The organism is Sphingopyxis sp. BE235, assembly GCF_031457175.1.
GTDB lineage: Bacteria > Pseudomonadota > Alphaproteobacteria > Sphingomonadales > Sphingomonadaceae > Sphingopyxis.
The window spans coordinates 787,207-1,017,219 of record NZ_JAVDWC010000002.1 but is presented as its reverse complement, the minus strand read 5'-3'; the positions used below and the strand labels follow the sequence as shown (position 1 = coordinate 1,017,219).

Below are 230,013 nucleotides of genomic sequence, written 5' to 3'. Positions count from 1 at the left end.
GACGCTTAGCCCGACCGCCTATTCGCTGATCAGCGACTATTTCGAGCGACGACGACGGGCGCTGGCGATCAGCTTTTATGCGATCGGTTATCCGATCGGCGGCGGCCTGGCGCTGTTGATCGGGGGCTGGCTGCTCGCGCGCTTTACCAAGACCGGTGGCGTGACATTGCCATGGCTCGGCAGTTTCGAACCGTGGCAGATGGTGTTCCTGTGCGTTGCGGCGCCCGGATTGATCGTCGCGGCACTGATGATGACGATCCGCGAGCCGGCGCGGCAGGAACTCGCGGCGAACCTGTCGGTGCAAAGCAGCCTGCGCGAAGGCTTCGACTATATTTCCGAGCGCTGGGCGCTGTTCGGTTCGCTGATCGGTTCGCTCGCCCTGATTGCGCTTCTGGCGATCGGCACCGCGCTGTGGTTCCCGACCTTCCTGATCCGCAGCTATGGGATGAGCCCCGCCGAGGTGGGGATGTCCTACGGGATGATCATGCTGACCTGCGGCACCATCGGCACGCTGTCGGGTGGCTGGCTCGCGGGACGGTTGATGCAAGGCGGCCGGGCGGACGCCAATATGCGCGTCGTGCTGATCGCCACCGTGCTGAAGGGCGTTCCGTTGATCGTCGCACCGCTAATGCCGACGGCCTTCCTGTCGCTGACGATGATGGCGATCGGCACGCTGATCGGGCAGGCGTCGCAAGGCGTGATGCTGACGGCGATCCAGGATGTGACGCCCAATCAGCTACGCGGACAGGTCACCGCCATCTCACTCTTATGCGTCAATCTGGTGGGGATGGGGCTGGGTGCCAGTGTCATCGCCGCGATCACCGATTTCGGTTTCGGCGACCAGGCGGCGCTGGGCTATTCGATCGCGATCGCCGGCGCGGTCGTGCTGCCGCTGATCATCGGCCTGCTCCTTGTCGCCCTGCCGCACTACCGCCGCGCGATCGAAGGCTGACGTGCGCCGCCGGGGCGGTCAGCCGAGAACGGCGACGCTGCGCAGGATCAGGCGGACGAGATCGGCCTGCCGGCTTACCCCGGTCTTGCTGAGGATGGTCTTGCAATAGCTGCGCACGGTATTTTCGGTGAGTTCCAGCCTGGCCGCCGCTTCGGCGAGGCTGAGCCCGGTCGCGAGCAGCGCCGCCAGATGCGCCTCGGATGGGGTGAGGTCGAAGATCTGGCTGACCAGTCTTTCGAGCGGCTGGTTGTTGTCGAGCCCCGAGACATAGACCACCGCGGCCGGCCCCGCCTCGTTGCTGTAGCGCGAGGGCGTCTCGATCGTGCGCACGAGCACGCCCAGATGGCGATCGATGTCGGCCTCGACGCGCAGGCCTTCGGCGAAGCTGCCGCCATCGCGGCGCGCCGCGACCGCTTTGCCGACGAGTTGCTGGAGCTGCGCGTTGCCCGTCTTGCTCGCGAGCACGAGCCGGTCGTCGGCGGCGCGCAGCGCGGTGCTCGACTTGATCAGCGCGCGACCCGCGCTGTTGGTGCGCAGGATGCGCCCCGCGCCATCAAGGATGAAGGTGCAGAGCGTCAGCCGGTCGAGCGTATCGATCATCACCTGCAGCTCGGTCTCGTCGCGGCGAATGCGCGAGAAGAGCGCGAGCGATTGTTCGAGATGCGGGCGGAGCGCGAGCAGCACCGCCTTGTCGTCGTCGGTGAAATCCTCTTCATCGGGGCCGTTGGTCAGGCCGACATTGCCCTCCCACCCGCCGGGCTCGGAAATATACATGCCGAGCTGATATTCGATGCCATAGGGCTGCAATATCTCGCGATAGAAGCGATTGCCGCGAAGATCGCCCCGTGAGATCACTTCGCTCAGCCGGAAGATGTCGCCGGCTTTCGTCAGCGCGTTGCGCAGCGGGTCGAGATCGCCGAGTTCGGCATGGACCGCATGAATCCGCCGCGCCTCGCGCTCGTCGATCACGGGCGGCGGCCCCCATATGATGAGCGGCGGCGTGCCCTGCCGGCTGAGCCGCAACGTGATCGCCGCGCTCGCGCAGCGCATCCGACGGCTCAGCGCTTCGAGGAAGCCCAGCCACGGCGTCGCCTCGAGCGGCCCGCGATACAGCAGGGTCACCAGTTCATCGACTTCGGCCAGAGGTTTTCCGATCCGCATTCCGGCTTCGCTTCCTGTTCGCGTCCCGCCACCCGGTAAGCTGGGGAGTCGGTCTCGATCCCGCAATGACCTGTCCGGACCCGAGCGGCAAGAGGCGGTGCGCAAATCGCGCGCCCCCCGAATAGGGGTTGTCGCGGCCGCACCCGCGCGTAACGCAGCGGGGAGCAAATCGATCGGGCAATGGACGGCCTGTCCATGGATGTCCGGCGCAGGAGACGATCTGCCGTGGCCGAAGCCAAGTTCACGATACCCCATAAAATCTTCGCCGCGGCGCGCGCGCATGGCGATGCCGTCGCGATCCGGGGCGAGGACGGGACCGAGATTCGTTATCGCGATCTCGAACCGCTGGTGCGCGCCGCCGCCAAGGGCTTTATCGCGGCGGGTGTCGTGGCGGGGGATCGGATCGCGATCTGGGCGCCCAATGCGATTGGCTGGATTATCGCCGCGGTCGGCGCGCAGGCAGCGGGCGCTGCGATCGTGCCGCTCAACACGCGGCTGAAGGGGCGCGAGGCGGGCTATATCCTGCGCACCAGCGGCGCCAGGCTGCTGTTCACCGTCTCCGATTTTCTCGGCACCGCCTATCCGGACTTGATCACGGGCGAGGACCTACCCGATCTGCGCGGGATCGTCCTGATGGAAGGCGACAAGGGTGGCATGGCCTGGCAGACCTTCCTCGATCGCGGCGCGGCGCTTTCCGATGCCGCGGTCGCCGCGCGGATGGACGCGCTGGGCGAGGATCAGGTCTGCGACATCCTCTTCACCTCGGGCACCACGGGCAATCCGAAGGGTGCCGTGACGACGCACGGGCAAAATGTCCGGCTGTACCTCGCTTATGGCGAGACGCTGACCTATGGGCCGGGCGACAATTTCCTGATCATCAACCCCTTCTTCCACAGCTTTGGCTACAAGGCCGGCTGGCTGGTCGCGCTGATGCGCGGCGTGACCGTGCTGCCCCATGCTGTGTTCCAGACCGACAAGGTTCTCGAGCGGATCGAGCGCGAGAGGGTGACGCTGCTCCCCGGTCCGCCGACGATCTTCCAGAGCCTGCTCACGGGTCCTTATCGCGACCACGATATTTCGTCGCTGCGCGTGTCGATCACCGGCGCCGCGTCGGTGCCGGTCACCCTGATCGAGGAAATGCGCGGCAAGCTCGGTATCGATGTCGTGCTCACCGCCTATGGCCTCACCGAAACCTGCGGCGTCGTGACGATGTGTAGCGTCGGCGACGACGCTGTGACGATTGCCAACACCGCAGGCCGTCCGCTCGCCGGGATCGAGGTCAAGCTTGTCGACGAGGCGGAGAAGAGCGTGGCACCGGGCGAAGCGGGCGAACTGCTCGTGCGGGGGCCCAATGTAATGCAGGGCTATTTCAACGACCCGGCGGCGACCGCGGCGGCGTTCGATAGCGAAGGCTGGCTGCGCACCGGCGACATTGCGGTGCAGGACGCAAGCGGCAATGTGAAGATCACCGACCGCGCCAAGGACATCTTCATCGTCGGCGGCTTCAACGCCTATCCAGCCGAAATCGAAGGGCTGCTCGCCGCCAATCCGGCGGTCATGCAGTCGGCGGTGATCGGCGTACCCGACGCACGGCTGGGTGAAGTGCCTAAGGCTTATGTCGTCCTGCGCCCCGGTGCGAACGCCACCCCCGAAGAGATCGTCGGCTGGTGCCGCGAGAATATGGCGAACTACAAGGTGCCGCGCCAGGTGGTGATCCTCGACGCGCTGCCGGTGAACGCTGCGGGTAAGGTGCAGAAATTCCTTCTGCGCGATTCGGGGGCGTAGCCATCGTCCGATGCGACAGGACGACGTCTAGCGATCCATTGCGGCCCTTCTCTCGCCAGCTACCCATCCGCTCGTTCAGCCGACTACCGAACCCGCTGAGCCTGAGGTTGCGACTGATAGGTTGAAGGCCGCTTCTGCGCCACCGCCGGGAAGGTGCGGCCGCCGTGGTAGGTAACGGTTCCGCACATCCGGTCGCCCTTGGCCGAGAGCGTGCCGTCGAACAGCACGTCGCCTTCGCGGGAGGCTACCGCCATGTGGAAGCTGTTGCCGGTCAAGGTGATTTTGCGCAGTATAACGGGTGCCGTCATCCACAGCGACAGCGACCCGCCATAAGCGTCCTCGACGAAGCCGATCGACAGAAGTCCGAAATTGGGCGTTGTCCCGACATGCATCAGGAAATCCCAGTTTCCGTGGAGGTTCGGAGCCTCGCTGCCCGCCGTAGCGGCTTCCGCGCCGCACTCAAAATGCATGTTTACGGCCTCGCTTGCTGCCGCTGGAACAGCTGCAGATGCCAATGCCAAGCCAGCGATAATCCGCTTCATTGCTTTCTCCATGTCAACATTTCGTGCTGGCTGGTTGGCCGGTCGCGATGTCTGTCGACAATGGGGGAAATCGTGAATAGCTTCCGCAATTTCGTGACTGGTAGGCCGATGCAGTTGGCGATGCGTGAATGGCGAATGATGGGGAAATGGCGGGGGCCGCTCAGCGCGGTGGCTTTTGGCGCAGTGCTTGGAGTGACGGGGCCATTCGGATCGCAAACCGCTCTCGGCCCAGAGGTGCGATATCCTTTCTGGATGATCATCGCACTCGTCGGCTTTGGAGCCGCTGCTGCCGCGGAGCGAGTCCTTCCGCCCAGTTCGCCGGGCAGGAGAACGGCAACACGGATCATCGCAGTAGCAGCAGCATCCGCGGTGCCCATGACCTTCTTTGTGGCGTGGGCCATGGGGGTGGTCCGACCGGGCAGAATGTTCAGTCCCGTTCAACTGCTCGCGTTATTTCCCTACGTGGCGCTCGTCCAGCTGTTGATCGCCCGCGTCATATCGCCGGACGATCCGATGACTGTGGCCGCACCCGTGGAACAGCCAGCCGCCGCCCCCGAATACCCGCGCGAGTTCGTGTCGAAGCTTCCGGCGGCTTTGCGCCGGGACATTCTCGCACTGGAAGCCGAGGATCATTATGTGCGCGTGCACACGCTCCACGGCTCGGCACTGATCCTGATGCGGCTGGCGGACGCGGCGGCGATCATCGATCCCCGGCTGGGCCTTCGCGTGCACCGTAGCTGGTGGGTGGCCAAAGACGGCGTTCACGCGTTGGAAAGAACGCCGGGACGAGCAATCGCCCGGCTGGTTGATGACACGGCCGTTCCGATCAGCAGGACATATTTGCCGGCCGCACGGACAGCCTTGACCAACTAGCCCTATTTTTACCGGGCGGTCATTCGTTCGACAGGCATCCGCTTTCCACTCCATCGCAGACAGCGCCCGCCGCGCAGAATCTCAATTTTCCGGATAAAACCGGCTGATCGTATCGACGACGCACGCTGGCTTCTCCGCACCCTCGATCTCCACCGTCACCCGCACCACCGCCTGGACGCCGCCTTTTGCTTCCTCGGCCCGGACGAGTTCGCCACGCCCACGGATCCGGCTGCCCGCGCGGACGGGGCTCAGGAAGCGCAAATTGTCGGTGCCGATATTGACCCCCATCGACACGCCGCGCACCTCGACCAGTTCGGGAAGGAGGCGGTTGACGAGGCTCATCGTAAGGTAACCATGCGCGATCGTGCCGCCGAACGGACCGTCCTTCGCGCGCTCGGGATCGACGTGGATCCACTGATGATCGTCGGTGGCCTTGGCGAACAGGTCGATGCGATCCTGCTCGATCGCGACCCATCCGGTTGGGCCGAAACTCTCGCCCACGGCGGCGAGCAGCGCGGCCGGGGTTTCGAAGACGCGCGCGCTCATGCCTGCTGGCTCGACACCGCGAGCACTTCGCCCGTCATGTAGGAGGAAAGCCCGCTGGCGAGGAACAGCATCACGTTCGCGACCTCCCATGGCTCGGCATAACGGCCGAAGGCCTCCTTCTCGGTCAACTCCTCAAGCAGCCCCGGCGGGGTCACCTTGGAAAGCGAGGCGTGCATCGCAAGGCTGGGCGAGACCGCGTTGATGCGGACGCCGTGCTCGGCCGCTTCGAGCGCCGAACAACGCGTGAAGGCCATCACGCCGGCCTTCGCCGCGGCATAATGCGCCTGCAGCTTCTGCGCGCGCCAGCCGAGGACCGAGGCGTTGTTGACGATCGCGCCTTTCTGGCGCTCGTACATGTGCGGCAGGATCGCGCGCGTCATGCGGAAGACGCTGGTGAGCGTCACGTCGAGCACCTTGTGCCACTGGTCATCTGTCATCTCGACGACGGACGCCGCGCCGCCGAGCCCGGCGTTGTTGATGAGGACATCGATATGGCCCATGCCCGCGATCGCCGCGGCGATGAGCGCCTGCACCTGTTCTTCATTGGTGACGTCGCAGACGAGTGTGCCGGGGCGTGCGAAGCCCAATTCCTCGATGCGGTCGGCGGTTTCGCCCAGCCGGCGCTCGTGCATGTCGGAGAGGAAGAGCGTCGCGCCTTCCTCCGCCGCGCGCTGCGCGACCGCGCCGCCGATGCCGCTGCCCGCGGCGGCGGTGATCAGCACGGTCTTGCCCTTCAAGAGGCCGGTAGGGGTGGGGTAGTCGGGGGCGGGTCGTGCCACGCTTCGTTCCTTTATTTGAGGTCGCCGCGCGGCTCGCGCGGGAGGCCGAGCGCGCGCTCGGCAATGATGTTGCGCTGAATCTCGTTCGTGCCGCCATAGATCGTGTCGGCGCGGCTATAGAGGAACAGGTTGGGAAGCGCGGGGAAGGCGTATTCGTGCCCCGCGACGGTCTCGCCCGCCTGTCCCAGAACATCCATCGCGAGCTCGCCGAGATCGCGGCGCCATGTCGCCCACTGGATCTTGTAGGTGAGCGCCGACGGGTTGAGCCTGCCGCCCTCGGCATCGGTGAGCATGCGCAGCGCGCCATAACGCATCAGTTTGAGGCCGATCTCGGCCCTGGCGATACGCTGGCGGATCAGCGGGTTTTTCGCCTCACCATTGGCGCGCGCCGCGGCGATCACCGCGTCGAGTTCGTTGCGAAAGCCCATTTGCTGCGCGAGCGTCGAGACGCCGCGCTCGAAGCCGAGCAGCCCCATCGCGACCGTCCAGCCATCGCCGGGCGCGCCGAGGATGTTGGCGGCGTCGGTGCGCGCGCCGTCGAAAAACGTCTCGTTGAACTCGGCCTCGCCGGTGATCTGGTGGATCGGGCGGACAGTGACGCCGCTCTGGTCGACCGGGACGAGCAGGAAGGAAAGGCCCTTGGGGCCCTTCGAGCCCTCCTCGGTGCGCGCGATCACGAAGATCCAGTCGGAAAATTGCGCGAGACTGGTCCAGACCTTCTGCCCCTCGATCACCCAGTCGTCGCCGCCTGCCCCGGACCCCGATCCGGGGTCGCGCCATGCCTTGGTACGGACATTGGCGAGGTCGGACCCCGCACCTGGCTCCGAATAGCCTTGGCACCAGATTTCCTCGCCGCGTGCGATCGCGGGCAGGAAGCGCGCCTTCTGCTCGTCGGTGCCGAAGGCGAGGATCGTCGGGCCGGCGAGTTCGATGCCGATATGGTTGAGCCGGGGCGGGGCGCCCGCGCGCGCATATTCCTCGGCGAAGATGACCTGCTCGGCGAGCGTGGCATCGCGGCCGCCATAGGCCTTGGGCCAGCCGACGCAGCTCCAGCCCGCTTCGCCCAGCCGGCGCTCCCAGTCGCGGCGGCGTTCGGGCATTTCGGTCAGGCTGGTGAGCCCGCGTACGTCGGCGAAGGGGCCTTCCAATTCGGCCTTGAGCCACGCGGCTGCCTCAGCGCGGAAAGCCTCTTCCTCGGGAGAAAATCCAAGCTTCATGCGGCTTCGTCCAATCCGGCGAGTCCCGCCACCTGTTCGCGGTGCCAGTCGGGGGTGCCGAGCAGGCTCGCGTTGCTGCGCGCGCGCTTGAAATAGAGATGCGCGTCATGCTCCCAGGTGAAGCCGATGCCGCCGTGGAGCTGGATCATCTCGCCCGCGCAGTGCGTGTAGGTGTCGCAGGCGAAAGCTTTGGCGGCGTGGACCGCGAATTGTGCCTCGTCCGATTCCTCGTCGATCGCGCAAGCGGCCCAATAGACCGCCGAGCGCGCCTGCTCGATCGCGACCATCATGTCGGCGAGGCGGTGCTTGACCGCCTGGAAACTGCCGATCGAACGGCCGAACTGGACGCGTTCCTGCGCATAGGCGACCGTCCGGTCGAGACACGCCTGCGCGCCGCCCAGCGCATCGGCGGCGATGGCGAGCCACCCGGTGGTGAGCGCGGCGCGCACGGCGGCGCGCGGATCGGCGAGCGTTTCGACGGCGACCCCGCCAAAATCGAGCCGGGCATAGGGGCGCGTCTGGTCCATGCTGGTGAGCGGGGTGATGCCGAACCCGAGGGCGCCGCGCTCGACGATCGCGACGCCATTGTCGGCTGCAACCACGAACAGGTCGGCGCTGGCGCCGTGGGGCACAAGGAGCGCGGCACCGGTCAGCGTTTCGTCGCTGAGCGCCGCGCGCGGCGTTCCGCCCATATTCACGGCAGCGAAGCTTGCCACCAGCTCGCCCGACGCGAGGCGGGGGAGGAGGCGTGCCTTCTGCTCGTCGGTGCCGCCGGCGAGAATCGCCGGAGCGGCAAGCCCTAGGCTTGCGAGGAGGGGCAGCGCCGCGGTGTGCCCCCCGGCTTCCTCGGCAAAGATCGCGAGTTCGACCATGCCAAGCCCGACGCCGCCTAGTGCCTCGGGAATCGCGACGCCGGCGAGTCCGAGATCGCCGGTGAAAGCCTGCCACAACGCCTTGTCGACGCCCGTGTCCGCCATGGCTGCGCGCGTGCGCTCGCTCGTGGCATTCTCCGCAAAGAACGTCTTCGCCGTCTCGGCAATCATCGCCTGTTCGTCGGTGAAGGCGAAATGCATCTTAGCTGCCCCAGACCTGGCGCGGTTCGCTGCGGACCGCGATCAGCTTGTCGACCGCATCGCCGATGTCGGCAGGCGCCCATTTCGCCCGCTTGTCGACCGTCGGGCCGAGCTTCCAGCCATCCTCGATCGTGATGCGTCCGCCTTCGAGCTCGAAGACGCAGCCCGTCACATGCTTCGACTGTCCGGAGCCGAGCCACACGACGGTGGGTGCGATATTGTCGGGATCCTGCGCGTCGAAACCGCTTTCGACCGCCGCCATCTTGTCCGCAAAAGCGCCCTCGGTCATCCGCGTGCGCGCCGCGGGGGCGAGGGCGTTGGCGGTGATGCCATAGCGGCCAAGTTCGGCCGCCTGCACCAAGGTCAGCGCGGCGATGCCGCCCTTGGCGGTCGAATAGGCCGCCTGCGCGATCGAGCCTTGCAGCCCCGCGCCGCTGGTCGTGTTGATGATGCGCGCGTCGACGGGATGGCCCGCCTTCTGCTGCGCGCGCCAATAATCGACCGCATGGCGGCTGACGCAGAAATGGCCGCGTAGATGGACGTGCATCGTCGCGTCCCATTCTTCGAGTGTCGCGGAGACGAACATGCGGTCGCGGACGATCCCGGCGTTGTTGACGACGACATGCAGGTCGCCGAACGCCGCTACCGCCGCGTCGACGATGCGCTTGGCGGCATCCCAGTCGGCGATGTCCTCATAATTGGCGATCGCGTTGCCGCCCGCCGCCTTGATTTCGGCGACGACCTCATCCGCTGCCGACGTATCGCGGCCTTCGCCCGCGAGGCTGCTGCCGATGTCGTTGACGACGACATTGGCGCCCTCGGCCGCGAAGGCGAGCGCATAGGAGCGCCCGAGCCCGCGCGCCGCGCCGGTGATGATGACGGTCCGCCCTTCGCAGATGCCCATGTTGCTTACAGCCTTTCGATGATGGTGACGTTGGCCTGACCGCCGCCTTCGCACATGGTCTGGAGGCCGTAGCGGCCGCCGGTGCGTTCGAGCGCGCCGAGCAATGTGGTCATGAGGCGCGCGCCGGTCGCGCCGATCGGATGGCCGAGCGCGATCGCGCCGCCCTGCACATTGACCTTCTCGTGCGGCACGCCAAGTTCCTGCATCCATGCCATGGGGATCGAGGCAAAGGCTTCGTTGCATTCGAACAGGTCGATGTCGTCCACCGTCATGCCCGCCTTTTCGAGCGCATATTTCGTTGCCGGAATCGGGCCGGTGAGCATCCAGATGGGATTGTCGGCGCGGACCGACAGGTGATGGATACGCGCGCGGGGTTTCAGGCCATGCGCCTTCACCGCCGCCTCGCTCGCGATCAGCAGCGCCGCGGCGCCGTCGCAATTCTGGCTGGCGATGCCCGCGGTGATCACGCCGCCTTCGTTGACGGTCTTCAGCGACGCGAGCCCTTCGGGGGTGGTCTGCGGGCGGACGGTTTCGTCCTGTTCCAGCCCTTCGAAGGGTGCGATCTCGGCCTTGAACCAGCCATTGTCGATCGCGGCCTGTGCGCGGCGGTGCGATTCTGTCGCGAATTCTTCCATCGCTTCGCGGCTGATCTGCCATTTGTTGGCGATCATCTCGGCCGACTTGATCTGGTTGATTTCCTCGGTGCCGTAGCGCGCGTCCCAGCCCTTCGCCCCGATGAAGGGGCTGTCGAAGCCATAGGCTTGTCCTGCATACATCGCCGCCGAAATCGGGATCGCGTTCATCGCCTGGCTGCCGCCGGCGACGACCAGATCCTGCGTCCCGCTCATCACCCCCTGCGCGGCGAAATGCACCGCCTGCTGCGACGATCCACACTGGCGGTCGATCGTCGTGCCGGGGACATGTTCGGGAAGCCCCGCGACGAGCCATGCCGTGCGGCCGATGTCGCCCGCCTGCGGGCCGATCGTGTCGCAGCAGCCCCAGACGACATCGTCGACCAGACCCGCGTCGATGCCGGTGCGTTCGACCAGCGCCTTGATCGGGTGCGCGGCGAGGTCGGCGGGGTGGACGGCGGCGAGGCTGCCCTTCTTGCGCCCGATGGGGGTGCGGACGGCGTCGATGATATAGGCTTCAGCCATATTCTTGTTCCTTATGCGAAGCTGTGGCCGGGGCCGATCGGCAGCGCGCCGCCGATAACGGCGGCGTCGATGCGCGCGAGATGGAAGGCGCGGTCGCCCCATGCGCCGGCCAGCGCCCAGGCGCGCTTCATCCAGAAATGCAGGTCGACTTCGTAGGTGTAGCCCATCGCGCCATGCGTCTGGATCGCGGTCTCGCTCATCGCCCATGCGGCGTCGGCGGCGGCGAGCTTGGCGTGGCTGACGTGGACGGAGGCGCTGGCGGTCCCTTCGGCGAGCGCGACGGCGGCGCGCTGGATCACCGGCTTGGCGAACTCGATCTTGACCACCGCCGTCGCAAGGTGATGCTTGACCGCCTGAAAGCTGCCGATCGGCTGGCCGAACTGGCTGCGGTTCTTCGCATAGTCGGTCGCCTGTTCGAGCATCGCGTCGGCGACGCCGACAAGCTGCGCGGCGGCGATCAGCGCGGCATGGTCGAGCAGCGCGTCGGCCGATCCCACGTCAACCCCCGAAGCGGCAACGAGCGCATAGAGGCGGCGGAGCGGGTCGACGCTATCGAGCAGTTCTGAGTCGCCGCTCCTTTCGGTGAGTAACAGCGCTCCATTCTTCACCGACAGGATATGGCTGGCGTCCTCAAGGTCGGCGACCCACGGATTGACCGGGTGCTGGAGCGCGACCTTGGCTTCACCCGCGGCGATCGCCCCGAGCAGCGCGTCCTGCCCGCCCGCCTTCGCGAGCAACGGGGCGGCGACGAGCGCGGTGTCGGCCAGCGGCTCGGCGACCCCGGCGCGGCCGAGTTCGGCGGCGATCAGCACCGCATCGAACAGCGACAGGCCGAGCCCGCCCCGCGCTTCGGGGACAAGCAGGCCGGGCAGGCCCATCTCGACGAGGCCCTGCCAGACGTCGGCCGAGCGGCGGCTGTCGCTGGTGTCGAGAGCGCGCAGCAGTTCGGGGCCGTGGACGCCCGCGAGATAATCGCGCACGCCTGTCGTCAGCGTCGCCCGATCTTCGGTGATGATGAAATCCATGGCGACTTACCTCGGCAGGCCGAGCAGGCGCTCGGCGATGATGTTGCGCTGGATCTCGTTCGAACCCGCGTAGATCGGGCCCGAGAGCGAGAAGATATAGCCTTCGAGCCAGCCATTGAGCGCGCCGCCGTCGAGGTGGCGAAGCTCGGCTGAGGCGCCGAGGAGTTGCATCGCGGTGCGGTGCGCGGTGCGGTCGAGTTCGGACCAGAAGATCTTGTTGAGGCTCGCCTCGGCGCCGATATGCCCGCCCGCCATGATCTTCGAGGCGACGGCATAGGTGTTGTAGGCATAGGCCTGCGCATCCATCCAGGCCTGCATCACCTGCTCGCGCGCGGCGGGAGCGGCCTTGGCCTCATGCGCGCGGAACAGTTTGACGAGGCGCTCGGCGGCGGCCTGGAAACGCGCGGGCGAGCGCAGCATCAGCCCGCGCTCGAAACCCGCGGTCGCCATTGCGACATTCCAGCCTTCGCCTTCGCCCGCGATGCGGTTTTCGACGGGAACGCGCACTTCATCGAAGAAGAGTTCGGCAAAGCCTGGATCGCCGTGGAGCTGGCGGATCGGGCGGCGCGTCACGCCGGGGGCATTCAGATCGAACAGGATGAAGCTCAGCCCCTTGTGCCGCTTCGATTCGGGGTCGGTGCGGAACAGCCCGAAACCCCAGTCGGCAAAGCTCGCGCGGCTCGACCAGGTCTTCTGGCCCGAGATCACATAATGATCGCCGTCGCGGATCGCCTTGGACGTAATCGCCGCCATGTCCGACCCGGCATTGGGTTCGGACCATGCCTGCGCCCAGATCACTTCGCCCTTCGCCATCGGGGTCAGGAAGCGCGCCTTCTGCTCGTCGGTGCCGAACTCCATGACCGTCGGGCCGAGCAGGAAGATGCCGTTCTGGTTGACGCGCAGCGGTGCTCCGGCGCGATAATATTCCTCTTCGAAGATCAGCCACTGGATCAGGTCGAGCCCGCGCCCGCCATAAGCCTCGGGCCAGGTGACCATGCCCCAGTTGCCGCTCGCGAGCCTCCGCTCCCACTCGACATGCTGGTGATAGCCGTCCTCGCGTTCGAGGGTGACGAGCGGTTCCTTGGGGACATTATCTTCCATCCACGCACGCACTTCGGCGCGGAAATCCTGTTGTTCGGGGGTGTAGGCGAGGTGCATCAGAATTCGGCCGCCTTGCCCGTCTCGACGAAGGCGTCGCGCGATTTCTGGCTGTCTTCGTGCATGTACATTTCGAGCGTGAAGCCCTGTTCCCAGCGATAGCCGCGATCGACGTCGCGCGCTTCGAGCCCGTTCAGCGCCTCCTTCGCGATCACCAGCGCCTTGCGCGACTTGCCCGCGATGATGCTTGCAAAGGCGCGTGCCTCCTCGACCAGCGCCTCGCGCGGCACGACCTTTTCGACCGCGCCGAGCCGGTACGCTTCCGCGACCGGGATATTGCCACCGGTGAAGAAGGCCGCGCGCACCTTGTGCAGCGGTAGCATGCGCGAGAGGTGCGAGGCGCCGCCCATCGCGCCGCGATCGACTTCGGGCAGCGAGAAAAAGGCGTCGTCGGCGGCGATGATCGTGTCCGACGCGCCGCAAATGCCGATGCCGCCCCCGATCACGAATTTGTGGACCGCGACGACGACGGGCACTTCACAGTCGCGCACCGCCTTGAAGGTCAGGTAATTGCCGCGGTTGAGCAAAGTGATCCGCTCCGGATGCGCCTGCATCTCCTTGATATCGACGCCGCCACAGAAACCGCGCGCGCTTTCGGCGGCGCGGATCAGCACGACGTTGACCTCGGGATTGCTGCCGGCTTCGCGGATGATCGCGGGCAGGCTGTTCCACGTTTCGCTGTCGAACGCGTTGACCGGCGGGACGTCGAAGACGATCTCGGCGATGCGGTCCTTGATCTCGGTATGGATCGGCATGGGTCAGGCCCCCGTTTGCGGTGAAGATGAAAGGGCGGCGAGGCGCGCGCGCGCTTCGGCTTCGATGGATGCGATGAGGTCGGCGCAGCTCGGCAGATCGTCGAGGCGTCCGGCGACGAGCCCCGTTGCCATCAGCCCGTGATCGGGATCGCCCTCGACCACCGCCTTCTGGATGAGCATCGGGGCGGACGCGGCCATCATCGCCTGCGGCAGCGTGAGCCCGCCGTGGCTGGTCATGCCCTTCGCGGCCTTGAACAGCTCGCCGAACGAGGCGCCGGTCTGGCGCTTCATCGCAAGACCGCTTTCGATCGCGCGGCGCCAGATACCGAGGCCCGACGAACGTTCGATGCGGTTCAGCAACGCATTTTTGATCATCCGCTGCGGCAGGCCGTCGACCTTGGTCGACACGAGAATGTCGTCGGTGCCCGCCTTGACATAGCGCGCCTTGGTGAGGTCGGGGATCGGGCTTTCGCGCGTCATCAGGAAGCGCGTGCCCATCGCGATGCCGACCGCGCCATAGGCCAGCGCGGCCGCGAGCCCGCGCCCGTCGCCAAAGCCGCCCGCCGCGATCACCGGTACCTTCACCGCGTCGAGCACCTGCGGGAGCAGGATCGTCGATGCGACCGATCCGGTATGCCCGCCGCCTTCGCCGCCCTGCACGGTGACCATATCGACGCCGAGCTGCTCCATCTTCTGCGCATGCTTGACCGCACCGACGGTCGGCACGCAGAGGATCCCCGCGTCCTTGAAGCGCCCGATCATCTTCGCATCGGGGCCGCGTCCGAAGCTCACCGCGCGCACCTGATCGCGGTGTTTCAGGATGATCTCGACGATCTCCGCCGCGCCCGGCTGGAACATATGGAAATTGACGCCGAAGGGCTGCTTCGTCCCCGCCTTGACCGCAACGATCGCGGCCTCAAGCTCGGCGGGCTGCATCACCGCGCCTGCGAGGAAGCCGAAGGCGCCCGCCTCGCTCGACGCGATCACCAGCCCCGGCGTCGCGATCCAGCCCATCGCGGTCTGGATCACCGGCAACCGGCAGCCGAGGCGCCGGGTCAGCAGGTTGGCGAGCGGATCGGCCATCAGCCTGCGTCCCGATCCTTTTGGCCGGCGTCCTTCTTGTTGGCTTCGGCCATCTTCTTGCCGTCGAACCCGGCGATATAGTCGCCCTTGACGAGGCTGTTGTTGGCGTGCGCGAAATGATGATAGCCGAACGCCGCGTCGATCCCGGCATTCTTGCCCGCCAGCGTCTCCATATGGTTGCACGCCTGTTTCGCGAGTTGCAGCGCGAGACGCGGCTGCGTCGCGATCCGTTCGGCGACGCGCTTCACCTCGTCCGCCAGCTCGGCGCGCGGCACGACGCGGTTCACCATCCCGGCTTCGCGCGCGCGCTCGGCGCTCATCCGTTCGCCGAGGAACAGGAATTCCTTCGCCAGCCGGACGTTGAGTTCGTGGCAATGCGCGAAATATTCGAGGCCCGGAAAGCCCATCTGCAGCACCGGGTCCTGGAAGAAGGCATCGTCCGACGCGATGATCAGGTCGCACACCCACGCGAGCATCAGCCCGCCCGCAATGCAGCCGCCATGGACCTGCGCGATGGTCGGCTTGGGAATGTCCCGCCACCTTTTGCACATGCCCAGATATTGCTCATGCTCGCGAGCATAGGCTTTTTCGGCGCCCGCCTTGGTCGAATGATCGTACCACATCAGCCGGCGCTCGACGGGCGAATGAAAGTCGCGCCCCGGCGTGCCGATGTCGTGGCCGGCGCTGAAATGCTTGGCGTCCGATTTCAGGACGATGACCTTGACCGCGTCGTCGTCGACCGCGCGAAAGAAGGCATCGTCTAGCGCATAGGTCATCTGGCTGTTCTGGACATTGTGATATTGCGGGCGGTTCAGCGTTACCCACGCAATGCCGTCCGCCGCCTCATAGAGGACCGGCGTGTCGGTCTCGTAAACCGGGGTTTCATCGACCGGCGGGACCAGCCCGTCATTCTGATCGGTCATGGGTCAGCTCCTCTTGCCTGCGGGATTGTTCTTGAGCACCCCGGCGCGCAGACCATGCGGATCGAGCCGCGCGATGATCGCGAGCTGCTCGGCGGTCGGGACGGGGGTCGTCCTGATCTCGGCCGCAGCTTCGAGCGCGAAGCCCGTCGCCTCCTGCACCTGATCGAAGGTCACGCCGGGGTGGAGCATCACGACACGGATCGCATTGTCCTTGCCGCCGAAGTCCATGACGCAGAGGTCGGTGACGATCAGCCGCAGGTCGACGCGGCTGAAATCGACGCCGGGGGTGCGGCGCGCCGGGTTGTAACCGACGCTCGACACCATATCGACCTCGCCCTCGACGAAGATGCGCTTCGAATGCGTGGGCACAAACATCGAATTGATGTGGCAGATGCTGTTGCCCGGAAAGCCGCGCGCGCCGAGCATCTGCACCTTCGGCTGATCATAGGTGCCGCCGAGATAGGAGATGTTCGTCTGCCCGAAGCGGTCGATCTGGCTGGGCGTCACCATCGCATGGCGCTTACCCGACCAGACCGCGGCATCGAAGAAGCGCGAAAAGGGCAGATAGCCTGCCGCCCTGCGGTCGTCATAACCGCGCGGACCGAGCGGCACCGGGTCCTCGACGAGGTACGCCTCGCCGTCGGTCATCATCAGTTCGGGTGTGTGTGTCAGCTTGGCGAGGCCTGCGGCGAGGCGCGGGGCGGGGCCGATGCCGGTCGCGACGAGCTCGCCATTGCCGCGCCACGCCTCGGACGCGGCGACGATGAGCTGTTCGCAAAGGGTGAATTCGGGTGCGGTGGTCATGTCGTCCGCCTCAGAAAATGGGAAGGGGAAGGGCGGCGACGGCGTCCTTGCCGCCGACGCGGTCGAGATAGTCGGCCTCGTCGGCGCCGATCGTGTCGGCAAAATAGGCGTCCCAGCCGCCGTCCTCGCGCGCGCTCGCGGCATAGGTTTTGAGATGCTTCATGTCCCAGCCGTAGGAAGGCGGCATCGAGGTCGGATGCGCGCCGAGCGGCGCCTCGACCACGCCGTGGACAAAGCAACGCTCGACGATGTTGGCTCGGGCATCTTCGGGGTAGCTATGGTCCATCCGCTCGACGACTTCCTCGGCCGACACGAAGGTGCGGTCGGCGGCGCGCGCGAACCATTCGTCATAATAGGTGTCGGGGCCGAGCGCCTGAATATTGCCGAGGCGGTCGGCGCGGCTGACGTGGAGCAGCGCTGCATCGAGCTTCAGCGGCGGCATCGCCAGCACGACCTCGCCATCGTCATAGGGCGACTGGACGGTCCGGAACCCGCCGTGGGTCATGATATCGGTGCCGAGCCCGACATGGGTGGGCAGGAAGGGCAGGCGGAACGCCGCGGCCTTCAGACCCCATTGCAGCATACCTTCGTCGAGTTCGAGAATGTCGAGCGTCCCCGCCTCGCGCGCTTTGCGGAAATAGGGTTCGAGCGGGATCGCATCCATCGAGACGAAGCCGAAGATCAGCTTCTTCACCTTGCCCGCGGCGCAGAGCATCCCGACCTCGGGACCGCCATAGGCGACGATCGTCAGGTCGGTCAGGTCCGAACGCAGGATCGCGCGCACCAGCGCCATCGGCTTGCGGCGCGGGCCCCAGCCGGCAATCCCGATCGTCATCCCGCTCTTCAGCGAGGCGACGAACTGCTCAATGGTTAGTTGCTTGTTCAATCCACTCTCCAGCCCACAGGCGCCGGGCACGAGGGCGCCCGCGATGTTGCAAGAGGGATAGGCGCGCTGGTCGTTCGCCCGATACCACCATATGGAGAGAGACTTTCCCGCCGCCCGATCAGAGAGAGGCGGGTGAGAAATGGAGATGGATATGGCGGACGAGAAACAGCGCGTGGCGCTCGTGACCGGCGGCAGCCGCGGAATCGGCCGCGCGATCGCCGAGCGGCTGCTGGAAGATGGCCTGCGCGTCGTGATCTGCGGCCGCAATGCCCCCGGCGACCTGCCGCGCCACCTTGACGCGGCGGCGGAGTTCGAGGCGTGCGATGTGCGTTCGGCGGACGAGGTTCAAGCGATGGTCGACCGCATTTTCGAACGCCACGGCCGGCTCGACCTCACCGTGAACAATGCCGGGGGCTCCCCCGAAGCCGATGCGGCCTCCGCGTCGCCGCGTTTTTCGGAACGCGTCCTCGCGCTCAATCTGCTCGCGCCGCTGCATGTCGCGCAGGCCGCCAACCGTATCATGCAGGCGCAGGAGGATGGCGGGAGCATCGTCAATATCGCCAGCGTCTCGGGTACGCGGCCGTCGCCGGGAACGGCGGTTTATGGCGCGGCCAAGGCGGGGCTGCTGAGCCTCACCGAATCGCTTGCGATGGAGTGGGGGCCGAAGGTGCGCGTCAATGCGATCGTCGTGGGGCTGGTCGCCACCGAGGCCGCGGCCGATCATTATGGCGGCGAGGCGGGGATGAAACGGATCGATGCGATGCTGCCGCTTGGCCGGATGGCGCGCGGGCCCGATATTGCAGGCGTCGTCAGTTTTCTGGCGTCGCCGGACGCGGCCTATGTCAGCGGCGCAAGGATCGCCGCGCATGGCGGCGGCGAGCGGCCGATCTTTCTGAGCCTTGCCCAGATGGGCTGACGTCGCGACGGAGACGCCGCATATGGTGGGCGGGATTCGAAAACATTCTGTGCGCGGCGCAGGACAATGGCGACTTGGCGAAGGCGTCGGACGGTTGCGATAATGATGCGGTCTTCCACTGCCATACCGGAGTGTCGTCATGCCCGCAGAGACCGTCAATCGCCAATGGCTGCTCGCGCGGCGCCCCAGGGGGCAGGTCAGCGTGGATGATTTCGCGCGGCATGACGCGCCCGTGCCGCGGGCCGATCTGGCCGCGGGCGAAATCCTCATCCGCAACCTCATGCTCGGCTTCGATCCCGCGCAGCGCGGGTGGATGGACGATGTCCCAAGCTATCTGCCCCCCATCATGATCGATGAGCCCGTGCGCGGCAGCGCGGTCGCGCGCGTGATCGCGTCGGGCAATCCGGCCTATCCGGAGGGCTCGATGGTGCGGGGGTTGTTCGGATGGCAGGATTATGCCGTTGCGGCGCGGGCGGGCGACCCCGACCCCGTGCCCATTTCCGAAGATACGGCACCCGAAGAGGCATTGGGCATATTCGGCGCGGCGAGCCTCACCGCCTATGTCGGCATGTATGATGTCGGCCGGCTCCGCGCGGGGGATTGCGTGCTCGTTTCGGGTGCGGCGGGTGCGGTCGGATCGGTTGCCATCCAGATCGCGCGGCTCGCTGGCGCGCGCGTGATCGGGATCGCTGGAGGCGCCGAAAAATGCCGCTGGTTGATAGAGGATTATGGTGCCGACGCTGCGATCGATTATCGCGCGGAGGATGTGCGAGCGCGGCTGGGAAAGCTCGCACCCGAGGGAATCGATCTGTTCTTCGACAATGTGGGCGGCGCCACGCTCGAAGCGGGAATCGCGCATATCGCACGCTTTGGCCGGATCGTGCTGTGCGGTGCCATTTCGGGCTATAACGACACGCACGCCGCTGTCGGGCCGCGCAACCTGATGCGGCTGATTCCGCAGCGCGCCGAGATGCGCGGCTTTATCCTGCTCGACCATCTGGATCGTGTGCCCTCTGCTATGGTGGAACTCAGGCAATGGGTCCGCAGCGACCGGATCCGCTATCGTACCGACATCCAGCATGGTTTCGACATCATCCCACAAACATTCTTGCGGCTGTTCAACGGCTCAAATCAGGGCAAGCAATTGCTGCGGATCGACGGGGTGGAATAGGCTTGGATTGCCGGCGCGGGCCGCCGCATCGGCGTGGAAATCGCGGACGCTATTGATGATTGGGCGCGTGTCTCGCATTCTTGGGGCATGAACAAGAAATCTAGCCAGAGCGCCAAAGGGCTGCGCCAATTTCTGGATCTCGAACAGCAGGACGAGTGGCTGGAGGGCAGGGCGGAACTGGCCGACGCGGAGGAGCGGCAGGATTCGATCGAGCAGCGGATAAAATATGCGCATCGCTTCCAGAAGCTGCTTCGTCGACCGCAGGCGTCCGAGCTATTTGAGATTCTCGAGCTATACGGCCAGACCTGCATTCCGTTGCCTCGCGCGACGGAGCGCACTTACTGGTCGGTTTCCTGCCTGCCATCGACGTCGGACAAACCGTTGGTCCGCGTCAACGCGAGTTGGATGGAACTGTTCACGCTCTACGCCGACGGCGACGATCTCCGCGCACGGCTCATTGTTCACCTGTCGGATTTCACGACCGATGGGTCGTTCGCACAGGAGAGGATCGACCAGATGTTTCTCGAGGGGAGCGTGCGGGCACCCGAGGATTTGAGCTATTCGGTTCCGAGCGGTCCGGATATTTTCATCGTCAAGATACGAGGCTCCGCTTCCATCCGCGACTTCCTCACGGTCCCTCGCGCGCTGCGCGCCGTTCGGCATTTCAATCTGACCCACATGAACCGCGGCAGGAATGCCTATCAGGCCAGCCATTCCTATAGCGTGGCGGATTACATGCTGGGGGAGGGCTCTCCCTGACGCTCACGACCGCCGACAGCCACGGGTTGAATCCCGTCGGGTGACGCTCATGGTTCAGGTTCGTCGCAGCAATCGCGAAGATGGTCGAACTCTATCCTTTCAGATCAAGCCAACTGCTATTTTTCGGGCAGCGGACGAATTGGAAGGATCGTAGAAAATGTTCGGTAAATTGCTGGTCTTCATGCTCGTCAACGCCGGGTCTTACGCGCCGGGAGGGGATCATCGGCAAGCGTTTGGAGCAGCTGCTCAATCGGACGCCGCGAGAACAACCGCGCGCCCTATCTGTGGCCGGAATGCGTACAGAAAGAGCAGCCTTGACGCGAGACGTCTGTCGCCTCGGTTGTGGTCCGGCATAAGGCCGGACCGTCAACTTTCGGCCATACTCAATCGTGGCCCGATTCCGGCACCCGCCGCCGCTGCGCAGCGCACTCGTCCGCGAGAAAATCCAGAAGCGCCCGCACCGAAGGAAGGAGCCCGCGCCGGGATGGAAATACCGCATGGACGATTTCGTTCGAAGGTCTCCAGTCGGGCAGCACCGTCACCAATCGTCCTGCCTGCAAATCGTCCCAAACGACAAGGGTTGGCAGGCGCGCAGCCCCGGCCCCGGCAAGCGCGGCGTCGCGCAGCAACGCCATATCGTCGGTGACCAGCCGCGGCGCATGGCGCACCTCGGCGACGCTGCCGTCGGCATGGGTCAGGCGCCAGCGATGCTCGCCGCCCGCCGGCCCGAAATCGACGCTCGGCAGGCCGGCGAGATCGGCGGGCAGGGTGATGGCCCGTTGCTTGAGCAAATCCGGGCTGGCGACGATCCGGATCGTGCGCTCGTCGAAACGGCGCATGACAAGTTCGCTCTCGGTCAGCGGCGGCGGCCGGACGCGGATCGCGAGGTCGAACCCTTCGCCGATGACATCGACGCGGCGGTTGGTGCTTTCGAGGTGGAGCTCGACCGCGGGATAGAGCGCCATGAAGCGCCCCAACAGTTCGCCGAACTGGAAGGCGAGAAGGCCGGTCGGGCAGCTGAGCCGCACGACGCCGCAGGGTTCGGCGCGCGACTGGTCGATGACGGTTTGGGCGCCTTCGGCCTCGACGAGCATGGCGACGCAGCGGCGGTAATATTCCTGGCCGATCTCGGTCACCGAAAAGCGCCGCGTCGAACGCTGGATCAGGCGCACGCCCAGTCGATCTTCGAGCAAGCCGATGCGGCGGCTCACCTTCGACTTCTGCAAGCCCAGCGCGCGCGCGGCCGCGGCGAAACCCCCATGATCGACGGCCTGCACAAAGAGATAGAGGTCGTTGAGGTCCTGCATTGTCCTATCAGTAGGACTCTGAGTCCATTTTCGCAATCTTTCGGCGTCTTTGGTGAAGGATTATTCTTCATTTCAACAGATGCCTCCCTCTGGAGGCGCAGGAGATGCACGATGAAGACGATCCTTGGCACCTACAGCAATCCAAACCAGCATTGGGTCGGCGACGGCTTTCCCGTCCGCTCGCTCTTTTCGTACAACAGCCTCGGCGACCGGGTCAGCCCCTTCCTGCTGCTCGACTATGCCGGCCCCTATAATTTCGCGCCGACCACCGATCGACGCGGCGTGGGTCAGCATCCGCACCGCGGGTTCGAAACGGTGACGATCGTCTATGACGGCGAGGTCGAGCACAAGGATTCGGCTGGAAACGGCGGCATCATCGGCCCGGGCGATGTCCAGTGGATGACGGCGGCGGGCGGGATCCTGCATGAGGAATATCATTCGCCGGCGTTCGGCAAGACGGGCGGCCCGTTCCGGATGGTTCAGCTGTGGGTCAATCTGCCCGCGAAGGACAAGATGGCGCCGGGCGGCTATCAGGGTATCATCTCGGCGGACATTCCGACCGTCGAGCTGCCCGACGGTGCGGGCCTCGGCCGGGTGATCGCGGGCGAGATGCTCGGCGTGAAGGGCCCGGCGGGGACCTTTACCCCGATCAACGTCTGGGATGTCCGGCTGAACCGCGACGCCGATGTGACGCTCGACCTGCCCGAAGGCCATACCGCGATGCTGGTGGTGCTGACCGGCCATGTCACTGTGGGCCGCAGCGAGGAAGCGGGCGAGGCCGAGATGGTATTGCTGAGCCGGGAAGGGGGATCGATTCAGGTCCACGCCGACGGCGACGCGACGATCCTTGTCCTGACTGGCGAACCGATCGACGAACCGATCGTTGGCTACGGACCCTTCGTGATGAACAGCGACGCCGAAATCCGCCAGGCCATCGACGATTTCAACAACGGCAGGCTCGCGCCAGTCGCGGCCTGACGCGGACCCGGCTTCCTCCCCCACCTCCCGGGAGCCGGGTCCTCTCTCCCCTCGATCAATTGACGGTGGACCCGCGTGCCCCGCCGCGACGGCAGTCGCCTGCCGGCCCTTCGGCGCGCCCATATGCAGGAGAAGACCCATGACAAGCGAAGCGATCCGCGATCCGAAGGCCGACCATCTGCTGACCCCGCAGAATTCCGCCTTCATCATCATCGACTATCAACCGGTGCAGGTGAATTCGATCGCCTCGATGGACCGGCAGCTACTGCTCAACAACATCGCCGGCTGCGCCCGGGCGGCGGTCGCTTACGACCTGCCGATCGTCCATTCGACGGTGAATGTCGAAACCGGCCTCAACAAGCCGCCGGTGCCGCAGGTCCGTAAAGTCCTCGGCAATTACCCGACCTATGACCGCACGACGATCAATAGCTGGGAAGATGTCGAATTCCGCAAAGCGGTCGAAGCCACCGGGCGCAAGAAGCTGATCATGACCGCGCTTTGGACCGAGGCTTGCCTGACCTTTCCCGCGCTCGACGCGCTCGCCGAAGGTTATGAGGTCTATGTCCCGGTCGATGCGGTGGGCGGCACCTCGCGCGCCGCGCACGACGCCGCGCTGCGACGGATTGAGCAGGCGGGGGGCAAGATGATTTCGGTCCCGCAACTCTTCTGCGAACTGCAGCGCGACTGGAAGCGCAGCGAGACCGTTCCCGCCTTCATGAACCTGTTCATCGAGACGGGCGGCACCGCTGGAATCCAGTTTTCCTACGACAAGGCCGACTGACCCGGAATGTCTCCGCCGGCGCGGCGCACGCCGCCCGGCGGAACCCCTTAAGGAGAATGATCTCGCCGGACCGGCCTTCGGCGGATTCTACGAGAAATTGCTGCGCGCGGCTTTGAGACCGCGCGTCCATCCGGCGGATGGGGCGCGGGCGATTTGGCGGCGCGTTTGTGATCGGCTATGCGCCCGCGATGCCCGGCATCCCGATCCTCTATAGCTTTCGCCGCTGTCCGTACGCGATGCGCGCGCGGATGGCGTTGCTGGTGAGCGGGACGATCTACGCACATCGCGAAGTGGAACTGCGCGACAAGCCTGCCGCCATGCTTGCCGCATCGCCCAAAGGAACCGTGCCAGTGCTCGTGCTGGCGGATGGGGCGGTGATCGATGAAAGCATCGATATCATGCACTGGGCCTTATCGCAGCATGACCCCGAGGACTGGCTGCCGCGCGCCGATGCGGCGTTGGTCGCGAAGTTCGACGGCGCGTTCAAACACCATCTCGACCGTTACAAATATGCCGGGCGTTACGATGTCGATCCGCTGACGCATCGCGCGGCGGGTTTGGCGATGCTGACGGAGCTCGACGAGCGGCTGAAGGAACAGGATTATCTTGGCGGCGCGACGCGCGGGTTCAGCGATATCGCGCTGTTTCCATTTATTCGTCAGTTTGCCGGGGTCGATGCGGAGTGGTTCGCAGCCTGCGCGCCGCAAAGGATGCGCCACTGGCTGGCAATTATGGTGACGTCGGACTTGTTCGGGCAGGCGATGATCAGAATCGCGCCATGGGCCGAAGGGCAGGGCTGAAAACAAACAGCCGGTTATGGAAATGGGTCTCCATCGCTTCGAAGCTCAAGCTTGCCCTTTGTACGGCTGGTCAAATGGAATAATCGGCACTGCTCTGTCAGCAGGGCGCCCTCATGCCGGTCGTTTCTGGGTTTCGTCGGGTGGGGACTGTTCGTGAGCCGACGGATTTCCGGCGCCGAAAGGCGGGCGCCGGGATCCGTCGGCGCCCGCCCTCGAGGTCAGTCTGGCCGTCCACGAAGGAAACTTCCTAAGGGGTTGGAGCGCGCCCAAGGCGCGTAGCGACCAACCGCCCGACGTGGCCTTATAGCGCTTTGTCGAGCTTGGTGATCGTGCCGGCCTTGCCGTCCCAATCGAGCTCGAACGCGACCTTGTCGCCGACCTTGATGTCCTTCAACAGCTCCGGTTTCGCCACAAAGCCCATCGTCATCGGCGGCCATTCGAGCTCGGCGATCGCACCATGATCGAGCGTGACCTGCCCCTTCGCGATATCGATCGCGGTCACGGTGCCGGTGCTTTTGCCATGTATGGTTTCGGCCGGCATCGCCATGGTCCCGGCGTCGTCGGTCATGGCGGCGGTCTCTTCGGCTTTCGGCACTTCGCCTTGCTGGCCGCAGCCGGCAAGCGCCGTACCGAGCGCAAGGCTGAGCGCGATGGTGGCATATGTCTTCATGTCGTTTCTCCTTCGGGTTGAACGGTTTTGGCGGAACGGCTCCGCATGATGAGATAGGCGGCAGGCAGGACGAACATCGAAAGCAGCGGCGCGGTGAGCATGCCGCCCACCATCGGCGCCGCGATGCGGCTCATGACCTCGGAGCCGGTGCCCGTTCCGACGAGGATCGGGAACAGGCCGGCGAGGATGACGGCGACCGTCATCGCTTTTGGGCGGACGCGCAGCAGCGCGCCGTCACGAACCGCCGCCCTGACATCTTGGTCGCTTCGGGCATCGAGCGCCTGGCGGAGATAGATCAGCATCACGACGCCGAACTCGGCGGCGACCCCGGCCAGCGCGATGAACCCCACCGCGCTCGCGACCGACTGGTTGTAGCCCAGGAGATAGAGCAGCCACATCCCGCCGGTGAGTGCGAACGGCAAGGTCGCGAGGATCAGCAGCGCCTCGTCCCAGCGGCGGAAGGTCAGGTAAAGCAGGCCTGCGATGATCGCGAGCGTGACGGGCACGACGATCTTCATGCGTTCGGTGGCGCGGATCAGAAATTCGAACTGGCCGGCATAGGAGACGCTGATCCCCGGCGGCAGATCGACGTCGCGCGCGACAGTTTGCTGGATGTCCTGGACGAGCGTCTGGAGGTCGCGATCGCGGCCTTCGACATAGATGTAGGTGACGGGCCGCCCATTCTCGCTCCGCAGCATCGGCGGCCCGTCGCTGACCCTGACGCTCGCCACCGTGCCGAGCGTGATCTGCTGACGCGACGGCGTCAGCAGCGGGAGGTCGGCCAATTTGCCGATGCTGTCCCTCAGTTCGCGCGGATAACGGACGCTGATCGGATAACGCGCCAGTCCCTCGACGGTCTGGCCAATCGTCTCGCCGCCGATCGCGCCCGATACGATCGTCTGCACGTCGGCGACGTTGAGACCGTATCGCGCCGCCGCGGCGCGATCGATGTCGACGTCGATATAACGCCCGCCCGTCAAGCGTTCGGCGAGCGCCGAAGAGACGCCCGGCACCGTCTTGACCACGGTTTCGATCCGTTTCGCGGTCCGGTCGACCGCCGCGAGGTCCGATCCCGCGATCTTGATTCCGATCGGGCTCTTGATCCCCGTCGCCAGCATGTCGATGCGGTTGCGGATCGGCGGAATCCAGAAGTTCGCGAGCCCCGGCACCCGGACGCGCGCGTCGAGTTCGGCGATCAGCTTTTCCTCGTTCATCCCGGGACGCCACTGGTCCTTTGGCTTGAACCGGATCGTCGTCTCGAACATTTCGAGCGGCGCCGGGTCGGTCGCGCTGTCGGCGCGGCCCGCCTTGCCGAACACGCTCTCGACCTCGGGAACCGTCTTGATCAGCCGGTCGGTCTGCTGGAGCAGGCCCGCCACCTTCGCGCTCGATATGCCCGGCAGCGCCGAGGGCATGTAGAGAAGGTCGCCTTCGCTCAGCTGCGGCATGAACTCGCCGCCGAGCTGCGTCATCGGCCAGAGGCTCGTTGCGAAGATAAGGCCGGCGATCGCGAGCGTCTTTTTCGGCCGGTCGAGTACCCAATCAAGCGCCGGCCGGTAGGCACGCGTCAGCCAGCGATTGACGGGATTGGATTGCTCGCCCGGAATGCGCCCGCGGATCAGCCACCCCATCAGCACCGGGATCAGCGTGATCGACAGCAGCGCCGCGGCCGCCATCGCATAGGTCTTGGTGAAAGCGAGGGGCGAGAAGAGCCGGCCTTCCTGTCCTTCGAGCGTGAAGATCGGCAGGAAGGAGAAGGTGATGATGAGCAGGCTGAGGAAAAGCGCGGGGCCGACTTCGGCGGCGGCATCGGTGATGACGCGCCAGCGCGCGGCGCCTTTCAGCTCCCCGCCCGGGTGATCGGCTTCCCAATGCTCGAGATGTTTGTGGGCATTTTCGATCATCACCACCGCGGCATCGACCATCGCACCGACCGCGATCGCGATCCCGCCGAGCGAGAGGATATTGGCGTTGAGCCCCTGCACCCGCATGACGATGAAGGCGATCAATATTCCGAGCGGCAGCGTCAGGATCGCGACCAGCGCCGAACGCGCGTGCCAGAGGAACAGCGCGCAGATGATGGCGACGATAACGAATTCTTCGACCAGCTTGGTGGTGAGGTTGTCGATGGCGCGGTCGATGAGCCCCGAGCGGTCGTAGGTCGTCACGATCTCGACCCCCGGCGGCAGGCCTGCCTTGAGCTCGGCGAGCTTGGCGCGAACGCCGTCGATCACCTCGCGGGCGTTCTGGCCCTGCCGCATGACGATGACCCCGCCCGCGACCTCGCCCTCGCCGTTGAGCTCGGCGATGCCGCGGCGGCTGTCCGGACCGATCTGGACCGTTGCAACATCGCCCAGCGTCACCGGAACCCCGCCCGCCGCGGTGCGCAGCGGCACGCTGCGAAAATCGTCGAGAGTCGAGAGATAGCCGCTCGCGCGCACGATATATTCGGCTTCGGCCATCTCGACCGTGCCGCCGCCGCGTTCCTGATTGGCGCGTTTCAGCGCATCGGTCACCTCGGCCGCGGTCACGCCAAAGGCGGCGAGCTTCTGCGGATCAAGGAGGATCTGGTATTGCCGGACCATCCCGCCGAGGCTCGCGACCTCGGCGACGCCGGGGACCGCCTTCAACTCGAAGCGCAGGAACCAGTCCTGCAGGCTGCGGAGGTCAGCGAGGTCGTGGCGCCCGCTCTTGTCGACGAGCGCATATTCATAGACCCAGCCAACCCCCGTCGCATCGGGGCCGAGCGTGGCCTTCGCCCCTTCGGGCAGGCTGCCCTGCACCTGGCTCAGATATTCGAGCACGCGGCTGCGCGCCCAATAAAGGTCGGTGTCGTCGTCGAACAGCACATAGACGAAGCTGTCGCCGACGAAGCTATAGCCGCGTACGACGCGCGCACCGGGCACCGACAACATCGTCGTCGTGATCGGATAGGTGACCTGGTCCTCGACGATCCGCGGCGCCTGGCCCGCATAGCTGGTGCGGATGATGACCTGGACGTCGGAGAGGTCGGGGAGCGCATCGACCGGCGTCGTGCGGACTGCGACGATGCCGAGCAAGGTGAGGATCAGCGCCGCCGCCGCGACAAGCCCGCGCGCCGCGACCGAGGCGCGAATGATCTTCGCGATCATTGCGCCGACTCCAGCGAGCGGACTGTGAGGCCGGTCAGGCTCGCTTCGGAGTCGAGCAGGAACTGGCCCGATGCGACGACCTTCTCGCCGGGGGCCAGCCCCTGCAATATCTCGGTCTTGCCGCCGCCTTCACGTCCGGCGACCACCTCGGCGGGATGGTAACGCCCGTCGCCCTTCTCGAGCATCACGATGTTGCGCGTGCCGGTACGAATCACCGCTTCGCTCGGGACCAGCAGCGCCGGTTTCGCGTCGCTGCCGAGCGCGACGGTCGCGAACATGCCGGGGCGCAGGCGCCCGCCGCGATTGGCGAGCTCGACGCGCGCCGTCAGCGTCCGACTGTCGGCCGATGCGGTCGGCAGGATGGCGATAACCCTGCCGGCGAAGCTCTCGCCGGGATAGGCAGTAAGGGTCGCGGTCGCCCGCTGGCCGGTCTTCACCAGTGCGGCCTGCGCCTCGGGGAGCGCTGCGTTGAGCCATACGGTACCCAGCCCCGAGATTTCGGCGAGCGTCTGGCCCGTGGCAAGGGTTACGCCCACGCGGGCGTTGAGCGTCTGGACGACCCCGCCGATCGGCGCGCGCACGGTCAGCCTGCCGCCGGTGCGTCCGGTCCGGTCGACCTCGGCGATCACGCCTTCGGGTATGCCCATCAGCCGCAGCCGCTGCCGGGCGGCCGCCGTGAGTTCGGGTTTCCGGAGCTTCTTGACGCTCAGATATTCGGTCTGGGCGCTGCCCCATTCGGGCAATTGCAGGTCGGCGATCGGCGCGCCGGCGCCGATGACATCGCCGGGCGCGAGGCGATAGACGCGCTCGACGAAACCGCCCGAGCGGGCCTGGACGATCGCGACGTCGCGCTGGTTGAAATCGATGCTGCCATTGACATCGAAGGTTGCCGCGATGCTGCCCATTTCGGCCGCTACCACTCTTATACCGAGGCTCTGCCGCGCCGCCGGATCGACCGACACGCCGGGTGCCGCGCCGCTGCCCTCGTCGGCATATTTGGGCTCAAGCTGCATGTCCATGAAGGGCGACTTGCCGGGCTTGTCGAACTTCTGGTTCGGGAACATCGGATCATAATAATAAAGGATCTTGCGCCCGCCGCTTCCGGTCGCCTCGGTTGGCGCATCGCTCTGGCCGCTCAGTCCCAGCCAGTATCCACCGCCGCCCGCGATCAGCACCGCGGCCAATATGCCGGCGCGCCACCGCGCCGCTGATGTTGCATCGGTCATCGACCTGCCTCCCCATAAATATAGTTGATCCGGATCGCGTCGCGCGCGACTTCGGCTTCGCGCGCCAGCGCATCGACTTCGGCTTCGGCGAGCGCGAGCGTCGACAGGAGCGCGGTCCCGAGGTCGAGCTTTCCGGCGGCGTAACTTGCAAGATCGAGCTCGGCGCGCTTCTTCGCGAGCGGCACGAGCCGCGTGCGCGCATTGGCGAGCTGCTCATGATGCATCCGATGATCGGCGAGATCGGCGTCGAGCGCCGCCGCGATGCCGCGTTTGGCGGCCTCGCGGTCAAGCCGGGCGCGCGTGGCCTCGCTGGCGCGCGCTGCGATCTTCGGATCCTGCCGCTTTTTCGAGAAGAAGGGCAGGTCGATGGTGACCCCGACCGTGACGAGATCGCCATAATTGGGCTCGCGGCGCCCATAGGCGGCGTTGACGCTCCAGTCGGGGCGCTTGTCGGCGCGCGCGAGACCGGTCTCGGCATCGGCGGCGATGGCCCGGGCGTCGAGCGCGCGCAGCCTTGGCAGGGCGTCGATACCGGCGCGCAATCCTTGTTCGTCGATCATCTGCGGCGGCAAATCGCCGAGTGTGTCGGCCGCGGCGTCGTCAGTGAAGCGGGCGAGCTGCGCGCGGGCGCGGGCGATCTCGGCGGCGAGCGCACTGTGGCGGTCGTTGATCGCGGCGCGAAGCTGATCGGGTTCGAGCGCCTGCGCCGGTCGAGCCGCGCCGCTCGCGAGCCGCGCGGTCACCGTCGCTTGAAGGTCTTCAAGGCCGTCGTCGAGCAGGTCGAGTTCCTTGAGGCGCTTCTTGGCGTAGAAGAGATCGACCCAGGCAAGCGCTGTCGCGAGCCTGACGTCCTGCGCGGTGACCGCTTCGTCGGCGCGGGCGATTCCGATGTCGGCCTGCGCGCGCGTCGCGCGCGCGCGCCGCTTGGCCGGATTCGGAAAATCCTGGCTGATGCCGATGACCTGCATCGTGAAGTTGTCGCGATTGAACCGGCCCGCATCGGGCCCGGTCACCGGAAAATCCTTAATTGCCAGATCGAGCTTTGGGTCGGGCAGCCGGTCGGCGGCGATCGCCGCCGATTGGGCGGCATCGATGCCGGCTTCGCGGCCCTGCAATTCGGGCGCTCGCGTCGTCGCGAGTTCGAGCGCTTCATCGAGCGACATGGGTTCGGCGCGAAGGGCCGTGGGCAGCGCAAGCAAGGCTGCGGCTAGAAAAAGGCGCATGGGTCCCTCTTGTACGGAGCAGGCAGGACCGCCCCCGGCGTGGCTGCGCCAGGGGCGGTCGGGCATTATTTGCCGGGGTGGCTCATGTGATCGCCGGACATTTTCTTCATGCCCTCGGCGGGTCCGGACTTCATCGTGCAGCAATCGCACGCCTTCATGTCCTTCATGTCCTTCATATCGGACATGTTCGGCCCGGGTGCTTCGCTCGATTGCGTCGCATGATGGCCGCCCGGCGCTTCCTGCGCGATTGTGGGGGCGGCAAGGGTGGCGGCCGCGAATGCGGCAGCGCTCATAATCATTTTCATGTTGAATTCCTCGGTTGAAATGCGTGGAGCGCGCGCCGGCAGGTGCCGGTACGCATCAGGCAATCAGCCGAGAATGAGCGGTGGATCGGGTTCGGGTCCGACCGTGAGCCCGTCCAGTCGGTGGGTCAGAAGTGGATCAAGCAGATCGCGCAGCGGTTCGGGGGCGGCGAACGGTATCGCCGGAGACACGACAACGGGCGGCAGCGCGCAACCCATCTTGGCGATGCAGTCGAGCGTGAGGCCCGTGCAGGGTGCACTGTCATCGGACTTGTCGATGCCCATCATTTCGGCGCACTCGTCGCTCATCGCCGGTGCGGCAATGGCCGTCTCCGACGCCATGGGAATCGCCGGTGCCGAGGCGAATGCCGCCTCCTGGGCCAAAAGGCCAAGCATCGCTCCCAAAAGGAGCAAAAGGGAAAGCCAGCGCTTCACAGGCGATACATGATCCTTGTCGGTTTTCCGTCAATCCGAAACCGGAAGAGCGGGGTGCATTGCACTATAGCATCCGTACCATAGTACGGAGTCAAGCCGTTTCGTCGAGGCGCCCATTGGAACGAGGACGCGCCCGAATCCGGACGTTGGGTCTCGGTCGCTGATGGTCCATTACCAGCCGCTCAAGGTAGCGGACGACCATGGCAAGACCTTCACTTCGAGTCTGACACCGGGGTGCGAGCGACTCCCATTTTTGCTGATGTCCCTGTGCGACTTCGCCCGATACTGTCCTCCTTAAAATGACATGAGGAGGATGCGATGGATCTCGGTCTCAAAGGCAAGAAGGTCATTATGAACGGCGGCGCGCACGGGCTGGGACTTGCGTCGCTCAAGATTTTCGCTGCCGAGGGAGCCGATGTCGCCTTCTTCTCGCGCGATGCCGACAAGGTGAAGGCCGCCGTCGCGGCGATCGATGCCGCCGGGCCGGGCAAGGTCCATGGCGAGCAGTTCGACATGACGGGCAACCCAGAAGGCTATCGCGAATGGCTAGGAAAGGCGCGCGACGCGCTCGGTGGCTGCGACGTCTTCATCCACACGGCGAGTTCGTCGGGGCAGGGTGCGACCGGCGACTGGCAGCGCGGGCTCGACATGGACGTGATGGGCGCGGTGCATGGCGTCGAGGTGCTGACCGAGGCGCTCGCGGCGTCGGGGTCGGGATCGATCATCTTTATGTCGTCGACCGCGGCGGTCGAGACCTTCATCGTGCCGCAGGCGTTCAACGCGCTGAAGGCGGCGCTCATCACCTATGGATCGCAGTTGAGCCAGGCGCTTGCGGCGCAGAATATCCGCGTCAACATCGTCTCGCCCGGCGCAATCTATTATCCCGGCGGCAATTGGGAGGTGATCAAGTCAGCGGTTCCGGCGCTTTACGAAGGGACGCTTGCGCAGATGCCGATGGGACGTTTCGGCGAGCCCGAGGAGGTTGCGAAGGGTATCGTGTTCATGGCGTCGCCCGCCTGTCCCTATATGACCGGCGCGCATCTCGTCATCGACGGCGGCTTTACCAAACGCGTCCAGTTCTAGGCGGCGGGCGATGAAACTCTATCAGTCGCTTGGCCCCAATCCGCGCGTCGTGCTGATGTACCTCGCCGAAACGGGGCTGACGCTCGACCGGGAGTTCGTCGACATCATGGCGGCGGAGAACCGCCGGCCCGATTTCTATGCGAAAAGCCCGCTCGGCCATACACCTTTGCTGGAGCTCGACGATGGCAGCCATATCGTCGAAAGCATCGCGATTTGTGAATATCTGGCCGAAACGCACGCGGCGAACGAACTTCTCGGCGCGACGCCGGAACAGCGCGCGCGCACCCGGATGTTCGTGCGCATCGTCGACCAGCTCGTCGTCGTACCGATGACCGCGGGCTTTCGCGGCGCCGAAGGCTTGTCGATGTTCAGGGACCGGGTGCTTTGCCTGCCCGATGCCGCCGCCGACCTGAAGCGGCTTGCGGCGAGCGGACTCGAAGCCGTGAACAATATTATCGGCGCGGGACCATGGGTCGCGGGCGAGCGCTTCAGCCTCGCCGACATCCTGCTCTATTCCTTCGTCGAGTTCGGCGCGCTTGTCGGGCAGCCGCCCGATCCCGCGCTGACCAGTCTCGCCGCCTGGCGTGACCGCGTTGCCGCCCGTTCCAGCGCCGCCGCCAGCGCCAACCCCCAACAGGGCATCGGAGAGCCTGCATGACCGACATGACGATCGATCGCGACAAGTTGCGCGACATCTACACCCGCACGATGCGCGTCGCGCGCGCCGACGAGAAATTCCGCTCGCTGCTGATGACCGGCAAGCTTGCAGTCATCTATTACACCGTGCGCGGGCAGGAATTGGTGTCGGCGGCGGCGATGGCGGCGCTTGAACAGGATGATTATCTCGTCACCACATATCGCGGCCAGCACGACCAGATCGCCAAGGGCGTGCCGCTGAACCCCTTGTTCGCCGAGATTGCGGGCAAGGTCGGCGGGACCTGCCGCGGCAAGGGCGGGTCGATGCACATCACCCATCCCGAAACCGGGGTGATGGTGACGACCGGCGTCGTCGGATCGGGGCTGCCGATCGCCAACGGACTTGCGCTCGCGTCGCAGAACCGTCGCGACGGGAAGGTGACGATGGTCTGCTTCGGCGATGGCGCGACCAATATCGGGGCGTTTCATGAAGCGATGAACATGGCGCAGCTCTGGAAGCTGCCGGTGATCTTCCTCTGCCAGAACAATCGGTACGGCGAGCACACCGCCTTTGCCGACCATACGAAGGTCGATTCGATCGTCACCCGCGCCAGGGCGTATGGAATGGAGGGCGTGAAGGTCGACGGCAACGACGCGATTGCGATGTACAACACCACCAAGGCGGCGGTCGATCGCGCGCGGGCGGGCGAGGGGCCGACGCTGATCGAGGCGATGTGCTACCGGATGATGGGGCATTTCTTCGGCTCGGACTTCTCCTACATGCCGAAGGAGCATCTCGCCGAGATGGCCGCGGAAGACCCGCTCCCGCGGCTCCGTCAGCTGATGCTCGACCACCAGTTCACCGAGGCCGAGCTCGACGCGATCGTCGCCGACCTCGACGCCCAGATGGACGCCGCCGCCGACTTCGCCGCGAACAGCCCGCTGCCGGGGCCAGAGGAAATCCGCAAGGATGTCTTCGAAGAGGAGATTGCGGCATGAGCGCGCAGATCACGATGACGCAGGCGATCAACCGCGCGATCGACGAGGCGATGGCCGAAGATGAAGGCGTGATCCTGCTCGGCGAGGATGTCGCGGCAAAGCAGGGCGGCGGGGTTTTCAAAATCTCGTCGGGGCTGACCGAGAAATATGGCGAGAAGCGCATCCGCGCGACGCCGATTTCGGAGCAGGCGATCGTCGGCGCGTGCGTTGGCGCGGCGCTCGCGGGCTTCCGCCCGATCGCCGAGATCATGCTGATGAACTTTGTGACGGTGGCGATGGACCAGATCGTCAACCATGCCGCGAAGCTGCGCTTCATGTCGGGCGGGCAGACCCATGTGCCGCTGGTGATCCGCACCACGACGGGCGTCGGGGTCGGCTTCGGCGGGCAGCATAGTGACATGCTCGAAGCCTGGTTCGCGCATGTCGCGGGGCTGAAGGTCGTCACCCCGTCGAACGCCGCCGATGCGCAGGGGCTGATGCGCGCGGCGATCGCGTGCAACGACCCCGTCATCTTCATCGAGAATATCCTCTGCTACGGCCTCAAATCCGACGATCCGGGGCCGGGGCATGTCGTGCCGCTGGGCAAGGCGGCGGTCGCACGCGAGGGCAGCGACTGCACGATCGTCACCTATGGCCGCACGGTGCTCGACGCGCTCGAAATCGCGGGCAAGCTCGCCGAGGAGGGCATTTCGGTCGAGGTCATCGATTTGCGTACGATCGCGCCATACGATGAGGCGACCGTCACCGCGTCGGTCGAAAAGACCGGCCGTGCGGTCGTGCTCCACGAGGCGGTCAAGCAATATGGTACCGGCGCCGAGATCGCCTCGCGCCTCAACGAAAAACTGTTCGGCAAACTGAAAGCGCCGGTCACGCGTATCGGCGGCGCCTTCTCGGCGGTGCCGATGGCGAACGCGCTCGAACAGGCATGGATCCCGAACAAGGATGCGATCGCCGATGCGGTGCGCGCCGCGGTGAACTGGAAAGGCTGAGGCGATGGCGGAGGAACTGCGCATCCCGAAGATCGGCATGTCGGCAACCGAAATGACGCTGAACGAATGGATGGTCGGCGACGGCGAGCGCGTCGAGGTCGGCGACATCATCTATACGGTGGAGACCGACAAGACGACGGTCGAGATCGAGGCGCAGGTCGCCGGCACGATCCGCCCGACCGGGGTCGAGGGCGAGGTCTACCCGGTTGGCGCGCTCGTCGGCACGATCGAATGACCCCGCTCGAAGCCAGCAAGGCGATGTATGCCGCGGTCGCGAGGGGCGAGTGGGATATGGTGGCCGACTTCATGGCCGACGACCTCGTCATCTACGAACCGACCTCGCTGCCCTATGGCGGCGAATGGCGCGGGCGCGATGCGCTGCAGAAGCTCTACGCGCATGTGATGGGCTATTGGGAAGAGCCCGTAGTCCGATGGATGGAGCTGGTCGGCGGCGAGAAATATGCCGTCGCCTTGCTCCACTTCACCGTCACCGCGAAATCGAGCGGCAAGCGCTTCGAGACGCATATCGCCGAGGTCACCGAATTCGACGATGCAGGCAAGATGGCGTCGATGCGCATCCATTATTTCGACACCGCGCATATGGTCGAGCAATTGAAGGCATAAGAGATGAGCGAAGCGCCGCACGTCATCGTCCTCGGCACCGGCGGCGCGGGGCTGACCGCCGCGATTTCGGCGCACGAAGCCGGCGCGCGGGTCTCGCTGTTCGAAAAAGGCGATCAGGTTGGCGGGACCACGGCGTGGTCGGGCGGGATGATCTGGATCCCGAACAATCATCATGAGGGGGCGCTCGGCGTCGAGGACAGCCGTGACAAGGCGCTGACCTATCTGATGTCGATGTCGCACGGGCTGATGCAGCAGCATCTCGTCGAAGCCTTCCTCGACCACGGGCCCGAGATGGTCGCGTTCCTCGAAGCGAACACCCCGGTGCAGTTCCGGCCAATTCCGGAATTTCCGGACTATCACGCGGAGTTCCCGGGCGGGATGCCGAACGGTGGGCGCTCGCTCGATTGTCCGCTCTTTTCCTTTCACGAACTGGGCGAGTGGGCGGACAAAGTCACGCTATCGCCCTATTATCCGATGCCCTATTTCTCGATCTACGACACGCCGCTGGGGCAGGCGAAGCCGCAGCCACTGGCGCCCGAGGAGTTGAAGCGCCGCATCGACGCCGATCTGCGCGGCAGCGGACAAGCGCTGGTCGGGCGGTTGCTGCGCGCTTGCCTTGATCGCAGGATCGAGCCGCAGACGGGGCATCGTGCGGCGCGGTTGATCATGGACGGCGACCGCGTGGCGGGCGTGGTATTTGAGACGGCCGATGGCGAGGTCGAGATCGCGGCCGACGCGGTGGTGCTCGCGACCGGGGGGTTCGAATGGGACAAGGATTTGCTCCGCGCCTTCATCCGCGGGCCGATGACGCATCCGCTGAGCCCGAAGACCAACACCGGCGACGGGCTCAAGATGGCGATGCGCGTCGGCGCGATGCTCGGCAATATGCGCGAAGCCTGGTGGATGCCCGTCGCCGAGGTTCCGGAGAGCGAATGTTCGACCGGCAAGACGCTCGTCGCGGGGCAGCGCAGCCTGCCGCATTCGATCATGGTCAACCGCGCGGGCAAGCGCTTCACGAACGAGGCGGCGAACTACAATGCGATCGGCGCGGCGTTCCACGATCAGGACGTCAGCGCGTTCGACTATAAGAACCTGCCGTGCTGGCTGATCTTCGACGAGCAATATATCGACCGCTTCGGTTTCGGCATGATCAGCGGCGAGCGCGGCGTCGCGCCGCCGCAATGGGCGATGCGCGCCGAAAGCCTGGCCGAACTCGCGGCTCGGCTCGGTATCGATGCCGATGCGCTCGAAGCGACGGTCGAGCGCTTCAATGGCCATTGCGCAACCGGGCGCGATCCCGATTTCGGGCGCGGCGATGCGGCGCACGATCAATGGTGGGGCGACCCCGACGGGCGCGGCTCTACTGCCGCGACGCTGGGACCGATCGGCAAAGGGCCGTTCTTTGCGGTCGAGATCAAGAGCGGCGCGCTCGGCACCAAGGGCGGGCCGCAGACTGATGCCAACGCGCAGGTGCTGAGCGTCGACGGCGGGGCGATCCCCGGCCTTTACGCCGCGGGCAATGTCATGGCGTCGGCGATGGGCATGACCTACGGCGGCCCGGGCGGGACGATCGCCCCGGGAATGGTGTTCGGCTTCCTCGCAGGGCGTCACGCCGCGAGGGTGTCGGCGAAGCGGCTGGAGGGCGCGGTATGAAGAAGATCATCGTCCTCGGCGCGCCCGCCGATCAGGGGATTCCCTTGCTCACGGCGCTGAAGGCGAGAGGGCTTGAACCCACCGCCGGCGTGCGGCGACCCGGCGCAATGACGGCGACGCCGCATCCCGATGTGCCCGAGGTCGCGGCCGATCTCTACGACGTCGCGAGTCTGACCGCGGCGTTCAGCGGGCAGGATGCGGTGGCGATGCACCTGCCGTTCGAATTCGACCGCGCGCGCGCCGCGACGATGGGGCGTAACATCGCCGAGGCGGCGCGGCTGGCGGGGCTTCAGAAGATCGTCTTCAACACGAGCTGCTTCGTCGCCGACCATGACCTCGGCCTCTCGGCGCACGACGGGCGGCGCGATATCGAGCGCGCGATCCACGACAGCGGCGTGCCCTATGTGATCGTCGAACCGATGGTGTTCATGGATAATATCACGCGCATCTGGTCGCGCCCGGCGATCGTGAACAGCGGGGTGTTCGCCTATCCGGCGGCGGCGACGCTGAAGATCAGCTGGGTCTGCCTCGAGGATGTCGCGGCCTATATGGTCTCGGCACTGCTCCACGAGGATCTGGTCGCCGACCGGATCGCGGTCGGCGGTCCCGAGGCGCTGGTCGGCGCCGAAGTCGCCGAGCGGCTGAGCGTCGCGGCGGGTCGCCCGGTGCGGTTCCAGAGCCTGTCGCCCGACGAATTTGCGGCGCGGATGAGCGAGCTCGTCACCGGCTCGCGCGATGTCCAGCCGGCGAGCATCTATGACGGGATGGCGAAATTCTATCGCTGGTACAACGACCAGCCGGTGTCGCCCGTCGCGCTCGACGCGGTGCCCGCGGCGCGGTTGCTGGGGGTGACGCCGACGCCGTTTGCCGGATGGGCCGCGCGGCAGGACTGGACCTAGGCCGCGAACCAGCGCTGCGTCGCCGCGAGCAGGCTTCGTGCGCGATCGGCCGCGTCGGGATGATCGTCTCGCAGGGCAGCGCTCCGCAGTTCGACGCTGAGCGGAGTCGTCGGCGGCAACTGCGCAAGCAGGTCGTCCAGTGGCAAGTCGCCGTCGCCCGGCATCAGGCGCAGATCGAGCGCTTCGCGGATGATTTCCGCAACGTCGCTCGGCGGCGGGCCATGCGCCGGGGCATCGCAGAATTGCGCATAAGGAAAGCGCCGCGGGTCGACCGAATTGAGGTCGGCAGGCGAGCCGCCGGTCCGTGCGAGATGTAACGGGTCGATCAGCAGGCCGAGATTATCGCAATCGGCGGCATCGAGCAGGGCGACCGCGCTCGCTATGTCGCCGACCGTCGTGAACGCAGCGAACTCCAGACAGGCGCGCAGGCCCACCGCGGCGGCGTGGTTCCCGAGCCGGTTCAGCTTGCCCGCGGCCCGTCCGGTATCGTCTTCCGAGCTGACGATCAGGACATTGCGCGCGCCGATCGCCGCGCCCGCATCGATCGCGGCGAAATGTGCCGGATCGTCGGGGCCGGGTTTCAGCCAGATCACCTCGATATCGAGGATCGTAAGCCCGGCGTCGGCGGCGCGGTCGCGGACCTCGATCGTCGTTGCGGGCGTCCAGCTTTTGGGGTCGTACCAGATGCCGGCCGCCGGCCAGCCGCCCGCGATCGCGGCCGCGACAGTCTGCTCGGGTGAAAATTCGGGCAGCACTCCTGCCGCGAGCGACAGCAGCGGGGCGGCGCGCGCCATCAGCCGGGAAGCTCACCGTCGATATATTTGCCGAGCGTGCGGTGGAAATGGCGGATGCGGCTCTCTTGATAATGGCCGAGCTCGATCACGCCGCCCGGCGACGATTTCATGCCCTCCTGCACATAGGGGAGATTCTCCATATCCTGGTCGAACACCCCGGCGAGCGCGGCACCGATCAGGTGGCTGGCGCTGGCGAAGGGCTGGTCGCCCGGGATCAGGTGCATCGGCGCCGAACGCGGCGGCTTTTCGCCCTTCGGCGTGCGCATCAGGATGCGGACCTCCATCAGGCTATGGTCGGCGTCGCCCCACGGCCGCCAGCGATAGACGATGTTCGGCACCAGCCCGCCCCACGGCGCCCAGTTGGGGAAGACGTTATAGGTGAAATTGTCGAGCATCTCGCTGTCGGTCGCGGCTGAATAATCATGCCCGTTCATCGCCGAAAAGGCGTCGCGGTTCGCCTGCGCCAGCACCTTGCGCGCGAGCATCGGATCGTCGGCGTCGAAGCCTTTCAGGTCGGCCGGATCGCCGGTCGCGCGCCGCGCCCGGCTGTCGCCCGCGCCGATGAAATCCTCGAGCGATTTGAGGACATAGAATTGATCCTTGCCCTTGATATGCGGCGACATCGCGCCCGCAGGGGTGATCGCGCGGTTGAGGAAGTCGCCGTAGAGGTCGTAGCGGGTGTTCGCGTCGGCGGTGAAGCCGAGGATCTGCGGGTGGGTGACGATGCTGTGCCACGCCTCCATGAAGGCTTCGGCGACCGCTTTCCAGTTCGCCGGGATGACGCGCCCGACCCATGCGGCGGTATGGCATTCATCGAGCCGCCAATTGTCATAATGCTCGACGCCCGGGCCGACCCAATCGCGGAAGCTGGGCAGGTCATGGTTCTCGGTGACGAGGATGAAGCCTTGCCAGCGATCGACCTTCAACTCGGGCAGGCTCATGTCCTTATCCCCGAGATGTTTGAAGTCCCATGCGCAGGGCGCTTCCTTGAAACGGCCGTCGTGGTGCCAGGAAAAGCCGTGGAAGGGGCAGCGCAGGTTCACCGCAGGGCCGCTCTCGGTCCTGAGCTTGCGCCCGCGATGGAGGCAGACATTGTAGAAGGCCTTTACCGAGCCGTCCTTCTGGCGGACGAGGAGGATGCTCTTTTCGTTGATGTCATAGACGACGGTGTCGCCGGGATCGGGCATATCCTCTTCGCGCGCGGCAAATTGCCAGATGTTCGGCCACATCTTCTCGCGTTCGAGCTTCGCCCAATCCTCGCTGACATAACGGTTGATCGGAATTGGGGCGTCGCCGAGTTCCTGATTCGATTCGGCGAACAGATAGTCGGGAACGCGCCGCGTATCGGCCTTCAGCATGTCGGTGTAACTGGTCCCGGGGCAACGATCGTCGCGGTTGTCGGCCTGGGGAGGACTGAGGTCGTTCATCACTAACTCCGGAAAGGTCAGGCGATCTGGTCGAGCGGCATCTTGCACGCCGCGGCGATCGAACGGTGGACGCCGTGCAGCGCGGGCTCGTTCGCGCCGAGCACGACGCGGAAGTCGTCGGGCGCGGTCATGAGATTGGCGTAGCCGTTGCTCGCGACGCGATAATCCTCGGTCTGGACGACGGTCGCGGTCGCGTCATAAGCCATCTCGCACATCGCGCGATGTTCGTCGCTTTCGACGCCGAAGGGGGCGTAGACCGCGAACTGGCAGAACATCTTGCCCGCGCCGTCGGGAAAGAGGCGAAACACCTGCGTGAAATAGACGCCCGGGGTCACCGCGCCGAAGAAGATCACGGTGTTCGGGAACAGGAAATGCACCCCGCCATAATCGGTTTCGGGCCACTCGCTCTCGTCCTTGCCGACGAGCGCGCCGATCGACAGGTCGGGAAAACTGACGCGGTGGTGGCGCCCGATCGGCTCATAGACGTTGCGGTCGCTGTAATGCGTGCCGCCGATCGTCGAGGCGTGGAGCATCTTGAAATGATAGCCCTCGCCATAGGTGTCGAGCGCGAATTTCCAGTTGGAGTCGGCCGTCAATATGCCCTTCTTCACCGGTTCGGCGCGCTGGAGTTCGAGCTGCGCGAGCACCGGACCGAAATCGCCGAGATGCGCGACGGCATCGATCGGTTCGCCGCCCGGATTGGCGCGGACGAAGATCAGGCCGAGGTGCTCGGTGCAGGGAAGCTCGATCAGGTTGCGCGCGCCGATCTCGCAGTTTGCGAAGCCCTCCTTGCCCGGCTGGCCGACAAGTTCGCCCGCCGGATCAAAGGTCCAGGCGTGGAAGGGGCAGACGAGGCGCGGCCGAGGGCCGCTCCAGGGTTCTTTCTCTTCGACCAGCTTGGCGCCGCGGTGCGTGCACATGTTGAGGAAGGCGCGGGCGACGCCGTCCTTGCCGCGCGTGACGAGGATCGACGGGCCGACCGAGTCGAAGACGAGCGTGTCGCCCGCCTTCGGAATGTCGCCCGACAGGCCGGCGACGATCGGTTCGTTCCGGAAAATATGCTCCATCTCGGCGGCATGGCGTGCTTCGCCGGTGTAGATGGATTTGTGGAGCGGCAGCGGCGCTTCCGCACGGTCGGTGCGGTTTTCGGCGACGATCGAAACCAGTTTGCGCAGTCCCGCGCGCGCATTGCGCTTGCGGACGGCGAACCAGTCCTGCGGCGCGATCTTGGGATCGGACTCGGCCATGGCTCTCCTCACATTTTGCCCAGTATGACTCCGGGTCTCGAAAGGCTTATCGCACAAAGCCCGGCGCTTGTGCGCTATCGCTTTTGAGGGGGAGATCAATGCCCGGACCCAAATCGCTCGCGTCGCTCGGCGACATCATGCAGCTCGCCTTTGTGCCGTCCGATTTCGACGCCGCGATCCGGCACTGGACCGGGGTGATGGGCGCGGGACCGTTCTTCCTGCTACCCAATGTGTCGCTACCCGGCGGGCGCTATCGCGGTGAGCCGAGTGATCCGGTCTTCACGATGGCGCTCGGCTATTGGGGCGACATGCAGATCGAGCTGATCCGGCCCGAGAATGACGCGAAATCGCTCTATCGCGGCGAATATGCGGTGGGCGAGGGACTCCACCATATGTGCGTGCTGGTGGATTCTATCGCCGCCGCGCGGGTGCGCTGCGAGGACATCGGAGCGGAGATCATTTTCGAGGCGCCGGTCGGCGACACGGGCGGGGTCATCTACGCCGATCCGGGCACTGGCCCCGGCACGCTCATCGAGCTGCTCCAGCCGCAGGCGAGGACGCGCGAACTGTTCGCTATGATGCGCGATGCGGCGAAGGACTGGGACGGCAGCGAACCGCTCCGTTCGCTGGGCTAGCTGTTCGCGCCGAGATACCCGAGCTGCCCCGCCTTGAAGATCGTCTGCGCGCGGTTGACCGAGTTCAGTTTCTCGCCAGCGCGGTGGACGTGATAGCGCACCGTCGCGTGGCTCAATGAAATGATCATGCCGATCTCGCGGTCGGTCTTGCCGATTGCCGCCCAGCGCAGGCATTCGACCTCGCGCTTCGACAGCTCGCAGTCCGAGGGAATGCGCCGCTTGGTCCGCATTGCCGAGGCATAGCCCGCGATGAAACGCCGCGTTGCGAGCGCCAGCGTGTCGCCGATCGCCGCGAACAGGTCCGACAGATCGGTGATGTCGGGATCCGACGGTTGAAAGCTGTTCGCCGAAATCTGCCCGAACGGCAGATGGACGGGAACGACGATCGCCGCTTTGTACCGATCGTGCGCCGAAAAATAGCGCGAGAGGTCGATATCATCGAGATAGGGGTTGGGCTGCGCGGTACGGAAACCTTCGGCATTGCACCAGAAAGGCTCGCTTTCGTACCGGCACGAGCGTGGCAGCGGCGAGTGGAGCGCCAGCCTGTGATCTTCCCACCAGCGCTCGCCATCGCCGAGCCAGCCGAACAGGTCGGCGGCGAGCACCGCGCCGTCGGCGTCGACCATCGTTTCCTTCGACGCGATATCGTCGCAGAGCGCCGCGCGCAGGCCATAAGCCGCTGCATAGTCGCGCAGCACCACCGCCGCGTCGTGGATATCTTCCACGCAGCGAACCGTGACCGCGTCGACGAGGGTCCTGGCATCCATTGGGGGTGCGAACCCGTCGATCGGCAGTTTTTCTGCCTGTTCTCCCATCAGCGGGACTATTTCACACTGGCCGGCAAGTCGCAATGCATGTGTCATAAGCGGAGCACCGTCTTTGCTATGATGTTTTTCTGAACTTCGCTCGAACCGCCGAATACGGTCCAGGCACGGCTGTTAAGATAGCGGGCGGCCGCGACCTGCGCGTCGTCATCGCCGATCGCGGGCGGCGCTTCGTTGCCATAGAGCGGACGGACGGTGGGCAGTTGCAGGCCGTCGTATCCGTGCAGGTCCATCGCGAGGCCATCGATCCGCTGATGGATCTCGGACGAGAGCAATTTCACGAGCGAGGTTTGCGGGCCGGCAGGGCGGCCCTTCGCGATATCGGCGAGGATGCGCAGCTCGGTCGTTTCGAGCGCTTCGGCCTCGAGCCGCAGCCGCGCGATCCGCATCGCGATCTGGATATCGCCGCCGAGCGAACCATTGTGCCCGCTCGGCGCGACGCCCGCGAGCGCTTCGAGATGGTCGATCGCGCGGATCAGGCGCGGCGCATGGAACGATCCGCCGCGTTCGTTTTCAAGCAGGAACTTCGCGATCGTCCAGCCCTGACCCTCTTCGCCGATGCGGTTGTCGACCGAGGTGCGCGCGCCGTCGAGGAAGACCTGGTTGACCTCATGATCGCCGGCCATGGTAATGATCGGGGTCACGGTGACGCCGGGCTGGTCCATGGGGACGAGCAGGAAGCTGATTCCCGCCTGTTTCTTCACCTCGCCATCGGTGCGGACGAGGCAGAAGATCCAGTTCGCGTGGTGCGCGTGGGTGGTCCAGATCTTCGACCCGTCGACGACATATTCGTCGCCGTCGCGCCGCGCGCGGGTGCGGAGCGAGGCGAGGTCGGAGCCGCTTTGCGGTTCGGAATAGCCCTGGCACCAATAATCGGTCCCGGCGCGGATCGCGGGCAGGAAACGGTCCTTCTGCTCCTGTGTCCCGAAGGCGCAGATCACTGGGCCGACGAGGCGGAGGCCGAGCACCGAGAGCGCCGGCGCGCCGGCGATCGCGCATTCCTTTTCAAAGATATAGCGCTGCATCGGCGTCCAGCCGGTGCCGCCGCAATCCTCGGGCCAGTGATAGGCGACCCAGCCCTTGTCATTGAGGATGCGGTGCCAGACGAGGCCGATATCGGGTTCGACAAAGACGCCGGGGGTGCGCCTGGCACCGTCGCGGACATAATCGGGAAGCGAGGCGCGGAGGAAGTCGCGGACCTCCTCGCGGAATTTGAGTTCGTCTTTGGTGAGGTCCAGATCCATGCGTTCCGCTAGCGTTCGAGGATCGCCACCGCCGACAGGCCGGGCGCTCCATAGACATGAGAATAACCGACCTTGGGGCCGTTCGGCACCTGCCGCGCGCCGCCGCGACCACGCAGCTGCAGCGTATTTTCATAGACTTGCCTGAGGCCCGAGGCGCCGATCGGCTCGCCGCACGCGAGGCAGCCGCCGTCGGTGTTCACCGGCATTCTGCCGCCGATCTCGCTCCACCCTTCGGCGAGCCATTGTTCCTGTTCGCCGTCGGTGCAGAAGCCGTTTTCGGCCATGTGCATGATTTCGGCGCCGCTTTCGGTGTCCTGCAACTGTGCGACGGAGACGTCTTCGGGGCCGATGCCCGCCATTTCGAAGGCGGCCTTGCTGGCGACCTCGGTGGGTTTGCCGCCGCCATGGACGCTGATCGACGGCGCGAAGACCTCGAACGATCCTTCGGGTCGGGTGCGGAAGGCGACACTCGCGATGCGCACCGCGTCGGCGCCGAGTTCACGGACCTTCTTGCCGCTCGCGAGAACGAGCGCGACCGCGCCCTCGGCGGGCGAGCAGAACATATATTTGGTCAGCGGATCGTTGACGATCGGCGCATTCAATATCGTGTCGAGATCGACCGGCGAACGCCGCCACGCATGCTCGCATAGCGTGCCGTTGCGAAACGCCTTTTCGGCGACGAGGCCGAGGGTGCGACGGCTGATGCCGTGGAGTGCCATATAGCGCTGGATCTTCAGCGCAAAGAATTGCGTCGTCAGCATCATGCCGGTTTCGCCATACCATTCAGGCAGGCCGTAATCGGACGGCTTGGCGTTGAAGGCGCCGCGCGGATGCTTGTCGAAGCCGACCGCGAGCGCGATGTCGCAGGCGCCCGCGGCAATGGCGTTGCGTGCCGCGGTCAGCGCGCTGCCGCCGGTCGCGCAGCCGTTCGCGACGTTGATGAAGGGGACGCTGGTCAGCCCAAGCTCGTTGACCATGATGTCGGCCGAGCCCGCAGCGGCCGAACCGCCATAAGCGAATTCGACGTCGCCCCATTCGATCCCGGCGTCACCCAGTGCTTCGCGCACCGCGAACACACCCTGATCGCGCCCCGAGCGGCCGTCGGTGCGGCCAAAGGGATGGATGCCCGCGCCGATGATATAGACGTCGTCGTTCATGGCTGGCGCTCCGGACGGAAGGCATAGGTCGACCGCGTATCGTCGAAGGCGACGACGGCGAAGGTCATCGGCATCCCGATGACGAGGTCGGCCGCTTCGGCGTCGACGATCCGCGTCTCGACGATCACTTCGCCGGGCAGTTCGACATAGCCGATGAGGAAGGGCTGGAAGGGCTGCGGACCGCTGTACGGTTCCTTGGGCTCAAAGCCCTGCGTGGTCCACGACCAGAGCGTCCCCTTGCGCGACAGCGCGACCGGTTCGACCAGCGCGGCGGCGTCGCCCGAAGGCACGGGAAAGACGATCTCGCCATTGGCGCGGCGCCCGCCGATCAGCCGCGGTTCGGCCTCGTCGGTCCACAGGCCCGGCGCGACGGGGGCGAGCGCGCTCATGCCGCTCTCGCATAGGTGCGCAGGCAATGGTCCTGATCGCCGAAGAATTTGTCGAGCAGCATAACGCGCTTCAGCGCATGGCCGATCGCGAGCTCGTCGGTCTGGCCCATGCCGCCGTGCATCTGCACCGCCTCGAGTCCGATCCGCGTCGCCGCTTCGCCGACAAAGGCTTTCGCGCCCGCGGCGATGCGCGGCCAGTTCGCATCGTCGGTCGTTGGGTCGAGCATCGCGGTGCGCAGCACCATCGAGCGCGCCTGTTCGAGCGCGGCATAGCATTCGACGAGGCGGTGCTGGAGCGCCTGGAAGCTGCCGATCGCGGCGCCGAACTGCTGGCGCTCGCCGACATAGGCGAGGGTGTCGTCGAACATCGTCTGCGCGAGCCCCAGCATCTCGGCCGCGGCGAGCAGGCGGGCGTCGCCGATGACGCGCTGGAATTTCGCTTCGGGCAGTTCGAACAGCTCTGCAGGTGCGCGATGCAGGTCGATCGTCGCGCCGTTCGAACCGTCGATCACCGGATAGTCCTGCCGCACGACGCCGGCGGCTCCCTTCGCGACTTTCGCGAGCTTGTTGTCGGCGACAGTGACCAGCAGCGTGTCGGCGAGGGGCGCGCCGAGGACGAAGGTCTTGGCGCCGGTGAGATGAGCATTTTCGGCTTTGGTGGCTACGGCTTCGATCTCATAGCGACGCCCCGGTTCTGCAAAGGCGACGGCCGCGAACTGCGCGCCCGAGGCCAGCTCGCAGACCAGCGCGCCATCGCCCGTTGCTGCCGCAAGCCGGATCGGCAGCACGCCATTTTCGAGCCAGGGGTCGATCGCGACTCCTTTGCCGAGCGCTTCGGCGACGAGCGCGAGGTCGACCATCGTTCCGCCGATGCCGCCCATTACCTCGGGCGCGGCGAGCGCGAGCAGGCCGAGGTCGGCGACCTCCTGCCAGCGTGCGCGCGAATAGCCGCCGTCGACCCCCCGCATCGCATGCCGCGCGGCGATGTCGACCGGCCCGAGAAAGCGGCCGATCATGTCGCGCGTCAGCTGCTGGTCTTCGTCGAGGTCGAAATTCATGCGCGCCGCCGGAAGCTGATCGGCAAGGTAGTGAGCCCGCGAAGCAACATGTTCGGCGGCCAGCTCGGCGTGTGACCCTCGGCAACGCGGAAGTCGGTGAGTCGGGTGAACAGTTCCGAATAAGCGACCGCCATTTCCTTGCGGCTCAGCATATTGCCGACGCACATATGGATGCCCTTGCCGAAAGCGAGATGGCTGCGCGCATTGGCGCGCTCCATGTCGAAGCGGTCGGGGTCGGGATATTTGGCGGGATCGCGGTTCGCCGCGGCATATCGGAGCTGCACCATCGCGCCCTTCGGGATTTTGACCCCGCCAAGCTCGGCGTCCTTCAGCACCATGCGCCACATGCCCGCGGTCGGGCTCTCGGTGCGCAGCACTTCCTCGACAAGATTGATGATCGCGCGGTCATTGCCTTCGTCAGCGGCGGCGACGGCTTTTGCCATCTGGTCGGGGCTTTCGATCAATTGAAGCAACCCGCCGGCGAGCGCCGAGGTCGTCGTCTCGTTCCCCGCGACCATCAGCTGCTGCATGATCGACAGGATTTCGGCATCCTCCAGCGGACGTTCGCCGTCGACCTCGGCATAGACGAGGTCGGAGAGCAGGTCGTCGGTGCGATTGGCGCGGCGCTCGTCGATCTTCGCTTTCACATAATGCTGGAATTCGACCACCTCGCGCGCGCATTCGAGTTCGCGTTCCTTCGGGATCATCCGGCCGAGCCGGTCGACGAAGGCGTCGGACCAGCGCTTCACGCGATCGAGGTCGCCCTCCATGCCGATCTGGCTCGCGATCATCGCGACGGGCAGTGGAATGCCGAAATCGCGGACGAAATCGGCGTCGCCTTTTGCCGCCATCTTTTCGATCAGGTCGACGACCACCCCGCGCATATCCTCCTCGATCGCCGCAACGCGCTTCATCGAGAAGGCGAGGTTGACGAGTTTGCGGAAACGCGTGTGCGTCGGCGGGTCGGCGGTCAGCAGCGTGTCGACCTGCGGCCAGCCCTCGGCGAGGATCGCGGCGACATCGCCATCCTCGGCCATTGCGCCCGACAGCGTGCCCTGGAAATTGTTCGAGAAGGTGTCGACCTCGCCGGTCGCTTGCGAACAAAGATCGTAGGAGAGGACGAGGAACATCCCTTCCGACAATTGCACGACGGGGCTCTTGGGCATCCAGGCGCGATAATAATCGAACGGGTCCGCGATGACCTGCGGGTCGAAGAAACTGCTTGCGGCGATATCGTTCACGCGCCTCTTCCCTCAATCTTCTCGTTATACGCGCAACTATATGCAGCCGCTCCCGCCGCGCGATGCACATTTTCGTTAGGCGGCGGTGACATGCGCAAGCGCGTTGGCGATGAACCGGCGCAGGTTCGGATCGGCATAGGCGGCGGGGCCGTCGCCGGGCTGGAGATAGACGAGGCGGCCCGCGCCGACGGCTTTTTCCCATGCGATGAGGTCGCTTTCGGGGCGGTGATCCCAGCCAATGTTGCTGAACATGCGTCCTGCGACGGCCTGCGCCGCCGAGTAGAAATTGTCGCGAACGAAAGCATGGTCGGCGCGGAGCAGCGGCTTGGCCGCGCCCCATATCGGCGCCAGATACAGCTCGTCGCAGAGTGGGAAGCGCGGCGGCAGGCCCGCGGTCACGGGGTGGCCGGGATCGAGCACGACCGCATCGTAACGGACCTCGTGGCGGTAACCCGAGTCGAGATGCGCTTCGCCATTCGCTTCGCCTGGTTCGTAGAGGAAGCGCCCGCCGAGCATGTCGGCCCATTCGGGCCACTCGGCCCAGCCCGCGATCGCATGATGCATCGCGACCGCGCCGCCGCCGCGCGCGAAATAGTCGGTGACCGCTCGGCGGTACGTGAAGGAAGGCGGCCGCGTCGCCGCTTTGCCGCCCTCGAAGCGATATCCGGGCATATCGTAGAAGAGGATCGCGTCGGCATCGTTCGCCGCGCCGGCGGCGACAGCAGTCTCGGCCTCGGGATGGATCAGGTGCGTGACCGCCCAGCCCTCGAAGCTCGCGAGCAGGCCGGCGAAGGGCTCGGCGTCATAAGGATGACCGCCCGACAGGACAAGAAGACGGCGAGCATTCATGCGATCTTGAGGATCATCTTGCCCTGGTTGCTCCCCGCAAAGAGCCGCATGAAGGCGCCGAAGCTGTTTTCGATCCCTTCGTCGACATGCTCGTCGGCGATGAGCTTGCCCTGTTGCAGCCAGCCCGCCATCGCGGCGCCGCCCTCGGCGAAGCGCGGGATATAGTCGGCGACGAGCAGCCCGCGGATCGAGGCGCGGTGGACGATGAGCTGCCAGATGTTGCGCGCGCCGACCTTGTCGACGCTGTTATATTCGCTGATCAGGCCGCAGAGGCCGATGCGCGCGCCGTGGCGGAGGTTCATCAGCCCCGCGTCGAGGATGTCGCCGCCGACATTTTCGAAGATGATATCGACGCCATCGGGCGCCTCGGCGCGGATCGCGTCGGTGAGCGCCTGCACATCCTTGCCTCGATAATCGATCGCCGCGTCGAAACCGTAGCGATCGACGAGCTTTGCGCACTTTTCCGGCCCGCCCGCGATACCGATGACCTTGCTCGCGCCCTTGATCTTCGCGATCTGCCCGACGAGCGAGCCAACCGCACCCGCGGCGCCGGTGACGAGCACGACGTCGCCGGACTGGGGCTCGCAGACGTCGATATAGCCGAAATAAGCGGTCATCCCGACCGCGCCGAGCACCGACAGATGGTTGGTGACCGACGGTACGAGGCTCGCATCGATCGGCTGGGTGAAACCGCCGACGGTGCCAACCGAATATTCCTCGATGCCGTTCAGGCCCATCACCCATTGGCCGGGCGCAAAGCCTTCGGCCTTGCTCGCCTCGACAATGCCGATGGTCGAGGCGCGCACCGGATCGCCGAGCGGGATCGGCGGCATATAGCTTGGCGCATCGTCCATCCAGCCGCGGATCGCGGGGTCGAGCGAGGCATAATGATTGCGAATCAGGAACTGCCCGTCGGCGAGTTCGGGCGCGGGTTCGGTGATGAGCGAGAAATCTTCCGGCACCGGTTCGCCATCGGGCCGGCGGACAAGCAGAAAGCGGCGGTTGTCAGGCATAGGGGCTCCTCAAGCCGGGACGATGGAGACCGGGATCGCGCTCTGCAGCGACTGGCCGGTAATGGGGTCGTAGGACACGCTCTCGCTGACGAGGCGGTTGGTCGAGGCGCCATGTTCGTGAACGCCGTCCGCGCCGATGTCAGGGCCGCCGAAGGCGTGCGCCATCGACACGACGCCGGGGCGCATATTCTCCGCCGAGCGCGCGACCGCGACGACCTCGCCCACCGCCGAGCGAATGCGCACCGTATCGCCGTCGGCGCAGGGGATCAGCGCAAGATCGTCGGGATGCAGGAAGGCGGGGTTCGTCGTGCGCTTGGCGCGCAGGGCAGGCAGATTCTGTCCTGTCGAGTTGAAGCGATGCCGGCTGCGGCGCGACACCATGCGCCAGGGGAAATCGGGGGTCGGCTGGGCGGCATCGCCATAGGCGGTCAACTGGTCGGGCATCGCGCCCGCTGTGAGGTCGAATCGGCCGGGGGCGCCGAGATCTCCGGGTTCGACGATGGGGTGGAGGTCGGCGTAGATCACCGCCTCGCCGTCGACCGTATCGCCGCGCACCTTGCTGGGCGCGACCGCGCAGCCCGCGACCATCAGGTCAAGGAACGCTTCCTTGGTAGGCCGTTCGTCCATCGGGCAGGGGCCGCCCGCGAGCGGCATGCCGGTGCCGAGGCGGTGCGCGAGCTCCCAGAGCATCTCCCACTCCTCGAGCAGCCCTTCGGGCGCGTCGATCATCGCCTCGGTGTAGCGGGCGTAGGGGATTTCGTACCACCATTCGGAAAGATTGCTGATGTCCTCGCGTTCGAGGCACATTTTGGGCGCGAGGATATAGTCGGCGCGCTTCGCGGTCGCGGACCCGGCGTTGACATCGATGCACACGAGCAACTCGAGCCCGTCGATCGCGCGGGTCATCTTGTCCTGATCGGGGAAAGCGACCACGGGGTTGCCCCCGATAACGATCAGCGCGCGCACCTGGCCTTCACCCGGCGTCAGCATCTCGTCGGCAAGGACGTTGCACGGCATCTCCATACCGAGGTGCGTGAGGCCGCGGATGCGCGAGGCGGGGAAACCCTCGCCATAGAGCGCCATCGGCGGCGCGACCTGCGCGCGGCGCTGGGTGACGGGGGTGAAGACGCGCGGGATCGAGCTCTTCTCGCCCTCGCGGCAGAAGCGCCCGCAGATGATGTTGAGCGACGAGACGAGATATTGCGTGAGCGTTCCGTTGCCCGCCATCTCGGGGCCGGTGCCGGTCGAGACGACGCCCTTCGTGCCCCCCGCGAACATCCGCGCCGCGGCGACGAGCTGGCTCTCGTCGACCCCCGCGCGCGCCGCGGCGACGGCGGGGGTGAAGCCCGCGACCGCGCGCTGCAATTCGTCGAGGCCGTCGACGTATCGCTGGACGAACGCCTTGTCATAAAGCCCTTCGGACAGGATGACGTGGACTATTCCCGCGAGCAGCGCGGGGTCCTCGCCGGGCCGCACGGGCAAATGGATATGCGCGAGCGCGGCGACGTCGCTCTCGCGCGGGTCGGCGACGATCAGCTTCAGACCGCTTTCGAGCGCATCGCGCAGGCGGCGCGAGGGCGAGAAGGGCGGCAGCCCGCCCGGGGGGCCGTAGTGCGAGACGATCGGATTGTTACCGATGAAAAAGGCGACGTCGGCTTCGGCGAACGTATGCATCCCGCCCATCCAGCTGCCGTAGCGCATCGTCGTATAGACTTTCGCGGGCTGGTCGAGCGTCACCGAGGTATAGATGTTACGCGTGCCGAGCCCCTGCGCGAACGACATCGCGCTGCCGACCCCCGCGCTGTTCTGGAAAGCATAAGTGCCGCCATAGACGGCGACGGCATGCGGGCCGTGCTCGGCGACGATCGCCGCCAGTTTCGCGCCGATCTCGTCGAGCGCGTCGTCCATGGCGATATCCTGGAACGCCCCGTCGACGCGCTTCTGCGAGACCGTCAGCCGCTGTGGGCCGTGGTGCGCTTCGGCAAGCTGGCGGCCCTTGATGCACGTATAGCCGCCGAATACCGGATCGTCGGCGTCACCCTGCACTTTGGTCACGCGTCCGTGCTCGATGGTGACGAGCATCGCGCAATTGGCGTGGCAGAAACGGCAGAAACTGCGGCGGACCTCGGGCATCGTCTCTCTCCCTGATCACATCCTACGCCAGCGCGTGGACCAATCGACTGGCACTTTTGGCGGTGGCTGGCTGCCGACCGCAGGCGCAATTTCGCTGCCGGAACAGGGAGAGTATCGATGCCGACATCGCGCCAATGGCTGCTGAACGGACACCCGCGCGGGCGCGGGATCGAGGATGGCGATTTCCGGCTGGTTGAGACCGAAATCGGCGCGCCGGGCGAGGGCGAATTGCTGCTCAAGACGCTCTATCTCGGCTTCGATCCGGCGCAGAAGGGTTGGATGGAGAATATCGCGGACTATGTGGCGCCGATGGCGATCGGTGACGTGATGCGCGGCAGCGGGATCAGCGAAGTCGTCGAAAGCAATCATCCGGGCTTCGCGGCCGGCGACCTCGTGATGGGGTCGACCGGCTGGACCGAATGGCACCTGTCAAACGGCGAAGGGCTGGTGAAAATCGAGACCGGGCTGCCGCCGACCGCGATGCTCTCGGTGCTCGGGACGACGGGCGTCACCGCCTATTGCGGGCTGTTCAAGGTCGGGCGGCCGGTTGCGGGCGATACGGTGCTCGTCTCGGGCGCTGCGGGGGCGACGGGATCGGTCGTCGGCCAGCTCGCGAAGATCTCGGGATGCCGCGCGGTCGGTATCGCTGGCGGCGAGGACAAGTGCCGCTGGCTCGTCGAGGAAGCGGGGTATGATGCCGCGATCGATTACAAGGCGGGCAATGTCCGCGCGCAAATCAAAGAGCATTGTCCCGGCGGCGTCAACGTGATTTTCGACAATGTCGGCGGCGCGATCCTCAATGACATGCTCGGCGAGATCGCTACCGGCGCGCGCGTCGCGGTGTGCGGAGGGATCAGTCGCTACGAAATGGGAACGCTGCCCGCGGGGCCGCAGAATTATTTCAACCTGATCTTTCGCCGCGGTTCGATGGCGGGCTTCATCGTGCTCGACTGGGCGAGCGAGTTTCCCGAGATCCGGAGGCGGCTCGAAGGCTTCGTGCTCGATGGGCGGCTCAACTACCGCGAGGATGTGCAGCACGGGTTCGAGAATGCGCCCGACACGCTGAAACGGCTGTTCGTCGGGCAGAACCGGGGCAAACAACTTTTGAAGCTCTGAGGAGATCGATATGGGCAGGCTGGCCGGAAAGCGCGCCGTCATCATCGGCGCGGCATCGACGGGAAATATGGCGCAGGTGACCGCGCGGCGCTTCGCGCGCGAGGGCGCGACGGTGATGGTCGCGGGGCGCAAGCAGGCGCCGCTCGATGCGCTGGCTAACGAGATCGGCGGTCATGCCGCGCTCTGCGACATCACCGACAAGGCGTCGGTCTTCGCGCTCGCCGATGCGGCGAAGGCGAAGATGGGCGGGGTCGACATCGCGATGAACGCAAGCGGATGGGGACTGCTCAAGCCCTTGCTCGAGGTGACCGAAGAAGAGCTCGACGCGATCGTCGCGCTGCAGTTCACCGGGGTGCATCATTTCCTCCAGGCGTTCGTCGGCGCGATGCTCGCGAACGATCCGAGCGGTGGGTCGATCATCCAGATTTCGTCGGCGACGACGCGCGCGCCGATCGGCAACCATGCGGCCTATATCGGCACCAAGACGGGGTCGGAGGCGCTGATCCGCTGCGTCGCCAATGATTTCGGCGCGGCGGGCATAAGGGCGAATATCGTCTCGCCGGCGTTCACCGAATCGCCGATGACCGAGGGCGCGTTCGCGACGCCGGGGCTCGTCGATGCCTTTCTGCCGCGCTACCCGCTCGGACGCCTGAATACATCGGAGGATGTGGCGAATGCGTGCCTGTGGCTCGCGAGCGACGAGGCGTTCGTGACGGGCGAGAATTTGCAGCCGAACGGCGGGCTCGCGCTACGCGGTAACCCGCAGGAGGCCGATATTGCCGCCGCGGTTGGCGCAGCGATGGCGAAGTTGCAGAACTGAAGATCCTCCCTGTCGCGAAGCGATGGGGAGGGGTGCCGCTCGCGAAGCGAGTGGTGGAGGGGCGGCGTCATAGCCCCTCCGTCAGCGCTTCGCGCTGCCACCTCCCCATGCCTGCGGCACAGGGAGGATCGATTAGCTGATCTGCCGCTCGCGCCCTTCCCAATAGGGGGCGCGGAGTTCGCGGCGCAGGATCTTGCCTGACGGGTTGCGCGGCAGTGCGGCGATGAAGTCCACCGACTTCGGGCATTTATAGCCGGCGATCCGCTCGCGCGCCCAGCCGATGATCTCGCTCGCGTCGGTGCGCTGCCCTTCGCGCAGCACGACGCACGCCTTCACCGCTTCGCCCCATTTGTCGTCGGGGACGCCGACGACGGCGACATCGGCGACCGCGGGGTGGCCATAGATCGCATTCTCGACCTCGGCCGGATAGACATTCTCACCGCCCGAGATGATCATGTCCTTCACCCGGTCGTGGAGATAGAAATAGCCGTCCTCGTCGGTGTAGCCGGCGTCGCCGGTTCGCAGCCAGCCGTCGGCGTCTATCGTCTCCGCCGTCGCCTCGGGCCGTCCCCAATATTCGCGCATATTCGCCTGCGTCCGGATCGCGATCTCGCCGATCGCGCGTGGGGGAAGGGGATTTCCGTCGGTGTCGATCACGCGCATCTCGACGCCGCGCAGCGGCTTGCCGACCGACCGCATGCGTTCGTTTCCCGCCGGGTCATGATCATCAGGCGGCAGCGCGGCGATCGTGCCCGACGTCTCGGTCATCCCGTACATCTGCACGAACCCGCACTGGAAAACGTCGATGCATTGCCGAAGCAGATCGAGCGGGATCGGCGAGGCGCCATAGGCGATGTGGCGAAGGCGCGAGAAATCGACTTCGCGCGCCCGTGGCTGACTGACGATGATCTGCATCGCCGCGGGGACCATGAAGATTTTCGAAATTCCATGCGCCTCGATCAGGTCGAGCACCCCGCCGGGGTCGAACTCGCGCGTGATCACGCCCGTCGCGCCATTGGTCATCACGGTGATGCCGTAACCGGTGCCGCCGATGTGGAAACAGGGCATGGCGACGAGACCGACATCGCCTTCGTCCCAGCGTTCCCAGTCGGCTTGCAGCGCGGGGTCGCGGTCTAGCTTCGAGCGCAGCACCGATCCGTTGGTGAGCACCGCGCCCTTCGGCTTGCCGGTGGTGCCTGAGGTGTACATCTGGATCACCGCGTCGCCTTCGCCGCGCGGCACGTCGGGGTCGCTATTGGGAAACGTGTCGCGCCAGCTGCGGTAGTCGGCAAAGCCGCTCGCGGCACCCTCGGTGGCGATAACATGTTCGACGCCCGGAAAGGTCTCGCGGTTCGCCGCGACCAGTTCGGTGAACTCGGGACCGACGAACAAGATGTGCGCACCGCAATTGTCGATGATCCAGGCGATCTCGGGTACAGCAAGCCGCCAGTTGACCGGGGTCATCACCCCGCCCGCCTTCGCGACCGCCATCACCAGTTCGAAATAGATATCGCTGTTCTTGCCGAGATAGGCGACGCGGTCGTCGGGCTCCAGCCCCAGCGAGATCAGCGCATTCGCGCCGCGGTTGCTGTTCGCGTTATATTCGTCGTAGCGCGTCGCGGCGCCTTCGAAATGAAAGACGATCTTGTCCGGCCGCTCACGCGCATTCTTGCGCGCAACATCGGCGACCCGTTCGAATGGCGGCACCTTCACGTCTTGCGTCTCCCTACGCCCGGCCGGCGCCGAGTGCCTGCCGATAGAGATTGGAGTCGGCGGCGTAGAAATTGCAATGAAAACCCGACGGCACGCGGAACGGCACATGCACCGTCGCAACCGGGCCCGCAGCGATATCGAGCGCGTCGAAGATCGCGAGCTCGCTCGTCGCGGCGCCGGCGCGGTGGACCAGCGTCATCGCATAGCCGTCGCCTTCGCCCTGTGCGCCGATCTTCGGTGCAAAGATCAATTCGCCGCACGAGGCGCCGTTGCCGAAGTGGTAGACATCTTCCTTGCCGCTCACCGTGTCGAAGCGCAGCACCCCGTCCATCCCCTCGGCGCGCCCGTCGCGGCTGTTGAGATTGATGTTCGCGAAGCTGTGGCGCGAGGCGCGCGTCATGAAGCGGTCGTCGGGGCGCGGGAACTGGATGTCGCGGTCGTTGAGCGTTTCTTCCTTGATCCAGGTTCCGTTGCCGTTGGTGCCGGGGTCGATCGTCCAGCGGCGGAGGCTCTGCTGCGTGTCGGCATGCGTCCGCTTCACCCCGGTCTCGTCGGGGAAGAGCGCGGTGCCGTTGGCCGCGGCGACGTCGGCGATGATCTTGCCGTCCGCTTCCCAGACGTTGAGTTCGTGGAACATATGGCGCGGTTCGTAATCGAACCAGCGCACGTCGCTCGCCGATCCTTCGCGCGGCATCACCGCGAATTTGGTCGGGCGATCATTGACCCACGCGGTCATCGGGCCGCCCTTCATGAAGCGGGCCAGGTCGACGTCGATCGGGATCACCGGAAAGACGACCCAATTTTCGGTCAGGAAGAAGGTATGCATCAGCGCGTTGTGCGGCATGTCGATCAGCTCGGCCTTGCGCACGCTGCCGTCAGCGGCGATTACGTCGTAGCGGATCTGCGCCGCGCCCATCGGGCCGCCCACCATCGCGCCGATGTTGACGAGCTCACCCGTATAATGGTCGATCTTGGGGTGGGCGGAGAAGGTCGTGGTGATCGTCCCGCCATAATGTTCCTCGCCCAGCGTTTCGAGCGTGCGCGGGTCAAGCTCGACCGCGGGGGCGCCCTCCATCAGCGCGAGCAACTTGCCGCCATGGACGATGATATTGGTGTTGGCGGTGTTATAGCGTTTGCCCTGCACCGACGGGTCGGCGGTCATCGGGTTGCCGAACAGCCCGAACAGACGCTTGCCGGCGGCTTTTTCCAGCTCGAACTTCTCGGTCCGCACCCAGCGGTTGAGCATCGACGCGCGGCCGCTTTCGATATGGAAGGCATAGACCATGCCGTCGCCGTCGAACCAGTGATACTCGCCCTCGCGCGTCGGATAGAGCGGTTCGGGACCGTTGCGATAAAAGACCCCGACCAGATCAGTCGGGATTTCGCCGTCGACGATCAGATCGGGGGCGGTCGCCTCGAAGCGGACGGGCTGGTGATGCCCCGACAAAAAGGGGTGGTCGAAAAATGCCTGCGTCATCCTTGATCCCTTCGCTGATCAAACAAGGGGCGGTGCTTTACGCCGCCCCCTGTCCCCCATTTTGCCCGCTGCGATCCCGCCGTGCCCGTGGCGGGGCCGTATCGCCCGTCAGAAACGGAAGCCGAGCTCGACCCCGTAGGTGCGCGGCGCCTGCGCGGCGCCGAAGGTGAAAAGGCCCGCGACCGGCAGCGTCGACGACAAGCCTTTGTGGTTGGTGAGGTTGCGTCCGAACAGCGCGAGGCTGACTTCGCGGTCGTCGCCGAGCAGGAAGGTGTAGCCGATCTGCGCCGACAGGTTTTCGCGATCCTCGGTGAAGCAGCGATTGTCGTTGGTCACCGCGCCGGGGACAACCGGGCGGTTCGGCGCGATGCAGGTCACATATTTGCTCTGATAGCGCAGCAGCGTCGACGCATCGAAGCGGCCCGAGCCGATTTCCTTCGAATAGTTGAGCCCCGCCGACCACTGGAATTTGGGCGCGCGGCGCAGCGTCAGCGTCGAGACATCGTCGGCGATGCCGTCGGCCGGACTGCCCGGAGTCAGGCCGACGATGTCGTTGAAGAAATTCTTGTATTTGGCATCGGTGTAGCTGAACGACGCATTGAAGCTGAACGCATCGGTCATCTGCGCGATGATTTCGGCCTCGAACCCCTTGATGTCGGCCGACGAGGCGTTGCGCACCACCGTTTCCTGCGGGCTCGACGAACCGGGAGGCGAAGGCTGCACGACCTCTTCCTGCTTGTTGTCATATTTGGTGTAATAGAAGGCGAGGTTGGTGCGCAGCGTGCGGTCGAGCCAGTCGGCCTTCAGTCCGACCTCATAGGCGTCGACCGTTTCGGGCTGATACGGCCCGAGCGAGGTCGGCGACGCCGCGCGGCCGTTGAACCCGCCCGAACGGAAACCGCGCGAGAAGGACGCATAGACCAGCTTGCCGGGTTCGATCGTATATTCGGCGTTGGCGCGCCAGGTGAATTTGTCGAAGCTGTCGCTACCCGAACAATTGTTCGCAGGGCTGTAGACCGGGATGACGACGCCCGGTGCGGGGCTGGTGGTTCCCGTCACCGCGACGCACGACATGCCGTCGAAACTCGGCTGCGTGATGCGAACGAGCGCGCCGATGCGGCCATAATTGTTGAAGATTTCCTTCTTGTCCTTGGTGTAGCGCGCGCCCAATGAGATTTTGAAGGCATCGGTCAGGTTGATCTGGGCATCGGCGAACCCGGCGTAGGATTTGGCGCTGTGGTCGACATATTGGCGCAGCACTGCCCTCGCGCCTTGGCCGAGCACGACGCCGAAATTGGTCGACTGGTCGAGCGTGTACGAACTGTCGAAATAATAGCCGCCGAGCAGGACGTTGACGGTATCGAAGTCGGCGAGCAGGCGGAGCTCCTGGCTGAACTGCTCATATTTCTGCTGTCGCCGCGTGTCGAAGAAGTCGGCCGAACTGCCGTCGAAATCCTGCGTCACCGATTCCTTGTTCGTGATGTATCCGGTAACCGACGACAACGTCAGATTGTCGCTGAGGTCGATGTCGATGTTTCCGGTGATGCTATCGACATTGTTGCGCACCGGCGTCTCGATATTCTGGAACGTCGTATAGAGGCCGTGCGCGGGCAGCGACCAGCGGTTGCATTCGCCCGCAGGCGAAAAGCCGGGTGCGCCGGGTGCCGCGCAGATGACGTCGCGGCCGGTTTCGGACAGTGCCGAGGCGACCGTCTCGCCGCGTTCGCGCGTGTGCTGGTACGTCACCTGCGCGGTGATCGCATCGCTTGGGGTGATCAGCGCGGTGACGCCCCCCGTCAGCGTTTCATATTTGCCTTCGCGGCGGTCCTTGGTGACATTGTAATAGAAGCCGTCGGTCTTGTCGTAATAGCCGAAGGCCTTCAATGCGATGAAATCGCCAAGCTTGCCGGTGTTGACGACGAGGCGCGCGCGCTTGGTGTCGAAACGGCTATAGGCGAACTGGCCGCGCACGCCGAAATCCTCGGTCGGACGGGTGCGAATGACGTTGATCACGCCGCCGATCGTGTTGCGGCCGAACAGGGTGCCTTGCGGCCCGCGGAGCACTTCAAGGCGCTCGAGGTCGAAGCTGTCGAGCAGCTGGCCGGTGTTGGTGCCGATGAAGACGCCGTCGACGACGACGCCCACCGCGGGGTCGAAGCTCTTTTCGATATCCTCGAAGCTGATGCCGCGGATCGCGATCGCAGCGGCGCTCGGGCCCGCGCCGACCGAGTCGACGACGAGGCTGGGGACGCGGCCGGCGATGTCGCGGATATCGTCGATCGTCGCCGATTCCAGCGCCTTTTCGTCGAGCGCGGTCACCGCGATCGGGATCGACTGGATGTTTTCTTCGCGCTTCTGCGCGGTGACGACGATCTCGCGGATAGCCCCGCTGTTTTCCTCGACGGGCGGCTCCTGCGCCGCGGCCGGGGTGGCGACCGCCAGTGCGGCGAGCGATACGGTGGCGTAAACGGCAGGCAGCATTCGGGCATGCGTGGTCATCGCGTTCCTCCCTCCTCGCGCCGGCGCATAGGCTCGCCGGTCACGTTGGAAGCGAAGGTCCGCTTTATGCCCCGATTCAACAATCATCAAAAATATCAGGCGTGCCGTAGCAGTGCCGAACACCTTGATTTTACTGGCGTTGTGTCGCTCCACCGTCGACGAAAAGGCCGTGGCCGGACATGAATCGCGCATCGTCGGACGCCAGAAAGGCGGCGACGTCGGCGATGTCTTCGGGCTGTCCGAGCCGGCCGAGCGCCGCCTTGTCGATCCAGCGCTGTTTGAACTCGGGCATCGCCGTGAAGGCGGGCGCTGTCATCGGCGTGTCGATCGCGCCGGGCTGGATGCAGTTGACGGTGATGCCGAACGCCCCGACCTCCGCCGCGACCGATTTCGTCATACCGAGCACGGCATGCTTCGACGCGCTATACGCGGTCATCCCGGCCTCGCCAAAGCTCGACATCACCGATCCGATCAGGATGATCCGGCCGTGCGGCGAGCGCTTGAGCAAGGGCAGCGCGTCGCGCATCAGGCGGAAGACCGCTGTGACATTCACCGCCATCATCTGATCGAAAAATTCGTCGTCATGGCCATCCAGCATCTGCATGCCCGTGATGCCGGCACAGGCGACGACGATATCGAGCCCGCCGAAGCGTGCATCGACTTCGGCGACGAGCTTGGCATTGGTGCCGGGCTCGGTGACGTCGGCGACGATATCGACGTTGCCCGCGCGGTCGGTGGTCAGGACGCGCGCGCCGTCGGCAGCCAGCCGCTCCGCGGTGGCAAGCCCGATCCCCGATCCGGCGCCGGTAACGAGCGCTGCACGGCCGTCGAGACGGCTTGCGGTCACAGCGAACTGCCGCCGTCGATGCGGAATTCGGCGCCGGTCGCAAAGGCGGACTCATCCGACGCAAGATAAAGGACGATCGCCGAAATCTCCTCGGGCTTGCCGAGCCTCCCGACGGGATGCGTCGCGACCCAGCTGTCGTAGAGCGCCTGACCGTCGGCAACCTGCGCCATCACCTTGTCGAGGATCGGCGTATGGATCGCGCCCGGATGCACCGAATTGCAGCGGATGCCGTAACCCTTGCGCGCATAGTGCAGCGCGACCGACTTGGTGAGGTGCGTCACCGCGGCTTTGGCGGCGTTGTAGGCGGCGAGGTCGCCTTGCGCGCGTACGCCGCACATCGACGACATGTTGATCACCGATCCGCCATGATCTTTCATCTTCGGGATGACATGCTTGCAGCCCAAAAAGACACCGTCGACGTCGATCGAAAATTCGTGGCGAAAGGCTTCGAGCGTCAGATCCTCAATCGACCCGTGGGTGGTGATCCCGGCATTGTTGACGAGGATATCGACGCGCTCGCAGCTATCGAGCGCCGCTAGCCATTCCGCCTCGTTCGACACGTCGAGCCTGACGAAACGTTGCCCGAGTTCGGCAGCGAGCGCCTCGCCCGCGGCAGCATCGATATCGGCGATGACGACGCTCGCGCCCTCGGCGACGAAGCGGCGGACGATATCGAGGCCGAGCCCCGACGCGCCGCCGGTGACAAAGGCGGTCTTGCCCGCGACCTGTCCGCTTGCTCCTGCCATTTGATCCTCCCTCTTTTGCCGCGGCACTATCATCCTGCGCGCAGCGCGGGGGGACTATTTATTGCGCTAGGTGCGATGAGCGGGCGGACGGTTCCAAGGTTGCACGGCCCGTTGCAGGAGAGGCGGCATGTCGGCAGGCTGGGACTATATCATCGTCGGCGCGGGATCGGCGGGGTGCGTGCTCGCCGAGCAGCTCAGCGCCGACCCGCAAGTCCGCGTGCTCCTTCTCGAAGCGGGCGGCAGCAACGACAGCCGCTGGGTCGCGATCCCGAAGGGCGTCGCAAAGCTCGTCACCAATCCCGACCATATCTGGGCCTATGGCGTCTCGCAGCCGCGCGGCGATGGCGGCGCGCCGGGCGAGGTGTGGATCCGCGGCAAGGGTCTCGGCGGATCGTCGGCGGTCAACGGCATGATCTGGAGCCGCGGCGAACCCGCCGATTATGACGAGTGGGAGAAGCTCGGCTGCACCGGCTGGAACGGCGAGGCGATGACCGACGCCTTCCGCAAACTCGAGGATCATGGCCTTGGCGCAAGCGCGATGCGCGGCGCGGGCGGGCCGGTCGGCGTGGCGCCAAAGATCCACAGTTATCCGCTTGCCGAGACGATGGTTCAGGCCGGGGTCGAGATGGGGCTGCGTCCCGTCGACGATCTCAACGCCGCGACGTCGGACCGCGTCGGTTTCTATTCGCACAACGTCCGCCGCGGGCGGCGCGAGAGTGCGGCAACCACCTTCCTTGCGCGGTCGAAGAAGCGACCGAACCTGCACGTCGTCACCCACGCGATGGCCGAGCGGCTGATAATAGAAGGCGGACGCGTGACCGGTGTCGAGGCGCGGGTCGCCGGGCAACCGCAGCATTTCGATTGCGATGGCGAGGTGATCGTGTCGGGCGGCACGCTCGAAAGTCCGTTGCTGCTTCAGCGGTCGGGCATCGGCCCCGCCGATGTGCTCCGCGCCGCCGGGGTGGAGCCGATCGTCGACGCGCCCGACGTCGGCGGGCGAATGCGCGAGCATCTGGGCTTTTCGATGCCGCACCGCCTGTCACGCGACGTCGGCAGCAACCGCAGTTTTTATGGCATCGGCCTCGCTCGCGCGATGGCGCAATATATGCTGACGCGCCGCGGGATCATGGCGACGGGGCCGTTCGAGGTCGGCGCCTTTCTGAATCTGACGAGCCGCGACATGCGGCCCGATCTCCAGCTCTATCTCGGCGGCTACACCTTTGCGCTTGGCGACGAGAAGCATCCGGTGCCGTTGAACAGCATCGACCGCAAGCCGGGGATGACCATCTATGGCCAGCTCCTGCGCCTGACGAGCGAGGGTAGCATCCTGATCGTGGGGCCCGGCAGCGACGCCGCGCCGGAGATCAAACCCAACTGGCTGTCGACGCGCGACGATGAGCGCACGGCCGTCGCGGCGGTCCATGCGATGCGCCGCTATATGGCGCAGCCGGCGCTGGTCGGGCTGGTCGAACGCGAGCTACTCCCCGGCGCGGCGGTGCAGAGCGACGCCGAAATCCTCGCCGCCTTTCGCCGCCTCGCGACCTGTGGGCTGCATGGCGTCGGGACGTGCCGGATGGGCAGCGACAATCGCGCGGTCACCGACGCGCGGCTCCGCGTCAACGGCGTCGATGGCCTGCGCGTCGTCGACTGTTCGGTAATGCCGTCGCCGGTGACGGGCAACACCAACGCCCCCGCGATGGCGCTCGCGCTCCGCGCTGCCGATTTGATTCGCGAGGATCGACGGAAATTGCGCGCGGTCGCCTAGGCGGTCTCGCGATCCTTGAGCCAGCCGATCCCGCGGCGCAGCAGGTCATAGAAGACGGGCAGGTCCCACGCGCAGCGATCGACCGTCGGCCACCAGTCCATCATCGGCTGCAGATCATAATGGCCGCGGCAATGCCCGAGCGTAAGGTACAGCACCGCGCCCGCGCCATGCTGCTTGATATAGAAGACCGGATAGGTGCCGGGCGCATCTTCGGCCTCGACGAAACCCGTGCCCGGCCCGGTGCATTCGGTGTCGAGAAGCACGTGCAGGTCGCCGTGCGTTTCGAGATGATAAAGCTCGTCGGTCGTCTCGAACGGTTTGATGCCCTTGGTAAGCGCATGGTCGGGGTCGGCGACGCGGACGGTATAGGGCTCGATCGCGGGATGGCTGATGAATTGCGAGCCGAGCAGATCCATCATCAGCGGCGCCCAGCGCGGCGCGTCCCACACGCCGGTGTCGAGCAGGCGGAGGATCGAGTTGGTGCCGTGGAGCGCGTACCAGCGCCCGCCCTTTGTGAGCCAGCGCTTCAGCGCCTCCTGCGCGAGAAGCGACGGGGTGACGTCGCAGGTATAGGTGATCAGGATGTCCGCCGTCTCGATCGCCTCGATATTCTCGTAATTCTCGAACACGCGCGTGCGCACACGCTGATCCTCGGCGAGCAGCTTCAAAAGCTCGAGCCGCGCAAAATCCATGTCGTGCCAGACGCCGCCGCAGATCAGCACGCAATCGATGCGGGACGGATGTTCGCTCTCGCTCATCGCCGGTCCTCTCCTTCTGTTACGACCGTTTCATGCGTGCATGCCGCGCTCGCGTCACCTTGCTGTATTGATAGGTTCACCGACGCTGCGAAACTGGCAAGAGAAACAATGAGAGGAGAGGCGCGATGCAGCAGAAGCTCGGCGGCAAGGTCGCTTTGGTCACCGGCGGGACGAGCGGCATCGGCGCTGCGACCGTTGGAAGGCTGGTTCGCGACGGCGCGAAGGTGGTTTTCACGGGCTCGAATGCCGAGGCCGCGGCGGCGGTCGAGGGCGAAACCGGCGCGATCTTCCGTGCCCACCGCGTCGAGGATGCGTCGGCATGGGACGCGCTGATGGCCGAGGTCGAGGCCGAATATGGCCGTCTCGACATCGCCTTCGCCAACGCCGGGACCGAGGCGGGCGACGCGAGTGTCGAGGATATCGGCATCGACGCGTGGAACCATATCGTCGGCGTCAACCAGACCGGGGTGATGCTCACCGTCCAGCACGCGATCCGCGCGATGGCGAAAAATCCGCAAGGGCCGAAGGGATCGATCATCGTCAACTCGTCGATGAACGCGCACCGCGCGATGGGCAATTATGCCGCTTATTCGGTGACCAAGGCCGCGGTCGTCGCGCTGGTCAAATCGGCGGCGATCCATTGCGCCGGGAAAGGCTATGCGATCCGCGTCAACGCGGTCCTGCCCGGCGTCGTCGAAACCGACATGATCCGCGGGGTGATCGACCGTGCGCCCGACCCCGCCGCGGCGCGCGCGGCGTTCGAGGGGATGGCGCCGATGAAACGCATGGCGCAGCTGGACGAGGTCAGCGCGCTGGTCGCGTTTCTGGCATCCGACGAAGCGGGTTTCATTTCGGGCGCCGACTATGTCATCGATGGCGCGACCACCGCCGGGATGATGGGCGTCTGACCCCGCTCAAGGCCGCCGCGGCGCATAGAGCCCGCGATGCTCGCGCGGTTCGCTGCGCTCATATTGCGGCGGCACGGCGATGGTCGCGCCCAGCGTAGCGGCGGCGTGCCACGGCCAGCGCGGATCATAGAGCGCCGCGCGCGCGATTGCGACCGCGTCGGCATCGCCATTTGCGATGATGGCTTCGGCCTCGATCGGGTCGGTAATCAGGCCGACGGCGATCACCGGCATAGTCACGGCATCCTTGACCGTCCGCGCCAGCGGCACCTGATACCCCGGGCTGAGCGCGATCTGCTGCGCCGGGTGCAATCCGCCGCTCGACACATTGATCGCGGCGCACCCGCGCGCTTCGAGCGCCTGCGCAAAAATGACGGTCTCTTCGATCGACCAGCCGCCCTCGACCCAGTCGGTGCCCGACACGCGCACCGTCACGGGGCCGTGCGCGGCGAACGCGTTGCGGACGATGTCGAAAATCTCGAGCGGGAAGCGCATCCGGTTTTCGAGACTGCCGCCATAGTCATCGTCGCGCCTGTTCGACAGCGGCGACAGAAACTGGTGGAGCAGATAGCCGTGCGCGGCGTGCAACTGGATCGCGTCGATCCCCAGCCGCGCCGCGCGTGTTGTCGCATCGGCGAAGGCGGTACGGATCCTCTCGAGCCCCCCGTCGTCGAGTGCGGCGGGCGCATTGTCGGCGGCGAGGAAGGGAAGCGCGGACGGGGCGACCGTCTGCCATCCATTCGTCGCATCGGGTGCGATCTGCGCGCCGCCGTCCCAGGGTTTAGCCGTGCTGGCCTTGCGCCCGGCATGTGCGAGCTGGATCGCGACCGGGATGTCCGACCATTGCCGCACCGCCGCCAGCACGCGCGCAATCGCCGCTTCGCTCGCATCATCATACAGGCCAACGTCGGCATAGGTGATGCGCCCTTCCGGCAAAACCGCCGCGGCCTCGATCGTCAGAACGCCCGCGCCCGAGATCGCGAGCTGGCCCAGATGCATCAGATGCCAGTCGGTCATTTGTCCGTCTTTGGCCGAATATTGGCACATCGGCGCGATGACGATGCGGTTGGGCAGCGACAATCCGCCGATCGCGATCCGCTCGAACAATCTGGCCACCATCTTCTCCCGCTATTCGCCGACATTTCAATACCCCCTGACGACGCCGTCAAGCCAGGAGGAGCGTGAAAAATAGGCCGGCAATGGCAGCGGATGAATTCGCAAAAATGACGATCGCAAGATGTCCGCTCACCGCGCCCCAGCCCGTTGCGCATCACTCACAGGATACCGTTCCCTTTATGGCAGCGACCGAGAGTTTCGGTGATTGATTTTGCTAATTCACTCGGACAGCCTTGAAGAATGGCAGGAAACTGCCATTTTCGCTGCGAGGCGAGAGGTCGGTGCACGACATCATAATCCGCGTGTCGGGGGTTGGAGTCCTTCCTCGGCCTTCGACTCGAATTTGCGATTCGACACCTGATTTTGGGTGTCATTTGCCCCCAACGAAAGGGGCGGTCTGCTGTCTTTATCCGGGCTGGCACGCAGTAGCGCTTAAGCCAGTCGCCAGCCGCGACGATGGTTGGTTTCCCAACGTCGCACCGCTACGGGCATTGTGGCGCCACCAGACAGGATTTCTATTGTGGCAAGTCCAGATGGCAATATGGCGCAGCTATAGGGGAGATCGGCGCTCGCGCTTAGCCGGACGTATCGGGCATTCACTGCTTTCTGCGGAAAGCGGGCAAGGAAATTCACGGGGTCGGCGGAATGTTCGGCGCGCCAGTTCGTGAGCGGTCGCATTTCATCAGAATTCTCGTCATCCGAACAGTCGATGCAGAAATGGATCGCGGACCCGTGTCCTGTTACACTGCAGGACTCCGGCGGGCGCAACCGAATCGCATCGATTGGCCGGGTGGCGCCCAGATCGATCTGAACCCAACTGAAATCTTCCCGTTGTACCCCATCCTCGGGTGCTAGCCGGTAATAGCGCGCGATCGACGCGATGATCGGCAGTTCTGCCGGGGGCAGGGGCGGCGCCCCCGCGCGAGGCGATTCCGTTGGAAGAAGAGGCGCGGCGACAAGGCCGAGCCCACCGATTGCCGATCGCGCGATAAATTGTCGCCGGTTCGTCTGCATTTCTCGATCCCTTGAAACCCCGATCGCGCCATGTTCAAAGATAATATGGCGTATTGGTTATTTGTTCGCAGCCCTCTTTCGTGACCAGCACATGGTCCTCGAGGCCGCTCATGCCGACGCCCGGATGTTTCATAAAGGCTTCGACCGCGATCAGCATGCCGGGTTCATAGGGCTCGTCGATCTTTTCATATTCCTTGAACATGATTTCGTTCGCCGATGTGCCTTGCTTTTCCTTTTCGTCCTCAAGTGCGCCGGGATCGCCTGCGGGAATGATGTGCGGCCCATAGAAGGTGCCCATCTGATGACCGAAAATCCCTAAATTCAGATCGATCCCATCCCCTGCGTAGCGCAGGGCCGTTTTCTCGCCGATTATCCCGAGCTGCCTCGGGGTGACGCCAGGACGGATCGCCTTGATGATCGCCTTGCACACCTCGGTGGCGCCCTCCAATATATGCCGCTGCTCCTTCGTGGGCCGACCCCCGCAAACAGCGGTGCGGCCGGGATCGAGCCAATAGCCCTGGAAGATCGGCCCCTGAATCCATCCGCGTACCATATCGCCCTTTTTCGGCGCGCTTGTGTCGTACCCGTACAACATGTCGCCGAGAAGGAAGCGTTCGGCATGCGCGCCGTGATGCATGTCGATGCGCGAGAAGCCGCCGCCACGCCGCATGATTTCCATCGCCGTGCGCGCCGCGGCCTCGGCCGAGGTCTCGCCGGCGATCAACGCATCCAACCCGGCCGCGAGCGCATGGGTGGTGATGTCGCCGGCGGTCCGAAACGCCTCCTGCTCGCGCTTCGACTTTACGCGCTGGGGCTCGAGCAGGAACCATTCGTCGGTTACCCATTCGATTTGCGGCGTCAGGCTGCGCAGGCGCCGGTCGTAGAGCCCCGGAAGCACGTCGTCGCCGACCACCGCGACGCGTCCCTCGATGCCATGCTTGCGAAAATATTCGGGGAGCCCCGTAATCAGGCTGGGCTCGTGGACGATCAACTCGCCGCAAACGACCTTGGCATATTCGGTTTCCTCCGGCGGCTGCGCGCTGTGCAGTTCGGGCGCGCGGCCGTCCCTGAACAGCACCGCCGAAAAGGTCCATGCGCCCATCTGGACGTCGTCGGCCCAATCCTGACCCGTGCCGTTATTTGCGAAGTTCGTGAGCCAGAGACCATTGCCGAGCCGGTCATAGGACCCGGCCCCGCGTGACCAGACGAGAAGATGGTCATAGCCCTTCGCGCGCATGGCGTCCCACACCCGCTTCCAACGCGCCTCATATTCCTCGCGCGGGAAATAATTGCTGCCGGTCACGCTTCGCCTCCTCGCAAGATTGGCTGGTCAGCCCTTGATCCGCAGACTGAGGCCGATGGTGCGCGGCGCCGCATAGGTGACATTCTCATACGCCCCCACGATCGTGCTCACCGCGCCCGATCCGACCGCGAGGATGCCCCGTTTGTCGAACGCGTTGCGAATGAACAAGCTGACATCGACCCCGCCGCTCTCGCCCCCGATGTCGAAGTTCGCCATGTCATAGGCCGGCCGGAAGCGCCCCGAACTGACGACGCCATCGATGGCAAAGGGCGTCTTGCCGACATGCTGCCAGCTTCCGCGCGCATAAACTTCCCACGCATCGCTCACCGGATAGCGCAGTTCCGACGACAGCGCGAATTTCCAGCGCGGCGTTTCTGGCGTGCGATCGCCCTCGGCATAACCCGCCGCCGCGCCGAATAGGTCGGGGACGTCGGTAAAGCGGGCGTCGGCATAGCTCAGTTGCCCGTTGACCGTCACATGCGACGATGGGCGCAGGCTGACCTCCAGCTCCGCGCCGTCGATGCGCGCGTCGCCGGCGTTGGCGAAGAAAGTCGATCCGCACGGGTCGGGGATGGCGAGCTGGACGCCTTTTTGTTCGATGCGATAGGCGGCGCCGTTGACGGTCAGCACCCGATCCGGCGTTTCGACCTTTGCCCCGACTTCATAATTCCAAACCGAATCGGGGCTGAAAATCGCGCCGACCGATTCGGCGAGCGAGCAGCCGAGGGCAGGGGGCACCGCCGCATTGGCCCCGCCCGCACGGAAACCGCGCGAGACGGTCGCGTAGAGGGTGGTGTTGCTATTGGGGCGGAAATTGACCGTGACGCGTGGGCTGGCGCTCGTCTTCTTCGCGGTGACCCGCGGCGTATCGGCGCCGCACAGGATGCCGGGAACGACTTCGGTGCAGCTGGCCTCGAGCGTATTCTTCAGCCGGTAGACGCGCAGCCCGGCAATCAGCTCGACCGTTTCGCTGACATCGAAATTGACTTCGGCAAAGCCGGCGAGCTGCTGGTCCGACGTCTTCTGGATATAGTCATAGGAGACCGGACCCACCGGTCCCGGCGCGGGGCCAAAGGTCGCATCGAGCAGGTCGGTAAACGCCTGGCCAACGAAAATCTGTCCCAGTTGCTGGTCGGTATGGCTGAAATAGACACCCGCGATCCAGTTGAACGGGCCGTCGTTCGACGAGGTCAGCCGCAATTCCTGGGCATAGGTGTCGGCTTTCGCCGGGGTCAGGCTGGCGAAGGGCGCGAACGCGCCGAGAATATTATAGCCAAGCGCGGTATAGTCGAGCGTCGCGTCGGATTCCTTGTGGAGATAGGAGCTCGACGAAACCAGCTCGACATTGCCGAGGCTCTTTTCGAGCGTCAGGTTTGCGACGAGCAGGTCGGTGCGCGACGGTTCGGGGCCGATCGCGCTCGCACGGCCGAATCCGGGCAGATTGCTCTGCGTCGCGATCGGGTTGTCGGCATCGATACGCTGGAAGAACAGGCTCGGCGTGATGATGAAATCATCGCCCGCCTCGAGCCGAAGCGCGCCGCGCAGGCTGAAGATCGTCGCGTCATTGGAATTTTTTTCGACGATATCATCGTCCGACTGCGGCGAGGTCAGCCCGGCGAGCGTGGCGTCGTAGCGCTCGATATAGCCTGCGATCTTTTCATAGGTGCCGGTCAGCCGCAGCGCGGCATTGGCAGACAGCGGCACATTGACCGCGGCCTTGGCGCCATAGCCTTCGCCGCCGCCCTTGACGCTGTTGACGAAGGCTTCGCCATGCGCGTCGAACCCCGAGCTATCGGGCTGGTTGCTGATATAGCGGATGGTGCCGCCGGTCGAACTCGACCCGAACAGCGTCCCCTGCGGCCCGCGCAGCACTTCGACGCGCTGCATGTCGAACAGATCGATGTTGGGCGTGCCGCTATAGGCGTCGGTCCGGAAATCGAACGGCGTGTCGTTGATATAGACCGCGACCGACGGCGCGAGCCCGAGGTCGGTCGTCAGCCCGCGAAGCCCGACGTTGGACTCGCCCGGACCGACGGGCGTGAAGGTCAGGCTGGGCGTGTTGCGGACGAGGCTTTCGGTGTCGCGGATCGCGAGGCGCTCCAGCGCTTCGCTGCCAAAGGCCGTCACCGCCTGCGGCACGTCCTGAAGCCGGCTTTCGCGCCGCTGCGCGGTGACGACGATGTCGCCGCCATTCTCGGCGGCGGGTTCGCTCTGCGCGTACGCCGGCGGGGCAAAGGCGCAGCCCGCCAGTAAGGAAATCATCATGGTCCGCTTCAACATATCAATCCCTCTCGATTTTTTGTTTTGTTTCGGCGTCGATCCGCCGCCGCGCGGGCCGCCGCCTTTACGGCGCCGCGAGCACTTCGGTGCGGCCGAGCCCGTTCTGTTTGACCGTGTCGGCGTAAATGAAACCGGGTTCGCGATGGTAGCTGAGCAGCGCGATGATCCGCTGGGTGTTCCCGGCGACCTCGGTCACCCGGTGCAGCGCCCGGCGTCCGCGGAACAGAAGCAGGGTGCCGGCCCCGACTTTCTGGAGGAGGGTTCGGGGCGATGCGCCGTCGAGAATGGCGTGGATCTCTTCGGGCGGCGCATCGTCGACGCCGGGCGCATATTCGAACGCGCCGCCGGTCTCGGCCTCCTGCAACAACAGCGAGACGACGAAGTCATTGTCGTCGAAATGCCAGCCCTGCTGGTCGCCCACGCCCATGTAGGTGAGGTTGATGTTGATCAGCGGATCCGCAATCGTGTGAAGGCTGTCGATGTCCAGCGCGTCGCGGACGAGCGACATCAGCTCTTCCGATTCATAGAAACGCCGTAGCGCGCCGGCCGGATCGAGCAGGTCCGATCCCAATATCCACATCGAATAGGGCGAGGTGCGGCTGCGCAGCTCTTCGTCGGCGATAGCCGCGATCGGTCCCTGCGGGTTGAAGCCGAGCCGCTGATCGCGGCGATAGGCGAGCGGGAATTTCGCGGCGGCTTCGGCCACCATTTCGGCCAGCGCGTCGGGCGCGATGAAATCGGGAAAGGCGGCTGCGCCGTCCTTTCCAAGCTGACCGGCGGCCCGGTCGACGATCGCGGCGCGACGATCGGGATCGGACAGGGGGTAGAGATTGGCGTTGACGATCGACATGAAGGCTCCTGAAAAAGACGGCCGGAAGAAATCCGCTCCATGAGATAATCGCATGCAGTATGGCGCACGCCAGCAGAGTATTTCGAGGTTATCATCTCGAAATGTTATGGAGGTGAAAGTCTCATCCCGCTGAACGGGGGCGCAGGCTGATCGTCCCGGCGACCGCGACGATCACGCACAGCAGGCAAAAGGCGCTGACGGCGCCAAGCGACAGATTCTGGAGCAAAAGTCCGCCGATCGCCGGCCCGACCGCGAGCCCGCCCCCAGTCACCGCGGGTGTCAGCGCGATCAGCCGCCCCTCGCGGTCGACCGATGCCAGCAGGCCGAATTGAAAGGCATATTGAAACGGCCAGGCAAAGGCGAACAGGCTGACCGCAAGGACGAAAGGCGTCGTGCCGGGCAGGAACGCGAGGCCGCCGACCCCGGCGACGAGAAGGGCGAGCCCGGACAACAGGCCGATCGTCCGCGGCAGCCGGCCCGCCACCACGCTGGCGACGAGCGAACCCGCGAGGCCGCCGAAGGCCGAAGCGGACAGCGCGAAGGCGACCGTTCCGGGCGAGAGCCCTTTACCGATGCCGATGCGTTCGAGAAACGGCCACAGCGAGGCCATGCCGATGAAATAGAGGAGGATGCATGCCAGCGCGCCGATGACGAGCGGGTTGGCGGATAAGCGGCCGCGGCGCGGCCCCGCCGGCGCCGGCTGTGCTCTGCCGATGACGGGGGCGAGCCAGAAGCCGGGAAGGGTGATCGCGGACAGGATCAGGAAAATCCAGGGCCACCCCAGGCTGGCCGCGATCCAGCCAAAGCTGCCCATGCCGACCATGCCGACGACCGACTGGCCCGCGAAATAGATGCTGATACTGCGCTCGGGGCGCGCCGACCGGCCCATCGCCGCGTAGCAGATGCCGCCGACCACGCCTTCGCCCAGCCCGGAGAGAAAGCGCGTTGCCGCGACATAGCCATAATGGCCATCGAGCATGGTCAGCAAATTGCCGGCGATCATCACCGCAAGAGCGGCGCGAATGACCACCGCCCAGCCGAACCGCGCCGTAATCAGCGGACATAACAGGCTGCCGACAAGGATACCGCTCATGTTCAGCGCGGCGATCGTACCGGCCCCCGCCACCCCATAGCCAAAGCGATCCGCGAACACGCCCACCATGACGGGCAGGACCGCCGGCAGCGTTGCCGCCGCGACGCCCAGGTAGATCGCGGCCCATGTCGAAGCGGGTGGCGTCGAAGCGAAGGGCGTCGTCGAAGCGGCGGGCGCTATATGCGTTGTCATGCCGACCCGGGTTCGCGCTTGTGGAAACGTCCCGCCTTCATGATCGCGCGCAGGCGCCGGCCGTCTTCGGCGAGCAGCGCGATATCGTCGAGCGGGTCGCCATCGACGACGAGCAAGTCTGCGGTCGCGCCCGGCGCGATACGGCCAAGATCGGGCCGCCCCAATATGTCGGCGCCGGTGACCGTTGCCGATCGCAATATCGCGGCGGCGGGCTGGATCTCGCGGCGATAAAGAAACTCGCGCGCTTGCATGTCGAACACATCGCCGGGCAAATCGGTGCCGAAACCCAGCGGGACGCCCGCGCGCCATGCGGTCTCGAACCCCTGCATCGCGAGGTGGGCAATCTCCTTTGCCTTCGCTGCCGCTGCCGCGGGCAGGCCGAGCGCTTCGCCGCGCTCGGTCAGCGCCATCACGACCGATAGCGTGGGCACGGCAAAGCCGCCGGCATCGCGCAGCGCGTCGGCGGCTTCGGATGAAATCAGTGTCGCATGCTCGACCGTCCGTACGCCCAGTTGCGCGGCGCGCATCACCGCCTCGGCCGTGTGGGCATGCGCCGCGACATAACGGCGCCACCGCGCCGCCTCCTCGACCGCGGCCTGCACTTCGTCATCGGTGAACTGCTGCATCCAGATGGGATCGGTGGGCGAAAGCACACCGCCCGACAGCATGATCTTGATACAGTGTGCGCCCATGCGCAATTCCTCGCGCGCGGCGCGGCGCACTTCGTCGGCACCATCGACCACATGCGCGATCATGTTCATCCGGCTGCACCCGCACGGCTCGACATCCTCGTGGGCAGGGCGCATGTCGCCATGACCTCCGGTCATTGAAAGCGTGCGGCCGGCATAGAAGAAGCGCGGCCCCGGGATCAGGCCATCGTCGATCGCCTGCGCTAGACCATGGTCGCCGCCGCCGACATCGCGCAGGCTGGTAAATCCGCAATCGAGCGCGTGCCGTAACATCCGCGCGGCGTGCGCCGAGGAATAGGTGGACGGATGATTGAGAAGCTGGGCCGCGTTGGCGCTGGAAAGCCTGGCATGGATATGGACATCGATCAGGCCGGGGATCAGGGCGCCGCCGCGCACGTCGACGATATCGGCACTGGCGACACGCGCCGGACCGGTATCGACCGCCGCGATCCGTCCGTTTTCGACCACCACATGGCAATCCTCGCGATACCCGTCCGCCGTCTCGTTCAACACGCGCGCATTTTCAAATATGATTATCGTCAACTGATCTGTCCCCATCGGTCTTGCCTGAAGGTGGACAGCCTAGGCGCGGCAGAGCTGCCCCGTAACAAGAGAAATGTGGACACTCGATGCCTTTTTGATATGCAAGGGTGATGAGGAGCCTGCGCCAGTCCCTGCCACCGCTCAACGCGCTCGCGGTATTTGAAGCGGCGGCGCGGCACCGCAGCTTCACGCGCGCGGCGGCCGAACTCAATATCGCGCAGTCGGCGGTCAGCCGCCACGTCTCGAACCTCGAAGCCGACCTCGGGGTCACGCTCTTCATGCGAAGCGGCAACCGGCTCGCGCTCACCGGAGCGGGGGAAACGCTGGCCGATGCGATCCTGTCCGGTCTTGGCCGCATTCGCGACAGCGTCGAGGCCATCCGGCGCCGGCGCGGCGAAGCCGACAGCTTCACCATCGCCTGCACTTACGCGATGGCGCACGACTGGCTGATGCCGCGGTTCGGCATGCTGCGCGCGGTGCTGCCCAAGGCGCAGCTCCGGCTGATCACGTCTGACTCCTATCAGAGCTTCGATGCGGATGAGGTGGATTTGTCGATCCGCTATGGCGAACCGTCCGACTGGCCGGGCCTCAGGCATCGCAAACTTCTCGAGGAAGAAGTTTTCCCCGTTTGCGCGCCGGCAATGCTGGCGCAGTTTCCAGGGCTTGCCGAAGATATCCCGCAGGCGTGGCAACAAGCGCCATTGCTGCATTTTGCGCCCGATGCCCAGGGCCGCGTCGACTGGCTCGACTGGTTTGGCGATCTCGGCATCGCGCCGTCGCAGGACGGCCCGATGTTCAGCGCGTATACGCCGATGCTTCAGGAAGCGCTGGCTGGACGCGGCGTCGTACTCGGCTGGCGCGGTATCGTGGATCCTTATCTGGAAACGGGCCAACTCGTGCGTTTGGCGAACCGGTCGATGACCTCGGGGCATGCCTTCTACGTCGTCCACCGCGCCGACGCCTGCGAAGCGGTGATCGAGGCGGTGATCGAGGTGCTGGCAAATCCCGAACCGCCAGCGGCCCCAACTATTTCCTGATGCTGCCCGCAAGGAAGCGCTCGACCTCGAGCGCGAATTTCTCCGGCTCCTCGACCTGGGGCGAATGCCCGCTACGCTCGAAATAGACGAGCCGCGCGCCGGGGATGGTTTTGCTGATCTTGTACGCGACGGTCGGTGAGACATTCGCATCGAAGCGTCCGTTGATGACGAGGGTTGAAACGTCAAGGTTGGCGAGCGCGGGATAAAGATCGAGCTTCATCGCGTCGAGCATGACCTCGGTGCAGACCTCTTGCGAGAAGGTGCCGACGTCGCCGCCGCCCGCCGCCAGATTGCGCTGGTCGTAATAGGACATTCGGTCATAGGCGTCGATCTCGATGCACCCCATCTGCCCCGCTGGCGTGGCGTTGTGGGGAATGGCCGCCACAATCTCTGGATACAGTTTGTCGAAGAGAAATTCATGCTCGGCGGGCTTGGGTGCGCCCGATCCGACCAGCACGAGATGGGCGACATGCTGGGGATAGCGGACGGCATAAGCCATCGAAAGAATGCCGCCCCAGCTGTGCCCGAGCAGATCGATACGCTCGACCTTCAGATGCCGCCGGAGCGCTTCCAGATCGCGGACCATCCCGTCGACGGTCAAATCCCCGGGCCCTCTCGTCGCCGGCGATTTGCCGGTGCCGCGCTGGTCGTAGAAGATGATCTGGCGGCGGGCGGACATCTCCTTCCAGACCGGCGCATTGACGAGATAGCTGTGATCGAAACCGGGGCCACCGTTGACGGCGACAAGCGGGACCTCGCCCGGCGCGCCGATTGCAACATGATAAAGCGTCTCGCCCCGCGGATCCGGCAACGGCGGTTCGTGCGCAGAAGCAAGGCCGGGCGTCGCGAGGCCAAGGCAAAGCGCGAGGACGAGATGGCGAAGCGTGCGGAAGGTCATGGCTCTCTCTCCGGAAAATCGTTCGTTCCAGCGATTAAGAAGGAAGTCGATTAATGGCGACCGCAAAGATCAGATGCATGCATGACAATTGGCTATGCAGTTGATGGTGGATGTGGACATCGAGCTTGGCTTTGCGCTGCGCGGGCATCCATGTTGAGGATCGGTAAGCTCCTTACGTCTGCTTGATACCGTTTCCGGACAAAAGCGGACCGTCTCCAACCGGCCACGGCCGGCCTTTGGGCTACAGCTTATGCCACGCCTTTAATGGGCGCATTCTCTCCAAGCCGCGTTTCTCTCGAGTGATTGCGCGGTGATTACGGAGGATGGCGATGCCTACGACAACCATCAATCAGAGGACGGTAGATCGCTGCTGGACCAACAGTCGGGAATTGCTTCTCTGGGACGATATTCTGCGCGGGTTTGGCGTTCGCGTCACCGGTGCCGGTACAACGTCATACGTGTTTCAGTATCGCCTTGGCGGCAGAGAGTCCCGAACGAGGCGATAGGCCGGCACGGTTCGCCTTGGAATGCGACCAAAGCCCGCTCGGAGGCTGAGTGTCTGGCCCAAATGGTTGCCAGCAAGCAGGAGCTTGAAGTTCGCGTGGTAAGCTTTTGAAAGAAATGGTGGACGCACTAGGGCTCGAACCTAGGACCCGCTGATTAAGAGGCCGTTCAGTCGTGGTCTATTGGGTAGTGTTTTCAGGTGCTTGGCTGCATCTGCGCATGATCAGCTGCTCAATAGACCACAATGAACGACAATGAACAACAACGTGTAACGTCAAAAAAATCACCTACAGTCTGCGCGCATCCCAACTGGCTGCTTCGCGCCTCATATTGGCCGTTCGCGTGCGTCTCAGGTCCCGGAACCGGACAGACAGCATCCGGTCAGCAAACGCCATGTAGTGCATCTCGTTTACACCGAGAGGGGCGGGCTGCCGGCCAGCAGAGGCGGGTCAATAGTCCCCCCCACCGCGAGGGGTCGGCTACTGACATCGCATTTCCTACCAGCCCCTACTGTAGCCATTGGCCGGCCGAGCTTGTCGTTTCGGCGTGCGCAGCGTGAAAGGAAAGCCATGTCCGCACCGTCCTTGTTCGACCCGATCAAACTGGGCGCCATTGAAGCGCCCAACCGGATCGTCATGGCGCCGCTCACACGTGGTCGGGCCGGCCCCGGCTTCGTTCCCGGCGATCTTGCGCGCGAGCATTATCGCCAGCGGGCATCGGCGGGTCTGATCATCTCGGAAGCGACCGGCGTTTCGCAGGAAGGCCTTGGATGGCCGTCAACGCCTGGCATCTGGACCGAGGCGCAGGTCGAAGGCTGGAAATCGGTCACCGGCGCGGTGCATGAGGCGGGTGGGCGGATCATCGTCCAGCTCTGGCACATGGGTCGCCTCGTCCATCCGCTCTTCAACGATGGGAAGGCTCCCGTATCGGCGTCGCGGACGCAGGCTGAGGGGCGCGCCTATACGCCCGCCGGGCGGCAGGACTATGCGGAATCCCGGCCGCTGCGGCTTGACGAGATTCCGCGGCTGATTGCGGATTATGCGAGCGCCGCCGAGAATGCGAAGCGGGCGGGTTTCGACGGCGTCCAGCTTCATGGCGCCAATGGCTATCTGATCGACCAGTTCCTGCGCGGGAGCACCAACCTGCGCGATGATGATTATGGCGGCCCGGTGGAGAACCGCATCCGCCTGCTTCGCGAAGTGACCGAAGCGCTGATCTCGGTCTGGGGAGCGGGCCGTGTGTCGGTTCGCCTCTCTCCCAACGGGGATTCGCAGGGCGTCGACGACAGCGCGCCCGAAAGCCTGTTTCCCGCCGCAGCCGCCGCGCTCGATGCACTCGGCATCGCCTTTCTTGAACTGCGCGAGCCCGGACCTGATGGTACCTTCGGGGCGACCGAAGTGCCCAAACAGTCGCCGGCGATCCGGCGTGCCTTCAGGGGGCCGTTGATCCTTAACAGCGACTATGATGTCCCGGCGGCCGAGGCCGATATCGCCCGCGGCGTCGCTGACGCTGTCAGCTTTGGTCGTCCCTTCATCGGCAATCCCGATCTCGTCGAGCGCATTCGGTCCGGCGCTGGATGGGCGCCGGACAATCCGAAAACCTGGTATTCCCCGGGAGCGGAAGGTTACACCGACTATCCGGCGCTCGCGGAGGCATGATTTTGACCGGCTGGCGCGAGCGCTGTTCGCCTGTCTGTCGCGCGGCGCGCAAGCCGTGAAGCCTGTGCCGACGGAAGAGGCCGGGCCGGCCGGGCAGGTGCCGGGAGAAATCGCGAAACCCTCGGGCCACGCCTGGTACGCGCTCGCCATCCTGTTCCTCGTCTATCTCGTCAATTTCGTCGATCGCCAGATGATCACGATCCTCGCGCCGGATCTGAAACGCGATCTCGGGCTCGACGATGCCGATATCGGCTTTCTCTATGGCACCGCCTTTGCTGTCTTCTACGCGCTGTTCGGAATTCCGCTCGGGCGCCTTGCTGACAGCTGGAACCGCGTGCGGCTCCTGACCGTCGGCCTCACGCTCTGGTCGGCGATGACCGTCGTATCGGGCTTTGCGCGCAACGGTGCGATGCTCGCGGGCGCGCGCGTTGGGGTCGGCATCGGCGAGGCGACCGCCAGCCCTTCGGCCTATTCGCTGCTGTCCGACCTGTTTCCGCGCCGTCTGCGCGCCACGACGCTGGCGATCTATTCCGCCGGTGCCTATCTCGGCGGCGGCGTGTCGCTGATGATCGGCGGGCTGATCGTCGACGCATGGGACCGAGCCTATCCCGACGGCGGAATGGTGGGGCTCGCGGGATGGCAGGTTGCGTTCATCGCAGTCGGCCTTCCGGGACTGCTACTCGCGCTGCTGGTGGCGACCCTGCGTGAGCCCGTCCGCGGGGTGATGGACGGCGTGCCGACCGAGCCTGCGGCCACTCCTTTTCGCGATTTCATTGACGAATTGCTCGCCACGATCCCGCCGCTCACGCTGATCAGCGCCGCCCGTCGCGGGCGCAGGGCTTTGGCGGTGAATCTGCTCGCACTATCGCTTGCGGCCGGGGCAGCTGGGGTCCTCGCAGTCTGGACCGGCGCGATGCTCCAATGGATCTGCGTCGCCATCGGCTATTACGCGGTCTTTTCCTGGGCCTGCTCGCTCTATCATCGCGACCGCCCGGCATTTGCCCTGATCTGGGGATCTCCGGCCTTTCTCGCTACCGCGCTGAGCTACGGGTGCGCGGGGTTCATCGGTTATGGCGCCATCGCTTTCGCGCCCGTCTATGCGATCGAGGTGATCGGCGCGAGCGCGGATCGGGTCGGCTTGTGGGTCGGGGGCGGATGTGCGGCGAGCGGCTTTCTGGGCGTGATCGTCGGCGGGCGCCTTGCCGACCGTCTGCACAAGCGTCATGCCGGGGGGCGTATTCTCGTTCTCGCTCTCGGGCTTGCCGCCTCCGCCGCGCCGATCTGGCTGGCGTTCGGAGGACAGGGAGACGACGACATATCGGCCTTCTTCCATTTCGTCTTCTGGATATCGGTCACCAACTTCTTTTTCAGTTCGACCATCGGCGCGGCGGCGGCGACGACGCAGGATCTCGTGCTGCCGCGGATGCGCGGCACCGCGACCGCGACGCTGCTGATGTCGACGACACTCGTTGGACTGGCGCTCGGCCCCTATACGATCGGCGCGCTGTCGGTCGTGACCGGTGATCTCGGTTTCGCGGTCGTGCTGGCACTGGCGGTGGTGCCGCCGGGACTTGCCTTGCTCTATGTCGCCTGGCGGCGGGTACCGGAAGAAGTTGCAACGGTCCTCGAACGCGCTCGCGCATCGGGCGAACCGGTATAGGGCGAAGGCACAGGGGAATTCTTTCCCGCACGGTTCCGAAGTATCCGCCGGGGTGGCTACTCTCTTTTTTCTTTCACGGACGGGCCGAGGGGGGATGCCTATGTGCTTCACCCTGTTCGATAAACTCGTCCCGGAACGGTATCGAACCCACGCTGGCCCCCCCCTCGGAGGGGGGTAGTGATGGATGCGGACCCTTTTAGACGTCCGGCTGAAAAGTTGAAAAAATGACAGCTGGGAGAGGGTTATGTTGAAAGCGAAGTTTCTCGCGTCGGCCTGTATCGTTACATTTGCGGCCGGGTTCGGCGCGCAAAATGCGATGGCTCAGGAAACCAGGGCGCCTGCGGCCGACGATGCCGCCCCGGATGGGTCCGAGATCATCGTCACCGCGACGCTCCGCAAAGAGAATCTGCAGAAGGTCCCGATCGCGGTCACTGCGGTGACTGGCGAGGCGCTCGAAAAGCGGGGCGTGAACGATCTGAAGGCGCTTGATAGCGTGTCGCCGAGCTTCAGCCTGCAAGGCGCCAATTCGGAATCGGGCACGGCGCAGCTCCGCATCCGCGGCATCGGAACATCGGGCAACAACATCGGCCTCGAAAGCGCCGTCGGCATCTTCCTCGATGGTGTTTACCTCAGCCGCCCGGGCGTTGCGCTCGGCGATCTCGTCGATCTGGAACAGGTCGAGGTGCTGCGCGGCCCGCAGGGGACGCTGTTCGGGCGCAACACCTCGTCGGGCGCGCTCAACATCCGCACGCTAAAGCCCGCGCTCGATCGCGTCGAAGGCTTCGCCAACGCGACCTATGGAAATTACGATCACTACAGCCTGCAGGCGGGCGTATCGGCGCCGATCATCACCGACAAGCTTGCTGTCCGCCTTTCGGGTGCATGGCGCAAGCGCGACGGTTGGGAAACCAACGCGAACGGCGACGAGGAATATAATCGCGACCGCTACCTCGTCCGTGGCCAGCTCTATTGGGAACCCAATGCCGACGTCAGTTTCCGGCTGATCGCCGACTATTCGAAATCGAACGAGAATTGCTGCTCGCCGGTGATCATCAGGGAAGGCAGCTATGTTGCGGCGGGGCTTTATACCGCCGTCGGCTTGCCGGCGAACGGCGGCGTCGCGGTTTCGGGTCCCGACGCGGTTCACGACCGCATCGCCGCCTCGGGCGACCAATATATCGACAAGCAGCGGCAATGGGGCCTGTCGGGCCAGCTCGACTGGCAGATCGGCGATGCGGCGCTGACCTCGATCACCAGCTATCGCGACTATCATTCGGAAACCTCGTCGGACTCCGATGGCACCGCGCTCAACGTGCTCGTCGGGATTAATTCCCCGTTCAATCCGGCTGGCCGCCTGCCGGGCTATACCGAAATCAAGACCTTCAGCCAGGAACTGCGGCTTGCCGGGAGCGCGTTCGACGACCGCTTCGACTATCTGGTCGGCGCCTATTTCGTCGACGAGCGCATCGAGCAAAGGCTGACCTTCGCCATGGGCCCAGACGCCCAGCGCCTGTTCAGCACGATATTGAAGTCGCTCGGCGTCCCCGGCACCAATCCGGCGCGCGACATCTATGCCGCCGGGGTCGATGCGAACGGCACCTATGCGAACAACCTCTTCAACCAGTCGTCGCGGAACTGGTCGCTGTTCACCAACAATACCTTCCACATCACCGACGCAATCGGCTTCAACTTCGGGCTGCGTTATTCGAACGATCGCAAGCGCGGATCGTTCGAGCAGATTTCGGCGTCGTCCAACGCGTGCTCGGCCGTCGCCGCCAATATTCCGAACCTGCCGGCCTCGCTCCGCGCGCTTGCGCCGCTGGTCCAGAGCCTGACCTGCTTCCCGCTCGCGGCGAAGGTCGGGTCCTTCGCCAACGCGCCGGTCGAATATGACCGCGTGTTCAAGGACGAGCAGCTTGTCTATACGCTCAAGCTGACCGGCGAGCTTGGTCCGACGACCAACACCTATGCGAGCTTCAGTCGCGGCTACAAGGCGGGCGGCTTCAACCTCGATCCCACCGCAGCGATCGGCGGCGCCTCGCCGGCCTTCGAGGCGGAAAAGGTGAATGCCTATGAACTCGGGATCAAATCGCAGCTTCTCGATCGGGCGCTGACGGTCAATCTGGCGCTCTTCCATCAGGACTTCTCGGACTTCCAGGTCCTCGAGTTCACGGGTGTCCAATATCTGACCTTCAACGTGCCGAAAGTGAAGAGCAGTGGCGCCGAACTCGAGTTCACCGCGCGCGTCTCGCCCGAATTCACGCTGTCGGGCGGGCTGACCTATACCGACGCGCGCTATCCGAAGGATTGCGGGGGCGCCACGCCGCCGACGCAGGTCGCGACGCTGTGCGGGCAGTCGGTGCAGAACGCGCCCAAATGGGTCACGACGATGGCGGCCGATTACAGCAAAGACATCGGCTCGGACCTCAATTTCGGGATCAACGCTTCGGTCCGCATGGAATCCGACCGGCGCACCGCGCCGCAGGCGCTGCTCGGCGTCGCGGCGGGCACCGGGACCGAGGGGCCGACGCTCAACTATATCAAGGGGCCGAACGACATCCAGGACGGCAATGCTAAGGTCAATTTGCGCGCCGGGCTGGGCAGCCAGAGCGGAAGCTGGCGGGTCGAGCTTTGGGCGACCAATTTGTTCGACGTCCAGACCTATGGCGTCGTCGCCAACACCCCGCTGCGCGGCGCAGGTGCGCTTCCCGGTGCGATCAATGCCGGCGGCGCGAGCGTGTCGCGGATCGCGTTTCTTCAGGAACCGCGCATGTATGGCGTAACGCTACGCTCGAAATTCTGAACCGGTCTTCCTGAATTGAAGTTTGCGGCGGGGGAAGCGACGGCTTCCTCCGCCGCTTTTTCGTCGATGGGACGAGCCGCGCTGCTATTGTCAGTCGATCAGTTCATGCTGCCGCGCCCAGGTCACGGCATGGTAGCGGCTCGACACGCCGAGTTTCTGGAAGACATTCTTCAGATTCCATTTTACCGTTTCGATCGAGATGCCGATCGTCGAGGCGATCCGCTTGTTGGACATATTGGCGGCGAGCAAGCGGATGATTTCCTCCTCGCGCGGGCTGAGCGGCGAGGTACTCTCGCCAATCTGGTGCGGCGCATGGGCTTCGGGTCGCTCGCGCTGTGCCTGACCGTGCAGCCTGTCCGCATAGCTCGCGATGCTTCCCGACAGCCGCCCCGAACCGATCGCCTTGTCGAGCAGCCGCAGCGCGGCGTCACCCTCGTCAAGAAAGGTCCGCACGAGCCCCAGAGGCTCCGCGCGTTCGAGCGCGCGCTCGAAATGTTCCTCTGATTCGGCAAGCATTCCCCGGGCTTCGTCGATCCGCGCCCGCAGCAGTTCGAAGGTGACTGCCCATTTCCCCTGATCGAGAGCCTCGGCCTTGCCCGAACCCGCATCGGCTTCCGCGGTCGCGACGTCGAATCGCTGCTCGAACAGCGCCAGACGGGCCTGCGCGCAATGGACAATGATCCCGATTTCGGCGAGCAGGCCGCGGGCCTCGGCGAAGCGCTTGCCGAGCTCTGAAAGCTCGCGCGCGGTGGTCCGCGCGGCGGCGGCGGTGCGGTCCGCAAGCTCGATTTCCAGGCGCAGCAGCAGCAGAAAGGCGACGCCCCTGTCCAATCCGAAGGACCGGAATCTCTCGAGATGGGTTTCGATCACGGCAAGGCCTGCCTTGCGCGATCGGCCCGTTTCAAGGCGCGCCTCGGTGACCGAGGCGAGAATTATGAACTGCGGAAAGGCACGCTGCGTGTTCTGTTGCCGGTCGGCGAGCATCGCGCGGGCCTCGTCGAGGCGGTTGAGTTCGTAAAGTGCATAGGCCGTGTTGATCCCGATCAGGTCGGCGCCCGCCGACTTGCCCGGCTGCTGCGCCAGGCTGAGGCGATAGAGGCGCTCGAGGAACGGCAACGCTCCAGCCACCTGTCCCTGCAGCAGCATCGCCATGGCGCGGCCGTCGAGCGCCAGCAGCGCCATGCCGTCGCCCGAAGCCTGCAGCCGGGCCTCGAAGCGATCGACGAGAGCATAGGCTTCGTCGAAGCGGCCCGCTGCCGCGAGCGCGATTGTCTGGCCACCCAGCAGCAGGTGGCGTTCAAAGCTGCTTGCCTCGCCGGGAACTTCGATCTGGTCGAGCAGTTCGAGCGCGCGGTGGGTATCGTCGCGGCGGAGCGCGATCGTTGTATGAAGCAAGATGCGGCGAAAGCGATCCTTCGCATCCTGCTGCTCGGGGAAATAGGCTTCGAGCGCGGCCGCCTGCACCGGCGCGCCGACGAAGGCGAGGGTGATGCTGCTGAAATAGACGAGCTTGGGATAGGGCGCGATCGCCGACAGCGGAAGGGCGTTCACGAGCCGGTGCAGCGCGCCCATCTGGCTCAATCGCCACATGTCCGGCGTGACGCGCTGTGCGACCGCGGCAGCAAAACCCGGATCGTCGCCTTGCGCGGCGTGGCTGATCGCCTCGACGATCATATTCTGCCCGTCGAACCAGCGGCTCGCCCGTCGGTGGTAGTCGTGGATCGCCGCCGCATCATGGGCCGCGGCGCGAGCCCGCAAATAGTCGCCGAGCATCGGGTGGAAACGGAACCAGGGCTCGCGATCGTCAGTTTCCTCGCGGATCAACAGCAGATTGTCCTGCTCGATCTGGTCGATCAATGCCTCGGCGTCGTCACGTGCGGTCATGGCACGGGCGAGCGGACCATTGAAGCGGCGGCAGAGCGAGAGGATCTCCATGAACGCTGCGACATCGGGTGGCAGCGCGCCGACAACCTCTTCGGTCAGATAGCTTTGCAGATCGCCAGCTTCCCAGTCGAGCCGCCGCCAGTCGACCCCGCTCACAGACTGGCTGCGAAGCATGATCGAGAGGAGCTGCAGGCTCGCAGGCCAGCCTTGCGTCCGCTCATAAATGTCCATCGACTCATTCGCGCTTAGCCGGATCGGACCGAGGCTGCTGCCAAGGAAACTGCGTGTTTCGGTAAGCGTAAAGGGGAGTTCCGCGCAGTCGATCTCGGCTACCTGGCCCATGACGCGAAGCTTGGCGAGGCTGAGCGGCGGCGTCGCTCGCGTGGCGAGCGCGATGTGCAGATTGCCGGGGTTGTGGTCGATCAGCTTCTGCAGGAACAGATGCGCGCGCGGATCCTGAATACAGTGATAATCGTCGATGAGCAGATGAAGCTCGTCCTCGCGCTCGGCAAGCGCGTTGACGATCGCGGCGACCGCCCGGTCGACGAGCCCCGCGCCCTCGCCGACGAGGAGCAGATCCTCGTCGAGCGAAACGCCGAGCTGCTCGAGTCCTGCAAGGCAATGCGCCGCAAAGGCCGCGAGACTGTCTTCGTCCGGAGTCAGCGACAGCCAGCAGACGCGATCGCCATTCTTCATCAATTCCTGCCGCCACTGCGCGAGCAGACTCGTCTTGCCAAAGCCGGGACTGCCGGTGACGAGCGCCAGCTTGGCATGGCGGTCGCGCCATAATTTCTTGAGGAGGTCGGTCCGCTGGATATAGCGCGAGCCGATCCGCGGCGGCGCGAATTTCGCCGACGCCGAAAGGGCGTTCAACTCGGTCGATGTCGGAAACCTGTCCATGATTGCCGATACTATAGCCGGGCTTTCAGCCCTGCCTATCCCCCTCCATTGGAGGGGTAGCGTCCGGCCGGGGTGCTTCCAATCTGCTTGGATATCGGAAAATAGTTCGGGAGAGTGAAGATGGTTCGCAGGCATGGCAAAGGCTTTGGGGAGGGTCTCTTCACAGCGGTGGCCTGTCTGGCGTTGATCGGTGGAGTGGCGGGTGCTGCATCCGCACAGCCCCCGGCCACAGGAACGACTGCCGCAAGCGATGACGACCAAACCCGCAATGCAAAGCGCGGCCTGATCGCGCCGTTCCGGGGTGAGATTCGCGACGACAAGGGCCAGATCATCTGGAATCTCCGCAGCTATGATTTTCTCGACAGCGCCGACGCGGCCGGGACGATCAACCCGTCGCTGCTTCGCCATGCCCGGCTCAACATGCAGGCAGGCCTCTTTCGCGTCGCGGATGGCGTGTACCAGCTGCGCGGCTTCGACCTCGCGAATATGACGGTGATCGAAGGTAGCGAGGGTCTGATCGTCGTCGATCCGCTGACGACGATCGAAACGGCGCGCGCCGCGCTCGAATTCTATTATGGACATCGCTCGCGCCGTCCGGTCCGCGCGGTGATCTACACGCACAGCCACCCCGATCATTTCGGCGGCACGGGCGGCGTGGCCGACGAGGCGGATGTGCGCGCCGGCAAGGTCGACGTCTATGCGCCGAAGGGCTTTCTGGGCGAAACGGCGAGCGAGACTGTTTTCGCGGGCACCGCCATGTATCGCCGTGCGCAATATCAGGGCGGGATGACGATCGAGCCCGGACCGCGATCGCAGGTCGATGCGGGCCTCGGCAAGGGCGGACCGCGGGGTGGCACCGCCCGCCTCATCGCGCCGACCATCGAAATTTCCCAGCCCTATGAAACGCGGCGCATCGCGGGCGTTGAGATCGAGTTCCAGCTGACGCCTGGAACCGAAGCGCCCGCTGAAATGAACTTCTACCTGCCGGCCGCCCGCGCGCTGGGCATGGCCGAAAATGTCGTTCAGACGATGCACAATGTGCTGACGCCGCGCGGCGCGCAGGTTCGCGACGCCAAGGCGTGGGGGCGCTTTATCGACGCGTCGCTGGTCCGCTATGGCGACCGAAGCGACGTGCTGTTCGCGCAGCATAACTGGCCGACCTGGGGAAAGGATGCGATCGGGACGTTGCTCGCCGACCAGCGCGACATGTATAGCTATACCCACGATCGCGCGCTGCACCTGCTCAATCAGGGACTGCTGCCTGACGAGATCGCCGAGAAGATGCGGGTGCTGCCGGGCGCCCTTGCCCAGAAATGGTCGACGCGCGGCTATTATGGTTCGCTGAGCTTTAACGCGCGGGCGATCTATCAGCGCTATCTTGGCTTTTACGACGGCAATCCGGCGCATCTCGATCCGCTGCCGCCGGTCGAAAAGGCAAAGCGCTTTGTCGCGGCGCTCGGTGGACCCGAACGGGGGCTCGAGATGCTCGCGGCCGCGAACGCCGCGAAGGATTATCGCTGGGCGGTGGAATTGGGGAACCAGCTGGTCTTTGCCGACCCCGGCAATGCAAAGGCGAAAGCGATGCAGGCCGACGCGCTCGAACAGCTGGGATTCGCGACGGAGAACGCCCTGTGGCGGAACATGTATCTGACCGGCGCCAAAGAACTGCGGACAGGGCGCCCCGCCGGTAGCGGGCGGGGCATCGGGGGTCAGGTGCGCGCGCTTACGCCGGAAATGCTGTTCGACCTGATGGCGATCCGCCTCGATAGCGAAAAGGCGCTCGATCACGACATGACGCTGAACTGGGTGCTCTCGGACCGCGATACGGCCTTCGCGATGACAATCAGAAACGGCGTGCTTACCTACCGACCGGGGATGCGCCACCCCAAGCCCGACGCCGAGATCGTGCTTGGTTCCGATCGGCTCGCCGCGGTGTCGCAGGGGCAGGTGGCGCTGGCCGATGCGGTCGGGCGCGGCGAGGCGCAGGTCAGCGGCAGCGGGGACAAGGCGGCTGCGCTGATCGCGATGTTGACGACCTTCGATCCGTCCTTCGATATCGTCACACCATAGCGGGCGGCATCCCGGCGCTGCCCGCTATTCGCTGACCCGCGTCGCAGCCGGAAAGGTCCAGCGTCCGTCGAGGATTTCGGTACGCGGGCGGTAGAGACGCACCATATAGTTCCAGCCCGCGGTGACGGGCAGGCAATTGGGGATGCCGGCGGTGCAGCCGCCGAACTGGACCGTGGCGCTCTTGTCGGCGGCATAGCGGACGCTCAGATTGTTGAGCGCGTAGCTCTTCTGTGGATTGGCGATGAGCTGACCCTTGTCGTCATAGACGGTGATCGACCAGAAGGCGTCGACCGGGACCGCGCCGACGCGCAGCCGGTAGACCGTCGTACCGTCGTTGCGTGGCGGTGTGACGTTGAGATAGGTCGCGTCGGCGCGCGGGAGACCGCCCCACGCGATCGCGGCGCCGATCAGATGCTCGACCGGATCGACATCGGCCTGCTTGCCGAAGGCACGGTCGAGGTTGGGGAGCGTCTCGCCGAGCGCATGGAGCGCGCTTTTGACTTTCGCCTGACTGACGGAATCCCAATTCGGGGCGTCGAAGCGGCCGGGGCCGCCGGGCTGTTCGACGGTCACGGCGTCCTGCAGGCGGCGCCCTTCCTCGATGTCCCCGACGCGCGTGGGGTCGACGAGGATGCGCAGCCCGACGATCGCATAGCGCGTGCCGGCGTCGGTGCGCGTGATCCGGTAGCTGCCGGCGCCATAGCGGACGAAGGGAATGTAATGATCCTCGTTGATCAACGTCAGTGAGAAGAAGCGCGACCCGGCGTCGGGCAGGCCGACGGTGACCGGCCCGGCATCAAGGTCGAAAACGGCGGTCGAATAGAGCGTGTCGCGATTGGGACGGACGACCGTCTGCTTCTCTTGCGGGACGAGGTCGCGGTGATGTGAAAAGCGGCCGAAGCCGCCGCGCGCGACGACATTTGCAATATAGCGATCGGTTTCGGCGCGCGGGAAATTGGCGGGCGTGACCTGAACAGGCTCGGCAGGCGCGGCACCCGTCGCCGCGAGGGCGAGTGCGATGATGGTTGCAAACGTCATGCTTCTTCTCCTTCTCGCCGACCTCAGCCGACGCGCCGATCCTTGCCGGCCCAATATTTGTCGCGCACGGTGCGGCGCAGCACCTTGTGCGCGGCGCTGAGTGGCAGGTCGGACACGAAGGCGATCGTCTTGGGCGCCTTGTGCTTGCCGATCCGTCCCTTCACGAACGCGATGACCTCGTCTTCGGTGGCTTCGTTGCCCGGTTTCAGGACGACCTCAGCATGCACGGCCTCGCCCCATTCGGGATGCGGGACGCCGACGACCGCCGAGTTGCTGACCGCAGGGTGGGCGTTGATCGCGCTTTCGACCTCGATCGCATAGACGTTGAAGCCGCCGGTGATCACCATGTCTTTCTTGCGGTCGACGATCGTGATGAATCCGCGCGGATCGCGAAAACCGAGGTCGCCCGATTTCCAGAAGCCGTCGACGAATTCCTGCGCGGTGGTTTCGGGATTGCGGAAATAGCCGCGGATGTTCGCGCGCGAGCGAATCCAGATCTCACCGGTCGTACCCGTCGGCACCTCCTTCCCGTCGTCGTCGACGATGATCAATTCGGTGCCCGGCGTCACGCGCCCCGCCGAAGCGAGCCGGAATTCCAGATCTTCATCCTCGGCAAGATGATCGGCCTTTGCGAGATAGGTCGCGGGCTGCCAGCATTCGGTCGAACCATAGATCTGGACGAAGATATTGCCGAAGCGAGCCTGGAGCGCCGCAAGCTTGGCGGCGCTCATCGGCGCCGCGCCATAATAGACCCAGTCGAGCGTCGAGAGGTCGTAGCGGTCGGCCGATTCGAGTTCGAGCAGGCGATAGCAGAGCGTCGGTACGAGCCCGCCGATTGTGATCTTCTCCGCCTCGACATTGCGGCACCACTCATCGAGGTCGGGCGCGTTTTGCGTCACCATGCAACAGCCGCGGAAGAAATTGGGAAGAACGGTGACCGAGCCGCCGTGGCTGAGCGGCGCCATCAGCAGCGAGCGGCCGCCCGGATGGAAGGGGTTGTCGGGCGGCACAAAATAGGCGTCGCGGCCCGCCAGCCAATTGTCGATCGAATATTCGGCGCATTTGCTCTTGCCTGTCGTCCCGCCGGTGAAGCGATAGATGATCGGGTCGCCGGTGAGGTCGGTCTCGATGCCCGGATCGCCGTCGCCGACGCCTTCGAGCAGGTCCCAGAAATGATGGACGTCGTCGAAAGCGGGGCAAGGGTCCATCGCGACGATCGCGATCCCGCGTTCGCGCAAGGGGGCATGGAAACGCGCGACCAGCTCGCTTTCGAGGAAGACGGCTTTCGGTGCGATCCAGTCGATCTGCCACAGATGCTCGTCGAGCGAATCCCGGTAATTGGTCCATGCCGCCGCCGCGGCGCCCTTGAGCACGGTCGGGGCGTGGAGCAGCGACAGATTGTCGTTGTCGAGAATGCACAGATAGCGGTCGCCGCGGCCAAGGCCGAGTTTGCCGTGGATCATGTTGACGATGCGGTTGGTCAGCCGGTCGAACTCGGCGAAGCTGTAGCGGCGGCCACGCTCGACGTTCACCAGTGCTTCGAGGTCCGCATAGCGGTCCGCGATCTCGCGGGTCGTGCGCGCGAAATTGATCTTCATGCTGTTTCCTCTCCGCCCCCTTTCTAGCGCGCCGCGTCCGGTGAGGGCCCCCCTCCCCAAGGGGGGTTCGTTCGGCCTCTGCCGGACGATAGCCCGATTCCATCGGACGGGCGCTGCAAGCCAAAGCAGGTGCTGTCAGCAAAGGAGGATATGGTGCGAAATCTCAGCGAAGCCGAGTTTATCGAACTTAACGGCAAGGAAATCGGCGTGTCCGACTGGATTCTCGTCGATCAGGCGCGCGTCAACGGCTTCGCGGAGGCGACGGACGATTTCCAGTTCATCCATGTCGATCCCGACAAGGCGCGTCACACTCCCTTCGGGCAGACGATCGCACATGGTTTCCTGACGCTGTCGCTGTTCCCGATGCTGGCCGAGCAGGCGGACCTGCCGCTTCCCGCGGGCATGAAAATGGGCGTCAACTACGGCGGCAACCGAACGCGCTTCCTCGCGCCGGTGAAGGTCGGCAAGCGCGTTCGCGGCCGGTTCCGCCAACTCGCCTACGAAGCGAAGGGCGCCGGGCAGTATCAGCACACGCTCGAATATGTCGTCGAGATTGAGGGCGAGGAGAAGCCCGCGCTGATCGCCGAATGGATCACGCTCTACTTCGTCTGATTGTCTTCCCGGAAAGGATTGGATTCCAGCATGGAACAGGCGTCCTATGAAAAAATTCTGCTGAGCCGGCGCGGGCGCGTGCTCACCCTGACGCTCAACGCGCCCGAAACGCTCAACGCGACCGACGCCGTACTCCACGAGGAATTGTCGCGCGTCTTCGTCGATGCGGCCGCCGACCCCGATTCCGATATCATCATATTGACCGGCGCCGGGCGTGCGTTCAGCGCCGGCGGCGACGTCGATGCGATGCAATTGTCGATCGACAATCCCGAACTGTTCGAGACGGTGATCTTCGAGGCGAAGCGGATCATCTTTTCGCTGCTCGACTGCGAAAAGCCGATCATCGCCAAGGTCAACGGCCATGCGATGGGGCTTGGCGCGACGATCGCGCTGTTCTGCGACATTATCTATGCCGCCGACCATGCGAAGATCGGCGATCCGCATGTCTCGGTCGGCTTCGTTGCGGGCGACGGCGGATCGGTGATCTGGCCGCAGCTCATCGGCTTTGCGCGGGCGAAGGAATATCTGCTGACCGGGCGCCCGCTTTCGGCCACCCAGGCCGCCGAAATCGGCCTCATCAACCGGGCCTTGCCCGCCGCCGAGCTCGACGAAGCGGTGGACCGGCTCGCCGGCGAACTTGCCGCAGGCGCGACCAAGGCGATCCGCTGGACCAAGGTGACGATCAATATCGCGCTCAAGCAGCTTGCGCACAGCATGATGGATACGGGCCTTGCCTATGAAGCGATGTCGAACTTGACCGACGAGCATCGCGACCTCGTTCGCGCCTTCCGCGCAAAGGCGGCCAAGGCATGAGCGCGGCGATATCGACGGTGCCACCCGGCGCGCTCGCGGGCCGCTCGGCGATCGTGACGGGTGCTGCGGGCGGCATCGGCCTTGCGATCGCGAAGAAGCTCCACCAACTCGGCGCCGAGGTCACGATCATGGACCGCGACGTCGAGCGCGCGCGCAAGGCGGCGGAACCGCTGCTCGCGGCGGGCTGCACCGTCGTCGGCGGCGATGTTCGCGAAGAGGATGATCTGAAGGCGCTGTTCGACCACGCCATCGCCGCCTTCGGCAAGGTCGATATATTGGTCAACAACGCGGGCATCGCCGAGCAGGTCATCCCGACCGTCGATCAGCAGCTCGATAAATGGCAGCGGCTGATGGACGTCCATCTGCGCGCGGCCTTCATCACCAGCCAGCTTTTTGCACGCCATGTGCTGGGGCGGCAGGGGCAGGGTAGCATCGTCAACATCTCGTCGATCACGGCGCTCAGGCCGATGCGCGGATCGAACGGCTATGTCGTCGCGAAAGCCGGGCTCGCGATGATGACCCAGACGATGGCGGCCGAATGGAGCGGGCAGGGCATCCGCGTCAACGCGGTCGCGCCGGGCTTCACGCGCACGTCACTCGCCGGCAAGCCCGGCGAGCTCGGGGCCGATTTCAGCGACGTGCTTGCGCGCATTCCGATGCAGCGCATGGGGCGGCCAGACGAGATCGCCGAGGTCGCCGCTTTCCTCGCCTCCGACGCCGCGTCCTATGTGTCGGGCGCGATGATCCCGGTGGATGGCGGCTGGGCGGTCAACTGCGGGCCATAGCGCTACCCCCCCAACAGGGGCGGGTCCGCAGGGCGGGCGCAAGCGCCACGAGGGGGTCATGAAAGGGCATCGCGAATGACGCAGAAGATTTTTGTTGCCGGCGTGGGGATGCTGCCCTTCACCAAGCCGGGGCAGAGCGAGAGCTATGAGAAGATGGGCGCGGCGGCGGCGCGCCTCGCGCTCGCCGATGCCGGGCTCGGCTATGGCGCCGTCGAACAGGCCTATGCGAGCTATATCTTCGGCGACAGCTGCTGCGGGCAGAAGGCGCTGTACGACGTCGGCCTGTCGGGCATCCCGATCATCAACGTGAACAATAATTGCGCGAGCGGATCGACCGCCCTCTATCTGGCGCGGCAGGCGATCGCGGCAGGAATGGCGGACATCGTGCTCGCTGTGGGGTTCGAGCAGATGAACCCTGGCGCGCCCGCCGGTGGCTTCGGTGACCGCCCGTCGCCGCTCGACCGTTTCCGCGCGAGCGTCGATGCGCGAATGGGCGCGTCGGATATGCCGGTGGCGATCCGCCTGTTCGGCGGCGCGGGCTATGAACATATGGCGCGCTTCGGCACGTCGCTCGAAACCTTCGCCAGCGTGCGTGCCAAGGCGAGCCGGCATGCGGCGCGCAACCCGCTTGCGGTCTTCCGCAAGGAGTTCACCGCCGCTGAGGTGCTCGCCGATCAGGTGATCTGGCCGGGTGTGATGACACGGCTGATGGCGTGCCCGCCGACCTGCGGTGCCGCCGCGGCGATCCTGTGCAGCGAGGAAGGGGCGCGGAAATATGGCCTCGATACGCGGGTCTGGATCGCGGGTCAGGCGCTGACCACCGACACCGAAAGCGCCTTCGACAGCGGTGATATGCGCCAGATCGTCGGCTATGGCATGGCCGGGCGCGCGGCGGATCAGGTCTATGCGGCGACGGGCATCGGTGCCGAGGATGTCGACGTGATCGAACTGCACGACTGTTTCGCGCAGAACGAACTGCTCATGTACGAAGCGCTCGGCCTTTGCGCTGAGGGCGGTGCCGAGCGTTTCATTGCCGATGGCGACAACAGCTATGGCGGCCGGTACGTCGTCAACCCGTCGGGCGGCCTCCTCTCGAAGGGGCATCCGATCGGCGCGACCGGGCTCGCCCAATGTTTCGAACTTACCCAGCAATTGCGCGGCCACGCTGAGGCACGACAGGTCGAAGGCGCGCGCGTCGCGCTCCAGCACAATGTCGGTGTCGGCGGGGCCTGCGTCGTCACCATGTATCGGAGTTGACCCATGGATTTCCGGCCTGACCCCACGCTCGAAGCGTTTCGCGACACGGTGCGTGCCTTCCTCAGCGAGAAGCTTCCCGCTGAGCTCGTTCAACAAGGTCTCGAAATGGCCTCGTCGCGCGATGTCACGAGCCGGTGGCAGCGCATATTGACCGAGCAGGGCTGGGGCGCACCCTATTGGGAAAAGCAGCACGGCGGAACCGGTTGGAGCGTCGAAGAGCAGCTCGTCTTCGACGAGGAATGCGCCGCGGCGGGGGCACCCAAGCAGGAAACCTTCGCGCACAAGCTGCTCGGTCCCGTGCTCAATCATTTCGCGACGCCGGAGCAATGGCAGACCTATGTCCCGCCGATCCTGAGCGGCGAGCATTTCTGGTGCCAGGGTTTTTCGGAACCCGGCTCGGGCTCCGATCTCGCTTCGCTGCGCACGCGGGCCGAACGTCGCGGCGACCGCTATGTCGTCAACGGGCAGAAGATCTGGACCAGCTATGCGCACCGCGCCGACTGGATATTTCTGCTGGTGCGCACGAACCCCGAGGCGAAGAAGCAGGCCGGGATCAGCTTCCTGCTCGTCGACATGAAGACGCCGGGCATCACCGTCCGCCCAATCGTCAGCATCGACGGCGCGCACCATCTGAACGAGGTATTCTTCGACGAGGTCGAGGTGCCGGTCGGCAATCTGATCGGCGAAGAGGGCGCGGGCTGGAGCATCACCAAATTCCTGCTCAACAACGAGCATGCCACCACGGCCGACCTGCCGGTGCTCAAATCCTACATGACCCGGATGAAAGCGCTGGCGCGGAGTGTGACGATCGACGGCGTGCCGTTGATCGAGCGTGAGGATTTCGCGGTCCGCATCGCGCGCTTCGAGGCCGAATTGCGCGCCGTCGCGATGATGGTCCAGCGGTCCGCCGCGTTGCACGGCGACCAGGGACATTTCGCCCATGCGCTCGGATCGATGCTCAAGCTTCGCGGGACCGACCTCCAGCAGCGGATGACGCTTTTCCTGATTGAGATGCTCGGCGACGACGGCGCGCTCGCTGCGCCCGACACAGGGCAGGGGCTGGCGCGCGAGATGTTCTTCCGCCGCGCAGCGACGATCTACGGCGGCTCGAACGAAGTTCAGCGCGGGATCGTCGCGAAACTGATGTTCGGATTTTGAGGAGCAGACGATGGATTTCATTCTCACGGCCGAACAGCAGATGCTCGGCGACAGCGTCGCCCGCTTCGTCCAGAACGAATATGATTTCGAGGCGCGGACGAAGATCGTGGCGGCGGACGAAGGGGGCTCGCCCGCCAATTGGCGCATCTTTGCCGAAAATGGCTGGCTGGCGGCGTCCTCTCCTGAGGAATTCGGCGGCTTCGGCGGCGGCGCGATCGAAGCGGCGATCATCGCCGAGCAATTCGGGCGTGCGCTGGTCATCGAACCCTGGCTGGGCTCTGCGGTGCTGGCGACGCAGACGCTGCTCGCGAGCGACGATGCCGCCGTCAAGGCGGACTGGCTCCCCGCGCTTGCGGAGGGGCGCCGCCGGCTGGCGGTTGCATGGAGCGAGGCCGAATCGCGCGGGGCGCCCGACATCGTCGAGACCCGCGCCGCCGGGGCGGGCGACAATGTCGAACTGACCGGACGCAAGACGCTGGTGCTAGGCGGCGTCGGGGCCGACGCCTATCTGGTCTCGTCGCGCGATGGGGGAGCGATCGGCCTTTTTCTGGTCGATGCCGATGCGGCGGGTCTGACGGTGACGCCGGCCGCGCTTCATGACGGAAATATCGCAGCCACTTTGTCGCTGGACGGCGTTCCGGCGCGGCGGCTCGCTGGCGACGGTCTCGCGGCGCTCGAGACTGGACTGGCGCACGCGATCTGTGCGCTGTGCGCCGAACTCGTAGGCGGCATGGAGCGCGCCATCGAGATTTCGGCGGACTATTTGCGCACGCGCAAGCAGTTCGGCGTCACTATCGGCAGCTTCCAGAGCCTCCAGCACCGGATCGCCGACATGGCGGCAGAAAAGGAACTGGCCCGCTCGATGCTGTTCGCTGCGCTCGCCTCGATCGAGAATGACGATGCCGCCCGGCGCGCGTCGGCTCTGTCGGGCGCCAAGTTGCTCGTCGCCGATGCGGCGCGCGGCGTCTGCGCCCAGGCGATCCAGCTTCACGGCGGGATCGGCATGACCGAGGAATGCGCGGTCGGCCATTATTTCAAGCGCGCGGTGGTCGCCGAGGCCCTGTTCGGCGGTCGGACCGTCCACGAGGGGCGCCTGGTCGCCGGCCTTCAGGGAGAAGCGGCATGACCCGGGGCGCCGGCCCGCTGGCGGGATTGCGCGTCGTCGAAATCGCGGGGATTGGTCCCGCGCCTTTCTGCGGCATGTTGCTCGCCGACCTTGGCGCCGATGTCGTGATCGTCGACCGGACGGTGCCCAATGGCGAGACGATCGACCTTGGTCCTGCGGCGATCACCAACCGCGGCAAGCGCTCGATCGCGCTCGATCTCAAGAGTCCCGAAGGCGTCGAGACGGTCCTGAACCTGATCGAGCGCGCTGACATATTGATCGAGGGGATGCGGCCGGGCGTGATGGAGCGGCTGGGGCTGGGCCCCGATGTCTGCCGCCAGCGTAACCCGGCGCTGGTTTACGGTCGGATGACCGGGTGGGGGCAGGACGGCCCGCTGGCACAGGCCGCAGGGCACGACCTCAACTATATCGGGCTTTCGGGAGCGCTCTGGTATTCCGGGCAACCCGGCCAGCCGCCGCTCGCGCCGCCCAGCCTCGTGGGCGATATCGGCGGCGGCGCCATGTATCTCGCCGTCGGCGTGCTCGCGGCCGTGATGCGTGCGCGGGCTACCGGCGAAGGACAGGTGGTCGATGCGGCGATCGTCGACGGCAGCGCGCATTTGACGAGCCTGCTGCTCGGGCTGCGCGCGGGCGGTGCGATGGTGACCGAACGCGGACGAAGCGGCCTCGACGGCGCCTTCTGGTATTCGACCTATCGCTGCGCCGACGGCAATTTCATCACCTTGGGGGCGGTCGAGCCAAAATTCTATCATCTGCTGCGCGAGAAGCTCGGACTGCTCGACGATCCGGCCTTTGACGAGCAGAATGACGTCGAGGGATGGCCGGCGCTGCGCGGACGTTTCGAGCGCCTCTTCGCGACACGCTCGCGTGCCGAATGGTGCGATCTTCTCGAAGGCACCGACGCCTGCTTCGCGCCCGCGCTGACGCCTGAGGAGGCGGCCGCCCATCCACATATGGCGGCGCGGGGCATCTATCAGGAACGCAACGGCGTGCTCCAGGCGGCGCCGGCACCGCGTTTTTCGGACACGCCGGCGACTGACATCGGCGCGGTGCCGGTTCGCGGCGGCGACCTGGCCGCTGTGCTGGCGGACTGGTTGGGCGATAGCAGCGCGCCCGCGCGCGAAAAAGCCGATGTGGCCGCCGCCGGCTAGTCGATCAGCCCCTGCCGGCGCGCCCAGACCATCGCGTCGTAGCGGCTCGACACGCCAAGCTTCAGGAAAATGTTCTTGAGGTTCCATTTTACCGTCTCGACGCTGATCCCCAGCGTGAGTGCGATGCGCTTGTTCGACATGCCGGCCGCGACCAGCGCCACGATTTCGACTTCGCGGGCGGTCAGCGGCGTATCGATCACCGCCGCCGCTTCGCCCGCCGCGGCATCGCAGCCATCGCCCGCAGACTGCCGGATCAGCTCGGCCGCATAGGATGAAAGCGCGGCGGCTGCTTTCTCCGGGAAAGAAAGCTCGCGCAGCAGCGTCAGAAACGGCTGTCCCTCGTCGAAGAAGGTGCGGATGAAGCCGAACCGTTCCCCCATCTCGATCGCGACGGTAAGGCGCGCCAGCGCGTCGGATCGGCGTCCCGCCCGGTCGAGCGCCAGAGCCGCGATGAGGGCGGACGTGATTTCAAGTTGCTTGCGACCGCAAGCTGCAGCGGCTTCCTGCATCGCCTCTGCACCGCGCAGCGCGGCTTCGCCGTCGCCCTGCGCGAGATCGAGCCGCGCCCGCGCGAGCCCGATCACGATCGGAATTTCTCCTGCGAAGCCGCATGCGTCGGCAAGGGGCAGGGCGATGGCTTCAAGCTGCTCCATGGCCGTTTTCGCGGCCTGAACCTGTCCGCCCACAAGCAGGATGCGGACCTGCTCGGCGCCGAGATAGGTGGCGCCGCGATCGAGGCCCAGCGAGCGGAAATAGCTTTTCTGTCGATCGAGCAGCGCCAGCGCGGCTTCGGCCGAGTCCTGCAGCAAATCGAGCCGGGCGCGGCACAGGGTCGCCCAGATCATCGGCTGGGGAGCCGACGTTTGGCGATTATTCTGCCGCTTGGCCAGAAGTTCGCGCGCCTCGTCGATGCGGTTGCGTTCGTAGGAGATGATGCAACGCGTCGCCGCGCTCAGGTTCGCGCAGGTCGAGGCACGGCCATGGATGGCGACGGCGCGCGCATAGTTTTGCTCGGAAATCGGGTCTGCTTCGCGGATACGGCCGGCCACGAGCAGCGCAAAGGTGCGGCAACCCGATGCGCGCATCGCGAGATCGTCGTCGGCGTCCTCGGCAGGAACCGGATTGCGGTCGAGCAGGCCTACCGCCTCGTCGGTGCGCCCGGCTCCCGCAAGGCCGGCGACCCGCGCCATGAGGTAGACATAGCGCTCGAAGGCGGTGCCCGCATCGGAGGGCTCGAATGGTTCGAGATGATGCAGGCATTGCGGCGAATCGTCGTGCTGAAGCGCCATCGACGCCTTGATGAGCGCGATGCGGAAAGCGAAGGCGGGGTCGCCGCTTGGCGCGGCTTCGCCGAGCCGCTCGAGCCAGGCATTGGCGCGCGTCGACGCCCCCGTCATCGAAAGTGTCAGGCTGCCGAGGTAGAGGATGCGCGGGTGGGCCGCGATGGCGTCGAGCGACAAATTGTCCACGAGATGGAGCAGCGGCCCGAGGTAGCTGAGCTTCCACGTTCCCGGCACAGCCTGCTCGATGATATCGACCGCTTCGTCGATATCGCCCGCAAGGGTGGCATGGCGGACGGCCTCGACGACGAATTGGCGCCGGGCGAACCAGCGGCTCGCCCGGCGATGGCATTCGGCGACCTCGTCGGCGCCGCGCCTCGCGAGCCGCGCGGCGAGGAATTCGTTGAACAGCGGATGAAAGCGGAACCATGCCGTTCGCGCGTCGGACTCGGCGCGCATGATCAATAGATTTTCATCCTCGATATGATCGATCAGCGCGGCGGCATCGCTCCGGCCGGTGATCTCTTCGGCGAAGGAAGCATTGAAACGCCGGGCGATCGACAGGGCTTCCATGAACGCCGTCACATCGGCGGGCAGGTGGCCGACGACGTCTTCCCAGAGATAATTCTGCAGATCGGAGGATTGCCGCGCGAGGTCGGGCAGCGACGAGCGGCCCTCGGGGCGGTTCTTGAGCATGATCGATACCAGCTGAAGGCTCGCCGGCCAGCCGTTGGTAAGATCGTGGATGAGTCCGATTTCCTCTGAGTCGAGCCTTACGCCCTTCACATTCTGCTCGAGGAATTCGCGCGTTTCCGTCCGGTCGAACGGCAATTCGCCGCACTCGATTTCGGCCACCTGTCCCATGACGCGAAGGCGCGCCACGCTAAGCGGTGGTAGTGCGCGCGAGGCGATGACGAGGTGAAGATTGTCCGGCCCCTGGTCGAGCAGCTTCTGCACCAGCTGGTGCGCGCGCGGATCCTCGACATGATGGTAATCGTCGAGGATCAGATAGAGATCGCCGCGGGTGTCGGCGATATTGTTGATGATCGCGGCTACGACATCATCGGCATGGCTGCGGCTGTCGTCGGCGAAGAGCAATTCGTCGCTGAGCGGCATGCCGAGCTTGCCCAGCGCGGCGACCAGGTGCGTGCGGAAATTGGGCAACAGTTTTTCGTCGGCATGGAGCGAAAGCCACGCGACCTGGCATCCGGCCGCCATCAGTTCCTGCCGCCACTGTGCCAGCAGGATCGTCTTTCCGAAACCCGCGCTGCCGGTGACCAGCGTCAGCCGGCATTGGCGGTCGCGGCCAAGCACCGAGAGCAGATGCGTTCGCATGATGTAGCGCGATCCGATCCGCGGCGGCGCGAACTTCGTCGCGACGAGCAGTCGTTCGAGGTCGGTGGAAAAACTGGGCGAGGGCATGTCGGGGGCGATCATAGGGAGGTCCGCATCGATTGGGAATTCATCCTGCACCCACGCCCGATCGATCGGCCACCCCCCACCAAGGGGGGTTCGTTCGAGCCCGGCTCCCCGCATAGTCGCAAGCATCAACAAGACCCGAATGGAGCCGATGTGCCGATTTCACATTCACAAAATGGGGCTGTGGGCTGGATCATTCTCGACCGTCCCGACGCGCTCAACAGCCTCGATCACGAGAGCGTGATCCAGTTCACCGAGCGCCTGATCACATGGCGCGATGATCCCGAGGTCCGCGTCGTCGTGATCGCGGCGAACGGGCGCGCCTTCTGCGCCGGCGCCGATCTCAAGGAAGCGGGCGGCGCGACCCAACCGGGCGAGAAGACGCTGCTCGACCGCATCATCATCCTGTTCGACATGCTCCGCGCCTATCCCAAGCCGGTGATCGCTGCGGTGAACGGCCTCGCTTATGCGGGCGGGCTCGAAACGGTGATGTGCTGCGATATCGTTCTCGCCACCGACAAGGCGAAGTTCGCCGACGCGCATTCGAACTTCGGGGTCTTTCCCGGCGGCGGCGGCGCGGCGATCCTGCCGCGCAAGGTGCCGCCCAATGTCGCGCGCTACATGCTGTTCACCGGCGATCCGATCAGCGCCGCCGACGCCCGCACCTATGGCCTCGTCAACGAGATCGTCGCCGAGGAGGAGCTGCGGTCCCGCGCACAGGCGCTCGCCGAACGCCTCGCGAAAAAGAGCCCCGGCGTGCTCGCCGGAATGAAGCGGGTGGCGATCGAGGCGGCCGACAAGAGCGCGGCCGACGCGCTCCGCCACGAGCTGCTCGAAGCGCATAATCACGGGCGCAGCTACGACATGGCCGAAGGTCTCAAGGCCTTCGCCGAGAAGCGCGAACCCCAGTTCAAGGGATATTGATCATGGAAAATATATACATTGTCGGCGTCGGCATGACGCATTTCGGCCGCCACATGGACAAGTCGGTCAAGCAGCTCACCGCGCTCGCGGTCGAGGATGCGCTGAAAGATGCGGGCTGCGATCGCAAGGCGATCGAGGCCGCCTTCTTCGGCAATACGGGGCAGGGGCATTTCGACGGCCAGCACATGATCCGCGGGCAGGTCGCGCTGCTGCCGATGGGGATTCAGGGCATTCCGATCTATAATGTCGAGGCCGCCTGCGCCTCGGCGAGCAGCGCCTTCAACCTCGCGGTGATGCAGCTGCGCGCCGGCGCCGCCGATGTCGCGCTCGCGGTCGGCGCCGAGAAAATGTATTATTCGGACAAGCAGAAGATGTTCTCGATCTTCGATTCCGCCTGGGATCTGGAGACGCGGGCGACCAACGCCGCGGCGATCATCGCGCTCGGCAAGGATATCGAGCCGCCGCCGGGCAGCACGTCGGATAAACCCTATAGCTCGTTCATGGACGTCTATGCCGGTTTCGGACGCCAGCTCATGTCGCGCTTCGGCATCACCCAGCGGCAGGTCGCGGCGGTCGCGTCGAAGAACCACGGCCATTCGGTGCACAATAGCCGCGCGCAATATCGCATGCCGATGAGCATCGAGGAAATCCTCGCTGCGCCGCCGATCACCTATCCGCTGACGCTGCCGATGTGCTCGCCGATTTCGGACGGCGCCGCGGCGGCGATCGTCTGCACCGAAGCGGGGCTGAAGCGTCATGGTTTCGACCGCAGCCGCGCGATCAAGGTGCTCGCGTCGGGCATGCGTGCGGCAAGCGACCGCGCCCCCGACGATCACAAGGCATCGGCGGGCCACCAGCTCTCGCTGAAGATGTTCGAGGAAGCCGGGGTCGGTCCCGGCGATATCGATGTCGCAGAACTGCACGACGCCGCCTCGATCGGCGAGCTCACTATCTGCGAGAATATCGGGCTGTTTCCCGAAGGGCAGAGCGGCGCGATGGCCGAAGCCGGCGAAACGACGATCGGCGGCAAGTTGCCGATCAATCCTTCGGGCGGGCTGGAATCCAAGGGTCACCCGATCGGCGCGACCGGGCTCGGCCAGATTTTCGAGATCGTCGATCAGCTGCGCGGCGAATGCGGTCCGCGCCAGGTGGAGGGCGCGCGCATTGGCCTGCAGGTCAATGGCGGCGGCGTCTGGGGGATCGAGGAAAGCATCGACCATATCGGCATTTTTGCTCGCGCCTGATTGCAACAAGGAAAAAGACAATGACCTACGTCCTGCCCACGGAAGAACAGCAGCTTGCGGTCGAGAGCTTCCGCAAGTTCCTCGAAAGCGAAATCCGGCCCTTCGCCCGTCAATATCACGACCGCTTCATCCCCAAGGAAGCGATCATGGAGATCACCCCGGCGCTCGCCGAATTCGGCCTGCCGGGCGCGGATATCCAGGAAGAGTTCGGTGGGCTCGGCCTGCCGCTCGTCACCCGGGCGATGCTGCTCGAGGAACTGATGACCGTGTCGGTCGATCTCGGCTTGTTCATGATGATCAACTGCGGCGTTGCGCGCTTCCTCGCCAATCTGGCGCCCGCGCATCTGCGCGAGAAATATCTGCCCGGCGTCATGGCGGGCAAGGTCTTCGGCTGCTTCGGTATCAGTGAGCCCGACGTCGGATCGAACGTGATCGACGCGAAGACGAAGGGCGTGCGCGACGGTGATCACTGGGTCATCAACGGCGAGAAGACGTGGATCACCGGCGGCCATTATTCGGATTTCCTGATTTGCACCACTCGCACCAGCGAAAACGGCCTGTCGCACATCATCATCGACCGCGAAGAACATGGCTATGAAACGCGCAATATCGAGAAGATCGCGCTCAATTCGCAATCGACCGCGCAGATTTTCATCACCGACGCGCGCGTTCCGCACGCCAATATGTGCGGCGAAGAGGGCCTCGGCCTCAAGAACACCGTCAAGGAGTTCGAGATGGCGCGCCCGCACGTCGGCCTGCTCTCGATCGGCCTGATGCGCGCTGCGCTCGAAGAGAGCATCGCTTATTCGAAGGAGCGCAAGCAGTTCGGTAAGGTGATTGCGGGGCATCAGCTCATCGCCGCCAAGCTCGCCGAGATGGCGACGATGCTCGATGCGTCGAAATTGATGTGCTACCGCGCGCTCTCGATGATCGACATGGGCATCCGCTGCGATGTCCAGTCGTCGATGGCGAAATGGTTTACGACCGAAGCCGCGGTTAAGGTATGCCGCGACGCGGTGCAGATCCACGGCGGCAATGGTCTGACCAAGGAATTCAATGTCGAGCGCCTCGCGCGCGAGGCGATCGTCATTCCGATCCCCGACGGCACGACCGAGATTCAGAAACTGATCATCGCGCGCGCGCTGACCGGGGTGTCCGCCTTCGTCTGATCGGGCTCAACGCGTTCGTCGAAGCATTGGCATCCTCGATCTCCCGCTTCGACGTTTTCCGGGTGAGCCGCGCAACCGGCTCACTCTTCTCACCTGCCCGCATCGCCTGTTTCGTCCGCAGCATCGCTGCGGTAGGCGGACCGGCGATGCGGGATATTTTTTAAGGGAGGCTTGTTCTTGTCGTTCATCGTCAACCGCCGGGATCTCGATTTCCTGCTGTTCGAATGCCTCGATATCGAAAGCCTGTTCGGGACCGAACGATATGATGGCCTCGACCGCCCGATGGTGGAGGGGATGCTCGACATGGCCGAGGCCATCGCGACCGAGAAATATCTCCCCAGTGCGGCGGCGCTCGATGCCAATGAACCCCGCTTTGTCGATGGCCGGGTGGAGATCATGCCGGAGGTAGGCGAAGCGCTCGCCGCCTACGCCGAGGCGGGCTTCTTCGCCGCGGGGATCGACCGCGACCTTGGCGGGCTACAACTCCCCTATGTCGTCACCATGGCGATCAACGGCATGTTCACCGCCGCCAATCTCGGGATCGCGAACTACAGCTTCCTGACCATCGCCAACGCCAATCTGCTCGCGGCCTTCGGCAGTGACGAGCAGAAGCGGCTTTTCCTCCCGCCGATGCTCGAAGGACGCTGGTTCGGGACGATGTGCCTGTCGGAGCCGCAGGCGGGATCGTCACTGTCGGATATTCGCACCCGCGCCGAGCTGCGCGAAGACGGCAGCTATCGCGTCACCGGCAACAAGATGTGGATTTCGGGCGGCGACCATGAAATCGCCGAGAATATCGTCCATCTCGTCCTCGCGCGGACTCCCGACGCGCCGCCCGGCGTCAAGGGCATCTCGCTCTTCATCGTGCCCAAGTACCGCGTTTCGCCGGACGGCGGCATCGGTGCGCGCAACGGCGTCGAGCTGGCGGGTCTCAATCACAAGATGGGGCATCGCGGAACGACCAATTGCCTGCTCAACTTCGGCGAGGGCGAGGAGGCCATCGGCTATCTGGTGGGTGAGCCGTGCAAGGGCCTGTCCTATATGTTCCACATGATGAACGAGGCGCGCATCGGGGTCGGGCATGCCTCGGTCATGTCGGCGCTCGCGGGTTTCCTCTATTCGCTCGACTATGCGCGGACGCGCGCGCAGGGGCGTAGCCCGAAGGACAAGTCGCCGCTGACGCCGCAGGTTCCGATCATTGACCATGCCGATGTCCGGCGCATGCTGATGGGGCAAAAGGCGGCGGTCGAGGGCGCGCAGGCGCTTTCCTGTTTCTGCGCATTGCTCGTCGACCGGCAGAAGGCGTCGTCCGATCCGGCCGAGCGCGAGGAACTGGGGCTGCTGCTCGACCTGCTCACCCCGATCGCCAAATCCTGGCCGTCGGAACATTGCCTCGAAGCCAATAAATGGGCGATCCAGGTTCTCGGCGGCTACGGCTATACGCGCGACTATCCGGTCGAGCGCCTCTATCGCGACAATCGCCTCAATCACATCCACGAGGGCACGTTCGGGATCCAGGCGATCGACCTGCTGGGGCGCAAGGTCCGCATGGAGGGCGGCGCCGCGCTGGCGCTGCTACTCCGCCGGATCGAGGCGACGACCACTGCCGCGCGCGGAGTGGACGGGTTCGCTGCCGAGGGGGCCGCGCTCGAACGGGCGGTCGAGGCACTGCGCCGCGCGACCGAGGCCGTGAGCCAGGCGTCTGACGCCGAGACAGGGCTCGCCAATGCGACGATCTATCTCGACGCATTCGGGCATGTCGTCATCGCGTGGCTCTGGCTTCAGCAGGGGCTGGTGGTGGTGCGGGCGCTCGGCGGGGCCCAGTCCGATCGAGCCTTTTACGAGGGCAAGATCGCCGCGTGCCGCTATTTCTTCCGCCATGAACTGCCGCTCGTGCACCCGCGTTTCGAGCTGGTCGGCTCGCTCGACCGGACCTGCCTCGATCTCCGATCCGAGCATTTTTCCGGAATTTAGATCGTCAGCGCTCCAAGCGTGTCGCGCCATTTCGGGGGAAGCGGCACCGGGCGGCGGGTCGCGCGGTCGACATAGACATGGACAAAATAGCCCTCGGCCGCGGCCTCGCTCTGATCGTCGGTGAACAGGCCGATCTCGTAGCGGACGCTTGAAGTCCCGAGATGCCCGACGCGCAGCATCGCGGTGACGGGCTGGGGAAAGCGGATCGCGCGCCCATAGCGGCATCCGCTTTCGACGACGAGGCCGATCATCGGGCCATTCTCGATGTCGAGCAGGCCGGAACCGACGAGGAAGTCGTTCACCGCGCTGTCGAACCAGCTGTAATAGATGACATTGTTGACGTGACCGTAGGCGTCGTTGTCCATCCAGCGCGTCGTGATCCGGTGGCCGACGCGATAGGCGGTGCCGGGGCGAAATATGTCTCGGGTCATCGTCTGCCTTGTTCTCGCGGGAAAATGGAGGTGCGGCCGCCATCCTGGCGACCGGCGCGCGGCCATGACCAACCCTTGTCGGGGGGGTGTGGCCTGCTTGCGGATGCGGCATAGTTTCTGTGGCTGAAACGGCAGGGAGCTTTGCGATGCGGACCGATTTCAAGGGAAAGATCGCCATCGTCACCGGTGCGGCGAACGGGCTCGGCAAGGCCTATGCGCTGGCGCTGGGGAAGGCGGGCGCGCGGCTGGTCGTCAACGATCTGGGCGGTGACAGCAAGGGTGTGGGGCGCAGCAACCTCGCAGCAAAGGCGGTTGCCGACGACATTACAGCGATGGGCGGCGAGGCACTCGCCAGCGATTGCAGCGTGACCGACGAGGCCGGCATCCGCGCGATGGTCGACCGCGTGACCGATCGCTGGGGACGCGTCGATATATTGATCAACAACGCCGGCATCCTTCAGCCGCGCCATTTCGCGCGCGTCGATATGGCCGATTTCCGTCAGGTGGTCGACGTCAACCTGATGGGGGCTGCGATCTGCTCCCACGCCGTGTGGAATATCATGCGTGAGCAGGGCTATGGCCGCATTCTGATGACGACGTCCGAAGGTGCGCTCTACCCCGTGCCCGGCGCCGCCGGCTATGCCGCTGCGAAGCTGGGCCTCGTCGGGTTGATGAATGCGCTGTCGGTGGAGGGCCGCGAGCATGGCATCCGGGTCAACAGTATCGCTCCTGCTGCGGCGACCCGGATGACGAAGGATATGCTGAACGCCGGGGATTTCCTGCGGATGGGGCCCGAATCGGTGGTGGCGACCGCGCTTTATCTGGTGAGCGACGCGGCGCCCACCGGGGCAACGCTTGCGGTCGGAGCGGGACGCATCGAGCGCGCCTTCGTGACCCACAGCCGCGGCGTTGAACTCGATGCAAGTCAGCTGACGCCAGCCGAGGTCGCGGCGCATTTTGCGGCGATCAGCGACCGCGCCGGCGATAGCGCGCCGGATGGACTGCATTCGGTGGCGCGGGTGGAGCAGGTTGCGCGCCAGCGTTAGCGCCGGGTACAATAAAGGTCGGGGCCGTCGCTTTCGCGGCGGCGCTCGATCGTCCCGACGGCACGGAGATGATTGAGCAGGGCGATCGTCTCGCCCGTCGCCAGGCTGAAGGTCGAGATGTCTGATCGTTCGATCGGCCGGTTGAACAGGGTCCCGAACAGGTCGATGACGCGCTTGGGGGTCGCCAGCACGCTTTCGAGCCGGTCGAGCGCATCGCGTTGATCGGCGATCAGTTCGTCGATGCGGGCATGGAGCCCGCGAAAACAATGTTTGTGCGACGGCAGCACCAGCGCGTCGTCGGGAACCAGTCGGCGTAGCCGGGCGAGCGTGTCGAACCATTCGCCCAGCGGATCGGCCTCGGGCTCCATCGCATCGACCGAGATATTCGACGAGATTTTCGGGAGAACCTTGTCGCCCGAAATCAGGATGTCGAGTTCGGGGCAGTGGAGGCAGGCATGTTCGGCGGTGTGTCCGCCGCCTGCGATCACCCGCCATTCGCGCCCGCCGATGGTCAGTGCCTGTCCGTCGTGAAGACGCTCGAATGCGTCGGGGAAGGGAGCGAAGAGCCGGCTCATTCCGGTACGCCGAGTGAGATTCGCTGCGATGTCGTCGGGCAGCCAACCGGCGCAGCGATAGAAATCCTGAGCAGCCTGCGTGGGTTCGGCGTTGCTGCGTCCGGCGATCGATCGTGCCATCAGATATTCGGTGCGGGTCATCCACAGCCAGCAGCCGAAGCGTTCGGCGAACCAGCCGGCAAGGCCGGCATGGTCGGGGTGCATGTGCGTGACGAGCAGGCGGGTGATCGGGCGGTGCCCCAGTGCGCCGCGCCAGAGCGCTTCCCATACCGCGATCAGGTGGGGATGGTGGATTCCGGTGTCGACGATCGCCCAGCCATCCCCGTCCTCGATCGCCCAGACGTTGATATGATCGAGCACGAACGGAAGCGGCATCCGGATCCACAACAGCCCCGGCGCGACCTTGACTGCTTCGCCGGGCGGGGGCGTATCGGGAATGAGCGCAAGGCTGCGGGCCGGCTCCGCGAGGGCGCCATTATCTGTTTTCATGCCCGGACGATAGCCGCTGGCGGCGCTCGATCCGCCCCCTCGCCGCGAGGGGGGATGGCGCCCCCCCATATCAGGGAGTAACGCGGCGCCGCCGATCGGCTAGCCAGCCGGTTGCGATGCGGATCGAGGATGGCATGACGTACAAGACGCTGAGATGGGATGTCGAAGACGGGATATTGATGCTGCGGCTCAACCGCCCCGACCAGCTTAATGCCTTCACGACCGAAATGGCCGACGAACTGGTCGACGCCTTCGGACGGGCCAGCGAAGACGACGCTGTCGGCGCGGTGATCGTTACCGGCGAAGGGCGGGCCTTCTGTGCGGGCATGGACCTTGATGTCGAAGGCAATGTGTTCGGCCTCGACGAAAGCCTGCGTCCGACGATGGACCATATGCGTGCAGTGAAGCCTTTCCCGAGCGCGCGCGACGGCGTCCGCGACGAGGGCGGGCGGGTGACGCTGGCGATCTTCGACTGCAAAAAACCGGTGATTGCGGCGATCAACGGCCCGGCCGTCGGTGTCGGCGCGACGATGACGCTCGCGATGGATATTCGCATGGCCTCCGAAAAGGCGCGAATGGGATTCGTCTTCGGCAGGCTGGGGATCACGCCCGAGGCCTGTTCGACCTGGTTCCTGCCGCGGCTCGTCGGACCGCAGCAAGCGCTCGAATGGGTGCTGTCGGCCGATATATTCGACGCCGCCGAGGGCCAGCGCGCCGGCCTGTTCCGTTCGGTCCACGCGCCCGAAAACCTGCTCGATGACGCGCGGGCGCTCGCGCGCAAATTCGCCCACAACCGGTCGCCGGTCGCGGCCGCGCTCGCCCGGCAGATGTTGCTCCGCAATGCCGCAACGCCGCATCCGGTCGAGGCACACCGCGTCGACTCGCTCGCGATGTTCTACACGAGCATCGCCGACGGGAAGGAAGGCGTCGCAGCATTCCTCGAAAAGCGCAGCCCGCAGTTCAGGGAAAAGGCGTCGGCGATGCCCGGTTTCTATCCATGGTGGGACAACGCCTCGCTTTGACCGGCCGCTTCCGTTTCCCCTCGTTCGGACAAGACATTATGCAAACCAGAGCCGCCATCCTCCGCCGCCACGACGCCGAAGGCCCTTATGCGCAGAGTCGCCCGCTCGACATCGTCGCGGTCGATCTCGCCCCGCCGGGGCGCGGCGAGGTGCTGGTGGCGATCAAGGCCGCGGGGCTTTGTCACTCCGACCTTTCGGTGATCAACGGCGACCGGCCGCGCCCCTTGCCGATGGCGCTGGGCCACGAAGCGGCGGGGGTGGTCGAGGCGGTGGGCGAGGGGGTCGAGGATCTGGCGCCCGGCGATCATGTCGTCACCGTGTTCATGGCCAATTGCGGCCATTGCCTGCCCTGCGCCGAAGGGCGTCCAGCGCTCTGCGAACCCGGCGCGGTGGCGAACGGTGCAGGCGAACTGGTCGGTGGCGGGCGCCGCCTGAGCGCCGATAGCACTCCCATCAATCATCATCTGGGCGTCTCGGCCTTTGCCGAGCGCGCGGTGATGTCGCGCCGTTCGGTGGTGCGGATCGAACGCGACATTCCCTTCGTCGAAGCCGCGCTTTTTGGTTGCGCGGTGCTGACCGGCGTCGGTGCGGTTGTGAACACGGCGCGCCTTGGTCTGGGAGCGAGCGCGGCGGTTATCGGGCTCGGCGGCGTCGGCCTTGCCGCTCTGCTCGGCGCGAGGGCGGCGGGCGCCGCGCGGATCGTCGCGGTCGATCTGTCGCCCGAGAAGCTGGCGCTTGCCAGCGAATTGGGCGCGACCGACGTCGTCGATGCGCGCGATCCCGATTGCGCAGCGCAGGTGCGCGCCCTGACCGGCGGCGGGGTCGATTTCGCTTTCGAAATGGCGGGCTCGATCCCCGCGCTCGTCAATGCGCTCGACATGACGCGGCGCGGCGGCACGACCGTGACCGCGGGGCTCCCGCCGCCGGGCGCCGCGCTCCCGGTCGATATCGTCCGGTTCGTCGGCGAAGAAAGGACGCTGAAGGGAAGCTATATGGGCTCGTGCGTGCCCGCGCGCGACATCCCGCGCTTCATCCAGCTCTATCGCGAAGGGCGTTTGCCGGTCGAGCGGCTGCTCAGCGGAACCCTGTCGCTCGACGAAATCAACGCCGGCTTCGACCGCCTCCACGATGGAAGCGCCGTCCGTCAGGTCGTACTGTTCTGATCTACGAAGGACCGCTCAACGCATCGGTGCGATCGCCGGCATGCACACCGGCGTCGCGGGATAAAGAGCATCGCGCGACGTCTGTCCGCCGCCGTGCAGCGTGAAGCATTGGCTGGGAATGGCGCTGCCGGCGGGTGACAGGAGGAATGTTACGAGCGCTGCGAGCGAACCGGGGTCATCACCTTCCGCGCTTGCCAAGATGGCGTGGACGGTGCGGCCGGGATCGCGCGCAGCCAGCGCCGCTTCCAGATCTTCGCTGTCCGGCTGCGCGTTCGCCACGACCAATATCGTGCGGGCGCGGTCGTCGGGGCTCGCCGCCCGGACGTGATCGGTCGCTTCCGCCGTCGATACGAAAATGCGGATCGCGACATCGTGCGCAGGGCCGTTTCCGGTTGCGGGTTCGGCGCGTCCCCAATGGCCGGTGATCGATGTGCAAAGGCTCTCGATCGCGGCCCTGTCCGCGCCATATAGCCGCACATGCGCTCCGAGTTCGGCGAGGACCATCGCCAGGCCGGCGCCGATCTCGGTATCGCAGCCGTCGATCGCGACGGTGACTTGCGAAAGCGCGCGAGAGTCGAAGGTGGAGAGAAGAGCGGGCATGTAAGGGCTCCATAAACGGCCGGATCATGCGATCCTTTCCCCGATGCGGCGCCCGGACCACCCCTCCCGAAGGGGGGGGGCGGCGACCATGCGTCAGCCGACGTGCCGTTCCGTTTTCGACCAATATTTGTCGCGGACGACGCGGCGCAGGACCTTATGTGCCGCGCTCAGGGGAAGCTCGCCGACCAGTTTGATCGACTTGGGCACCTTGTGCTTGCCGAGCTTCTGCCGCGCATGGTCGATCAACTCGCCCTCGGAGGCTGCGCTGCCTTCCTTGAGCATGATTTCAGCGTGGACCGCTTCGCCCCAGTCGGGGTGCGGGATGCCGACCACCGCCGACATCAGCACCGCGGGGTGCGTGTTGAGCGCGCCTTCGACCTCGATCGCGTAGACGTTGAAGCCGCCGGTGATGATCATGTCCTTCTTGCGATCGACGATGTAGAGGAAGCCGCGTTGGTCGCGGTAGCCGAGGTCGCCCGATTTCCAGAAGCCGTTCTCGAATTCCTGGGCCGTGCCCTCGGGATTGCGATAATAGCCGGTGATCGTCGTGCGCGCGCGGACCCAGATCTCGCCGACGCTGCCATCGGGAACGTCATTGCCGTCGTCGTCGACCACCCGCATCTCGACTCCGCGCGCGACGCGCCCGGCAGAGGCGAGGTGGGCCAGCGACCCGCTCGCGTCGGGCAGATGATCGCGCTTCGCGAGCAGCGCGACGGGCTGGAAACATTCGGTCGCGCCATAGACCTGGACAAAGACGTTGCCGAACCGGGCCTGGAGCTGTTCGAGCTTGGACGGGCTGATGGGCGCGGCGCCGTAGAAGATGGTTTCGAGCGACGACAGATCATGATCATCGGCGGCGCCGAGTTCGAGCAGACGATAGAGCATCGTTGGAACCAGCGTTCCGAGCGTGACGCGCTCGGCCTCGACCGCACGGCACCATGCACCGAGGTCGGGCACATTCATCGTGATCAGCGTGCCGCCGCGAAAGAAGACGGGAAGGACGCCGATCGCCGCGCCGTGGCTGAGCGGCGCGAGCTGGAGCGATCGGGTCGTCTCCCGGAACAGCGCATCCTCCTCCGCATAAAATGAATCGCTGGTACCGAGCCAGATGTCGGGCGAATATTGCGCGCATTTGCCGCGCCCGGTGGTCCCGCCGGTGAAGCGATAGAGGAGAATGTCCTCGTGGGCGTCGTTTTCGACGTCGGGATCGGCGTCCGAAACGCCATCCAGCAGATCCCAGAAATATTCCACGCCGTCGCGCGGCGCGGACAGCGGGTCCATCGCGACGATCAGGATGCCCCGGTCGCGAAAGGCCTGATAATATCGGTCGATCAGCGCGGTTTCGATGAACGCCACCTTCGGGTTGATCCAGTCGGCCTGCCACAGATGTTCGTCGTAGGCGTCGTGAAGATTGGTGAGGACGGCCGCGGCATCCCCCTTCAGCAGCGTCCAGGCGTGCAGCAGCGACAGATTGTCGTTCTCGAGCAGGCAGAGATAGCTCGTCCCGCGCGTCAGGCCGAGCTTGCCGCGCATCATGTTGACGATCCGGTTGGTCAGCTGGTGTAATTCCTCGAAGCTGTAGCGCCGATTTCGTTCGAAATTCACCAGCGCTTCCTTCGGACCATAGATCCGAACGACCTGGCGCATCATCCGCGTGAAATTGACCTTCATGAGCCTCATTCCTCTCCCGTCCGGCGTCCGGCTGATTGGCGGCACCGCAATCTTGTTCACCCTGTCCCATAGCCTATGGCGTCCGGATTCCTCCCCCCCTCGGCGAGGGGGGAGTGGCCTGCTCCCCCCCGACAGGAGTGGTGCCCACTTCCCCGCGCGGCGTGAGATCGAGGGCCATCCGAACCGAACAAGCAAGGAAAGACTCCAATGACCAGGAATTTTGAAGGCCGCGTCGCCATCGTCACCGGGGCGGGCAATGGACTGGGCCGCGCCTATGCCCTCGAACTCGCGCGGCGCGGCGCGAAGGTCGTCGTCAACGATCTCGGCGGGAGCCGCGATGGCAGCGGGACGTCCCCGGCTGCGCAGGCCGTTGTCGACGAAATCGTCGCAGCGGGGGGCGAGGCGATCGCCAATTCGAGCAGCGTCACCGACGAGCAGGCGATGAACGCCCTCGCTCAGGACGTGAAGGCCAAATGGGGGCGGATCGACATCCTCATCAACAACGCCGGCATCCTGCGCGACAAGAGCTTTTCCAAGATGAGCATCGATGACTTCCGCCTCGTCGTCGACGTCCATTTGATCGGCTCGGCGATTTGCACCAAGGCGGTGTGGGAGATCATGAAGGAACAGGGCTATGGCCGCATCCTGATGACGACCTCTGCCACCGGTCTCTACGGCAATTTCGGCCAGACCAACTATGGCGCGGCCAAGGCGGGCCTCGTCGGCTTCATGAACTCGCTCGGCATCGAGGGCGGCAAGAACGACATTCGCGTCAACACCATCGCTCCGGCCGCCGCGACGCGGATGACCGAGGACATCATGCCCGAAGAGGTGCTGGCACAGATGGATCCCTCGACCGTCGTTCCCGCCGCGCTCTATCTCGTGGGAGAGGACGCCCCGACGCGCACGATCCTGTCTGCCGGCGCGGGCGGCTATCAGCGCGCCTATATCACGCTGACCCGCGGTATCCGCGTCGATGCCGCCGAAGCGACCGTCGAGCGCATCGCCGCCGACATCGAGGCGATCGGCGACCGCGCCGACGAGCTTCTGCCCGAAAACGCTTTCGTCCAGTCGGCGCTTGGCCTCGGCCAGATCTGATCCAGGAGAAGAGACGATGAAACGCAAGGTCTATGTTGCCGGCGTGGGGATGATCCCCTTCGCGAAGCCGGGCATGAGTGAAAGCTATGACAAGATGGGCGCCGCCGCCACACGGCTCGCACTGGAGGACGCCAAGGTCGATTACGACAAGGTGGAGCAGGCCTATGCCAGCTTCATCTATGGCGACACGTGCAGCGGACAGCGGGCGCTCTACGAGGTCGGTCTGAGCGGGATCCCGATCTTCAACGTCAACAACGCCTGCGCGTCGGGCTCGTCGGCGATCTATCTCGCGCGGCAGGCGATCGAGAACGGGATCGCAGACATCGTGCTCGCGGTGGGTTTCGAGCAGATGGTGCCCGGCGCACTCGGCGCCGTGTTCAACGATCGGCCGTCGACCGCCGAGCGGTTCATCGACACGACCAATGCCGTGCTCGGCGATTCCGACCTGCCGCTCGCGCTGCGCATCTTTGGCGGTGCCGGGTGGGATCATATGCAGCGTTATGGCACGCCGCTCGAAGCCTTCGCCAAGGTCCGCGCCAAGGCGAGCCGCCACGCCGCGCGCAACCCGCTGGCCGTTTTCCGCAAGGAAGTGACCGCCGACGAAGTGATGGCCGACCAGGTCATATGGCCCGGCGTGATGACCCGCCTGATGGCGTGCCCGCCGACCTGCGGCGCCGCCGCCGCGATCCTGTGCAGCGAGGAGGCCGCAAACAAATATGGCCTCGACAAGCGTGTCTGGATTGCGGGTCAGGCCATGACTACCGACGCGGCCGATACCTTCGAGGGCGGCGATCTGCGCCGGGTCGTCGGATATGGTATGGCTCAGCGCGCGACGAACGCGCTGTACGAAGCGACGGGCATCGGGGCGGAAGACATCGACGTCGTCGAACTCCACGACTGTTTCGCGCACAACGAGCTCGTCGTCTATGAGGCGCTGGGTCTCTGTCCCGAGGGCGGCGCGGCGAAGTTCATCGACGATGGCGATAACAGCTATGGCGGCCGATATGTCGTCAACCCGTCGGGTGGGCTGCTGTCGAAGGGGCATCCGATCGGGGCGACGGGCCTCGCCCAATGCTTCGAGCTGACGCAGCAACTGCGCGGCGCGGCCGAGGCACGGCAGGTCGAGGGCGCGCGGATCGCGCTCCAGCACAATCTGGGCGTCGGCGGCGCGTGCGTCGTGACGATGTATCGAAACTGAGCGAAGGGGCTCCGCCGCATTGCGCTTTGCGATGCGGCGGAGTTTTCCTATTCGGATTGCGGCGGAATCTCGCGAATGCTCGGCAGCACCCAGCTCTTGTCGAACAGCGCAGGCTTCGGACCGTAGAAGCGGAACATCGCGAACCAGCGCTTGCCCGGTGTCAGCGATATGCGGTTGTCCTTGCCGCTTGAGGAAGCCCCTACAGAAAAGCGGATATCGACCGAGCCGTCCTTGTTGACGCGGAGCCCGGGTTCATTGCTGTCGATCCCGACCACCGGCGCGTCACGCAGGAAGCCGCTCGTTTCGAGGTCGTAGACATCGATCGACCAGAATTGCCCCGCGGGGACATTGGCAGGGATGTGGAGGGCATAGTCCTTTTCGCCGGTCAGCCACGCCCCCGCGGGATCCTTTGCCTGCGTCACATAGAAGGTGGCGGCGCCCAGCCGCTTGGGCGAGGCATAGGCCTTGAAATAGAACCACGCCCGCTCGTCGATGCGTAGCGCATCGTCGAGCTCGAACGTAAAGCCGCCCTTGGCGAGCGGAAGCAGGTCGGCGGAGGTCGACCAGCCTTCGCCGGGCCACCAGGGGGTTCGGCTGACCTGTCCGTCCACCATCAGGTCGCCGTGGACCTGCGCCGCGGCCTTCGCCAGCGCTGCGCGCTGTTCAGGGGACGGCGCAAAGGCGCGTCCGGACTGGATGCCGATCGTCCGCAGCATGCCGCGCATCACCATGTCGCGCCGCGCGGCGGGCTCCTCGGCCAGCATCTTCGCAATCCGGTCGAAGAAGCGGTCGTCCATGCGCGCGATGCCGTCGAACAGCCGATCCGACATGTCGATATAGCGCTGGGCTGGCGGCGCGGCGACAGCCGAAAGCGGATAAAGGCGCATCTTCCGTGCGAGGGCGTTGGCCGCGACGGCTTCGCGCGGATCGCTCGACACCGGCGTCAGGCGGATCAGGAAATAGCCGTTGTACGTCGCCATCGCGAGCTGGCGCATCCCCTCCGGCACGGGGCCGGCATAGCCCGGCGGTGTCAGCAGGAAGGTGCCTCCCTTGCCTTCGTCGATTCCGGCGGGTCCGAAATCCTCGACCGGAATCTGCCAGGCGTCCTGAAGATTGCCGTAGACGCTCAGCTTGCCCGACGGCGGCATGACGAAGACGACCGGGCCATCCTGCAGGTTGATGTTCGCATAGACATAGTGCGACGTCGAATTGGGCGTCGTCGTCTGGTTCTTCCAGTTCGACGGCGTCGACCAATAGAGAATGTCGTTGTAGCTGGCGCCGGCATCGCGAAAATAGGCGTCGCGCATCGCATCGAAGCTGGCGAGCGGTATCCCCCAGATCGCGGCCTCGGCCGCCCGGCGCTCGAAGGCTGGCGTCACTGCTGACGAGGGAGCAGCAGCGGGCCGGGCGAGGCTTGTCGCCGGGAGGCCGGCGAGGCCGAGCACGAGCGCGAGAAAACCGGCTTTGTGGCGAATCATGGTCGGCCCTTTCCTGTCTGTCTTTGTTTCTTGCCTGCGGGGGCGGTCGATCGGCATCCGTGCCGCGCCAGAAAGTCCATGCTGACCGCGGCGGTGCGAAACGGCCTCTCGACCATCGGCACATGGCCGGCCTTCTCGATGATCGCGAGTTCGGCGCCGGGGATCGCCTCATGCTGCGTCGTCGCGGCCGCGACATGGAGCAGATTGTCCGAACTGCCCCACAGGATAAGCGTCGGGACGCGGACGTCGCCGAGCCGGTCGTTGAGCGGGTTTTCGATCGCGTCGCGCGCGATCTGCGCGAAAATCTCGTCGTGCAGCTTTTCGCGCCTTGCGAGTTGAAGCAGGAGGAGCTGGCGGAAGATCAGCGGGATATAGGGCGGATCGTGCAGGATGATCCCGAGCAGAAAGTCGACGTCGTCGATGCTCTTGACCTGCATGGGGTTGGAACCGTCGAGGATCGCCTGCTGCGTGTCGGTCATCCGGTCGCCATTCACCCCGGCATTGTTGAGCAGCAGCAGCGAGCGAAGGCGATGCGGATGGTCGAGCGCAAAGGTCAGCGCGACGAACCCGCCCATGCTGTTGCCGCCGAGATGACAGGCGTCGATGCCGAGCGCGTCGAGAAAGGCCTCAAGCCGCCGCGCCTGTTCGGCTATGGAATAGCCCCCGTTCGCAACCCGGCCGCTATCGCCGAACCCCGGAAGGTCGGGGCAGATCAAGCGGTAGCGCTGCGCCAGAAGCAGGGTGAAGAAGGCCCAATTATCCTTATCGCCCGCAAAGCCGTGGAGCAGGATCAAGGGCTCGCCATCGCGCGGCCCCGCCTCGCTCCAGCACCAGCGTACGCCGTCGATCACTCGGTGATAGGTCCCGATTCCCGCAAGCCCGCGCGCCGCGAGGCGTGCTATCGACAGGAAGGCAGTGACTGGCGCTGCCGCGGCATCGAGCAGTGACATCATGCCCGCCCGGCTTTGCGCGCGCGGGTTTTCGGAGTCTTCGCTTTCGCGGCCAGGGCAGAGAGTTCGTCGAACGATCGGGCGAAGGCGTCCTTCAACGCGGCGATATCGGGCAACATCACGCGTTCGGACGTAATGCTGAAATTGATGCTGCCATTATAGCTGAGCACCGAGACGAAGAGGCCGAGCTTGTTCGCCAGCGGCCCCATCGCAAATTGCCGGGCGAGGCGGGCGCCGTTCATATAGAGCGGCATCTGCGGTCCGGGGACGTTCGAGATCAGGAGATTAGCCTGGAGCGGCGCCATGCCAGGGGAAGCCATCAGCCGCGCCACCCCGGCGAGGGTCGCTCCCGGAATATGCTTCGACAGGTCGGTCATGATCCGCGCACTGAGGCCGGCCTTCGCTTCCTTCGCGTTCGCGGTATAGCCGCGAATGGCGCGCAGCCGCTCGACCGGATCAACGATATGGCTGAAGAGCGGCAGCGTCATCGCCGACAGATTGTTGCCGGGCGCCATCCCGTCCGATTTCGACGTGCGCGCATTGATCGGCGCGATGGCGACAAGGCTTTGTTCGGGCAGTTCGTCATGCGCGAGCAGATGCTCGCGGAGCGCGCCGCCGCAAATCGCGAGCACGACATCGTTGATCGTCGCTCCGTCCGCGAGCTGGCGGATCGCGCTGACCTCTGCCAGCGGAAAGCTGACCGCGTCGAACATCTTGTGCGGCGATACCGGCGCGTTGAACCGGGTGACGGGAATGCCCTGAAACGACGCACTGTCGGGATTGGCAAGGCGCTCCTGCAGCGCGCCGGCCATCTTCGGCAAGGCCTCCAGCGACGCGTTGAGCAGATTGATTGGCGCCGCCATCGCCGCGACGATCGCCCGCTGCACCAGTTCTTCGACCTTCGGCGCTTTTTCGACCTTTGCCGGCGTTTCGGGCAGCGGGATCGCGGGAGTCCCCTCGGGATCGCGATCGCTGAGCGCGGCGAACATCAAGGCGCCCGCGGTGCCGTCGATCGCGCTGTGATGGACGCGGTGGAGCAGCGCATAGCTGCCCGGCGGTACGCCGGGGATGCGGTCCAGCCCTTCGATGACATAAATGTCCCAAAGCGGCCGCCCCATGTCCATCGGCCGGCTGAAGTGGCGCGCGACCTGGATGCAGAACTGGCGCCAGTCGCCGGGCTCGGGCAGGCGCGCGTGGCTGATATGCGCCTCGAGGTCGAAATGCTCGTCCTCGACCCAATAGGGATGATCGAGATCGAAGGGCAGGCGGAGGAGCTTGCGGCGAAAGACCGGCGAGGTGTGCATCCGCCGCTCGACATGCTGCACGATATCGCGGAACCGCACCTTGCCGCCGGGCGCGGTCGAGGGATCGTAGATATAGATCCCCATGATGTGCGTATGGGTGTCGCCCGACTGGAAATAGACGAACTGCGCATCCTGGGCGCTGAGCTGCTGGACCATCGCACATCTCCCCTCATCGACGACTGGTCATCGCAGGGTGGGAAAGGGGCGCCACCCCCTCGGAAAAGGGGGGGGCAGCGATCAGGCGGAGCGGAAGAGGTCGGGGGTCGAGTCGAGGTGGAAGCCCTGAAAGCGCGGCGAATTGCCGTGCGGCTCGAGTTTCAGGTGACGCCGCGCGTTCGGTCCACCGCCGTCGACGCGCAGGCAGGTGCCGGTGATGAAGGCCGCCCCCGGTGAAAGCAGGAAATTGATCGCGGCGGCGACCTCGGACACGGTGCCGACGCGCTGCATCGGGATATTGCTCGCGGATTCGCGGATGAAATTCACCGCTTCGCCGTCATAATTGTCGAAGCCGCTCGACATGATCATTCCGGCCGCGAGGCTGTTGACGCGCACGCCTGATGATGCCCATTCGGCGGCCGCCGTCTGAGTCAGCGAATACATGCCCGAACGCGCAGCCGCCGAATGCGCGAAATTGGGCGTGCCCATCCACATGTCGATAATCATGTTAACGATCGCGCCGCCATTGGCGCCCATCCACTGATTATAGACCTCGCGCATCATGATGAAGCCGCCAGTCAGATTGTTGCGCACGACGGCCTCGAAGCCCTTGGTCGAAATGTCCTTGAGCGGCGAGAAGAATTGCCCGCCGGCGTTGTTCACCAGCCCGTCGATGCGGCCGTTCTCCGACAGGACGGCGGCGACCGCATCCGCGACCATCGCCTCGTCGCGGATGTCGCAGATCTGGCTCGATACCTTGCCGCCGTCTGTCCGGATTTCGGCCTCGACGCCCGCGAGCTTTTCCGCCTTGCGGCCCATGATCGCGACATGCGCGCCGAGCGACGCCAGTTCGTGTGCGATGCCGCGACCGATGCCGCTGCCGCCGCCGGTCACGATGACGACCTGTCCGTCGAAAAGCCCGGGGCGAAAGATGGAGCTATAGGGCATGGGGTTCCTCGAATGGGGTGTCAGTTGCCGCGCTTGCGGGCGTTGAATGCGGCCAGCGCTTCGTCGAGGGCACCGCTTGCCGCACGACGAAGCTGCGCGCGCTCCTCGAGTTCATAGGATATTTCGACCGAGGGGCTCTGCAGTGCGAGGTCGAGATTGCGCTTGGTCAGGCGGAGCGCATCCTGCGAATATTGCGCGATCCGGTTCGCCATGGCGATCCCTTCGGAGAGCAGCGCGCCCTTTGGCACGACGTGCGAAACCAGTCCCGCGGTGAGCGCGCGTTCGGCGGGGAGGCGCGCCGAGGTGAAGGCCATCTCGCGCGCCAGCGACAGGCCGACGGTCCGTTGCAGACGCCAGGCGACGCCGAGTTCGGTTCCCGACAGCCCGAGATTGATGAAGGCGGTGGTGAAAAAGGCATCGTCGCTCGCGATGATGATGTCCGATGCGAGCGCGAAGATCAGGCCCGCGCCCGCGATCGATCCGTTGCCCAGCATGACGATCGGCTGCGGGCAGGCGCGCATGTCGCGCAGGATATCGGCGAGGCCCCAGTCGCCGAGCAGCAGCTCGTCGAGAATCGGATCGTCGCCATGCGCGCCGACCAGATCGAGCCCGACGCAGAAATGGTCGCCGGCGCCGCGCAGGACGATCGCCTTGCACGCGCGATCGCGGCGGCACGCGGCGAAGAAGGCGGCGAGCGCGTCGAGCAATTCCTGCGTGACCGCATTCCGGCGATGTGGCCGATTGAGCGTGACGGTGGCAACGGGTCCGTCGCGCGTCACCAGCAGCACGTCGTCGGATTCATGATGGGTCATTTCGGCGCGCCCTCGATCTTGGGGATATGTCAGCGGCCTATGGCCCCCGTTGGGCCGGCCCTACCCCTCATGTGGAGGGGGGCGGGCGACTTGGGCGTTCGATTGTAACTTTCGTGACAGTCATTTGCCGCGCCGGGCTTAATCCTTCCTCCGAATAATGGCTGGGGAGGACAGGATGCGACGTTTCCGGACAAACGGTCTTGCACAATGCGCGGCGGTTGCGCTCATTCTGGGGAGTGGGCAGTTCGGTCTCGCGCCAGCCGCTGCGTCGCAGGCCACTGGCGAAGTGCGTGGATCCGGTGATGCCGGGCCGATCAAGCGCGGCGACAAGCCGGGCTATGACTATCAGGATCAATATATCGGCATCCCCGGCAAACGCCTCGCGGACAATATGGAGCCGATCGTCGATCACCCCGATCAGACTTCGGAGGCGCAGCGCAAACTCGCAGCGCTCGAAAAGCGCACCGGCAAGAAACCGAACATCATCGTCTTCATCCTCGATGACGTGGGCTGGATGGATTTCGGCTTCAACGGCGGCGGCGAAAGCATCGGGTCGCCGACCCCCGACGTCGACCGCATCGCGGCGCAGGGACTCAATCTGACATCGGCCTATTCGCAGCCGAGCTGTTCACCGACGCGCGCGTCGCTGCTCACCGGCCAGCTTCCGATCCATCACGGTCTTCTGCGCCCGCCGATGTACGGCCAGCCGGGCGGGCTCGACGGCAAGACAACGATCGCCAAACTGCTCTCGGCGCAGGGCTATGTCACACAGGCGATCGGCAAATGGCATGTCGGCGAGAATGAAGGGTCGCAACCGCAAAATGTCGGTTTCGACGACTTTCGCGGTTTTCTCTCGGTCTCCGATATGTACACCGAATGGCGCGACCCGCATTTCAATCCCGAGATCGCCTACAGCCCCACGCGGACGGAGATGATCGAGAAGGCGCCGTTCAACAAATATGACGTTCATGTCGCCAAGGGCGGGAAGATCGAGGAGGTCGGGCTGATCACGCTCGATTATGTCAAGGATCTCGACCAGCGCTGGGCCGACTATGCCGTCGACTTCCTTAGGAAGCAGAAGGGCAGCAAGAAGCCCTTCTTCCTCTATTACGGCACGCGCGGCTGCCATTTCGACAATTATCCGAACGCCCATTATGCGGGGCGCTCGCCGGCGCGGAATGACTATACCGACTGCATCGTCGAGATGAACGATATCTTCGCGCGGCTCCACCGGACACTCGAGGAAACCGGCGAGCTCGAAAATACGCTGATCTTCCTCACCTCGGATAACGGCCCCGAAGCCGAGGTCGAGCCGCACGGACGCACCCCGTTCCGCGGGGCGAAGGGCTCGACGTGGGAAGGCGGGGTGCGCGTGCCGACCTTCGCCTATTGGAAGGGCATGATCGAACCGCGCCGTTCCGACGGCCTCTTTGATCTCACCGATATCTTCACGACCTCGCTCGGACTCGTCGGCGTGCGGGGCGCGGCCGCAGGCGATGCGATCGGCAAGGCCAATTACCTCACCGGCATCGACCAGACGTCCTTCCTGCTCGCGAAGGACGGCGCGTCCAATCGCCGGAGTATCGCCTATTTCTGGGGCAATCGTCTCGCAGCGGTGCGGATGGATGAATTCAAGATCCAGTTTCTCGCTCACGACAGCTTCGGAACGACGCCGAACGGCAATCACGGCGGTTTCACCGGGACGGTGGCCCAAACGGCCGGCGGGATGATGTATAATCTCTACGCCAATCCGCAGGAGGACAGTTCGGTCGCTATCCGGCACATTCCCGCTGCTGCGGGCCTCGCGCCCGAGGTGAATCGCTACCAGGAGATGCTTCGGAAATATCCGCCCAACGTCGTCGTCAACTTCACAGGACAGTGAGCGCTGCCGCTATGGAGCCAGCCGCCGATGAGCGATGACTTCGGCGCGCCGGACCGTTAGGCAGATGTCATGGCGGCGGCAGGCGATCTCGAAGCGGCGAAGGCAGCGCTCGATCTGTGTCCATGGCTTGACGGGCATGGTGCCGATTTACGCAGCCTGCTGCTGACAGAGGGGCGGCTTCGTCATTTCTCCCGGGGGCAGTGGGCTTTTGGCGAAGGCGATGATGTCGGCGGGATGTTCACGGTCGTTGGCGGGACCTTTCAGGTCTACGCCCAGAGTATCGGGGATCATGAAGTGCTGCTCAACCAGCTGACCCGCGGGAGCACCATCGGCCAGTCGGCGCGTTTCGGCGGCGGCCCGCGTCTCGTTACCGCGGTCAGTCTCGGCGACAGTCTCGCGCTGCAGGTCGATGACGAGGCGCTCGCCCGGATAAGCGAGCAACAACCGCTGATCTGGAAGGCGGTGGCGAGCCTCCATTATATGCAGCTTCGCGGCATGGTCCGGATGATTGCCGAATTCGCCTCGCTGCCGCCGCGCCAGCGGCTCGCGGCACGGCTCCTGCGCTTCGCCGACGGTCAGGAAGCGCTCCTCACTTTGCAGCTTGCACAGCAGGATCTCGCCGACATGACTGGCCTCAGCCGCAAGACCGTCAACGCCTGCCTGTCCGACCTCGAGGCGCGAGGGCTCATCAGGCGCAGATATGCCGCGATCGAGATCGTCGATCTGCCCGGGTTGCAGACCTATGCGTCGGCACCCGGCGAAACTGCTTGATGGCCATGGCAGCAGAAAATAGGATCCGGGGCCTCCATACCGCTGAATGTGCCGGTTGAGATCATCGGGCGGCTGGAAGAGGGTGTCCGCTTCGTCGCTCCATTTTTCGAAAGCCGACGGTCTGCAAGTGGCCACGGGAGGTCTGTTGGTTAAGCCTTTGAAAGAAATGGTGGACGCACTAGGGCTCGAACCTAGGACCCGCTGATTAAGAGTCAGCTGCTCTACCAACTGAGCTATGCGTCCACTGCCATTTCAGGCGTGCCTTGCTGCGAAGAGTTGTGCTCTTTGCTGCGAAGCGAGCGGCCCGCTATCATGGCTCCGGGGGGATGGCAATGCTCCCGATGGCTTTTTGCCGAAGTTTTTTCTCAATGAAAGCGGCGCGTGCCCGTTTTGCTGTCGTTTTCGATCGCGAGCATGATGCCGACGCACGTCATGATCGTCAGCATCGACGAACCGCCATAGGAAAAGAGCGGCAGCGGAATGCCGACGACGGGCGCGAGGCCCATCACCATCATCAGGTTGATCGCGATATAGAAAAAGATCGTCATTGTAAGGCCGGCGGCGGTGAGCTGTCCGAAGCGCGTTCGCGCCTTCAATGCGACGCGCGTCGACCAGCGGAGCAGCAGGAAGAAGCCGAAGAGCAGCGCGAGGCCGCCGATCAGCCCCCATTCCTCGGCCATCGTGGCGAAGATGAAGTCGGTGTGGCCCTCGGGCAGATAGTCGAGGTGGCTTTGCGATCCGTTGAGGAAACCCTTGCCGCCGATACCGCCCGAACCGATCGCGATCTTCGACTGGCTGATATGATAGCCGGCGCCCAGGGGATCGCTTTCGGGGTCGAGGAAGATCAGCACGCGTTTTTGCTGATAATCATGGAGGAAGGAGAAGAGGATGGGGAGCGCCGCGAGCCCGGCGACCGCGGTGCTGCCGAACCACCAGAAGGGCAAGCCGGCGACGAACATCACCACGACCCCGCCGATGCAGATCGCGAGCGCCGTGCCGAGATCGGGCTGGAGCATGACGAGTGCGGCCGGAAAGCCGATCATCACCAGCGCGGGCCACAGCGCGGTAAAGGTCCGCGTGTTGCCGGGGGGAAGCTGCGCATAAAAGCGCGCGAGCGCGATGACGATCGCGACCTTCATCAGCTCCGACGGCTGAAGGTTCATGAAGCCGAGATTGAGCCATCGCTGGCTGCCCCCGCCGACGAAACCGAGCAGCTCGACCGCAATCAGCAGGATGAGGATGCCGATATAGGCGATATAGGCGAAATCCTCGAAAATGCGGATCGGGAAGCGGCCGATTACCAGCGCCGCGGTCAGAAAGACGAGGAAGCGCACGCCCTGATTGAGCGCCCACGGCGACCAGTTGCCGCCCGCCGCCGAATAGAGGACGAGCAGGCCGAAACCGGTGATGCCCGCGAGGATCGCGATCAATTTCCACGGAATGCGCTGGATGGCGGGTGGCACGGGGATCATTGCGCGAGCTCCGGATCGGGCTTCGACGCACCCGCCTTCCACGCCGCATAGTCGCGGTCCATGCGTTCCTTGATCGTGCCGCCCCAGCCGGCCTCGAAAGTTTCGAGCGCTTCCATCGCCTTTTCGCGGTCGAAGAGAAAGGTCATGAAATCCTTGGCCACCGGCGCCGCGGCGCGCGATCCGCCCATGCCATGTTCGATCACGACGGCGGTCGCATAGCGCGGATTATCGACCGGCGCGAAGCCGATGAACAGGCCATGATCGCGAAATTTCCACGTCCCGCTTTTGCCGTTGCCGGTGCCGAGCCCGCGCACCTGCGCGGTGCCCGTCTTGCCCGCCATCGTGATGCCGTCGAGCGGCAGGCGGCTGCGCACCGCGGTGCCTGCGCCATTGACGACGAGGTCCATGCCCTGGCGCGCGACGGCGAGCGCTTCGGGCGAAAAGGGCAGGGGCTCATTCTTGAACTCGCGGTTGATCAGGCGCGGGTAAAGGCGGCGTCCCGATGCGATCCGCGCCGCCATCACGGCGAGCTGGAGCGGGTTGGCGAGCACATAGCCTTGTCCGATGACGGCGTTAAGCGAGTCCGAGGCCGACCATTCCTGGTCGTATTTCTTCATCTTCCACGCGCTGTCGGGGATGGTGCCAAAGCGCTGGTTGCTGCCCGCGAGCTGATATTCCTCGCCGAGCCCTAGCAGCCGCGCGGTCGGGGCCATCGCATCGTAGCCGAGCCGGTGCGCGAGCCAGTAGAAATAGCTGTTGCAGCTCTTCATGATCGCCGAGGGCATATCGAGACTGCCGTGCGTGCCGAGGCAGCGGAAGAAGCGGCTGCCGAGCCGATAGCCGCCGACGCAGGTGTGACGCTCGCTCGGGTCTACGCCATGTTCGACCGCGGCGATCGCGGCCATCGGCTTCAGCGTCGATCCGGGCGGATAAAGGCCGCGCGTCGCCTTGTTGATCAGCGGCTGGTGATCGTCGGCGCGCAGCCAGGCATATTCGCTGCTGCTGATCCCGTCCGAAAAGCTGTTGGGATCGAAGCTCGGCATCGAGACGAAGGAAAGGATGTCGCCGTTCTGGCAGTCGATGACGACCGCCGCGCCCGACTCGCGCCCCATGCGCCGCGCGACAAATTCCTGCAGGTCGGCGTCGATCGTCAGGTGGACGGTCTTGCCCTGTACGTCGGGCTGGGTCGAGAGATCGCGGACGACCTTGCCGCGCGCGGTCACCTCGACGCGCCGCGCGCCCGGCTGGCCCTTCAGCATGTCCTGGAAATATTTCTCCAGCCCATCCTTGCCGATCTTGTACCCCGGGGTGATGTACAGCGGATCCTTGGCCTTCTGATATTCCTCGGCGTTCGGGGCGCCGACATAGCCGATCAGATGGCCGACCGCCGCGCCGGTCGGATAGTTGCGGGCAAAGCCGCGCTGCGGTGCGATGCCGGGCAGTTCGGGCAGGCGGACGAGGATCGAGCTATACTCGGCCTCGGTCATGTCTTCCTTGATCGCGACGGGCTGGAACCCCGATGCGGCCTTCAGGTCGCGATTGATGCGTTCCATCGTGTCGCCATCGAGGCGCAGCAGGGTCTGGAGCTGCCCCAACACCAGCTCTTTGTTGTGCAGGCGATCGGGAATGATGTCGATGCGCAGCGATACGCGGTTGTTCGCAAGCGCCTTGCCGCTGCGATCGACGATCCAGCCGCGCCGCGGCGGCACGAGCGTCAGATTGACGCGGTTGCTTTCCGATTCAAGGACATAGCGGTCGTTGTCGACCACCGAAATATAGGCCATGCGCGCTGCAAGCGCGACGCCGACCGCCGCCTGCGCACCGCCGACGACCAGCGCGCGGCGGGTGAAGGTTATGCCCCTCCAGGCTTCGGTAATCGGCGGACTCTTCTTCTTCGGCATTAGGGGATTGGAACCAGTCTATCGGCGTTTCAGGCGGAAATTGTCAAACTTTCCGGTCAGGCGCATGAACAGCGGGACGAGCAGCGCCGAGATGATGATCTGCGGCACCACGAGGCCGAGCACGCGGCCGGTCGCGGCGTGCGGATGGGTGATCAGCGCCGCGAGCGACTGGATGATCGCGACCGACGCCGCTGCAATCGCCCAGTCGTGAAAGAAGCCGCGCCAATAGATGCGCTGCGACGAATAGGCGATTGCGATGCTGGCGACCGTCCACAGCCCCATCGCGGTGCCGATCGGCGCGCCGCTGAACAGATCGTCCCACAGGCCGAGCGGCAGCCCGATCCACACCGGCCACATTTCGGCGCGCAGCAGCTGCCAGCACAGGAAAAACAGCAGCCCGAGCGGCGGCAGCACCGGCGAGTTGGCGATCAGCGGCAGCATCAGCGGCAGCGCCGAGGCGAACATCACGCTCGCGATCGGAACGATGCGCATCCGCCACAGCGATGCCGGTTCGCCGAGGCGCGGACCCTTCTGGTTCATGGCGCGCCGGCGGGGGCGGGGGGCGGCGTCGCAGGGCCGGGCAGGCCCTGCGCTTCGATATTGTCGGGGGTGTAGGGGCGCAGCACCGACACCGCATCGACCTTGCCCGGGTCGGCGAGCGGGCGCGCGAGGGCGCCGTCGTCCTGACGCCGCACGACGATCGCGACAGGGATATTGGGCGGATAGAGCCCGCCGGTTCCCGAGGTGACGAGGATATCGCCGGGCTTGAACGGGTTGTTCGCGATATTGAGCGTGCGCACGTCGAGATCGCCATTACCGCGGCCGCTGGCGAGCGCGGGCAGGCCGTCGCGCGCGCGGCGCACGGGGACGATATTGTCGACGTCGGTGAGCAGCAGCACCTGCGATACCGAGGGGCCGGCGCCAAGCACGCGGCCGATCAGGCCGTCGGCGCCGCGCACCGGCTGGCCCGCGGCAACGCCAAGGTTGCGCCCGATGCTGAGCAGCGCGATGCGCTTGCTGCTCGTCGAGGTCGAGGTGAGCAGATAGCCGTTGGCGAGCGCGGTCTTGTCGGTTTCCTGAAGCTTGAGCAACGCCTTGAGCTGGCGGTTCTCTTCCTGCAGCGAACTGGTCGCGACGAGTTCGCGCCGCGTGTCGGCGAGTTCCTTGCGCAGCCGCCGGTTCTGCGTGCCCGCAGCGACATAGGCGCCGACCGTATCGTCGATGCCCGAAATCGACCCGATCACCGACCGCGACGCGCGTGCGACGGGCGCGGCGATTTCCTGGCTCGCCACACGCAGCTGGGCGAAGCCGATGGGATCAACGACCGACAGGATCGCCAGCAACAGGCCCGCCACTGCCCCTGTCACCGCGATGACATAGGCAACGAACAGGCTGTACTGAGCCTTTCGGGATTGTCCCGGACGTCGATGTGCCGGGCGGACCATGCTTCAGCTGTACCCGATCAGGCTTGCTGCAGCACGCCGCGGAAAGCGGGGTCTTCCATCGCGCGGCCGGTGCCGATCGCGACGCAGGTCAAGGGATCATCGGCGACCGTGACCGGCAGGCCTGTCGCGTCCTTGAGCAGCTCGTCGAGCTCGGCGATCAGCGCGCCGCCGCCGGTCAGGACGATGCCCTGATCGACGATGTCGGCGGCGAGTTCGGGGGCGGTGTTTTCCAGCGCGATGCGGACGCCCTCGACGATCGTGCCGATCGGTTCGGACAGCGCTTCGGCGATCTGCGCCTGATTGATCGAAATTTCCTTGGGCACGCCGTTCACCAGGTCGCGGCCCTTGATGTGGATCGTCAGGCCAACGCCGTCGGCGGGGATGCGCGCGATGCCGAAATCCTTCTTGATCCGCTCGGCGGTCGCTTCGCCGATCAGCAGATTATGGTGTCGGCGGACATAGGAGACGATCGCTTCGTCCATCTTGTCGCCGCCCGCACGGACCGAGGTGGTGTAGGCGAGGCCGCGGAGCGACAGCACCGCGACTTCGGTCGTGCCGCCGCCGATGTCGACGACCATCGATCCGATCGGTTCGGTGACGGGCATGTCGGCGCCGATCGCCGCGGCCATCGGTTCCTCGATCAGCCACACTTCGCTCGCGCCCGCGTTCGATGCCGCGTCGCGGATCGCGCGGCGCTCGACGCTGGTCGATCCCGAGGGAACGCAGATCACGATTTCGGGGCTGCGGAACGCGTTGGGCTTGCCGCCGTGCACCTTGGTGATGAAGTGCTTGATCATCTGTTCGGCGACGTCGATGTCGGCGATCACGCCGTCACGAAGCGGACGGATCGCCTCGATGCTGTCGGGGGTCTTGCCCATCATCAGCTTGGCGTCGTCGCCGACCGCCTTCACGCGCTTGATCCCGTTCAGCGTCTCGACCGCGACGACCGAGGGCTCGTTCAGCACGATTCCCTTGCCGCGCACATAGACAACCGTGTTCGCGGTGCCGAGGTCGATAGCCATGTCTTGGGAATTGAATTTGAACCAGCGGGAAAAGAAGGACATCGATACTGCTTCCTGTCATCGAAGCCGCGTCCATGATGGGCGCGCCCCTGTCGTGATTTTACCGGCGCGCCCGGCCGGCGACAGCTAATCAGGGGGAGATTCCGGCTCTTCCTTTTGGGGTGGCTGGACAAAATGATCAGGGCTGTGCGGATGGGTCGCGATTTGCGTTCGACTGCGCTAGGAGAGCGGCCATGTCAATACGTCGCCTGCCCGAAAAGCTAGTAAATCGGATCGCGGCCGGTGAAGTGGTCGAAAGACCTGCCGCGGCGCTCAAGGAACTGGTTGAAAATGCCATCGACGCCGGTTCGACTCGCATTTCGGTGCGAATCGCCGAGGGCGGGATTTCGCGGCTGGAGGTCGAGGATGACGGCTGCGGCATGACCGCCGCCGACATGGCGCTCGCGCTCGAACGGCATGCCACGTCGAAGCTGCCCGATGACGCGATCGAGGACGTCACGACGCTGGGTTTTCGCGGCGAGGCGCTGCCCTCGATCGCGAGCGTCGCGCGGCTGACGCTCGAAAGCCGCGTCGCGGGCGGCGACGGCTGGAAGCGCGTCGTCGACAATGGTGCGGTGGTCGCCGAAGGCCCGGCGGCGCTGGGCAAGGGCAGCCGGGTGATGGTCGAGGATCTGTTCGCGCGGGTGCCGGCGCGGCGCAAGTTCCTGCGCAGCGGGCGCAGCGAATATGCCGCGTGCCTCGACGTCGTGAAGCGGCTCGCGATGGCGCGGCCCGACATCGGCTTTACCGTCGAGCATGACGGGCGCCGCGTGCTCGATGTGCAAGGCGGGCAGGATCAGCTTTCGCGCGTTGCCGCGCTGACCCAGCGCGACCTCGCCGGGAACAGCATCGGCGTCGATATCGACCGCGGCGAGGTGCATCTGGGCGGCGTGATCAGCCTGCCGACCTACAATCGCGGCATCGCCGACCATCAATATCTGTTCGTCAACGGGCGCCCGGTAAAGGACCGGCTGCTCGTCGGTGCGCTGCGCGGCGCCTATGCCGACCTGCTCGCGCGCGATCGCCATCCGGTCGTCGCGCTCTTCCTCGACGTGCCGACGAGCGAGGTCGACGTGAACGTCCATCCGGCGAAGACCGAGGTGCGTTTCCGCGATCCGCAGCTCGTTCGCGGGATGATCGTCGGCGGTCTCCGCCGCGCGCTCGACGAGCATGGTTTCCGCAGCGTCCAGCGTCCCGCCGAGGCGGCGTTGGCGGCGTGGCAGCAGGAACCCGTGGCGCCGCAGCCCCCTGCGCCGACCTTGTTCGCGGCGCATCTGCCTTATCCGCACGCGCCCGCGACGCATCTGTTCGGTGCCGAAGCGGATGCCGCGACGACGGCCTTGCTTCACGACCGCATCGTCGATTTCGCCCCATCGCGCGATGCGCTCCCGATGGGCCGGGCCGAACCCGCGACCGCGCCGGTGCCGCAGGCCGAGGCGCACCCGCTCGGCATCGCACGCGGCCAGATCGCGAAAACCTATATCGTCGCCGAGGCCGAGGACGGCCTCGTCATCGTCGACCAGCACGCCGCGCACGAACGCCTCGTGCTCGAACAACTCCGCCGCGGCATGGGCGGGCAGGCGGTGCCGTCGCAGGGGCTGCTGCTGCCTGAGGTCGTCGAACTCGACGAGCCCGCGTGCGACCGGCTCGAGGCCGCCGCGCCGCAGCTCGCGGCGCTCGGCGTCGAACTCGAACGCTTCGGCCCCGCAGCGGTGATGGTGCGCGCAACGCCGGCGATGCTGGGGGCGATCAATTGCCAGAAACTGGTGACCGACATCGCCGACGATCTGGCGGGTTATGACGCCGCGCTCGGCCTCAGCGAACGGCTCGAACTGGTCGCCGCGACGATGGCGTGCCATGGATCGGTGCGCGCCGGGCGCACGCTCAGCGTCGCCGAAATGAACGCGCTGCTCCGCACGATGGAGGTCACGCCGCACAGCGGCCAGTGCAACCATGGGCGACCGACCTGGGTGAAGCTCGCGATGGACGATGTCGAAAAATTGTTCGGGAGGAAATAGGATGGGGTTCCGGATCATTGCCATCTCACTGGCGGCGGTATTGCCAGCGACAGTGTTCGCGGCACCGGCCGAGAAGCCAGCAACAGCCTGTCCCGCTGCGCCGGTATTGCCGTCCGAACTCGCCGACTGGGCGCGCAACACGTCGAGCAAGACGATCTATGCCTATGGCGACGACCTCGGCGCCGACTGGTCGCCGCTTGGCGCGGCGCGGACGGCGTTGCCGCTGCACAAGTTCGAAAGCCTGCGTTATGGCATCGCGCCCGAGCGCAAGCCCGACGTCCATAAATTCGGCGGTATGATCCCGATCGAGGTGAAGAAGCCGGGGCGGCTGATCGTCGCGCTCGACGCGGGGGCGTGGATCGATCTGGTGCGCGAGGGCGTGGTGGTGAAGTCGGTCACGCACGGGCATGGCCCCGCCTGCTCCGGCATCCGCAAGATGGTCGAATTCGACGTGCCGCAGGGGCGCTACCAGCTCCAGATCGTCAACGCGCCGACCGCATCGATCCACGCGATGGCGGTGCTGCGCGACTGATCAGGGCAGGCGCTTGGCGAGTTCGCCCGTCGCGTCGCTCGGCAGCGGCGCAACGCCGATGAGCCGCATCAGCAGCGGATAGACCTCGATATTGTCGACGATGCCGACATCGCCTTTCAGACCCGTTCCGCTCGCGACGAACAGCGCGAGCATCTCCGGGTCCTGATTGTCATAACCGTGCGCGCCGCCCTTGACGGGCCAGGTCGGGGTGCCCGCGATGATCGACCAGCCGGGTTCGGCGATGCAGATGATCGCCGCGACGCGCGGGTTCCGGCCATAGTGCAGCCGCTTCGGCAATTCCTCGCGGCGGTTGCAGACCATATGCTCGTGCGGTTTCAGCAGCGCGTCATATACGCGGTTGTCGGTTCCCGCGGCGGGCTCGATCGCGGCGTAGGGGCCGGTCTCGACCGCAATGATGCTGTGAAGATCGATCAGGTCAGCGAGCTGGATGGTGCGGCTTTCGTCGATCGCACGCATCCCGTGGTCGGCGACGACGATCATTTGCGCGGGCTGTTCCATCGCGGCCAGGCCCGCGACGAGGTCGCCGATACGCGCATCGACCTCGGTCATCGCGGCGTTCACCTCGGCGCTGTCGGGGCCGAATTGGTGCCCCGCATCGTCGACCGCCTCGAAATAGAGGGTGACGAAGGCAGGGCGAATGGCGTCGGGGCGGCGCATCCAGTCGAGCAATGTGTTCACCCGCTGCGCATAGCCGACATGCGCGTCATAGCGCAGCCAGTCGGGCGGGCGCACGCCATGGATCGCAACCTCGCTTCCCGGCCAGAACATCGTTGCGCTGCGTACCCCAGCCTTGCCCGCGGTGACCCACGCGGGTTCGGCCTCGTCCCACCAGAAAGGATCGAGCGACTGTTTCGGATCGCCGAGGCTGAACCGCACATCGGGACGCCGCGGGTCGATCATATTGTTGCCGACGATCCCGTTCGTATCGGGCCGCTTGCCGGTGACGATCGCATAATGGTTCGGGAAGGTCTTGGTCGGAAAGGACGGCCGCAGCTTGCCGCGCGCACCCCCCGCCGCGAGCCGCGACAGGTTCGGCGTGATGCCGCGATCGAGATAATCGGCGCGAAAACCGTCGATCGAGATCAGGATCGTCACGGGCTTGCGCTCGCTTCCCTCCTGCGCGTGCGCGGCGAGCGGAAGCAGGAGGGCGAGCAGTAGTGAGAAAAGGCGGTTCATGCGCGCTCCGCTATGGCGCGTATGTGACGACGCGGCGACACATCACGCCATCTTGATCCCGGCGACATCGCGCTCGACCACGCCCGTTGCGCGCTTCGACAGCGTGTTCACCGGCGTCGTGACCTTGTCGACGACCATGAAATGCGTCTGCCACGCCTCGCGATTGACGTCGCATACGACGTAGCCGCGCTGGTCGTTGGCGAATTTGAGCTCGGGGTTCTGGCTCAGGAAGACGTCGGTGCCGTTCCGCTTGTCGCTGCCGTCGCCGCCGCTCGAGATCGACGTCGCGACGAACTCGGCGCCGACAATCTTGTCCTTCGACACCAGATCGCCGCAGAAATTCTGATGCTCGTCGCCGGTAAGGACGACATTATTCTTCAGCCCCGCCATGCGCGACAATATGCGCTCGCGCGGCGCTTCATAGCCTGCCCAGCTGTCGAGATTGACGATCTTCTTCGGCTCGTCGGCCTTGCGCCGCCGGTCGAGCGACATCATCGTGATCTGCTGCGCAAAAGCGTTCCACGTCGCACCGCCTTTCGCCAGATTGCGGCCGAGCCATTCTTCCTGCGCCTTGCCGAGCACCTGCCTGTCTTTGGCGAACACGTCGGGGCACGCGGGCTTGAAGCCGTCGTCGCACGGCTGGTCGTCGCGATATTGGCGCGTGTCGAGCAATTGCATCGCCATCAGGTCGCCCCAGCGGAACTCGCGATTCATCGCGACCATGCCGCCGCGCGGCAGCAACGCCTTGCGCACCGGCATATGCTCGTACCACGCCTGCATCGCCGCCTGTTTCTTCAGCATGAAGACCTCGGGCGACGCCGCTTCGGGATCGTTGACGTCGAGGCCGAGCTTCCAGTTGTCGATGTCCGAGACCCAGTCGTTGCGGATCTCGTGATCGTCGAAGCTCGACAGGAAGGCGTGGACCGATCGCGCCGCCTGCAGGTCGATGTCGCCGAGCTGCTGTGCATAGGCGGTGCGGAAATCATTAACGTCGACAAGTGCCCGGTGCGCATGCTTGCGCACCGGCCGTGTCGGCAGCCCGGTGTTGAACAGATACTCCTCGCTATATTCATAGATGAAGTCGCCATAATGATAGACGAAGGCGAGGTCTTCGCGCGCGAGGTGACGATAGGCGCCAAAAAAGCCCGCCTCGAAATGCTGGCATCCCGCGACCCCGAATTTCAGCGCATCGGCCTTCGCACCCGGCGCGGGCAGGGTGCGCGCGCGGCCGCGCAGGCTGCGTTCGCCGCCCGCCGTGAAGCGGTAATAATAGGGCCGGTCGGGCTGCAGCCCCGCGACCTCGACATGGACGCTATGTGCGAGTTCGGGGCGCGCGAGTTCGGTGCCCTTGGCGACGACGTCGCGAAAGCCGCTGTCGCTTGCGACTTCCCAGTCGACAGGGAAATTCGCCAGCGGCATCCCGCCATGGCGTTCCATCGGTTCGGGGGCGAGGCGCGTCCAGATCACGAAACCGTCGCTCGCCGGATCGCCCGCCGCAACGCCGAGGCTGAACGGGAATTCGCGGAAAATACCGCCCTCGGCGCGCAGGATCGCGGGGGCGGTAAGGCCGGCGAGCGTGGCCCCGGCAAGGAAATGGCGGCGGTTGAACATGGCTGGGCTCCCCGGGGGCGAATCACCGCCCCTGATAGCCCAGCCATATGTTTCATCAATGACCGATGCGGGAGGGGATCAGAACCACATCCGCGCCATCCACAGCGCCATCGCGACCATCATCACATTCTCGGTCAGCGAGACGAAGCCCAAGGGAACTTTGCTGCTGCCGCCGACGCACGCGCATTTGATGTCGCGCTTGTCGATATAGACCGCCTTGAACACCGACACCGCACCGATGCCGCCGATGAACAGCGCAAGCGGGATCGACAGCCAGGGCAGCGCATGCGCGGTCATCAGAACACCGGCGAGCCCCTCGGCAAAGGGATAGATGCTCGCATAAGGCACCCAGCGCTTCGCGAGCAGGTCGTAATTCAGGAACATCGTAGCGAATTTGTCGACATCCTGCAGCTTCAGCAGCGCGAGCACGATCATGCTGAACGAGATGAACCATTCCGCGGCGCGCAGGGTGAAAGCATCGCCATAGACCGAGAAGCTGGTCGCGAGCGCCATCAATGCCGTCATCGCGAAGAGCGCAATGACGGGCGTGTAGCTGGTGGCGTCGGGATCGGCGACTTTCAGCCCGAAATGACGGCGCAGATCGTCGTGGCCGCCGATCCGCACGCCGTCGATGAAGGTCTGCGGCGTCGTCTTCACGCCATGCTCGGCCTTGAACGCGTCGGTTTCCTCGCGCGTCGTCAGCCAGCGGTCGTCGACCGTAAAGCCGCGGCTTTCGAGCAGATGTTTCGATTTGAGGCCATAGGGGCAGGTGTGCCCCGGCATGACCATGCGATGGAGGGTTGCTTGTTTTTTCATGCGCCCCATATAGCGTCCGTACCATAGTACGGAGTCAAGCGATGCAGCTCACGATCGGAAAATTGGCGGCGGCGGGCGATGTCGGGGTCGAAACCGTGCGCTATTACCAGCGCCGCGGGCTGCTCGACACGCCCGCACGAAGCGGCGGTGACGGCTGGGGCGGCGGGATCCGCCGCTATGGCGAGGATGACCTGCGGCGCCTGAAATTCATCCGTTCGGCGCAGGCGTCGGGCTTCACGCTCGACGAGATCGCCGAACTGCTCGCGCTCGAGGCGAGTGATGACCGTGTGCGTGTACGTACACTGGCGCGGCAGCGGATCGAGGTTCTCGACGAAAAGATCGCGCAGATGACCGAAACGCGCGCCGCGCTGGCACGCCTCGCCGACCAATGCGCCGCGAGCGACAAGGGGCCGTGCCCGATTTTGGCAGCGTTCGAGCCAAACTGACCCCTCCCGCTTGCGGGAGGGGTAGCGAGACTTGCGAGCTTGCTCGCTAGTCGCAGCGGGGAGGGGGCGACCTCACAGGCCCTCCCCCGACCCCTCCCGCAAGCGGGAGGGGAGCGATTTAGCTGTGCAAAAAGTGCATCACGTCGCCATCGTGGACGACATAAGCCTTGCCCTCGGCGCGCAGCTTGCCCGCTTCGCGCGCCTTCGCTTCGCCGCCCAGCGCGACATAATCGTCATAGGCGATCGTTTCGGCGCGGATGAAACCCTTCTGGAAATCGCTGTGGATTTCGCCCGCGGCCTCGGGAGCGGTGGCGCCGGTGTGGACGGTCCATGCGCGCGCCTCCTGCGGGCCGACGGTGAAGAAGGTGATCAGGTGGAGCAGCTCGTAGCCCGCGCGGATAACGCGCGCGAGGCCGGTTTCGTGGAGGCCCATTTCTTCGAGGAACTCGAGCCGGTCGGCCATGTCCATCGTCACCAGCTCGCTTTCGATCGCGGCCGAAACGACGACCGCCTGCGCGCCTTCGGCGGCGGCCTTGGCGAAGACCTTTTCCGAGAAGGCGTTGCCGTTTGCGGCGCTGCCTTCGTCGACGTTGCAGACGTAAAGGACGGGCTTCGAGGTCAGGAGCTGCGCGGTGCGCAGGACGCGGGCTTCTTCTTCATCCTTGGGTTCGGTCAGCCGCGCGGGCTTGCCTTCGCGCAGCAGCTCAAGCGCCTGACCGAGCACCGATGCGGCGATCTTCGCTTCCTTGTCGCCTTGCGCGGCCTTCTTCGCGAAGGCGGGCACACGCTTTTCGAGGCTTTCGAGGTCGGAGAGCAGCAGCTCGGTTTCGACCGTTTCGGCGTCGGCGACCGGATCGACCTTGTTCTCGACATGCTGGATGTCGTCATCCTCGAAACAGCGCAGGACATGGACGATCGCGTCGACTTCGCGGATGTTGCCGAGGAACTGGTTGCCGAGCCCTTCGCCCTTCGACGCGCCGCGCACAAGGCCGGCGATGTCGACGAAGGCGAGCTGGGTCGCGATGATCTTTTTGCTGCTCGCTATGGCGGCAAGCTTTTCGAGCCGCGCGTCGGGCACCGCGACGTTACCGATATTCGGCTCGATCGTGCAGAAAGGATAGTTCGCCGCCTGCGCCGCCGCTGTTTCGGTCAGCGCGTTGAACAGGGTGGACTTGCCGACGTTGGGCAGGCCGACGATCCCGCATTTGAAACCCATAAAAACTCCGTGAGGTTCGGCCTGCCGTGAATGAGGGGCCTGTGTTGCAGCGCCCCTAGCGCCAGATTGGCTCGGGCGCCAGTCTTTGCCGTTGCGCCCGGTTCAGACTTGCGCCTTTATCGCACCCGCCATGACGAAACCCCGCCTCCTCGCCGCCGCTATCCTTCTGACTCTCGGTGGGACCGCTGCCGTCGCCGCGCCGAACCGCTTCGAGGAAGGTGTCTTCACCGAACTCAACCGCTTCCGCAGCGATCCCGCCGGCTATGCCGAATATCTGCGCGACTATCGCCCGCGCTTCGAAGGCAAGCTGCTGGTCAGCGACGACGACAGCGAGATCGACATCATGACGCGCGAGGGCGTCGCCGCGGTCGACGAGGCGATCCGCGACCTTCGCCGCGAAAAGCCGCTTCCCGAACTGGAATGGAGCGATCCGCTGGCACGCGCGGCGGCCGACCATGTCGCGGTCCAGTCGCGCTCGGGCGCGGTGGGGCATTATACGCGGGGCAGCGGTCCCGGCGAACGGATGAGGGCGCGCGGCGGCGGGCCTTATGTGAACGAAGTCATCACCTATGGCCATCACACCCCCGAAGGCGTCGTCGACCAGCTGCTGATCGACGACGGTGTGCCCGACCGCGGCCATCGCCACAGCCTGCTGCGGGCGACGCACCGCTATGCCGGCATCGCATGCGGCCGGCATCCGGTGCACCGGACGATGTGCGTGACCTTGATGTCGCAGACGCGCGACGGCTCGCCCCCGCCGCCGCCCAAGCGCACACCCTGACGGGCCATCCGCTCCGCCCGGCGAAGGGGAGAGCGGACGGCGCGCGATCAGGCCCCGACCGGCTGGCTGTCGGTACGGCGCACGACGACGGTCGATGAGCGCGGCTGCTGCCCCGCGACTGGCCAGTTGCCCGTCGGGTGCTGGATGTTGACGAAGAAGGTCTTGAGGTCGGGCGTATAGGCCAACCCCGTGATCTCGGAGCCGAGCGGGCCGACGAGGAAGCGTTTCGACTGCTTCGTGACCTGGTCGACATAGAACATCGCATTGTGCCCGAACGCCTGGTCGATCGTCCGTCCCGCGACCCCCGAGTTACCGGGAACGCTATGGTCGGTCTGCACCCACATGCGACCCTGCGGGTCGATGCGGAGGCCGTCGGGGCTGGAGAAAGTGTCGCCGTTGATATTGCCGACGAGATTGCTGCCGCCCGCCGAAAGCGACGGATCGCCCGCGGTCAGGAAGATTTCCCAGCTGAACTTGGTCGCCAGCGGCGAATCGCCTTCTTCGCGGAACTTGATGATGTGTCCGTGCAGGTTGGTGACGCGCGGGTTGGCGGGGTCGACCACGCGGCGGCCGCTGTTGTTGGTCAGCGTGCAATAAATCGCCTTGTTGTCGGGCGCGACGGTCAGCCATTCGGGGCGATCCATCACGGTGCCGCCCGCGACGCGCGCCGCCGACGGGCAGTTGATCAGCACATCGGCCTGATTGTTGAAGTTGACCGTCGTCGGCGCCGGCGGGTTCGTGCTCTGGCTGACGTTGCCCGGGTCCTGCGCTCCGGCGGTCAGGCCGTTCTGGCCGACGACGAGTGCGCGCCATTCGCCCGTGCCATTGCCGTTGAAGCGCGCGACATAGAGCGTGCCATAGTCGAGCAGGTCGGTGTTCGCGGCGCGATTGGTGTTGCTCCAGGCCCGGTCTGGAACGAATTTGTAGATGCAGCCGGGAGTCGAATCATCGCCCATGTAAAAGGCGACGCGACGGTCACTGTTCGACATGAAGGCGACGTTTTCATGGCTGAAGCGGCCCATCGCGGTGCGCTTGGTCGGCTGCGCCAACTCGCGCAGCGGGTCGATCTCGACAACCCAGCCATAATCGCGCGCGGGCTGCGTGGGATCGAGATAATTGTCGGTCGTCTCTTCGCAGGTCAGATAGGTGTCCCACGGGGTCCGGCCGCTCGAGCAGTTGTTGAGCATGCCCTTGATGGAGCCCGACAGCAGGCCGGCGGCGGGGCCGCCAGCGCGATAGCTGCTGTTGCCGGTGTAGCGGCGGTTATAGGTCGATCTCGGCTGCACGGCCCATTTGCCGTCGCTGCCCTTGGCGATTTCGACGACGCCGATACCGACCGCCGACAGGGCGAGCGCCTTTTGGTCGGCCGTCGCGGTGGCGGCGTTGTAGTTGCCCGCCATCAGGATGTTGAAGTCGGGATATTCGAAGTTCATCGCCAGGATGCCGCGGTTATTGGCATCGACGCCCGGAAAGGCGAAATATTCCATGCCGTCATGGTTGCCGCCCGCCCATTTCTCGGCGACCGCGGGGGTGGGGAAGCTGCCCGAATAGGCGGTGCCCGTTTCGACCGAATCGCCAGCCTTCAGCAGCACGTCGACGGTGTAGCCCGCGGGCACGGTGACCTTGTCATCCTGATTCGCGGCGACCGCGGCGAAACTGACGGCGTAGCTGACCGGCGGGGGCGTCGGGGTGGGGGTCGGTGTCGGGGTGGGCGTCGGCAGAACGACCGAGGGATCGCCGCTGGTGTCGTCGCACGCCGCGAGTGCCGGCAGGATCGACAGACCGAAGAGGCCGTTGCGGAGCAGCGTCCGGCGCGAGGGATTTTTGGCAACGATCGCCTCGAGGCTGTCGGGCCCCGGAAGCGTATCGGTGTCGCCGCGATAAGGCGCGCGGGCGTCGTCGGTAAGATGTGACATGCAGTCCCCCTGTTTTCGGTTGAGCCCCGGACTGGATCGTCCGGATGAGGTGGCGCACCGATTGCAGAGGGAGGTGTCAGCTAGATGGCTTCACCATGTCGGGAGCGTATGATTCCTATGACGCTTCAGTGACATCGGGAGCCGTCGGATCAGTCAGCCAGCGGGCGAAAACACGGACGTCCTGGGGTTCCCAGCCGAGATGCTCGTAAAGGCCCGCTACGGGGTTGCCATCGCGAAGCATCAACTCGACCTTGGGGCAGCCGCGAAGCCGGAGCCATTCGCACGCGGCGTCGAGCAATTGTCGCGCAAGACCCTGTCCCTGATGGTCCGGCGCGACGCCCAGATAATAGATCCATCCGCGGTGTCCGTCGAAGCCGGTCATGGCGGTGGCGACGATCCGCGCGCCGCGTTCAGCCACAATGACCGTCGAAGCTTCATGGCCGAGCGCGCGCCCGAAATCGGCGTCCGGATCATTCCATGGGCGCGTCAGGCCGCAGATTTGCCAGATCGCGACGACGGCATCGCGATCGGCCGCCGTTGCATCGCGCGTGGCGGTCATCCCTGCAGGCGCAGCGCGAGATCGCTCTGGAACCGCACATCGTCGCCGCCCGCCAGCCATTTGGCCTCGGCGGCGATCGCGCCGAGCAGGTCGATCAGCGGCTCCATTTCGCTCTTGTGGTAATTGCCGAGGACATGGCCCGTGACGCGGTCCTTGTGTCCCGGATGACCGATGCCGATGCGCACGCGGCGGAAATCCTCGCCGATATGCTGGATCATCGACCTTATGCCATTGTGGCCCGCCGCGCCGCCGCCTTGTTTCACTTTGACCTTCATTGGAGCGAGGTCGAGCTCGTCGTAGAAGGCGGTGACATCCTGCGGGGTCAATTTATAGAAATCGAGCGCGGCGCGCACGCTGCGGCCGCTTTCGTTCATGAAGGTGCCGGGTTTGAGCAGCAGGATGCGCTGCGACCCGATGCGGCCTTCCTGGACCCAGCCCTGGAATTTCTTCGCGGGCGATGGAAAGTCGTAGACATCGGCGATGACATCGGCGGCCATGAAGCCGACATTGTGGCGGTGCATCGCATATTGGGGCCCGGGATTTCCGAGGCCGACCCAGAGCTGCATGCTATTCGCCTTTCGTGGAAGGCCCCTCCCGCCGGGGGAGGGGCCGCCCGGATATGATTAGGCTTCTTCGCCGTCTTCGGCAGCAGCAGCTTCGCCGCTGTCGACGGTCGTGTCGCCTTCGCTCGACTTCATCGCCGAGGGGGCGACGATCGTGGCGATGGTGAAGTCGCGATCGGTGATCGCGCTTTCGGCGCCCTTGGGCAGGGTGACGTTGCTGATGTGGATCGAATCGCCAACGTCGAAACCGGTGACGTCGATCGTGATCTCGTCGGGGATCTTGTCCGCGTCACAGGCGATTTCCAGCTCGTGACGGACGATGTTCAGCACGCCGCCGCGCTTCAGGCCCGGCGAGGCTTCTTCGTTCGTGAACACGACGGGAACCGCGACGGTGACCTTGGCGTCCTTCGAGATGCGGAGGAAATCGACATGGATCGGGCGATCCTTGACCGGGTGGAAAGCGACGTCCTTCGGCAGGGTGCGGATGGTCTTGCCACCCACGTCGACCATGACGACCGAGTTCATGAAGTGACCCGTCATCAGCTGCTTCATCAGCAGCTTTTCTTCGACGTGGATCATCAGGGGTTCTTCTTTGCCGCCATAGACAACGGCGGGGACGCGGCCATTACGACGCAGGTCACGCGAGGCTCCCTTGCCTCCGCGTTCGCGCGTCTCGGCCGTCAGCGTCAGCTGATCGCTCATATTATTTCTCCGAGAAACAGTTACACAGTTCCGCCACGCCTCCAGGGATGACCATGGACGGAAGCCGGGGCGCTTAGCGGGGAAGCGGCGGAAATGCAAGCGCGACGGCGCCTATTGCACCCGCGTCACCTTCAGCCCGTCCGCTTCGAGCATCGCGGGCACGCCGTCGGCCCCGACAAGATGCCCCGCGCCAACCGCCATCAGCACCGTGCCAGGTTGTTCCAGCCGCTTTTGCACCCACGCGCTCCAGCGCCGGTTGCGGTCGGTGATGATCGCCTTGCGCGCCGCCGGTACGGCATCGACATCCTCGTTGATGACCTTTTCCAATGCTGCGACATCGCCGCGGCCCCACGCCGCGGTCAGGGCGCCGACGTCTTTTGCCGCGTCGCCCGATTTTTGGGCGGAGCGAGTCAGGAGCGTGCGCTGCGTCGTCGGGTCGAGCGTTTCGAACAGCATCAGTTGCTCGCGTGCCGTCTCCAGCCCGCCGATCGGCTTTCGGGCGTCCTTGAACTGCCGGGTGAGGCGCGTTTCCACGCCGTCGGAGGAATCGAGTTCGGCATTCTGCGCCACGCGCTGGCCCATCAATACCATCACCGCCCAATCGTCGAGCGTGTCGCCGCCGAAATCGCCGCCGCTCGCCTCCAGGGCCCGATAGCCGGCGAGTGCCTGCGGCGGCAGCCGTTTCTCCATCGCGAGCGGAGCGGTCCGGGGTGCGAGCGCCTGGAAAACGGCGCCCGCCTTCGCCAGTTCGGCGGGCGACAATTCCATCACCAGTTCGTCAGCCGTCCCGACCGCCTCGGCGACCTTGCCGCCTTTCCAGTCGGTGCCGCGCGGCAGGGCGTGCATCGCGCCCAGCATATAGATTTTTGTATCATCGTCGGCGACCAGCCACATCGCGGGCCGCGCCTGCCGTGCCGGCTCCGCGGTGCCGCAGCCCATGAGCAGGCACGGCAAAAGGGCCGCCGCAAGGCGGCGACCCCGTTGATGCGAAGGGCGGGCTGTTCCCCTCAATATTTGACCCGCTTGGCGACGAGGCCGCGGGCCTTGAGATAATCCTGGACGCTCTTGTCGCCCGCGAGATGGCCCGCGCCGACCGCGACGAACACGGTGCCCGGCTGATCCATCCGTGCTTTCAGCTGATCGGCCCAGCGGGCGTTGCGATCCCACAGCAGCGTCGCGGCGAGTTCGGGCGTTTCGGCCAGGCTTTCGTTCATCGTCACGGCCAGCGCGTCGGGATCGCCCTTCGCCCACTGCGCGACCATCTTGTCGAGTTGCGGCCCCAGCTTGTCGAGATCCTTCACCACCGAATTCAGGAAGGCGATCTGCTGCGTTTCGGGCAGCGCATCGAAAAAGCCCAGCTGCTGGCTCAGCGTTTCAAGGCCCGCCACCGGCTTGCCGGATTTTTTGGCCGAGGCCGTCAACAGCTTTTCGACGCCCTGTTCGGGATCATAGCCGAGCTTGGTGAGCGGCAGGACCGACAGGGTGATCGCGGGAAACCAGGGTTCGAACATGTCGAACTGCGCCGGCGCGATGCCAAGGCCTGCCAGCGCGGCTTGATACGCCTTGAGCTGCTCGGCATCGAGGCGCGACGAAAGCGTCTTGCCGCTCTGGTCGATCGCCAGCGGCATCATTTCCTTCGCCATCGCCGCCTGGTCGTCGGGCATCACCATTTCAAGCATCAGCTCGTCCGATTTGTCGAATGCCGTCTTCACCGCTTCGTCGAACCAGCCGAGGCCGGGTTTCAGCACATGGACCGTGCCGAAGAGATAGATCGTCGTGTCCTTGTCCTTGACGACCCATAGCGCCGGATCGGCGTCGGTCGTCGTGGGGGACGTTGCGGGTGCCGCCGCCGCGGCCGGCTGGGCGGCATGGGCGGCCGGGAGCATCGCGGACGCCGAGAAGGCGGCGATCGCGCACGTGGTGGCAAGCTTCTTCAACCAGGTTTTCATCGGGAAATCACTTTCGTTACGGGCGCTTATGGCCGGATCGAACAGGGAAGGGGAGTGAAAAATATTCAGCGGTATTTAAGCCACAGCCAGACGATCGCGTTGACCGCGAGTGCGCCAAGGAACAGCAGCATGACATCGGGCGCGGGGGCAAGGCTGGCGCGGTGGAGCACCCACCACGTCGGTGCCGCGAGCGTCAGCGTATACCACGCCGCGGTGCCGGCCCACAGATACGCCCGCTCCTCGTGATCGTCGACCGAGCGATGATAGAGGATCAGCGAGATCGCCATGCCGACGACCCACACGATCGACGAACCGATCGCGAAATTGGCCGGCAGCGCCGAATTGCTCAGCAGCGCGAGCCCGATCGTCGCGCCGTCGGTCTGGGTCATCTGCATCCAGGCGCCCAGGACGCCGCCGAACGCGCCGGCCAGGCCGAGCGCAGTCCAGTAACGCTTGCGCCGCGGCGACATCGGACGCTTGGCAGGCTTGCTTGCATCACTCATCGTCGCCTCCTTCGAAACCATCATCAAAAATCTCCTCGATCGGCATGTCGAACAGCCGCGCAAGCTTGAAGGCGAGCGGCAGCGACGGGTCATATTTCCCCGTTTCGATCGCATTCACCGCCTGCCGCGAGACATCGAGCCGGTCGGCGAGTTCCGCCTGGCTCCAGTTCCGCATCGCGCGCAGCACTTTCAATTTATTGTTCATCGGCGCCTCGCCAGCATTTCCGTCCGAAGGATCATGGCCTTCCCATAGCGCATCAAAATGTCGGGGAAGGGAAATTTTGTCCGGTCCTTCGGGATGGCCGGGATTGGGGGCGACAGGGTCGGTCGACATTCGCGGGGACAAGAGACTGGAGCGCCGTCACATGGAGGGCGCTCCAGCCCAGGTCGCCAGCCGTCACCGGGGAGGCACGGCGCGAGCGAAGCCATCATTTCCGTCGCTTATCGCGCGGCGCTGATCATCAGCAGCGCGAGCTGGGTGCCGTTCTGTGCGCGGGCGATCGCCTGCTTGGTCTGGGGCTCAACGTGGGCAAGGACGTTCGAAAGGCATGCCGACTGGCGCGCATTTTCCGCAGCGCCGCGAAGGCCGGTGTAGCAGAGGCTGCGCGCGGCGCTCTTCAATCGGGTGTCGAGGCGCTCGCGATCCGCCGTGTGGGTCAGGTTCAGATCGTCGATGCGGACTTCGACGGCGGGGTTTCCGGTCTCGGCGGCCATGACGGGCGCAGCAGCGGCGGTGAGCGAGAGCGCGAGGATCAGCGTGCGGGTCATCATGTCTATTCTCCTTGGATCGACTGGTTTTGGTCAGCTCAACCTGTCTTCATGTCAGGTATGCATGACTATATGTCGCGATTCGCTGACTATGTCAATAAGACCTTACAAAAAGTTTTGGAGACCTGACTAAGTCGCGCATTTTCGCGCCGTGACGAACGGCGGGGAGCCTTGACCATCCGCCGCCGCTGCGCCAATGCGGCGACGATTTTTTGCACCTGCGAAGGAATACCGGCAGTGGCCGACGGGGCGGACAAGACACCACTCAGTTTTCAGGACATGATCCTGACGCTGCACGCCTATTGGGCGGCGCGCGGTTGCGCGATTTTGCAGCCTTACGACATGCGCGTCGGGGCCGGGACCTTTCACCCGTCGACGACGCTGCGCAGCCTCGGCCCCGAGCCGTGGAACGTCGCCTACGTCCAGCCGAGCCGCCGCCCGACCGATGGCCGTTATGGCGAGAACCCGAACAGGCTGCAGCATTATTATCAATATCAGGTGATCCTGAAACCGTCGCCCGCCGACCTGCAGGAACAATATCTGGGCAGCCTCGCCGCGATCGGCATCGACCCGCTGCTCCACGATATCCGCTTCGTCGAGGACGACTGGGAATCGCCGACGCTCGGCGCCTGGGGATTGGGCTGGGAAGTCTGGTGCGACGGGATGGAAGTCACCCAGTTCACTTACTTCCAGCAAATGGGCGGTTTCGACTGCAAGCCCGTCGCGGGCGAGCTCACCTACGGGCTCGAACGCCTCGCCATGTATATCCAGAATGTCGACAATGTGTACGACCTGCGCTTTTCCGACGCGGTGGGCGAGGTTGCCGCGGTCAGCTATGGCGACGTGTTCCTCGAGAATGAAAAGCAGTTCTCGAAATGGAATTTCGAGGTCGCCGACACCGACACCTTGTTCGCGGGCTTCAAGGCGGCCGAGGCCGAATGCCAGCGCGCGATCGAGGCTGGCGTTCCGCTCGCGGCTTATGATCAGGCGATCGAGGCGAGCCACCTGTTCAACCTGCTCCAGGCGCGCGGCGTAATCAGCGTGCAGGAACGCGCAAATTATATGGCGCGCGTCCGCGACCTCGCAAAGGGCAGCTGCAAGGCGTGGATCGACAGCCAGTCCGAACGCTGGACCCAAAAATATCCGGGGTGGACGCTGTGACCGACTTTCTTCTCGAACTGCGCAGCGAGGAAATCCCGGCGCGGATGCAGGCCGGCGCGCGCGCCGAACTGGAAAAGCTGTTCCGTGCGCAATTGAGCGCCGCGGGCCTCGAAACGGGCGACCTCACCATCTGGTCGACCCCGCGCCGCCTCGCGCTGATCGCCCGCGATCTGCCCGAAGCGACCGCCGCGGTCAGCGAGGAACTCAAGGGCCCGCGCAGCAGCGCGCCGCCGCAGGCGCTCGAGGGTTTCCTTCGCAAGACCGGCCTGACGCAGGATCAGCTCGAAGACCGCGACGGCGTGTATTTCGCCGTCATCGACAAACCCGGCCGCGCGACCGCCGAGGTGCTCGCCGAGGCGATCCCCGCAATCGTCCGCGCCTTCGCCTGGCCGAAGTCGATGCGCTGGGGCAAGGAAAGCGCGAGCAGCGAGAGCCTGCGCTGGGTCCGCCCGCTGTCGGGCATCGTCGCGATCTTCGGCGAAGACCTTGTTGCGTGTGAAGTTAGCGGGATTTCCGCCGGTTTCGCGACGCGCGGCCACCGCTTCCACTGCCCGGGCGAGATCACGATCGGTTCGGCATCGGACTATGCCGAGAAGCTGCGCGCGTGCCACGTCATCGTCGACCATGAGGAGCGCCAGTCGATCATCCGCGACGGCGCCGCCAAGGCCGCGGCCGACGCCGGGCTGACGCTCGTCGAGGACGAGGGACTCGTGATCGAGAATGCCGGCCTCACCGAATGGCCGGTGCCCTTGCTCGGCCGCTTCGACGAAGCGTTTCTGGAAGTGCCGCCCGAGGTTATCCAGCTGACCGCGCGCGTGAACCAGAAATATTTCGTCGTGAACGGCGCGGGCGGCAAGCTCGCCAACGGCTTCGTCTGCACCGCGAACATCGACGCGGTCGACGGCGGCGCGGAGATCGTCGCCGGCAACCGCAAGGTCCTCGCCGCGCGCCTGTCCGACGCGCGCCATTTCTGGCTGGAGGATCAGTTCCATCGCGATGTGGGCGGCTTGATCGACCCGTCGAACCGAAAGACGCTCGAAGAGCACGCTCAGAAGCTGAAGAACATCACCTTCCACGAAAAACTGGGCACCGTCGCCGACAAGGTCGAGCGTGTCGCTAAGATCACGGAAACGATGGGTAAGGAAAATCTGGTCCCGGGCTCCGATGCGCAGCGTGGCAAACGAGCGGCCGAGCTTGCGAAAGCGGACTTGGTGACCGAGATGGTTGGCGAGTTCCCTGAATTGCAAGGGCTAATGGGTGGCTATTACGCCGCATCGGAAGGCTTGGGTGAGGTAATCACCAATGCCATTCGAGACCAATACAAACCCGTCGGCCAAGGCGACGAGGTTCCCAATGCTCCCGTGACGATCGCGCTTTCCATGGCCGAGCGGCTAGACACCCTGGTCAGTTTCTTTGCGATTGAGGAACGGCCGACGGGCTCTAAAGATCCATTTGCATTGCGGCGAGCGGGCATCGGATTGTGTTCGTTGATCCAAGCGAACGGATTGCGAATAAATCTACAAAAAATGCTTCATTACGCTGCACTTGGACTGAATGTTCAGGCGCTTAATAAGGTCATTGGCGAGATCGAAAAGCGCTATGGCGAGGCTATCAATCCTTTCAGTGGGGAAATGGATTTCTCCGCAGAAAACAACGCAGTTACCTTTAGGGGGGTCGTGTTCGAGCTTCCGGAGGATGTTCGCGCTCCGCTGGCGCTCGTTGAGAAAATTGACAATCGTGCGGAGGAAATCGCTTCTCAGGTGTTTGCATTCCTCATCGATCGCCTCAAGGTTCAGCAACGTGAAGCGGGCGTCCGTCACGACCTGATCGACGCTGTGTTCGCGCTCGGCGGCGAAGATGATCTTGTCCGGCTCCTCGCACGCGTGAAGGCGCTGCAGGCGTTCATGGCGACCGAGGACGGCGCGAACTTGCTCGCGGGCTACAAGCGTGCGGCGAATATATTGAAGCAGGCGGGCAAAGATGCCGTCATCCCAGCGAAAGCTGGGATCGCTGGCGATGGTGAACCGACGATAGCGGCCCCAGCTTTCGCTGGGGCGACGGATGTGGATAAGGCCCTGCTCGCCGCGCTCGATGCCGCCGAGCCCGCGGCGTCCGCCGCGGTCGCCGAGGAACGCTTCACCGACGCGATGGCCGCACTCGCCTCGCTTCGCGCCCCGATCGATGCTTTCTTCGACGGCGTGATGGTCAACGACCCCGACGAGGCGGTCCGCGCTTATCGGCTCGGTCTGCTGTCGCGCTTCACCGGCGCGGTGCACGGCGTCGCCGATTTCTCGAAGATCGAGGGATAGGCGCGGCTGCGCGCGGGAAGGGGTGCCATGAACGAATCGCATCTCGTCTGGATTTTTGCGGTCGGTTTTCCGCTGTTCTTCGTCGCGATGTGGCTGCTCGTCACGCGCGTCCTGTCGTTCGTGGGATGGTCGAAATATCTGCCCGCCTTTGCGTGGGATCGCCCGATCCCCGCCGATGCGCGGCGCTTTTCGTGGGCGACGATGGTCATCGGGCGCTTTCCGGGCGGCGTCAGTTACAAGAATGCGATGAACGTCTGGCTCGACCAGCGCGGCATCTATCTTCGCCCGCCCGTCTTCTTTCGGATGTTTCACCCGCCGCTGCACATTGGCTGGGACCAGATCGCGGCGATCGAGCCGCGCAAGACGCTGTGGATCAAAGCCTGGTCGCTCGCCTTTCGCCGCGACGTACCGATTTTGACCTTCGGCGGCGGCGCGGGGCAGGCAATTTTTGATCATTGGCAGGCCCGTCATGGAGGCAGGCCAGCCTGACACCGCTAAAGCAAAACTGAGTCGACCCGGTTGCGGTTCGACCCTATTCCCCCGCCCACCTCCTCCCCGGGGCAGCAGGAGCATATGATGACGAATATGGTGCATTTGTTCGGCGGCGCGGCCACGACGGCCGAACGCTCGAAGGAATTGCTGGGCGGCAAAGGGTCGAACCTTGCCGAAATGGCCTCGATCGGCCTGCCGGTGCCCCCGGGCTTTACGATCACCACCGACGTCTGCACCGCTTATTATGCGAATGGCGAACAATTTCCTGCGGGCCTGATCGAAGAGGTCGCCGCGGGCATCGCGCATATCGAAGGCATCACCGGCAAGAAGTTCGGCGACCCCGCCGATCCTTTGCTCGTCTCGGTCCGCTCGGGCGCGCGCGTGTCGATGCCGGGGATGATGGACACCGTCCTCAACCTCGGGCTCAATGACAAGACAGTCGTGGGCCTGTCCGACGCGTCGGGCGACCCGCGCTTCGCGTGGGACAGCTATCGCCGCTTCGTCCAGATGTACGCCGACGTCGTCATGGGGCTCGACCATGCCGAGTTCGAGGAAGCACTGGAAATCGCCAAGGAAGACAAAGGCTTCTACCTCGATACCGAGATGTCGGCTGAAGACTGGCAGGCGCTCGTCAAGGAATATCAGGCGATCGTCGAGCGCGAGACCGGCGCGCCCTTCCCGCAGGAACCGAACGACCAGCTGTGGGGCGCGGTCGGCGCGGTGTTCGCGAGCTGGGAAAGCGACCGCGCGAAAGTCTATCGCCGCCTGAATTCGATCCCCGCCGAATGGGGCACCGCGGTCAATATCCAGGCGATGGTGTTCGGCAATATGGGCGACACCTCGGCGACGGGCGTCGCGTTCACGCGCGACCCGGCGACCGGCGAGCGCGCATGGTACGGCGAATGGCTGATCAACGCGCAGGGCGAAGACGTCGTCGCGGGCATCCGCACGCCGCAATATCTCACGAAAATCGCGCGCGAAAAGGCGGGCGCTAAACCGGCGTCGATGGAAGAGGCGATGCCCGAGACCTTCACCGAGCTCGGCCGCGTCTTCGACACGCTCGAGACGCATTATCGCGACATGCAGGACATCGAGTTCACCGTCGAACGCGGGACGCTGTGGATGCTGCAGACGCGTTCGGGCAAGCGCACCGCGAAGGCGGCGCTCAAGATCGCGGTCGATATGGCCGCCGAAGGGCTGATCACCGAAGAAGAAGCCGTCGGCCGCGTCGATCCGGGCGCGCTCGACCAGCTTCTCCACCCGACGCTCGACCCGAAGGCGCCGCGCGACGTGCTGACCAAGGGGCTTCCCGCAAGCCCCGGCGCGGCGTCGGGCAAGATCATGTTCACCGCTGATGGCGCTGAAAAGGCAGCCGAAATGGGCGAAGCCGTGATCCTCGTCCGCGTCGAAACTTCGCCCGAAGATATTCACGGCATGCACGCCGCAAAGGGCATCCTGACCGCGCGCGGCGGCATGACGTCACACGCCGCGGTGGTCGCCCGCGGCATGGGCCGTCCCTGCGTCTCGGGCGCCGGCGGGCTGTCGATCGACGGCGCGGCGCGCATCCTGCGCGTCGGCGGGCGCGAGCTGCGCGAAGGCGATATCCTGACGCTCGACGGGTCGACCGGCGAAGTGATGGCGGGCGAGGTCCCGACCTTGCTTCCCGAACTGGTCGGCGACTTCGGCACGCTGATGGTATGGGCCGACAAGGTCCGCCGCATGAAGGTGCGCGCCAACGCCGAAACCCCGCAAGATGCGCAGGTCGCGCGCGATTTTGGCGCCGAGGGCATTGGCCTCTGCCGCACCGAACATATGTTCTTCGACGCCGCGCGCATCACCGCGGTGCGCGAGATGATCCTCGCCGACAGCGAAGCCGGCCGCCGCGCCGCGCTCGCCAAGCTGCTCCCTGAACAGCGCGGCGACTTTGCCGCGATCTTCGGTGTGATGGCGGGGCTGCCGGTCACGATCCGCCTGCTCGACCCGCCGCTCCACGAATTCCTGCCGACACGCGAAGAGGATTTCGCCGATGTCGCCGAAGCTGCGGGCGTGGGCATCGAGGCATTGAAGGCACGCGCCAACGAACTCCATGAATTCAACCCGATGCTCGGCCATCGCGGCTGTCGTCTGGGCGTCACCTACCCCGAAATCTACGAGATGCAGGCGCGCGCGATCTTCGAGGCGGCGTGCGACGTCGCCGCCGAAACCGGCGCTGCGCCGATCCCCGAGGTGATGATCCCGCTTGTCGCGACGCGCCGCGAATTCGACCTGATGAAGGCCGTCGTCGATGCGCAGGCGAAGGCGGTGTTCGCCGAAAAGGGCCGCGAGATCGCCTATCTCGTCGGTACGATGATCGAGCTGCCGCGCGCCGCGCTGATGGCGGGCGAGATCGCCGAGAGCGCCGAATTCTTCAGCTTCGGCACCAACGACCTCACGCAGACGACGATCGGCATCAGCCGCGACGACGCGGGTCGCTTCCTGACGCAATATGTCGACAAGGGCATCTTCCTGACCGACCCGTTCGTCAGCCTCGATGTCGAGGGCGTCGGGCAGCTGATCGAGATCGCCGCCGATCGCGGCCGCAAGACGCGCCCCGACGTCAAGCTCGGTATCTGCGGCGAGCATGGCGGCGATGCGCCGAGCATCCATTTCTGCGAAAAGACGGGTCTCGACTATGTCAGCGCCTCGCCTTACCGTGTCCCCATCGCCCGGCTCGCGGCCGCTCAGGCTGCGCTGAAGCGGGGGTAATTCCTAACTTCGTCATCCCGGCGAAGGCCGGGATCTCACCCTCGCGTCATCATGCAATGGCGAGACCCCGGCCTTCGCCGGGGTGACGACGAAGGGGGAACGCGCATGAAGGGCTGGCACCGCTATACGATCACCTTGGTGGGCGGATTGGCGGTGGGGCTCGGCGCGGCCTGGGCCATAACCGGCGGCGGCCTCAGTGGCGGCGCGATCGTCAACGGCCCGTGGACGACCTCGCTCGGCTTTGGCACCAAGGCAACCGATCCGGTGACCCGCGCGGCCGTGGCACGCGCAGGTCTGCTTGCGCTCCCCGCAAAGGAAACCGTCTATTGGTCGGCGAAGACCGACGCCGCGGGCGCGCCGCTCGACGGCAATTGCCGCTACAGCTTGTCGGGGACGCCGCTCGACGCGCGGTGGTGGAGTGTCACCATCTACGACGCGGCGGGCTATCTGGTCGCCAATCCGGCGAACATCTGGTCGGTGAACGGCGCCAATGTCGCGCTCGATGCCAAGGGCGAATGGCGCGTCACCATCGCGCCGGCGAAACCCGCTGCCGGCGCGTGGCTGCCCGGAACCAAGGGCCAGCGCTTTCACCTGACCCTGCGCATGTACAACCCCGGTCAAGCGTTTCGCGCCGAGCCCGGGAAAGCGTCGCTTCCGCAAATCGTGAAGGAGGGCTGCTGAGATGCGCAACTGGCTCGGCCCGCTCGCCTTCGGCCTGATCGTCGCGGTGGCCACCGCCTATGCGGCGATCTGGGCGATTCCCTATGGCCTGATGAATGTCGCGATCGATCGGCTGGGGCAGGGCGGCGTCAACACCATGTCCTATGGCAACCTCGCGACGCCCGAGCGCCAGCCGGTCGTGCGGCCGAGCCCCGACCTCGCTTATTCGAGCTGTCCTTATGACCTTTCGGGCGGTCCGATCGCGATCGACGTCGCGCCGGTTCCGGGCCGCTATACATCGCTCAGCATCTTTGACGCCGCGACCGACGTCATTTTCGTGCGCAACGATGTCGAGGCGGGCGGCAAGCCGTTTCGAATCATCGTCGCGCGCGCGGGACAGGCCGTGCCCAAAGGCGCCGAAATCGTCCGCACGGACCATGATCATGGCATCGCGCTGATCCGTCTTTTGCTGAAAGAGCCCGCGGAAATCGGCGGGCTCGACGCGATCCGCCGCCAATCGTCGTGCGGAACGGTCACAAAGCTGAAATAGGGGGTTGCGCCCCCGCGCGACGGGTCTTAAAGGCGCCTCTCCACGCACCCGTAGCTCAGCTGGATAGAGCATCAGACTACGAATCTGAGGGTCGGACGTTCGAATCGTTCCGGGTGCGCCATTTCCTTCCTGCCATGGTCCGATGCTGTCGGATGAGCGGGTTTTCCCATATCCTTGCACGACGAAACGGGCTTCAGGCGAGCGGCCGTGCCCGATCTTTCAGCTGGCCGCATATTGCGATAAACAGGCTGCTTATCGCCGGATCGTCAAATTTTCAGGATAGGTCCGATATGCGGCGTCCGTTGCGCACGCGAAGGTGACGATCGAACCGATCTTTCCGGAGAATATGCAGATGGCGGACGAGGTCGAGCTGAAACTCGAAATTGCGAGCGAAGACGCCGGAAAATTCGAGGCGTCGGGTTTGTTGGCGGGCGCCCCCAAAAAGATGCGGCAGATATCGACCTATTTCGACACGCCCGATCATGACGTTGCGAACGCGGGCTTTTCGCTTCGTATCCGCCGTTCGGGCAAGAAGCGTGTCCAGACAATCAAGGCGGACGGCGGCAGTGCTGCCGGTCTCTTCATCCGATCCGAATGGGAGCGCGCGGCGGAAAATGACGCACCGGTCCTCGATTTTGCCACGCCGCTTCCCTCGCTGCTCGGCGACAAGATCGATGCCATCGCGCCGGCTTTCGAGGTGGAGATCGACCGCCAGAGCTGGACCATCGACGAGGGCGGCGCAACGATCGAACTGGTGCTCGACCGCGGCGATGTCGTGGTCGGCGAGCGCCGGTCGCCGGTGTGTGAGATCGAGCTCGAGCTGAAGTCCGGCGATCGTGCCGCGCTGTTTGCTTTCGCGCGCCGGATCGACGCGGTCGTGCCGATACGCCTTGGCGTCCTCAGCAAGTCGGAGCGCGGCTATCGGCTCACCGGAGCGGCCCCGGCGCGGGTTACGGCCGAAACGGTGATACTCGCCGGCGACACGACCGCGGCACAGGCGCTTGGGCAGATCATGCAATCGTGCATCCGGCAGTTCCGGCTCAACGAGGCGCTTTTGCTCGCGAACCGGAACACCGAAGCCTTGCATCAGGCGCGCGTCGCGCTACGCCGCCTTCGATCGGCCTTCGCGATCTTCAAGCCGATGATCGGGGACGCGGGCATCGATTTGCGCACGGAATTGCGCTGGCTGGCGTCGGAACTGGGCAAGGTGCGCGATCTCGACGTGCTCCTGAAGCGTGCCGAGGGCGGACCGCTGCACGACCGGATCGCGACGATGCGTGCGGCCGCTTATGACGATGTGTGCGAAATTCTCTCGTCCGCGCGGGTGCGCCGGCTCATGCTCGAGGTGACGGCGTGGATTGCGGCGTCGGATTGGTCGGGGACGGCGGACGGTGAACGCGAAGGCAATCGACCGGCGCGGGACTTCGCCGCCCGGGCGCTCGACCGCTATCGGCGAAAGGTGAAGCGCAAGGGGCGTAATCTGGCCAGTCTCGATGACGATGCGCGGCACGAGGTGCGCAAGAGCGCGAAGAAGCTACGTTACGCAGCGGAATTCTTTGCCGGCCTGTTCGAGCGCAAGGGCGAGAAACGCCGGCACAAACGCTTCGTCAAGGCACTCGAAGCGCTGCAGGACCAGCTCGGCGCGCTCAACGATCTTGCGGCCGCCCCCAAGCTGCTGACAAGGCTTGGCATCGCGGAAAGCCCCGGCGCCGCCGAATTGATGGCACATGGCAAGAAGGGACGGCTCATCGAAACGGCCGCCGATGCGCATGAGGATTTCGTCGATACCAAGCGATTCTGGTAGTCGCGCGGTATCGGACGGGACGATCGAACGCCCCTGGTTACGAGCGCGAAGCCGCTCAATCGATGCTAAAGCGCGCTGTCGGCAGCCGTCGCACGAGCTTTTGCCGGCATGGCGAGCGCAACCGCGGCCCCGACCAGGATGAGCGTCGGGGCGTCGTTCGCCAGCGCGCGCGTGGCAAGGCCGAGCAGGTCGAGGCGCGTCGTGAGCCGCTGCTCGTCGGCGCGGCTGACGTTGCAAGCGATCATCACGGGCATACCGCCCGGCATGCCCGCGCCGATGAGGCCGCGGGCGATCTCGGGCGCCGCGTCGCGCCCCATGTAGAAGGCAAGGGTCGATCCGCAGCGGGCGAGCGAGTTCCAGTCGATGTCGAGCGCCGCGCCGCGGCGGCTGTGTGCGGTGACAAAACGGACATCGCGCGCGACGCCGCGGAGCGAGAGCGATATTTTCGCCGACGCTGCGACGGCGCTCGCCGCGGTAATGCCGGGGCAGACGAAAACGGGATAGCCCGCCATGTGCAAGGCGGCGATTTCTTCGGTCGAACGGCCGAATAGTGAAGGATCGCCGCCCTTCAGGCGCACGACGCGCTTGTCCGCCGCGGCGGCGGCCACCAGCAGAGCGTCGATCTCCTGCTGGTTCTTCGAATGGCGACCCGAACGCTTGCCGACGCTCATGCGTTCGACGCCCGGCGGGATGAGGTCGAGAACGGCGGGGCCGACAAGCGCGTCGTGGAATATGATGTCGGCGCATTCGATGAGGCGGATCGCCTTGCGCGTCAAAAGGTCGGGGTCGCCGGGGCCGGCACCCACGAGCCAGACCGTGCCGGGCGGAAAATCGTCAGGCTGCATCGCTCGTCTCCTCTGCCAATATGCGGACGAGCGCCGGGCGGCACGATCCGCAGTTGGTTCCCGCGCCGATTGCGCCGCCGATCGCGGCGACGTCGGCAAGCTGCTGGTCGCGGATGGCCGAGGCGATCGTCTTCAATCCGATATCGAAGCAGACGCAGATGATTGGACCGCGGTCGGCCTGGACGCCCGGCGCCCGGCCGGCGAGCAGCGTCGGCGCGACGTCAGGGGCCGAAAGCTGCGCGATCAGCCAGTCGCGCGGGGGAAGCTCGCCGCTTTCGGTCACGAAGAGCGCGCCGGCGAGACGCCCCCCAGTGACGACCGCGACGCGGCGTGTTCCGCGCGCGCTGTCCTGCGCTTCGATCCGTTCGCCGCGCGGGAGCAGCGCTTCGATGCGCTTGAGGTCGCCGTTGCCGGCGAGTTCCCAGAGCACCCCCGCGGGCACCGCGACGCGGGTCGCCCACAGGCAGGCGGGCCGTTCGTCGAGTTCGTTCGCGAGCAACAGGAAACCGCGCCATTTCGTCGCGACCGGCGCGATCGCGGCGGGGGTGCGTTTGAAGCCCGGCTGCCCCGACACGGGGTCGACGAGCGGGCGCGGGAGGAGCCCGGTGCGACCGCCGCTCGAGGTGCGGTCGGTCCAGTGGATCGGGACGAACAACTCGCCGCGCCGCTGGCCATCCGAAACGACGATGCGATACACGCTCTCGCCCTGCGGGGTTTCGACGCGCGCGAGCCCGCCGTCGGCAAGCCCGAGCCGCGCGGCGTCATCGGGATGCACCTCGACCAGCGGCTCCTCGCGATGACGCGCAAGCTTTGGCGCGAGGCCGGTGCGTGTCATCGTATGCCACTGATCGCGATAGCGGCCGGTGTTGAGCGTCAACGGCCATTTCGCAAGCGGTTCGGGCAGGGGCTTTTGCGCCACCGGCACAAGCCGCGCGCGTCCGTCTGCGGTCGAAAAGCGGCCGTCGGCAAAGGTCTGATCGCCGCCCCAGCGAAAGGGCATCATGTCGTCATAGGCGGCATTGCCGCCCTGCGCGGCGCCGGGGAGCGCGAAGAGGCGCGCGCCGTCATTGTCATAGGTCGACAGGCGGCAATGCTCGCGCCAGATGTCGGCCGGACGGTCATAGCTGAAGGCGGTCTTCCAGCCCATGCGCCGCGCGACTTCCTTGATGATCCACCAATCGGGCATCGCTTCGCCGGGCAAAGGAAACAGTGCGCGCTGGCGGCTGATCGTGCGGTCGCTGTTGGTGACGGTGCCATCTTTCTCGCCCCACGCGGCGGCGGGAAGGCGGACATGCGCAAAGGCGCCGGTGTCGGTCTGTTCGATCACGTCGCTGACGACGACGAAGGGGCAGGCGGCGAGGGCTTCGCGCACGCGGTTCGCGTCCGGCATCGACACGGCGGGGTTGGTCGCCATCACCCACAACGCCTTGATGCGGCCCTCGCCGACCGCGCGGAACAGGTCGACGGCCTTCAGTCCGGGCTTCTCCGCCATCGCCGGCGCGGCCCAGAAGCGCTGGACGCGGTCGCGGTTTTCGGGCGCGAAATCCATGTGCGCGGCAAGCGTCGAGGCGAGCCCGCCGACCTCGCGCCCGCCCATCGCATTCGGCTGGCCGGTGATCGAAAAGGGCGCGGCGCCGGGCTTGCCGATGCGTCCGGTCGCGAGATGGAGGTTGGTTATCGCGTTCACCTGGTCGGTGCCCGAGGTCGACTGGTTGATCCCCTGGCTGAACATCGTCACCGTGCGCGGCGTTGCGGCGAACAGCTCGTAGAATCGCCTGAGGTCGGCGACGGGCACGTCGCACGCGCGCGCCACCGACCACAGGTCATTCCCCTCTCCAAGCTCGTCCCAGAAATTTTCGGGCACTGCGACATGCGCGGCAAGATACTCTTCGTCGATCACGCCCGCCTCGCGGCAATATTGCAGCAGGCCGTTCATCAGCGCGACATCGCTCCCCGGGCGAAGCGGAAGGTGCAGGTCGGCTTCCTCGGCGGTCTCGGTCCGGCGCGGGTCGATCACAACGAGCTTTGCGCCCGCTTCGCAACGCGCGCGGATGCGCTGATAGACGATCGGGTGGCACCAGGCGGTGTTGCTGCCGACGAGGATGATCAGGTCGGCGGCGTCGAGGTCGTTATAGGTCGCGGGGACGACATCCTCGCCAAAGGCGCGGGTGTGCCCCGCGACCGCGCTCGACATGCAAAGCCTTGAATTGGTGTCGATGTTTGCGGTGCCGATGAAGCCCTTCATCAGCTTGTTCGCGACATAATAATCCTCGGTGAGCAATTGCCCCGAGACATAGAAAGCGACGCTGTTCGGGCCGTGACGCGCGATCGTTTCCTTGAACCGCTTCGCGACGAGGTCGAGCGCCTTGCCCCAGCTCGCGCGCTTCTTGCCGATCATGGGCGTGAGCAGACGACCTTCGAGCCCGACGGTTTCGCCAAGATGCGTGCCCTTCGAGCAAAGGCGCCCACGGTTGGCGGGGTGGTCGGGATCTCCTTCGATTGTTACCGTCCGCTCGTCCGTCACCGTCGCGCGGATGCCGCAGCCGACGCCGCAATAGGCGCAGGTGGTGCGGACCGCTTCGCTCATCAGGCCGCGGCCTTCAATGTGCTCGCGCGGCAGATGAGTACCCGGCCGGCGTCGATCTTGACCGGCACCGTCGGCGTGCAGCCCTTGTCATCGCCGAGCGCCTCGCCGGTCGACAGGCTGATCCGCCAATTGTGCAAGGGGCAGGCGACCGCGCCCCCGTGGACGATGCCCTGGCTCAGCCGCCCATGCTTGTGCGGGCAGCGGTCGCGCAGCGCGAAGACCTTGCCTTCGGCGGTGCGGAAGACGGCGATATCATCGCCGCCTTCGACCTGCACCGTGCGGCTGCCGCGCACGGGGATCTGGTCGACCCAGCCGATGTCGAGCCATTCTGCGGTCGTCATGCGAGTTCCTCCTGCGGGGTGAAGCGCGCCATCGGCGCATGATGTTCGCGTTCGGCACCCTCGGCGCGCTGTGCCCACGGGTCGTCCTGCGAAAAGCTCTGGGCATAGAGGAAGCGCGCGCGCAGTGCCTCGCGGCCCGCAGGATCGTCGGCGATCCGCGCCTTCACATAATCGACCCCGACGCGTTCGATCCACGGCGCGGTACGTTCGAGGTAGCGCGCCTCCTCGCGGTAGAGCTGGATGAAGGCGGCGCAATAATCCATCGCCTCCTGCTCGGTCGCGACCTTGCAAAGCAGGTCGGTGGCACGGACATGGATGCCGCCGTTGCCGCCGACGTGCAGCTCGTAACCGCTGTCGACGCAGACGATACCGAAATCCTTGATCGTCGCCTCGGCGCAGTTACGCGGGCAGCCGGACACCGCGATCTTGAACTTGTGCGGCATCCAGCTGCCCCAGCTCATCCGCTCGATCTTCACGCCGAGTCCGGTCGAATCCTGCGTGCCGAAGCGGCACCATTCGGACCCGACGCACGTCTTCACCGTGCGGAGCGACTTGCCGTAAGCGTGGCCCGACACCATCCCGGCGGCATTGAGGTCGGCCCAGACCGCGGGCAGATCCTCCTTCTTGATTCCGAAGATGTCGAGCCGCTGGCCGCCGGTGACCTTGACCATCGGCGCATTGAACTTCTCGACGACATCGGCGATCGCGCGCAGCTCGGTCGGGTTGGTAAGCCCGCCCCACATGCGGGGGACAACCGAATAGGTGCCGTCCTTTTGGATATTGGCGTGCATCCGCTCGTTGACGAAGCGGCTCTGCTGGTCGTCGACATAGTCGCCGGGAAGCGCACAGAGCAGATAATAGTTGAGCGCCGGGCGGCACGACGAACAGCCGTCGGGGGTCGTCCAGTGCAGCTTCTGCATCACTTCGGGGATCGAGCGCATGGCCTGCGCGACGATCTCACGCCGGACGTCGTCATGGCCGAAGCTCGTGCATTTGCACATCGTCTTGGGGCCCGCCTGGACATCGTCGCCGAGCGTCAGCGCGAGGAGATTCTCGACCAGGCCGGTGCAGCTGCCGCAGCTCGCCGACGCCTTGCAGGTGCCGCGCACCGCGTCGAGGCTGTGCGCCCCCTTGGCGATGCACGACACGACCTGACCCTTGGTGACGCCGTTGCAGCCGCAGATTTCCGCATCGTCGGAAAGCGCCGCAACGGCCGCCTTAGGGTCCGCCGCGCCCCCTCCCGAGGCGAAGGACTGGCCGAAGATGAGGAGGTCGCGGAGGCCCGAGACATCCTCCTGTTTCTTGAGGAGGTCGAAATACCAGCTTCCGTCGGCGGTATCGCCATAGAGCACCGCGCCGACGATCCGGTCGTCCCTGACGATAACGCGCTTGTAGACGCCGCGGCTTGCATCGCGCAGCACGATATCCTCGCACCCGTCGCCGCCCGAGAAATCGCCCGCCGAAAAGACGTCGATCCCCGACACCTTGAGCTTGGTTGAGGTCACCGAACCGCGATAGCCTGTCGGCTGCTCGACCAGCCCATCGGCGAGGCTGCGGCACATGTCCCACAGCGGCGCGACTAGGCCGTAAACCTGCCCGTCATGCTCGACGCATTCGCCGACCGCGAGGACGGCGGGATCGCTGGTCACCATATGGTCGTCGACCTGGATGCCGCGCCCGACCGCGAGTCCGGCGTCGCGGGCAAGCGCGACCGAGGGACGGATGCCGACCGCCATCACGACGAGGCTGGCGGGGATCAGCGTTCCGTCCTTGAGTTTCACCCCCTCGACCTTGCCGTCGCCGACGATCTCGGCGGTGTCGGCGCCGGTCAGGATCGTCTGGCCGCGGCCTTCCAATGCCTGCTTGAGCAGCCAGCCAGCCGCCTCGTCGAGCTGGCGTTCCATCAAGGTCGGCATCAGGTGGATGACGGTGACCTTCATCCCGCGGAGCGAAAGCCCGTGCGCGGCTTCGAGCCCGAGCAGCCCGCCGCCGATGACGACCGCATCGCCGCCCGCATCCGCGGCCGCGAGCATTGTGTCGACATCGTCCATGTCGCGAAACGCGATCACCCCGGGCAGGTCCTTGCCCGGCACCGGGATGATGAAGGGATCGGAGCCGGTCGCGATCAGCAGCCGGTCATAGCTTTCGGTCGAGCCGCCGCGCGTCGTTACCGTCTTCGCGGCGCGGTCGATCTGCGCGACCGGATCGCCAGCGACCAGCGCAATGCCGTTCGCCGCATACCATTCGGCATCGTTGATGACGATGTCGTCGAAGCTCTTCTCGCCCGCGAGCACGGGGGACAGCATGATGCGGTTGTAATTGACGCGCGGCTCGGCGCCGAAGATCGTCACGCGGTAGCGCGCCGGATCGCGCGCGAGCAATTCCTCGACCGCGCGGCATCCGGCCATGCCGTTGCCGATGACGACCAGATGGTCGCGCGTGTCGGCGTCGGTCTTGATGGGGCGGTGTTCCATTAAATCGTCCAGTCCAGTTGCAGCCAGAATTTATCGGTATCGGTGGCGAAGGTGTCGGGGTTGTAGTGAGCGTAGCGGGCGGCCGCGGTGACCTTGCCGAGCTTTGCGCTCGCGAGCAGGTTGATCTCGTCGCCATAGGAGCGGCTCGCGCGGTCGCTTCGATAGTCGTGGTACGCGGCTTGCAGCGTGACGGCCTTGAGCGGACCGACCGCCTTCCAGCTCCACCCTGCGTTCGCATACAGGTCGCGCACCCCGTCAGGCGGGGTGGTGAGGAATCTGTCGGCCCAGCCCTGAAATTTGAAACCCGTCGCGAGCGGAGTCTGGAAGCTGGTAAGTGCCGTGCCGTCGTCGGCGCCGAGTATTTCATACCCGACGCCGACCCAGGGGCCTCCAAGATCGACCGCGACGTCGGCGAGATAATAGTCCGCCGCATAATTGTTGGGATTGTGGTGCCAGTCCGACTGGCGTGCGTAGCTGAGCTGATATGCGAGCTTCGCCTTGCCGAGCGGCTGGGTTCCGTCGAGGCGCACGCCATAGCTCTGGCTCGACAGGCGAAAACCCTGCATTGCCGCCTCGTCCTGATCGATGAGGTAGGCAAAGGTCGAGAGTTTGCCGATCGGGGTCTGGGTGCTGAGGTTGCCGAAGACATTGTCGCCCGACACCGCCTGTTGCCGCGGCCCGGTGCCGTCGATGCCCCAGATCGTCCGCACGCTCCACGCATAGGCGAGGTCGGCCTTCACGCCCTTTAGAGGCGTGATCTCGGCCCGCACCGCGTCGAAGCTCTGGCCGTTCTGGCGAAAGCCGACGCTGCCGACGAAACGCTCGTCGTCGAAGCCGAGCCGCTGGCGCCCCGCGGTGAGCGCGAAGACGGGCGACGCATAGCGGATTTGCGCGCGGGTGAGGGCTATATTGTCGGGATCGGCGATCAGCGGGCGCGTCGCGGCGCCGTGGAGACCGTCGAAATAGTCGTCGACGATCGCGAGGTTGCCTTGCCCTTCGACCAGCGTCGACCAGCTGCCCGCCTTGGCCTCGACCCCGGCGCGGACGCGGAGCGTCAGGGCTTCGGCGTCGGCGGGCAGGCCGTCCTGATCGACCTGCTCATAGCGCAGGCGCGCTTCGCCTATCGGCTTCAGGACGATATCCTGTGCCTGCGCGACCCCGGCGGGCGCGAGCGTGGCCAGGAAGATGAGGGTGCGGGTCATCGATCAGATCCGCACGCCTTCGGCCGCGCCCCAGGTCCGGCGCCACTGGCCCTTGACGAACATCAGTGCGACGAGGGCGACCACCGCAAGGCCGGCGAAGATATAGAAACCGGGGGCGAAGGTGCCCGCCCATTGCTTGGCGAAGCCGAGCGAGGAGGCGAGGTAGAAACCGCCGACCCCGCCCGCCATGCCGACAAGCCCGGTCATTACGCCGATTTCGGCCGAAAAGCGCTGCGGCACGAGCTGGAAGACCGAGCCATTCCCGGTGCCGAGCGCGAGCATCGCGATCACGAACAGGCCGAGCGCGGCTGGCAGCGTGTCGGCCTGCGGCACCCCGGCAATCGCCAGCGCCGCGACGACGAAGACCATCATCAGCGCCTTGACCCCGCCGATCCGGTCGGCGAGCGCGCCGCCCATCGGACGCACGAGCGATCCGGCGAAGACGCAGCCCGCGGTGCAATAACCCGCCATCACCGGGGTCAGGTGGAACTGGTCGGTGAAATAGATCGGCAAGGACGCCGCGAGTCCGACGAAGCCGCCGAACGTGACCGCGTAAAAGGCCATCAGCCACCAGGCGTCGGCGGTCTTGAGCGGTTCGAAATAATGAGCCAGCTTCTTCGGTGCTGGCGCGTTCGGCGCGTCCTTCGCCATCGCGAGATAGACGAAGAAGACAATCGTCAGCGGGATGCACGCGAGGCCGAGGACGGCGTTCCAGCCGAACAGCTTGGCGAGGCCGGGTGCGAAAAGCGCGGCGAGCACAACGCCCGAATTGCCCATCCCGGCGAGGCCCATCGCTTTGCCCTGATGCTCGGGCGGATACCAGCGGCTGGCGAGGGGCAATGCGATGGCGAAACTCGCGCCCGCGAAGCCGAGGACGATGCCCAGCGCGAGCGTGCCGGCAAAACTTGAAACCCCCATCGCCCACGCGGAAAACAGCCCGGCGATGACGATGAGCTGGCTGATCGCGCCCGACCGCTTCGGCCCGATGCGGTCGACGAGCAGGCCGTTGACGACGCGGAGCAACGCGCCCGCCAGTGTCGGCACCGCAACCATCAGCCCCTTTTGCGCCGGGGTGAGCCCGAGGTCTTCAGAAATCGCGGGGGCGAGCGGCCCGAGGATGACCCACACCATGAAGGCGAGGTCGAAATAGAGAAAGGCCGCGACCAGTGTCGGCCAGTGGCCGCTGGCCCAGAAGTTCGATTTTGCGCCGGCGCCGGCGCCGCTTGTCATGTCCGTCATCGTCCGTCCCCTTGTGCGACGGGCAATAAAAAAGCCGCCAGGACGGCGGCCACGCGGGCGCATCCTGACGGCTTCATTGCCTGTTGGAGTGCAGGGAAAAGGCTCCCTGCCTGCCGCGCGGACCGGCCCCGTCGTTGGAGCCGTAGCCGCTTTATCCTGCCCCGGCAGCGTTGCCGAGTGCGTTTAAACTGCCTGATTCGCAGATGGCACGCAACTTGTTATTTCGCAGGTGCAGCATAAATTCGAATGCAGGAATAAACCTAGCTAAAATCAGATAGGTAGCCTTGAATATCGTCGGGATCGAAGGCGCGCCCGTCGAAAAAGCGGTCGCTGCCGAGCACAAGGCGGCCCTGTGTCGACCCGGCGCCAAGGGGCTCGCCGATCCCGCCTTCAAGCTTTGAACTGGCGCCGGGAAGAGGCGCGCCCGATCCCGCCAGTGCGGCGCGATAAACGTCCGGGCGGAACACTGCGGCGGCTGTCGCGGCATCGGCGGGCGAATAGTCGGCCCGGTCCCACCGAAGCATCTGCGAATAAAGCCATGCGGCCTGGCTGCGCCACGGGAAATTAGCGGCTTCGCGATACTGGAACATGAAGTCGGGATAGTGGATCGGCTCGCCGCCGGGGACGAGGCGGATGCGGTCGGTGATCGCGCGCAGCACCGCGTCGCGCGAGGCGCCCAGATATTCGGCCCGCGCCAATATGTCGGCGCTTTCTTCGGCGGTGCCGGGTGCGACGAAATGGGCGGCGGCGGCGTGGAGCGCGCGCAGCAGCGCCTCGACGGCATCGCGCCGCTCGTCGATGACGGCTTCGCGCATCGCGAGGACTTTTTCGACGCCGCGCCGCCAGATTTGCGCGGTGGCGAGCGCGATATGTCCGACGCCGCGCTCGACCGCGATCGAGTTCCACGGCTCGCCGACGCATATGCCGTCGACCTCGCCCGCGGCGAGTGCATCGGCGGCGAAGGGCGGGCTGGTCACAACGATCTCAACGTCGGCGTCGGGGCGGATGCCCACCCCGGCGAGCCAGTAGCGCAGCATGTAATTATGGCTGGAGTAGCGGTGCACCACGCCAAAGCGTAGCGGTTTGCCCGCCACCTTCCGCGCGGCGGCGACGCGTTCGAGCGCTACGCCGATCGCCGCGGGGTCGCCGAGTGTATCGCCGAGCCCGACATCTTTCGCGAGCCGGGTCGAAAAGGTCACGGCATTGCCGTTGAGACCGAGCACGAAGGGCACCGCCATCGGCACCGCCGGCCGGTCGCGGCCGAGCGCGGTCGCGATCGCGAGCGGCGCGATCATGTGCGCAGCGTCGGTGTGGCCATAGAGCAGCCGGTCGCGCACCGTCGCCCATGTCATGTCGCGGACCAGTTCGATGCTGATCCCTTCGCGCGCCGCAAAGCCCAGCTCATGCGCGAGGATCGGCAGTGCGGCATCGACCAGCGGCAGGAATCCGATGCGGAATGTTTCGGCGCTCATTCCATATCTCCCAGGAGCGCGTCGCTCGTGACGATCGCCTCGGCGATCTCGGCGATCCGGCGGTTGGTGCGCATCGCCTGGCCGCGCAGCAGCGCGTAGGCGGCGGGCTCGTCGATGGTGCGGCGTTTCATCAGTATGGCCTTGGCGCGATCAATCACCGTGCGTTCGGCCAGGGCATTTTTGGCTTCGTCGAGCTCGCGCTGGAGCCGCGAAAAGGCTTGAAAACGGCGCACCGCGAGATCGATGACGGGTTTGATCCGCTGCTTCGACAGGCCGTCGACGACATAGGCCGACACCCCCGCGTCGATCGCGGCGCCGGTCGCCTCGGTATCGCTCTGGTCGACAAACATCGCGATCGGCCGGGCGAGCGCGCGCGACATGGCAAAGAAATCCTCGAGCAGATCGCGGCTGGGATTTTCCAGATTGACCAATAAGACTTCGGGTTTCGCCGCTTCGATTTGCGCGACCAGCGCGCCCGCCGGATCGATCAGCACCAGATCGTCGAGCCCCGCCTCGCGCAAACCATCGGAGATGATCGCCGCGCGCGTCGTGCTGGTGTCGATGATCGCGATCCGCATGGCCGCGCCTTTACGGCGTGGCGTTCGAAACCGCTAGGGGGATCGTGTTTCGAGCATCCAAGCTAACATATTGTGCCCGGATTTTGACATTTTCGACCACAAATGGATCAACGGCTGCTTGGCCCTGTTGACCACGCGAAAAGCGGAGGCTCCACCGAGGATCGTGCCGATTTGACCGGAATATTGTTGGGGTGGCGGAGCGGGAGGGATTCGAACCCTCGATACGCTTTTGACGTATACTCACTTTCCAGGCGAGCGCCTTCGACCACTCGGCCACCGCTCCGCATGCTCTGGAACGGGCGCCCTAATCGCTTGGCGGGGCTTTCGCAAGCCGATTGGGCGTGGCAGACATCGGCCCATGAAACATCTGTTCCTGACGGCCGTTGCTGCCGCGTCGCTCATCCCTCCCGCATACGCCGCGGAGCCGGCGTCGATCCCATCACCGGGGGAGATCGCCGCCGCCGCGCCGGCGAGCGACTGGGTCGCCATTGCACCGTCGGACCTGCTGGTGATGGACCTCGCGCCCGATGCGAAGGGCAAGCCGCGCCGCGTCGTCATCCAGCTGATGCCAGCGCCGTTCAGTCAGGGATGGATCGGCAATATCCGCAAGCTCGCCGCCGCGCACTGGTGGGACGGAACGAGCGTCAACCGCGTGCAGGACAATTATGTCGCGCAATGGGGCGATGCGACCGAGAAGAAGGCGTTGCCCACCGGCCTGACCGCGGTGTCGGAAAGCCGTTATGTTGCCTCCGACCCGGCAAGCGGACAGGCGGCCGTCGATGGCAAGCCAGCGATCCGGCTATCGAAAGACGAGGCTAATCGGCGGGCGAAACAATTCGAACAGGCAGGGAAGGGCGATATTTTCGGCGGTGCGTCGATGGCGGACGCTTACGCGCCGGGCGTCATGTTCGAATCCGGATGGCCGATCGGATATTCCAGCGCTCAGGTGCCGGACAGTCGTTGGCCTCTCCATTGCTATGGTGCGGTCGGTGTCGGCCGTAACCTGTCGCCCGATACCGGATCTGGCGCGGAGCTTTACGCCGTAATCGGCCATGCACCACGCCATCTCGACCGCAATATCGCCGTCGTCGGGCGCGTCATCAGCGGGATCGAGCATCTGTCGAGCTTACCGCGTGGAACGGGCGCGCTCGGCTTTTACGAGGATGCGGCCGAACGCGTCGCGATCACGTCGCTTCGCGTTGCGACCGAACTGCCCGCCGCAGATCAGCCCCGCTTCGAATATCTGTCCACCGAAAGCGACAGCTTTGCGCGCTATGCCGATGCGCGGCAGAACCGGCGCGATCCCTTCTTCATCACGCCGGCGGGCGGCGCCGATATCTGCAATATCCCGGTGCCGGTACGCCCGGTCGCCGCGAAGTAATTCCTTGGAGGATTTCACCGTCACAACGCCGCTCTGGCGCTGGCAATCGGCGACCGCGCCCGCCGCGTGGTTCTTCGTCACGATCGCCGGTGAGGCGGCCGATGGGATTCGCATGGCGGCGATGACCGGGCAGTGGCTCGACGGGCGAAAGGGATTCGGATCTGCGCGTGTCGAGGCGAATATCGGCGGCACGCGTTGGAAGACGTCGGTCTTTCCGCACAAGGAAAGTGGCGGCTGGTTGCTGCCGGTCAAGGCGATGGTGCGAAAGGCCGAGGGGATCGCCGAGGGCGACGACGTGACGGTGACCGTCAGTCTTTAGGCGGTGTTTCGGCCTTGCTATCGCGCGCCTGCGCCTTGCGCTTGCGCAGATTGGCGCGCAGCGCCTCGGCGAGGCGGCGTTCGCGTTCGATATCGGAGGGGGAGGGCGTCTTGCTCACGCTATGAGCCATGCCCGCGAAATCGCCATATCGTCAAGCCTCGCACCTTGACAGGCGCAAGGCGCCCCGTCATAGGCCGCGCCTGCCCAGCGAACATCCGTTTGCCGGCATCCCGGTTGCTGCTGTAGCTCAGTGGTAGAGCGCGTCATTGGTAATGACGAGGTCGACAGTTCAATCCTGTCCAGCAGCACCATTTTCCTGAAGAATCGGAAGCTCGCACGGCAGCCGCGCATTGAAAACGCCGCGCAAGGTCGTCGCGATTTTACCGCGCAAACCTGCTGCATATCCGCAGTCGGCGAAGGCGGATAATCCTGTCGCGCGTTCCAGAATCGGGCATCCCGGGTACGCGGAACAGGCGGGCCAGCCGATCGGATTAAAGTTTTCAGGCCGGACGGGGAATTGCGATGATCTCGTCGAAATCGATCGCGCCGGCGCTCGCGGATCGATCGAAGGGATTGTGGACATCGTAGCCGCAGCGATCGAAGAGCGCGATAATCGCTTCGGGTGACGATCCGTTCCTTGCGAGCAACGGGCGGCTGAATTCGGAAAGGACCACAGGCCGATAATCGCGCAAAGTCTGTTGCGCGCCCTCGAAGACCATGCCTTCCGCGCCTTCGACGTCCACCTTTATGACGGCAGGCCGCAGCCCATTCTCGGCAACGAGGCTGTCGAGGGGCCTGGCCTGAACCGTTTCGGTCTGCACGGCCTGGCCAACTACCGACGGGTGCACGATTCCTCCCATGGACGAATATTCTTCGCGGCCCGGAACGATGTCCAGCGTTGCCAAACTCGCCTCGTTCGACACCAGGCCGTTGTACAATATGACCTTCGTCTCGACATCGTTGATCGTGACATTTTGCGAGAGGCGCGAAAATGCGGCCGTTGTGGGCTCTGCGGCGAGGACGCGCCCCGTCGTCAGCCGCTTCGCCGCCAGAACCGAAAAAAAGCCGACGTTCGCGCCAACATCGACAACATCACGATCGGGCATCAGATGGGACAGGAAAAGCTGCACCAATTGGGGTTCGTAAAAGCCCTGGGAAAGAAGACGCCGAAGGATATGCGAGCGCGGCCCCAGTATGAATTCGCCGTCAAACTCTTCGACTCTCAGCCGGACATCCGATGCGACGAGACCCTCGACGCGATCGAGAACGGCTTTGGCGGGCGCCTGCCGATATCCCATCCACCTGTTCCGCCCATATAACGGGAGCGAAAAGACCGAACGGATGAACCGCGAACGACGTGCGAAATTCACCAGATCCATTTTGCAGCCTTCCCGAGCTTGATGAAGCTTAGAGGGTCGCAGCCTTGTCGCGCACTTATGTGGCGAGTGCAATTCCCGTCGTCGACGGGTCCGTCGTGCCTGTCCGCATCGTATTCATGATGCTATATCTTCGCGGCGAGCAACCAGTCGTGGAACAGCTTGACCGCCGGCTGGCGCAGCGCGCGGGGGCGGCACACGAACCAATAGCTGTACGGGCTATCGACGTCGAAATCGAACAGGCGGACGAGGCGCGGGTCGTGCGCATCGTCGAAATGATGGCCGTGCATGAAGGCGACGCCGATGCCCTGCGCCGCAGCTTCGAGCATCAGCGGTCCCGAATCGAAATAATCGATCCCTGCCGGCTCCAGATAGGGCATGCCGATCGCCTTTTTCCACTCGGCGAAGGTCTCCGGCATCTCGCGATGGAGCAGGACGGTCATCCGTTGCATCTGTTCGGGCACGGCGATCGCGCGATCGCCGTCGGTCAATGTCCGCGAGGCAATCGGGAACACCTTGTCCTGGTCGAGCCGCGCGGCATAGAGCACGGGGTCGATCGAGCGTGCGAGCGCGATCGCGGCGTCGATGCCGTCGCCCAGCCGGGCTTCGGCATGCGACATGGTGTCGATGTCGATATGCAGTTCGGGGTGCTGGCGCCGAAGCTCGGGAAGCCGGGGGAACAGGCGTTGCTGCGCGAAAAGCGGCAGGACGTTGAGGTGCAGGCGCAGCGAGGCGTCGGGGCTGCCGACCTGTTCGATCACGTTACGCAATTCGTCGAGAATCGGCGACAATTGTTCGTGCAGCGCCCGGCCCGCTTCGGTCAGGCTGAGTCCGTGGTGGTGGCGGTTGAACAGCGGCCGGCCGACGGTATGCTCCAATGTCTGGATGCGGCGCGACAAAGCGGGCATCGACAGGCCGAGTTCGATTGCGGCCGCCTTGACCGTGCCGTGGCGGGCGACCTCGAGAAAGGCCTCCATGCTGCTGATGGGGGGAAGGCGTGGCATATCGGGTGCCGATGATGACATGACCTTGCCGGACATGCCAGAATTTTGTGCAGTGCGTCATAAATGGCTGTGGTGCCGGGGGTCGCAAATCGGGAACGACCATCCTATCTTCGGCATTCTGACTATTTTGCGGGAGACACGCCTTGGCCGACGCAGCGGTAAAAGAAAAACAGGTCAAACTGCAGGTGGCGAATGCACGCGCCGAAGAAAGCGGGGGAGGAATCGCCCGTATTCCGCGCTCCGCGATGGCCGAACTTGGCGTCACCGAAGGCGATATCGTCCAGATCAGCGGCAAACGCGAGACAGCCTCGCGCGTCGTGCTTCCCTATGCCGAGGATGAAGGGCTGGAAGTCATCCGGCTCGACGGCCTGCTGCGCGCCAATGCGGGCGCGGGCGCGGGCGATATGGTTGTGCTGAGCCGCGTGGAACCGCGCCCCGCGACGCGCGTCATATTCGCTCCGGCGCAGGAGAATCTTCGCCTGCAGGGCTCGGCCAATGCCTTGAAGCGCAGCTTCTTCGGCCGGCCGGTGGTCGCAGGCGATACGGTTGCGACCGCAGGGCAGCAGCGGCTGGAGTCGGGCGACATGCCGCCGCAGCTTCGCCAGATGCTCAACGCACCCGCCTATGCGCTCGCCGAAGTACGCCTGCTCGTCGTATCGGCGACCCCCAAGGGAATCGTCTTCATTGACGAGAATACCGAAATCGAACTGCTTCCCGAATATCAGGAGCCGCACGACGCGCGCCGCACCGACGTCACTTACGACGATCTCGGCGGGCTTGGCGATACGATCGACCAGCTTCGCGAAATGGTCGAACTGCCGCTGCGTTACCCCGAACTGTTCCAGCGCCTCGGCGTCGATCCGCCGCGCGGGGTGCTGCTGCATGGACCGCCGGGAACAGGCAAGACGCGGCTGGCGCGCGCGGTCGCCAACGAAAGCGACGCGCAATTTTTCTTGATCAACGGCCCCGAGATCATGGGCAGCGCCTATGGCGAGTCCGAAAAACGGCTGCGCGACGTGTTCGAGCAGGCGGCAAAGTCGGCGCCGTCGATCCTGTTCATCGACGAGATCGATTCGATCGCACCGAAGCGCGGGCAGGTGCAGGGCGAAGCCGAGAAGCGCCTCGTCGCGCAATTGCTGACGTTGATGGACGGGCTGGAGCCGCGAACGAACCTTGTCGTCATCGCGGCGACCAATCGCCCCGACGCGATCGACGAGGCGCTGCGGCGTCCGGGCCGTTTCGACCGCGAGATCGTGATCGGCGTTCCCGATGAAAGCGGCCGGCGCGAGATCCTAGGCATCCATACGCGCGGCATGCCGCTCGCCGAGAATGTCGACCTTGCCGAACTTGCGCGCACGACCTTCGGCTTCGTCGGCGCCGACATGGCGGCGCTGACGCGCGAAGCCGCGATCGAGGCGGTGCGGCGGATCATGCCCAAGCTCAACCTTGAGGAGGGCACGATCCCCCCCGAGGTGCTCGCGGAATTGCGCGTCACGCGCGAGGACTTCAACAACGCGCTGAAACGCGTCCAGCCGTCGGCGATGCGCGAAGTGATGGTGCAGGCGCCGAAGACGCGGTGGAGCGACATCGGCGGGCTCGACGCCGCGCGCGACAAGCTGATCGAGGGGATCGAACTGCCGCTGAAGAACCCTGCGGCCTTTCGTCGGCTCGGCATTCGTCCGGCGAAGGGCTTTCTGCTTTATGGGCCCCCCGGAACCGGCAAGACCCTGTTGGCGAAGGCGGCGGCACGCGAATCCGATGCGAACTTCATCTCGATCAAATCGTCGGATTTGCTTTCGAAATGGTATGGCGAGAGCGAGCAGCAGATCGCGCGTCTGTTCGCCCGCGCACGCGCGGTTGCGCCGACGATCATCTTCATCGACGAACTCGACAGCCTGGTGCCCGCGCGCGGCAGCGGCGCGTCGGGCGAACCACAGGTGACCGAACGCGTCGTCAACACGATCCTCGCCGAAATGGACGGGATCGAGGAGATGCAGTCGGTGGTCGTCATCGGCGCCACCAACCGTCCGAATCTGATCGACCCGGCGTTGCTTCGTCCGGGCCGGCTCGATGAACTGATTTACGTCGCGGTGCCCGACAAGGAAGGGCGCCGGCGTATCCTTGAAATCCAGACGAGCAAGATGCCGCTCGCGAAGGATGTCGACCTCGCGGTGCTCGCCGAAAAGTCGGATCGCTTCACCGGTGCAGACCTCGAAGATCTGACGCGGCGTGCGGGGCTTGCCGCGCTCAAGCGCTCACTCGACAGCGACACGGTCACGATGGAGGATTTCGAAGCGGCGCTGAAGGACACCCGGGCGTCGGTGACCGAGGCGATGGAAAAGGATTATGAAAAGATCCAGGGCGAGATCAAGCAGGCCGCGATGAGCGTCGATCCGATCGGCTTCTTCGCGCCCGGCATGCTTAAGCCCGTGCGCGAGCGCAAGCACGACGATACGGCCGACTAAAGCTGTTGTCCCTTGGGCTGGTTCGGTTTCAGCGCCGACCAGCCCCACAGGACCAGCCAGCCGCAAAAACTCGCCATCAGACCGTAAGCGGCCATCGGGTGCCAGTTATAGAGAAGCACGCCGACCGCGGGCGATACGATATAGGCCGACCCGTTGATCGACGCGGTCATCCCCGCAACGCTGCCCTGATCGCGGCGCGGCACCGATAGCGATGCGCCGGCGGTAAAGCCGGGGCGGAAGAGGCCGAAGCCCAGCGAGGCGAGGGCGAAGCCGATGATGATGCCGTGGAAGTCATAAGACAGGCCGGTCATCACCGTCCCGAGCCCGCCGAGACTGGCGCCGCAAAGCACCGCGGTACGCGGCGACATCTTGAGCAGCGGGATCAACCCCCATTGCGACAGCAGCGTTGCGAAGGCTCCCGCCATCAATACGATCCCCGTCATCGCGGCGCCCTCGTCGGGACGCAGGCGCAAGTGCAGGCGGTCGAGGATCAGGAAGCCGATCACGCCGAGCACCATCGCTTGCGCTTGCCCGCCGAACAGGCCGGCGAGCAACCACGGCCGCACGCGCGTATCGGTCCAGCGAAGGGGAGGGGTGTCGACGGCCTGATCGATGATCTGGTCCTCAGTTTCTTCGGCGGCGGTCTGCGGTGAGCCACCCGTGGTGGGATAGGAAACGATCGCGCCGCGCGCGGCATAGCGGGGCATGTCGTCGGGCAGGCGCCAGCGCAGCATGACGAGCACGCCGAGGCCGATCAGCGCAAAGACGAGCAAGGGCCCGGCGAGGCCAACGATCGGCAGGATGAAGAAGGGAGCGATCGCCGGGCCGATGACGGTGCCGAGCCCGAAGGACGAGGAAACGAGCGAAAGCGCCTGCGTCCGCTGCTCGGGATCGGTGCGCGCGGCGACATAAGCCTGCACCGCGGGGGGCGACGCCGAGCCGAAGCCGCCGTAGAGGCTGCGAAACACCGCGAAGACGATGAAGGTGACCCCCGCGGCGAGATAGCCCTGAAGTCCGGCCCAGAGGGTCAGCCCGCACAAGGCCATCGACGACAGGAAGCCGATGACGCCGAGCGCCATCAATGCCTTGCGGCCGCGCTTGTCCGACTGGCGCGCCCAATGCGGCGCGGTGAGCACCCAGAGCAGCGCCGACCAGCTGAACGCCAGGCTGACCCAGACGTCGGGGATGCGCAATTTGGCGCCAATTGCGGGCAGGATCGATTGCATCGCCGTGTTACCCGCGGCGGCGACCAGCATCACTGCAAAAAGCACCGCCATACGGTCGGAGGGGATGGAATGCGATGTCGTCGCCATGTTCGCCCCCTCCTTGGCTTTGGTCGGTAACGCCGCCTCTCCCTACACGCGGGCGCCCCGCTGTCCAGAGTCAAGACAGACTCTTTCCTTGCGCCAACGCGCCGATTTTGCCACGCCTTTGGCAACCGCAACAACGCGAAAGCCAACATGACCAATCCGCGGGCGCAGGCCCAAGAAACAAAAGCCCCGCTGACCCGCCGGGTTCGCGAGGGGGTAAAACGCTTTTTCGGACCGTGGGGCATGTTCGTCCGCGGCTTCATCAAGCATCCGGTCATGGTGGGATCGATCGTGCCGTCGTCGCCGACGCTGATCCGCCACATGCTGAAGCCCGTCGACTGGAAGAACACGAAGCTCTTCGTCGAATATGGCCCGGGCGTCGGCACCTTTTGCCGCCCCATACTCGAACATATGGCCGGCGATGCGACGCTGATCGCGATCGACACCAACGAGGATTTCATCGACTATCTGCGTAAGGACATCCGCGACAGCCGCTTCATCGCGGTCCACGGCTCGGCCTCTGATGTCGAAGAGATCGTACGCGCGCATGGTTTCGAGCACGCCGACTATGTCCTTTCGGGCTTGCCTTTTTCGACGCTTCCCGCCGGCGTCGGCCCGGCGATTGCCGCCGCGACGCACCGCGTGCTTCGCCCCGGCGGCGCGTTCCTTGTCTATCAGTTCCGCGCCCGCGCGCGCGATTTCCTGGCCGTCCACTTCAATCGTATCGACAATGCGTTCGAATGGGTCAATGTTCCGCCCTGCTTCCTGTTCTGGGGCTGGAAGGACTAAACTTCCGGGTCGGGATCGCCGAGCCCGAAGTTCAATTTTCGCGACACCGTATAATCGACGATGCCGACCACGAACCAGGCGAGCGTCCAGCGGATGCGCGTCAGCCAACCGGCGCGTGCCTTGTGCGAATTCGGTGTGATGACTTCGCAATCGGACCGCATTTCCGCGACGAAACCGCGCATCTGTCGGGCAAAGCCCGCGTCGGCGATCCGCACCATTACCTCGACATTCACGAACAGGCTGCGCACGTCGAAATTGGCCGAGCCGATATAGACGACATCATCGATGATGATCAGCTTCATGTGCAGTTTGCACGGCTGATATTCACACACATCGGCGGATTTGCGCAGTAAATAGCCGTAGAGCAGGCGCGATGCGCCGATCGTTGCTGCATTGTCCGATTTGCCTGCCATCACGAAGCGCGCCCGCCCACGCTGCGCGACGCGTCCGAGGCGGCGGAGCATGCCCTGGCCCGGGGAAAAATAGGCCATCGCCATGTCGAGTTGGCGCGCGTTTTCGAGGTCAGCGCGCACCGCGCGGGCCCAGGGCGACAGCCGCTGGGTGGGGCCGCCGACCAGCCAGGATATCGCGCCATTGTCGATCGGCCATTCGCGGATCAGTCGCCGCAACATCAGCAGTTTGCCGTCGTTGTTGACGGTGTAATCATGGATTTCGTCGAACCATAGCGCCGCGCGTGCGATACTCGGTCCCTTGACGATCATCCCGATGTCGAACCAGCAATCGCTGCGCGGGGGGCTCAGATAATCGTCGGCGATGTTGAAGCCGCCGGTTACCGCCACATGATCGTCGATCAGGACCAGTTTCTGGTGGTTGCGGATCAAATAGGTCGAGCGCCAGCGGCGCGAGAAAAAGGTAACGCTGCCGCCGGCTTCGCGAAGCGGCGCGAACAGGCCGTCGGGCGTGTCGCCCGACCCGAAGCTGTCGATAACCGCGCGCACGCGCACGCCGCGTCTGGCGGCAACCAGCAAGGCGTCGACGATGCGCACGCCCGCGGCGTCGCCCTCGAAAATATACATGATGATGTCGATGCTGTGCGCCGCGCCGTTGATCAGGTCGAGCAGCCGGGTCAGCCGCTCGCCGCCGTCGAAGATCAGCTCGAGCCGGTGACCAGCCACGTCCGCCGTCAGTCGTTCGGACAAGTCGACGGGTGCGCAGGCTTCGGTCATCAACCGCTCATAGGCCGGTGTCTGCAAAGCCCGCAAGGGCAGCGCTTTGATTGACATCGCCCGGCGGTGCTGCTAGCGCGCAGCGCTTGCCGCCATGCCCCTCCAAAGGGCTGGCCTCTCCTATACCTAAGGAAACAATATGGCCCGCGTTACCGTCGAGGATTGCGTCGACAAAGTTCCCAACCGTTTCGACCTGGTCCTGCTCTCCGCGCATCGCGCGCGCGAGATTTCGGGCGGTTCGGAGCTGACCGTCGATCGCGACCGCGATAAGAACCCGGTCGTCGCGCTGCGCGAGATCGCCGAACAGACCGTGCGTCCGAAGGATCTGAAGGAAACGCTCGTCGGTTCGATGCAGAAGGTCGTCGTCGACGATGACGATACGCCCGATGAAATCAGCTCGATCAGCCGCTCGGCCGAAGCGCTTCGCCTGACCGCCGCTGCGCCGCCGCGCAGCCCCGCGGGTGGTGGCAGCGACTTCGAATAAGCGCTGTATAATCCGATCACCAAGGGGGCCGCAGGAAACTGCGGCCCTTTTTGTGTCAGTCGACCTCGGTCAACTCGGCAATGCGGATGGCCTTTGACGCCAGCATGGGTTCGATGATCCGCTGGATGCGATGCGCGCGCGGCGAACCGACCGTGATATTGAACAGGCTGTTCGCGATCACGTCGGCGATCTGGACCCCGTCGCTGCGTTTGCTGTCGGCGAGCGACGCACGGCCCCATTGGCCGAGCCCCGCCTGTATCTCCTCGCGCACATGCGATAGAATCTTCGGATCATAGCGCCCGTCGTCGATCACCACGTCGGTGCAGACGCCGCCGGTTTCGGGCAGCCAGTGGCCAACCGCGCTGTTGAGCAAGGCGCCATAGAGCGCGAGGTCGCTGGGCAGCGTGCCGCCCGGGTTTTGCGCGAGCTTGTCGCGCTCGGCGACGGCTACCCATGCGCGGCCGCCGGCGCGATCGAAAAGCTCGAGCAGATAGGCACGCTCGACGATGCTGATCCGGCTGCCTTTCAGCTCGCCGCGCAGCCCGGTCACGCTGCGAAAGCGTGCGTGGATGTCGGCCGCGGCCTTGGGGGTCAGCATCACCGCCGAAAAGGTCATCGCCCCGGCGTTGAGGCCGCCCGATTCATCGCAATAAATGGTCATTCAGCGGGTCACCGAACCCGGCCGAAAAAGGCGACCGAGCGGCTTTGCCCCGGGGCGATCGCGTCGGGCCATAGCCAGCGGACATGCGTCACATCGGCGGCCGTCGCGGGGCGGGGTGCCGCGCCGCCGACGGGCACCGTCAGCGCCGCGAGTGCGCCGAACGTCTTGCCGCCGTCTGTCGAAACGCCGAAACCCGCCGTATCGGCGGTGTCGTCGAACATCAGGCCGTCGGGGATCGGATTGACCAGATTGAGCCCTGCCGCGGGGGCGGCGCCGTTGTTCGTGAAGGTGAGCGCGACGCGGACGCGGTCGCCCGGGACGACCACATCGGGCGCAACATAGGTTTTTTTCGGCGGTTGGCCGTCCGACGATGCGGTCGATTTTTCGAGTTCGATCTTGCTTGTCAGCGAACCGGTTCCCTGCGCCCCCGCCGACTGAACACCCGCCGTGAAAAGGGCCGCCAGGGCCAGGGCATTCCACGCTTTGCCGATCATCGCCGTCTCCTTTGTGGTCCCGGTCGCACCTTTGACGCATCAGGCGGGGCAGGGATAGCGTTTCTTCATCAGCGCATCGAATGCCGAATAGACGCTGACCGACTTGCGCGCGGCGACGGGATAGCTGCGGAGGTGGGAAAGCCATTGATCGGGGGTCAGGCTCCCCGATTCAGGGGGGCAACTTGTCGTCTTGCGACCGGCGCGGCGTTCGGCATCGATCCGCGCCTTATAGCGTTTGCCCGCGGCGACCACTTCGCCCTTGAGCTGGTTGCCTTGCGGGGTCGCGAGCGCGAGCGGGCCGAGGCGTTCGAGCGACGTCGCGCGCGCGAGGAACGCCGCGACGCTCATGTCGCCCGGCGCCATCGCGCAGAGGAAGGGAGCGGCGAGAAGGGGAGGCAAGATGCGCGCATATTTCCAATTGGTCATATGCCGCAGCTTGCCCCCAGCCAATGAATAGTCCCTGAATCGAAGAGCCTAGGCGCCCTGCGGGTTGGCGTCGCCGAAGGGGCGCCGCGGCTTGCGCTTGATCTGCGGGATGCCGCCGGCATGGCCCGACACCGGAGTGCCGCGCTTGCCCGCTTCGTCTTCGCGGCCAATGTCTTCGCCCTTGATTGCGCGCTTCGATTCCTCGCCCGACAGCGTCTCATATTCGAGCAGCGCACCGGCGAGCAGGTGAAGCTCGTCGATATTGTCGGTCAGCACCTTGCGCGCGACCTTTTCGCCTTCCTCGACGAGGCGGCGGACTTCGGCGTCGATCAGCTTGGCGGTTTCCTCCGACATATTCTGCGCGCGCGACACGCTGTGGCCGAGGAACACCTCGTCCTGATTGTCGCGATAGCGCAGCCAGCCGAGCTTTTCGGACATGCCATATTCCATGACCATCGAGCGCGCCATGTCGGTCGCCTGCTGGATGTCGTTCGACGCGCCCGTGTTCAGCTCATCCTTGCCGTAGATCAGCTGTTCGGCGATGCGGCCGCCGAAGCAGAGCGCGAGGCGCGCCTTCATCTGCTTCATATTGGTCGAATAGCGGTCGCGTTCGGGCAGGTTCCACGTCACGCCCAGCGCGCGGCCGCGCGGGATGATCGTCACCTTGTGGAGCGGGTCGCAGCCATCGACGTGCAGCGAGACGAGCGCGTGGCCAGCCTCGTGGTACGCGGTCGACTTCTTCTCGTCCTCGGTCATCACCATCGAGCGGCGTTCGGCGCCCATCATGACCTTGTCCTTCGCCTCTTCGAACTCGTCGTTCGCGATCAGGCGCTTGCCCTTGCGCGCGGCAAGCAGCGCGGCTTCGTTGCAAAGATTGGCCAGATCGGCGCCCGAGAAGCCCGGCGTTCCGCGCGCGACGCGGCGGAGGTCGACGTCGGGTGCGAGCGGCTTCTTGCGCGTGTGGACTTCGAGGATCTTCTGGCGGCCCTCGATGTCGGGGCGCGGCACAACGACCTGGCGGTCGAAGCGGCCCGGACGCAGCAGCGCGGGATCGAGCACGTCGGGGCGGTTCGTCGCCGCGACGATGATGATGCCTTCGTTGGCTTCGAAACCGTCCATTTCGACGAGCAGCTGGTTCAGCGTCTGCTCGCGCTCGTCGTTGCCGTTGCCGAGGCCGGCGCCGCGATGGCGGCCGACCGCGTCGATTTCGTCGATGAAGACGATGCACGGCGCATTGCGCTTCGCCTGTTCGAACATGTCACGGACGCGGCTGGCGCCGACACCGACGAACATTTCGACGAAGTCCGAACCCGAAATGGTGAAGAAGGGAACGCCCGCTTCACCCGCGATCGCGCGGGCGAGCAAAGTCTTGCCGGTGCCGGGCGAGCCGACGAGCAACGCGCCCTTCGGAATCTGGCCGCCGAGTTTCGAGAATTTGGTCGGATCGCGCAGGAACTCGACGATTTCTTCGAGCTCTTCCCGTGCTTCATCGATGCCCGCGACGTCGTCGAAGGTCACCTTACCCTGCTTTTCGGTCAGCATCTTGGCGCGCGATTTGCCGAAGCCCATCGCGCCCGAGCCGTTGTTCTTCTGGACCTGGCGGAAGACGAAAAAGGCGATGCCGAGGATGAGGAGGAAGGGCAGCGACTGGACGAGCATATACATCCAGAAATTCGGTGCTTCGGTCGCCTTGCCGTCATATTTGACGCCATTGTCGTTGAGCATCTTGAGCAGTTCGGGATCGCGCACGACGTTGGCGCTGAACCGGTCGCCGTTCGACAGCGTGCCCGTCACCTTGTCTTCGGACAGCACGACATCCTTGACGGCGCCTTCCTCGACCTTTTGCCGGAACTCGGAATAGGCAAGCGGATTGCCGACAGGCTGCGAAGCGCCGCCGAACATCGAGGCGACGAGGAGCATCGCAAGCAGAATGCCGCTCCAGATCATCACACTCTTCATCCAGGGGTTGCCCTGCGGTTCCTTGTCGTCCTGCATTCGGATTCGTTCCTCAACGGCGCGGTACTGCGCTCCTATCCGCACAAGATAGGATAATCGGGTTAAATGACAATGAGGCAATCAGCCCTTTTTCGCTGCTTTCCGGCGCGGCGCCGCGGAAATACGCCAGATCGTCCCTTCGAGGCCGCGCACCGCATCGATCAGCAGTGCGCCGACCATCGCTCGTCGCCCCTCGTGCATCGCGGCGATCACCCCGTCGAGCGAGGCGCCGCGCAGCACGAGTTGCGGCGCGTTGGCGCGCAGCCGCTGCGCGACGATGCGGCGAAACATCTCGGGCGGATAGCCATCGTCGCGGATCACCGCGATGTCCGACGCATCGGGCCAGGATGCGATCAGCCGCTCGACCGCCCAGTCGAGCGCCTCGTCGGCTTCGGCAAGCCATGCCGCCGATTTGGCGGCGGCGGTGGGGTCGAGCGCGGTCTGCGATTGAAGGGCATGGCGCAGCCGCGCCCGGTCGAAGCGATCGTCGCTGTTCGACGGATCGTCGACAAAGGGCAGGTCGTTTTCGAGCGCCAGATGGACGAGTTCGCTGCGCCGCCAGTGCAGCAGCGGGCGCAGGATGGCTCCGTTGCGCGCGCGGATCGCGGCGAGCCCGCCGACGCCGCTGCTGCGATTGAGCCGCATGACGATCGTTTCCAGCTGATCGTCGGCATGGTGCGCCGTCACGATATGCTTGAGTTCCTTGGCTTCGCGCCATTGTTCGAGCAGGCGGTAGCGTTCGGTGCGCGCTGCGGCTTGCTGCGATCCCTTGATCGGCGTTGGCGGGCGCAGCGTCGAATGCGGGATATGCTCGCGCTTGCAAAAGCCCGCGACCATGCGCGCCTCATCGTCCGAGCCCTTGCGCAGGCCATGGTCGACCGTCGCCGCCCAGACCTGTCCGGGCAGCAAGGACGCCATCAGCCAGAGCAGCGCCATGCTGTCGGGCCCGCCCGAAACGGCGATGCCATAATGGAGGCGGTGCCAGTCGGACCCGACGAGCGCGGCGAGATCGCCGGCCAGCCGGTCCGCGGCGTCGCGGTCAGCAACCTGCTTTTGTTTTTGCGGCGGCAGCATCGGTCCGGACATCCTGCGGCGCCTTGTCGCCATAGACTTCGTCGAGTTCGCGGAACGCCTTGCAGGCGTCGGCCTTGCGGCCGAGCTTGTCGAGCGCGACGCCCATATACATCAGGCTGTGCGGCGCGCGCGCGCCGCTCGGGCGATCTTTGTAATTGTTGTAAAAAGCGACCGCGGCGAGGCTCGGCTTGCCTTCGTCGAGATAGGAGCGGCCGAGCAAATTCTGCGCAAAGCTCGCCTGGCTGCTCTTCGGCCATTTGGTGACGACCGTCTTCAGCTGCGCCTGCGCTTCTGGATAGAGCTTCGCTTCCCACAGGCGATAGCCATAGTCGTACGCGTCCTTGGTTTCGTTGCCGCTTGCGGGAACCTCGACCTTCTTGACGAGCGCGAGCCGCGCGGCGTCGGTAGTCGCGGGCTTCGCCGCCGGCTTGTCGGCGGGTTTCTTCACCGGGGTTGCCGCGACCGTGGTCGTCGCTGCCGGCGGCTTCACCGTCGGGGCGAGGCCGGCGGGCGTCGCGGTCGGCGCCGACACCGCCGCCGGATCGGCGAAGCGCTTGTCCATTTCGGCCTTGTACGCGGTGAACTGCTTTTCGAGTTCGCGGAGATGGAAGGCATTTTGTTCGGTCTGGCCGGTCAATGCCTGCAGCTGCGATTCGAGGGCATCGACGCGCGCGGTCAGGTCGATCACCGGGGCGTTGGTGCGCGCGCGCTCGCCGGGGGTGTTGTCGGGAGCAATCTCGCCCTCAAAGAAGGTAGGGCTGCCGCCGGGGAAAACCGACCGCTGCACCGCGCGCATTTCCTTTTCGAGCCGTTCGACCCGCTTGACGACGCCATTGTCCTGCGCCGCCACAGGCATCGCCGCGACGAGCGCAATTGTTGCCGCTCCCAGGAAAGTGATCTGACGCATCATCATCTGCCGTTAGGTCCCCACTAATTAACCATTTCGTTGCTCATAACGCGGCAAAGCACGGCAGCGCAAACCCATTTCGGTGCACTGCCGCTCGAGCCGGCCCGAATGATCGGCGGTTCAGCCCTTGGGGCGTGGTCCCGCCGCCGGAGCCGCGGCGCCATTGCCTTCGGCGCGCGCTACCAGATCCGCGGGCTTCAGCGAGACATTCTTGACCAGCGTATCGGCGGGGCCGATCGGGCCGATGTCGCGGCCACCGACGGTGACCTTGAGCGCCTGCGGGATGCTCGTGCGCAGCGTGAACTGTTCGATATATTCGGGCGGGACCTGATAGGTTTCGCCGGCGTCGAGCGTGCGCCAATTCTCGGTCTTGCCCTTTGCGTCGTCGAAGCCGATCCAGACTTCCGAAACGCCCGTCAGCACGACCGGTGCATTCGCGGCGACGGCGGACTGCCCGGTTGCGGCCTTGGTCGCCGGGGTTGTCGCAGCATCGCTCTGCGGTGCTTCCGACGCATCGGCGGCGCGATTCTGCGCGGCGATCAGTGCTTCGTCGGGCTCGACCGACAGGAAACGCCATACGCCGTACGCCGACGCCAGCAGCAGCGTGACGATGACCAGCGTCCAGGTCAGCCGCGCGGTGGGCAGGCGTGCCGGATCGGTCGGCTCATAGGCTTCGTACAGCGGACGCGAGCCATAGGCGTCTTCTTCGAGCTCGTGGCGAATTGCGGCGCCGATCTCGGCTTCGGGAAGGTCGACGGCGCGGGCATAGGCGCGTGCGAAGCCAGTGACATAAGTACGGCCCGGAAGTTCCGAGAAATCGGACTTTTCTATCGCCGCCAAGTGACGCTGGGTGATGCGCGTCCGCGTTGCGACATCGGCGAGCGAAAGCCCTGCCGCTTCGCGCGCGAGGCGCAGCCGATCGCCCGTGCGCGTAATCGCCAGTTCGCCTTGGGTGGCGACCTCTTCTTCTGCCATTGCTGTCTCCGGTGCCGACCGTTCGCAACCCATGTCGATCGTGCCGCGCAGTCATCGCATTGACCGCGCGGCAAAGTCAAATGAAGTTCGGCAATCGACCGGCTGAAAAGAAAGCCGATCTAGTTCCGTCCGAAAAACAGCACGTCAGAGCACGTATTTGCTGAGGTCGGTGTCGCCGACGATCTCCGCAAGCTGGCGTTCGACATAGGCGGCGTCGATCTCGAGCGTCGTGCCGCCGACGTCCTCGGCGGTAAAGCTGATTTCCTCGACCAGCCGCTCCATGATCGTCTGCAGGCGGCGCGCGCCGATATTCTCGACCTTCTCGTTGACCTCGGCCGCGAGCTTCGCAACGCGCGCGATCGCATCGTCCGTGAAGTTCAGCGTCACGCCCTCGGTGCCGAGCAGCGCGACATATTGTTCGGGCAGGCCGGCTTTCGTCTCGCTGAGGATGCGCACGAAATCCTCCTCGGTCAGCGCGCCGAGTTCGACGCGGATCGGCAGGCGCCCCTGGAGTTCGGGCAGCAGGTCGCTCGGCTTGGCCACATGAAAAGCGCCCGAGGCGATGAAGAGGATATGGTCGGTCTTCATCGGACCATATTTGGTCGCGACGGTCGTGCCCTCGATCAGCGGCAGCAGGTCGCGCTGGACGCCCTCGCGGCTTACCGAACCGCCGCGCACGTCGCTGACGGCGATCTTGTCGATTTCGTCGAGGAAGACGATACCGTTCGCCTCGGCATCGGCGAGCGCGATCCGCGCGACATCGTCCTGGTCGAGACGCTTGTCCTGTTCCTCTTCGATAAGGCGCGTCGCGGCCTCGATCACCTTCAGCTTGCGGCGCTTCTTGGGCAGGCCGCCCATCGCCTTGCCGAGCATGTCCGACAGGTTGATCATGCTCATCTGTCCCGGCTGTCCGGGCAGTTCGAACGGCATGCCGGGGGCATCGGAGACCTCGATCTCGACCTCGCTCTCGTCGAGATGCCCTTCGCGGATGCGCTGGCGGAAACTCTGGCGCGTCGCCTCGCTGGCGCCCTTGCCGGTGAGGGCGTCGAGCAATCGCTCCATTGCCGCCTCTTCGGCGGCGGCGCGCACCGCCTCGCGGCGGCGATCCTTCTCCAGCCGCACCGCTTCCTCGACAAGGTCGCGCGCGATCTGTTCGACGTCGCGGCCGACATAACCGACCTCGGTGAATTTGGTCGCCTCGACCTTGATGAACGGCGCGTCGGCGAGCTTCGCCAGCCGGCGCGAAATCTCGGTCTTGCCGCAGCCCGTCGGGCCGATCATCAGGATATTCTTGGGGCTCACCTCGTCGCGGAGGTCGGCCGAAAGCTGCTGGCGACGCCAGCGGTTACGCAGCGCCACCGCGACCGCGCGCTTGGCGGCATCCTGGCCGATAATGTGCGTATCGAGCGCAGCAACGATCGCCTTGGGAGTCAGATCCTTGTTCATGTGATTATGCCTGAATTTCGATGATTTCTTGGGTGAACTGGTCGTTGGTGTAGACGCAGATGTCGGCGGCGACCTCCATCGCCTTGCGGACGAGCACCGCGGGATCCTTTTCATAATCGACGAGCGCGCGCGCCGCCGAGAGCGCGAAATTGCCGCCCGATCCGATCGCCGCGATTCCGCCCTGGGGTTCGAGCACGTCGCCGTTGCCGGTGATGACCAGCGTGACCTCCTTGTCGGCGACGATCATCATCGCCTCGAGGTTGCGGAGGTATTTGTCGGTGCGCCAGTCCTTGGCGAGTTCGACCGCGGCGCGAAGGAGCTGGCCGTTATGGCGTTCGAGCTTGGCTTCGAGCCGCTCGAACAGCGTGAAGGCGTCGGCGGTCGCGCCGGCAAAGCCGCCAATGACGCTGCCGTCGTGGAGGCGGCGGACTTTGCGGGCGTTGGGTTTCATTACCGTCTGGCCCATCGACACCTGACCGTCGCCGATGATGACGACCTTGTCGGCGCTGCGGGCGGAAAGGATGGTGGTTCCGTGCCAGGGCGCGGCACTTTGCGCATGGGGATTGCTCATGCGCCGAGATATGGGAGATAGCGGGCGGGGCCGCAAGGGGAGGGCGGCCGCCCCTTTTAGCGCGAGGGGTTGGCCGCCAGATATTCGACGATCGCCTTGACCTCCTGCGCGCGGTCGCGCGGAATGATCAGGATATCGTCGCCGTGCGTGACGACAATGATGTCGGAAACGCCGACGACGGCCACGCGCTTTCCTTCGCACGCGCGAAGATAATTATCCGCGGCGTCGATCGCGATGACGTCGCCGATGCGAACATTGCCGCGTTCATCTTTTTCGCCCAGTTCGTGCAGCGCCGCCCAGCCACCGACGTCGGACCAGCCGGGATCGACCGGGGCGACGACCACCTGTTCGGCGCCCTCCATCACCGCATAATCGATCGAATCCGAAGGGCTGGAAAGAAAGGCATCGGATGCGGGATGGACGCGCGCGCCGTCCTGCCGCGCCTTCGTCATCGCTGCCGAGCAGGACGCCGCGATCATGGGCTGCTGTCTTTCTAGTTCGGCCAGGAAGCGGTCGGCACGCATCAGAAAAATACCGGCATTCCAATAGTGGCCGCCCTCGGCAAGCATTGCCTCTGCCTTGTCGCGCGGCGGCTTTTCGACAAAGCGCCGGACCGCATAGATACCCGGTGTCGCGGCGAGCGGGGTGCCCGCGGCGATGTAGCCATAACCGGTTTCGGGATGCGACGGCGCAATGCCGAAGGTCGCGAGCGCGCCGGCCTCTACGGCCGGCATCGCGGCCTCGATGGCGCTCAGGAACGCGGGTACGTCGGTCATGACATGATCGGCGGGCATCACGAGGATCGTCGCCTCGGGATCTTCGGCAAGCGCCGCGCACGCGGCAAGTGCGATCGCGGGGGCGGTGTTGCGCGCGGCAGGCTCGACGACGATGCGTGCGTCGGTGACACCCGCCGCCAGCAGATCTGCCTCGACATGCGCGACGTGCGCCGGGCCGCAGACGATCATCGGCGCGGCGAAGCGGCGCCGGTCGACCGCGCGGTCGAGCGTTTGCAGGAACATGCTGCCCTTGCCCGTCAGCGGCTGGAACTGTTTCGGCGCGCTATTGGTCGAAACGGGCCAGAGCCGCGTGCCCGAACCCCCCGATAATATGACTGGGATGATCATCTGTTGTCTCGATTTTCAGGGGGTGTCAGGCAGGCCAGCACAACAGCGCGCGTGCCCCCGGGGCAAGCGCAATGCGGTCGGCGCGGTCGGTCGCGACGCATTCGCCGAGTTTCACCTCTTCGCCCGATATGCTGCATCCCTGCGACAGAGGAGTGAAGGTGAAGTCGGCGTCATGCTGCGGCAACAGCCCCGCGGCGTCGGGCCCCGACAGGTGGAGCAGGCGAAAATGCGGCCCGTCGACGAGCAGGCGGTTGTCGTTCGCAGCGACACGCCCGTCGCGCGGATCGGGACGCGGCGCCGTTTCCGATACCGCGAGCCCCGCTTCGAGGTGCAGTTCGCGCGGGCGGCCATAATCATAGAGACGATAGGTGCAATCGACATTCTGTTGCACTTCGACGACGGTCAGCCCGGCGCCGATCGCATGAATCGTGCCCGCTTGGTTATAAACGAAATCGTCGGCCCGTGCGCGGCGCCAATCGATCATGTCTACGATCGTGCCGTCGAGCGCTGCGCCATGAAGGGCTTCGCGCGTGGTTTCCGCGATCAGCCCGACCCCGAGCTCGGCGTCCGGTTTCGCGTCGAGCACCAGCCAGCACTCCTCCTTGCCGCGCGGATAGCCCGCCGCTTCCGCGGCCTCGTCGTCGGGGTGAACCTGGATCGACAGACGTTCGGACGTGAAGAGGAATTTGACCATGATCTGCGCGTCATCGCCATCGGGATGCGCAAACCATATTTCGCCGATACGGCGATCACCGAAGTCACCGAAATCGCTGGGAATATCTGTGCGCCCCCAGGGTTTTTCCACGACAAGTGTTTGAAGACGTGTGAACATGCGCGGTTCATGTCGCCCCGCGGTTCGATCGTCAAGTCGGCGGAGTCAGGCCGCCCGATTAAAATGGCCGCCTTCTCCGGCCTTTGGCTGGTCGAGCCACAGGCCGCGCGTGTCATAGACGATTTTGTCCCCGCGCTCTTCAAGCGGGATCGATTTGAACAGGTCGTGATCCACCAGAACGATGAGCAGGTCGCACGTGGCAAGAGCGGTATCGAGGTCGGTCAATGACGCGCCGGTTCCGGCAAACTCCATTGGCAGGCTGCGGGCATAGGGCTCGACGATCTCGATCTGCTTGCCAAAGCGGCGCGCCAGCGCGGCGGCGACCTCGACTGCGGGGCTTTCGCGGAAATCGTCGATATTGGGCTTGAAAGCGAGGCCGAGGCAGGCGACGCGCGCCTCTGGATGCTGCGATACCAGCATTTCGGCGGCGCCGATGACATGCGCGGTCTTGGCCAGGTTCACCTCGCGCGCGGTGCGGATCAGCCGGCTGTGGTCGGGCGCCCCATGGACGAGGAACCAGGGGTCGACCGCGATGCAATGACCGCCGACGCCGGGGCCGGGCTGGAGGATGTTGACACGCGGATGGCGGTTGGCGAGGCGGATCACCTCCCATACATCGACACTCATCTGCTCGGCGATCATCGACAGTTCGTTGGCAAAGGCGATGTTGACGTCGCGATAGCTGTTTTCGACCAGCTTCACCATTTCAGCGGCGCGTGCCGAGGTGGTCACGCAGGCGCCGCGCACGAACTGGCGGTAAAAGGTCATCGCGCGGCGCGCGCAGCGCGGCGTGACGCCGCCGATGCAGCGATCGTTGTCGACCAGCTCGACGAGGATGCGGCCCGGAAGCACGCGCTCGGGGCAATAGGCGACAAAGATGTCGGCCGCGCCGTTGCACGCGCCCGGAACCTTCAGGTCGGGTCGCAGCTCGGCGATCAGTTCCGCGACTTTTTCGGTCGTGCCGACGGGCGACGTCGATTCGAGGATGACGAGGTTGCCCGCCTCAAGCTTCGGCGCGATCGCGCGTGCCGCTGACAGCACGTGGCTGATGTCCGGGCGGTGCTCGTCGTCATGCGGCGTCGGCACGGCGATGACGAACGTGTCGGCCGGGGCGACCTCGATCGAAGCAACCAGCGCACCGCGCGACACGACGCCCTGGACGAGGCCGTCGAGGTCGACTTCCTCGATATGGACCCGACCGCTGTTGATCGTGTCGACCACCGTCTGGCTGACATCGACGCCGGTGACCTTGCAACCCGAGCGCGCGATCAGCGCCGCTGTGGGCAGGCCGATATAGCCGAGCCCGAGGACCGTGACCTTCTGTTCCGTATCAATCGGCACGCGCAACAATCTCCGCAATCTGTTTTGCCGCCGTGCCGTCACCGAACGGATTATGGGCACGCGCCATGGCTGTATAAGCGTCCTTGTCGTCCAAAAGCTTGAAAATTTCGGAAACAATGCGCGCTTTGTCGGTTCCGACGAGGCGGGCCGTGCCCGCTTCGATCCCTTCGGGCCGCTCGGTCGTCTCGCGCATGACGAGCACCGGCTTGCCGAGCGATGGCGCCTCTTCCTGCACCCCGCCGCTGTCGGTCAGCACCAGTTCCGACGTCGCGAGCAGGCGGACGAAATGCGGATAGTCGAGCGGATCGATCAACGCCACGTTGGAATGACTGCCCAGGATCGGCTCCATCGCACCGCGGACATGCGGGTTCGGATGGACCGGAAAGACGACCGCGACATCGTCGCGCGCCGCGATTGCGGCGATAGCTTCGGCGATGGCTTTCATGCCGTCGCCGAAATTCTCGCGGCGGTGCGACGTGACGGTGATGATCCTTTTGCCGGCAAAGCGGCCGATCAGGGGATCGAGACCCGCGGCAAGCGACGGTTCTTCGTCGATCCGCGCCTTTGTCGCGAGCAGCGCGTCGATTACGGTGTTGCCGGTGATGTGGATCCGCTCGGCCGGGACATTCTCGCTGCGGAGTGCCGTCGCCGCGGTTTCGGTCGGGGCGAAATGCAGGTCGGCTACCGCGCCGGCGACCTTGCGGTTCACCTCCTCGGGCCAGGGGTGATAGATGTTGCCGCTGCGCAGGCCCGCTTCGACATGGCCGACCGGAATCTTGCGAAAATAGGCTGCGAGCGTTGCGGCCATCGTCGTCAATGTGTCGCCGTGGACAAGGATGCGATCGGGTTTTTCGGCGTCGAACGTCTCACCGAGGCCCACGACGAGTCGGGCGAGGAGTCCGTCGAGCGTTTGATTGGCCTGCATGACGTCAAGGTCGATATCGGGTATGATGCGCGCGATATCCAACACCTGGTCCAGCATTTCGCGATGCTGCGCGGTGACGCAAACGCGGGCGTCGATCCCGCTGTGGGCCTGTAAAGCATGGACGACCGGGAACATCTTGATGGCTTCCGGACGGGTGCCGAAGACCGTCATTACTTTCATTTTCAAGGACTCCCGCATCGTGACGTCATCAAACACCGCCTGAAGGGCGATTAAGCGTCAAAGCTTGCGACACCCTTAAACCGCGATGGAAGGGGAAGAAAACAGGATATGATGGCGCGCTGCAACGCTTCGAAGGTCGGCGCGTATGTTGTCACCAAAGCAATGCGCCGCTAGGGGCTGCTATCATTTTCGGGTTCGCCGTTTCTGAACGGCGCCACCCCATAGTTGGAAGTTGGATCGGTTTTCGAATGTTCTGGAAGCGTAAGAGCCAGCCGGCAGACACCGTGCGCAGCGGTTTCGCTGTGCCGAGCGGCCGGCGTGTGTACGCCATCGGCGATATCCACGGGCGTGACGACCTTTTTGCCGAACTGATCGACAAGATTCGCGCCGATGTCGCCGCGCGGCCCTCTGCCCAAATCACCATTGTCCTGCTCGGCGATCTGGTCGACCGTGGCCCGCAATCGGCCGCCGTTGTCGAACGCGCGATCGGATTGCGCGGCGATTTCCCGGATACCCGGCTGCTCATCGGCAACCATGAGGAATGTTTCCTCGCGGCACTTGGCGGCGATGTTCGGCGTCTGCGCTATTTCATGCGTATCGGCGGCGAAGCGACGGTGCAGAGCTATTGGCGCGACGAGGTTGAACTGAGCGATGCGAGCTTCGACTATGTCGCCGACCGGTTCGGCAAGATGGTTCCCCAAGAGCATGTTGAATTTCTGGGGAAGGGCGAAGACGTCATTGAAATTGGCGACTATGTCTTTGTCCATGCGGGCATTCGCCCCGGCGTTCCGCTTCAGAAACAAACCCTGTCGGATTTGCGCTGGATTCGCGACGACTTCCTCGAGGATGTGCGCGATCACGGCGTGATGGTCGTGCATGGCCATACCATCCGCAGCGATGTGGACGAATGGCCGAACCGGATCGGCATCGACACCGGCGCCTATCGATCGGGGGTGCTGACGGCGATTGTCCTCGAAGGAACCGAGCGCCGCTATCTCAAGACCGACGGGCTGGCCGAAGCGGCCTGACCTACAAAGGCCCGGTCAGGGGCGGCGTTCAGCCGATCCCGTGATACGCTTTATACCAGGATACAAATCGCGGTATGCCGACGTCGATGCTGGTCGACGGCTGATAGCCGAGATCCTTCTGTATGGCAGCGATATCGGCATAGGTTTCCTTGACGTCGCCCGCCTGCATCGGAAGGAAGCGGCGTTCGGCTTTCCGGCCGCAGGCGTCTTCGAGCAGTTCGACCAGCCGCATCAGCGGCTCCGCCTTATGGTTGCCGATATTGTAGATGCGGTGCGGACTGATGCTTCCGCCGGCCTTCTCCAGCCCGTCATCGACCGGCGGATTGTCGAGGCAGGCGACGACGCCGGTGACGATATCGTCGATATAGGTGAAGTCCCGCTTCATATCGCCTTCGTTGAAAATGTCGATCGGCCGTCCCGACAGGATGCGATCGGTAAACAACCACATCGCCATGTCGGGGCGCCCCCACGGGCCATAGACTGTAAAGAATCGCAAACCGGTCTGCGGCAACCGATAGAGATGCGCATAAACCTCGCTCATCATCTCGTCGGCTTTCTTGGTCGCGGCATAGAGCGAGACCGGATGATCGACGCGGTCGCCGACGCTGAAGGGCATCGACTTGTTGGCGCCATAGACCGACGAGCTTGATGCATAAACGAAATGGCCCGTCGACCGGTGCCGCGCAATTTCGAGCATGTTGAGGTGCCCGACCATGTTGGATTGCATATAGATATGCGGGTTTTCGATTGAAAAACGCACCCCGGCTTGCGCCCCCAAATGCACGATGCCGTCGAACGTCTGCCCCTGCAGCGCATTTTCCAGATCGGCCATTGCCGCGAAATCGATCTCGTGAAAGCGGAAGTGTGCGCCATATCGCTGACTGAGGAGGTTCAATCGGCTTTTTTTCAGCGCAACGCTGTAATAATCATTGAGATTGTCGATCCCGATGACCGTATCGCCGCGGGCCAAAAGCCGTTCGGCCACGCTCATTCCGATGAAGCCGGCTGCCCCGGTGACAAGGATAGCCGCCATCTGAATCGATCCCCTCGCTGGTGATGCGGCATTGCAGCCGCAACGGCCGCGGAACGCAACCCTCCCCACTTATGTAAAACGTGCGCCTTTTAAGCTGGTTAACAAATTCAACTGCAATTTTCCGTCCAGCCGGTGCCGATCGCCGCCGCGGGGGCAGATAGCGGGCGAAATCATACACCGCCGACGCGTCGACGTTGGCAGCAAATCTCGTGTTGCGGCGAGCTGATGCGGCCATGCGGCATTTGTGGATTGCCATCGAACGGGGATAACCGTAGTTGCGCGCGCCGGACGAATGCGGCAATCCGGTGCGGCTTGCCTAATAAAATGGTCAAGCCGAGTTTCTGATTCCCGTTCCGGGATACGTGCCTAGGATAGTTTCGACAGCGCCATGCAGTATTTCGTTGTCCAGTTGCGGCGCCTGATTTTGGCCAATGGCGCAATTAAGCGGGCTACGCTGGTCCTGCTTGATATTGTAATCGCCGCCCTGTCGGCAATATTGTCCTTCTGGCTCCGGTTGGGAACGTGGGAAATCTCCTTCGTCCCGGTCGCGATCTTCTTCGGGCTCGCCATTTCCGCTTGGTTGGTTGCCGCGCAGATATTTGGCATTTATCGCCAGATTATCCGCTATGCCGGGGTGCGTACGGTGCGCGATATCGTCGCAGCATCCTTTGTTCACAGCGTGGTTCTCGTCGTGGCGGTCGTCGCGCTGGGCGTTGTGGGCATCCCGCGGACTGCTTCGATCATTTATGTCGTCATATTTACGGCTGCTGTGATTTCGAGCCGCGCGATCATGCGCGTGATCATATCCGATCTGCTGCCCTCGCGGGTCCGGCGTGGTCGTCAACGTACCGTATTCATCTATGGCGCCGGCAAGTCGGGGCAGGAGCTGGCCTTGTCGATGCGCTCGCATCCCGAAATGCGGCTCGCAGGATTTTTCGACGATAATGTCCATATGCAGGGCCGCCGCGTCGACGGCGTCACGGTCTGGAGTCCCGAAAATCTGGCCAATGTCCTTCGCAATGACGCGGTCGATGAGGTCATATTGGCGTTGCCGCGCGTGAACCGCGCCCGCCGGGCAGAGATCGTGAGCATGCTTGAACGCCAGTCGGTGCGTGTGCGCACCGTTCCTGACATGACCAGCGTCCTTAGCGGCCAGGTCTCGCTCAAGGATGTGCACGAGGTTCGCGTCGAGGACCTGCTCGGCCGCGAGCCGGTCGCGCCCGACCTGCATCTTCTCGGCTCTTCGATCGCCGGAAAAGTCGTCCTTATCACCGGCGCGGGTGGATCCATCGGCGCGGAGCTTGTCCGTCAGGTCCGGAAAATGCGGCCGCGGCAGCTGATATTGCTGGACGTGTCGGAATCGGCGCTTTTTGCGATCGAGCAACAGATCATCGCTGGCGGGCTGGAGATCGAGCCCGAGGGCCGGTCCATCGACCTGCGCGTGGAACTCTGCAATTGCTCCGATGAAGCTTCGATCGGACGCGTCCTCGCCCAGTATCGCCCCGACACATTGTTCCATGCCGCCGCCTACAAACATGTTCCGATGCTGGAAGCGAACCCGCTTTCCGCTGCCCGCAACAATGTTCTGGGAACGCTGGCGACGGCGAAGGCCGCCCGTGCTTGCGGCGTCGAACGCTTCGTCCTGGTCAGTACCGACAAGGCCGTGCGCCCGACCAACATCATGGGAGCCACCAAGCGAATTTGCGAATTGATATTGCAGGCGATGGCAACCGAACCCGATCGGACGATTTTCACGATGGTGCGTTTTGGCAACGTGCTGGGTTCGAGCGGCTCGGTGGTCCCGCATTTCCGGCGTCAGATCGAAAATGGCGGACCGGTCACCGTGACGCACCGTTCGATCACGCGGTATTTCATGACCATTCCCGAAGCCGCGCAGTTGGTGATTCAGGCGGGCGCCATGGCAAGGTCCGGCGAAGTGTTTCTGCTGGAAATGGGTGAGGCCGTTCGGATCGCCGCGCTCGCCGAGACGATGATCCGCCTGTCGGGGCTGACTGTCAGGAGCGAGGAAAATCCCGACGGCGATATCGAGATTGTCGAAACGGGGCTGCGTCCGGGCGAAAAGCTGTTCGAAGAGTTGCTGATCGACAGCACCGCGCGGCCTACGGCGCATTCTAGAATATATTCGGCCGAAGAGGCGATGATCCCATGGCGCGAACTTGAGGGGTATCTTATGGCGCTTCAGGATGCCTTGGCCGAAGGGGACGTTGTCGCGGCGGTTGCGGTTGTCGAAAAGATCGTCCCGGGATACCAGCCCAGCGATGCATTCCGTCAAATGCGCCAAAGGGCCGGTGCCGGCCGGCAAGTCGCAAATTGAATCTATCAGGAGAATTTAGGTAATGGCTCGCGCATTCGCTCGGAACGACTTCGATCCGCGCCGACGCACTCTGTCCGGGGCTGCCAGTGGCCTCATCCTGCTGTCCTTCGTCGCCCTGACCTTTCTGCTGGGTGGCGGAGCGCGGCCGGACGTGACCTCTCTGCTGTTGCTGAGGCCGCTTGCATTTATCGCTCTGGTCGCCGGCCTTATGACGTTGACGAAGGAGCAGGCGAAACCTTTCAAGCCGATATGGTGGCTCGGCGGCGCTTCGGCACTTTTGGTGCTCCTGCATCTGGTTCCGCTGCCCCCGGCTCTATGGTCATCGCTTCCGGGCCGCGGCCTCATTGCCGAGATCTTTCAAGTGACCGGGATCAAAGAGAGCTGGCAGCCTCTGACCGTCGACGCATTTGCCGGATGGAACAGTTTGTTTTCGATGGCTGTTCCCGCCGCCGTGCTGATATTGATGGCGGCCAGCGGCGAGCAAATCGGCGGGCGATTGCTGAAGCTGCTCTGCATTATCGTGTTCGCAAGCGCCTTCCTGGGCGTCCTGCAGATCATCGGTGGCCCCAGCAATGGTTTCTATCTTTATCGCATCACCAATTGGGAGTCCGCGACGGGACTGTTCGCCAATCGCAACCATAATGCGATGTTCCTCGCGTGCGGTTTTCCGTTGCTCGCCGTATGGGCTTCGGGCCTGAAGGGGACGATGCAGCAGCAGCGCGCCTATGGCCTCGTCGCCATTGCCGGCGCCGTAACTTTGTTGCCGACCATCCTGATCACCGAATCACGCGCAGGCTTGTTGGTCGGAGCAATGGGACTGGTTTTCGCGGCTTTGATATATCGCCGGCCGGACAGCGGCGTGAAGGCGCGCGGGGCGCGGCAGGTCGGGGGGCTGATTGCTGCCATCATGGCGGGGGTTGCAACGTTGGTGATCTTCCTTCTCGCATTGTCGAGGCGACAGACAACGATTGATCGCCTCCTGAACGAAAATGTCGATGACGATCCCCGGTTCGCGGCGCTGCCCCATATATGGAAAATGGGGCTCGACGCCTTTCCTTTCGGGTGGGGAACGGGATCGTTCGCCAACGCATACAAGGTCATAGAACCCGCGGAGCTCCTGTCCGAAAACTATCTCAACCACGCGCATAACGACTTCCTCGAAATATTCTTCGAATATGGCCTGTTCGGCATCGCGCTGATAGCCGTCGCGCTGATCATGCTGCTGGTCGCGGCCATCAGGTTGTGGTCACTCCGTGCGCTGTTGTCCAAGCAGCAATCGGCTGCCGTTGAGCGGCTGCGTCTGGGATATGCGGGGATCGCGATCCTCGTCATGCTCGGTGTCGGCAGCGTGTTCGACTATCCTTTGCGTACGCCGTCGCTGGCCGCTCTCGCTGCGATTGCAACGGGTTTCATTGTATTTGCACTAGACGCATTTCGCGCCCCCGGGTATGGCGACCGCGCCGCAGCAAACTCCCGTCGGCGCAATGAAGTCGACAATTTAGAGGAAGGTTCCAAGGCATGATTCGGCGCTCTTTCGGGGTGAAAATCATGTCGGGCGCGCTCGGCCTGGCATTGTTGTCGGGTTGTGCCGGCACGAAAGCGCTCGGTGGCGCGAACGGCGAAGGTCTGCAGGTCGTTGATGCGAAGCAACTGCCGCCGCCGAACGGCATCGACATCAGCGGCGACGTCCGGCCTTATCTGTTGGGCCCATCGGACGAAATCCTTGTCGACGTCGTCGGTATCGACGAGTTGAAAGAGCGAAAATTTTCGCTGGACGGGGCTGGCAATGTCGCTGTCCCGCTCGCGGGCACGCTGAATGCCAGCAATCAGACCGCAGAACAATTCGCCGAAAGCCTGACCCAGCGTCTCCGGCAGCGATACATCCGTGATCCGCTGGTCACGGTGAACTTGAACGAGGCGCGAAGCCGATTCGTCACGATTGACGGACAAGTCGGCAAGCCTGGCCCCCAGCCGATTGTCGGCAGGGTGACGCTCATGCAGTCCGTGGCGCGCGCCGAGGGCACGGGCGAATTTGCCAAGCTGAGCGATGTGGTTATTTTCCGGACCGTGGGTGCCGACCAGATGGTCGCGATGTATGATCTGGGCGCCATCCGGCGCGGTGCCTATGCTGATCCCGAAGTCTTTCCCGGCGATATCGTGGTCGTGGGCGAGTCCCGTGGGCGCCGCATGTTCCAGCAAATCGTCCAGGCGGGCACTCTGCTTGTCAGTCCTGTCGTCGCGCTCATCCAGCGCCGATAATCCAATAGGTTATTTCCATGAATTCAATGACGCTGATTAATCCCGTGGGCGGCGCTCCCGCCAGCGGTGGCGTTGCCGGCTCCGCAATTCCGATGCTGCGCCAATATTGGAACGTCATCTGGAATCGGCGTCTGTTGATCATTACGGTGGTTGCGACCACCGTAGCGGCCGGGCTGATCCTGACGCTGCTCGCCGATCCGCAATATACCGCCAGGGCGCGGATCGAGGTTGCTCGCGAGCAGGCAAATATTACGTCCGTTGAAGGCGTGCAGCCCGAAGACGCGGGCCGCGACCTGGAATTTTATGCGACGCAGAACGCGCTGTTGACCGCGCGTTCGTTGGCGGAACGCGTCAGTCGACAGCTCAACCTCTCGCGCAACGACGCGTTTTTCATCGCGCATGGTGTTGACCCCGATGCTGCGGCCGAGGGTGTCGGCGCTACGCCGGCGGGCGCTTCGCTGACCAGCGCCCAGCGGCGCCAGCGGCTTGTCGTCGATACGCTGCTCAAACATGTCTCGGCAGAACCTGTCCGTGGTTCGTCCTTGTTCGATATCAGCTACACAAGCGGCGATCCCGCGCTGTCGCGGCGTATCGCCGACGCGTGGGTTCGTCAGTTTATTCAGAGCAATCTCGACCGTCGCTTTGCCTCGACCACCGATGCGCGCGAGTTCCTCGAACGCCGGCTGGACGAGCTCAGAACACGGCTGGAGACGTCGGAGCGCGAACTCGTCCGCTATGCTGCGGCAAATAATATCGTGCGTCTCGAAACGTCGGGCACCGGCAAGACCGGCAGCAGCCCGGGCATGCAGACCTTGGCTTCGGTCGACCTGCAGTCGGTAAACGCCGCACTCGCGATGGCTACCGCCGATCGCGTGGCGGCCGAGGGGCAGCTGAATGCGTCCCGCGCACGCGGCGTCAGCGAAGGCTCGCTCAACAATCTGTCGATCAACAACCAGCGGTCAAAGCGCGCGGAAGTGGCTGCCGAATTGGCGGGCATGCTCGCCCGCTTCGAACCCGATTATCCGCCTGCGAAATCGCTGCGAGAAGAACTGACGGCACTCGACGCCAGCATCGCTCGCGAAGAGCGGCGCGCGGTTTCGGCTGTCCAGGCGACCTATGACGCGGCAGTGGCGCGCGAGCAGGGGCTTCGTGCTCGCGTGGATGCGCGGTTGGGCAAGCTCAACACGCAGGAACGCGCGTTGATCCAGTTCAACATCTATCAGCGCGATGTCGATACCAATCGCGAACTCTATAATGGCCTCCTTCAGCGCTATAAGGAAATTGGCGTCGCTGGTGTTGGCGCGAACAATGTGTCGATCGTCGATGCCGCCGAACTGCCGGTGAAACCTTCGTCGCCTAATCTTTTGCTGAACCTCATACTCGCCACGTTCATGGGCCTCGGCATCGGCCTCGGTGTTGTGCTGGTCCTCGAGAATCTCGACGAAACGGTGATCGACCCGAGCAAGGTCGCGGCCCTGTTCGACGCCTCGCTTCTGGGCACCACGCCGGTGTCGGAAAGTGGCGATCACTATGTCGAGCTCGGCGATCCGAAGTCCTCGATATACGAGGCCTATTTTACCGTTGGCTCGAATCTGGCGTTCGCGACCGATCATGGCGTGCCGCGATCCTTCATGGTCACCAGCACGGTCGAGGCCGAAGGAAAATCGACGACGGGCATGGCCTTGGCACTCGTCCTCTCGCGCCTCGGCCGCAAGGTTGTTCTGGTCGACAGCGACATGCGTCGGCCGGCGATGCACAATAATCTGGGCCTGGTAAATAATCAGGGCCTCAGCAACTATCTGGCCGGCGACAATAATTGGGAAGATTTGATGCAGCGGTCGCCGATCGCCAACATCGACTTCCTCTCCGCAGGTCCTCAGCCGCCAAGCGCGGCGGAATTGCTCTCGAGCGACCGCCTGCAAAAGCTGGTTGAATCGTTGGACAAGAAATATGACCATGTGCTCGTCGACGCGCCGCCCATGCTCGGTCTCGCGGACGCGACATTGATTGCTCGCGCGGTTGAGGGTGTCGTTTACGTCGTGGAATCCGAACGCGTCGCGGCGCGCGGGGTCAGCAGCGCGCTGCAGCGCCTGCGCGAAGCGCGCGGTAAGGTGCTTGGCATCGTTCTGACCAAGTTCAAATCAAAGCACACCGGTTACGGCTACGGCTACGGCTATGGTTATGGCTATGGGCGCGACGAAGATGCGAAGTCCGAGACGGGCGGAGCTTGGAAGTCGGGCTCATGACCAACCGAAGGCGCTCTCGGGGCGGGAGCAGCAAGCAATCGACCCTTTCCCAGATCCGGCAAAATTTCTCGGCGGTGAATCTCGACCGGCGGTGGCTGGTAGCGGCGCCCGCCGCCCTCGTCCTCGCGGGCCTCGCCGGGTTCAACAGCTTCGTACATGTCAGCAAATCCGCTGGGGCCTGTCCGGTGCTCCATCCGGCGTTCTGCGCCACCCAGGCGCTTCAGGCTCCGGTGATCGCCGACTTCGGGCGCGACAATGTGCTCAATGACAAGGGCCAGGCCATGCGGCTCGCCCGCGCGGCCATCAATCTTGTTCCGCTGAATCCTGCCGCTGTGCGCAATATTGCGTTGGCCTCTGGCGGCTCGACCGATCCCCGCAACGCGCAGCCGATCCGGCTTTTGCGCCTTTCGCACAAACTTTCGCGCCGTGACGGGGTGACCGAAAGCCTGCTCATCGACGATGCAGCCAAGCGCGCCGACATGGCCGCGGCGCTCGAGCATTTCGACGCCTTGCTGCGGAGCATGCCGGTCGCGAGCGCTCGTTACATGGAGCATATGGGGCTTGCGTTGGCAGATCCCAAGTTTCGCAAAGGGATGATCCCTTATGCCAACCGCGACAATCCCTGGTTCGGCCGATTGGGTGGCGCGATCCTGAGCAATACGCCTCCGATCCGTTTCTATGGGCAGTTTCTGTCCGAGGTTCCTTCGCTGCCCGACACCGTGCAGCAGCGGTTGCATTATGACCAGGTCGTGAGCCGGTTGGCTCAAGAGGGTGAGTATGCGATCGTGCGGAAGCTCTATCCGCGTCTTCCCGGCGCCGATCGCGCGGCGGTGACATCGATGGCGCTGCCGTCGGCAAAGCAGACGCCTTATCGTCCGGTAACATGGTGGCTGCAGTCGGATGGCGCCATCGGGGCGGAACTATCGCGAACCGGCAAGGCCGAGATGGTCGCCTATGCCGAAGCCGGCACGAGCGGAACGGTGGCGAGCAAGCTCTTGTTCCTGGCCCCCGGCCAATATCGTCTGGGATGGAAAGCGACCAACGACAACGGCGAAGAAAGTCCGTCAGACGGCGGCAGGGACGCGCGCCGCGACAAGAGCCGCGATGGACTGTCGTGGTTGATCGATTGTCCGGGATTGCAGCGCCGGGAAATCGGGGCGGCGCCCGCCGAGCGCCCCGGGTCGCAAAACCGCGAGCTCGCGGTGACATTCACGGTGCCGGCCGGTTGCACGGTTCAGAACGTCGCTCTGCAAACACGGGTCGATAGTTCGGGCAGCAGCAGCCAGTGGACAGTATCCGATATATCCGTCCGTCCGGTTGCCGCCGCCAAGCCTTGATCCCGGATGTCGATCGATGATCACGGATAGCTCGGCCGCCGGCAATGTCGGCCATCATCCTGGCAAACGCCTGTTCGACTTGCTGGTGGCGATCGGGCTGGCGCCCGTCGCGATCCCTGTTTGTCTGATCGCGGCCATCCCGATCTTGTTCGAAGCCGGCGCATCGCCGTTTTTTCGGCAGGTCCGGGTGGGGCGGAATGGCATCCCCTTTTCGATCCTGAAATTGCGGACGATGTCGCCTGGAACGCGGGAAGGGGCGTCGCATGAAGTCGGCGTTGCCACATTGCTGAAAAGCGGACGCATCTATCGCCGGCTGAAGGTCGATGAATTGCCGCAATTGTGGAATGTGCTCAACGGCACCATGTCGCTCGTCGGCCCGCGCCCGCACCTGCCATCGCAGGTCGTGCTGACCGAAGAGCGACTGCGGCACGGGGTGCTGGCGATCAAGCCCGGGATCACCGGCGTTTCCCAAGTCGCCGGTCTCGACATGTCGGATCCCCATCGGCTGGCGGAAGCCGACGCGGCCTATCTGGGCGCGTGGAGCCTGGGCAGAGACATCGAAATTTTGTGGCAAACTGTAGCGGGAAGAGGCAATGGCGATGCTGCGTCAAAAGGTACCGGCGGCTAAATCCTCTTCGAATGACAATATGATCCGGCGTGGACGAAACTCCCCCGAAAACTGGTGAAAGAGAATATGACCAAAACTGCACTCATTACAGGCGTCACCGGGCAAGACGGCGCTTATCTGGCGCGTCTTCTGCTTGAGAAAGGCTATGTCGTTCATGGCCTGAAGCGGCGGTCGTCATCCTTCAACACCGGCCGTATCGAAGATATTTATCAGGATCCGCATCAGGATTCCGCCCGGTTCCACCTGCATCATGGTGACCTGACGGACAGCACCAACCTGATCCGTATCATCCAGGAAACCAAGCCGGACGAAATTTACAACCTCGCCGCGCAGAGCCATGTGCAGGTCAGCTTCGAAACACCCGAATATACGGCGAATGCCGACGGGATCGGCACCCTGCGCCTGCTCGAGGCGATCCGCATTCTCGGCATTCAGGAAAGCTGCCGTTTCTATCAGGCGTCGACCTCCGAACTCTATGGCCTGGTTCAGGAAGTGCCGCAGCGTGAAACCACGCCCTTTTATCCGCGCTCGCCTTATGCCGCAGCCAAGCTCTACGCTTATTGGATCGTGGTGAACTATCGCGAAGCCTATGGAATCCACGCGTCGAACGGGATCCTGTTCAACCATGAATCGCCGATCCGCGGCGAGACGTTTGTGACCCGCAAAATCACGCGCGCGGCAGCGGCGATCGCCGAAGGCCAGCAGGAAAAGCTCTATCTGGGCAATCTCGATGCGCAGCGCGATTGGGGGCATGCCCGTGAATATGTTCTCGGGATGTGGATGATGCTGCAACAGGACGAGCCCGACGACTATGTCCTCGCAACCGGCGAGACGACCCATGTCCGGACTTTTGTCGAGTGGGCGTTCGCCGACGCCGGCATCGAACTGCGTTTCGAAGGCACAGGGGTCGACGAAAAGGGCTATTGCAAGAAAACCGGCCGTTGCCTGGTCGAGATCGATCCGCGCTATTTCCGTCCGACCGAAGTCGAACTGTTGATCGGCGATCCGACCAAGGCGAATGAAAAGCTGGGTTGGAAGCACAGCATCAGCGCGCGTGAGTTGGCGCGCGAAATGGTCGAAGCCGATCTCGCCGAAGCACGTGAGCGCAAGGCGGCGGGGAAGTGACAGACCTTTCGGTTGCCGGCAAACGTGTTTTTGTCGCGGGACACCGCGGCATGGTGGGCGGCGCCATCGTGCGCCGCCTCCAGCAGGAAAATTGCGACCTCCTGCTCGCGGGCCGCGATGTCGTCGACCTGTCGGACCAGAAGGCGATCCACGAATGGATGGCGCGTGAGCGCCCCGATGTCGTAATCGTCGCCGCTGCCAAGGTCGGCGGTATCCTGGCGAACGACACCTATCCGGCGGATTTTCTCTACCAGAATCTGGTGATCGCGACCAATTGCATCGAAGCGGCCCACCGCGCCGATGTCGACCGGCTTCTGTTCCTGGGGTCGAGCTGTATCTATCCCAAATTTGCCGAACAGCCGATCGTCGAAGAGTCGCTTTTGACGGGCTCGCTCGAACCGACGAACGAATGGTACGCCATCGCCAAAATCGCGGGCATCAAGCTTTGCCAGGCTTATCGTCGGCAATATGGCCGCGACTATATCTCGGCCATGCCGACCAATCTCTATGGCCCTGGGGACAATTTCGACCTGCAGAGCAGCCATGTCCTGCCGGCGCTGATCCGCAAGGCGCATCAGGCCAAGCTGGCGGGCGATCCGGCCATGACCATATGGGGCACGGGGACCCCGCGGCGGGAATTCCTGCACGCCGACGATTGCGCCGACGCGTGCGTGCATCTTCTGTCGAATTATTCCGGCGATATTCACGTCAATGTCGGGTCGGGTGACGATGTCACCATCGCCGAACTCGCCGGAATGGTGCGCGATGCCGTCGGTTTCACTGGCGACATGGTGTTCGACAGCTCAAAGCCCGACGGCACGCCGCGCAAGCTGATGAGTGCCGACCGGCTGCGCGGTCTTGGCTGGGCGCCGCGCATCGGGCTGGCCGATGGCATCGCATCGACCTATCAGTGGTTTCTCGATGCGTACCCCGACACAGGAAATCCCGTTTAACGCGGGGTTAGGACGCGCCGAAAGTTCGGGAAAATCCGCTCTGGATGGTGAAAGGGGGGCGCCATCCGCTAAGCCTCGGCGCCTCGCCGGCATCAATTTCCAGGCTGCCAAACAGCTTGCGATAGGCATCCTGCCGGCCAGCAAGTCTCGCGGCGGCTTCCAGCCAGCGGGTGGGGAAGGCGAAATTGCGCGCGGGCTTCCCTTTCGCTGTCGCGATCATCTCGATGATTTCGGCAAGCGACACGGCGCGGTCGTCCGAAACGGTAAAAGTCTGACCTTTTGTGTTCGGGCTGGTCAGGCAAAAGGTCAGGAAATCGACCAAATTATCGTTGTAAATCAGCGAACGACGATTGTTCGCTCCGGCGAGCGGTAATGGGATGCCCCGATCGACGCATTTTGCCAGCATCGCCACATTGCCCTTCGCGCCGCGGCCGTAAACGAGCGGCGGGCGAACGATCGTATAGTCTATCTTGCCGCTGGCGAAGCTGGCGAGCTCTTGCTCGGCAAGCCATTTCGAGCGGCCATAAGCCGTCTCGGGACGGGGCGGCGTCGATGCGCCAAAAGGTTCGCCCGGTTCCGATTGTTCACCCATCGCCTTGATGCTGCTGAGCAAGATGAATTGCTTTGCGCCCGCCGCGACAGCCGCTCTCGCAAGCTTCAATGTTCCCTCCACATTGGTGTCGTGAAAGGCCGCTTCGCGTTCCGCTTCGGTTGCGGCGCTGCTCGTCGAAATTGCTGCCAGATGGATAATCGCGTCGATTGCCGGCAGGGGCGGGACATCGACCGGAGCCGCCAGGTTGCCAATTGAAAAAGCCGTCGGATCCGATGCCTCGCCGCGGATCAGTTCAAGAACCTCATGCCCGGCGACATGCAACCGCGAAACCAGCGCCTTGCCGACAAAGCCGCGGGCGCCGCTAACCGCAACTTTCATCGCAACCACTCCAGCGCCTTGGCCGGATATCTCGACAGAAGCATCAACCAGTTCGATCGAATTCCGTGGGTCCGGCACGCGCGCAACATCTCCCGGCTGATCATCCTGCGCGCAGCGAAGTTGGCCGTGCTGATCCCGCCCGGGCGCATCAGAACGGCAATTTCGTTTGTGAATTCATATGTGCAGCGATGTCGGCCGAAGGCGCGGACAACAAAATCAAAATCGGACGCGATCTGATAGCCGATGTCATAGCCGCCGACCTTTTCATAAACCGAGCGCTTCACAAACATCCCTGGATGGGCGGGCATCCAGCCCCAGCCGATCCGTTCGGGGCGAAAGCGGTCGCTGCGATATCGCCGCACGATCCTGTCCGGATTGTCCGGGTTGAAAAAGGCGATATCGGCGAAAACCGCGTCCTTGTCCGATGCCTCAAAACGGGCGGCGATGTCGGACAGGACCGACGAATGGGCAAAATGGTCATCGGCATTCAACACCGCGACGATGTCCCCGGAAGCAAGGGCGAGGCCCTTGTTCATCGCGTCGTAAAGTCCCTTGTCAGGTTCGGACCGGATGATGCCGCCGGGGCGAAGATGTTTTTCAGCAATCGCGACGCTATCGTCATTTGACGCGCCATCGATGACTATATGTTCAACGTGCGAATAGTCTTGCGCCGCCACCGATATTATTGTTTCTGCAATTGTGTCGGCAGCATTATAAGAGACGGTAATCACGCTGATTTTGGGTGGTCGTGAGGTGGGCATCGCCGGTCGCTTTATGGGCATCGGCAAATGCTGGCAAGGCAAATTGCCCTGTCAGGTGGCTATGCCGGCGCTTTGCGTTGTGCGCCCGGGCGGGAAAAGGCGGCCGCTCGTTGTGGACGGGGTCGCCGGTTCCGGCTACCGCAAGCGGCGTTGACAAGCGGGCGCCAGTCTGCAAGTCGCGGCTGCCTATGGCCGCCCGTCGGTCGACCCGATCGCTTGCTTTATTGCTGCGTCAGCGAGTGCATGAGTGAGTAAGATGACAGGACAAGGCCGGGTGTCGTCGGATGCAGAAAAATGGCGAGGCGGGATTCTGCGCCGAGCGGGGCAAAGCAAAGGTGTCGCGCTGATGGCGGTCGGCAATATGCACCTCGATCTTTCAAGAATTTCCTGTGGGAAGCAATCATTGAAGCGGTGGTCATTCTGATGCAGGCGCTGCGATGACGAGTGGTGTGAACGCGGCTGCGGCCGGCCTTCCGGCCCAGGATGATCCAGCGACGGGTGCGGGAGCAGTAGGCGAGGGGCTGTTGCAGCGCAGCGGCCTGTTGTCGAACCTTGCCGCGTTCATGTTGTTCGCCCTCTATGGACCGGCGTTCGAACTGTTCGGGCAGCTGCGCTATGTCGAGTTGGCCGTCCTGATCTTCCTGTTCGTCAATGCGCACCGCGCGTGGGCTTTTGTCGACCGGTTGACCAAAGTCCTGATCATTCTCTTCATCGTTACAGCGCTCAGTCAAATTTTGTCGGACATGGTCAACGGCGTCTATGCCGACAGCACGATCAAGCGCGTCGGGACCTATGTCATCTTCATCGGCCTATTCATTGCCTGCAAGCTCTTGTCGCTTGCCGAATGGACCCGCTTGCGATGGATATTGGGCGGTTATTGCCTGTCGTGGGTCTTCATTTATTTCGTCGGCACGAGTGCCGCCGAAAATTATCAGGACAACGCATGGCGGCTTGGCCTGGGATGGGCGTTCACGCTCGCAACCTGCCTGGGGCTCAGTTTGCTGCCCCGCTTGTATCCGGTCGCAGTGGCCGCGCTGCTGCCGGTCGCGGCGTTGAACATCGTTATGGGCAGCCGTTCGATCGCGATTTTCACGCTGTTCGCTTTTCTGGCCTCCCTCTACGCTTCGTTTTTCGGCAAGCCGATCGCGCCCAAGGTGACGGCGCGCCGGTTTCTCATCGTGATCGGCATATTGTCGCTGGGCATCGCGGCCGGCTATTATTCGATCATTCTGGCAACCGAAAAACGGCTATTGCCTGCGGAGGTTCAGGAGCGAACCGAAGTGCAGGTTTATAGCAATTATGGTCTCGCGGCGACGGCCCGCCCCGAAACGGCGGCTGCGGTGAGCGCCATAGCCGAACGGCCCGTGCTGGGCTGGGGCTCGACCGCATATGATCCCGTCATCTGGGGTTATTATATTGACTTGCTGACGGCCAACTGGCGTACGCGCGTCGATTTTAGCACCATCTACCGGAATACATTCTATCAGGAATGGGAAGGCGGGCTTCCCAGCCACAGCCATTATTTCGGTGCCTGGGTCGATGGCGGTTTCTTTGCAAGCCTGTCGTGGCTCGTGGTGCTGATCGTCAGCATATTGGCGATCATGCAAGGCATGACCTGGCGGCATCCGATCACCCCCGTGGTCGTTTTCATCGCCAGCACGACGATATGGGACGTGCTGTTCTCGCCTGGCCCGCACCGCATGGATATGGCGCTCCGGCTTACGCTGCTGACATTCGTGCTGACCTTTCTCGCGAATGCCCGGGCTGCCGCCGCCAAAGCCGCACAGACGGACAATTGATGCGCCTTCTGCTCACATCGCCCATGGGCGACCCCCTCGACAGCCGCACATGGTCTTCGGCGCCGTCCAACGTGGCGCGCGCGCTGGCGGCAAAGGGCGTCGACATCGTGCCGTTCGACAGCCGCGTCGTCGGCAAGGCGGGCAAGGCGCTGGCGGCCGCCTGCAACGTGGCGCGGGGCTTGCCCGTCAAGGATATCTCGCGGTTCGACACCATTCGCGCGCTGCGCAGCCGGGCGGTCGCCGCGGCCGCCGAACAGGCGGGGGTCGATCATATCCTCTGCACTTCGTCGATCGACGCGCCCGCTCCGACGAATATTCCCTATTCGATCTGGATCGACGACACCGTCCATTTGTTGCAGCAGACGCCCATGTCCCCCGGTTTTACCGGGCGCGCCGCCGCAATGATCGATGCGCTCGACGGCGCGGCATTCGCCGCCGCGGCGCATGTTCTTCCCTTTTCGCAGCATGTCGCGGACGATGTCGTCGACCATTATGGCGTCGCGCGCGACCGGGTTTTTGCGGTCGGTTGCGGAAGCGGGCCCATCCCCCCGTTCGAAGGGGTAAAAACATATGCCGACGGGGACATCTTGTTCGTCGCCAAGCATCAGTTTTCGGACAAGGGCGGCGACCTGCTGCTTGAAGCCTGGCCGGAGATATTGGCGCGGCGCCCGCAAACGCGGCTGACGCTGATCGGCAGCAAGGATGCCGTCGAACGCGCCCGCGGTATCCCCGGCGTCACCGCCCATGATTTCCTGCCGTGGGATGATCTGGTAGCGAAATTTCACGGCGCCTCGTTCCTGACCCAGCCGATGCTGGGCGATCCCTGGGGGCAGGTCTATCTGGAAGCGATGAAGTCGCGGACGATCGTCGTGTCGCTCGATCATCGTGCGCTTCCCGAACTGACCGACAATGGACGCAACGCCTTCCTGATCGCGAAGGCCGAACCAACGGCGCTGGCACAGGCGGTTCTGGCGGCCTATGCGACGCCCCAAGCCGATCTGGAACGGATGGCTGAGGCGGGGCAGCGGGTCGTCCTCGATCGGCACGGCTGGGACTCTGTTGCCGACCGGATATTGTCGAGGATCGGATGACGCGCCAACCGGCACGGCGGCCGTCGCGTGCGAAGATAGCGATGCGCCGATGAAAGCCTTGTGGACCGGCGTCAAGTCGCGGACCGGCATCGTCCTGTCAGAAACCTTCATCAACGCGTTGCTGGCGTTTCTCACCTATGCGGTCATCGTCCGGATTACCGATCTTGCGACCGTGGGGCTTTGGGCGCTCGTCAGCTCGGTCATGGCTTTTGCGCGAAGCGTCGATGTGTGGTCCCGCGGCGTCAGCGCATTCGTGGCGCAGGCCCGTGTCACCGACGGCGATGCGTCTGCGGCCACCTATGTCTCGACCGCAGCGGCGGCTGGCGCCGGAGGCTATGCCGTTGTAACGCTCCTCGCCGCGCCGCTCCTGTGGTGGGGGCTTGGTCTGGCCGTCGATCATTCGGCGGAGCTGCTGCTCATCGACATTCTGCCGTTGATGCTGATCAGCTTCTGGCTCAATTCGGTGGGCGGGATCTATCAACTCGGCTTTCTGGGATTTGAACGGCCCGAGTTGAAAGCGATCCAGACGATCGGCGGCAGTCTGATTTTCCTGGCCGGCACCTTACTGCTCGCGCCGACTTATGGCCTGGTCGGAATGGTGATTGCGCAGATCATCCAGGGCGTCGCTATGCTGTTGTTCGCCTTGTTCGTTTTTCACTTCGGCATGATGCGCGGGCAGGCGTTTCGCTTGTTCGACGGCCGCATGGTCCGCCAACTTGTGGGTTTTGGATCGAAAGCAATCGGCCTCGGCGCGATGCAATTGCTGACCGAGCCGATCCTGCGCCTGATCGCCAACCATTTCGGCGGTCTCGCCAGCGTCGGTGTCGTCGATTTCGCGTCGCGCCTGTGCCAGATTCCCCGAACCTTCATCGGCTCCATCGGCCAGACCATGGTCCCCGCCTTCGCGCGTACTGCGTTCGGCACGGAGGAGGAGCAGCGCCGATTGTTCGACCATTCGCGCGCGATGATCGTACCGCTCAGCGTAACGATGCTGAGCGCGACAATCGGCGGCGCCTATCTCGCGGGGTGGATATTCATCGAGCAGACGAGCATCGACGCCGCCTTGATCACCGCGATCCTGGCGATTGGCTGGCTATCCAATCTCGTCGCTTCGACCGAATATTTCATGCTCTTCGGACGCCGAAATCTGCGCGTGCTGACATTGTCGCATATCGTGATGGTCGGCGGTATGGTGGTGCTAGGTTTCCTGGGCGGCCAGTTGGGCGGGTTCCTCGGCGCGATTACGGGCGCCATGACAGGCGTTGTGATATCGTCCTGGCTGCTGTTCGTCATGGCGGACAGGCCGGCCAGGGCCGCTTCCAGCCTGTCTCGTCCGTCCTTCCGCCAAAGTCTGTGGCTGGCTGTGCTGACGCTCTTGGTATTGACCGGTCAATTGTATATGGCCGCGACCGGCATTGTGCCGACGTGGATAACCGCTGGTGCCGGAACGGCGCTGATGGGCCTGATCGTCGTCATTTTGACACCCTGGAACAGTTTGATAGCCATCGCCGGCACCATCGATCATGTTGCCTCCAGCGAAGCCAAGGAATGTAATTAGCACCCATGAGCAAGATAGTTGACAGGTGGCGCGGCCGGTGGCCGTCGCGTGCGACGAAGGCGGTGTTCGACCGTCTCGGTTATGCCATCGTGCCCAAATGGCAGCAGGCAAATGAAACATGGGGCGGGTTGACGCGCCTTCCGATCAAGACTGTCCTCGATATCGGCGCATTGCGCGGCGAATTCGCGGAGGACATCCTCGCGCCCGCCTTTCCCGGTGCGACGATCCATTGTTTCGAACCTTCGCCGGATGCGTTTCCCTTGCTAGCGGAACGGGCCGCGGCAAGCGGCGGCCGGATCATTCCCCATCATTTCGGGCTCGGCGAAGAAGACGCCGAACTGACGTTTTTCGTTAACGTCGATTTTCAGGCATCATCCTCGTTTCTGGAACAGACCGATACGAATATTCGGGCTTTCCCGCAGCTCGAACGAACCGAAGAGCGCGTTGCGAAGATCAAGCGATTGGACGATGTGGCGCCCGAACTGGCGCTCACGCCCGACCTGCTGGTGAAAATCGATACGCAGGGCTACGAGGCCCATGTCATTCGCGGCGGCCGCAAAACTCTCGCTTCCGCTGTCGCGTGTATCGTCGAGGTGCAAGTGAGCGAACTATATGAAGGCACGTCGCGGTTCAGCGATATTTACGCCGAACTCAGCGCGCTGGGCTTTGTCTTTTGCGGCACTTTCGACCAGGTATTGAGCCGCGACGGCGACGTGCTGTTTTTCGATGGCCTGTTTGTAAAGCAGGGAGCCTTGGCATGAGCACCCCCGACAATTATCCGCTCTGGCTGCGTCCGGCGGCACCCGCCGATCTGATCCGCGCCGGCAGCGCGGGCGACGGCGGCTACGTCCTCCCGCGCCGCGTTTTGAGCGAGGTGCGTGGCGTGCTTGGCATGGGGCTTTTTGACGACTGGAGCTTCGAGGCGTGGATCCACGAACGCACAGCGGCAAAGATCGCAATCTTCGATCACACGGTTAACTGGCGTTTCTGGCTCCGCCGGACGGCGACCCATTTGGTGCGTGGCGTGCTTCAGGGGCAGGCTGACCGTCGCCGAAAACTTCCGCTTCCGTTTGCTTATCGCCGCTTTTTCGATGGCACGGCCCGGCGCCATTTTCAGATCGGTATCGGCCATGCTCCGGGCATGGTCGGGCTGGAAAAGGCGATGCAACTCGCCGGCATGGACAAGGATGTTCTGCTGAAGGTGGACATTGAGGGGGCGGAGTATGAAATCCTCGACGCCATCGTGGCGAACCGGCAAAATTTCGTGGCCTGCGTGATCGAATTCCATTTGATCGATCAGCATATCGACGCACTGGAAAAATTCATCGCCGCGATGAACGAAGACTTTGTGCTGGTTCATTTTCACGCCAATAATTTTGGCGTGAACGACAGTGGCAGCTATTCTTCCTTCATCGAACTTTCCTTGATGGCCCGGCGCTTGCTGGCGCCGGACGAGGTGTTGAGAGAACATGATCTGCCGCTGGCGGAGCTCGACCACCCCAGCGTCGATTGGAACCGCGATGTCAAACCCGTCTTCGCCTGACGGCGAGACGGGGGAGGCGGCAAAAGAGCCGTTTCTGTCGATCGTCACCCTGTCGTTCAATCAGGCCGACTATCTTCCGGAGGCTCTAAAGTCGGTCATTTCGCAAAAAAGCGATGCCGTCGAATTCATTGTCGTCGATCCTGGCTCGACCGACGGCAGTCGCGATATCATCGCTGAGTATCGCGAAGGCATCGATACGGTTATACTCGACCCCGACGACGGGCCGGCCGACGGCCTCAACAAGGGCTTCGCCGCCGCACGCGGGCGCGTGGGCTATTTTCTGAACAGCGACGATTTTATGGTGCCGGGTGCGATCGATGCCTTGCTGCGGCAGTGGGCCGATCACCCCGGCATCGGCTTGCTTCTTGGCCGGGCGTGGCGCGTTGGCGGGGATGGTAGCGTCGACCGTGAGTTGTTGCCCACGGCCAACGACAAGGCCACGCTGGCGAGCGGGGCTGCGACCATCGTTCAGCAGGGTTTTTCCTTCGCGATGGATAAATTTCGCGCTGTTGGCGGATTCAATGCCGCCAACCGGTCGACGTGGGATTATGAACTGCTCGCAGACTTTGCAGCGGCCGAGGTGCCCTTTGCCATCGTCGACGATCGCTTTGGCGCGTTTCGTCTATATCCCGGGGGCATTTCGGGCGGCGCGGCGGGCGAAGCCCATCAGCGGCGGTTCGACGCGGACTATCGGCGCATCCATGCCGATATACTGAACGCCCCGATCGATGGCGATGTGATGACTTTTCTGCGCGGCGCGCGTTTTCGCAAGATGTTGGAGAATCCGTCGCACGCCATTCATCGGCTGCGTGAACTTGCGATCCCTTCGATCACGCGCAAGCGCTTCTCGGCGGATATGGCCCGTCGCGTATGACGAGACCGATCCATGTCTCGGCTTCCAATATCCATGGGCTCGGCGCGTCCCAACTCGTTCAATCGCTGCTTCCCGCGCTGGCTGCTGTCGGCCGCGACAGGCTAGGTACCATATTCGTCCCTGAAAGCGGGCCGCTCGCGGGGCTTGCCGCCGATCTTGGGCTATCGGCTGCAAAGATCGCGCGCCGGCTCCCAAATGCGGCGTCGCGTGTCGTTGAATGCCTCTCTACCTCGCGCTATTACCCGGTGGATGGCGACATGCTGGTGCTGGGCGATCTGCCGCTGGCGATCCCCGGGAAACAGGTTTTGCTGGTCCATCGGCTGCATATGGTCTCGGGCGCCGATACGGGATCGGCATCAGGCAATGCCAAGGTTGCGGTCAGCCGCTGGCTGTTTCGCCGCAACGCCAAATATATCCATCGCGCGATCGTGCAGTCGGATATCGTCGGCAATGAGCTACGCGATAATTTCCCGGCGCTCGATGGGCGTATCAGCGTCATTCCGCAGCCGGCACCCCGATGGCTTTCTGTCGCCGCGCGGAAGCAGCGGGGCGAATGGAACGGCGAACGGCCGCTCCGGCTATTCTATCCTGCGAGCCCTTATCCGCACAAAAATCACGCGCTCCTGAATCGTTACGCAAGCGATTTCGGCGCCCGCGAGGATGTCCATATCGTCGTGACGCTGGACCCTGAGGGAGCTGATCGGCCCGGCATGTTGATGCCTATTGGCGTTCAGGGGGAAGAGGGCATGCGCGATCAATATCATCGTGCCGATGCACTCCTTTTTCCGTCGCTCGCCGAAAGCTATGGCCTGCCGCTTGTCGAGGCGATGACTCTCGGCCTGCCGATCGTCGTAGCGGATCTGCCCTATGCCCGGTCGCTGTGCGGCGATACGGCGATCTATTTCGATCCCATGGACAGCAGCGCGCTCGACCAAGCGATCACCGAGCTTAAGCAGCGGCTGTCGGCAGACTGGCAGCCCGATTACACGGCGCGCCTGGCGCTTGTACCGCGCGACTGGAACGACGTGGCGGAGCGGATGATCGCGCTGTTCGATCTGCCGTGATCCTGCGGCGATAGCTGCCGAGAGCCGCCCGATGGACTGTCGCTCGGTGCGCTTGCATTTATGATGTCGAGGCTCGACATAGAATCCATGGATTTCGCCTTCCACAACAGTTTTTACGATTCGATGGAGGGCTTTTACGCGCCTGCCGAAGCCGCGAAGCCCTCTGCGCCAAAGCTTTTGATTTTCAATCATGCGCTCGCGGAGACGCTCGGGCTCGACGCATCGAACGCCGGCGATGATCAGCTGGCGCGGCTGTTTTCGGGCGAAGCGCTGCCCGAGGGTGCCAATCCGCTCGCGCTCGCCTACGCCGGGCACCAGTTCGGGCATTTTTCGCCCCAGCTCGGCGATGGGCGTGCACTGCTTCTGGGCGAAATCGTCGCCCCCGACGGGGCGCGGTTCGACGTCCAGTTGAAAGGGTCCGGGCCGACCGCCTTTTCACGCAATGGCGACGGCAAGGCCGCGATCGGCCCGGTCCTTCGCGAATTCCTCGTGTCGGAAGCGATGGCGGCGATGGGCGTCCCGACGACGCGGGCGCTCGCCGCCGTTGCGACGGGGGACCGCGTCCAGCGCGAACGCGCGCATCCGGGTGCGGTGCTGACGCGCATCGCTAGCAGCCACATCCGCGTCGGAACCTTCCAGTTTTTCGCCGCGCATTTCGGCGCCGATCATGTCGTCCAGCTTGCCGATTACAGCATTCGCCGCCATTTCCCCGAGCTAGCCGAAGCAGCCAACCCGTCGCTTGCGCTGCTCGATCGCGTGATCGGCCTGCAATGCGAACTGGTCGCGCAGTGGCTGGGCGTCGGCTTCATCCACGGCGTCATGAACACCGACAATGTCGCGATCAGCGGCGAGACGATCGACTATGGCCCGTGCGCCTTCATGGATCGCTTTGCCGTGAACACGGTCTTCAGCTCGATCGACGCCAACGGCCGCTATGCCTATGGCCGTCAGCCGCAGATATTGCACTGGAACATGGCGCGTTTTGCCGAGGCCCTGCTGCCCGCGATCCACCGGGCGTCGCCCGCCGATGTCGATGCCGCGAAGGCATTGGTCGATGCGATTCCCGTCCGTTTCCGCGCGATATGGCACACGCGGGTCCGGGAAAAGCTGGGGCTGGCCGGCGAGGGCACCGCCGACGGCGAACTCATCGATACGCTCTTCGACGAACTCGAAGAATATGAGGTGGATTTCACCTCCTTCTTTCGTGCGCTCGCCATGCTGCTGCGCGGCGACGGCGCGATGCTCGAAAGCCTGCTTCCCGCCCCCGACGCGATGGCGCCGTGGATCGCCCTGTGGTGGGAGCGGATCGCGCACGAGGCGACGGGGCCGCTGGAACATGCCGCCGCGATGGACGCGGTAAACCCGCTCTACATCCCCCGCAATCATCTGGTCGAAGCCGCACTGGACGCCGCGGAGGCGGGCGACCTTGCGCCGTGGCTCGAACTGCTCGAGGTCGTGCGCGATCCCTATGCGCTGCGGCCGCGGCACGAGCGGTTCGCCGCGCCGGGCCCCGCCGATGCCGGCCCTTACAAGACCTTCTGCGGCACCTGACGCCAGCCATGGTTGAGCCGCTGCGCCGCAATTGCTAGGGACGGCGCCACATCGATCAGAGGATAAGTCATTGCCCCCAGCAAATGTGCCGCCTGCGCCGTCCGTCAAAATCACAGTCGTCGGCACGGGCTATGTCGGTATTTCCAACGCTGTTTTGCTGGCGCAGCGCAATGAGGTGGTCGCGCTCGACATCGATGCGCGCAAGGTCGAGCAGATCAATGCGAAGCAATCGCCGATCGCCGATCCCGAAATCGAGGATTATCTGGCGAACAAGCCGCTGAACCTGATCGCGACGACCGATCGCGATGCGGCTTATTCGGGCGCCGACTTCGTCATCGTCGCGACGCCGACCGATTATGATCCCGACACCAATTATTTCAACACGCAGACGGTCGAGAGCGTGATCGCCGATGCGCTGGTGAAGGCGCCGGGCGCGCTGATCATCGTCAAATCGACGGTGCCAGTGGGCTTTACCGAGCGGATGCGCGCCGAACATGGCAGCGACGCGATCGTCTTTTCGCCCGAATTCCTGCGCGAGGGACGCGCGCTCTACGACAATCTCCATCCTTCGCGCATCATCGTCGGCAACACGCACCCGCGCGCGGCGGAATTCGCGCGCCTGCTGCTCGAAGGGTCGCTCAAGCCCGATGCCGAGATTTTGCAGACCGGCAATACCGAGGCCGAGGCGATCAAGCTGTTCGCGAATACCTATCTTGCGATGCGCGTCGCCTTCTTCAACGAGCTCGACACCTATGCCGCGTCGCATGGTGTGGACTCGCGTCAGGTGATCGAGGGCGTGTGCCTCGATCCGCGCATCGGGCAATTCTACAACAACCCGTCCTTCGGCTATGGCGGCTATTGCCTGCCCAAAGACACCAAGCAGATGCTCGCCAACTATCAGGAAGTGCCGCAGAATCTGATCCAGGCGATCGTGTCGTCGAACACCACGCGCAAGGATTTCATCGCGTCCGAAGTCATCAAGCGGGCCCCACGCGTTGTCGGCATTCACCGTCTCGCGATGAAGGCGGGATCGGACAATTTCCGCGCCAGCAGCATCCTTGGCGTGATGAAGCGCGTGAAGGCCAAGGGCATCGAGGTGATCGTCTATGAACCTCTGGTCGAGGAGGACCGCCTGTTCAACTCGCGCGTGATCCGCGATCTCGAGGCGTTCAAGGCGGAGGCCGACGTCATCATCGCGAACCGCGTGACCGACGACCTCGCCGATGTCGCGGACAAGGTTTACAGCCGCGACCTGTTCGGCGCCGATTCCTGAGCTTTCTCCATCGCCGCAACTCGCCGCATCGCCGGGAACTGTCCCATTGTCGGAGAGTTAGCTTGTCAAATGGGGAGAAACGGGTTGCACAGCCATATCTCGCAAGCCACAAGTGCGTACCGGTGGCCAGCGAATGAAAAAATCTGAAAATTCCTGTGTATCGTCAGGCAGCCGATCCTCGCGGGTGCGGCCGCTATTGATCGGTGCGACCTCTTTTCTTTGCCTCGCCTGGGCCGGCGCTGCCCATGCCCAGCAAGTCGAACCGCCGCAGGTCGTCCGGACCGTCGAAACCACCAAGACCGACCCGATCGCAGCGCCTTCGCCACCCCCGCCCGATGCCGTGCTGCCCGAAGTGGCGCCGATCATCGAGGATGAGGAGTTCGAGAAGGCGATCCCGCCGATCAGCGCCGAGGACGACGCCGAGCTCGACCGCCCGCTGGAATCGATCGCCGATTTCGAAAAACGCCAGGCGGCCGACGCCGCGAAAGGCGCAAAACCGGCCGCGGAGGGAACCGCAGAAGCGACGGTAGAAACGCAGCCGCCGCAGGTGGATGGCGTTCCCGTGCCGGCGCTGGCCGATGGGGACACTGTCGAGGCGATCGGCGACGCTCCCATAAGCGATAGCGAGCTTGCGGCCCCGCTGCCGCCGCTCGAAAACTTCGACGTCGAGCCCGTCCAGTTCGCCGAGGCGGAGGACGACAAGGATAATGTCAGCGTCGCCTATACCGTCAAGCTCAACGGGCTGGATGCCGCCGACGATAGCACCGATGTCGACCTAGCCGATCTGTTCGGCGACTTGTCGGCGCTGTACGACGGCGACGGCAAGGCCGACAATACGGCGATGATCCGTGCGCGCCTGACCGCCGACGGCGAGCTGATGCACCGTATCCTCGCGTCCGAGGGCTATTATGATGCGGTCGTCGATACGCGGATCGACCGCGGCGAGCGGCAGGAAGGGCCGGAAGGCCAGCAGGGCGAGCAAGGTCAGCAAGGCCAGCGCCGGTCGATCACCGCCGTCATCGATGTGAAGCCGGGCAAGCGTTACACGCTGGCCGATATCGTCATCAACGCCGCGCCGACGGTCCCGCCGAGCCTGATCGCCGACAATTTCCCGCTCGCGGTCGGCGAGCCGATCGTCGCGCAGCGGATACAGGGCGCCGAGGCGGCGATCGCACTCAAGCTGCCGCAAGAAGGCTATCCCTTTGCCAAGGTCGGGCAGCGCGACATATTGCTCGATGGCGCGACGGGCGACGGCGTCTACACCTTGCCCGTCGATATCGGGAAACGATCGCGCTTTGGCGGGATCGAGACGACGGGCGAACTCGCTTTCGATGCCGAGCATGTCGAGGTGCTGGCGCGCTTCAAGCGCGGCGACCTCTACGACAGCCGCATGGTTGACGACCTTCGACAGGCACTGGTCGCAACCGGGCTGTTCGCGACCGTCGCCGCCGAACCGCAGCCGACGGGCGAAAGCGCGGGCGACGATACCGAATATGTGACGATGCTGGTGACCCAGCAGGCTGGCCCGCCGCGCACGCTGGCTGCGAGCGCGGGTTATGGGACGGGCGAGGGCATCAGGCTGGAAGGCAGCTGGACGCATCGCAACCTTCTGCCGCCCGAAGGCGCGCTGACCTTCCGCGGTGTATTGGGGACGCAGGAACAGGGGATCGGGGCGACGCTGCGCCGCTCGAACTGGGGACGCCGCGACCGCACAATGGAGCTCGTCACCGAGGTTACGCGCAGCAATTATGATGCCTTCAATGCGATCACTGGCCGTGTGGGCGTGCGCGTCAGCTATGATTCGACGCCGATCTGGCAGAAGAAATTCACCTATGCCTATGGCGCCGAGCTGATCGCGACGCGCGAGGATGATTATGATTTCACGACGGGCACGCGCTCGTACGATTTCTACACCATCCTCGGGTTGACGGGACAGGTCGGGATGGACCGCACCGACAGCCTGCTCGACCCGACGAAGGGTTTCCGCATCACCTCGCTGATCCAGCCCGAAGGCTCGCTCGCCGGGAGCTTCTCACCTTATGCGCGCCTCAGGACCGACGTCAGCGGCTATTATCCGGTGACCGACAGCATCGTGGTCGCGGGGCGCGTGCGCGTCGGGTCGATCCTTGGTGCGGCGCGCGAAAAGTTGGCGCCGTCGCGGCGTTTTTATGCAGGCGGCGGCGGCTCGGTGCGCGGCTTTGGTTATCAGGAACTCGGGCCAAAGGATCCGAACAACGACCCGATCGGCGGCCGCAGCGTCGCCGAGGCGGCGTTCGAGGCGCGCTATCGCTTCGGCAATTTCGGTGTCGTCGGCTTTGTCGACGCCGGGCAGGTGTATCGCTCGTCGGCGCCGACCTTCCAGAATCTGCGTTTCGGCGCGGGGATCGGCGCGCGCTATTATACGAACTTCGGCCCGATGCGTTTCGACATCGCGACCCCGATCGGGCGCAAGCCGGGTGAGGCGCGCGTCAGCGTCTATGTTTCGATCGGGCAGGCGTTCTGATGGCGGACGACGCGCCTTTCGCCGAAGAGGGAGCCGCGCCGGCGAAAGCCTCGAGCTCGTGGCCGCTCACCATATTGCGTTGGGTCGGGCTGACCCTGCTCGGGCTTGTGCTGCTGTTTGCACTGTTCCTCGTCGGGCTCAACAGCGACGCCGGACGGCGTTTCGTCGTCACCCAGATCGAGAAATATGAGTTCGAAAACGGGATGAAGATCGGCATCGGCCGGCTCGACGGCTCGCTTTATGGCCAGATGATCATCCGCAATTTCACGCTGTCGGACACCAAGGGTGTGTTCCTCGCATCGCCCGAGGTCAGGGTCGACTGGCGGCCGATCCGCTATCTGGCGAACCATGTCGATGTCCGCTCGGCGACCGCCGCGACGATGACGATGCGCAAGCTGCCCGAGTTCAAGGTCGTTCCCGACACTGGCGAGCCGCTGCTCCCCGATCTTGATATCGACGTCGGGCTGGTGCGCGTCGACCGTTTCGTTTTCGAGCCCCCGGTGGCGGGCGAGCGTCAGGTCGCGAAATTGAACGGCAAGATCGCGATCGCCGATCGCCGTGCACAGGTCACCGCCAATGCCGAAACGATCGCGGGCGGCGGCGGACAGGGCGATGCGCTGAAACTGGTGCTCGACGCGGTGCCCGAGGCGAACCGGTTCGCGGTCAAGCTCGACCTCACCGCGCCGCAGGGCGGGGTGCTCGCGGCGATGGGCGGCTTCAAGGAAACGCTGACCGCGAAGCTCGACGGGCGCGGCGACTGGAAGGCGTGGAACGGCAACCTGACCGCGAACCTCGGCACGGCGCCGCTCGCGCGCGTCGCGCTTACCGGGCGTGACGGCACCTTTGCCGCAAAGGGGACGGCGCAGGCCTCGCGGCTGCTGACCGGGCCGATGACCGAGATATTGGGCACCGAAACCGCGATCGACCTGACCGCGCGGCTTGAGGAGCGGAAGGCCGCGATCGACGGGCGGCTGTCGTCCGATGCCGCGCAGCTCGGGATCAGCGGCGGCATTGACCTTGGCAACAGCCGCTATGAAGGGCTGAAACTCGCGGCCAATATCCTCCGCCCGAGTGCGATCGCGCCGGCGGTACGCGCCAACGGCCTGCGTGCGACGGCGACGCTCGACGGCGCCTTCGCGTTGCCGACGGTCGATTATCGCGCCGATGCCAACAGCCTCGCGTTCAACGACATTGTCGTCGAGGGGATCAGCCTCGCGGGCAAGGCGCGCGTCGACGCCGACCAGATCGTCATTCCCGTCGCGGGCCGTGCCGCGCGCATTCGCGGGCTCGATACCGTCGCGGGCGGCACGCTGGTGCAGGTGCGCCTCGACGGCGACCTCGCTTACAGCAACGGCCGTATCCTCAGCGACAATCTGCGCCTGCGCTCCCCGCGAATCGATGCCAAGGCGATCATCATCGCCGACCTCAACAAGGGCTTCTACACCGGCGCGATCGACGGGCGGATCAACGATTATCGCATCGAAAGCGTCGGCATCTTCGACATCGACACCGACGCCGATCTGAAGACCGCGCCGCGCGGCGGGTTCGAGATCGTCGGCCGCGTCCGCGCGCGTTCGACCAAATTGTTCAACTCGGGCGTGCGTGATTTCCTCGGCGGCAATGCGACCGCGTCAAGCGACGTGCGCTATGGCACCGACGGCATGATCCGCTTTGCCAATCTGCGGATGTCGGCGCCGCGGCTGCGGGTCACGGGCGGGCAGGGGAGCTATGCGCCCAACGGCCAGATCCGGCTGACGGCGCGGGCGAATTCGACCGACTATGGTCCCGTCGGGGTTCAGCTTGCCGGGACGATCACCGATCCGCGGGCGGTCGTAACCGCCGCGCGTCCGGGACTCGGGATCGGGCTCGCCAATCTGGTGGCAAAGATCAACGGCGCGAAAAACGGCTATCGCCTCGCGGCGACCGGCGACACCGATTATGGCCCGCTGTCGGCCGACGTCGTGCTGCTCACCGCGTCAGGACCGCTGACGATCGATGTCGAGCGCGGCGACCTGTCGGGGATCGGGTTCAACGGCCGGCTGGTCAAGAGCGACGCGGGACCCTTCGTCGGCCAGCTCAACGCGTCGGGGCAGGGTCTCGGCGGTCTCGTCCGCCTGACTGCCGCGGGGCAATATCAGGCCGCGGCGATCAACGTCCGCGCCAATGATGTCGTGCTCCCCGGTGCGGCGAAACTCGCGGTCGGATCGGCGATCGTCGATGCCGATGTGACGCTTTACGATACGCCGCATATCGTCGCCGACATCCAGATCGCCGACACGCAGATCCGCGACTATGACATTGCGGTTGGCCGCGTGAAGATCGACTATCGCGGCGGCGCCGGCAAGGCACAGGCGCTGGTCGAGGGCACGAGCGGCGTGCCGTTCCGCATCGCCGCCAACGCCGACCTCCAGCCCAAGCTCTGGCGCGCGGCGGTGCAGGGGCGCGCGACCGGGATCAATTTCCGCACGACTACGCCCGCGCGCATCATCCCCGGCGCCGACGGCTACGAACTTTTGCCGACGAACATCACCCTCGGCCGCGGCAGCCGCGCGCGGATTGCGGGGCGCTTCGGCGACGGCATCATGCTCCAGAGCCGGCTCGAACGCGTCAACATGGCGATCCTCAACGCAGTCTATCCCGACATGGGGCTCGGCGGCCGCGCGACGGGCAGCCTCGATTTCGAGCAGGCCAATTCGGACAGCTTCCCGCGCGCCGACGCGCGGCTGACGATCACCGACTTCACCCGCACCACCGCGGCGTCGGTCAGCCAGCCGGTCGACGTCAATTTCGCCGGCAAATTGCTGGCCGACGGCGGCGAGGCGCGCGCGGTGATGCGCAAGCGCGGCAGCGTCATCGGGCGAATGCAGGCATCGCTGCGCCCGCTCGGCGCTGGCGCAGGCACTTGGACCGAACGGCTGATGGCGGCGCCGCTGGGTGGCGGCATTCGCTACAATGGTCCCGCCGACACGCTCTACTCCTTTTTCGGCCCCGCGACGCAGCATGTGTCGGGACCGATCGCGGTCGCCGCCGATTTCAGCTGCAGCGTGTCCGATCCGTGCCTGCAGGGCGTCGTTCGCGGCAAGGACATGGTCTATGAAAATCAGACCTATGGCACGCGGCTGACCAATATGGTCGTGAACGGCCGCTTCACCGGCAACCGGCTGGAGATCGAACAGCTCACCGCGACCGCCGGTGAAGGCACCGTCCAGGCCAAGGGCTATATCAGCCTTGCTTCGGCCGACGGCTATCCGATGAATATCTCGGCGACGCTCGACAATGCGCGCCTCGCCAAGAGCGAGAATATCGCGGCGCGCGCGACGGGTAATCTGACGCTCGAAAAGGTCGCGGGGCAGACCGCGCTCCTGTCGGGGAGCCTGCGCTTGCCCGAAACGCGCTATCGCATCATTCGCGAGGGCGCGGCGCAGGTTCCGGTGCTCACGGGGGTACGGCGCAAGCCGCCCGCGGGGCGCCAGCGGATCAGTGGCGACGGGCTCGCCGCGGTCGGCGGCAGCCTGTTCGACCTCATCCGTCTCGACATCGCGCTGAAAGCCCCCGACGAAATCTATGTCAGCGGCATGGGGCTCGAATCCGAATGGAAGGCCGATGTCGTGCTGCGCGGCACGACGCAGGATCCGCGCGTCACGGGCGAAATCGAGCTGGTCCGCGGCACGCTCGGCTTTGCGGGGCGCTCGTTCGAGCTTCAGGAGGGCCGGGTAACCTTCCCGACGGGCGAAGCCTTCGATCCCGCGATCCGCCTGCTCGCGAGCGATACGATCGAGACGGTGACGGTGAGCATCAGCGTGACGGGCCGCGCGAGCAACCCGCAAATCGCCTTCTCGAGCGTTCCCGGGCTACCGCAGGACGAAATCGTCTCGCGCATTCTGTTCGGCGATTCGATCACCACGCTGTCGCCGCTGCAGGCGGTGCAGCTCGCCTCGTCGCTCAACACGCTCAGCGGCAGCGGCGGCGGATTGAGCCCGCTTGGCTCGCTGCAGTCGGCGACGGGAATCGACCGGCTGCGCGTGCTCGGTCCCGACGACACCGTCGGGCGCGGCGCGGCGCTGGCGGCCGGGCAATATATCACCAAGGATATTTATCTGGAGGTGATCACCGACGCGCGCGGCTATACGGCGACGCAGCTCGAAATCAGCCTGACCCCGGCGCTGTCTCTGCTCAGTCAGGCGGGTGGGTCGGGCGGATCGAACCTCAGCATCCGTTACCGCAAGGATTATTGATGCGCGCCGCCGTCCTGCTCGTCCCGCTGCTGCTGCTCGCGGCGTGCAAGGACGAGCCGCGTTTCGAGGAACGCTACGACAAGGCCGCGAAGGAGATCGAGGCGCGCGCGAAGGCGATGGACGCCGACATCGCCAAGTCCGACGCTGCCGCGTCGGCCGCATCGGAAGGCTTGCAACCCGCGGCCAAGCCGTCTAACGCGCCTCCGTCATCTGGGGAGTAGCCAGCCGTCGTTCGCGACGGGCCACCGTGTCAACATACTCGGCCGAGAGGTCGTGGTGCGGTGGAAGCGGGAGACCGCTTGGGCGAGACCAATGGCATCGACCTTCGTCCGGGCCGGGCGGCGGGTTTGATGTCTATTGGAATCGCGAAGCCGCTCGGCCCCGGAGTACCCCATGGAAGCCCTGTTCACCTCGACCGCCGTCGTCGCGCTCGCCGAAATCGGCGACAAGACGCAGCTGCTCGCGATCCTGCTCGCGACACGGTTCAACCGCCCGGTGCCGATCATTCTCGGCATTTTGGTCGCGACACTTGCCAACCATGCGCTCGCGGCGCTGCTCGGCGCATCGGCCGCCGCTTTCCTCGACAGCCCGATCTTCCGCTATGCGATCGGCCTGTCGTTTATCGCGATGGCGGCGTGGACGCTGATCCCCGACAAGTTCGACGACGATGACGCGCCAAAGCCGCGGTTCGGGGCGTTCCTGACGACGCTCGTCGCCTTCTTCCTCGTCGAGATGGGCGACAAGACACAGGTCGCGACGATCGCGCTCGGCGCGCAATATCACGACGTCGTTTCGGTGACCGCGGGCACGACGCTCGGCATGATGATCGCCAACGTCCCCGCGATCTTCCTCGGCCACGAACTGCTCAAGCGCGTCGATCTGGCGAAGGTTCGCAAGGTCGCTGCGGGCCTGTTCCTCGTGATCGGCCTGTGGGTGCTGGTGCAAACCGCGGGCTGGCTGGGCTAGTCGGCGTTGCGCCCGGCGAGGGTGCGCTCGAAATTCCAGCTCGATGAGCACATGGCGTCGAGGCCGCGGTTCGCCTTCCAGCCCAGTTCGCGCGCGGCGCGGTCGGGGCTGGCGAAGCAGCTTGCGACATCGCCGTCGCGGCGCGGCGCGATGCGATAGGGGATGCGCACCCCGTTCACGCGCTCGAACGCCTCGACCATGTCGAGCACCGAATAGCCCTGGCCGGTGCCGAGGTTCCATATCGACAGCGGCTGGTCGGCCTCTGCGATTGCGGCCAGCGCCGCGACATGGCCGTCGGCGAGGTCGACGACATGGATATAATCGCGCACTCCGGTGCCGTCGGGCGTGTCATAGTCGTTGCCGAACACCGACAGCTCGTTCAGCCGCCCGGCGGCGACGCGGCTGACAAAGGGCATCAGATTGTTGGGAATGCCGTTCGGATTTTCGCCGATCAGCCCGCTGTCGTGCGCGCCGACCGGGTTGAAGTAACGCAGGATCGCGATCCGCCATTCGGGATCGGCGGCGGCGACGTCGGCCAGCATTTCCTCGATCATCAGCTTGGTGCGGCCATAGGGATTGGTCGCCGAGGTTGGGTGATTTTCGTCGAGCGGCAGATATTGGGGCTGGCCATAAACCGTGGCGCTCGACGAGAAGACGAGCGTCTTCGCGCCGCAATCGGCCATTGCTTCGAGCAGCGACAATGTGCCGCGGACATTATTGTCGTAATATTTCATCGGCTCGGCGACCGATTCCCCGACCGCCTTCAGCCCGGCGAAATGGATGACGGCCTCGATCGAATGGTCCTGCATCACGCGGCGCAGCGCATCGCCGTCGCGGATATCGCCGGTGACGAGCGGAATCGGCTGGCCCGTGATCGCCTCAAGCCGCTCCATGACCGAGGGATCGCTGTTTGACAGATTGTCGAAGCACACCACATGATGGCCGCCCGACACAAGCGGCGCCGCGACATGGCTGCCGATATATCCTGCGCCGCCGGTCAGTAGAATATTCATCGCTCGATCATCTCCATTCGCGCGCAGCGACTGTCGCGGATGGACCTATTCTATCCGCGACATCCTGCCAAATCATTGTCCGCCGGCCATTCGCCGGTTTTGGTGTAACCTTCGCTGCGATATCGGCGAACAGGTCTTCAAACGCCGTCATTCGCTTTTGTTAGGATTCGCCAATTGAGCATCGACGAACCTTCGCTGGCGCGCCTGATGGCGGCATCGCAGCGGGGGGATCGCGCGGCCTATCGTGCGTTGCTCGGCGACAGCCGCAAATGGCTCATGCGCTATTTCGCGCGGCGGATTGCGCCGCACCATATCGACGATCTCGTCCAGGAAACTTTGGTGTCGATGCACCGCAAGCTGGCGACATGGGATAGCAGCAGGGCTTTCCTCCCATGGCTTGCGGCGATCGCCCGCTATCGCTGGATCGACATGCTCCGCCGCCAGCGCGACGAGGCCGAACTGGGCGACAACGACGCCGCGGTCGGCGCCGAGGACGAGGCGGTGCACGCAAAGCTCAGCATCGACCATCTGCTGACATTGCTGCCGCCGGGGCAGGCGCAGGCGATCACGCTGGTGAAGATCGAGGGCGCCTCGATCGCCGAGGCATCGCAGATTTCGGGGCAGAGCGAATCGCTCGTCAAAGTGAATATCCATCGCGGGCTCAAAAAGCTCGCCGAACTGATCGAGAGTGAGTGAGATGAAGGACGCATCGATCGACGATCTGATCGACGGCTTGGCAAGCGACCTGAAGCCCGTTCGCCCACGGCGCGTCGTGCGCGGGTCGCTGTGGGTCGCGGCCGGATGGCTGGGCGTCGGCGCTTTGCTGGTCGGGCTGTTCGGGAGGCGACACGATCTCGCCGCTGGCGCGATGCCGCCGCTTTCGATGCTCGCCTTCTGGTTGCTCGCCGCCGCGGGTGTCGCCGCGGTATGGAGCGCGCTGCGCATGGGGCTGCCCGGCGTCGGGCGCGACTATGGCGGCTGGCGCTGGGCGGTCGGGGCGTTGCTGGCGTTGCCGCTCGCGGCGCTGTTCGTGTTTTTCGGTGATGCGCATGGCCCCGCTGACACCGCGCGGCGCGGCTTCGACATTCACTGCCTCGCGCAAGGCGTGGTTTCGGGGCTGGGCGTCGGGGCGGCGCTGTTCCTTTGGCTCCGGGCGAGCGCGCCGACCTCGCCGACGCGCGCGGGCTGGGTGATCGGGGTTGCGGCGGGCGCGGCGGGGGCAACGATCGTCGCGCTGCTGTGCTCGAGCGACGACCTTGTCCACATCACGCTCTGGCATGCGTCGGCGGTGCCCTTCTCGGCGATCGCCGGCCGGCTGATCCTGCCCCGCTTCCTGCGCTGGTAAGCGTCAGCCGAGCGGTATCAACATGCCAAGCGCCACCGCCGCGGTGGCGAGTCCCGTGACCAACGTACCCCTCGGCCAGCGTGAAAGCAGCAGCACGAGCGGCAGCCCGGCGATCGAGACCATGCCGATGAAGGCGACGGGCCCCTGATAGGGACCGAAGTCATGGACGGCGCGCCATGCCGCGAGAATGAGCAGCACGACGGCGAACGTGCGCAGAGTGGCGACAGTCGGAAGGCGCTCGACCGCGACGTCCCGCCGCAACCGGTGGGTGCTCAATGCAAGGCACGCGAGCGCCGCATAGGAGAGAAGGGCCGGCTCAACGCGCATCGACGGCCTCGCGCAAGGCACTGGCGGGGCGTGGCGCCATGTGGGGTTTCCGTACCGGGTGCGACGATATTTGCGCGGCCCGCCAGGCGCCGAAGCCAAGCAACGCGCCCGTCGCAATCATCGCGAGATCGAACGCGACGAACAACCAGTCGCCGTTCGCGAGCGACCGGACAAATCCCCGATCGGTTGTGAGCGCGTTGACCAGCGGCAGCGCAACGAAAGCGACCGCCGCAATCGCCAGCGTTTCGGTCCAGGCACGGCGGATCGGCCGCACACAGGCCAGCGCTGCGAGTCCGAACCAGGTCCAGAACATGATGCTCACCTCGACGTCCCCACGCGCTGGCAGAGTCGCCGGCAGCAGGCGGTTGGCGAGGAGGAAGGCGGCCATGCCCGCGGGAAGACAGGCGATAGCGCCGACGTTCAGCCGCTCGGCCAATCTTATTCCGAAGAAGGGCGCCGCGCCCGGACGCTTGCGCTTCACCGTCCACAGCATGAGGCCCGTGCCGACCATCGCCGTACCCGCAAGGCCGAGCAGGAAATAGGTCCAGCGCAGCACGGGACCGGCGAAGCTGCCCATGTGCAGACCGAGCATGACCCCGCTCGTCTCGGCAGCCGGACCGGGAGGCGGGGATGCCGATAGCCGCCGTCCGTCGACGCCCGAAAAGACGATCGATCCGCCGCGCGCATTGAGCCGGTCCTTCGCGCTCTGGAACAGGGTGACGGTGGCAGTCTCGTCATTCGGATTGCGAACAACCATCGTCGCGGGCCGGCCGCCGCCCCATTCTTCGGATGCCTTGGCGACGAGCGGCGCGACTGGCGTGAGCGCGGAAAAGCGCCCCGAGGCCTCGGCGTCGGGCTCGGCGCCGAAGATTGCGGTCTCGAACGTCGCCGGATCCTTGTAGTTCGCCTCGATCGGCCACGGCATATACATCGCGACCAGCGTGATGAGCCCGGTGTAGGTGATCATCGCGTGGAAGGGCAGGGCGATCACCGCCGATACATTATGCGCATCGAGCCAGCTGCGCTGCCCCTTGCTCCATCGCAGCGTGAAGAAATCGACGAAGATGCGTTTGTGCGTGATGACGCCCGAGATGATCGCCGCCAGCATCGCCATTGCGCAAAGCCCGGCGAGCCAGCGCCCCCACGGATGCGGGATCTGGAGCTGGAAGTGAAAGCGATAGAAATGCTCGCCGCCGCGCGTGTCGCGCGCGGTCACTTCTTCGCCCGTCGCCGGATCGAGCCGCAGTTCGGGGCGGCGCGGTGCCGGTTTCGCATTCGGATCGGGGTTCGGGCGCTCGCGAATGAAGATGCGCGTCGCGGTCGTGCGCGCATCGGGCAGGGTAATGAACCATTGCTCGGCGGTCGGCGCGACCTTTTGCAGGTGCGCGACCGCGGTGTCCGCGGCGGTCGCGGGCGCGACCGGGTGCAGGTCGATCTCGGGCTGCATCCAGCGCGTGATTTCGGGCCGAAAATAGCTCGCGGTCCCGGTGAGGAACATCGCGAACAGGATCCACCCCGCGAGCAGCCCGAGCCAGCCGTGGATCCACGCCATCGACTGGCGAACGCCCGGCGCCTCGTTCGATGCCACTTTGCTCATACTGCTGGTCCGAGCAGCCACAGAATTCCGACCGTCCCGAACGCAAGACCCCAGATGGCGACCGCGACGCGGGCAAGCCGGGTTTCATGAAAGGCCCAGAGGAGGAGGCCCGCATAGACAAGGAACGACAGCGTCATCGCCCATATCGTCGCCTCGGCGCGGTCGACCGGCGCGACCCGCGCGAGCAGCGAGACGAAGCCCGCCGCCGCGGCATAGCCGCCGACGATCGCGGTAAATGCCCGCGCGGCCATTCGGCCGTTCGCGATAGATGAGCCCGCCATTTTCCCCTTCATCGTCAATCGTCCGACCGTGGCTTGCCCTAAACAGATTATGCGACTAGCTGCAACTGCGAATCTGTAGCAATAGCAATAAGGGGTTATCATGAAGCCGAACTCGCGCGCCGTCGTGCGGTCGAATCTGTCGCGCGCTGCGCTTGCCGCGGCGATGCTTGTGGGCGCGCAACCCGCCTGGGCCGTCGAAGACGCGGCCGAGAGCGGCGGGGCGGGCGAGACGATCGTCGTAACCGGCCTCCGCGAAGCCAGCGTCTCGTCGGCGACCAAGACGGGAACCCCGCTGATCGAAACGGCGCAGACGATCACGGTGATCGACAGCGAAGAACTGGAGCGCCGCAATGCGATCTCGCTCAACCAGGCGGTCGGCTATGTCGCCGGCGTCGCGGCGAACCAGCGCGGCGGCACGGTGTCGCGCTACGACCAGATGTATCTGCGCGGATTTTCGCCCGGCTTCTTCCTCGACGGCATGCGGCTGATCGCGGGCCCCTATTCGACCCCGCAAACCGATTTCAACCGGATCGAGCAGATCGACATCATGAAGGGGCCGGCATCGGTCCTTTATGGCAATGGCACCCCGGGCGGCCTCATCAACCTGTCGAGCAAGAAGCCCGAAGCCGAAGCGTTCGGCCGCTTCGAGGCGCAGGTCGGCAATTATGACAGCCTGCGCTTCGTCGGCGACATCAACCAGCCGCTCGATGCCGAGGGCAAGTGGCGCGTGCGTCTTGTCGGCGGGTGGCAGAAGGCCGACGGCTTCACCAAGCGCACAGAGAGCGAGCGCTATCACATCAGCCCGATGATCGCCTTCGCGCCCGACGACCAGACGAACATCACGCTCATCGCATCCTATCAGCATGCGCCGTCGGGCAGCGGCTATTCGGGTGTGCCGGCCTATGGCAGCGTGCTGCCCAGCCCCGCCGGCCCGGTCGAATATCATATCAACACCGGCGATCCGGCCTATGAGGTCTATGATCACAAGCAGAAGTCGGTCGCGCTCTTGTTCCGGCGCGAGTTCAACGAACATCTGGCGTTCCGGTCGAACGTCCGGTTCCAGAACAACAAGCTGAGCTACCGCCAGCTTTATGTGGGCGGCTTTGCGACGACGGGCACCGGGCTCAATATCAACACCGATTACAGCACGATCATTCGCGGCGGCGGCGGCGCCGACGAGGATTTCGACACGCTGACGATGGACAGCAGCTTCAACGCGAAGTTCGAAACCGCGGGCATCGAGCACGACATCCTGGTCGGCCTCGATTATCTGCGGATCACTGGCGAGAATTTCCAGCAGTTCAATACCGGGCAGACCGCCAACCCGTTAACGAGCATCCCGAACCTCAACCTCTACGCACCCGTTTATGGTGTCGGCATCCCCAGCCTCGACCTGAAGCTGCTCTCGGCTGCCTACACGAACAGCTATACGACGCGCGACCAGACGGGCATCTATATCCAGGACCAGGTGAAAATCGGCGGGCTCCACCTGATCGCGAGCGGCCGTTGGGACTCCTATGACCAGCGCACGCTCAACAAGAAGAGCCGCGTGCTGACGCCGCTCTCGCAAAGCGCCTTCACGATGCGCTTTGGCGCGCTCTATGAGTTCGAATTCGGCCTGTCGCCCTATGTGAGCTACACCGAATCCTTCGAGCCGCAGGCGGGCGCCGACTATCTCGGCAATCCCTTCTCGCCGACCACGGGCAATATGTATGAAGCGGGACTCAAATATCAGCCGCGCGGCCTGAACGCGCTCATCACGCTGTCGGCCTATGAGCTGAAGCGGCAGAATGTCCCCGTCGGCGATCCGCTCGCGGGCACCGGCGGCCGGCCGGCGAATTCGCAGATCCAGATCGGCGAAACGCGCGTCCGCGGGGTCGAACTCGAAGCCCGCGGCGAGCTCCGCCCGGGGCTCGATATCATCTTTGCCGGCACCTACACCGATGCTTTGATCACGCAGGGCGCCCCCGCCGTTCCCGCGTCGGCGCCGACGCTCACCCGGCTGGGCAGCACCGGCACGCCCTCGACCACGGGCACCGTCCCGCTCGGCGTGCCCGAGTGGCAGGCATCGGGTTTCCTGTCGTACGATTTCGGCCGCGGCGGGGCGGGCGAAGGCCCGCTTGGCGGCCTGAGTCTCGGCGCGGGCTTCCGCTATGTCGGCGGCTCTTTCGGCTCGACGAGCTACAAGGTCGTGAACAGCGTGACGACCTTCGAGCTGTTCAAGACGAAGAGCTTCACTTTGTTCGACGCGATGCTCGCCTACGACCTTGGCCATGCCAGCCCGGCGCTGGGCGGCCTCAGCGTCGCGGTGAACGCACAGAATCTGTTCGACAAGCAGCACGTCTCGTCCTGCTTCTTCTCGAACAGCTGCTATTTCGGCGCGTCGCGGACCGTCGTGGGGTCTCTGCGCTACAAATGGTGAGGTTTCGCCCGGTTCAGCCGGGCGGATAGTCGAAAGGCCGGCTTGCGGGCAAAGCGTCCCGAAGGCTGGCCTTTTGGGTGCCATGCCGGCACCGAACTGCCATTATATCGATGGAATGATGGTGGCCCTGCGCGGCGCGCTTGAAAGCGCGTGCCCAGCGAGCGGAAAATATACACGCATCGGTGTTTTGCTCCGTGCAAATTGCGCCTGCAGGCTCCAACTGATGAAAGCTGCCATTGGCTCAGATCGCTGGCCGACATCGCACGGTGCGCGGTCGCCAAGCTGTTGTAACTGAAAACGCTAAGATATTCTGGAGCGCCTACTCGGTAATGATCAAAGGGTGATACAAGGGGGATGGATGAACGTAAGCCGCTTGGCGCAGTAAGAAGGAATACCAAATGGTCGATAATTTGCCGAACCGCCGCGAGCTCATCCAGCTTGCAAGTGGCGGTCTTTGTGGAGCTTCCGTCGAAGATATCGCCCGTCGTGCCGGCTTGATTGCCGGCGTTCCCGTGCCTGCAAATGCCACCAGTTCTGAGATGATTGAACTCCTGAACCAGGCGGTCAATGAAGTCGCCGCTGCAGCAGGTTACTCGATCATAGACCCCGTAGTCGCCGCTACCACTACAAACATTTTGCTCTCCGGTGCGCAGACAATCGATGATGTAGCAGTGGTTCCCACCGACCGCGTGCTGGTGAAGAACCAGAACAGCGGTAGTGAGAACGGCGTTTATGTCGCCGCTAGCGGCGCTTGGTCGCGCGCAGCGGACTTCAATAGCAGCGGTGCGGCAGTTACCGGGGCGCTCGTTCAGGTCGACGGGGGCGATCAGGCCGGTGCTTGGGCTTTGGCCACCAAGGGTATGATCACCGTCGGCACGACGGAGCAGACTTGGCAGCCCCACTCTTATCGCAGTTCGGCCAAGGTGCCCTTCAAACGATCCGGCGACGGAATGGTAGTCCGCAGCGTGCATGAAACGCTGCTCGACAATGCGGTTAGTGTCGAGGACGGAGGAGCTCTCGCTACAGCCGCCGACAACGCCGCCGTAATCGGTAGATTGCTCGATGCGCAGAAGCAGGTGAACTCCGTCACCTATTCCGATGGTGGCGCCGTCGCGGCGGATGCGGTCAAGAGCGTCACCCTGCCGAGGCAGTACACCGTTAAGGCCCCCTCGACGCTATGGGCCAAGACAGCGGTACGGGGATTGAATGGCTTGGCCAGCGGACTCACGCTCGCGAAAGATGCCACCGGAGACGAGATTTTCCGTGTGGGTGGCTCGAAATTGCAAACGGGCTGGGCGAACGAATGGAGGATCGAGGGCGGCGCCTACAGCGTTCTCAAGGCGGGCGGAGCATTTGTGCGCAAGCACCCTGATATCGCCCATGTTCACGACACATCGGGTGGGTCCTTTTTGACCAACTATCGCATCGCCGACGTCGACATTGCCGCCCCCTATGGGATCGCGTTGGGAGACTGCTACAGCCAATGCGCCACCTTCGAGCGCATCCGTTTCGTCGGCCGGGCGGAGCAGCTCATCAACGTCCAGGGGCACCATCTGATGTTTCGGGACATCGACAAGACGGGATTCACGGGTACCAACAGTGCCCCCCTGATTCGCGTTGGCGATCCCACCAACAAGAACCCCACCACCCACGTTACATTCCAGAATCTGGTCCTCGACCTCAATGGCAACGCCAGGAAAGACAGTCTCCACGTCGTTAACGCCAAGAACACGCTGATCGACGGATACCATCACGAACTGAGCGCCTTTAAGACCATGCTGCTGGTGGAGCAGAGCTATGGCACCGAGTTGCGCCGACCTATCTTCGTATCCTCGCGGACCGATGGCCTAATAAAGATGGTCAATAGCGATCTTCGAAGGGACGTCCACGAGGCGGCCGCGAATAGGTGGTGGGATGAATATGATCGGTCTGGCAAGTGCCCCATCCGCATCAGCCGCTTGCGGTCCTATTACTCGGCGGTGCTACCGATCCTTGAGGATATCACCGTCAAGGAAATTCAGAACGTCTCTGCCTCGGAGCCGATGATCGATGTTGTCGCGATGAACGTGATGGGTAATCTATTGAAGAACCCTGCGTTTGTTGACGGCACGGCTGGCTGGACCATCCCCGCTGGTGCGACCGCCACTCTGATAGCAGGCAATAAGGCAATATCTGACGGTCAAATCCTGCGCCTAACGTGGGCTTCCGACACTGATGGCATATTTTATGTCATGCAGACCATTGCTGGCAACTTCG

Annotated in this window: 199 protein-coding genes, 4 tRNA genes and 1 riboswitch (2 of these 204 cut by a window edge); of the genes, 89 read left to right on the top strand and 114 right to left on the bottom strand. The window is 64.8% G+C overall.

Annotation, left to right across the window (positions count from 1 at the left end; all coding sequences use genetic code 11):
• Positions 1-952, top strand: the 3' portion of a protein-coding gene (locus J2X38_RS12025) for an MFS transporter (RefSeq protein WP_310254342.1). It extends 386 nt beyond the left edge of the window; the window shows 952 of its 1,338 coding nt (coding positions 387-1,338); its start codon lies off the left edge, out of view; the stop codon is at positions 950-952.
• A gap of 18 nt (positions 953-970) precedes the next feature.
• Here the strand turns inward: J2X38_RS12025 and J2X38_RS12020 are convergent, their stop codons facing one another.
• Positions 971-2,113, bottom strand: coding sequence for a helix-turn-helix transcriptional regulator (locus J2X38_RS12020; protein ID WP_310254339.1), 1,143 nt, complete (start codon positions 2,111-2,113; stop codon positions 971-973).
• A 225-nt stretch (positions 2,114-2,338) separates the two neighbouring features.
• On the opposite strand from J2X38_RS12020, the gene J2X38_RS12015 reads away from it, so the two are divergent.
• Entirely contained in the window at positions 2,339-3,898 is a 1,560-nt protein-coding gene (locus J2X38_RS12015; RefSeq protein ID WP_310254337.1) for a FadD3 family acyl-CoA ligase, read from the top strand.
• A gap of 83 nt (positions 3,899-3,981) precedes the next feature.
• Here the strand turns inward: J2X38_RS12015 and J2X38_RS12010 are convergent, their stop codons facing one another.
• Positions 3,982-4,440, bottom strand: a complete 459-nt coding sequence (locus J2X38_RS12010; RefSeq protein WP_310254335.1) for a hypothetical protein — start codon at positions 4,438-4,440, stop codon at positions 3,982-3,984.
• Between the two features lie 72 nt (positions 4,441-4,512).
• On the opposite strand from J2X38_RS12010, the gene J2X38_RS12005 reads away from it, so the two are divergent.
• Positions 4,513-5,313, top strand: a complete 801-nt coding sequence (locus tag J2X38_RS12005) for a LytTR family DNA-binding domain-containing protein (RefSeq protein ID WP_310254333.1) — start codon at positions 4,513-4,515, stop codon at positions 5,311-5,313.
• A gap of 81 nt (positions 5,314-5,394) precedes the next feature.
• Here the strand turns inward: J2X38_RS12005 and J2X38_RS12000 are convergent, their stop codons facing one another.
• From J2X38_RS12000 to J2X38_RS11940, 13 genes are read right to left on the bottom strand one after another with little or no spacing between them, the layout of a single operon-like run.
• Positions 5,395-5,859: a MaoC family dehydratase gene (locus J2X38_RS12000; RefSeq protein WP_310254332.1), complete on the bottom strand. Its 465-nt coding sequence runs from the start codon at positions 5,857-5,859 to the stop codon at positions 5,395-5,397.
• Positions 5,856-6,638 carry an SDR family oxidoreductase gene (locus J2X38_RS11995; protein WP_310254330.1) on the bottom strand — a complete coding sequence of 261 codons (783 nt, stop codon included), beginning with the start codon at positions 6,636-6,638 and terminating at the stop codon, positions 5,856-5,858. The genes J2X38_RS12000 and J2X38_RS11995 overlap by 4 nt, the downstream gene beginning before the upstream one ends.
• Positions 6,639-6,649: 11 nt before the next feature.
• On the bottom strand, positions 6,650-7,855 hold the full coding sequence (locus tag J2X38_RS11990) for an acyl-CoA dehydrogenase family protein (RefSeq protein WP_310254328.1): 1,206 nt from the start codon (positions 7,853-7,855) through the stop codon (positions 6,650-6,652).
• Positions 7,852-8,928 (bottom strand): acyl-CoA dehydrogenase family protein, encoded by a 1,077-nt coding sequence (locus J2X38_RS11985; protein ID WP_310254326.1) that lies wholly within the window; start codon positions 8,926-8,928, stop codon positions 7,852-7,854. The genes J2X38_RS11990 and J2X38_RS11985 overlap by 4 nt, the downstream gene beginning before the upstream one ends.
• A gap of 1 nt (position 8,929) precedes the next feature.
• Complete coding sequence (locus tag J2X38_RS11980; protein WP_310254324.1) at positions 8,930-9,832, bottom strand: SDR family oxidoreductase; 903 nt, start codon at positions 9,830-9,832, stop codon at positions 8,930-8,932.
• Positions 9,833-9,837: 5 nt separating this feature from the next.
• Positions 9,838-10,989 carry an acetyl-CoA C-acetyltransferase gene (locus J2X38_RS11975; RefSeq protein WP_310254322.1) on the bottom strand — a complete coding sequence of 384 codons (1,152 nt, stop codon included), beginning with the start codon at positions 10,987-10,989 and terminating at the stop codon, positions 9,838-9,840.
• Between the two features lie 11 nt (positions 10,990-11,000).
• Positions 11,001-12,014 carry an acyl-CoA dehydrogenase family protein gene (locus J2X38_RS11970; protein ID WP_310254320.1) on the bottom strand — a complete coding sequence of 338 codons (1,014 nt, stop codon included), beginning with the start codon at positions 12,012-12,014 and terminating at the stop codon, positions 11,001-11,003.
• A 6-nt stretch (positions 12,015-12,020) separates the two neighbouring features.
• The gene (locus J2X38_RS11965) at positions 12,021-13,172 is read right to left on the bottom strand and encodes an acyl-CoA dehydrogenase family protein (protein ID WP_310254318.1); all 1,152 of its coding nucleotides are present in this window, start codon (positions 13,170-13,172) and stop codon (positions 12,021-12,023) included.
• On the bottom strand, positions 13,172-13,927 hold the full coding sequence (locus J2X38_RS11960; RefSeq protein ID WP_310254316.1) for an enoyl-CoA hydratase family protein: 756 nt from the start codon (positions 13,925-13,927) through the stop codon (positions 13,172-13,174). The genes J2X38_RS11965 and J2X38_RS11960 overlap by 1 nt, the downstream gene beginning before the upstream one ends.
• A gap of 3 nt (positions 13,928-13,930) precedes the next feature.
• The gene (locus J2X38_RS11955; protein WP_310254315.1) at positions 13,931-15,010 is read right to left on the bottom strand and encodes a nitronate monooxygenase; all 1,080 of its coding nucleotides are present in this window, start codon (positions 15,008-15,010) and stop codon (positions 13,931-13,933) included.
• Positions 15,010-15,933 (bottom strand): enoyl-CoA hydratase, encoded by a 924-nt coding sequence (locus J2X38_RS11950; RefSeq protein WP_310254313.1) that lies wholly within the window; start codon positions 15,931-15,933, stop codon positions 15,010-15,012. The genes J2X38_RS11955 and J2X38_RS11950 overlap by 1 nt, the downstream gene beginning before the upstream one ends.
• 3 nt (positions 15,934-15,936) lie before the next feature.
• Positions 15,937-16,737 (bottom strand): ketoacid CoA transferase, encoded by an 801-nt coding sequence (locus J2X38_RS11945; RefSeq protein ID WP_310254311.1) that lies wholly within the window; start codon positions 16,735-16,737, stop codon positions 15,937-15,939.
• Positions 16,738-16,747: 10 nt separating this feature from the next.
• Positions 16,748-17,623, bottom strand: coding sequence for a CoA-transferase (locus J2X38_RS11940; protein WP_310254309.1), 876 nt, complete (start codon positions 17,621-17,623; stop codon positions 16,748-16,750).
• A 151-nt stretch (positions 17,624-17,774) separates the two neighbouring features.
• Between J2X38_RS11940 and J2X38_RS11935 the strand changes: the two genes are divergently transcribed.
• The 3 genes from J2X38_RS11935 to J2X38_RS11925 all read left to right on the top strand — a co-directional run bounded on the left by J2X38_RS11935 (position 17,775) and on the right by J2X38_RS11925 (position 20,469).
• Complete coding sequence (locus J2X38_RS11935; RefSeq protein WP_310254307.1) at positions 17,775-18,539, top strand: SDR family oxidoreductase; 765 nt, start codon at positions 17,775-17,777, stop codon at positions 18,537-18,539.
• Positions 18,540-18,678: 139 nt separating this feature from the next.
• On the top strand, positions 18,679-19,710 hold the full coding sequence (locus J2X38_RS11930; protein WP_310254305.1) for an NADP-dependent oxidoreductase: 1,032 nt from the start codon (positions 18,679-18,681) through the stop codon (positions 19,708-19,710).
• A gap of 87 nt (positions 19,711-19,797) precedes the next feature.
• Positions 19,798-20,469: a hypothetical protein gene (locus J2X38_RS11925; protein ID WP_310254302.1), complete on the top strand. Its 672-nt coding sequence runs from the start codon at positions 19,798-19,800 to the stop codon at positions 20,467-20,469.
• Positions 20,470-20,852: 383 nt separating this feature from the next.
• Here J2X38_RS11925 and J2X38_RS11920 read toward each other — a convergent pair whose 3' ends face one another.
• Entirely contained in the window at positions 20,853-21,776 is a 924-nt protein-coding gene (locus J2X38_RS11920) for a LysR substrate-binding domain-containing protein (RefSeq protein ID WP_310254301.1), read from the bottom strand.
• 111 nt (positions 21,777-21,887) lie between these two features.
• On the opposite strand from J2X38_RS11920, the gene J2X38_RS11915 reads away from it, so the two are divergent.
• The 3 genes from J2X38_RS11915 (at position 21,888) to J2X38_RS11905 (ending at position 24,335) form a co-directional block, all read left to right on the top strand.
• Entirely contained in the window at positions 21,888-22,754 is an 867-nt protein-coding gene (locus tag J2X38_RS11915; RefSeq protein WP_310254299.1) for a pirin family protein, read from the top strand.
• A 139-nt stretch (positions 22,755-22,893) separates the two neighbouring features.
• A complete protein-coding gene (locus tag J2X38_RS11910) occupies positions 22,894-23,535 on the top strand; it encodes a hydrolase (RefSeq protein WP_310254296.1) in 642 nt (213 codons plus the stop codon).
• Between the two features lie 188 nt (positions 23,536-23,723).
• Positions 23,724-24,335 carry a glutathione S-transferase gene (locus J2X38_RS11905; RefSeq protein WP_310254850.1) on the top strand — a complete coding sequence of 204 codons (612 nt, stop codon included), beginning with the start codon at positions 23,724-23,726 and terminating at the stop codon, positions 24,333-24,335.
• Positions 24,336-24,636: 301 nt separating this feature from the next.
• Here the strand turns inward: J2X38_RS11905 and J2X38_RS11900 are convergent, their stop codons facing one another.
• The 6 genes from J2X38_RS11900 to J2X38_RS11875 form a co-directional block, all read right to left on the bottom strand.
• Positions 24,637-25,005 (bottom strand): copper-binding protein, encoded by a 369-nt coding sequence (locus tag J2X38_RS11900; RefSeq protein ID WP_310254294.1) that lies wholly within the window; start codon positions 25,003-25,005, stop codon positions 24,637-24,639.
• Positions 25,002-28,136 carry an efflux RND transporter permease subunit gene (locus tag J2X38_RS11895; protein ID WP_310254292.1) on the bottom strand — a complete coding sequence of 1,045 codons (3,135 nt, stop codon included), beginning with the start codon at positions 28,134-28,136 and terminating at the stop codon, positions 25,002-25,004. The genes J2X38_RS11900 and J2X38_RS11895 overlap by 4 nt, the downstream gene beginning before the upstream one ends.
• Positions 28,133-29,362, bottom strand: a complete 1,230-nt coding sequence (locus J2X38_RS11890) for an efflux RND transporter periplasmic adaptor subunit (RefSeq protein ID WP_310254290.1) — start codon at positions 29,360-29,362, stop codon at positions 28,133-28,135. The genes J2X38_RS11895 and J2X38_RS11890 overlap by 4 nt, the downstream gene beginning before the upstream one ends.
• Positions 29,359-30,585: a TolC family protein gene (locus J2X38_RS11885; protein WP_310254288.1), complete on the bottom strand. Its 1,227-nt coding sequence runs from the start codon at positions 30,583-30,585 to the stop codon at positions 29,359-29,361. Before J2X38_RS11885 ends, J2X38_RS11890 begins: the two co-directional genes overlap by 4 nt.
• A gap of 65 nt (positions 30,586-30,650) precedes the next feature.
• Entirely contained in the window at positions 30,651-30,890 is a 240-nt protein-coding gene (locus J2X38_RS11880; protein ID WP_137891288.1) for a hypothetical protein, read from the bottom strand.
• A gap of 63 nt (positions 30,891-30,953) precedes the next feature.
• Complete coding sequence (locus tag J2X38_RS11875; protein WP_310254286.1) at positions 30,954-31,322, bottom strand: hypothetical protein; 369 nt, start codon at positions 31,320-31,322, stop codon at positions 30,954-30,956.
• A gap of 318 nt (positions 31,323-31,640) precedes the next feature.
• Here J2X38_RS11875 and J2X38_RS11870 point away from each other — a divergent pair, with 318 nt between their 5' ends.
• From J2X38_RS11870 to J2X38_RS11835, 8 genes are read left to right on the top strand one after another with little or no spacing between them, the layout of a single operon-like run.
• Positions 31,641-32,405: an SDR family NAD(P)-dependent oxidoreductase gene (locus J2X38_RS11870; protein ID WP_058536378.1), complete on the top strand. Its 765-nt coding sequence runs from the start codon at positions 31,641-31,643 to the stop codon at positions 32,403-32,405.
• A 10-nt stretch (positions 32,406-32,415) separates the two neighbouring features.
• On the top strand, positions 32,416-33,063 hold the full coding sequence (locus J2X38_RS11865) for a glutathione S-transferase family protein (protein WP_310254280.1): 648 nt from the start codon (positions 32,416-32,418) through the stop codon (positions 33,061-33,063).
• On the top strand, positions 33,060-34,040 hold the full coding sequence (locus J2X38_RS11860; protein ID WP_310254278.1) for a thiamine pyrophosphate-dependent dehydrogenase E1 component subunit alpha: 981 nt from the start codon (positions 33,060-33,062) through the stop codon (positions 34,038-34,040). The genes J2X38_RS11865 and J2X38_RS11860 overlap by 4 nt, the downstream gene beginning before the upstream one ends.
• The gene (locus tag J2X38_RS11855; protein WP_310254276.1) at positions 34,037-35,029 is read left to right on the top strand and encodes an alpha-ketoacid dehydrogenase subunit beta; all 993 of its coding nucleotides are present in this window, start codon (positions 34,037-34,039) and stop codon (positions 35,027-35,029) included. Before J2X38_RS11860 ends, J2X38_RS11855 begins: the two co-directional genes overlap by 4 nt.
• Before the next feature lie 4 nt (positions 35,030-35,033).
• A complete protein-coding gene (locus J2X38_RS11850) occupies positions 35,034-35,264 on the top strand; it encodes a biotin/lipoyl-containing protein (RefSeq protein WP_077145288.1) in 231 nt (76 codons plus the stop codon).
• Positions 35,261-35,653 (top strand): nuclear transport factor 2 family protein, encoded by a 393-nt coding sequence (locus J2X38_RS11845; protein WP_310254274.1) that lies wholly within the window; start codon positions 35,261-35,263, stop codon positions 35,651-35,653. The genes J2X38_RS11850 and J2X38_RS11845 overlap by 4 nt, the downstream gene beginning before the upstream one ends.
• Positions 35,654-35,656: 3 nt before the next feature.
• Positions 35,657-37,306 carry an FAD-dependent oxidoreductase gene (locus J2X38_RS11840; protein WP_310254272.1) on the top strand — a complete coding sequence of 550 codons (1,650 nt, stop codon included), beginning with the start codon at positions 35,657-35,659 and terminating at the stop codon, positions 37,304-37,306.
• Positions 37,303-38,205, top strand: a complete 903-nt coding sequence (locus J2X38_RS11835) for an NmrA family NAD(P)-binding protein (protein ID WP_310254270.1) — start codon at positions 37,303-37,305, stop codon at positions 38,203-38,205. The genes J2X38_RS11840 and J2X38_RS11835 overlap by 4 nt, the downstream gene beginning before the upstream one ends.
• On the opposite strand, the gene J2X38_RS11830 is transcribed toward J2X38_RS11835, so the two are convergent.
• The 3 genes from J2X38_RS11830 to J2X38_RS11820 are packed head-to-tail and all read right to left on the bottom strand — an operon-like array spanning position 38,202 to position 41,673.
• A complete protein-coding gene (locus J2X38_RS11830; protein ID WP_310254268.1) occupies positions 38,202-38,999 on the bottom strand; it encodes a TIM barrel protein in 798 nt (265 codons plus the stop codon). The two genes, J2X38_RS11835 and J2X38_RS11830, sit on opposite strands and share 4 nt — an antisense overlap.
• Positions 38,999-40,426 carry an aromatic ring-hydroxylating dioxygenase subunit alpha gene (locus J2X38_RS11825; protein ID WP_310254266.1) on the bottom strand — a complete coding sequence of 476 codons (1,428 nt, stop codon included), beginning with the start codon at positions 40,424-40,426 and terminating at the stop codon, positions 38,999-39,001. The genes J2X38_RS11830 and J2X38_RS11825 overlap by 1 nt, the downstream gene beginning before the upstream one ends.
• A 17-nt stretch (positions 40,427-40,443) precedes the next feature.
• A complete protein-coding gene (locus J2X38_RS11820; protein ID WP_310254264.1) occupies positions 40,444-41,673 on the bottom strand; it encodes an SRPBCC family protein in 1,230 nt (409 codons plus the stop codon).
• 98 nt (positions 41,674-41,771) lie between these two features.
• Between J2X38_RS11820 and J2X38_RS11815 the strand changes: the two genes are divergently transcribed.
• The gene (locus J2X38_RS11815) at positions 41,772-42,308 is read left to right on the top strand and encodes a VOC family protein (RefSeq protein ID WP_310254262.1); all 537 of its coding nucleotides are present in this window, start codon (positions 41,772-41,774) and stop codon (positions 42,306-42,308) included.
• Here the strand turns inward: J2X38_RS11815 and J2X38_RS11810 are convergent.
• The 9 genes from J2X38_RS11810 to J2X38_RS11770 form a co-directional block, all read right to left on the bottom strand.
• A complete protein-coding gene (locus J2X38_RS11810; RefSeq protein WP_058536520.1) occupies positions 42,305-43,075 on the bottom strand; it encodes a helix-turn-helix transcriptional regulator in 771 nt (256 codons plus the stop codon). The genes J2X38_RS11815 and J2X38_RS11810 overlap by 4 nt on opposite strands.
• Before the next feature lie 92 nt (positions 43,076-43,167).
• Positions 43,168-44,376 carry an acyl-CoA dehydrogenase family protein gene (locus J2X38_RS11805; RefSeq protein ID WP_310254257.1) on the bottom strand — a complete coding sequence of 403 codons (1,209 nt, stop codon included), beginning with the start codon at positions 44,374-44,376 and terminating at the stop codon, positions 43,168-43,170.
• Between the two features lie 8 nt (positions 44,377-44,384).
• Positions 44,385-45,533, bottom strand: coding sequence for a thiolase family protein (locus tag J2X38_RS11800; RefSeq protein ID WP_310254256.1), 1,149 nt, complete (start codon positions 45,531-45,533; stop codon positions 44,385-44,387).
• Entirely contained in the window at positions 45,530-45,922 is a 393-nt protein-coding gene (locus J2X38_RS11795) for an OB-fold domain-containing protein (RefSeq protein WP_310254254.1), read from the bottom strand. Before J2X38_RS11795 ends, J2X38_RS11800 begins: the two co-directional genes overlap by 4 nt.
• Positions 45,919-46,980 carry an acyl-CoA dehydrogenase family protein gene (locus J2X38_RS11790; RefSeq protein ID WP_310254252.1) on the bottom strand — a complete coding sequence of 354 codons (1,062 nt, stop codon included), beginning with the start codon at positions 46,978-46,980 and terminating at the stop codon, positions 45,919-45,921. Before J2X38_RS11790 ends, J2X38_RS11795 begins: the two co-directional genes overlap by 4 nt.
• Complete coding sequence (locus J2X38_RS11785; RefSeq protein WP_231732556.1) at positions 46,977-48,221, bottom strand: cytochrome P450; 1,245 nt, start codon at positions 48,219-48,221, stop codon at positions 46,977-46,979. Before J2X38_RS11785 ends, J2X38_RS11790 begins: the two co-directional genes overlap by 4 nt.
• 75 nt (positions 48,222-48,296) lie before the next feature.
• Positions 48,297-49,070: a ThuA domain-containing protein gene (locus J2X38_RS11780; protein WP_310254250.1), complete on the bottom strand. Its 774-nt coding sequence runs from the start codon at positions 49,068-49,070 to the stop codon at positions 48,297-48,299.
• The gene (locus J2X38_RS11775) at positions 49,067-50,083 is read right to left on the bottom strand and encodes an NADP-dependent oxidoreductase (protein WP_310254248.1); all 1,017 of its coding nucleotides are present in this window, start codon (positions 50,081-50,083) and stop codon (positions 49,067-49,069) included. The genes J2X38_RS11780 and J2X38_RS11775 overlap by 4 nt, the downstream gene beginning before the upstream one ends.
• 9 nt (positions 50,084-50,092) lie before the next feature.
• On the bottom strand, positions 50,093-52,216 hold the full coding sequence (locus J2X38_RS11770) for a molybdopterin-dependent oxidoreductase (protein ID WP_310254246.1): 2,124 nt from the start codon (positions 52,214-52,216) through the stop codon (positions 50,093-50,095).
• Between the two features lie 117 nt (positions 52,217-52,333).
• Between J2X38_RS11770 and J2X38_RS11765 the strand changes: the two genes are divergently transcribed.
• Together J2X38_RS11765 and J2X38_RS11760 are read left to right on the top strand one after the other, a co-directional pair.
• Positions 52,334-53,332 (top strand): NADP-dependent oxidoreductase, encoded by a 999-nt coding sequence (locus J2X38_RS11765; protein ID WP_310254244.1) that lies wholly within the window; start codon positions 52,334-52,336, stop codon positions 53,330-53,332.
• 10 nt (positions 53,333-53,342) lie between these two features.
• Complete coding sequence (locus J2X38_RS11760; protein ID WP_310254241.1) at positions 53,343-54,152, top strand: SDR family oxidoreductase; 810 nt, start codon at positions 53,343-53,345, stop codon at positions 54,150-54,152.
• A 132-nt stretch (positions 54,153-54,284) separates the two neighbouring features.
• Here J2X38_RS11760 and J2X38_RS11755 read toward each other — a convergent pair whose 3' ends face one another.
• From J2X38_RS11755 to J2X38_RS11735, 5 genes are all read right to left on the bottom strand, one after another.
• Positions 54,285-55,865, bottom strand: a complete 1,581-nt coding sequence (locus J2X38_RS11755; RefSeq protein WP_310254239.1) for a fatty acid--CoA ligase — start codon at positions 55,863-55,865, stop codon at positions 54,285-54,287.
• Between the two features lie 13 nt (positions 55,866-55,878).
• Complete coding sequence (locus J2X38_RS11750) at positions 55,879-57,342, bottom strand: carotenoid oxygenase family protein (RefSeq protein WP_310254237.1); 1,464 nt, start codon at positions 57,340-57,342, stop codon at positions 55,879-55,881.
• 108 nt (positions 57,343-57,450) lie between these two features.
• Positions 57,451-59,841, bottom strand: coding sequence for a TonB-dependent receptor (locus tag J2X38_RS11745; RefSeq protein ID WP_310254235.1), 2,391 nt, complete (start codon positions 59,839-59,841; stop codon positions 57,451-57,453).
• A 130-nt stretch (positions 59,842-59,971) separates the two neighbouring features.
• Positions 59,972-60,688 carry an SDR family NAD(P)-dependent oxidoreductase gene (locus J2X38_RS11740; RefSeq protein WP_310254233.1) on the bottom strand — a complete coding sequence of 239 codons (717 nt, stop codon included), beginning with the start codon at positions 60,686-60,688 and terminating at the stop codon, positions 59,972-59,974.
• A complete protein-coding gene (locus J2X38_RS11735; protein WP_310254231.1) occupies positions 60,685-61,434 on the bottom strand; it encodes a glucose 1-dehydrogenase in 750 nt (249 codons plus the stop codon). Before J2X38_RS11735 ends, J2X38_RS11740 begins: the two co-directional genes overlap by 4 nt.
• Positions 61,435-61,561: 127 nt before the next feature.
• Between J2X38_RS11735 and J2X38_RS11730 the strand changes: the two genes are divergently transcribed.
• Positions 61,562-63,199, top strand: coding sequence for a GMC family oxidoreductase N-terminal domain-containing protein (locus J2X38_RS11730; protein WP_310254229.1), 1,638 nt, complete (start codon positions 61,562-61,564; stop codon positions 63,197-63,199).
• Here J2X38_RS11730 and J2X38_RS11725 read toward each other — a convergent pair.
• On the bottom strand, positions 63,196-63,957 hold the full coding sequence (locus J2X38_RS11725) for a ThuA domain-containing protein (protein WP_310254227.1): 762 nt from the start codon (positions 63,955-63,957) through the stop codon (positions 63,196-63,198). The genes J2X38_RS11730 and J2X38_RS11725 overlap by 4 nt on opposite strands.
• Before the next feature lie 125 nt (positions 63,958-64,082).
• Here J2X38_RS11725 and J2X38_RS11720 point away from each other — a divergent pair, with 125 nt between their 5' ends.
• Complete coding sequence (locus tag J2X38_RS11720) at positions 64,083-64,865, top strand: SDR family oxidoreductase (protein WP_310254225.1); 783 nt, start codon at positions 64,083-64,085, stop codon at positions 64,863-64,865.
• Positions 64,866-64,871: 6 nt separating this feature from the next.
• On the opposite strand, the gene J2X38_RS11715 is transcribed toward J2X38_RS11720, so the two are convergent.
• From J2X38_RS11715 to J2X38_RS11685, 7 genes are all read right to left on the bottom strand, one after another.
• Positions 64,872-65,981: an NADH:flavin oxidoreductase/NADH oxidase gene (locus J2X38_RS11715; protein ID WP_310254223.1), complete on the bottom strand. Its 1,110-nt coding sequence runs from the start codon at positions 65,979-65,981 to the stop codon at positions 64,872-64,874.
• Positions 65,982-66,410: 429 nt separating this feature from the next.
• Complete coding sequence (locus tag J2X38_RS11710; RefSeq protein WP_310254221.1) at positions 66,411-66,992, bottom strand: discoidin domain-containing protein; 582 nt, start codon at positions 66,990-66,992, stop codon at positions 66,411-66,413.
• 34 nt (positions 66,993-67,026) lie between these two features.
• Complete coding sequence (locus J2X38_RS11705) at positions 67,027-68,295, bottom strand: M24 family metallopeptidase (RefSeq protein WP_310254220.1); 1,269 nt, start codon at positions 68,293-68,295, stop codon at positions 67,027-67,029.
• Between the two features lie 27 nt (positions 68,296-68,322).
• Positions 68,323-70,560: a TonB-dependent receptor gene (locus J2X38_RS11700; protein ID WP_310254218.1), complete on the bottom strand. Its 2,238-nt coding sequence runs from the start codon at positions 70,558-70,560 to the stop codon at positions 68,323-68,325.
• Positions 70,561-70,639: 79 nt separating this feature from the next.
• The gene (locus J2X38_RS11695; RefSeq protein WP_310254216.1) at positions 70,640-71,425 is read right to left on the bottom strand and encodes a hypothetical protein; all 786 of its coding nucleotides are present in this window, start codon (positions 71,423-71,425) and stop codon (positions 70,640-70,642) included.
• Between the two features lie 121 nt (positions 71,426-71,546).
• Positions 71,547-72,710 carry an MFS transporter gene (locus tag J2X38_RS11690; RefSeq protein ID WP_310254214.1) on the bottom strand — a complete coding sequence of 388 codons (1,164 nt, stop codon included), beginning with the start codon at positions 72,708-72,710 and terminating at the stop codon, positions 71,547-71,549.
• Positions 72,707-73,942 carry an amidohydrolase family protein gene (locus J2X38_RS11685; RefSeq protein WP_310254212.1) on the bottom strand — a complete coding sequence of 412 codons (1,236 nt, stop codon included), beginning with the start codon at positions 73,940-73,942 and terminating at the stop codon, positions 72,707-72,709. Before J2X38_RS11685 ends, J2X38_RS11690 begins: the two co-directional genes overlap by 4 nt.
• Positions 73,943-74,052: 110 nt before the next feature.
• Between J2X38_RS11685 and J2X38_RS11680 the strand changes: the two genes are divergently transcribed.
• Positions 74,053-74,979 carry a LysR substrate-binding domain-containing protein gene (locus J2X38_RS11680; protein WP_310254210.1) on the top strand — a complete coding sequence of 309 codons (927 nt, stop codon included), beginning with the start codon at positions 74,053-74,055 and terminating at the stop codon, positions 74,977-74,979.
• Here J2X38_RS11680 and J2X38_RS11675 read toward each other — a convergent pair.
• Positions 74,969-75,877, bottom strand: coding sequence for an alpha/beta fold hydrolase (locus J2X38_RS11675; protein WP_310254208.1), 909 nt, complete (start codon positions 75,875-75,877; stop codon positions 74,969-74,971). The genes J2X38_RS11680 and J2X38_RS11675 overlap by 11 nt on opposite strands.
• Before the next feature lie 1,073 nt (positions 75,878-76,950).
• Here J2X38_RS11675 and J2X38_RS11670 point away from each other — a divergent pair.
• The 3 genes from J2X38_RS11670 to J2X38_RS11660 all read left to right on the top strand — a co-directional run bounded on the left by J2X38_RS11670 (position 76,951) and on the right by J2X38_RS11660 (position 82,502).
• Entirely contained in the window at positions 76,951-78,039 is a 1,089-nt protein-coding gene (locus J2X38_RS11670) for an alkene reductase (RefSeq protein ID WP_310254206.1), read from the top strand.
• A gap of 64 nt (positions 78,040-78,103) precedes the next feature.
• Positions 78,104-79,699, top strand: a complete 1,596-nt coding sequence (locus J2X38_RS11665) for an MFS transporter (protein WP_310254204.1) — start codon at positions 78,104-78,106, stop codon at positions 79,697-79,699.
• 244 nt (positions 79,700-79,943) lie between these two features.
• Positions 79,944-82,502 carry a TonB-dependent receptor domain-containing protein gene (locus J2X38_RS11660; protein WP_310254202.1) on the top strand — a complete coding sequence of 853 codons (2,559 nt, stop codon included), beginning with the start codon at positions 79,944-79,946 and terminating at the stop codon, positions 82,500-82,502.
• Positions 82,503-82,592: 90 nt separating this feature from the next.
• Here J2X38_RS11660 and J2X38_RS11655 read toward each other — a convergent pair whose 3' ends face one another.
• The gene (locus J2X38_RS11655; protein ID WP_310254201.1) at positions 82,593-85,286 is read right to left on the bottom strand and encodes a LuxR C-terminal-related transcriptional regulator; all 2,694 of its coding nucleotides are present in this window, start codon (positions 85,284-85,286) and stop codon (positions 82,593-82,595) included.
• Between the two features lie 120 nt (positions 85,287-85,406).
• Between J2X38_RS11655 and J2X38_RS11650 the strand changes: the two genes are divergently transcribed.
• Positions 85,407-87,356, top strand: coding sequence for an alkyl sulfatase dimerization domain-containing protein (locus tag J2X38_RS11650; protein WP_310254200.1), 1,950 nt, complete (start codon positions 85,407-85,409; stop codon positions 87,354-87,356).
• Positions 87,357-87,380: 24 nt separating this feature from the next.
• Here the strand turns inward: J2X38_RS11650 and J2X38_RS11645 are convergent, their stop codons facing one another.
• Both J2X38_RS11645 and J2X38_RS11640 read right to left on the bottom strand, forming a co-directional pair.
• Entirely contained in the window at positions 87,381-88,394 is a 1,014-nt protein-coding gene (locus J2X38_RS11645) for a DUF1254 domain-containing protein (protein ID WP_310254199.1), read from the bottom strand.
• Between the two features lie 23 nt (positions 88,395-88,417).
• Complete coding sequence (locus J2X38_RS11640) at positions 88,418-89,992, bottom strand: AMP-binding protein (RefSeq protein ID WP_310254198.1); 1,575 nt, start codon at positions 89,990-89,992, stop codon at positions 88,418-88,420.
• A gap of 150 nt (positions 89,993-90,142) precedes the next feature.
• Between J2X38_RS11640 and J2X38_RS11635 the strand changes: the two genes are divergently transcribed.
• The 7 genes from J2X38_RS11635 (at position 90,143) to J2X38_RS11605 (ending at position 96,894) form a co-directional block, all read left to right on the top strand.
• The gene (locus tag J2X38_RS11635; protein WP_310254196.1) at positions 90,143-90,604 is read left to right on the top strand and encodes a MaoC family dehydratase; all 462 of its coding nucleotides are present in this window, start codon (positions 90,143-90,145) and stop codon (positions 90,602-90,604) included.
• A 30-nt stretch (positions 90,605-90,634) separates the two neighbouring features.
• A complete protein-coding gene (locus J2X38_RS11630; RefSeq protein ID WP_310254194.1) occupies positions 90,635-91,417 on the top strand; it encodes an enoyl-CoA hydratase/isomerase family protein in 783 nt (260 codons plus the stop codon).
• On the top strand, positions 91,414-92,202 hold the full coding sequence (locus J2X38_RS11625; RefSeq protein ID WP_310254191.1) for an SDR family NAD(P)-dependent oxidoreductase: 789 nt from the start codon (positions 91,414-91,416) through the stop codon (positions 92,200-92,202). Before J2X38_RS11630 ends, J2X38_RS11625 begins: the two co-directional genes overlap by 4 nt.
• Positions 92,203-92,277: 75 nt before the next feature.
• Positions 92,278-93,459, top strand: coding sequence for a lipid-transfer protein (locus J2X38_RS11620; protein WP_310254189.1), 1,182 nt, complete (start codon positions 92,278-92,280; stop codon positions 93,457-93,459).
• Between the two features lie 3 nt (positions 93,460-93,462).
• Complete coding sequence (locus J2X38_RS11615; protein WP_310254187.1) at positions 93,463-94,617, top strand: acyl-CoA dehydrogenase family protein; 1,155 nt, start codon at positions 93,463-93,465, stop codon at positions 94,615-94,617.
• A 10-nt stretch (positions 94,618-94,627) separates the two neighbouring features.
• The gene (locus tag J2X38_RS11610) at positions 94,628-95,743 is read left to right on the top strand and encodes an acyl-CoA dehydrogenase family protein (protein ID WP_310254185.1); all 1,116 of its coding nucleotides are present in this window, start codon (positions 94,628-94,630) and stop codon (positions 95,741-95,743) included.
• Positions 95,740-96,894, top strand: coding sequence for a CaiB/BaiF CoA-transferase family protein (locus tag J2X38_RS11605; protein WP_310254183.1), 1,155 nt, complete (start codon positions 95,740-95,742; stop codon positions 96,892-96,894). The genes J2X38_RS11610 and J2X38_RS11605 overlap by 4 nt, the downstream gene beginning before the upstream one ends.
• Here J2X38_RS11605 and J2X38_RS11600 read toward each other — a convergent pair.
• Positions 96,891-99,611: a LuxR C-terminal-related transcriptional regulator gene (locus J2X38_RS11600; RefSeq protein WP_310254181.1), complete on the bottom strand. Its 2,721-nt coding sequence runs from the start codon at positions 99,609-99,611 to the stop codon at positions 96,891-96,893. The two genes, J2X38_RS11605 and J2X38_RS11600, sit on opposite strands and share 4 nt — an antisense overlap.
• Before the next feature lie 165 nt (positions 99,612-99,776).
• On the opposite strand from J2X38_RS11600, the gene J2X38_RS11595 reads away from it, so the two are divergent.
• The 4 genes from J2X38_RS11595 to J2X38_RS11580 all read left to right on the top strand — a co-directional run bounded on the left by J2X38_RS11595 (position 99,777) and on the right by J2X38_RS11580 (position 104,904).
• Entirely contained in the window at positions 99,777-100,517 is a 741-nt protein-coding gene (locus tag J2X38_RS11595; protein ID WP_310254179.1) for an enoyl-CoA hydratase/isomerase family protein, read from the top strand.
• Positions 100,518-100,519: 2 nt separating this feature from the next.
• Positions 100,520-101,761, top strand: a complete 1,242-nt coding sequence (locus tag J2X38_RS11590) for a thiolase family protein (RefSeq protein ID WP_310254177.1) — start codon at positions 100,520-100,522, stop codon at positions 101,759-101,761.
• 20 nt (positions 101,762-101,781) lie between these two features.
• Complete coding sequence (locus tag J2X38_RS11585; RefSeq protein WP_310254175.1) at positions 101,782-102,930, top strand: acyl-CoA dehydrogenase family protein; 1,149 nt, start codon at positions 101,782-101,784, stop codon at positions 102,928-102,930.
• A 177-nt stretch (positions 102,931-103,107) separates the two neighbouring features.
• Positions 103,108-104,904 carry an acyl-CoA dehydrogenase gene (locus J2X38_RS11580; RefSeq protein WP_310254172.1) on the top strand — a complete coding sequence of 599 codons (1,797 nt, stop codon included), beginning with the start codon at positions 103,108-103,110 and terminating at the stop codon, positions 104,902-104,904.
• Here J2X38_RS11580 and J2X38_RS11575 read toward each other — a convergent pair.
• Positions 104,901-105,335, bottom strand: a complete 435-nt coding sequence (locus J2X38_RS11575; RefSeq protein WP_310254170.1) for a thioesterase family protein — start codon at positions 105,333-105,335, stop codon at positions 104,901-104,903. The two genes, J2X38_RS11580 and J2X38_RS11575, sit on opposite strands and share 4 nt — an antisense overlap.
• 146 nt (positions 105,336-105,481) lie before the next feature.
• Between J2X38_RS11575 and J2X38_RS11570 the strand changes: the two genes are divergently transcribed.
• Entirely contained in the window at positions 105,482-106,381 is a 900-nt protein-coding gene (locus J2X38_RS11570) for an SDR family NAD(P)-dependent oxidoreductase (RefSeq protein WP_310254168.1), read from the top strand.
• Here the strand turns inward: J2X38_RS11570 and J2X38_RS11565 are convergent.
• The gene (locus tag J2X38_RS11565) at positions 106,378-107,445 is read right to left on the bottom strand and encodes an MBL fold metallo-hydrolase (RefSeq protein ID WP_310254166.1); all 1,068 of its coding nucleotides are present in this window, start codon (positions 107,443-107,445) and stop codon (positions 106,378-106,380) included. The genes J2X38_RS11570 and J2X38_RS11565 overlap by 4 nt on opposite strands.
• A 116-nt stretch (positions 107,446-107,561) precedes the next feature.
• On the opposite strand from J2X38_RS11565, the gene J2X38_RS11560 reads away from it, so the two are divergent.
• Together J2X38_RS11560 and J2X38_RS11555 are read left to right on the top strand one after the other, a co-directional pair.
• Entirely contained in the window at positions 107,562-108,467 is a 906-nt protein-coding gene (locus J2X38_RS11560; RefSeq protein ID WP_310254164.1) for a crotonase/enoyl-CoA hydratase family protein, read from the top strand.
• Between the two features lie 38 nt (positions 108,468-108,505).
• Positions 108,506-109,630 carry a zinc-dependent alcohol dehydrogenase family protein gene (locus tag J2X38_RS11555; RefSeq protein WP_310254160.1) on the top strand — a complete coding sequence of 375 codons (1,125 nt, stop codon included), beginning with the start codon at positions 108,506-108,508 and terminating at the stop codon, positions 109,628-109,630.
• A 15-nt stretch (positions 109,631-109,645) separates the two neighbouring features.
• On the opposite strand, the gene J2X38_RS11550 is transcribed toward J2X38_RS11555, so the two are convergent.
• Positions 109,646-110,230, bottom strand: a complete 585-nt coding sequence (locus J2X38_RS11550; RefSeq protein ID WP_310254157.1) for a hypothetical protein — start codon at positions 110,228-110,230, stop codon at positions 109,646-109,648.
• Positions 110,231-110,323: 93 nt separating this feature from the next.
• Positions 110,324-111,901, bottom strand: a complete 1,578-nt coding sequence (locus tag J2X38_RS11545; protein WP_310254155.1) for an AMP-binding protein — start codon at positions 111,899-111,901, stop codon at positions 110,324-110,326.
• Between the two features lie 207 nt (positions 111,902-112,108).
• Between J2X38_RS11545 and J2X38_RS11540 the strand changes: the two genes are divergently transcribed.
• Positions 112,109-112,999, top strand: coding sequence for an SDR family NAD(P)-dependent oxidoreductase (locus J2X38_RS11540; RefSeq protein WP_310254153.1), 891 nt, complete (start codon positions 112,109-112,111; stop codon positions 112,997-112,999).
• A gap of 16 nt (positions 113,000-113,015) precedes the next feature.
• Positions 113,016-114,197 (top strand): lipid-transfer protein, encoded by a 1,182-nt coding sequence (locus tag J2X38_RS11535; protein WP_310254152.1) that lies wholly within the window; start codon positions 113,016-113,018, stop codon positions 114,195-114,197.
• Between the two features lie 47 nt (positions 114,198-114,244).
• On the opposite strand, the gene J2X38_RS11530 is transcribed toward J2X38_RS11535, so the two are convergent.
• The 5 genes from J2X38_RS11530 to J2X38_RS11510 all read right to left on the bottom strand — a co-directional run bounded on the left by J2X38_RS11530 (position 114,245) and on the right by J2X38_RS11510 (position 119,845).
• Complete coding sequence (locus J2X38_RS11530) at positions 114,245-115,675, bottom strand: DUF1214 domain-containing protein (protein ID WP_310254150.1); 1,431 nt, start codon at positions 115,673-115,675, stop codon at positions 114,245-114,247.
• Entirely contained in the window at positions 115,672-116,628 is a 957-nt protein-coding gene (locus tag J2X38_RS11525; RefSeq protein WP_310254148.1) for an alpha/beta fold hydrolase, read from the bottom strand. The genes J2X38_RS11530 and J2X38_RS11525 overlap by 4 nt, the downstream gene beginning before the upstream one ends.
• Positions 116,625-118,085: a wax ester/triacylglycerol synthase family O-acyltransferase gene (locus J2X38_RS11520; protein WP_310254145.1), complete on the bottom strand. Its 1,461-nt coding sequence runs from the start codon at positions 118,083-118,085 to the stop codon at positions 116,625-116,627. The genes J2X38_RS11525 and J2X38_RS11520 overlap by 4 nt, the downstream gene beginning before the upstream one ends.
• Positions 118,086-118,166: 81 nt before the next feature.
• On the bottom strand, positions 118,167-119,033 hold the full coding sequence (locus J2X38_RS11515) for an SDR family oxidoreductase (protein ID WP_310254143.1): 867 nt from the start codon (positions 119,031-119,033) through the stop codon (positions 118,167-118,169).
• A gap of 20 nt (positions 119,034-119,053) precedes the next feature.
• A complete protein-coding gene (locus J2X38_RS11510; protein WP_310254141.1) occupies positions 119,054-119,845 on the bottom strand; it encodes an enoyl-CoA hydratase/isomerase family protein in 792 nt (263 codons plus the stop codon).
• A 175-nt stretch (positions 119,846-120,020) separates the two neighbouring features.
• Between J2X38_RS11510 and J2X38_RS11505 the strand changes: the two genes are divergently transcribed.
• Both J2X38_RS11505 and J2X38_RS11500 read left to right on the top strand, forming a co-directional pair.
• A complete protein-coding gene (locus J2X38_RS11505) occupies positions 120,021-121,727 on the top strand; it encodes a sulfatase-like hydrolase/transferase (protein WP_310254139.1) in 1,707 nt (568 codons plus the stop codon).
• Positions 121,728-121,796: 69 nt separating this feature from the next.
• Positions 121,797-122,498, top strand: coding sequence for a Crp/Fnr family transcriptional regulator (locus J2X38_RS11500; RefSeq protein WP_310254137.1), 702 nt, complete (start codon positions 121,797-121,799; stop codon positions 122,496-122,498).
• A gap of 167 nt (positions 122,499-122,665) precedes the next feature.
• Here J2X38_RS11500 and J2X38_RS11495 read toward each other — a convergent pair.
• The 6 genes from J2X38_RS11495 to J2X38_RS11470 form a co-directional block, all read right to left on the bottom strand.
• Positions 122,666-122,741 (bottom strand) — tRNA-Lys (locus J2X38_RS11495).
• A gap of 122 nt (positions 122,742-122,863) precedes the next feature.
• Positions 122,864-123,970: a rod shape-determining protein RodA gene (rodA, locus tag J2X38_RS11490; protein WP_058538257.1), complete on the bottom strand. Its 1,107-nt coding sequence runs from the start codon at positions 123,968-123,970 to the stop codon at positions 122,864-122,866.
• The gene (gene mrdA / locus J2X38_RS11485; protein WP_310254135.1) at positions 123,967-125,871 is read right to left on the bottom strand and encodes a penicillin-binding protein 2; all 1,905 of its coding nucleotides are present in this window, start codon (positions 125,869-125,871) and stop codon (positions 123,967-123,969) included. Before mrdA ends, rodA begins: the two co-directional genes overlap by 4 nt.
• Before the next feature lie 18 nt (positions 125,872-125,889).
• Complete coding sequence (locus J2X38_RS11480; protein ID WP_093508850.1) at positions 125,890-126,411, bottom strand: rod shape-determining protein MreD; 522 nt, start codon at positions 126,409-126,411, stop codon at positions 125,890-125,892.
• Entirely contained in the window at positions 126,408-127,316 is a 909-nt protein-coding gene (gene mreC / locus J2X38_RS11475) for a rod shape-determining protein MreC (protein WP_058538260.1), read from the bottom strand. Before mreC ends, J2X38_RS11480 begins: the two co-directional genes overlap by 4 nt.
• A gap of 17 nt (positions 127,317-127,333) precedes the next feature.
• Complete coding sequence (locus J2X38_RS11470) at positions 127,334-128,380, bottom strand: rod shape-determining protein (RefSeq protein WP_056370044.1); 1,047 nt, start codon at positions 128,378-128,380, stop codon at positions 127,334-127,336.
• Positions 128,381-128,571: 191 nt separating this feature from the next.
• On the opposite strand from J2X38_RS11470, the gene mutL reads away from it, so the two are divergent.
• Both mutL and J2X38_RS11460 read left to right on the top strand, forming a co-directional pair.
• Entirely contained in the window at positions 128,572-130,395 is a 1,824-nt protein-coding gene (gene mutL, locus J2X38_RS11465; RefSeq protein ID WP_310254131.1) for a DNA mismatch repair endonuclease MutL, read from the top strand.
• A gap of 1 nt (position 130,396) precedes the next feature.
• Complete coding sequence (locus J2X38_RS11460; protein WP_310254129.1) at positions 130,397-130,927, top strand: homogentisate 1,2-dioxygenase; 531 nt, start codon at positions 130,397-130,399, stop codon at positions 130,925-130,927.
• Here the strand turns inward: J2X38_RS11460 and J2X38_RS11455 are convergent, their stop codons facing one another.
• From J2X38_RS11455 to J2X38_RS11445, 3 genes are all read right to left on the bottom strand, one after another.
• Positions 130,928-132,124 (bottom strand): alkaline phosphatase family protein, encoded by a 1,197-nt coding sequence (locus J2X38_RS11455; protein ID WP_310254127.1) that lies wholly within the window; start codon positions 132,122-132,124, stop codon positions 130,928-130,930.
• A 42-nt stretch (positions 132,125-132,166) separates the two neighbouring features.
• Positions 132,167-133,735, bottom strand: a complete 1,569-nt coding sequence (locus J2X38_RS11450; protein ID WP_310254125.1) for an alkaline phosphatase D family protein — start codon at positions 133,733-133,735, stop codon at positions 132,167-132,169.
• A 78-nt stretch (positions 133,736-133,813) separates the two neighbouring features.
• Positions 133,814-134,551, bottom strand: a complete 738-nt coding sequence (locus tag J2X38_RS11445; protein WP_310254123.1) for a glutaredoxin family protein — start codon at positions 134,549-134,551, stop codon at positions 133,814-133,816.
• Between the two features lie 41 nt (positions 134,552-134,592).
• Here J2X38_RS11445 and J2X38_RS11440 point away from each other — a divergent pair, with 41 nt between their 5' ends.
• Positions 134,593-134,997 carry a MerR family DNA-binding protein gene (locus J2X38_RS11440; RefSeq protein WP_310254121.1) on the top strand — a complete coding sequence of 135 codons (405 nt, stop codon included), beginning with the start codon at positions 134,593-134,595 and terminating at the stop codon, positions 134,995-134,997.
• Between the two features lie 118 nt (positions 134,998-135,115).
• Here J2X38_RS11440 and ychF read toward each other — a convergent pair whose 3' ends face one another.
• Positions 135,116-136,213 (bottom strand): redox-regulated ATPase YchF, encoded by a 1,098-nt coding sequence (gene ychF, locus J2X38_RS11435; protein ID WP_310254119.1) that lies wholly within the window; start codon positions 136,211-136,213, stop codon positions 135,116-135,118.
• A gap of 130 nt (positions 136,214-136,343) precedes the next feature.
• Here ychF and J2X38_RS11430 point away from each other — a divergent pair, with 130 nt between their 5' ends.
• Positions 136,344-136,994, top strand: coding sequence for a CAP domain-containing protein (locus J2X38_RS11430; RefSeq protein WP_310254117.1), 651 nt, complete (start codon positions 136,344-136,346; stop codon positions 136,992-136,994).
• 47 nt (positions 136,995-137,041) lie between these two features.
• Here J2X38_RS11430 and J2X38_RS11425 read toward each other — a convergent pair whose 3' ends face one another.
• The 9 genes from J2X38_RS11425 to J2X38_RS11385 form a co-directional block, all read right to left on the bottom strand.
• Entirely contained in the window at positions 137,042-138,910 is a 1,869-nt protein-coding gene (locus tag J2X38_RS11425; protein WP_310254115.1) for a PhoX family phosphatase, read from the bottom strand.
• 115 nt (positions 138,911-139,025) lie between these two features.
• Positions 139,026-139,469: a GNAT family acetyltransferase gene (locus J2X38_RS11420; RefSeq protein WP_310254113.1), complete on the bottom strand. Its 444-nt coding sequence runs from the start codon at positions 139,467-139,469 to the stop codon at positions 139,026-139,028.
• The gene (pth, locus tag J2X38_RS11415; protein WP_310254111.1) at positions 139,466-140,035 is read right to left on the bottom strand and encodes an aminoacyl-tRNA hydrolase; all 570 of its coding nucleotides are present in this window, start codon (positions 140,033-140,035) and stop codon (positions 139,466-139,468) included. Before pth ends, J2X38_RS11420 begins: the two co-directional genes overlap by 4 nt.
• Positions 140,036-140,092: 57 nt before the next feature.
• Positions 140,093-140,734: a 50S ribosomal protein L25/general stress protein Ctc gene (locus J2X38_RS11410; RefSeq protein WP_058538273.1), complete on the bottom strand. Its 642-nt coding sequence runs from the start codon at positions 140,732-140,734 to the stop codon at positions 140,093-140,095.
• A 111-nt stretch (positions 140,735-140,845) separates the two neighbouring features.
• Positions 140,846-141,688: a TraB/GumN family protein gene (locus J2X38_RS11405; RefSeq protein WP_310254109.1), complete on the bottom strand. Its 843-nt coding sequence runs from the start codon at positions 141,686-141,688 to the stop codon at positions 140,846-140,848.
• Between the two features lie 53 nt (positions 141,689-141,741).
• Positions 141,742-142,683 (bottom strand): TraB/GumN family protein, encoded by a 942-nt coding sequence (locus J2X38_RS11400; RefSeq protein ID WP_310254107.1) that lies wholly within the window; start codon positions 142,681-142,683, stop codon positions 141,742-141,744.
• A 65-nt stretch (positions 142,684-142,748) separates the two neighbouring features.
• Positions 142,749-143,186, bottom strand: coding sequence for a hypothetical protein (locus J2X38_RS11395; protein WP_058799855.1), 438 nt, complete (start codon positions 143,184-143,186; stop codon positions 142,749-142,751).
• The gene (locus tag J2X38_RS11390) at positions 143,179-143,391 is read right to left on the bottom strand and encodes a helix-turn-helix transcriptional regulator (RefSeq protein WP_058538277.1); all 213 of its coding nucleotides are present in this window, start codon (positions 143,389-143,391) and stop codon (positions 143,179-143,181) included. The genes J2X38_RS11395 and J2X38_RS11390 overlap by 8 nt, the downstream gene beginning before the upstream one ends.
• Before the next feature lie 236 nt (positions 143,392-143,627).
• Positions 143,628-143,957 (bottom strand): UrcA family protein, encoded by a 330-nt coding sequence (locus J2X38_RS11385; RefSeq protein WP_058538279.1) that lies wholly within the window; start codon positions 143,955-143,957, stop codon positions 143,628-143,630.
• A gap of 276 nt (positions 143,958-144,233) precedes the next feature.
• Between J2X38_RS11385 and J2X38_RS11380 the strand changes: the two genes are divergently transcribed.
• The 8 genes from J2X38_RS11380 (at position 144,234) to J2X38_RS11345 (ending at position 153,675) form a co-directional block, all read left to right on the top strand.
• Positions 144,234-145,115, top strand: a complete 882-nt coding sequence (locus tag J2X38_RS11380) for a glycine--tRNA ligase subunit alpha (RefSeq protein WP_310254848.1) — start codon at positions 144,234-144,236, stop codon at positions 145,113-145,115.
• Positions 145,112-147,424: a glycine--tRNA ligase subunit beta gene (gene glyS, locus J2X38_RS11375; RefSeq protein ID WP_310254105.1), complete on the top strand. Its 2,313-nt coding sequence runs from the start codon at positions 145,112-145,114 to the stop codon at positions 147,422-147,424. Before J2X38_RS11380 ends, glyS begins: the two co-directional genes overlap by 4 nt.
• Positions 147,425-147,451: 27 nt before the next feature.
• Positions 147,452-147,913, top strand: a complete 462-nt coding sequence (locus J2X38_RS11370) for a hypothetical protein (RefSeq protein WP_310254103.1) — start codon at positions 147,452-147,454, stop codon at positions 147,911-147,913.
• A gap of 87 nt (positions 147,914-148,000) precedes the next feature.
• On the top strand, positions 148,001-150,661 hold the full coding sequence (gene ppdK, locus J2X38_RS11365) for a pyruvate, phosphate dikinase (protein WP_310254845.1): 2,661 nt from the start codon (positions 148,001-148,003) through the stop codon (positions 150,659-150,661).
• Positions 150,662-150,766: 105 nt separating this feature from the next.
• Entirely contained in the window at positions 150,767-151,342 is a 576-nt protein-coding gene (locus J2X38_RS11360) for a DUF1214 domain-containing protein (protein WP_310254101.1), read from the top strand.
• Between the two features lies 1 nt (position 151,343).
• Positions 151,344-151,871: a DUF1254 domain-containing protein gene (locus tag J2X38_RS11355; RefSeq protein ID WP_310254099.1), complete on the top strand. Its 528-nt coding sequence runs from the start codon at positions 151,344-151,346 to the stop codon at positions 151,869-151,871.
• A 44-nt stretch (positions 151,872-151,915) separates the two neighbouring features.
• A tRNA-Arg gene (locus J2X38_RS11350) sits at positions 151,916-151,992 on the top strand.
• A 195-nt stretch (positions 151,993-152,187) separates the two neighbouring features.
• A complete protein-coding gene (locus tag J2X38_RS11345) occupies positions 152,188-153,675 on the top strand; it encodes a CHAD domain-containing protein (protein ID WP_310254097.1) in 1,488 nt (495 codons plus the stop codon).
• A 65-nt stretch (positions 153,676-153,740) separates the two neighbouring features.
• Here the strand turns inward: J2X38_RS11345 and cobA are convergent, their stop codons facing one another.
• From cobA to J2X38_RS11300, 9 genes are all read right to left on the bottom strand, one after another.
• Positions 153,741-154,520: a uroporphyrinogen-III C-methyltransferase gene (gene cobA / locus J2X38_RS11340; RefSeq protein ID WP_310254095.1), complete on the bottom strand. Its 780-nt coding sequence runs from the start codon at positions 154,518-154,520 to the stop codon at positions 153,741-153,743.
• Entirely contained in the window at positions 154,510-157,107 is a 2,598-nt protein-coding gene (locus J2X38_RS11335; protein ID WP_310254093.1) for a molybdopterin-dependent oxidoreductase, read from the bottom strand. Before J2X38_RS11335 ends, cobA begins: the two co-directional genes overlap by 11 nt.
• Positions 157,107-157,448 (bottom strand): nitrite reductase small subunit NirD, encoded by a 342-nt coding sequence (nirD, locus tag J2X38_RS11330; protein WP_310254092.1) that lies wholly within the window; start codon positions 157,446-157,448, stop codon positions 157,107-157,109. Before nirD ends, J2X38_RS11335 begins: the two co-directional genes overlap by 1 nt.
• Complete coding sequence (nirB, locus tag J2X38_RS11325; RefSeq protein ID WP_310254090.1) at positions 157,445-159,922, bottom strand: nitrite reductase large subunit NirB; 2,478 nt, start codon at positions 159,920-159,922, stop codon at positions 157,445-157,447. Before nirB ends, nirD begins: the two co-directional genes overlap by 4 nt.
• Positions 159,922-161,124: a hypothetical protein gene (locus J2X38_RS11320; RefSeq protein WP_310254089.1), complete on the bottom strand. Its 1,203-nt coding sequence runs from the start codon at positions 161,122-161,124 to the stop codon at positions 159,922-159,924. Before J2X38_RS11320 ends, nirB begins: the two co-directional genes overlap by 1 nt.
• 3 nt (positions 161,125-161,127) lie before the next feature.
• The gene (locus tag J2X38_RS11315; protein ID WP_310254087.1) at positions 161,128-162,363 is read right to left on the bottom strand and encodes a nitrate/nitrite transporter; all 1,236 of its coding nucleotides are present in this window, start codon (positions 162,361-162,363) and stop codon (positions 161,128-161,130) included.
• Positions 162,364-162,623: 260 nt separating this feature from the next.
• Complete coding sequence (locus J2X38_RS11310; RefSeq protein ID WP_310254085.1) at positions 162,624-163,835, bottom strand: CmpA/NrtA family ABC transporter substrate-binding protein; 1,212 nt, start codon at positions 163,833-163,835, stop codon at positions 162,624-162,626.
• Complete coding sequence (locus J2X38_RS11305) at positions 163,832-164,413, bottom strand: ANTAR domain-containing protein (protein ID WP_310254083.1); 582 nt, start codon at positions 164,411-164,413, stop codon at positions 163,832-163,834. Before J2X38_RS11305 ends, J2X38_RS11310 begins: the two co-directional genes overlap by 4 nt.
• A 192-nt stretch (positions 164,414-164,605) precedes the next feature.
• Positions 164,606-164,696, bottom strand: a tRNA-Ser gene (locus J2X38_RS11300).
• A gap of 75 nt (positions 164,697-164,771) precedes the next feature.
• Here J2X38_RS11300 and J2X38_RS11295 point away from each other — a divergent pair.
• The gene (locus J2X38_RS11295) at positions 164,772-165,794 is read left to right on the top strand and encodes a peptidylprolyl isomerase (RefSeq protein ID WP_310254081.1); all 1,023 of its coding nucleotides are present in this window, start codon (positions 164,772-164,774) and stop codon (positions 165,792-165,794) included.
• Positions 165,795-165,798: 4 nt separating this feature from the next.
• Positions 165,799-166,113 (top strand): DUF1905 domain-containing protein, encoded by a 315-nt coding sequence (locus tag J2X38_RS11290; protein WP_310254079.1) that lies wholly within the window; start codon positions 165,799-165,801, stop codon positions 166,111-166,113.
• Here J2X38_RS11290 and J2X38_RS11285 read toward each other — a convergent pair.
• Positions 166,103-166,231, bottom strand: a complete 129-nt coding sequence (locus J2X38_RS11285) for a hypothetical protein (protein WP_269433257.1) — start codon at positions 166,229-166,231, stop codon at positions 166,103-166,105. The two genes, J2X38_RS11290 and J2X38_RS11285, sit on opposite strands and share 11 nt — an antisense overlap.
• Before the next feature lie 118 nt (positions 166,232-166,349).
• Between J2X38_RS11285 and J2X38_RS11280 the strand changes: the two genes are divergently transcribed.
• Positions 166,350-166,424 (top strand) — tRNA-Thr (locus J2X38_RS11280).
• A 189-nt stretch (positions 166,425-166,613) separates the two neighbouring features.
• On the opposite strand, the gene J2X38_RS11275 is transcribed toward J2X38_RS11280, so the two are convergent.
• Complete coding sequence (locus tag J2X38_RS11275; protein WP_310254078.1) at positions 166,614-167,492, bottom strand: FkbM family methyltransferase; 879 nt, start codon at positions 167,490-167,492, stop codon at positions 166,614-166,616.
• Positions 167,493-167,614: 122 nt separating this feature from the next.
• A complete protein-coding gene (locus J2X38_RS11270; RefSeq protein WP_058538588.1) occupies positions 167,615-168,493 on the bottom strand; it encodes a LysR substrate-binding domain-containing protein in 879 nt (292 codons plus the stop codon).
• A gap of 143 nt (positions 168,494-168,636) precedes the next feature.
• On the opposite strand from J2X38_RS11270, the gene J2X38_RS11265 reads away from it, so the two are divergent.
• Positions 168,637-170,958, top strand: coding sequence for a CDC48 family AAA ATPase (locus J2X38_RS11265; protein WP_310254075.1), 2,322 nt, complete (start codon positions 168,637-168,639; stop codon positions 170,956-170,958).
• Here J2X38_RS11265 and J2X38_RS11260 read toward each other — a convergent pair.
• Complete coding sequence (locus J2X38_RS11260) at positions 170,955-172,271, bottom strand: MFS transporter (protein WP_310254073.1); 1,317 nt, start codon at positions 172,269-172,271, stop codon at positions 170,955-170,957. The genes J2X38_RS11265 and J2X38_RS11260 overlap by 4 nt on opposite strands.
• A 147-nt stretch (positions 172,272-172,418) precedes the next feature.
• Here J2X38_RS11260 and J2X38_RS11255 point away from each other — a divergent pair, with 147 nt between their 5' ends.
• A complete protein-coding gene (locus tag J2X38_RS11255) occupies positions 172,419-173,057 on the top strand; it encodes a class I SAM-dependent methyltransferase (RefSeq protein WP_137888726.1) in 639 nt (212 codons plus the stop codon).
• Here J2X38_RS11255 and J2X38_RS11250 read toward each other — a convergent pair.
• Complete coding sequence (locus tag J2X38_RS11250) at positions 173,054-174,244, bottom strand: cardiolipin synthase B (protein ID WP_310254071.1); 1,191 nt, start codon at positions 174,242-174,244, stop codon at positions 173,054-173,056. The genes J2X38_RS11255 and J2X38_RS11250 overlap by 4 nt on opposite strands.
• Before the next feature lie 139 nt (positions 174,245-174,383).
• Between J2X38_RS11250 and rpoZ the strand changes: the two genes are divergently transcribed.
• A complete protein-coding gene (gene rpoZ, locus J2X38_RS11245) occupies positions 174,384-174,728 on the top strand; it encodes a DNA-directed RNA polymerase subunit omega (protein ID WP_037515032.1) in 345 nt (114 codons plus the stop codon).
• 55 nt (positions 174,729-174,783) lie between these two features.
• Here rpoZ and J2X38_RS11240 read toward each other — a convergent pair whose 3' ends face one another.
• The 13 genes from J2X38_RS11240 to wecB all read right to left on the bottom strand — a co-directional run bounded on the left by J2X38_RS11240 (position 174,784) and on the right by wecB (position 187,679).
• On the bottom strand, positions 174,784-175,389 hold the full coding sequence (locus tag J2X38_RS11240) for a DUF3800 domain-containing protein (RefSeq protein ID WP_310254067.1): 606 nt from the start codon (positions 175,387-175,389) through the stop codon (positions 174,784-174,786).
• An 8-nt stretch (positions 175,390-175,397) separates the two neighbouring features.
• Entirely contained in the window at positions 175,398-175,883 is a 486-nt protein-coding gene (locus tag J2X38_RS11235; RefSeq protein WP_310254065.1) for a hypothetical protein, read from the bottom strand.
• 39 nt (positions 175,884-175,922) lie between these two features.
• The gene (locus J2X38_RS11230; protein WP_310254062.1) at positions 175,923-176,309 is read right to left on the bottom strand and encodes a hypothetical protein; all 387 of its coding nucleotides are present in this window, start codon (positions 176,307-176,309) and stop codon (positions 175,923-175,925) included.
• Positions 176,310-176,357: 48 nt separating this feature from the next.
• Entirely contained in the window at positions 176,358-178,304 is a 1,947-nt protein-coding gene (gene ftsH, locus J2X38_RS11225; protein WP_310254060.1) for an ATP-dependent zinc metalloprotease FtsH, read from the bottom strand.
• An 81-nt stretch (positions 178,305-178,385) separates the two neighbouring features.
• The gene (gene tilS / locus J2X38_RS11220) at positions 178,386-179,390 is read right to left on the bottom strand and encodes a tRNA lysidine(34) synthetase TilS (protein ID WP_310254058.1); all 1,005 of its coding nucleotides are present in this window, start codon (positions 179,388-179,390) and stop codon (positions 178,386-178,388) included.
• Entirely contained in the window at positions 179,344-180,291 is a 948-nt protein-coding gene (locus tag J2X38_RS11215) for a tetratricopeptide repeat protein (protein ID WP_058538300.1), read from the bottom strand. The genes tilS and J2X38_RS11215 overlap by 47 nt, the downstream gene beginning before the upstream one ends.
• A gap of 114 nt (positions 180,292-180,405) precedes the next feature.
• Complete coding sequence (locus tag J2X38_RS11210) at positions 180,406-181,260, bottom strand: helix-turn-helix domain-containing protein (RefSeq protein ID WP_058538301.1); 855 nt, start codon at positions 181,258-181,260, stop codon at positions 180,406-180,408.
• A 144-nt stretch (positions 181,261-181,404) separates the two neighbouring features.
• Positions 181,405-182,706 (bottom strand): ATP-dependent protease ATPase subunit HslU, encoded by a 1,302-nt coding sequence (gene hslU / locus J2X38_RS11205; RefSeq protein WP_310254055.1) that lies wholly within the window; start codon positions 182,704-182,706, stop codon positions 181,405-181,407.
• A gap of 4 nt (positions 182,707-182,710) precedes the next feature.
• Positions 182,711-183,277: an ATP-dependent protease subunit HslV gene (hslV, locus tag J2X38_RS11200; RefSeq protein ID WP_310254054.1), complete on the bottom strand. Its 567-nt coding sequence runs from the start codon at positions 183,275-183,277 to the stop codon at positions 182,711-182,713.
• A 56-nt stretch (positions 183,278-183,333) separates the two neighbouring features.
• A complete protein-coding gene (locus tag J2X38_RS11195) occupies positions 183,334-184,401 on the bottom strand; it encodes a mannose-1-phosphate guanylyltransferase/mannose-6-phosphate isomerase (protein WP_310254052.1) in 1,068 nt (355 codons plus the stop codon).
• Positions 184,402-184,426: 25 nt separating this feature from the next.
• Positions 184,427-185,233: a class I mannose-6-phosphate isomerase gene (locus tag J2X38_RS11190; RefSeq protein ID WP_310254049.1), complete on the bottom strand. Its 807-nt coding sequence runs from the start codon at positions 185,231-185,233 to the stop codon at positions 184,427-184,429.
• A 45-nt stretch (positions 185,234-185,278) separates the two neighbouring features.
• Positions 185,279-186,574: a UDP-N-acetyl-D-mannosamine dehydrogenase gene (wecC, locus tag J2X38_RS11185; RefSeq protein WP_310254048.1), complete on the bottom strand. Its 1,296-nt coding sequence runs from the start codon at positions 186,572-186,574 to the stop codon at positions 185,279-185,281.
• A complete protein-coding gene (wecB, locus tag J2X38_RS11180) occupies positions 186,564-187,679 on the bottom strand; it encodes a non-hydrolyzing UDP-N-acetylglucosamine 2-epimerase (protein WP_310254046.1) in 1,116 nt (371 codons plus the stop codon). Before wecB ends, wecC begins: the two co-directional genes overlap by 11 nt.
• Positions 187,680-187,927: 248 nt before the next feature.
• On the opposite strand from wecB, the gene J2X38_RS11175 reads away from it, so the two are divergent.
• Entirely contained in the window at positions 187,928-188,707 is a 780-nt protein-coding gene (locus J2X38_RS11175) for a metallophosphoesterase (RefSeq protein WP_058538307.1), read from the top strand.
• Positions 188,708-188,735: 28 nt separating this feature from the next.
• On the opposite strand, the gene J2X38_RS11170 is transcribed toward J2X38_RS11175, so the two are convergent.
• Complete coding sequence (locus J2X38_RS11170; protein WP_310254044.1) at positions 188,736-189,740, bottom strand: NAD-dependent epimerase/dehydratase family protein; 1,005 nt, start codon at positions 189,738-189,740, stop codon at positions 188,736-188,738.
• Between the two features lie 388 nt (positions 189,741-190,128).
• Between J2X38_RS11170 and J2X38_RS11165 the strand changes: the two genes are divergently transcribed.
• The 8 genes from J2X38_RS11165 (at position 190,129) to J2X38_RS11130 (ending at position 200,623) form a co-directional block, all read left to right on the top strand.
• Positions 190,129-192,075 (top strand): nucleoside-diphosphate sugar epimerase/dehydratase, encoded by a 1,947-nt coding sequence (locus J2X38_RS11165; protein WP_058538309.1) that lies wholly within the window; start codon positions 190,129-190,131, stop codon positions 192,073-192,075.
• Positions 192,076-192,097: 22 nt separating this feature from the next.
• Complete coding sequence (locus J2X38_RS11160; protein ID WP_058538310.1) at positions 192,098-193,597, top strand: O-antigen ligase; 1,500 nt, start codon at positions 192,098-192,100, stop codon at positions 193,595-193,597.
• Positions 193,594-194,334, top strand: a complete 741-nt coding sequence (locus J2X38_RS11155) for a polysaccharide biosynthesis/export family protein (RefSeq protein ID WP_058538311.1) — start codon at positions 193,594-193,596, stop codon at positions 194,332-194,334. Before J2X38_RS11160 ends, J2X38_RS11155 begins: the two co-directional genes overlap by 4 nt.
• 26 nt (positions 194,335-194,360) lie before the next feature.
• Complete coding sequence (locus tag J2X38_RS11150) at positions 194,361-196,580, top strand: polysaccharide biosynthesis tyrosine autokinase (RefSeq protein WP_310254038.1); 2,220 nt, start codon at positions 194,361-194,363, stop codon at positions 196,578-196,580.
• Positions 196,562-197,917, top strand: a complete 1,356-nt coding sequence (locus tag J2X38_RS11145) for a hypothetical protein (RefSeq protein WP_310254036.1) — start codon at positions 196,562-196,564, stop codon at positions 197,915-197,917. Before J2X38_RS11150 ends, J2X38_RS11145 begins: the two co-directional genes overlap by 19 nt.
• Before the next feature lie 16 nt (positions 197,918-197,933).
• Positions 197,934-198,545: a sugar transferase gene (locus J2X38_RS11140; RefSeq protein ID WP_058538314.1), complete on the top strand. Its 612-nt coding sequence runs from the start codon at positions 197,934-197,936 to the stop codon at positions 198,543-198,545.
• Positions 198,546-198,611: 66 nt separating this feature from the next.
• The gene (gene gmd, locus J2X38_RS11135; protein WP_058538595.1) at positions 198,612-199,670 is read left to right on the top strand and encodes a GDP-mannose 4,6-dehydratase; all 1,059 of its coding nucleotides are present in this window, start codon (positions 198,612-198,614) and stop codon (positions 199,668-199,670) included.
• Entirely contained in the window at positions 199,667-200,623 is a 957-nt protein-coding gene (locus J2X38_RS11130; RefSeq protein ID WP_310254034.1) for a GDP-L-fucose synthase, read from the top strand. The genes gmd and J2X38_RS11130 overlap by 4 nt, the downstream gene beginning before the upstream one ends.
• A gap of 7 nt (positions 200,624-200,630) precedes the next feature.
• Here the strand turns inward: J2X38_RS11130 and J2X38_RS11125 are convergent, their stop codons facing one another.
• Together J2X38_RS11125 and J2X38_RS11120 are read right to left on the bottom strand one after the other, a co-directional pair.
• Positions 200,631-201,554 carry an NAD-dependent epimerase/dehydratase family protein gene (locus J2X38_RS11125; protein ID WP_310254032.1) on the bottom strand — a complete coding sequence of 308 codons (924 nt, stop codon included), beginning with the start codon at positions 201,552-201,554 and terminating at the stop codon, positions 200,631-200,633.
• On the bottom strand, positions 201,551-202,315 hold the full coding sequence (locus J2X38_RS11120; protein ID WP_310254031.1) for a glycosyltransferase family 2 protein: 765 nt from the start codon (positions 202,313-202,315) through the stop codon (positions 201,551-201,553). The genes J2X38_RS11125 and J2X38_RS11120 overlap by 4 nt, the downstream gene beginning before the upstream one ends.
• A gap of 437 nt (positions 202,316-202,752) precedes the next feature.
• Here J2X38_RS11120 and J2X38_RS11115 point away from each other — a divergent pair, with 437 nt between their 5' ends.
• From J2X38_RS11115 to J2X38_RS11055, 13 genes are all read left to right on the top strand, one after another.
• Positions 202,753-204,114 carry a hypothetical protein gene (locus tag J2X38_RS11115; protein WP_310254029.1) on the top strand — a complete coding sequence of 454 codons (1,362 nt, stop codon included), beginning with the start codon at positions 202,753-202,755 and terminating at the stop codon, positions 204,112-204,114.
• Positions 204,114-205,205 carry a glycosyltransferase family 4 protein gene (locus tag J2X38_RS11110; protein ID WP_058538318.1) on the top strand — a complete coding sequence of 364 codons (1,092 nt, stop codon included), beginning with the start codon at positions 204,114-204,116 and terminating at the stop codon, positions 205,203-205,205. The genes J2X38_RS11115 and J2X38_RS11110 overlap by 1 nt, the downstream gene beginning before the upstream one ends.
• 49 nt (positions 205,206-205,254) lie before the next feature.
• Complete coding sequence (locus tag J2X38_RS11105) at positions 205,255-206,763, top strand: oligosaccharide flippase family protein (RefSeq protein WP_310254027.1); 1,509 nt, start codon at positions 205,255-205,257, stop codon at positions 206,761-206,763.
• A 62-nt stretch (positions 206,764-206,825) separates the two neighbouring features.
• On the top strand, positions 206,826-207,524 hold the full coding sequence (locus tag J2X38_RS11100; RefSeq protein WP_310254025.1) for an FkbM family methyltransferase: 699 nt from the start codon (positions 206,826-206,828) through the stop codon (positions 207,522-207,524).
• On the top strand, positions 207,521-208,306 hold the full coding sequence (locus J2X38_RS11095; RefSeq protein WP_310254023.1) for a hypothetical protein: 786 nt from the start codon (positions 207,521-207,523) through the stop codon (positions 208,304-208,306). The genes J2X38_RS11100 and J2X38_RS11095 overlap by 4 nt, the downstream gene beginning before the upstream one ends.
• On the top strand, positions 208,233-209,180 hold the full coding sequence (locus J2X38_RS11090; RefSeq protein WP_310254021.1) for a glycosyltransferase: 948 nt from the start codon (positions 208,233-208,235) through the stop codon (positions 209,178-209,180). The genes J2X38_RS11095 and J2X38_RS11090 overlap by 74 nt, the downstream gene beginning before the upstream one ends.
• Complete coding sequence (locus tag J2X38_RS11085) at positions 209,177-210,244, top strand: glycosyltransferase (protein ID WP_310254018.1); 1,068 nt, start codon at positions 209,177-209,179, stop codon at positions 210,242-210,244. Before J2X38_RS11090 ends, J2X38_RS11085 begins: the two co-directional genes overlap by 4 nt.
• An 87-nt stretch (positions 210,245-210,331) precedes the next feature.
• A complete protein-coding gene (locus J2X38_RS11080) occupies positions 210,332-211,795 on the top strand; it encodes a protein adenylyltransferase SelO family protein (protein ID WP_310254016.1) in 1,464 nt (487 codons plus the stop codon).
• Between the two features lie 70 nt (positions 211,796-211,865).
• Positions 211,866-213,068 carry a nucleotide sugar dehydrogenase gene (locus J2X38_RS11075; RefSeq protein WP_310254014.1) on the top strand — a complete coding sequence of 401 codons (1,203 nt, stop codon included), beginning with the start codon at positions 211,866-211,868 and terminating at the stop codon, positions 213,066-213,068.
• A gap of 196 nt (positions 213,069-213,264) precedes the next feature.
• On the top strand, positions 213,265-215,571 hold the full coding sequence (locus J2X38_RS11070; RefSeq protein ID WP_310254012.1) for a BamA/TamA family outer membrane protein: 2,307 nt from the start codon (positions 213,265-213,267) through the stop codon (positions 215,569-215,571).
• Entirely contained in the window at positions 215,571-219,806 is a 4,236-nt protein-coding gene (locus J2X38_RS11065) for a translocation/assembly module TamB domain-containing protein (RefSeq protein WP_310254010.1), read from the top strand. Before J2X38_RS11070 ends, J2X38_RS11065 begins: the two co-directional genes overlap by 1 nt.
• Entirely contained in the window at positions 219,806-220,027 is a 222-nt protein-coding gene (locus tag J2X38_RS11060; protein ID WP_058538328.1) for a hypothetical protein, read from the top strand. The genes J2X38_RS11065 and J2X38_RS11060 overlap by 1 nt, the downstream gene beginning before the upstream one ends.
• Positions 220,006-220,182: riboswitch (yybP-ykoY riboswitch) on the top strand. It overlaps the preceding gene by 22 nt.
• 17 nt (positions 220,183-220,199) lie before the next feature.
• Positions 220,200-220,772 carry a TMEM165/GDT1 family protein gene (locus J2X38_RS11055; protein ID WP_310254008.1) on the top strand — a complete coding sequence of 191 codons (573 nt, stop codon included), beginning with the start codon at positions 220,200-220,202 and terminating at the stop codon, positions 220,770-220,772.
• Here J2X38_RS11055 and galE read toward each other — a convergent pair.
• Entirely contained in the window at positions 220,769-221,785 is a 1,017-nt protein-coding gene (galE, locus tag J2X38_RS11050; RefSeq protein WP_310254006.1) for a UDP-glucose 4-epimerase GalE, read from the bottom strand. The genes J2X38_RS11055 and galE overlap by 4 nt on opposite strands.
• Positions 221,786-221,959: 174 nt before the next feature.
• Here galE and J2X38_RS11045 point away from each other — a divergent pair, with 174 nt between their 5' ends.
• Positions 221,960-222,481, top strand: a complete 522-nt coding sequence (locus tag J2X38_RS11045; protein ID WP_310254004.1) for a sigma-70 family RNA polymerase sigma factor — start codon at positions 221,960-221,962, stop codon at positions 222,479-222,481.
• Position 222,482: 1 nt separating this feature from the next.
• Positions 222,483-223,130 (top strand): DUF1109 domain-containing protein, encoded by a 648-nt coding sequence (locus tag J2X38_RS11040; RefSeq protein ID WP_310254002.1) that lies wholly within the window; start codon positions 222,483-222,485, stop codon positions 223,128-223,130.
• Between the two features lie 3 nt (positions 223,131-223,133).
• On the opposite strand, the gene J2X38_RS11035 is transcribed toward J2X38_RS11040, so the two are convergent.
• The 3 genes from J2X38_RS11035 to J2X38_RS11025 are packed head-to-tail and all read right to left on the bottom strand — an operon-like array spanning position 223,134 to position 225,335.
• A complete protein-coding gene (locus tag J2X38_RS11035) occupies positions 223,134-223,457 on the bottom strand; it encodes a DUF3325 family protein (RefSeq protein ID WP_310254000.1) in 324 nt (107 codons plus the stop codon).
• On the bottom strand, positions 223,447-225,054 hold the full coding sequence (locus J2X38_RS11030) for a PepSY-associated TM helix domain-containing protein (RefSeq protein WP_310253998.1): 1,608 nt from the start codon (positions 225,052-225,054) through the stop codon (positions 223,447-223,449). Before J2X38_RS11030 ends, J2X38_RS11035 begins: the two co-directional genes overlap by 11 nt.
• Positions 225,051-225,335 carry an iron transporter gene (locus J2X38_RS11025; RefSeq protein ID WP_310253995.1) on the bottom strand — a complete coding sequence of 95 codons (285 nt, stop codon included), beginning with the start codon at positions 225,333-225,335 and terminating at the stop codon, positions 225,051-225,053. Before J2X38_RS11025 ends, J2X38_RS11030 begins: the two co-directional genes overlap by 4 nt.
• 100 nt (positions 225,336-225,435) lie before the next feature.
• Between J2X38_RS11025 and J2X38_RS11020 the strand changes: the two genes are divergently transcribed.
• Together J2X38_RS11020 and J2X38_RS11015 are read left to right on the top strand one after the other, a co-directional pair.
• Positions 225,436-227,757 carry a TonB-dependent siderophore receptor gene (locus J2X38_RS11020; protein WP_310253993.1) on the top strand — a complete coding sequence of 774 codons (2,322 nt, stop codon included), beginning with the start codon at positions 225,436-225,438 and terminating at the stop codon, positions 227,755-227,757.
• 398 nt (positions 227,758-228,155) lie between these two features.
• Positions 228,156-230,013 carry the 5' portion of a hypothetical protein gene (locus tag J2X38_RS11015; RefSeq protein ID WP_310253991.1) on the top strand. The gene runs 380 nt beyond the window's last position, so only the first 1,858 of its 2,238 coding nucleotides appear in the window; it begins with the start codon at positions 228,156-228,158; its stop codon lies beyond the right edge, outside the window.

Bases quoted from the DNA above. Each gene is read 5' to 3' on its own strand.
- J2X38_RS12020 (WP_310254339.1), bottom strand. From the start codon at position 2,113: ATGCGGATCGGAAAACCTCTGGCCGAAGTCGATGAACTGGTGACCCTG.
- J2X38_RS12010 (WP_310254335.1), bottom strand. From the start codon at position 4,440: ATGAAGCGGATTATCGCTGGCTTGGCATTGGCATCTGCAGCTGTTCCA.
- J2X38_RS12000 (WP_310254332.1), bottom strand. From the start codon at position 5,859: ATGAGCGCGCGCGTCTTCGAAACCCCGGCCGCGCTGCTCGCCGCCGTG.
- J2X38_RS11990 (WP_310254328.1), bottom strand. From the start codon at position 7,855: ATGAAGCTTGGATTTTCTCCCGAGGAAGAGGCTTTCCGCGCTGAGGCA.
- J2X38_RS11985 (WP_310254326.1), bottom strand. From the start codon at position 8,928: ATGCATTTCGCCTTCACCGACGAACAGGCGATGATTGCCGAGACGGCG.
- J2X38_RS11980 (WP_310254324.1), bottom strand. From the start codon at position 9,832: ATGGGCATCTGCGAAGGGCGGACCGTCATCATCACCGGCGCGGCGCGC.
- J2X38_RS11975 (WP_310254322.1), bottom strand. From the start codon at position 10,989: ATGGCTGAAGCCTATATCATCGACGCCGTCCGCACCCCCATCGGGCGC.
- J2X38_RS11970 (WP_310254320.1), bottom strand. From the start codon at position 12,014: ATGGATTTCATCATCACCGAAGATCGGGCGACGCTGACGACAGGCGTG.
- J2X38_RS11965 (WP_310254318.1), bottom strand. From the start codon at position 13,172: ATGCACCTCGCCTACACCCCCGAACAACAGGATTTCCGCGCCGAAGTG.
- J2X38_RS11960 (WP_310254316.1), bottom strand. From the start codon at position 13,927: ATGCCGATCCATACCGAGATCAAGGACCGCATCGCCGAGATCGTCTTC.
- J2X38_RS11955 (WP_310254315.1), bottom strand. From the start codon at position 15,010: ATGGCCGATCCGCTCGCCAACCTGCTGACCCGGCGCCTCGGCTGCCGG.
- J2X38_RS11950 (WP_310254313.1), bottom strand. From the start codon at position 15,933: ATGACCGATCAGAATGACGGGCTGGTCCCGCCGGTCGATGAAACCCCG.
- J2X38_RS11945 (WP_310254311.1), bottom strand. From the start codon at position 16,737: ATGACCACCGCACCCGAATTCACCCTTTGCGAACAGCTCATCGTCGCC.
- J2X38_RS11935 (WP_310254307.1), top strand. From the start codon at position 17,775: ATGGCGGACGAGAAACAGCGCGTGGCGCTCGTGACCGGCGGCAGCCGC.
- J2X38_RS11930 (WP_310254305.1), top strand. From the start codon at position 18,679: ATGCCCGCAGAGACCGTCAATCGCCAATGGCTGCTCGCGCGGCGCCCC.
- J2X38_RS11925 (WP_310254302.1), top strand. From the start codon at position 19,798: ATGAACAAGAAATCTAGCCAGAGCGCCAAAGGGCTGCGCCAATTTCTG.
- J2X38_RS11920 (WP_310254301.1), bottom strand. From the start codon at position 21,776: ATGCAGGACCTCAACGACCTCTATCTCTTTGTGCAGGCCGTCGATCAT.
- J2X38_RS11915 (WP_310254299.1), top strand. From the start codon at position 21,888: ATGAAGACGATCCTTGGCACCTACAGCAATCCAAACCAGCATTGGGTC.
- J2X38_RS11910 (WP_310254296.1), top strand. From the start codon at position 22,894: ATGACAAGCGAAGCGATCCGCGATCCGAAGGCCGACCATCTGCTGACC.
- J2X38_RS11905 (WP_310254850.1), top strand. From the start codon at position 23,724: ATGCCCGGCATCCCGATCCTCTATAGCTTTCGCCGCTGTCCGTACGCG.
- J2X38_RS11900 (WP_310254294.1), bottom strand. From the start codon at position 25,005: ATGAAGACATATGCCACCATCGCGCTCAGCCTTGCGCTCGGTACGGCG.
- J2X38_RS11895 (WP_310254292.1), bottom strand. From the start codon at position 28,136: ATGATCGCGAAGATCATTCGCGCCTCGGTCGCGGCGCGCGGGCTTGTC.
- J2X38_RS11890 (WP_310254290.1), bottom strand. From the start codon at position 29,362: ATGACCGATGCAACATCAGCGGCGCGGTGGCGCGCCGGCATATTGGCC.
- J2X38_RS11885 (WP_310254288.1), bottom strand. From the start codon at position 30,585: ATGCGCCTTTTTCTAGCCGCAGCCTTGCTTGCGCTGCCCACGGCCCTT.
- J2X38_RS11880 (WP_137891288.1), bottom strand. From the start codon at position 30,890: ATGAAAATGATTATGAGCGCTGCCGCATTCGCGGCCGCCACCCTTGCC.
- J2X38_RS11870 (WP_058536378.1), top strand. From the start codon at position 31,641: ATGGATCTCGGTCTCAAAGGCAAGAAGGTCATTATGAACGGCGGCGCG.
- J2X38_RS11865 (WP_310254280.1), top strand. From the start codon at position 32,416: ATGAAACTCTATCAGTCGCTTGGCCCCAATCCGCGCGTCGTGCTGATG.
- J2X38_RS11860 (WP_310254278.1), top strand. From the start codon at position 33,060: ATGACCGACATGACGATCGATCGCGACAAGTTGCGCGACATCTACACC.
- J2X38_RS11855 (WP_310254276.1), top strand. From the start codon at position 34,037: ATGAGCGCGCAGATCACGATGACGCAGGCGATCAACCGCGCGATCGAC.
- J2X38_RS11850 (WP_077145288.1), top strand. From the start codon at position 35,034: ATGGCGGAGGAACTGCGCATCCCGAAGATCGGCATGTCGGCAACCGAA.
- J2X38_RS11845 (WP_310254274.1), top strand. From the start codon at position 35,261: ATGACCCCGCTCGAAGCCAGCAAGGCGATGTATGCCGCGGTCGCGAGG.
- J2X38_RS11840 (WP_310254272.1), top strand. From the start codon at position 35,657: ATGAGCGAAGCGCCGCACGTCATCGTCCTCGGCACCGGCGGCGCGGGG.
- J2X38_RS11835 (WP_310254270.1), top strand. From the start codon at position 37,303: ATGAAGAAGATCATCGTCCTCGGCGCGCCCGCCGATCAGGGGATTCCC.
- J2X38_RS11830 (WP_310254268.1), bottom strand. From the start codon at position 38,999: ATGGCGCGCGCCGCCCCGCTGCTGTCGCTCGCGGCAGGAGTGCTGCCC.
- J2X38_RS11825 (WP_310254266.1), bottom strand. From the start codon at position 40,426: ATGAACGACCTCAGTCCTCCCCAGGCCGACAACCGCGACGATCGTTGC.
- J2X38_RS11820 (WP_310254264.1), bottom strand. From the start codon at position 41,673: ATGGCCGAGTCCGATCCCAAGATCGCGCCGCAGGACTGGTTCGCCGTC.
- J2X38_RS11815 (WP_310254262.1), top strand. From the start codon at position 41,772: ATGCCCGGACCCAAATCGCTCGCGTCGCTCGGCGACATCATGCAGCTC.
- J2X38_RS11810 (WP_058536520.1), bottom strand. From the start codon at position 43,075: ATGGATGCCAGGACCCTCGTCGACGCGGTCACGGTTCGCTGCGTGGAA.
- J2X38_RS11805 (WP_310254257.1), bottom strand. From the start codon at position 44,376: ATGGATCTGGACCTCACCAAAGACGAACTCAAATTCCGCGAGGAGGTC.
- J2X38_RS11800 (WP_310254256.1), bottom strand. From the start codon at position 45,533: ATGAACGACGACGTCTATATCATCGGCGCGGGCATCCATCCCTTTGGC.
- J2X38_RS11795 (WP_310254254.1), bottom strand. From the start codon at position 45,922: ATGAGCGCGCTCGCCCCCGTCGCGCCGGGCCTGTGGACCGACGAGGCC.
- J2X38_RS11790 (WP_310254252.1), bottom strand. From the start codon at position 46,980: ATGAATTTCGACCTCGACGAAGACCAGCAGCTGACGCGCGACATGATC.
- J2X38_RS11780 (WP_310254250.1), bottom strand. From the start codon at position 49,070: ATGAATGCTCGCCGTCTTCTTGTCCTGTCGGGCGGTCATCCTTATGAC.
- J2X38_RS11775 (WP_310254248.1), bottom strand. From the start codon at position 50,083: ATGCCTGACAACCGCCGCTTTCTGCTTGTCCGCCGGCCCGATGGCGAA.
- J2X38_RS11770 (WP_310254246.1), bottom strand. From the start codon at position 52,216: ATGCCCGAGGTCCGCCGCAGTTTCTGCCGTTTCTGCCACGCCAATTGC.
- J2X38_RS11765 (WP_310254244.1), top strand. From the start codon at position 52,334: ATGCCGACATCGCGCCAATGGCTGCTGAACGGACACCCGCGCGGGCGC.
- J2X38_RS11760 (WP_310254241.1), top strand. From the start codon at position 53,343: ATGGGCAGGCTGGCCGGAAAGCGCGCCGTCATCATCGGCGCGGCATCG.
- J2X38_RS11750 (WP_310254237.1), bottom strand. From the start codon at position 57,342: ATGACGCAGGCATTTTTCGACCACCCCTTTTTGTCGGGGCATCACCAG.
- J2X38_RS11745 (WP_310254235.1), bottom strand. From the start codon at position 59,841: ATGACCACGCATGCCCGAATGCTGCCTGCCGTTTACGCCACCGTATCG.
- J2X38_RS11735 (WP_310254231.1), bottom strand. From the start codon at position 61,434: ATGGCAGGAGCAAGCGGACAGGTCGCGGGCAAGACCGCCTTTGTCACC.
- J2X38_RS11730 (WP_310254229.1), top strand. From the start codon at position 61,562: ATGTCGGCAGGCTGGGACTATATCATCGTCGGCGCGGGATCGGCGGGG.
- J2X38_RS11725 (WP_310254227.1), bottom strand. From the start codon at position 63,957: ATGAGCGAGAGCGAACATCCGTCCCGCATCGATTGCGTGCTGATCTGC.
- J2X38_RS11720 (WP_310254225.1), top strand. From the start codon at position 64,083: ATGCAGCAGAAGCTCGGCGGCAAGGTCGCTTTGGTCACCGGCGGGACG.
- J2X38_RS11715 (WP_310254223.1), bottom strand. From the start codon at position 65,981: ATGGTGGCCAGATTGTTCGAGCGGATCGCGATCGGCGGATTGTCGCTG.
- J2X38_RS11710 (WP_310254221.1), bottom strand. From the start codon at position 66,992: ATGCAGACGAACCGGCGACAATTTATCGCGCGATCGGCAATCGGTGGG.
- J2X38_RS11700 (WP_310254218.1), bottom strand. From the start codon at position 70,560: ATGATGATTTCCTTACTGGCGGGCTGCGCCTTTGCCCCGCCGGCGTAC.
- J2X38_RS11695 (WP_310254216.1), bottom strand. From the start codon at position 71,425: ATGTCGATCGTCAACGCCAATCTCTACCCCCTGTCCGATCCCGATCGT.
- J2X38_RS11690 (WP_310254214.1), bottom strand. From the start codon at position 72,710: ATGACAACGCATATAGCGCCCGCCGCTTCGACGACGCCCTTCGCTTCG.
- J2X38_RS11680 (WP_310254210.1), top strand. From the start codon at position 74,053: ATGAGGAGCCTGCGCCAGTCCCTGCCACCGCTCAACGCGCTCGCGGTA.
- J2X38_RS11675 (WP_310254208.1), bottom strand. From the start codon at position 75,877: ATGACCTTCCGCACGCTTCGCCATCTCGTCCTCGCGCTTTGCCTTGGC.
- J2X38_RS11670 (WP_310254206.1), top strand. From the start codon at position 76,951: ATGTCCGCACCGTCCTTGTTCGACCCGATCAAACTGGGCGCCATTGAA.
- J2X38_RS11660 (WP_310254202.1), top strand. From the start codon at position 79,944: ATGTTGAAAGCGAAGTTTCTCGCGTCGGCCTGTATCGTTACATTTGCG.
- J2X38_RS11655 (WP_310254201.1), bottom strand. From the start codon at position 85,286: ATGGACAGGTTTCCGACATCGACCGAGTTGAACGCCCTTTCGGCGTCG.
- J2X38_RS11650 (WP_310254200.1), top strand. From the start codon at position 85,407: ATGGTTCGCAGGCATGGCAAAGGCTTTGGGGAGGGTCTCTTCACAGCG.
- J2X38_RS11645 (WP_310254199.1), bottom strand. From the start codon at position 88,394: ATGACGTTTGCAACCATCATCGCACTCGCCCTCGCGGCGACGGGTGCC.
- J2X38_RS11640 (WP_310254198.1), bottom strand. From the start codon at position 89,992: ATGAAGATCAATTTCGCGCGCACGACCCGCGAGATCGCGGACCGCTAT.
- J2X38_RS11635 (WP_310254196.1), top strand. From the start codon at position 90,143: ATGGTGCGAAATCTCAGCGAAGCCGAGTTTATCGAACTTAACGGCAAG.
- J2X38_RS11630 (WP_310254194.1), top strand. From the start codon at position 90,635: ATGGAACAGGCGTCCTATGAAAAAATTCTGCTGAGCCGGCGCGGGCGC.
- J2X38_RS11625 (WP_310254191.1), top strand. From the start codon at position 91,414: ATGAGCGCGGCGATATCGACGGTGCCACCCGGCGCGCTCGCGGGCCGC.
- J2X38_RS11620 (WP_310254189.1), top strand. From the start codon at position 92,278: ATGACGCAGAAGATTTTTGTTGCCGGCGTGGGGATGCTGCCCTTCACC.
- J2X38_RS11615 (WP_310254187.1), top strand. From the start codon at position 93,463: ATGGATTTCCGGCCTGACCCCACGCTCGAAGCGTTTCGCGACACGGTG.
- J2X38_RS11610 (WP_310254185.1), top strand. From the start codon at position 94,628: ATGGATTTCATTCTCACGGCCGAACAGCAGATGCTCGGCGACAGCGTC.
- J2X38_RS11605 (WP_310254183.1), top strand. From the start codon at position 95,740: ATGACCCGGGGCGCCGGCCCGCTGGCGGGATTGCGCGTCGTCGAAATC.
- J2X38_RS11600 (WP_310254181.1), bottom strand. From the start codon at position 99,611: ATGATCGCCCCCGACATGCCCTCGCCCAGTTTTTCCACCGACCTCGAA.
- J2X38_RS11590 (WP_310254177.1), top strand. From the start codon at position 100,520: ATGGAAAATATATACATTGTCGGCGTCGGCATGACGCATTTCGGCCGC.
- J2X38_RS11585 (WP_310254175.1), top strand. From the start codon at position 101,782: ATGACCTACGTCCTGCCCACGGAAGAACAGCAGCTTGCGGTCGAGAGC.
- J2X38_RS11575 (WP_310254170.1), bottom strand. From the start codon at position 105,335: ATGACCCGAGACATATTTCGCCCCGGCACCGCCTATCGCGTCGGCCAC.
- J2X38_RS11570 (WP_310254168.1), top strand. From the start codon at position 105,482: ATGCGGACCGATTTCAAGGGAAAGATCGCCATCGTCACCGGTGCGGCG.
- J2X38_RS11565 (WP_310254166.1), bottom strand. From the start codon at position 107,445: ATGAAAACAGATAATGGCGCCCTCGCGGAGCCGGCCCGCAGCCTTGCG.
- J2X38_RS11560 (WP_310254164.1), top strand. From the start codon at position 107,562: ATGCGGATCGAGGATGGCATGACGTACAAGACGCTGAGATGGGATGTC.
- J2X38_RS11555 (WP_310254160.1), top strand. From the start codon at position 108,506: ATGCAAACCAGAGCCGCCATCCTCCGCCGCCACGACGCCGAAGGCCCT.
- J2X38_RS11550 (WP_310254157.1), bottom strand. From the start codon at position 110,230: ATGCCCGCTCTTCTCTCCACCTTCGACTCTCGCGCGCTTTCGCAAGTC.
- J2X38_RS11545 (WP_310254155.1), bottom strand. From the start codon at position 111,901: ATGAAGGTCAATTTCACGCGGATGATGCGCCAGGTCGTTCGGATCTAT.
- J2X38_RS11540 (WP_310254153.1), top strand. From the start codon at position 112,109: ATGACCAGGAATTTTGAAGGCCGCGTCGCCATCGTCACCGGGGCGGGC.
- J2X38_RS11535 (WP_310254152.1), top strand. From the start codon at position 113,016: ATGAAACGCAAGGTCTATGTTGCCGGCGTGGGGATGATCCCCTTCGCG.
- J2X38_RS11530 (WP_310254150.1), bottom strand. From the start codon at position 115,675: ATGATTCGCCACAAAGCCGGTTTTCTCGCGCTCGTGCTCGGCCTCGCC.
- J2X38_RS11525 (WP_310254148.1), bottom strand. From the start codon at position 116,628: ATGATGTCACTGCTCGATGCCGCGGCAGCGCCAGTCACTGCCTTCCTG.
- J2X38_RS11520 (WP_310254145.1), bottom strand. From the start codon at position 118,085: ATGGTCCAGCAGCTCAGCGCCCAGGATGCGCAGTTCGTCTATTTCCAG.
- J2X38_RS11515 (WP_310254143.1), bottom strand. From the start codon at position 119,033: ATGCCCTATAGCTCCATCTTTCGCCCCGGGCTTTTCGACGGACAGGTC.
- J2X38_RS11510 (WP_310254141.1), bottom strand. From the start codon at position 119,845: ATGACCCATCATGAATCCGACGACGTGCTGCTGGTGACGCGCGACGGA.
- J2X38_RS11505 (WP_310254139.1), top strand. From the start codon at position 120,021: ATGCGACGTTTCCGGACAAACGGTCTTGCACAATGCGCGGCGGTTGCG.
- J2X38_RS11500 (WP_310254137.1), top strand. From the start codon at position 121,797: ATGGCGGCGGCAGGCGATCTCGAAGCGGCGAAGGCAGCGCTCGATCTG.
- rodA (WP_058538257.1), bottom strand. From the start codon at position 123,970: ATGATCCCCGTGCCACCCGCCATCCAGCGCATTCCGTGGAAATTGATC.
- mrdA (WP_310254135.1), bottom strand. From the start codon at position 125,871: ATGCCGAAGAAGAAGAGTCCGCCGATTACCGAAGCCTGGAGGGGCATA.
- J2X38_RS11480 (WP_093508850.1), bottom strand. From the start codon at position 126,411: ATGAACCAGAAGGGTCCGCGCCTCGGCGAACCGGCATCGCTGTGGCGG.
- mreC (WP_058538260.1), bottom strand. From the start codon at position 127,316: ATGGTCCGCCCGGCACATCGACGTCCGGGACAATCCCGAAAGGCTCAG.
- J2X38_RS11470 (WP_056370044.1), bottom strand. From the start codon at position 128,380: ATGTCCTTCTTTTCCCGCTGGTTCAAATTCAATTCCCAAGACATGGCT.
- mutL (WP_310254131.1), top strand. From the start codon at position 128,572: ATGTCAATACGTCGCCTGCCCGAAAAGCTAGTAAATCGGATCGCGGCC.
- J2X38_RS11460 (WP_310254129.1), top strand. From the start codon at position 130,397: ATGGGGTTCCGGATCATTGCCATCTCACTGGCGGCGGTATTGCCAGCG.
- J2X38_RS11455 (WP_310254127.1), bottom strand. From the start codon at position 132,124: ATGAACCGCCTTTTCTCACTACTGCTCGCCCTCCTGCTTCCGCTCGCC.
- J2X38_RS11450 (WP_310254125.1), bottom strand. From the start codon at position 133,735: ATGTTCAACCGCCGCCATTTCCTTGCCGGGGCCACGCTCGCCGGCCTT.
- J2X38_RS11445 (WP_310254123.1), bottom strand. From the start codon at position 134,551: ATGAAAAAACAAGCAACCCTCCATCGCATGGTCATGCCGGGGCACACC.
- J2X38_RS11440 (WP_310254121.1), top strand. From the start codon at position 134,593: ATGCAGCTCACGATCGGAAAATTGGCGGCGGCGGGCGATGTCGGGGTC.
- ychF (WP_310254119.1), bottom strand. From the start codon at position 136,213: ATGGGTTTCAAATGCGGGATCGTCGGCCTGCCCAACGTCGGCAAGTCC.
- J2X38_RS11430 (WP_310254117.1), top strand. From the start codon at position 136,344: ATGACGAAACCCCGCCTCCTCGCCGCCGCTATCCTTCTGACTCTCGGT.
- J2X38_RS11425 (WP_310254115.1), bottom strand. From the start codon at position 138,910: ATGTCACATCTTACCGACGACGCCCGCGCGCCTTATCGCGGCGACACC.
- J2X38_RS11420 (WP_310254113.1), bottom strand. From the start codon at position 139,469: ATGACCGCCACGCGCGATGCAACGGCGGCCGATCGCGATGCCGTCGTC.
- pth (WP_310254111.1), bottom strand. From the start codon at position 140,035: ATGCAGCTCTGGGTCGGCCTCGGAAATCCCGGGCCCCAATATGCGATG.
- J2X38_RS11410 (WP_058538273.1), bottom strand. From the start codon at position 140,734: ATGAGCGATCAGCTGACGCTGACGGCCGAGACGCGCGAACGCGGAGGC.
- J2X38_RS11400 (WP_310254107.1), bottom strand. From the start codon at position 142,683: ATGAAAACCTGGTTGAAGAAGCTTGCCACCACGTGCGCGATCGCCGCC.
- J2X38_RS11395 (WP_058799855.1), bottom strand. From the start codon at position 143,186: ATGAGTGATGCAAGCAAGCCTGCCAAGCGTCCGATGTCGCCGCGGCGC.
- J2X38_RS11390 (WP_058538277.1), bottom strand. From the start codon at position 143,391: ATGAACAATAAATTGAAAGTGCTGCGCGCGATGCGGAACTGGAGCCAG.
- J2X38_RS11385 (WP_058538279.1), bottom strand. From the start codon at position 143,957: ATGATGACCCGCACGCTGATCCTCGCGCTCTCGCTCACCGCCGCTGCT.
- J2X38_RS11380 (WP_310254848.1), top strand. From the start codon at position 144,234: ATGATCCTGACGCTGCACGCCTATTGGGCGGCGCGCGGTTGCGCGATT.
- J2X38_RS11370 (WP_310254103.1), top strand. From the start codon at position 147,452: ATGAACGAATCGCATCTCGTCTGGATTTTTGCGGTCGGTTTTCCGCTG.
- ppdK (WP_310254845.1), top strand. From the start codon at position 148,001: ATGACGAATATGGTGCATTTGTTCGGCGGCGCGGCCACGACGGCCGAA.
- J2X38_RS11360 (WP_310254101.1), top strand. From the start codon at position 150,767: ATGAAGGGCTGGCACCGCTATACGATCACCTTGGTGGGCGGATTGGCG.
- J2X38_RS11355 (WP_310254099.1), top strand. From the start codon at position 151,344: ATGCGCAACTGGCTCGGCCCGCTCGCCTTCGGCCTGATCGTCGCGGTG.
- cobA (WP_310254095.1), bottom strand. From the start codon at position 154,520: ATGCAGCCTGACGATTTTCCGCCCGGCACGGTCTGGCTCGTGGGTGCC.
- J2X38_RS11335 (WP_310254093.1), bottom strand. From the start codon at position 157,107: ATGAGCGAAGCGGTCCGCACCACCTGCGCCTATTGCGGCGTCGGCTGC.
- nirD (WP_310254092.1), bottom strand. From the start codon at position 157,448: ATGACGACCGCAGAATGGCTCGACATCGGCTGGGTCGACCAGATCCCC.
- nirB (WP_310254090.1), bottom strand. From the start codon at position 159,922: ATGGAACACCGCCCCATCAAGACCGACGCCGACACGCGCGACCATCTG.
- J2X38_RS11320 (WP_310254089.1), bottom strand. From the start codon at position 161,124: ATGACCCGCACCCTCATCTTCCTGGCCACGCTCGCGCCCGCCGGGGTC.
- J2X38_RS11315 (WP_310254087.1), bottom strand. From the start codon at position 162,363: ATGACGGACATGACAAGCGGCGCCGGCGCCGGCGCAAAATCGAACTTC.
- J2X38_RS11310 (WP_310254085.1), bottom strand. From the start codon at position 163,835: ATGAGCGCCGAAACATTCCGCATCGGATTCCTGCCGCTGGTCGATGCC.
- J2X38_RS11305 (WP_310254083.1), bottom strand. From the start codon at position 164,413: ATGCGGATCGCGATCATCGACACCAGCACGACGCGCGCGGCGATCATC.
- J2X38_RS11295 (WP_310254081.1), top strand. From the start codon at position 164,772: ATGAAACATCTGTTCCTGACGGCCGTTGCTGCCGCGTCGCTCATCCCT.
- J2X38_RS11275 (WP_310254078.1), bottom strand. From the start codon at position 167,492: ATGGATCTGGTGAATTTCGCACGTCGTTCGCGGTTCATCCGTTCGGTC.
- J2X38_RS11270 (WP_058538588.1), bottom strand. From the start codon at position 168,493: ATGCCACGCCTTCCCCCCATCAGCAGCATGGAGGCCTTTCTCGAGGTC.
- J2X38_RS11260 (WP_310254073.1), bottom strand. From the start codon at position 172,271: ATGGCGACGACATCGCATTCCATCCCCTCCGACCGTATGGCGGTGCTT.
- J2X38_RS11255 (WP_137888726.1), top strand. From the start codon at position 172,419: ATGACCAATCCGCGGGCGCAGGCCCAAGAAACAAAAGCCCCGCTGACC.
- J2X38_RS11250 (WP_310254071.1), bottom strand. From the start codon at position 174,244: ATGACCGAAGCCTGCGCACCCGTCGACTTGTCCGAACGACTGACGGCG.
- rpoZ (WP_037515032.1), top strand. From the start codon at position 174,384: ATGGCCCGCGTTACCGTCGAGGATTGCGTCGACAAAGTTCCCAACCGT.
- J2X38_RS11240 (WP_310254067.1), bottom strand. From the start codon at position 175,389: ATGACCATTTATTGCGATGAATCGGGCGGCCTCAACGCCGGGGCGATG.
- J2X38_RS11235 (WP_310254065.1), bottom strand. From the start codon at position 175,883: ATGATCGGCAAAGCGTGGAATGCCCTGGCCCTGGCGGCCCTTTTCACG.
- J2X38_RS11230 (WP_310254062.1), bottom strand. From the start codon at position 176,309: ATGACCAATTGGAAATATGCGCGCATCTTGCCTCCCCTTCTCGCCGCT.
- ftsH (WP_310254060.1), bottom strand. From the start codon at position 178,304: ATGCAGGACGACAAGGAACCGCAGGGCAACCCCTGGATGAAGAGTGTG.
- tilS (WP_310254058.1), bottom strand. From the start codon at position 179,390: ATGTCCGGACCGATGCTGCCGCCGCAAAAACAAAAGCAGGTTGCTGAC.
- J2X38_RS11215 (WP_058538300.1), bottom strand. From the start codon at position 180,291: ATGATGATGCGTCAGATCACTTTCCTGGGAGCGGCAACAATTGCGCTC.
- J2X38_RS11210 (WP_058538301.1), bottom strand. From the start codon at position 181,260: ATGGCAGAAGAAGAGGTCGCCACCCAAGGCGAACTGGCGATTACGCGC.
- hslU (WP_310254055.1), bottom strand. From the start codon at position 182,706: ATGAACAAGGATCTGACTCCCAAGGCGATCGTTGCTGCGCTCGATACG.
- hslV (WP_310254054.1), bottom strand. From the start codon at position 183,277: ATGAGCAATCCCCATGCGCAAAGTGCCGCGCCCTGGCACGGAACCACC.
- J2X38_RS11195 (WP_310254052.1), bottom strand. From the start codon at position 184,401: ATGATCATCCCAGTCATATTATCGGGGGGTTCGGGCACGCGGCTCTGG.
- J2X38_RS11190 (WP_310254049.1), bottom strand. From the start codon at position 185,233: ATGTTCACACGTCTTCAAACACTTGTCGTGGAAAAACCCTGGGGGCGC.
- wecB (WP_310254046.1), bottom strand. From the start codon at position 187,679: ATGAAAGTAATGACGGTCTTCGGCACCCGTCCGGAAGCCATCAAGATG.
- J2X38_RS11175 (WP_058538307.1), top strand. From the start codon at position 187,928: ATGTTCTGGAAGCGTAAGAGCCAGCCGGCAGACACCGTGCGCAGCGGT.
- J2X38_RS11170 (WP_310254044.1), bottom strand. From the start codon at position 189,740: ATGGCGGCTATCCTTGTCACCGGGGCAGCCGGCTTCATCGGAATGAGC.
- J2X38_RS11165 (WP_058538309.1), top strand. From the start codon at position 190,129: ATGCAGTATTTCGTTGTCCAGTTGCGGCGCCTGATTTTGGCCAATGGC.
- J2X38_RS11160 (WP_058538310.1), top strand. From the start codon at position 192,098: ATGGCTCGCGCATTCGCTCGGAACGACTTCGATCCGCGCCGACGCACT.
- J2X38_RS11155 (WP_058538311.1), top strand. From the start codon at position 193,594: ATGATTCGGCGCTCTTTCGGGGTGAAAATCATGTCGGGCGCGCTCGGC.
- J2X38_RS11150 (WP_310254038.1), top strand. From the start codon at position 194,361: ATGACGCTGATTAATCCCGTGGGCGGCGCTCCCGCCAGCGGTGGCGTT.
- J2X38_RS11140 (WP_058538314.1), top strand. From the start codon at position 197,934: ATGATCACGGATAGCTCGGCCGCCGGCAATGTCGGCCATCATCCTGGC.
- gmd (WP_058538595.1), top strand. From the start codon at position 198,612: ATGACCAAAACTGCACTCATTACAGGCGTCACCGGGCAAGACGGCGCT.
- J2X38_RS11125 (WP_310254032.1), bottom strand. From the start codon at position 201,554: ATGAAAGTTGCGGTTAGCGGCGCCCGCGGCTTTGTCGGCAAGGCGCTG.
- J2X38_RS11120 (WP_310254031.1), bottom strand. From the start codon at position 202,315: ATGCCCACCTCACGACCACCCAAAATCAGCGTGATTACCGTCTCTTAT.
- J2X38_RS11115 (WP_310254029.1), top strand. From the start codon at position 202,753: ATGACGAGTGGTGTGAACGCGGCTGCGGCCGGCCTTCCGGCCCAGGAT.
- J2X38_RS11110 (WP_058538318.1), top strand. From the start codon at position 204,114: ATGCGCCTTCTGCTCACATCGCCCATGGGCGACCCCCTCGACAGCCGC.
- J2X38_RS11105 (WP_310254027.1), top strand. From the start codon at position 205,255: ATGAAAGCCTTGTGGACCGGCGTCAAGTCGCGGACCGGCATCGTCCTG.
- J2X38_RS11095 (WP_310254023.1), top strand. From the start codon at position 207,521: ATGAGCACCCCCGACAATTATCCGCTCTGGCTGCGTCCGGCGGCACCC.
- J2X38_RS11090 (WP_310254021.1), top strand. From the start codon at position 208,233: ATGATCTGCCGCTGGCGGAGCTCGACCACCCCAGCGTCGATTGGAACC.
- J2X38_RS11085 (WP_310254018.1), top strand. From the start codon at position 209,177: ATGACGAGACCGATCCATGTCTCGGCTTCCAATATCCATGGGCTCGGC.
- J2X38_RS11080 (WP_310254016.1), top strand. From the start codon at position 210,332: ATGGATTTCGCCTTCCACAACAGTTTTTACGATTCGATGGAGGGCTTT.
- J2X38_RS11065 (WP_310254010.1), top strand. From the start codon at position 215,571: ATGGCGGACGACGCGCCTTTCGCCGAAGAGGGAGCCGCGCCGGCGAAA.
- J2X38_RS11060 (WP_058538328.1), top strand. From the start codon at position 219,806: ATGCGCGCCGCCGTCCTGCTCGTCCCGCTGCTGCTGCTCGCGGCGTGC.
- J2X38_RS11055 (WP_310254008.1), top strand. From the start codon at position 220,200: ATGGAAGCCCTGTTCACCTCGACCGCCGTCGTCGCGCTCGCCGAAATC.
- galE (WP_310254006.1), bottom strand. From the start codon at position 221,785: ATGAATATTCTACTGACCGGCGGCGCAGGATATATCGGCAGCCATGTC.
- J2X38_RS11040 (WP_310254002.1), top strand. From the start codon at position 222,483: ATGAAGGACGCATCGATCGACGATCTGATCGACGGCTTGGCAAGCGAC.
- J2X38_RS11035 (WP_310254000.1), bottom strand. From the start codon at position 223,457: ATGCGCGTTGAGCCGGCCCTTCTCTCCTATGCGGCGCTCGCGTGCCTT.
- J2X38_RS11030 (WP_310253998.1), bottom strand. From the start codon at position 225,054: ATGAGCAAAGTGGCATCGAACGAGGCGCCGGGCGTTCGCCAGTCGATG.
- J2X38_RS11025 (WP_310253995.1), bottom strand. From the start codon at position 225,335: ATGGCGGGCTCATCTATCGCGAACGGCCGAATGGCCGCGCGGGCATTT.
- J2X38_RS11020 (WP_310253993.1), top strand. From the start codon at position 225,436: ATGAAGCCGAACTCGCGCGCCGTCGTGCGGTCGAATCTGTCGCGCGCT.